Origin of the sequence: Roseivirga sp. BDSF3-8 (genome assembly GCF_041449215.1) — a bacterium.
Taxonomy (GTDB): domain Bacteria; phylum Bacteroidota; class Bacteroidia; order Cytophagales; family Cyclobacteriaceae; genus JBGNFV01.
This window is the reverse complement of the sequence record NZ_JBGNFV010000001.1, coordinates 4,704,555-4,935,240: the sequence shown is the minus strand read 5'-3', so window position 1 is coordinate 4,935,240 and position 230,686 is coordinate 4,704,555. Positions and strand designations below refer to the sequence as shown.

The 230,686-nt window shown below is 47.0% G+C and carries 190 protein-coding genes (2 of these 190 only partly in view); 112 read left to right on the top strand and 78 right to left on the bottom strand.

Translation table 11 applies throughout. The features are described 5' to 3' along the window. From AB9P05_RS20400 to AB9P05_RS20380, 5 genes are all read left to right on the top strand, one after another. A protein-coding gene (locus AB9P05_RS20400; protein WP_371910691.1) for a carboxy terminal-processing peptidase crosses the window boundary here: on the top strand, window positions 1–1,823 show its 3' portion. It extends 256 nt beyond the left edge of the window; 1,823 of the gene's 2,079 nt are visible here — the last part of the coding sequence; the start codon falls outside the window, past its left edge; its stop codon occupies window positions 1,821–1,823. A 113-nt stretch (window positions 1,824–1,936) separates the two neighbouring features. Continuing rightward, window positions 1,937–3,049 (top strand): NAD(P) transhydrogenase subunit alpha, encoded by a 1,113-nt coding sequence (locus AB9P05_RS20395; protein WP_371910690.1) that lies wholly within the window; start codon window positions 1,937–1,939, stop codon window positions 3,047–3,049. Window positions 3,050–3,060: 11 nt separating this feature from the next. Next, window positions 3,061–3,384 carry an NAD(P) transhydrogenase subunit alpha gene (locus AB9P05_RS20390; RefSeq protein WP_371910689.1) on the top strand — a complete coding sequence of 108 codons (324 nt, stop codon included), beginning with the start codon at window positions 3,061–3,063 and terminating at the stop codon, window positions 3,382–3,384. Beyond that, a complete protein-coding gene (locus tag AB9P05_RS20385; protein WP_371910688.1) occupies window positions 3,381–4,772 on the top strand; it encodes an NAD(P)(+) transhydrogenase (Re/Si-specific) subunit beta in 1,392 nt (463 codons plus the stop codon). Before AB9P05_RS20390 ends, AB9P05_RS20385 begins: the two co-directional genes overlap by 4 nt. A gap of 82 nt (window positions 4,773–4,854) precedes the next feature. Further along, entirely contained in the window at window positions 4,855–5,421 is a 567-nt protein-coding gene (locus tag AB9P05_RS20380; RefSeq protein WP_371910687.1) for a DUF4864 domain-containing protein, read from the top strand. Between the two features lie 7 nt (window positions 5,422–5,428). Here the strand turns inward: AB9P05_RS20380 and AB9P05_RS20375 are convergent, their stop codons facing one another. The 3 genes from AB9P05_RS20375 to AB9P05_RS20365 form a co-directional block, all read right to left on the bottom strand. Then, entirely contained in the window at window positions 5,429–5,851 is a 423-nt protein-coding gene (locus tag AB9P05_RS20375; RefSeq protein ID WP_371910686.1) for a TerB family tellurite resistance protein, read from the bottom strand. A gap of 252 nt (window positions 5,852–6,103) precedes the next feature. Beyond that, window positions 6,104–6,301 carry a hypothetical protein gene (locus AB9P05_RS20370; protein WP_371910685.1) on the bottom strand — a complete coding sequence of 66 codons (198 nt, stop codon included), beginning with the start codon at window positions 6,299–6,301 and terminating at the stop codon, window positions 6,104–6,106. A 174-nt stretch (window positions 6,302–6,475) separates the two neighbouring features. After that, complete coding sequence (locus tag AB9P05_RS20365; protein ID WP_371910684.1) at window positions 6,476–7,030, bottom strand: TetR/AcrR family transcriptional regulator; 555 nt, start codon at window positions 7,028–7,030, stop codon at window positions 6,476–6,478. A gap of 165 nt (window positions 7,031–7,195) precedes the next feature. On the opposite strand from AB9P05_RS20365, the gene AB9P05_RS20360 reads away from it, so the two are divergent. Then, a complete protein-coding gene (locus AB9P05_RS20360) occupies window positions 7,196–8,005 on the top strand; it encodes a LuxR C-terminal-related transcriptional regulator (protein ID WP_371910683.1) in 810 nt (269 codons plus the stop codon). A gap of 259 nt (window positions 8,006–8,264) precedes the next feature. Here the strand turns inward: AB9P05_RS20360 and AB9P05_RS20355 are convergent, their stop codons facing one another. The 16 genes from AB9P05_RS20355 to AB9P05_RS20280 all read right to left on the bottom strand — a co-directional run bounded on the left by AB9P05_RS20355 (window position 8,265) and on the right by AB9P05_RS20280 (window position 29,041). Beyond that, window positions 8,265–11,669 (bottom strand): contractile injection system tape measure protein, encoded by a 3,405-nt coding sequence (locus tag AB9P05_RS20355; RefSeq protein ID WP_371910682.1) that lies wholly within the window; start codon window positions 11,667–11,669, stop codon window positions 8,265–8,267. A 7-nt stretch (window positions 11,670–11,676) separates the two neighbouring features. Continuing rightward, window positions 11,677–14,544, bottom strand: a complete 2,868-nt coding sequence (locus tag AB9P05_RS20350; protein WP_371910681.1) for a hypothetical protein — start codon at window positions 14,542–14,544, stop codon at window positions 11,677–11,679. A 9-nt stretch (window positions 14,545–14,553) separates the two neighbouring features. Beyond that, entirely contained in the window at window positions 14,554–14,778 is a 225-nt protein-coding gene (locus AB9P05_RS20345; RefSeq protein WP_371910680.1) for a hypothetical protein, read from the bottom strand. A gap of 32 nt (window positions 14,779–14,810) precedes the next feature. Next, on the bottom strand, window positions 14,811–15,545 hold the full coding sequence (locus AB9P05_RS20340) for an adhesin (protein ID WP_371910679.1): 735 nt from the start codon (window positions 15,543–15,545) through the stop codon (window positions 14,811–14,813). Window positions 15,546–15,549: 4 nt separating this feature from the next. Further along, on the bottom strand, window positions 15,550–19,278 hold the full coding sequence (locus AB9P05_RS20335; protein WP_371910678.1) for a baseplate J/gp47 family protein: 3,729 nt from the start codon (window positions 19,276–19,278) through the stop codon (window positions 15,550–15,552). Between the two features lie 20 nt (window positions 19,279–19,298). Then, on the bottom strand, window positions 19,299–19,724 hold the full coding sequence (locus AB9P05_RS20330; protein WP_371910677.1) for a GPW/gp25 family protein: 426 nt from the start codon (window positions 19,722–19,724) through the stop codon (window positions 19,299–19,301). 4 nt (window positions 19,725–19,728) lie between these two features. Then, on the bottom strand, window positions 19,729–20,025 hold the full coding sequence (locus AB9P05_RS20325) for a PAAR domain-containing protein (protein WP_371910676.1): 297 nt from the start codon (window positions 20,023–20,025) through the stop codon (window positions 19,729–19,731). 4 nt (window positions 20,026–20,029) lie between these two features. Beyond that, on the bottom strand, window positions 20,030–21,826 hold the full coding sequence (gene vgrG, locus AB9P05_RS20320; protein ID WP_371910675.1) for a type VI secretion system tip protein VgrG: 1,797 nt from the start codon (window positions 21,824–21,826) through the stop codon (window positions 20,030–20,032). A 16-nt stretch (window positions 21,827–21,842) separates the two neighbouring features. Beyond that, window positions 21,843–22,547 carry a LysM peptidoglycan-binding domain-containing protein gene (locus AB9P05_RS20315; RefSeq protein WP_371910674.1) on the bottom strand — a complete coding sequence of 235 codons (705 nt, stop codon included), beginning with the start codon at window positions 22,545–22,547 and terminating at the stop codon, window positions 21,843–21,845. 6 nt (window positions 22,548–22,553) lie between these two features. After that, window positions 22,554–22,727, bottom strand: coding sequence for a DUF5908 family protein (locus tag AB9P05_RS20310; RefSeq protein WP_371910673.1), 174 nt, complete (start codon window positions 22,725–22,727; stop codon window positions 22,554–22,556). A 20-nt stretch (window positions 22,728–22,747) separates the two neighbouring features. Beyond that, window positions 22,748–23,290 (bottom strand): phage tail protein, encoded by a 543-nt coding sequence (locus tag AB9P05_RS20305; RefSeq protein ID WP_371910672.1) that lies wholly within the window; start codon window positions 23,288–23,290, stop codon window positions 22,748–22,750. A 13-nt stretch (window positions 23,291–23,303) separates the two neighbouring features. Further along, window positions 23,304–23,741 carry a phage tail protein gene (locus tag AB9P05_RS20300; RefSeq protein WP_371910671.1) on the bottom strand — a complete coding sequence of 146 codons (438 nt, stop codon included), beginning with the start codon at window positions 23,739–23,741 and terminating at the stop codon, window positions 23,304–23,306. A 48-nt stretch (window positions 23,742–23,789) separates the two neighbouring features. Further along, window positions 23,790–25,418: a phage tail sheath family protein gene (locus AB9P05_RS20295; protein ID WP_371910670.1), complete on the bottom strand. Its 1,629-nt coding sequence runs from the start codon at window positions 25,416–25,418 to the stop codon at window positions 23,790–23,792. 21 nt (window positions 25,419–25,439) lie between these two features. Beyond that, on the bottom strand, window positions 25,440–26,501 hold the full coding sequence (locus AB9P05_RS20290; protein WP_371910669.1) for a hypothetical protein: 1,062 nt from the start codon (window positions 26,499–26,501) through the stop codon (window positions 25,440–25,442). Window positions 26,502–26,510: 9 nt separating this feature from the next. Next, window positions 26,511–27,062, bottom strand: a complete 552-nt coding sequence (locus AB9P05_RS20285) for a DUF4255 domain-containing protein (RefSeq protein ID WP_371910668.1) — start codon at window positions 27,060–27,062, stop codon at window positions 26,511–26,513. Window positions 27,063–27,238: 176 nt separating this feature from the next. Then, window positions 27,239–29,041 carry a glycosyl hydrolase family 18 protein gene (locus AB9P05_RS20280; protein WP_371910667.1) on the bottom strand — a complete coding sequence of 601 codons (1,803 nt, stop codon included), beginning with the start codon at window positions 29,039–29,041 and terminating at the stop codon, window positions 27,239–27,241. A gap of 233 nt (window positions 29,042–29,274) precedes the next feature. On the opposite strand from AB9P05_RS20280, the gene AB9P05_RS20275 reads away from it, so the two are divergent. The 7 genes from AB9P05_RS20275 to AB9P05_RS20245 all read left to right on the top strand — a co-directional run bounded on the left by AB9P05_RS20275 (window position 29,275) and on the right by AB9P05_RS20245 (window position 40,823). Continuing rightward, on the top strand, window positions 29,275–29,895 hold the full coding sequence (locus AB9P05_RS20275; RefSeq protein WP_371910666.1) for a hypothetical protein: 621 nt from the start codon (window positions 29,275–29,277) through the stop codon (window positions 29,893–29,895). A gap of 193 nt (window positions 29,896–30,088) precedes the next feature. Beyond that, window positions 30,089–33,277 (top strand): hypothetical protein, encoded by a 3,189-nt coding sequence (locus AB9P05_RS20270; RefSeq protein WP_371910665.1) that lies wholly within the window; start codon window positions 30,089–30,091, stop codon window positions 33,275–33,277. Between the two features lie 8 nt (window positions 33,278–33,285). Next, window positions 33,286–34,710, top strand: a complete 1,425-nt coding sequence (locus AB9P05_RS20265) for a hypothetical protein (protein ID WP_371910664.1) — start codon at window positions 33,286–33,288, stop codon at window positions 34,708–34,710. 11 nt (window positions 34,711–34,721) lie between these two features. Next, window positions 34,722–37,823: a High-affnity carbon uptake protein Hat/HatR gene (locus AB9P05_RS20260; protein WP_371910663.1), complete on the top strand. Its 3,102-nt coding sequence runs from the start codon at window positions 34,722–34,724 to the stop codon at window positions 37,821–37,823. A gap of 1 nt (window position 37,824) precedes the next feature. Then, on the top strand, window positions 37,825–38,874 hold the full coding sequence (locus AB9P05_RS20255; protein ID WP_371910662.1) for a porin family protein: 1,050 nt from the start codon (window positions 37,825–37,827) through the stop codon (window positions 38,872–38,874). Then, on the top strand, window positions 38,871–40,055 hold the full coding sequence (locus AB9P05_RS20250; protein WP_371910661.1) for a hypothetical protein: 1,185 nt from the start codon (window positions 38,871–38,873) through the stop codon (window positions 40,053–40,055). Before AB9P05_RS20255 ends, AB9P05_RS20250 begins: the two co-directional genes overlap by 4 nt. 33 nt (window positions 40,056–40,088) lie before the next feature. Further along, complete coding sequence (locus AB9P05_RS20245; protein ID WP_371910660.1) at window positions 40,089–40,823, top strand: acyl-[acyl-carrier-protein] thioesterase; 735 nt, start codon at window positions 40,089–40,091, stop codon at window positions 40,821–40,823. Here the strand turns inward: AB9P05_RS20245 and AB9P05_RS20240 are convergent. Further along, complete coding sequence (locus tag AB9P05_RS20240; RefSeq protein ID WP_371910659.1) at window positions 40,820–41,638, bottom strand: HAD family hydrolase; 819 nt, start codon at window positions 41,636–41,638, stop codon at window positions 40,820–40,822. The two genes, AB9P05_RS20245 and AB9P05_RS20240, sit on opposite strands and share 4 nt — an antisense overlap. A 78-nt stretch (window positions 41,639–41,716) precedes the next feature. On the opposite strand from AB9P05_RS20240, the gene AB9P05_RS20235 reads away from it, so the two are divergent. The 4 genes from AB9P05_RS20235 (at window position 41,717) to AB9P05_RS20220 (ending at window position 49,043) form a co-directional block, all read left to right on the top strand. Further along, window positions 41,717–42,745: a medium chain dehydrogenase/reductase family protein gene (locus AB9P05_RS20235; RefSeq protein WP_371910658.1), complete on the top strand. Its 1,029-nt coding sequence runs from the start codon at window positions 41,717–41,719 to the stop codon at window positions 42,743–42,745. 79 nt (window positions 42,746–42,824) lie between these two features. Beyond that, the gene (locus AB9P05_RS20230; RefSeq protein WP_371910657.1) at window positions 42,825–44,381 is read left to right on the top strand and encodes a cryptochrome/photolyase family protein; all 1,557 of its coding nucleotides are present in this window, start codon (window positions 42,825–42,827) and stop codon (window positions 44,379–44,381) included. Next, on the top strand, window positions 44,374–45,756 hold the full coding sequence (locus AB9P05_RS20225) for a deoxyribodipyrimidine photo-lyase (RefSeq protein WP_371910656.1): 1,383 nt from the start codon (window positions 44,374–44,376) through the stop codon (window positions 45,754–45,756). Before AB9P05_RS20230 ends, AB9P05_RS20225 begins: the two co-directional genes overlap by 8 nt. 188 nt (window positions 45,757–45,944) lie before the next feature. Continuing rightward, a complete protein-coding gene (locus tag AB9P05_RS20220) occupies window positions 45,945–49,043 on the top strand; it encodes a CHAT domain-containing protein (RefSeq protein ID WP_371910655.1) in 3,099 nt (1,032 codons plus the stop codon). A 70-nt stretch (window positions 49,044–49,113) separates the two neighbouring features. Here AB9P05_RS20220 and AB9P05_RS20215 read toward each other — a convergent pair whose 3' ends face one another. The 4 genes from AB9P05_RS20215 to AB9P05_RS20200 form a co-directional block, all read right to left on the bottom strand. Beyond that, window positions 49,114–49,269 carry a hypothetical protein gene (locus AB9P05_RS20215; protein ID WP_371910654.1) on the bottom strand — a complete coding sequence of 52 codons (156 nt, stop codon included), beginning with the start codon at window positions 49,267–49,269 and terminating at the stop codon, window positions 49,114–49,116. 69 nt (window positions 49,270–49,338) lie between these two features. Then, a complete protein-coding gene (locus AB9P05_RS20210) occupies window positions 49,339–50,118 on the bottom strand; it encodes a tol-pal system YbgF family protein (protein ID WP_371910653.1) in 780 nt (259 codons plus the stop codon). Continuing rightward, entirely contained in the window at window positions 50,119–50,679 is a 561-nt protein-coding gene (locus AB9P05_RS20205) for an RNA polymerase sigma factor (RefSeq protein WP_371910652.1), read from the bottom strand. It abuts the gene before it with no gap. A gap of 94 nt (window positions 50,680–50,773) precedes the next feature. Further along, on the bottom strand, window positions 50,774–51,592 hold the full coding sequence (locus tag AB9P05_RS20200) for a class I SAM-dependent methyltransferase (protein ID WP_371910651.1): 819 nt from the start codon (window positions 51,590–51,592) through the stop codon (window positions 50,774–50,776). Between the two features lie 140 nt (window positions 51,593–51,732). Here AB9P05_RS20200 and AB9P05_RS20195 point away from each other — a divergent pair, with 140 nt between their 5' ends. Continuing rightward, complete coding sequence (locus AB9P05_RS20195) at window positions 51,733–52,008, top strand: DUF4235 domain-containing protein (RefSeq protein WP_371910650.1); 276 nt, start codon at window positions 51,733–51,735, stop codon at window positions 52,006–52,008. Between the two features lie 115 nt (window positions 52,009–52,123). Here the strand turns inward: AB9P05_RS20195 and AB9P05_RS20190 are convergent, their stop codons facing one another. After that, complete coding sequence (locus AB9P05_RS20190) at window positions 52,124–53,851, bottom strand: phospho-sugar mutase (RefSeq protein WP_371910649.1); 1,728 nt, start codon at window positions 53,849–53,851, stop codon at window positions 52,124–52,126. Window positions 53,852–53,878: 27 nt separating this feature from the next. Continuing rightward, window positions 53,879–54,973: a 4-hydroxyphenylpyruvate dioxygenase gene (hppD, locus tag AB9P05_RS20185; RefSeq protein ID WP_371911373.1), complete on the bottom strand. Its 1,095-nt coding sequence runs from the start codon at window positions 54,971–54,973 to the stop codon at window positions 53,879–53,881. A gap of 161 nt (window positions 54,974–55,134) precedes the next feature. On the opposite strand from hppD, the gene AB9P05_RS20180 reads away from it, so the two are divergent. Beyond that, window positions 55,135–55,542 (top strand): hypothetical protein, encoded by a 408-nt coding sequence (locus tag AB9P05_RS20180; protein ID WP_371910648.1) that lies wholly within the window; start codon window positions 55,135–55,137, stop codon window positions 55,540–55,542. 80 nt (window positions 55,543–55,622) lie between these two features. On the opposite strand, the gene AB9P05_RS20175 is transcribed toward AB9P05_RS20180, so the two are convergent. Further along, the gene (locus tag AB9P05_RS20175) at window positions 55,623–56,237 is read right to left on the bottom strand and encodes a hypothetical protein (RefSeq protein WP_371910647.1); all 615 of its coding nucleotides are present in this window, start codon (window positions 56,235–56,237) and stop codon (window positions 55,623–55,625) included. A gap of 162 nt (window positions 56,238–56,399) precedes the next feature. Here AB9P05_RS20175 and AB9P05_RS20170 point away from each other — a divergent pair, with 162 nt between their 5' ends. Continuing rightward, window positions 56,400–57,716: an AAA family ATPase gene (locus AB9P05_RS20170; RefSeq protein WP_371910646.1), complete on the top strand. Its 1,317-nt coding sequence runs from the start codon at window positions 56,400–56,402 to the stop codon at window positions 57,714–57,716. A gap of 1 nt (window position 57,717) precedes the next feature. Then, window positions 57,718–58,962: a tetratricopeptide repeat protein gene (locus tag AB9P05_RS20165; protein WP_371910645.1), complete on the top strand. Its 1,245-nt coding sequence runs from the start codon at window positions 57,718–57,720 to the stop codon at window positions 58,960–58,962. Window positions 58,963–58,983: 21 nt separating this feature from the next. Here AB9P05_RS20165 and AB9P05_RS20160 read toward each other — a convergent pair whose 3' ends face one another. Next, window positions 58,984–59,508 carry a hypothetical protein gene (locus tag AB9P05_RS20160; protein ID WP_371910644.1) on the bottom strand — a complete coding sequence of 175 codons (525 nt, stop codon included), beginning with the start codon at window positions 59,506–59,508 and terminating at the stop codon, window positions 58,984–58,986. A gap of 308 nt (window positions 59,509–59,816) precedes the next feature. Between AB9P05_RS20160 and AB9P05_RS20155 the strand changes: the two genes are divergently transcribed. Together AB9P05_RS20155 and AB9P05_RS20150 are read left to right on the top strand one after the other, a co-directional pair. Continuing rightward, window positions 59,817–60,950 (top strand): DUF2891 domain-containing protein, encoded by a 1,134-nt coding sequence (locus AB9P05_RS20155; RefSeq protein ID WP_371910643.1) that lies wholly within the window; start codon window positions 59,817–59,819, stop codon window positions 60,948–60,950. Continuing rightward, the gene (locus AB9P05_RS20150) at window positions 60,950–61,303 is read left to right on the top strand and encodes a hypothetical protein (protein WP_371910642.1); all 354 of its coding nucleotides are present in this window, start codon (window positions 60,950–60,952) and stop codon (window positions 61,301–61,303) included. The genes AB9P05_RS20155 and AB9P05_RS20150 overlap by 1 nt, the downstream gene beginning before the upstream one ends. A 69-nt stretch (window positions 61,304–61,372) precedes the next feature. Here AB9P05_RS20150 and AB9P05_RS20145 read toward each other — a convergent pair whose 3' ends face one another. Further along, window positions 61,373–64,669 (bottom strand): WD40/YVTN/BNR-like repeat-containing protein, encoded by a 3,297-nt coding sequence (locus AB9P05_RS20145; RefSeq protein WP_371910641.1) that lies wholly within the window; start codon window positions 64,667–64,669, stop codon window positions 61,373–61,375. A 121-nt stretch (window positions 64,670–64,790) separates the two neighbouring features. Then, window positions 64,791–66,011 (bottom strand): tetratricopeptide repeat protein, encoded by a 1,221-nt coding sequence (locus AB9P05_RS20140; RefSeq protein ID WP_371910640.1) that lies wholly within the window; start codon window positions 66,009–66,011, stop codon window positions 64,791–64,793. 306 nt (window positions 66,012–66,317) lie between these two features. Here AB9P05_RS20140 and AB9P05_RS20135 point away from each other — a divergent pair, with 306 nt between their 5' ends. Further along, the gene (locus AB9P05_RS20135) at window positions 66,318–66,743 is read left to right on the top strand and encodes a hypothetical protein (RefSeq protein ID WP_371910639.1); all 426 of its coding nucleotides are present in this window, start codon (window positions 66,318–66,320) and stop codon (window positions 66,741–66,743) included. An 80-nt stretch (window positions 66,744–66,823) separates the two neighbouring features. Here the strand turns inward: AB9P05_RS20135 and AB9P05_RS20130 are convergent, their stop codons facing one another. Then, on the bottom strand, window positions 66,824–68,965 hold the full coding sequence (locus AB9P05_RS20130) for a 7TM diverse intracellular signaling domain-containing protein (RefSeq protein WP_371910638.1): 2,142 nt from the start codon (window positions 68,963–68,965) through the stop codon (window positions 66,824–66,826). Window positions 68,966–69,206: 241 nt separating this feature from the next. Continuing rightward, complete coding sequence (locus AB9P05_RS20125) at window positions 69,207–69,602, bottom strand: hypothetical protein (protein WP_371910637.1); 396 nt, start codon at window positions 69,600–69,602, stop codon at window positions 69,207–69,209. 365 nt (window positions 69,603–69,967) lie between these two features. On the opposite strand from AB9P05_RS20125, the gene AB9P05_RS20120 reads away from it, so the two are divergent. From AB9P05_RS20120 to AB9P05_RS20105, 4 genes are all read left to right on the top strand, one after another. Then, window positions 69,968–72,349 carry a carboxypeptidase-like regulatory domain-containing protein gene (locus tag AB9P05_RS20120; protein WP_371910636.1) on the top strand — a complete coding sequence of 794 codons (2,382 nt, stop codon included), beginning with the start codon at window positions 69,968–69,970 and terminating at the stop codon, window positions 72,347–72,349. 21 nt (window positions 72,350–72,370) lie between these two features. Continuing rightward, the gene (locus tag AB9P05_RS20115) at window positions 72,371–73,609 is read left to right on the top strand and encodes a DUF4374 domain-containing protein (protein WP_371910635.1); all 1,239 of its coding nucleotides are present in this window, start codon (window positions 72,371–72,373) and stop codon (window positions 73,607–73,609) included. A 94-nt stretch (window positions 73,610–73,703) separates the two neighbouring features. Further along, entirely contained in the window at window positions 73,704–74,894 is a 1,191-nt protein-coding gene (locus tag AB9P05_RS20110; protein ID WP_371910634.1) for a PepSY-associated TM helix domain-containing protein, read from the top strand. A gap of 22 nt (window positions 74,895–74,916) precedes the next feature. Beyond that, window positions 74,917–75,546, top strand: coding sequence for a LuxR C-terminal-related transcriptional regulator (locus AB9P05_RS20105; RefSeq protein WP_371910633.1), 630 nt, complete (start codon window positions 74,917–74,919; stop codon window positions 75,544–75,546). 496 nt (window positions 75,547–76,042) lie between these two features. On the opposite strand, the gene AB9P05_RS20100 is transcribed toward AB9P05_RS20105, so the two are convergent. Further along, window positions 76,043–76,516 (bottom strand): hypothetical protein, encoded by a 474-nt coding sequence (locus tag AB9P05_RS20100; protein WP_371910632.1) that lies wholly within the window; start codon window positions 76,514–76,516, stop codon window positions 76,043–76,045. A 110-nt stretch (window positions 76,517–76,626) separates the two neighbouring features. Next, complete coding sequence (locus AB9P05_RS20095) at window positions 76,627–77,349, bottom strand: SMI1/KNR4 family protein (RefSeq protein ID WP_371910631.1); 723 nt, start codon at window positions 77,347–77,349, stop codon at window positions 76,627–76,629. 1,006 nt (window positions 77,350–78,355) lie between these two features. Between AB9P05_RS20095 and AB9P05_RS20090 the strand changes: the two genes are divergently transcribed. The 7 genes from AB9P05_RS20090 (at window position 78,356) to AB9P05_RS20060 (ending at window position 88,662) form a co-directional block, all read left to right on the top strand. Next, window positions 78,356–79,906: an aspartate aminotransferase family protein gene (locus AB9P05_RS20090; protein ID WP_371910630.1), complete on the top strand. Its 1,551-nt coding sequence runs from the start codon at window positions 78,356–78,358 to the stop codon at window positions 79,904–79,906. A 35-nt stretch (window positions 79,907–79,941) separates the two neighbouring features. Next, the gene (locus AB9P05_RS20085; RefSeq protein ID WP_371910629.1) at window positions 79,942–81,294 is read left to right on the top strand and encodes a lysine N(6)-hydroxylase/L-ornithine N(5)-oxygenase family protein; all 1,353 of its coding nucleotides are present in this window, start codon (window positions 79,942–79,944) and stop codon (window positions 81,292–81,294) included. A gap of 22 nt (window positions 81,295–81,316) precedes the next feature. Continuing rightward, entirely contained in the window at window positions 81,317–82,492 is a 1,176-nt protein-coding gene (locus tag AB9P05_RS20080) for an MFS transporter (protein ID WP_371910628.1), read from the top strand. Next, window positions 82,489–84,930, top strand: coding sequence for a GNAT family N-acetyltransferase (locus tag AB9P05_RS20075; protein ID WP_371910627.1), 2,442 nt, complete (start codon window positions 82,489–82,491; stop codon window positions 84,928–84,930). The genes AB9P05_RS20080 and AB9P05_RS20075 overlap by 4 nt, the downstream gene beginning before the upstream one ends. Before the next feature lie 142 nt (window positions 84,931–85,072). Further along, window positions 85,073–85,699 (top strand): nitroreductase, encoded by a 627-nt coding sequence (locus AB9P05_RS20070; RefSeq protein WP_371910626.1) that lies wholly within the window; start codon window positions 85,073–85,075, stop codon window positions 85,697–85,699. Window positions 85,700–85,773: 74 nt separating this feature from the next. Further along, complete coding sequence (locus tag AB9P05_RS20065; protein WP_371910625.1) at window positions 85,774–86,886, top strand: heparan-alpha-glucosaminide N-acetyltransferase domain-containing protein; 1,113 nt, start codon at window positions 85,774–85,776, stop codon at window positions 86,884–86,886. Between the two features lie 222 nt (window positions 86,887–87,108). Further along, on the top strand, window positions 87,109–88,662 hold the full coding sequence (locus AB9P05_RS20060; protein ID WP_371910624.1) for a hypothetical protein: 1,554 nt from the start codon (window positions 87,109–87,111) through the stop codon (window positions 88,660–88,662). 247 nt (window positions 88,663–88,909) lie between these two features. Here the strand turns inward: AB9P05_RS20060 and AB9P05_RS20055 are convergent, their stop codons facing one another. Next, on the bottom strand, window positions 88,910–89,590 hold the full coding sequence (locus AB9P05_RS20055; protein ID WP_371910623.1) for an aspartate/glutamate racemase family protein: 681 nt from the start codon (window positions 89,588–89,590) through the stop codon (window positions 88,910–88,912). Window positions 89,591–90,008: 418 nt separating this feature from the next. On the opposite strand from AB9P05_RS20055, the gene AB9P05_RS20050 reads away from it, so the two are divergent. The 4 genes from AB9P05_RS20050 to AB9P05_RS20035 all read left to right on the top strand — a co-directional run bounded on the left by AB9P05_RS20050 (window position 90,009) and on the right by AB9P05_RS20035 (window position 93,802). Next, on the top strand, window positions 90,009–91,853 hold the full coding sequence (locus AB9P05_RS20050) for a hypothetical protein (protein ID WP_371910622.1): 1,845 nt from the start codon (window positions 90,009–90,011) through the stop codon (window positions 91,851–91,853). Between the two features lie 234 nt (window positions 91,854–92,087). Beyond that, complete coding sequence (locus AB9P05_RS20045; RefSeq protein ID WP_371910621.1) at window positions 92,088–92,252, top strand: pinensin family lanthipeptide; 165 nt, start codon at window positions 92,088–92,090, stop codon at window positions 92,250–92,252. A gap of 421 nt (window positions 92,253–92,673) precedes the next feature. Beyond that, the gene (locus AB9P05_RS20040) at window positions 92,674–93,183 is read left to right on the top strand and encodes a DUF3124 domain-containing protein (protein WP_371910620.1); all 510 of its coding nucleotides are present in this window, start codon (window positions 92,674–92,676) and stop codon (window positions 93,181–93,183) included. 1 nt (window position 93,184) lies between these two features. Continuing rightward, window positions 93,185–93,802: a MarC family protein gene (locus AB9P05_RS20035; protein ID WP_371910619.1), complete on the top strand. Its 618-nt coding sequence runs from the start codon at window positions 93,185–93,187 to the stop codon at window positions 93,800–93,802. Window positions 93,803–94,352: 550 nt separating this feature from the next. Here the strand turns inward: AB9P05_RS20035 and AB9P05_RS20030 are convergent. From AB9P05_RS20030 to AB9P05_RS20015, 4 genes are all read right to left on the bottom strand, one after another. Further along, a complete protein-coding gene (locus AB9P05_RS20030) occupies window positions 94,353–95,009 on the bottom strand; it encodes a hypothetical protein (RefSeq protein ID WP_371910618.1) in 657 nt (218 codons plus the stop codon). Between the two features lie 76 nt (window positions 95,010–95,085). Then, window positions 95,086–95,844 (bottom strand): DUF1080 domain-containing protein, encoded by a 759-nt coding sequence (locus AB9P05_RS20025; RefSeq protein ID WP_371910617.1) that lies wholly within the window; start codon window positions 95,842–95,844, stop codon window positions 95,086–95,088. Beyond that, entirely contained in the window at window positions 95,844–96,257 is a 414-nt protein-coding gene (locus tag AB9P05_RS20020) for a c-type cytochrome (protein WP_371910616.1), read from the bottom strand. The genes AB9P05_RS20025 and AB9P05_RS20020 overlap by 1 nt, the downstream gene beginning before the upstream one ends. Before the next feature lie 5 nt (window positions 96,258–96,262). Beyond that, entirely contained in the window at window positions 96,263–97,321 is a 1,059-nt protein-coding gene (locus AB9P05_RS20015; RefSeq protein WP_371910615.1) for a sugar phosphate isomerase/epimerase family protein, read from the bottom strand. Between the two features lie 190 nt (window positions 97,322–97,511). Here AB9P05_RS20015 and AB9P05_RS20010 point away from each other — a divergent pair, with 190 nt between their 5' ends. Further along, window positions 97,512–97,769, top strand: coding sequence for a hypothetical protein (locus AB9P05_RS20010; RefSeq protein ID WP_371910614.1), 258 nt, complete (start codon window positions 97,512–97,514; stop codon window positions 97,767–97,769). Window positions 97,770–97,936: 167 nt separating this feature from the next. Here the strand turns inward: AB9P05_RS20010 and AB9P05_RS20005 are convergent, their stop codons facing one another. Further along, a complete protein-coding gene (locus tag AB9P05_RS20005; protein WP_371910613.1) occupies window positions 97,937–99,127 on the bottom strand; it encodes an esterase in 1,191 nt (396 codons plus the stop codon). 308 nt (window positions 99,128–99,435) lie between these two features. Here AB9P05_RS20005 and AB9P05_RS20000 point away from each other — a divergent pair, with 308 nt between their 5' ends. The 3 genes from AB9P05_RS20000 (at window position 99,436) to AB9P05_RS19990 (ending at window position 101,577) form a co-directional block, all read left to right on the top strand. Beyond that, window positions 99,436–100,119, top strand: a complete 684-nt coding sequence (locus AB9P05_RS20000) for a hypothetical protein (RefSeq protein WP_371910612.1) — start codon at window positions 99,436–99,438, stop codon at window positions 100,117–100,119. A gap of 21 nt (window positions 100,120–100,140) precedes the next feature. After that, window positions 100,141–101,064 carry a hypothetical protein gene (locus tag AB9P05_RS19995; protein WP_371910611.1) on the top strand — a complete coding sequence of 308 codons (924 nt, stop codon included), beginning with the start codon at window positions 100,141–100,143 and terminating at the stop codon, window positions 101,062–101,064. 318 nt (window positions 101,065–101,382) lie between these two features. After that, window positions 101,383–101,577 carry a hypothetical protein gene (locus AB9P05_RS19990; protein WP_371910610.1) on the top strand — a complete coding sequence of 65 codons (195 nt, stop codon included), beginning with the start codon at window positions 101,383–101,385 and terminating at the stop codon, window positions 101,575–101,577. Window positions 101,578–101,790: 213 nt separating this feature from the next. On the opposite strand, the gene AB9P05_RS19985 is transcribed toward AB9P05_RS19990, so the two are convergent. Continuing rightward, the gene (locus tag AB9P05_RS19985; RefSeq protein WP_371910609.1) at window positions 101,791–102,951 is read right to left on the bottom strand and encodes a Gfo/Idh/MocA family protein; all 1,161 of its coding nucleotides are present in this window, start codon (window positions 102,949–102,951) and stop codon (window positions 101,791–101,793) included. 79 nt (window positions 102,952–103,030) lie between these two features. On the opposite strand from AB9P05_RS19985, the gene AB9P05_RS19980 reads away from it, so the two are divergent. Genes AB9P05_RS19980 through AB9P05_RS19955 form a run of 6 tightly spaced genes read left to right on the top strand, consistent with a single transcriptional unit; the run spans window position 103,031 to window position 108,930 of the window. Continuing rightward, a complete protein-coding gene (locus tag AB9P05_RS19980; protein WP_371910608.1) occupies window positions 103,031–104,320 on the top strand; it encodes a sugar MFS transporter in 1,290 nt (429 codons plus the stop codon). Then, entirely contained in the window at window positions 104,317–105,207 is an 891-nt protein-coding gene (locus tag AB9P05_RS19975; RefSeq protein WP_371910607.1) for a hydroxypyruvate isomerase family protein, read from the top strand. The genes AB9P05_RS19980 and AB9P05_RS19975 overlap by 4 nt, the downstream gene beginning before the upstream one ends. 31 nt (window positions 105,208–105,238) lie before the next feature. Beyond that, window positions 105,239–106,918 carry a GMC oxidoreductase gene (locus tag AB9P05_RS19970; RefSeq protein WP_371910606.1) on the top strand — a complete coding sequence of 560 codons (1,680 nt, stop codon included), beginning with the start codon at window positions 105,239–105,241 and terminating at the stop codon, window positions 106,916–106,918. Further along, the gene (locus tag AB9P05_RS19965) at window positions 106,915–107,532 is read left to right on the top strand and encodes a gluconate 2-dehydrogenase subunit 3 family protein (protein WP_371910605.1); all 618 of its coding nucleotides are present in this window, start codon (window positions 106,915–106,917) and stop codon (window positions 107,530–107,532) included. Before AB9P05_RS19970 ends, AB9P05_RS19965 begins: the two co-directional genes overlap by 4 nt. A gap of 19 nt (window positions 107,533–107,551) precedes the next feature. After that, on the top strand, window positions 107,552–108,493 hold the full coding sequence (locus AB9P05_RS19960; RefSeq protein ID WP_371910604.1) for a sugar phosphate isomerase/epimerase family protein: 942 nt from the start codon (window positions 107,552–107,554) through the stop codon (window positions 108,491–108,493). Between the two features lie 56 nt (window positions 108,494–108,549). Next, window positions 108,550–108,930: a VOC family protein gene (locus AB9P05_RS19955; protein WP_371910603.1), complete on the top strand. Its 381-nt coding sequence runs from the start codon at window positions 108,550–108,552 to the stop codon at window positions 108,928–108,930. Between the two features lie 30 nt (window positions 108,931–108,960). On the opposite strand, the gene AB9P05_RS19950 is transcribed toward AB9P05_RS19955, so the two are convergent. Continuing rightward, window positions 108,961–109,560, bottom strand: coding sequence for a carbonic anhydrase (locus tag AB9P05_RS19950; RefSeq protein WP_371910602.1), 600 nt, complete (start codon window positions 109,558–109,560; stop codon window positions 108,961–108,963). Window positions 109,561–109,652: 92 nt separating this feature from the next. Continuing rightward, a complete protein-coding gene (locus AB9P05_RS19945) occupies window positions 109,653–110,564 on the bottom strand; it encodes a LysR family transcriptional regulator (protein WP_371910601.1) in 912 nt (303 codons plus the stop codon). Between the two features lie 92 nt (window positions 110,565–110,656). On the opposite strand from AB9P05_RS19945, the gene AB9P05_RS19940 reads away from it, so the two are divergent. The 6 genes from AB9P05_RS19940 to AB9P05_RS19915 all read left to right on the top strand — a co-directional run bounded on the left by AB9P05_RS19940 (window position 110,657) and on the right by AB9P05_RS19915 (window position 116,266). After that, the gene (locus tag AB9P05_RS19940; protein ID WP_371910600.1) at window positions 110,657–112,090 is read left to right on the top strand and encodes an NADP-dependent isocitrate dehydrogenase; all 1,434 of its coding nucleotides are present in this window, start codon (window positions 110,657–110,659) and stop codon (window positions 112,088–112,090) included. 40 nt (window positions 112,091–112,130) lie between these two features. Continuing rightward, a complete protein-coding gene (locus tag AB9P05_RS19935; RefSeq protein ID WP_371910599.1) occupies window positions 112,131–112,625 on the top strand; it encodes a hypothetical protein in 495 nt (164 codons plus the stop codon). 6 nt (window positions 112,626–112,631) lie between these two features. Then, entirely contained in the window at window positions 112,632–113,588 is a 957-nt protein-coding gene (locus AB9P05_RS19930) for a sodium-dependent bicarbonate transport family permease (protein WP_371910598.1), read from the top strand. A gap of 201 nt (window positions 113,589–113,789) precedes the next feature. Further along, complete coding sequence (locus AB9P05_RS19925) at window positions 113,790–114,620, top strand: alpha/beta fold hydrolase (protein WP_371910597.1); 831 nt, start codon at window positions 113,790–113,792, stop codon at window positions 114,618–114,620. A gap of 128 nt (window positions 114,621–114,748) precedes the next feature. Continuing rightward, window positions 114,749–115,159 (top strand): hypothetical protein, encoded by a 411-nt coding sequence (locus tag AB9P05_RS19920; protein WP_371910596.1) that lies wholly within the window; start codon window positions 114,749–114,751, stop codon window positions 115,157–115,159. 54 nt (window positions 115,160–115,213) lie between these two features. Then, window positions 115,214–116,266: an aldose epimerase family protein gene (locus AB9P05_RS19915; RefSeq protein WP_371910595.1), complete on the top strand. Its 1,053-nt coding sequence runs from the start codon at window positions 115,214–115,216 to the stop codon at window positions 116,264–116,266. A gap of 348 nt (window positions 116,267–116,614) precedes the next feature. On the opposite strand, the gene tnpA (AB9P05_RS19910) is transcribed toward AB9P05_RS19915, so the two are convergent. Then, window positions 116,615–117,061 carry an IS200/IS605 family transposase gene (tnpA, locus tag AB9P05_RS19910; RefSeq protein WP_371906921.1) on the bottom strand — a complete coding sequence of 149 codons (447 nt, stop codon included), beginning with the start codon at window positions 117,059–117,061 and terminating at the stop codon, window positions 116,615–116,617. Between the two features lie 77 nt (window positions 117,062–117,138). Here tnpA (AB9P05_RS19910) and AB9P05_RS19905 point away from each other — a divergent pair, with 77 nt between their 5' ends. From AB9P05_RS19905 to AB9P05_RS19860, 10 genes are all read left to right on the top strand, one after another. Beyond that, window positions 117,139–117,549: a hypothetical protein gene (locus tag AB9P05_RS19905; RefSeq protein WP_371910594.1), complete on the top strand. Its 411-nt coding sequence runs from the start codon at window positions 117,139–117,141 to the stop codon at window positions 117,547–117,549. Between the two features lie 170 nt (window positions 117,550–117,719). Continuing rightward, window positions 117,720–118,394 (top strand): SGNH/GDSL hydrolase family protein, encoded by a 675-nt coding sequence (locus tag AB9P05_RS19900; protein WP_371910593.1) that lies wholly within the window; start codon window positions 117,720–117,722, stop codon window positions 118,392–118,394. A 326-nt stretch (window positions 118,395–118,720) separates the two neighbouring features. After that, window positions 118,721–119,035: a hypothetical protein gene (locus AB9P05_RS19895; RefSeq protein WP_371910592.1), complete on the top strand. Its 315-nt coding sequence runs from the start codon at window positions 118,721–118,723 to the stop codon at window positions 119,033–119,035. Window positions 119,036–119,174: 139 nt separating this feature from the next. Continuing rightward, on the top strand, window positions 119,175–119,948 hold the full coding sequence (locus tag AB9P05_RS19890; protein WP_371910591.1) for a hypothetical protein: 774 nt from the start codon (window positions 119,175–119,177) through the stop codon (window positions 119,946–119,948). A gap of 8 nt (window positions 119,949–119,956) precedes the next feature. After that, window positions 119,957–120,601 carry a hypothetical protein gene (locus AB9P05_RS19885; RefSeq protein WP_371910590.1) on the top strand — a complete coding sequence of 215 codons (645 nt, stop codon included), beginning with the start codon at window positions 119,957–119,959 and terminating at the stop codon, window positions 120,599–120,601. Beyond that, window positions 120,580–121,374 (top strand): sensor histidine kinase, encoded by a 795-nt coding sequence (locus AB9P05_RS19880; RefSeq protein WP_371910589.1) that lies wholly within the window; start codon window positions 120,580–120,582, stop codon window positions 121,372–121,374. The genes AB9P05_RS19885 and AB9P05_RS19880 overlap by 22 nt, the downstream gene beginning before the upstream one ends. Next, entirely contained in the window at window positions 121,367–122,029 is a 663-nt protein-coding gene (locus tag AB9P05_RS19875) for a response regulator (RefSeq protein ID WP_371910588.1), read from the top strand. The genes AB9P05_RS19880 and AB9P05_RS19875 overlap by 8 nt, the downstream gene beginning before the upstream one ends. 132 nt (window positions 122,030–122,161) lie before the next feature. Continuing rightward, window positions 122,162–122,734 carry a LemA family protein gene (locus tag AB9P05_RS19870; protein ID WP_371910587.1) on the top strand — a complete coding sequence of 191 codons (573 nt, stop codon included), beginning with the start codon at window positions 122,162–122,164 and terminating at the stop codon, window positions 122,732–122,734. After that, window positions 122,731–123,666: a DUF3137 domain-containing protein gene (locus tag AB9P05_RS19865; protein WP_371910586.1), complete on the top strand. Its 936-nt coding sequence runs from the start codon at window positions 122,731–122,733 to the stop codon at window positions 123,664–123,666. The genes AB9P05_RS19870 and AB9P05_RS19865 overlap by 4 nt, the downstream gene beginning before the upstream one ends. A 248-nt stretch (window positions 123,667–123,914) precedes the next feature. Continuing rightward, window positions 123,915–125,003: an alpha/beta hydrolase gene (locus tag AB9P05_RS19860; protein WP_371910585.1), complete on the top strand. Its 1,089-nt coding sequence runs from the start codon at window positions 123,915–123,917 to the stop codon at window positions 125,001–125,003. Here AB9P05_RS19860 and AB9P05_RS19855 read toward each other — a convergent pair. From AB9P05_RS19855 to AB9P05_RS19810, 10 genes are all read right to left on the bottom strand, one after another. After that, window positions 125,000–125,581 (bottom strand): hypothetical protein, encoded by a 582-nt coding sequence (locus AB9P05_RS19855; RefSeq protein WP_371910584.1) that lies wholly within the window; start codon window positions 125,579–125,581, stop codon window positions 125,000–125,002. The genes AB9P05_RS19860 and AB9P05_RS19855 overlap by 4 nt on opposite strands. Before the next feature lie 4 nt (window positions 125,582–125,585). After that, complete coding sequence (locus AB9P05_RS19850) at window positions 125,586–126,311, bottom strand: hypothetical protein (protein WP_371910583.1); 726 nt, start codon at window positions 126,309–126,311, stop codon at window positions 125,586–125,588. After that, on the bottom strand, window positions 126,308–128,356 hold the full coding sequence (locus tag AB9P05_RS19845; protein ID WP_371910582.1) for a M48 family metallopeptidase: 2,049 nt from the start codon (window positions 128,354–128,356) through the stop codon (window positions 126,308–126,310). The genes AB9P05_RS19850 and AB9P05_RS19845 overlap by 4 nt, the downstream gene beginning before the upstream one ends. A gap of 267 nt (window positions 128,357–128,623) precedes the next feature. Further along, complete coding sequence (locus AB9P05_RS19840; RefSeq protein ID WP_371910581.1) at window positions 128,624–130,339, bottom strand: patatin-like phospholipase family protein; 1,716 nt, start codon at window positions 130,337–130,339, stop codon at window positions 128,624–128,626. An 87-nt stretch (window positions 130,340–130,426) separates the two neighbouring features. Then, window positions 130,427–130,528 carry a pinensin family lanthipeptide gene (locus AB9P05_RS19835; protein ID WP_371910580.1) on the bottom strand — a complete coding sequence of 34 codons (102 nt, stop codon included), beginning with the start codon at window positions 130,526–130,528 and terminating at the stop codon, window positions 130,427–130,429. Between the two features lie 125 nt (window positions 130,529–130,653). Beyond that, window positions 130,654–130,875, bottom strand: a complete 222-nt coding sequence (locus tag AB9P05_RS19830; RefSeq protein WP_371910579.1) for a pinensin family lanthipeptide — start codon at window positions 130,873–130,875, stop codon at window positions 130,654–130,656. Between the two features lie 150 nt (window positions 130,876–131,025). Further along, complete coding sequence (locus tag AB9P05_RS19825) at window positions 131,026–132,147, bottom strand: PorP/SprF family type IX secretion system membrane protein (RefSeq protein ID WP_371910578.1); 1,122 nt, start codon at window positions 132,145–132,147, stop codon at window positions 131,026–131,028. A gap of 6 nt (window positions 132,148–132,153) precedes the next feature. After that, the gene (locus tag AB9P05_RS19820; protein ID WP_371910577.1) at window positions 132,154–136,734 is read right to left on the bottom strand and encodes a PKD domain-containing protein; all 4,581 of its coding nucleotides are present in this window, start codon (window positions 136,732–136,734) and stop codon (window positions 132,154–132,156) included. A 283-nt stretch (window positions 136,735–137,017) separates the two neighbouring features. Then, complete coding sequence (tnpA, locus tag AB9P05_RS19815; protein WP_371907395.1) at window positions 137,018–137,494, bottom strand: IS200/IS605 family transposase; 477 nt, start codon at window positions 137,492–137,494, stop codon at window positions 137,018–137,020. A 116-nt stretch (window positions 137,495–137,610) separates the two neighbouring features. Further along, window positions 137,611–137,814: a pinensin family lanthipeptide gene (locus AB9P05_RS19810; RefSeq protein ID WP_371910576.1), complete on the bottom strand. Its 204-nt coding sequence runs from the start codon at window positions 137,812–137,814 to the stop codon at window positions 137,611–137,613. Window positions 137,815–138,122: 308 nt separating this feature from the next. On the opposite strand from AB9P05_RS19810, the gene AB9P05_RS19805 reads away from it, so the two are divergent. From AB9P05_RS19805 to AB9P05_RS19795, 3 genes are all read left to right on the top strand, one after another. Continuing rightward, entirely contained in the window at window positions 138,123–138,455 is a 333-nt protein-coding gene (locus tag AB9P05_RS19805; protein ID WP_371910575.1) for a hypothetical protein, read from the top strand. 457 nt (window positions 138,456–138,912) lie between these two features. Continuing rightward, a complete protein-coding gene (locus AB9P05_RS19800) occupies window positions 138,913–139,215 on the top strand; it encodes a TM2 domain-containing protein (protein ID WP_371910574.1) in 303 nt (100 codons plus the stop codon). Window positions 139,216–139,289: 74 nt separating this feature from the next. Then, on the top strand, window positions 139,290–140,300 hold the full coding sequence (locus AB9P05_RS19795; RefSeq protein ID WP_371910573.1) for a hypothetical protein: 1,011 nt from the start codon (window positions 139,290–139,292) through the stop codon (window positions 140,298–140,300). Between the two features lie 423 nt (window positions 140,301–140,723). Here the strand turns inward: AB9P05_RS19795 and AB9P05_RS19790 are convergent, their stop codons facing one another. The 3 genes from AB9P05_RS19790 to AB9P05_RS19780 are packed head-to-tail and all read right to left on the bottom strand — an operon-like array spanning window position 140,724 to window position 143,191. Then, complete coding sequence (locus tag AB9P05_RS19790; RefSeq protein ID WP_371910572.1) at window positions 140,724–140,945, bottom strand: hypothetical protein; 222 nt, start codon at window positions 140,943–140,945, stop codon at window positions 140,724–140,726. Between the two features lie 10 nt (window positions 140,946–140,955). Further along, the gene (locus AB9P05_RS19785; RefSeq protein ID WP_371910571.1) at window positions 140,956–141,678 is read right to left on the bottom strand and encodes a hypothetical protein; all 723 of its coding nucleotides are present in this window, start codon (window positions 141,676–141,678) and stop codon (window positions 140,956–140,958) included. A 4-nt stretch (window positions 141,679–141,682) separates the two neighbouring features. Continuing rightward, window positions 141,683–143,191 (bottom strand): hypothetical protein, encoded by a 1,509-nt coding sequence (locus tag AB9P05_RS19780; RefSeq protein ID WP_371910570.1) that lies wholly within the window; start codon window positions 143,189–143,191, stop codon window positions 141,683–141,685. A gap of 627 nt (window positions 143,192–143,818) precedes the next feature. On the opposite strand from AB9P05_RS19780, the gene AB9P05_RS19775 reads away from it, so the two are divergent. The 7 genes from AB9P05_RS19775 to AB9P05_RS19745 all read left to right on the top strand — a co-directional run bounded on the left by AB9P05_RS19775 (window position 143,819) and on the right by AB9P05_RS19745 (window position 152,082). Continuing rightward, window positions 143,819–145,276 carry an N-6 DNA methylase gene (locus AB9P05_RS19775; RefSeq protein ID WP_371910569.1) on the top strand — a complete coding sequence of 486 codons (1,458 nt, stop codon included), beginning with the start codon at window positions 143,819–143,821 and terminating at the stop codon, window positions 145,274–145,276. Then, window positions 145,273–146,433 carry a restriction endonuclease subunit S gene (locus AB9P05_RS19770; RefSeq protein ID WP_371910568.1) on the top strand — a complete coding sequence of 387 codons (1,161 nt, stop codon included), beginning with the start codon at window positions 145,273–145,275 and terminating at the stop codon, window positions 146,431–146,433. The genes AB9P05_RS19775 and AB9P05_RS19770 overlap by 4 nt, the downstream gene beginning before the upstream one ends. 400 nt (window positions 146,434–146,833) lie before the next feature. After that, a complete protein-coding gene (locus AB9P05_RS19765; protein WP_371910567.1) occupies window positions 146,834–147,121 on the top strand; it encodes a GIY-YIG nuclease family protein in 288 nt (95 codons plus the stop codon). 160 nt (window positions 147,122–147,281) lie between these two features. Further along, window positions 147,282–149,627, top strand: a complete 2,346-nt coding sequence (gene hsdR / locus AB9P05_RS19760; RefSeq protein WP_371910566.1) for an EcoAI/FtnUII family type I restriction enzme subunit R — start codon at window positions 147,282–147,284, stop codon at window positions 149,625–149,627. A gap of 247 nt (window positions 149,628–149,874) precedes the next feature. Continuing rightward, window positions 149,875–150,168, top strand: a complete 294-nt coding sequence (locus AB9P05_RS19755) for a GIY-YIG nuclease family protein (protein WP_371910565.1) — start codon at window positions 149,875–149,877, stop codon at window positions 150,166–150,168. Window positions 150,169–150,721: 553 nt separating this feature from the next. Next, window positions 150,722–151,678, top strand: a complete 957-nt coding sequence (locus AB9P05_RS19750) for a DUF3137 domain-containing protein (protein WP_371910564.1) — start codon at window positions 150,722–150,724, stop codon at window positions 151,676–151,678. Window positions 151,679–151,752: 74 nt separating this feature from the next. After that, window positions 151,753–152,082 carry a hypothetical protein gene (locus tag AB9P05_RS19745; RefSeq protein ID WP_371910563.1) on the top strand — a complete coding sequence of 110 codons (330 nt, stop codon included), beginning with the start codon at window positions 151,753–151,755 and terminating at the stop codon, window positions 152,080–152,082. A 147-nt stretch (window positions 152,083–152,229) separates the two neighbouring features. Here the strand turns inward: AB9P05_RS19745 and AB9P05_RS19740 are convergent, their stop codons facing one another. Continuing rightward, on the bottom strand, window positions 152,230–152,751 hold the full coding sequence (locus tag AB9P05_RS19740) for a hypothetical protein (protein ID WP_371910562.1): 522 nt from the start codon (window positions 152,749–152,751) through the stop codon (window positions 152,230–152,232). 216 nt (window positions 152,752–152,967) lie between these two features. Further along, window positions 152,968–153,387 carry a hypothetical protein gene (locus AB9P05_RS19735; RefSeq protein WP_371910561.1) on the bottom strand — a complete coding sequence of 140 codons (420 nt, stop codon included), beginning with the start codon at window positions 153,385–153,387 and terminating at the stop codon, window positions 152,968–152,970. Between the two features lie 679 nt (window positions 153,388–154,066). Here AB9P05_RS19735 and AB9P05_RS19730 point away from each other — a divergent pair. Further along, on the top strand, window positions 154,067–155,443 hold the full coding sequence (locus tag AB9P05_RS19730) for a S41 family peptidase (protein WP_371910560.1): 1,377 nt from the start codon (window positions 154,067–154,069) through the stop codon (window positions 155,441–155,443). Window positions 155,444–155,450: 7 nt separating this feature from the next. Beyond that, the gene (locus AB9P05_RS19725) at window positions 155,451–156,410 is read left to right on the top strand and encodes a hypothetical protein (RefSeq protein WP_371910559.1); all 960 of its coding nucleotides are present in this window, start codon (window positions 155,451–155,453) and stop codon (window positions 156,408–156,410) included. Window positions 156,411–156,470: 60 nt separating this feature from the next. On the opposite strand, the gene AB9P05_RS19720 is transcribed toward AB9P05_RS19725, so the two are convergent. After that, on the bottom strand, window positions 156,471–157,490 hold the full coding sequence (locus AB9P05_RS19720) for an LLM class flavin-dependent oxidoreductase (protein WP_371910558.1): 1,020 nt from the start codon (window positions 157,488–157,490) through the stop codon (window positions 156,471–156,473). Between AB9P05_RS19720 and AB9P05_RS19715 the strand changes: the two genes are divergently transcribed. The 8 genes from AB9P05_RS19715 to AB9P05_RS19680 all read left to right on the top strand — a co-directional run bounded on the left by AB9P05_RS19715 (window position 157,491) and on the right by AB9P05_RS19680 (window position 164,102). Continuing rightward, window positions 157,491–157,643, top strand: coding sequence for a hypothetical protein (locus AB9P05_RS19715; RefSeq protein WP_371910557.1), 153 nt, complete (start codon window positions 157,491–157,493; stop codon window positions 157,641–157,643). It begins immediately after the preceding gene. A 449-nt stretch (window positions 157,644–158,092) separates the two neighbouring features. Beyond that, window positions 158,093–159,010, top strand: a complete 918-nt coding sequence (locus AB9P05_RS19710; RefSeq protein WP_371910556.1) for an NADP-dependent oxidoreductase — start codon at window positions 158,093–158,095, stop codon at window positions 159,008–159,010. A 49-nt stretch (window positions 159,011–159,059) separates the two neighbouring features. Beyond that, window positions 159,060–159,212 carry a hypothetical protein gene (locus AB9P05_RS19705; protein ID WP_371910555.1) on the top strand — a complete coding sequence of 51 codons (153 nt, stop codon included), beginning with the start codon at window positions 159,060–159,062 and terminating at the stop codon, window positions 159,210–159,212. Window positions 159,213–159,275: 63 nt separating this feature from the next. Then, entirely contained in the window at window positions 159,276–160,847 is a 1,572-nt protein-coding gene (locus tag AB9P05_RS19700) for a radical SAM protein (RefSeq protein WP_371910554.1), read from the top strand. A gap of 2 nt (window positions 160,848–160,849) precedes the next feature. Continuing rightward, a complete protein-coding gene (locus AB9P05_RS19695; RefSeq protein ID WP_371910553.1) occupies window positions 160,850–161,629 on the top strand; it encodes a class I SAM-dependent methyltransferase in 780 nt (259 codons plus the stop codon). After that, entirely contained in the window at window positions 161,626–162,684 is a 1,059-nt protein-coding gene (locus AB9P05_RS19690) for a hypothetical protein (RefSeq protein ID WP_371910552.1), read from the top strand. The genes AB9P05_RS19695 and AB9P05_RS19690 overlap by 4 nt, the downstream gene beginning before the upstream one ends. A 4-nt stretch (window positions 162,685–162,688) precedes the next feature. Further along, window positions 162,689–163,549 carry a phytanoyl-CoA dioxygenase family protein gene (locus AB9P05_RS19685; RefSeq protein WP_371910551.1) on the top strand — a complete coding sequence of 287 codons (861 nt, stop codon included), beginning with the start codon at window positions 162,689–162,691 and terminating at the stop codon, window positions 163,547–163,549. Further along, window positions 163,500–164,102: a flavodoxin family protein gene (locus AB9P05_RS19680; protein WP_371910550.1), complete on the top strand. Its 603-nt coding sequence runs from the start codon at window positions 163,500–163,502 to the stop codon at window positions 164,100–164,102. Before AB9P05_RS19685 ends, AB9P05_RS19680 begins: the two co-directional genes overlap by 50 nt. Window positions 164,103–164,264: 162 nt before the next feature. Here AB9P05_RS19680 and AB9P05_RS19675 read toward each other — a convergent pair whose 3' ends face one another. Continuing rightward, window positions 164,265–165,455 (bottom strand): IS4 family transposase, encoded by a 1,191-nt coding sequence (locus AB9P05_RS19675; protein WP_371910549.1) that lies wholly within the window; start codon window positions 165,453–165,455, stop codon window positions 164,265–164,267. Between the two features lie 539 nt (window positions 165,456–165,994). Then, complete coding sequence (locus AB9P05_RS19670) at window positions 165,995–167,119, bottom strand: M57 family metalloprotease (protein ID WP_371910548.1); 1,125 nt, start codon at window positions 167,117–167,119, stop codon at window positions 165,995–165,997. A 1,012-nt stretch (window positions 167,120–168,131) separates the two neighbouring features. Here AB9P05_RS19670 and recQ point away from each other — a divergent pair. The 5 genes from recQ (at window position 168,132) to AB9P05_RS19645 (ending at window position 179,026) form a co-directional block, all read left to right on the top strand. Continuing rightward, window positions 168,132–170,300, top strand: coding sequence for a DNA helicase RecQ (gene recQ, locus AB9P05_RS19665; RefSeq protein WP_371910547.1), 2,169 nt, complete (start codon window positions 168,132–168,134; stop codon window positions 170,298–170,300). 144 nt (window positions 170,301–170,444) lie between these two features. Next, window positions 170,445–173,015, top strand: a complete 2,571-nt coding sequence (locus AB9P05_RS19660; protein ID WP_371910546.1) for a PIG-L family deacetylase — start codon at window positions 170,445–170,447, stop codon at window positions 173,013–173,015. A gap of 279 nt (window positions 173,016–173,294) precedes the next feature. Then, window positions 173,295–175,319, top strand: a complete 2,025-nt coding sequence (locus tag AB9P05_RS19655; protein ID WP_371910545.1) for a DUF3858 domain-containing protein — start codon at window positions 173,295–173,297, stop codon at window positions 175,317–175,319. Between the two features lie 9 nt (window positions 175,320–175,328). Next, complete coding sequence (locus AB9P05_RS19650; protein ID WP_371910544.1) at window positions 175,329–177,251, top strand: DUF3857 domain-containing transglutaminase family protein; 1,923 nt, start codon at window positions 175,329–175,331, stop codon at window positions 177,249–177,251. A gap of 131 nt (window positions 177,252–177,382) precedes the next feature. Further along, window positions 177,383–179,026, top strand: coding sequence for a hypothetical protein (locus AB9P05_RS19645; RefSeq protein WP_371910543.1), 1,644 nt, complete (start codon window positions 177,383–177,385; stop codon window positions 179,024–179,026). 8 nt (window positions 179,027–179,034) lie between these two features. Here AB9P05_RS19645 and AB9P05_RS19640 read toward each other — a convergent pair whose 3' ends face one another. Next, on the bottom strand, window positions 179,035–180,138 hold the full coding sequence (locus AB9P05_RS19640; protein ID WP_371910542.1) for an AI-2E family transporter: 1,104 nt from the start codon (window positions 180,136–180,138) through the stop codon (window positions 179,035–179,037). A gap of 256 nt (window positions 180,139–180,394) precedes the next feature. Between AB9P05_RS19640 and AB9P05_RS19635 the strand changes: the two genes are divergently transcribed. From AB9P05_RS19635 to AB9P05_RS19625, 3 genes are all read left to right on the top strand, one after another. Then, entirely contained in the window at window positions 180,395–182,074 is a 1,680-nt protein-coding gene (locus AB9P05_RS19635) for a sodium:solute symporter (RefSeq protein WP_371911372.1), read from the top strand. Window positions 182,075–182,226: 152 nt separating this feature from the next. Then, window positions 182,227–182,940: an outer membrane lipoprotein-sorting protein gene (locus tag AB9P05_RS19630; RefSeq protein WP_371910541.1), complete on the top strand. Its 714-nt coding sequence runs from the start codon at window positions 182,227–182,229 to the stop codon at window positions 182,938–182,940. A 59-nt stretch (window positions 182,941–182,999) separates the two neighbouring features. Then, window positions 183,000–186,089 carry a hypothetical protein gene (locus tag AB9P05_RS19625; RefSeq protein WP_371910540.1) on the top strand — a complete coding sequence of 1,030 codons (3,090 nt, stop codon included), beginning with the start codon at window positions 183,000–183,002 and terminating at the stop codon, window positions 186,087–186,089. Window positions 186,090–186,227: 138 nt separating this feature from the next. On the opposite strand, the gene AB9P05_RS19620 is transcribed toward AB9P05_RS19625, so the two are convergent. Next, window positions 186,228–187,892: a Zn-dependent hydrolase gene (locus AB9P05_RS19620; protein ID WP_371910539.1), complete on the bottom strand. Its 1,665-nt coding sequence runs from the start codon at window positions 187,890–187,892 to the stop codon at window positions 186,228–186,230. Between the two features lie 53 nt (window positions 187,893–187,945). Between AB9P05_RS19620 and AB9P05_RS19615 the strand changes: the two genes are divergently transcribed. Further along, window positions 187,946–188,854, top strand: a complete 909-nt coding sequence (locus AB9P05_RS19615) for a TrkA C-terminal domain-containing protein (RefSeq protein ID WP_371910538.1) — start codon at window positions 187,946–187,948, stop codon at window positions 188,852–188,854. 104 nt (window positions 188,855–188,958) lie between these two features. On the opposite strand, the gene AB9P05_RS19610 is transcribed toward AB9P05_RS19615, so the two are convergent. Further along, the gene (locus AB9P05_RS19610) at window positions 188,959–189,447 is read right to left on the bottom strand and encodes an outer membrane beta-barrel protein (RefSeq protein WP_371910537.1); all 489 of its coding nucleotides are present in this window, start codon (window positions 189,445–189,447) and stop codon (window positions 188,959–188,961) included. Between the two features lie 193 nt (window positions 189,448–189,640). Between AB9P05_RS19610 and AB9P05_RS19605 the strand changes: the two genes are divergently transcribed. The 3 genes from AB9P05_RS19605 (at window position 189,641) to AB9P05_RS19595 (ending at window position 191,380) form a co-directional block, all read left to right on the top strand. Beyond that, window positions 189,641–189,874: a hypothetical protein gene (locus AB9P05_RS19605; RefSeq protein WP_371910536.1), complete on the top strand. Its 234-nt coding sequence runs from the start codon at window positions 189,641–189,643 to the stop codon at window positions 189,872–189,874. 60 nt (window positions 189,875–189,934) lie between these two features. Then, a complete protein-coding gene (locus AB9P05_RS19600) occupies window positions 189,935–190,522 on the top strand; it encodes a hypothetical protein (RefSeq protein WP_371910535.1) in 588 nt (195 codons plus the stop codon). A gap of 87 nt (window positions 190,523–190,609) precedes the next feature. Then, window positions 190,610–191,380: a J domain-containing protein gene (locus tag AB9P05_RS19595; protein ID WP_371910534.1), complete on the top strand. Its 771-nt coding sequence runs from the start codon at window positions 190,610–190,612 to the stop codon at window positions 191,378–191,380. 4 nt (window positions 191,381–191,384) lie between these two features. On the opposite strand, the gene AB9P05_RS19590 is transcribed toward AB9P05_RS19595, so the two are convergent. The 3 genes from AB9P05_RS19590 to AB9P05_RS19580 form a co-directional block, all read right to left on the bottom strand. Beyond that, window positions 191,385–192,602, bottom strand: a complete 1,218-nt coding sequence (locus AB9P05_RS19590) for an App1 family protein (protein WP_371910533.1) — start codon at window positions 192,600–192,602, stop codon at window positions 191,385–191,387. Beyond that, complete coding sequence (locus tag AB9P05_RS19585) at window positions 192,583–192,831, bottom strand: Rho termination factor N-terminal domain-containing protein (protein ID WP_371910532.1); 249 nt, start codon at window positions 192,829–192,831, stop codon at window positions 192,583–192,585. Before AB9P05_RS19585 ends, AB9P05_RS19590 begins: the two co-directional genes overlap by 20 nt. A gap of 948 nt (window positions 192,832–193,779) precedes the next feature. After that, window positions 193,780–194,577 (bottom strand): DnaJ domain-containing protein, encoded by a 798-nt coding sequence (locus tag AB9P05_RS19580; protein ID WP_371910531.1) that lies wholly within the window; start codon window positions 194,575–194,577, stop codon window positions 193,780–193,782. Between the two features lie 153 nt (window positions 194,578–194,730). Between AB9P05_RS19580 and AB9P05_RS19575 the strand changes: the two genes are divergently transcribed. After that, entirely contained in the window at window positions 194,731–196,029 is a 1,299-nt protein-coding gene (locus AB9P05_RS19575; protein ID WP_371910530.1) for an amidohydrolase family protein, read from the top strand. Between the two features lie 130 nt (window positions 196,030–196,159). Here AB9P05_RS19575 and AB9P05_RS19570 read toward each other — a convergent pair whose 3' ends face one another. The 7 genes from AB9P05_RS19570 to AB9P05_RS19540 form a co-directional block, all read right to left on the bottom strand. Next, window positions 196,160–196,324 (bottom strand): hypothetical protein, encoded by a 165-nt coding sequence (locus AB9P05_RS19570; RefSeq protein WP_371910529.1) that lies wholly within the window; start codon window positions 196,322–196,324, stop codon window positions 196,160–196,162. A gap of 28 nt (window positions 196,325–196,352) precedes the next feature. Further along, window positions 196,353–196,679, bottom strand: coding sequence for a hypothetical protein (locus AB9P05_RS19565; RefSeq protein ID WP_371910528.1), 327 nt, complete (start codon window positions 196,677–196,679; stop codon window positions 196,353–196,355). Window positions 196,680–196,832: 153 nt separating this feature from the next. After that, entirely contained in the window at window positions 196,833–197,384 is a 552-nt protein-coding gene (locus AB9P05_RS19560) for a carboxymuconolactone decarboxylase family protein (RefSeq protein WP_371910527.1), read from the bottom strand. A gap of 108 nt (window positions 197,385–197,492) precedes the next feature. Beyond that, window positions 197,493–198,341: a helix-turn-helix domain-containing protein gene (locus AB9P05_RS19555; protein WP_371910526.1), complete on the bottom strand. Its 849-nt coding sequence runs from the start codon at window positions 198,339–198,341 to the stop codon at window positions 197,493–197,495. An 11-nt stretch (window positions 198,342–198,352) separates the two neighbouring features. After that, window positions 198,353–199,000, bottom strand: a complete 648-nt coding sequence (locus AB9P05_RS19550; protein WP_371910525.1) for a DsbA family protein — start codon at window positions 198,998–199,000, stop codon at window positions 198,353–198,355. Window positions 199,001–199,085: 85 nt separating this feature from the next. Further along, window positions 199,086–200,384: a M20 family metallopeptidase gene (locus AB9P05_RS19545; RefSeq protein ID WP_371910524.1), complete on the bottom strand. Its 1,299-nt coding sequence runs from the start codon at window positions 200,382–200,384 to the stop codon at window positions 199,086–199,088. 886 nt (window positions 200,385–201,270) lie between these two features. Next, window positions 201,271–201,897, bottom strand: coding sequence for a helix-turn-helix domain-containing protein (locus AB9P05_RS19540; RefSeq protein ID WP_371910523.1), 627 nt, complete (start codon window positions 201,895–201,897; stop codon window positions 201,271–201,273). A 261-nt stretch (window positions 201,898–202,158) separates the two neighbouring features. Between AB9P05_RS19540 and AB9P05_RS19535 the strand changes: the two genes are divergently transcribed. The 12 genes from AB9P05_RS19535 to AB9P05_RS19480 all read left to right on the top strand — a co-directional run bounded on the left by AB9P05_RS19535 (window position 202,159) and on the right by AB9P05_RS19480 (window position 218,557). Continuing rightward, entirely contained in the window at window positions 202,159–207,774 is a 5,616-nt protein-coding gene (locus AB9P05_RS19535; protein ID WP_371910522.1) for a fibronectin type III domain-containing protein, read from the top strand. After that, entirely contained in the window at window positions 207,768–208,076 is a 309-nt protein-coding gene (locus AB9P05_RS19530) for a hypothetical protein (RefSeq protein ID WP_371910521.1), read from the top strand. The genes AB9P05_RS19535 and AB9P05_RS19530 overlap by 7 nt, the downstream gene beginning before the upstream one ends. 186 nt (window positions 208,077–208,262) lie before the next feature. Then, window positions 208,263–209,288 (top strand): PQQ-binding-like beta-propeller repeat protein, encoded by a 1,026-nt coding sequence (locus AB9P05_RS19525; protein ID WP_371910520.1) that lies wholly within the window; start codon window positions 208,263–208,265, stop codon window positions 209,286–209,288. A 198-nt stretch (window positions 209,289–209,486) separates the two neighbouring features. Next, entirely contained in the window at window positions 209,487–210,260 is a 774-nt protein-coding gene (locus AB9P05_RS19520) for a hypothetical protein (protein WP_371910519.1), read from the top strand. Then, a complete protein-coding gene (locus tag AB9P05_RS19515; RefSeq protein ID WP_371910518.1) occupies window positions 210,261–211,298 on the top strand; it encodes a hypothetical protein in 1,038 nt (345 codons plus the stop codon). A gap of 143 nt (window positions 211,299–211,441) precedes the next feature. Further along, window positions 211,442–212,329 carry a hypothetical protein gene (locus tag AB9P05_RS19510; RefSeq protein ID WP_371910517.1) on the top strand — a complete coding sequence of 296 codons (888 nt, stop codon included), beginning with the start codon at window positions 211,442–211,444 and terminating at the stop codon, window positions 212,327–212,329. Window positions 212,330–212,344: 15 nt separating this feature from the next. Further along, entirely contained in the window at window positions 212,345–213,412 is a 1,068-nt protein-coding gene (locus AB9P05_RS19505; protein ID WP_371910516.1) for a hypothetical protein, read from the top strand. Then, a complete protein-coding gene (locus tag AB9P05_RS19500) occupies window positions 213,412–214,416 on the top strand; it encodes a PQQ-binding-like beta-propeller repeat protein (RefSeq protein ID WP_371910515.1) in 1,005 nt (334 codons plus the stop codon). The genes AB9P05_RS19505 and AB9P05_RS19500 overlap by 1 nt, the downstream gene beginning before the upstream one ends. Window positions 214,417–214,791: 375 nt before the next feature. After that, window positions 214,792–215,844 (top strand): HNH endonuclease, encoded by a 1,053-nt coding sequence (locus tag AB9P05_RS19495; RefSeq protein ID WP_371910514.1) that lies wholly within the window; start codon window positions 214,792–214,794, stop codon window positions 215,842–215,844. A gap of 3 nt (window positions 215,845–215,847) precedes the next feature. After that, window positions 215,848–216,345, top strand: coding sequence for a hypothetical protein (locus AB9P05_RS19490; RefSeq protein WP_371910513.1), 498 nt, complete (start codon window positions 215,848–215,850; stop codon window positions 216,343–216,345). Between the two features lie 788 nt (window positions 216,346–217,133). After that, window positions 217,134–218,099, top strand: coding sequence for a hypothetical protein (locus AB9P05_RS19485; protein WP_371910512.1), 966 nt, complete (start codon window positions 217,134–217,136; stop codon window positions 218,097–218,099). A 5-nt stretch (window positions 218,100–218,104) separates the two neighbouring features. Continuing rightward, window positions 218,105–218,557 carry a hypothetical protein gene (locus AB9P05_RS19480; RefSeq protein ID WP_371910511.1) on the top strand — a complete coding sequence of 151 codons (453 nt, stop codon included), beginning with the start codon at window positions 218,105–218,107 and terminating at the stop codon, window positions 218,555–218,557. 557 nt (window positions 218,558–219,114) lie between these two features. Here the strand turns inward: AB9P05_RS19480 and glgB are convergent. The 3 genes from glgB to AB9P05_RS19465 are packed head-to-tail and all read right to left on the bottom strand — an operon-like array spanning window position 219,115 to window position 226,633. Then, window positions 219,115–221,349 carry a 1,4-alpha-glucan branching protein GlgB gene (gene glgB, locus AB9P05_RS19475; protein ID WP_371910510.1) on the bottom strand — a complete coding sequence of 745 codons (2,235 nt, stop codon included), beginning with the start codon at window positions 221,347–221,349 and terminating at the stop codon, window positions 219,115–219,117. Further along, window positions 221,339–224,656: a maltose alpha-D-glucosyltransferase gene (gene treS / locus AB9P05_RS19470; RefSeq protein ID WP_371910509.1), complete on the bottom strand. Its 3,318-nt coding sequence runs from the start codon at window positions 224,654–224,656 to the stop codon at window positions 221,339–221,341. The genes glgB and treS overlap by 11 nt, the downstream gene beginning before the upstream one ends. Window positions 224,657–224,677: 21 nt before the next feature. Then, a complete protein-coding gene (locus AB9P05_RS19465; protein ID WP_371910508.1) occupies window positions 224,678–226,633 on the bottom strand; it encodes an alpha-1,4-glucan--maltose-1-phosphate maltosyltransferase in 1,956 nt (651 codons plus the stop codon). Window positions 226,634–226,903: 270 nt separating this feature from the next. Between AB9P05_RS19465 and treZ the strand changes: the two genes are divergently transcribed. Together treZ and AB9P05_RS19455 are read left to right on the top strand one after the other, a co-directional pair. Then, on the top strand, window positions 226,904–228,739 hold the full coding sequence (gene treZ / locus AB9P05_RS19460) for a malto-oligosyltrehalose trehalohydrolase (RefSeq protein WP_371910507.1): 1,836 nt from the start codon (window positions 226,904–226,906) through the stop codon (window positions 228,737–228,739). 5 nt (window positions 228,740–228,744) lie between these two features. Next, on the top strand, window positions 228,745–230,686 hold the 5' portion of the coding sequence (locus AB9P05_RS19455; protein WP_371910506.1) for a DUF3536 domain-containing protein. Its footprint extends 593 nt past the window's final position; the window shows 1,942 of its 2,535 coding nt (coding positions 1–1,942); its start codon is at window positions 228,745–228,747; its stop codon lies off the right edge, out of view.

Here is a 230,686-nt window from a genome sequence, read left to right as displayed (position 1 = left end):
TCCTGGAGGAAGATGTCAGAGAGTTTAATGACTTATATGCTTCTGAAATAGACGACATGCTTGAGGACGGAGAGTCTGACGCAGCCTATGCCATTTTTAAGGTGTTCAGGACGCGCTTTCTTGACCGCATGGATTATGTGTACGACCTCTTAGAGAAGGATTTTGACTTTACTCAGGAAGAGTACTACGACACAGATAGAGAGGATATTCCTTATGCCAGCACTAATGACGAATTAGATGAAGTATGGAGAAAAATGGTTAAGAACCAAGCGCTGTCCCTCAAGCTAAGTGACCGTACAGATGAAGAGCTTAAAGATAACCTTAAGCAGAGATACGAACGCATGGAAAAAACCATTCGCCAGTATAACTCTGAAGATGTATTTCAGCTTTTTCTCAATGCCTTTGCAGCCGCTTTAGATCCTCATACCTCCTATTTTTCCCCTACCACCAGCGAAAACTTTAAAATACAGATGAGCCAAAGCCTGGAAGGTATCGGAGCAAGTCTGCGCATGAATAACGACTATGTTGAAGTTGCTGATGTTATTGCCGGTGGACCTGCTTTCCGTAGTAAACAAATCAATAAAGACGATAAAATTATTGGTGTAGGTCAGGGTGAAGAAGGTGAGATAGTTGATGTGATAGGGTGGCGTCTGGATGATGTAGTTAAACTCATTCGCGGGCCAAAAGGCACCACCGTCCGACTAGAAGTGCTTCCTGCAGAGGAAGGCGCTAACGGGCTACCCTTTACCCTTACGTTAATAAGAGATAAGGTAAAACTTGAAGAGCAGGCTCCTTCAAAAAAGCTGATCACCCAAAACGTTGATGGCAAAGACTATAAAGTAGCCGTCATTACCATACCCGCCTTCTACCTGGACTATGAAGCTGCCAGAAGAGGTGATAAAGATTATAAATCCACCACCCGTGATGTAAGAAAGCTTTTGAGCGAGCTGGATCAGGAGCAGGTTGATGCCCTTCTAATAGACCTTCGCTTTAATGGCGGCGGTAGCCTTTCAGAGGCTATAGAACTCACCGGCCTTTTTATAGAAGATGGCCCGGTGGTACAGGTAAAAGACAGCCAGGGTAAGGTAGAAGTAATGAGAGACCCCGATGATCAGATGGTCTATAAAGGTCCGATGGGAGTGATGATTAACCGCTTCAGTGCCTCTGCCAGTGAAATTTTTGCAGGTGCCATACAGGATTACCATCGTGGCATTGTCCTGGGTGAGCAAACTTACGGTAAAGGCACTGTACAAAACTTACTGGACCTTGACCAGTATATGCCCTATTCTGAGGACACGCTTGGCCAGGTAAAGCTTACCATCGCTAAATTTTACCGCGTCAATGGCAGTAGCACTCAGCATAAGGGAGTTACACCTGATATCGAGTTTCCAAGCGCGTTTAGTGCCGAAGAGTTTGGCGAAAGCAGCAAGCCAAGTGCTCTTCCCTGGGACCAGATAGCGGGTACCCGCTATAATACAACCGGTCATATTAATAAGGATCTTGTAGCCTCCCTGCTTAAAAACTACGAAAATCGTATGGACTCTGATAAATACCTGCAGGAGCTAAAAGCAGATATTAAAGAGATCAAAGAAGCAAGAAAGGATACCAAGATTAGCCTGAATCTGGAAACCAGAAAAGCTGAAATGGAAGAAGCCGAAAAAAGGCGCGAGGCCATGGCAGACCTGGTAGGTGTATCAATCGACCCTGAACTACCTGAATCAGAGCAAGAGAGTATCACAAAAGAAGAAGAGCCATATATAATGGAAGGGGTTATCACCCTGGCTGAGTTAGTCAAACTAACAGGTGGCTTGCATGATAACTAAGGCATAAGCTATAATTGACTGAATAACAGAGCCGACTCTTTTCCAGGGTCGGCTTTTTTTGGTTCCCTCTATACGGAAAATTCCTTATATTAATAAGGAACATTTCTTATCATATGCAGATCGGAATACTTAAGGAGCCGGAACATGATCCCAGGGTATGTATGGTACCTGATACGGTGCATACCCTTATAGAGGACGGCCATACAGTGCTGGTAGAAAAGGGAGCCGGCCTGCAGGCCTTTTTTGATGACCAGCAATACGCCGATACAGGAGCTTCACTGGCAGACCGTCAAGAGATACTAAAAGCCAGCCTGGTTGCCTGTTCCATCACTCCGCTCAAAGATGATGAATATTCAAGGGTAAATAAAGATGCGGTTTTCATTAGCCAGTTTGAACCGTTTGCCCGTCCTGATATTCCCGACCTACTAGCCAGCATCAACCTTTCCGCCTTTAGTCTGGATATGATTCCCCGTATTACGCTGGCTCAAAGCATGGATGTACTAAGTTCTATGGCGTCTATTGCTGGATATAAAGCAGTATTACTGGCTGCGGGGCACCTGCCAAGGTATTTCCCCATGTTAACCACGGCTGCAGGCAGTATTCCTCCTGCCAAGGCCCTGATCCTGGGCGCAGGTGTAGCGGGGTTGCAGGCTATAGCCACCGCCAGGAGGCTCGGCGCAGTAGTAGAGGCATTTGATACCCGTAGCGTTGTAAAAGAGGAGGTAGAAAGCCTCGGAGGTAAATTTGTGATGGTAGAAGGAGCCAGAGACGAAAAGGGTGCCGGGGGTTATGCGGTAGAACAGTCAGATGAGTACAAGAAAAAGCAACAGGAACTTATCAAGGATAGAATAGCGAAGAGCGATGTGGTGATAACTACTGCCCAACTTAGGGGTAGACCAGCCCCGACACTGATACCAGAGTCCACCGTTAAGTTAATGAGGCCTGGAAGCGTGATTATAGATCTGGCTTCTTCCACGGGAGGTAACTGTGAGCTAAGCAAAGACAGAGAAACGGTTAAGCACTACGGTGTCACAATAGTCGGTGACTCGAACCTGTCTGCTCTTGCACCCGTGCATGCCTCCATGCTTTATAGCAAGAACCTTTTTAACTACCTCAAAGTGTTTATTGCGGAAGATAAATCTTTCAGCTTTGATCCTGAAAACCCTGTTGCCGGACCCAGCTGTCTGGTATACCAGGGCAAACGCTATTACCAGCATCCAACCTAACCTGTAATTCTATGGAAGATCTGTTTACCGCTATCCATACTCACATAGAGTTTATATACCTGCTGGTATTTGCCGTATTCCTCGGAATGGAGGTAATCTCCAAGGTACCTACGGTACTACACACCCCTCTGATGTCCGGAGCTAATGCCATCAGCGGAGTAGTGATAATCGGTGCCATAATCCTGATACGGAAAGCAGCCCCGGATGATTATGCCATCCTGATCATGGGTTTTACAGGCATCACACTTGCTATGATAAATGTGGCCGGGGGATTTTCAGTGACTAACCGTATGCTTGAAATGTTCAACAAGCGTAAAAAGAAAGGAGGCAAATGATACCACAAGGACTTATAGATACAGCGTACCTCACCGCTGTGGTATTATTTATTATTGGCCTTAAAAAACTTAGCCATCCGGACAGTGCACGCCAGGGCAACCTTATGGCTGCTACCGGCATGATACTTGGCATAATTGCCGCCCTGATTGCTCCCATACCGGAGAGTAACGGCAACTATTTATGGATACTTGGAGGTATCGTGCTGGGAGCCCTTATCGGACTAATTGTCGCCAAAAAAGTGCAGATGACAGCTATGCCGGAAATGGTATCTTTACTCAACGGGCTTGGGGGAGCCTGCGCCATGCTTATTGCCATGGTGGAGTTTTACAATTTCACGTCGGAAGCCGGAGTATTCTCTCTCAATATGCTTACCACGCTCTTCGCCTTACTGGTTGGAAGCATTTCGTTTACAGGTAGCATAGTGGCATACGGCAAACTACAAGGCTCTTTGCGGGACTCTTTCAATCTGCCGGCCCCTACAGCTATCAACCTGTTACTGCTGTTTGTACTGCTGGGGCTTGGGGCTTTCAACCTTTCCATGGATTATCTATCCATGCCTTATGTATACCTTTTTCTCACTTTATCCCTGGTATACGGCGTAACCTTCGTGCTGCCTATAGGGGGTGGTGATATGCCGGTCGTAATTTCTCTTCTCAATAGTATCACCGGAATAGGTGCCGCTCTGGCCGGGTTTATCTATAACAACCAGGTAATGATTTTCGGCGGCATCCTGGTAGGGGCCTCCGGCACCATACTTACCATACTTATGTGCCAGGCCATGAACCGGTCCTTACTCAACGTGATCATCGGAGGCTTCGGCACCAAAGGTTCCGGCAGTGCCGAGGGTAGGGAGGAGGTGGTAAAAGAAGCTACCTACACAGATACTGCCATCATGCTGAAGTACGCCAGCAGAGTTATCGTGGTGCCGGGTTATGGGTTAGCAGTAGCGCAGGCACAGCATATTTGCCATGAGCTGGAGCAGGTACTGGAAGAAGAAGGTGTGGAAGTCCGGTATGCTATTCATCCCGTAGCTGGCCGCATGCCAGGACACATGAACGTACTCCTCGCAGAAGCAGACGTCCCTTATCCTAAACTACTGGAGTTAGAAGAAGCAAATAAAGACTTCTCCAACACAGATGTGGTACTGGTTATTGGTGCTAATGATGTGGTAAATCCTGCGGCTAAGGAGGATAGCGCCAGTCCTATTTATGGCATGCCCATTCTTGATGTAGAACTGGCTAAAAATATAGTTGTATTAAAGAGGAGTATGAGTACAGGCTATGCAGGCATACAAAACCAACTGTTTTTTGGAGAAAAAACAAGAATGCTGTTTGGAGACGCAAAAGCCAGCCTTAATAAACTGGTAGATGAAGTAGGCAATGCCTGAAAATCTTTCAATGTTTAGAATGTAGTTCAAAAACAAGCTGAGACTAAGGGCGTTAAATAATTAACAGACGACCCCATGTCATATGAACGGACTTTTCTCAACAACTCGTTACATAATCCTCATCTTCTTCTGCTTCGTAATTTATTGTACGGCATTTTTATTGGTCGGTGGCATGGTAGATGATCATGGGAAAAACCCTGATGCCCTATTAAGCAGTAAGCAGGCACAGGACATGCATCTATTAAGTGATCATCCCATCCCACACCCCGAACTATCACCAGAACAGGTAGTTTCAATCCAACTAACTGCCCTTCAACAAAATGATAGCAGAACCAATGAAGGAATTGTCGTAACCTTTAACTATGCATCTCCCCAAAGTCAGACCTGGACCGGCCCCTTGCATAGATTTGTAGAGCAAGTAAAATCGCCTGCCTACAAGCCACTATTTCAGTTTAAAGGATATATACTTGATGACCTTATCATCGATGGGAGGAAGGCATACCAGTACGTAGTACTATTGGACCAGAAAAATGAAGCTACCTTATACCTGTTTACGTTGAGACAGCAACGCGCCGAGCCTTTTGAAGGTTGCTGGATGACCGAAGATGTGGAAAAGGTAGAGGTAGAAAGAAGTATTTACTACCTCTGAAAAGATCTTAGATGGCTGCGGATATCAGGCTACGTCGCTTATCAAGATATCTTTGAGCTCGTTTTTTCATGAATGCTCTGTCGGTCGTTATTTTAGGATCGCTATAGATCATTCCTGACATAACCTTTACAACATCCTTTTTATAGCCTAGTTTTTTAGCCAGACTCACGCAAAATTCAATCTCGCTTTTGAATACCTGACCGTCAACCTTCATCAGCTGTATCACCATATATAAGCATTCAAAGCGCTGATCATCGGTCATGTACTCGGGGGTAAAATTACTTTCCGGATGGTCTATTACATGCAGCACATCCTGTTCCGCCATGCCATTGGCTTTCCCGATATTCATAATGCGCCTCAGTTCAGAATCATCAAGTTGATTGTCAACTTTGGCTAGTTGAATCAAAGCACTTAATTGAGTGGTGATCATATCTTACAGTCTGTTTTAGATAGAATTACTCACTTTTAAGGGGATTAAACAAAAAGGGGAATCTCAGGAGGAGTATGGTCAGATAGTGTTTTATGCAGGGAAACTACAGAATTTATAACAGTAAGAAGGTTTTAATGCAAGGATAAATCAAAGGTCAGAAACCAGTCAATTCTGAAAACAAGAAAGTTAGCGAATCACAGATTTGACAGGTGAATAATTAGACGAAAAATCTTACATAGACAAGCATTGCCTTTAATGAAAATCACCATAAAGAGTAATCAGAGGATTCAGGTAATTATCAATGACAGAGGTGTTCTCTAATTTAGTATTCTGATAAACCTCTCTGATCTTACTACCTGAAAATAAAATAAACTGAATGGCTATAAGTGAGGCGATAATCACCCCGAGCAATAAAAGGAATGGACGTAGAACTCTTCTGTTGATAGTCATGGCAAATGGTTTCACCACAACATTATTACAAAAATAGTGCCAATGCCTAAAATGAGCAATTAAGCTGTTACAGGAGCCAAGCCATTATCAAAATGAAAACATGGATTTGAAAATCATCTATTAAATCCAATGAAGACCCATTTACATAAATAACAGTATTATCAAAATGAAAGACTATCGCATCCGTTTCGTGATTTTACTTGTGGTATCCTGGACATACGTCAGGTCCCCCATTATTCTGGATAGAGTTACTGCGCCCTCCAGCTCTATAATCATCTGATTTGCAATAGCGTCCGCTTCCACTTCGAGGTATGCACCCTGCAATATGCGGGTAAAGTACTGTAACCACAATCTATATGCCTGCCTGATCGCTACCCTAAGCTCATTACTGGTTTGGGCAGTCTCTATTCCAATAATAGCAAACAAATGCCCCTTATTGCCTTCTCCTGACCAGTTAAGGTAGAGGTCAAGAAGCTGTTTCTTAAGCTCTGGCCGACAAAGTTCTCTATTAAACAGTTCGGATAACTGTCTTTCAATTTCCTCGAGGTAGTAAGCTAATATGGCACATACCAGTTCTTCTTTACTTGGGTAATAGTAATAAAAGCTGGCTTTATACAGCCCACAGGCTTTTGCCAGTTCATCCATAGATGTGCCGAAATATCCTTTTTTTCTAATTATCTCAGCACTTTTTTCCAATAGCTCTTCCTTTTTAATCTTTCTGGCTGCCATCTGTCTTAAAAGGTTAATTTAATACGCCTTGCAAATCTATCTGAAATTTATCGTCAGTTACCAACAACAAAAAATTTAGTGTGGTAATTGAAATAAATAGCTATATTGGATTTTGTCTAAAAGCAAGACTATAGGCAGAATCCATTCAATTTTAGCCAGTTATATATGAAACAAGCAAGTGGGGAGCTGCACCTGAAAGATCTGCTACATTCAGGCTCCTTCTTCAATCATTTTCTTTCTTTCTTTGATCATATCCCTTGTGCATCCTATTTTTTAATTGATCTCTCAGTTGGAAGAATGGTTCATGCCTCTCGTCCATTACTTCAGATCACGGGGCATTCATTGGACAATTTAAAAGAAGAAGGTTCGGAGTTTTTTCTTTCCCAAATACACCCTGAAGATAAGCCCATAGTTATGCAGACCTTTAAAGAGCAAATACAGGACTTCAGGGATTTTCAGCAAAAGGTAGAACCGTCCATACGAAAATATACACTGAAACTACAGACCAGTCGTAGAGAGTATGGACACTTTGAGGTATATACCACCATATTTGACCTTGACATAAACCCTGCAACGGTGATGGTGGGGATGGTCAAAGATGTAACAGAGGTACACCACAAATCTGAATATCTCCTTAGCGTGCTTTCAACCTATCTGGACGAACGTGAAATGAGTACCACCCGCCAGAAACTCACAGAAATTAAGAAAAGCAGCGAGGAAATCAGGCTGCGTGAGGTAAACGAGCATTTTCACAGGTACAAATGGCTTAAAAACAGGCTGGAGCAACTAAGTGATCGGGAAATGCAGGTGCTGCAGCTTATAGCAGAAGGGCTCTCTTCAAAGGAGCTGGCAGAAAGACTCAATATCAGTAGCCACACGGCTACCTCTCATCGCAAAAATCTCATGAGTAAATTTAAAGTGCGAAATACAGCTGAGCTGATAAAGGAAGCCAGTAAAGTATTTTCGTTCAATTAAATCATCTTTAAAATCCTATTTAGGCCTCCCCAACACTTATTTTATCCAAAATCCCCAAAAATAGGGATTGATTTGGTGTAAGATTTACAGGTAATTGCTAGTGTATTATTTGTCCGGGCTGACCACCTGGATTTATTGCAGTGCGTGCCTTGTCACCCTGCCAAACCTGTGAAAAAGAAAACCTATCCCACCTGTGAAAAAGGTCATTGTATTACAATGATCGTATCCCGGCTATGACAAAACCATGGTCGGGTTTTTTTTATGTCCAGTTCACATGAAGCACTTTTTCCATCCATGGGAAGCGAATCATGCCGATGGACCAAGGTAGTTTTTCCATAAGAACATCCAGCCCTTTGGGAGTTACATGCAAGCGCCACTCTCTACCCTCATAATAAATAGCCCCCTCTCTTAGTAGAAATGAGGCCCTGAAGTTATCAACAGAAGAGTTTTTAAGTATTTCCCAGTAGTTGATTGCCGCTTTAGTAAGACTGATACAGAGTTCCTTTTCTTCGTCATTCAGTTCAAAGCCCTTCTTCAGGGGTACCCCTAATGGAATATTGCACAATACTTTTTCCAGTACCATTTCATGTTCCTCGCCCTCTGTATGATGATACACTAAAAAGTGCAATACATGAGCCGCTTTGTGTGCAGCATCCTCATCCCTGAAAGCTTTGTTTTCCGTAAGGCCCAACGCTTTAAAAAGCCGGGTAATAAAAGGGTGTAATATAACAAGTCCGGCATTGGAAATAAACATCGGCTCCTTTTCCGGAGGTTCTGGTATATCCTCTTCTTCTTTTCGTTGTGGAAGCTTTTCCTTTTTCTTATCGTCTTCTTCGCTTTTCTCAGGGGACTTTTCGTTTTTCTTTCCCTTTTCCTCTATTTCTTCAGATCCTGGCTCTTCTTCAGATGATTTGTTTAAATTATTTGATTCAGCCCTTTTCTCATCTCTTGTTTCCTTTTCTGTTCTCTCTTCCTTTGATGTGCTACGCTGCTCATCAACCTGGTCTTCAATAGTAGAATCTGTTTTTTCTGTTTGCGACTCTTCAGGCTTATAAGCGGGGCTGTCTTCCTGAGAGCTATTCTGACCGTTAACAGAGGCTTCAGGATCACCTTCCGTGAATATCTCCACCACACTAGCATCTCCTATAGGCTGCCGGCCTTTGACAAAATCATCGATAGCAGTGGCTACCGACTGAGAATCAGATACCAGTAGTGCCAGCTTTTTGTATTCTGTGCGGAGTTCTTTATTACGCTCCTGCCTGAAGAGTTTAGCCAAAAACAAAATGGTATCCTGAGGTGGAGGCACAAATTCATCCAGGGCCTTAATTACAAATTGAAAAGGCGAGTAAGACTTTTCAAAGCCACTGCTGAAGTAGGTCAGGAGTGAATACCATCGCTTACCTCTTACTCCCATATGTGTGGTGGGCAAAATCATCATCCGTTCAGCAAGCTTAGTGGCTTCCGCATAATGAGTACCGGCAAGAATGTAGGTGATGCGTGACAGGGTAGATTCTCCCAAATGACTCACCCACTGCTTGATTACTGCTCCAGAGGGCAAAAAACTATGAAGCACACCAATGATTTGTGTCGGGTTACTCTGCAATAAAGCCTGAACCTTGTAATTAATAGTCCCTAAATCATCACTGATGCCTTCTTTTAAAAACTTCTTAACTTCTTCCAGCCATTCCTTAAGCTGATAGCCTTCCCGAGGCATAAGGCTGCCTCTGGTATTTTCTGTAGCGGATTGAGTGTATGACTTCAACTCGTCAACGATGTTAGTGACAATATCGGCACTTAGCCCTGAGGCTTTAAGTCCTTCTTCCGGCAGGCTGAGTAACTTAGTTTGAATCCGCTCAATCACTTCAACCGGAAAGGCTTCAATAATGAGCTTTAAGGTATCAGGCTTTTTAGTATAATATTCCTTTAATAGCAGTGGAATGGTAAGACCTGGCTGCCACTCCATGGGTGACCACTGCCTGTCAGCAGCAAACAAATGCAAATAATGGGAGAGGAGGTGAGGAGATGCCAGCAGAGTGTCAAGGGAAACAGGCGGGGGAGACATCAACTGTGCTACCGTACGTGGTAATTGTTCCAAAATTCTATCGGCTAATTCTGGACTGAAGGTGTTCAGTATCCTCTTGACTACAAATGGCTTTTGCTTCCAGTCAATTTGCTGAATGAGCCTCTGAAACCCTACCGGATCTGTTTCAGCCCACTCCAGGAAAATCTTTTCAAGGCTCTCTTCTTTGACCAGGTTTCGATCACTCCAGGGAATAACTCCATAAAGAAGGAAAGAAGTGATCAGGTCTTTATTTTTCCATTTGGTCCAGTCGGATTCATCCTCAGCCTCAGTTTCTACTAATTCCCGAACTTTATCAGGATCTGAAGCATCTTTACTAGACCATTTTTTTATCTCTGTTTCCGTAGCATAGGCACCAACATACCTCAATATATCCTCTTCTGCCATCGACAGGATTCTGGAAAAGAATAATACTGTCTCTACAATTAACTCCCTTTGGCTGATACGGCCATAGCGGCTATCAAATACAATATCAAGAATAAAGCGGGTAAAAGCCTGCCTGGAGGAAGCACTAAGCCTATTGCCCACTTCTATAAAGAAAGATGCCGTGAAACTGTCCTGGCCAGCCTGAGATGTGCGGAGAAGCTTGGCGGTGCGGGATATATCCAATGATCTGGCTACCTCTGCTTTTGAGGAGACTTTTCGCCAACTGGACGGTAATTCCTGAAGAAAGTATTCCTCGCTGGTTTGTTGTATTTTATGCCAAATGTTTTTATCCTCTGTTCGTACCTGGCTTCTTTCTGTGGCCAGTACTTTCTTAAGCTTGTTAGCTACTGCCAGCGTATCAGAGGAGGAAGATGTAAGCGTTTGCTCCAGCCATTTCAGTGCGAGGGTTTCTTTGGCTTTTTCGCCTGATTCTTTTTTTATAAGAAAGGTTTCAAAAACCTGCTTCCATAAATTTTCCCGATGTTCATTTATTCTACCTGATTCGGTTAATGACCCGGAGGCCTGCAAAAGGTTTCTTACTAAAGAATCACTCTCTTTGATCGCCGAATCATAGCCTGTTACCATAGCATGCAGGGTAGAGTCATCGAGTTGTCTGATCAGGCGTTTTCTTATAATAGAGGAGGGAAGGAGCTCTTTCATCAACCTCCGAAAATCTGCTGCCTCTTTTGTGAGCATTTGTTCGATAAGGTCACTTAAAGAAAAAGTGCTTTTGGCAGATTCCCTCCCTGTGAATTCACTGAAATCAATCTCTTCAGCCCACCAGGGAAGGGTACCGTGTTTCAGGTAATGTTTGAGCAGGGCATAGCGGGACTTGGCAGGGTCGGACTTTTCAGCCTCCGAGGCATCATCACCCGGCGTGCCATCAATAGCAGACCGCAGGGCCTCACGAAACCTGAAAAGAAGACGGTTTTTAAACTCATCAGTAAACTCATCGCCTTTGCAGGTACCCAAGTCAAGGTTTATTTGGTCTAAATGCCATATTTCGGCCCCACCGGCCACATCCTCCATGGCTCGTTCGATCTCAGGAACAATTTCAGCCAACAGGAAATCATTGAGCTGTTTGTTTAACTGATGTCCCCGGGCTTCACTGTCACTATCGATCTCTACGTTAAACGAGCGGATAACATGCCTGCTCATGAATTACCTACGCATTACTGCCAGACTTAAAGGTAAGCAGGAGACCAGTCATTAATGTCTGTAACTTATCCAGCTCTTCTTTAGCCGGTTGGTCCTTGCGCATCTCTTCCATCCAGCTATAATAGACGGTCTCAAACTCTTTCATGCTTTCAGCACCTACCCAATAACATTGGGCTCCAATGTTAGCAGGTTGTTGCTGGCTAATTACGTCTTCGGCAAGAGACCTGAACTCAGGGTCGGCAAAACGAGCAGTCCAGTCAGGGAAGATCATACTAATGCGGTAACTGAAAAACTCTTCGGGAATCTCCCCTTGTTCTTCACTATTCTGGAGGTAATACCCAATCTTATCATTATAGCTTCTTACCTCATCTTTGTTACTAAGGTAGCGGTATAACCTTTCCATTCGGGCATGAGTCTCTTCCACTGATTCATAAGCTTCAATACTTACAAACCGGATAAATTCATCCGGTGTATTGAATTGTACCTCAAAATCATTAGTGGAGGTGATCTCTACTGAGTAGTTCTCATATCGGTTCAGGTGCTCACGCAGGACATTGATCGTTTTTTTCCTTTCTTCAAAAGAATACTGCTTGCGGCTTTTAAGGAAGAGATCTCCATTTTCATTCCTCAGATAAATGCCAAACTTACGGTCTTCTACAGATGGTCGTAATAAGATATGCTCGACCAAATGGGCTCCCTCTGACTCAATATTTACCCGTTTCAGAAAATCCACCAGCTCGATAACGGCCGTGGCAGCTTTTTCTTCAGACTCAAAACGGCCTATCTGTAACCAAGGCTCTTCTCCACCCTGGTAATAAACCACCATAAACTCTTCAGAATCGGGAACCTTACCAACTCTGTACCCAAATAGGTCAATACCTTCCTGCAAAAAGTCAGCAGTTAGCTGATTACTGCGGAAGGGGAGTGTCTCCTTAAGCAGTTCGTGGCGTTCCTTATCATCCATAGCCACTGATACGTCCTCTGCATCTACAAAATCAAAAGTAGATTCGATAAGGTCGGTAGTAATGTTGTCAGGCACATTCGAACTTCTGATCCACTTGCGTAGCTGAGTCCTCTTAGCATCCTTAGCCTGTAGCTCTATCCCATGTCGGGTAATAGCGCTTATCAGTGAATGAGCACGGTAGGTCTGATCTTCATCTGCATCACCTGGAGCCACACCGAGGCCGAGAAGTATGGATACTTTTGCTTCCAGCCCTGCAATGTTTGTGGTATTCACACTCTCACTGAGGTAGTCGAAAGCCTTTGCCCGGTTACGGTTAATATATGGCAGGCTATGCAGCAGCCTGGTTTTATTTTGTATCAGATGCCGTTCAAAGTCATCCTCGTCAAAATAATAATTGTACTGACTGAGGGCGTATTGCTGATAACTTTCTCCATGGATCGCAAGAAGGTAATCAAGGAAACGATTACGACGCTCTTTATAATTGTCCTTTTCCTTTATCAACTCAGGAAGACCCTTCTCGTAACTCAAAGGTATATTAGCTCCATCAAGTAAGGGGTCATCCAGCTTTTTATCAGCCTCATTTTTGAATAGAGGCTCTGCATTAGGTACTGCTTTCAGTGCCTGATAAAAATAGGTGTTATCAGACACATCACGGATAGAAAACAGATCCTTCACATGAGATAACTGGCTCAAATAGTTGGCTAGCAACTGCTCATAAATCATCAAATAAGCCTTGAGCTGCCGCGCCTGGGCCACCCGCTGACGCGTAGGCTCGTCAGGCACACCGTAAGAACCAATGCCATAATTGAGGGGAAAGTGATTTTGAATACTGTAATACTCCTCAATACCCAGGTTTTCACCTTTTGAAAGTTCAATAGCTTCCTCATTCAGCCTGTAGACCCTTCTTGTGGCTGACTTAAGCTCATTGAGCTTACGCCTTACATTTTTTTCCTCCAGCGATCCGTAGCTCACACTTCCCTTAAAGAACTTGATGCTGTATTCTCCGCTATTTACTTCAGTAACAAGGTGGGGAAGGTGATGAGCAGGCAAATCTACCTGGTTATTATAGATTTTACCGTCAACCTGAAGGTAGAGGTTCTTCACACTGACTATTCCTTCTACCTGCATGATGATCTTAATGATCTCACTTATAAGTATTCGGTTGGGCTTAGGGTGAAGTTCTTCGTTTTTGATGAACCCGTGCTTAAGCAAAGGTCCGTTGAATATATCATTGAGAGAGTACCCTTCTTCTCTTAGTTCTTCCAAAGAATAAAAGCGAATCTCGGGGCAGAGGTACTCTTCTATCCGGAAGAAAATTTTGGCTAAGGTATGTTCCAGATCTTCCGTTCCGTCTGTTTCCACCTCAGCATTTACAGAAACAGGTAAGTGCTCCAGGACTACTATTTCCTCAATATCTTCACCCAGATTGCGGTTAGCAACAAATACTTCCTGGGTTTTTTGCTTTATTCCTTCGATAAAATCCTCATCGCGAAGATTACTATCAACGTCCAGAAATATCTTATATAAACCATTGAGTGAATGCTGTTCACTACTCACCGGCTCCAGCCAGACGTTTTTAATTTCAAATACGGAATCGAATACCAGTTTACGGTAGTCATTTACCGTAAGGGCATTGCATGGGAGAATCTGATTAGGTTTTAAGAAAGCCTGGTCACTGGACTTTGAATTAAAAAGATGATCTTTTACATCAAATTCTGTCCGGTAGGCTAGATCAGTCAATGAGTAGCACAATTGCTCCAGGATGGTAACCCCAGGGTCGTGCTCATTAAAATCTGTCCAGAAAGCTCCTGTAAGTTCCTGAATATATTTTATACCCTGTGACCTAAGATATTCAAAATCAAGGGTTTTTTGTTCAGACTCTTTCTTCGCTATAAAAAGCGGTTGTTCCATGCCTTTAGGTTATTTGTCGTCACCCAGTAGTTTATCGATGTCGAAATCACTTCTTCCTACAGAATACCCGGAACTATCTTTTTCATTTTCCTTTTCGCCGGGCTTCAATTGATTGTTAGCCTGTTCATTAAGCTTTCCAATCAGTTCGTACACATCTTTAAAGGGGAGTTCGCCTAAAGCCTTCATAATAAGGTTAGCTTCATCCAGAGATACGCGCAGGGCTAAGTTTTTCATATGGTAGTAAGGATCTGTTTAGGTACAAAGTATCACATTTCTATACTTCCGTCCATGAAATGGTCGGACCATAGACTACTGATGTAATACTTCACATAATAATCACCTCCATAGCTACACCTTGTTCTCATTTCCAGATTGAAATTGTACGTATCACCTGTCCAGCGAAGCTCTATTTTGTTACACCTTACTCCATAGTACCCCTGATTCACCCTGATCCGGTTTTTACTTTTACCAAAGGTGCTCAAAGCAAGTGCATGAATGAGAGCATATTTACCGGTCTTTTTCTTACCGATTCCAGCGACTACTTCAAAGGCGAAGCACCCGTTAAGCTCCGTTAGGATAGGATGCCACTTACCATCGGCCAGCACTTTACCCTTGTGGTAGGTACCGGTCCGCCCTTTCATAGCTACCATGCCGTTCACATCGAGTGTATGCTCTGGTGACGGCTGATTGATGCCGACATTTCCATTATTTTGAAGGGAGATTACACTATCTCCTACATGATTATTAAAGTTAAGTGTTCCATCGCCGCTGTTAATATCAATGGACCATGCAGGACTTTTCTCTTCAATACTTTTGTAAAAGCTGATGAGTTTTCGGGACGTCCCGATAGGGGAGAGCATAAGCCCGTCTTCTATCGTTTTAGACATTCCATCATCGACCTTATTGATCACAGAATCGATCAGGTCATTAAAGTGGCCTTCGGATGGAAGTTGTCCTTTCTGGAAAAATCCTTTCAGTGTATTTCGGTTCTGTACAGCCATGTTATTATTCTATGATGAAGTCATAGCCAAGCTCAAGAGAGTCTATGCCAGCCTGCTTGCTGTGGAGCTCAGTGGTTTCATTCAATACTTTAATCTGATGTACCTGTGCAGGCACCAATACAGACCAGGGTTTTGTGGCCTGCAGGTAGGGTCTTTCATCACCTTCCCGGGCTGTGTCCAGCAACACGTATTTACCCCCGAGATCCCATGCGGCCTGGATCATGCTGAATTCAGTGATAAAATCAACGTACGGTAGTGTACGCATAAAACTAAGAATATCACTACTATTAACCTTGCCGCCAAGTTGCAGATTACGCCGGGAAGCATTCAGGTCACCAATCAGGTACCTGTTAATCTCCTCATTCAGTTTTTGCAGGTAATACCCATAATTATAACCTTCTGCAAATTTTACGCTGCACATGATCTTAATGCGCTCATAGTGAGGGTTTCTGACCTCCAGTTTCAAGTGGCTGCTGGCTGCACTTTGGAGGTAGCGCTTAATATCATAAAGCAACTCTGAACTGGCCATAGGTTCATACGGATTGGCCAGTTGGTTAGTGTAAGGCGTCACCACTAGCAACACATTACCAGGGGCATCAAGGTTCATGCTATTCATCCCTGACAAACAGGTAACTTTGTAGATAGCCGGGAATTTATCGAGTACAATACGCTCAAAATCCCATGCCGTTACGGCTCTAGATTTATGACGAAGTCGCTCGCCAACCCGGGTATAAAACTCTTCCGGTTTTTCACCATGTATGCCACCGAAGGATTCTAAAGGCTGGTTAATGGCTCTTACCCCCTGGATATTCGACAGAGACCTGGTAATGGTTTTAGCAGGCAAAGGTTCGTCCAGGTGGCTGCCTCCCATAGACTGGGGAGCCAGAGTGGCCGTGAGCACCTGCTGCGTTACGCTCACTATTTTAGAAGCCGTATGATGGTTCTTCTTGGCTGCGGCTCTTACCCAGTACAAGCCGCCGTCAAGTAGGGTATTTCCTTTTGTAATATCGCCTGGTAGTTCTATGGCTATGATGCCTGTCTTTAGAAAGCCCTTGGTTTCATCACGTACGATCCGGCTAGGGGAGAGGTAGCGCCATTCATTATGGCACAAGTAGCTCCACTCAATTACCGGCGGGTCTTCTTCTGAGGTAATAGTGTACTCATCCAGCATCTCGAAAAGCATGGTGATAGTCTCGGGAGGATGAATTCGTGACAGTCCAATCATTAAGCTACCCTCATAATTCATTTCGGGTAACAGATAGATTTCCTGTTTACTGGTATCCGGAAAGGCGACGCTCTCTCCGAAGGGATGTATATGGTAAAGCATACCTCGCTTACCATTACCTTCGCTATTATTCTGGCTACGGTTATCAATGTTCATAACCGAAGAAGAACTATAGTTGAGCGACAAGCTTTTAATCTGGGGTGAATAAGGCGTATGCGGCATAGGCTTCTTCTTGGCATTACGGAAGAAACCTGTTCGTGAATTATCAATAGTGATCTGGGAGAGCACGTTAGGATACAGACTATGCATGAACCCTTCTCCGGGAGAGCTCAATTCAAGCTTTAAAAACCCACGTTGCGCGGTATTTCTGTATATCAGTTCCTCATTAAGGCCCTGGTAATAGGCTGGCTGCTTGATCGATTTGATATCGATACTGTCAATTCGTTTCCTGGTCTGCAGCTCACTTTGAGGAGCCGGGGATTCGTTTATCTGCCGATCCACCGTGCTAAACAGGGTAAATTCCTGCTGGTCAGCAGGCTCGGGAACCCAACGCCCCCCATCAAGTACAGATATTTTTGCTTTGAAGGATTCATTATCCACATCAGCCTTGTACTCATGGTAATGACCAAAGAACCCACTCTGATGGCGGGGAAGGTCAAACCATTCAATATCTAAACTGAGCTCGTCCAGTGACTTATTGAACACCTCACTACTACCTATTAGCAGGTATGACCCCACATGGGGCATGGGACCGAATGGGAAGAATGGGTTATTGGCGCTTAATAGTCCCATATCGTTATGGAGCAACAGATTTTTCACTCCTTTGACAGAGGTATGGAAACTAATCCGCTCTAAAACAGCCTCATTGAGCAATGAGTAAACGAACGTGTAGGCATTGCTATTGAGTTCAAACCGTATTACAGGTAATCCCTGGCCATATTTCCCTCTATGAATCTCATTATTGAAGTTTACGACAGGAGGATCCTCATTACCTAGTGTAAACTTAATGGATATAGTATTTTGCAGATTGTTGCGTGTGGCGACGTAACGGCTCAGGGTAAACCATCCTTCTTCACAGGAAAGGCTGATATCAAAGGCCTCAAGAAAGGACTTAATGAATACTTCGTTTTCTGAAATGCTATCTGCAAACGCAAGATCTTCCAGATGCTTCTCAAATTTCTTAAAAGCTGATTCAAACAAATGGAAGGTAACAGTGACTTCCCGCTGTCCTTCGGCCAGCTTCAGGGCAGGGGAGGAGATGGCGAAGCCTACGGAAGCAAGGTCCATTGTACGCTCGTGGATGCTCTTGCCGGCCTGATCTTCACCAAATGTAGGGTACGTTTTACGAAGCAGGCCGTTAACCTGGCCTACAATACCTCCTTCTAAGGGTATGGTAGCCTGCATTACCCGGCTGGCAATTTTCTTTTCCCTGCCTCGAACATTGAGACTTTTGTTAGGAATAAATACGGATTTAAGGGCAGAGATTTTGCCATGTGTAATACGAAGATCATTATCGGCTGCATAACGTACTTCGTTGCCTTCAGGGTCTTCGCCTGCCAGGAATAGCGTGCCCTTTTTTACATCAGAAAATGGTACTGTCTCATCTGGAATGAAGTTCAGATATACCTTATCTGCCTTGGGAGCAATTGGCTGCTGATGGAGAATATTATGGAAATAAAACTCCAGATGCCTGCGGGTGAATTGATTAAGATTTTCCTGATTTTCTCTGAATAGCTTAATAAATGAAATGAACAGGGCTACCTCAGGGTAATGGTTATCTGTCTGAAGGGAGCTTTTCAGATAATCCGGGGCCTTTTGATTCAAGTAAAGAAGGGTCTCGAAGAAGCCCTGAAAAATCTGGGATAAACGATCAGCGACAAATTCAATTCGCTTTTTCAGGGGCTCAACTCCGCCATAATTCTGTTCTTCAATTTCATACAACTGCCAGATTTCATCAAACCCGGAATAATCCATTCCTACGCGGTCTTCGATGTCCTGATCTCTGGAAATTAGTTCATCAAGTCCCCGAAATTTCCTGAAGGAGGGACCCAGTTTTGAGCCTATAGCACTACTGATCTCATTTCGTATGCTGCTGTTTGCCCGGTTAAACTCCTCAACTGCCTGCAATTGCCTGTACCAGTAATCAAACTTACGGGCCAACTGAAATATCTCGTCAAAGCACTTTTTGAGATATTTAATTTTCTTGGCAGGTTTAAGGAAGAGTATGGTTTTCTGTAGGTTATCCTTGAATCGTTTTTCAGGAACGAGGGGGTCGGCATCAATAATAGAGGCGAGAATAACTGCTTCGTCGGTAAGGAAGTGAGACCAGTCACCATCTGGTTGGTTTTCGCCATTATAATAATTCAGCAGCCGTGAGAAAGACCATGAAAAAACCAACAGATCCTCAAAAGACCTCTCATCCACTTTAACATAGTCCAGATTCAGGGCCTTAAGCTGCCTGTTATCCTGGTTAGTGCCAATTTTAATATTGAAGTTGTTCCCGTTCATTCCTTTTATAGCCGATTCTTTTACAGAGGTTTGTATCTGGCCTCACTACCTTCGAGTATGTAGTAAGGATAGACCATATTAGTTCGCTTGTTTGTCTTACGTATGATATACTCAATATCGACAAGCAATAACCCATCATGATCTTTATCGCGCCTGATATTTATATTTTCAAGTATAATTCGGGGCTCGTAATAGAGTATGGCATACTCTATAGCGCTCCGTATTCGACTAAATAAGGCACTGTCTATCGTATCGAATGCTGCAAATGACAGGTCACAGCCATAATCGGGTAGCATCACACGTTCGCCTTTTCGGGTCGACAAAAGAATACGCAGGCTTTCGCGAATATCTTCTTCCTCAGAGACAAGCATTACGCTACCAGTGTTTTTTTCAAAAGTAGGAGGGAATTTCCAGCCTACTCCAAGAAATGTCTTTTTATGCTTCATCCTTTTATCCTCCTATTTGTACTGTAGGGCAACCCACCACAATTGAGCCCCCATGTGCAGTGGTATCGCCCATCCTGGCAGCAGGTTTGCCGCCGATCATTACAGTAGCCGATCCTTTGGCGATAGTATCCGGTGGACCAACACAAGTGCACGTATCCCCCAGACAGGCAGCCGGCATCCCTCCGATGAGCACGGTAGGTGCACCCATCATTACAGGTCCACCCACATGGGGAATGGGGGGTGTACCCGGCGTTTGCATAGGGCAGGTGTGCATATCTCCTATTCTTGCAGCAGAGGGCATATATCTAGTTTATCATCACCATACCGCCTTTAATGACGGTCTGGGCGCTTCCTTTTACTTCTGCCTGCGGTCCTTCCGCAGCAAATTTGGCACTGCCTTTCAATTGGACATTCATACCTTCGGCGGTAAGATCACCGGTAGCTTTAGACTCAATATTGCCTTTCGCCTCCATCGTGATATTTCCTTTTGCTGAGATAACTACGTCTTTTTCGGTAGTAAGGCTGATGCCACTGTCAGACATCAGCACTTCATTTTTATTACTATCTACCAGTTTGATAAATTTCTGATCATCATCCATCGTCATGATATTCCCGCCGGGCGTTTCAATCTGAATGATCTTCTTTTCTTCATCAAAACTGATCTTGCACTGGCTTCTTGTAACCAATGCTTTTATATTATTACCTTCTTCAGGTACCAGGGGAGGGTTTTTACTTTTACTATACAGGCTACCAAGTATGACAGGGTTCATCGGGTCTTCGTTAATGAATCCCAGAATAACCTCGTCTCCTATTTCCGGCATAAAAAAAAGACCCGATTCTTTAGTAGCATAGAAGTGTCCCATCCTGGCCCAAACAGGCATATTATCCTGCACTAAAGTGGGGATGGTAACCTGCACCCTGAAATGGCCATCCGGGTCCTGGTCAATTTTTTTAACCAACCCGGTTGCAAGTCCTGGCATACCTGAGAACATGCCTGAAGCCGGAGGGGAATCGATTTGATTGGTCTCTTCTGCATATGACCCCTGGGAAAGACCGAGGTGAACATCCATCTTCCAATCACCCCCGGTTAGCGTATGCTCAATACCGCCTATGTAGCACACCCCATTGAATTGCTCAGACATTCCTTCCAGTTCGATAGTCTCGCCGGGGTGAATGTCCGAATACCCATACATGGTAATTTTGCCTCTTATCCTTGCCAGTTTACTTCGCTGCAGCTTGGATGTGGAGTAATTTTGGAGATAAGGCATTGGCAGTACTCCTGCCGTCTGGATCAGATAATCCTCCAATCCAAGCGCACTGGATAGTTTTTTGCTATCGGTCATGCCGGCTTTTACTTCCTTTGCACTTGAAATGCTTTTCGAAAGCACTTTTTGGTCCTGTAAATCCCAGCTTGCACAACTAACCTTGGGGTATTGCGTACGGGCATCCATTTCTGCTTGAAAGGCAAGCAGGGTGTCATTAGGCATGACCTTTATTTTGGCTGCAGCGGTAGGGTCAGGCTCTGCCAGTTCAATAGATCCGTCATCTTTGCAGATGGTAACGAGCCCATGTATCTCGGCTCGCATCATAATGAAATCCCAGTCCGTAGTATAGTGCTGAACTACATCGCCAAAGGCATCTGCTGTAGTACCTACCTTCGCTGTTACACTATGCTTCTGGGCTACTTCTTTTATAATGTCAGCATCCTTTTTTTCAGTGTAAACCGCATTTTTACGTCCCATCGTCATTTTAACAGCGGGGTGCTTACACTCTACTGTCAGGATGGATTCGCCTCTTTTATTTACTTTAAGGCCATGCTTAACGATGATACCTTTAAATACAGTCTTGTTTTTACTTTGGTAGCCAAGCTGGATTTCAATTTCTTTTCCAGGAATAAGATTACCCTTATTGCTGATTTCAAAGCTATCAACGGATGAGATACTACCGTCAATAAATTCTATTCTGGCACTGCTTATCTTGTTTATCTCCTTGAGAACATGAATAGTGCGGATTCCATAATAAAGGGGAAGATCTTTTCCATCTACCTTTATTATCTGGGTTACTACTCCGGAGACTTCAGAAACAATTGATTTTGCAGCCATAAAATGCTTTAAGCGTTTATCTTATCGGAGGGAACAAAAGCTCCGTTCCGGGTTTAAGGTTGCGAAAGTTTACAAGGTTGTTTATGCGAGCCACATCAAGGTATTTAGTACTGTCACCATATACCCTCTCGCACATCATCGGCAGGTTATCCCCCTCTTTCACCGTTACCAAATGTGAGAGGTCAGGTGAGTTTGCCGAGTTTTTTTTGACATTAGTTTTTCTGTCTTCAGCAGTGGTAAAGTTACAGAGTAATTTAGCACGGAGTGGATCTCCGTTAGGCTTAAACATTTCATAGGTAATGTTCAGGGTCTGTAAGCGCCCGTTAAACTCTATATGCGAGCCGTAAGTAACTTTTAGATAGGGAGTTTCATGGGTTTCACCTATGTAATTATAAGCGGCATCCTTAAACTTTGCGATGTGTTCACCCACTTCGATGATTTCACCAGTGGCACCTGTACCGTCAAGTAAAAGTGTAAAACCGAGGGTTTGGGGCCCTGTCTTATTAAACTTATTTTCAGGTGCTGTAGAACCCAGGGCTTCCTCCTGAGCAAAAACTACCGTATGATTTTGGGTGATTTGATTAGGGTTAAGAAATACTTCGTACTCCTTATGTTTTTTCTGACGAGTGGGATCCTGATAGCCTACTATTTTCAGCTTGATGAACTTATCCTCACCGGTTGCACCGGTCGCCATACCTGCGAGCTTGCCAAAACTAGCCATTCGCCTTTATCTTTGATTTTGTAATTCAAGCTTTTCCAGGACTCGTTCAATACACTCTTCTATGAGCTGATCCTTATCTTCTTTAGTAAATGACAGAGCCGCGTTTCTTGCAGCAGTATGCAAATGGGACTCTTCTGTCACCTTTATCTTAACTGAAAGTTCTTTAATCTGAAGGGTCATGGAATCGCCGGGGTTTAATATTAGAATCCAAGGCCGGAAGACATACTACCCACCGCACCTGTCAGTGCATTGTCCATACTTATACTCTCAAAGCGTTGGTATACAACCTCCAATGTTTCCACCACAATTTTATTGTCCATGGAATTGAAGTTAGAAGCCTCCCACTTAACAGGGTATGCGTTTGTGAAATACCATACCATTACGGGCATTCCTGACTCTCCGAGCAAACTTACTACAAGAGTTTTGGTAAGAATTTTCCCAAGGTTGCTTTCAAAGGTTTCCTGACACCAATCTGAAAGATTAGAGAAGTCAGTAACCAGCCCTCTCTTGAGTACAAGTTTGGAATATTTAGCAGGCTGGGGTAACTGGTACACGTACCGGTTTTCCCCGCCTGCCTGATATGATTCAGTAGGATACTCAACTGAAATACCTGCTACATCCTGAAAACTACCATCCACATCGTCTGTGATACCCATAGAGGCAGACGCTGTAAAAGCAGCCTCAAGTTTATCAACCACGCGTACGTCAAATCTAAACCCAACGGGAGGTATATATCCAGGCATAATTTATTATTTATTAAGCAGCTTCCTGAGTGATTCCTTCGTGAGCAAGTTCGATAGACTCTATAGCTATCTCGTTGGCATCTGATTTGAGATCCGGACCTGTAACTTTCACAGGGAAAGCATTAACTACAGTCCACACTACCACAGGGCTGGCTTCTTCGTCCATCAGTGTGATAGTTACAGTTTCACGACGCTCAGGGTTAGTCTGAACGTCCATGAACCAATCCCAGAATAGATTGTCGCCACGGAACATACCCTTCTTAAGCGTAATGTTACCATTTTTCTTGAGACCAGGTACTTTCTTAGTCACGAGGTCAGCATCGTTTCCTGCACGATACTCAATAAACTGGGTTTCCATTTCCAGACCGGAAACTTCCTGAAAACCTACTTCATTTCCTGCCCACTCTACTGAGAAGTGAAACTTAGGAATTGGCCAAATTTCTTCTGCCATGATATATAGCGTTAAATATTAGTCGTTAATAAATGAGATTAATGAAGATTATGATTCCTGCTGCTTTTGCTGGAATGTGATCACGATAAATTCAGCAGGACGGCTTACGGCCACCTTCACTGTGATTCTCATGACACCGTCTAGTACATCATTAGGGGTCATAGTGCTTCCCAGACCAACCTGTACTTCGTAAGCGTCGCCGGGGTTAGTACCCACAAGGCCACCTTGCTTCCAAAGATCGTTCAGGAAAGAGGAAATCATACTTTTAACAAGTACCCAGGTATTGCTGGCATTGGCTTCATACACATAGGTCTTCGCAGCATATTTAATAGACTGCTCAATGAAGATGAGTGTACGGCGAACGTTTATATATCTCCAGTCCTGGCTGTTGCCATCTAGGGTTCTGGCACCCCAAACAACTGTTCCTTCACCAATAAATGAACGGATAGCATTTACAGACTTACCCGATACAGTTACGTTAAGGTCTTCCTGGTCGTCGTGAGTAAGTTTCACTACAGGTGAGATAACGTTGCTGTATCCTACATTAGCAGGAGCTTTCCACACGCCGCGGCTGTTGTCCACCATTGAGTAGATGCCTGCCATACCTGCACTTGGAGGAAGAATATTAAGGTTCTGCTTTACTCTGTCAAGAATATTCTTGAAAGTAGGGCTGATAACCTTCAGTGTCTGAGAAAGGCTTTCCTCATTTGTGTTGCTGTCCTTAAGCTTCTTGATTTCGTTTTTGATTTCTTCAGCCTTCTTGGGATTGTCAGCATTTGTATCAGCTTCTTTGTTCAGTACCTGCTCTAGTACGTCAAGGTTAGAAATGTTAGAATAGCTAACTTCGTCGTTCTGTACGATAGAGGTAAGTACCCAGGGATAGTAAGCAGCACCATAGTTGAGCTGATTCATTCCGATATTGTTACGGAAACGCGTAATTACATCTGTTTCGTCATAAGTACGAGACTGAGTCCCGTTATACACATCAAGGATAGCGAAACGGTTCCTCATTTTGAAGCCACAATGCATAAGCATGGCCTGCTGAAGGGCAGAGCAGTCGGCTTCTTCCAGCATTACTGCCTCAGGAATCACAAGCATTGTAGGCTCTTCCTCGCTAATAAGGGCAGTGATACCATTTTCAAGAGATTTTTTACTGATGGTATTAGCCTTACGAACAGTGGTTGTTGTAGGAGATGAAGCAGCTGCTGCAGCCGACTTGTCGTTTCCTTTTCCACTTTTGTCGTCTTTTCCTGAGTTTGCACCTGAAGAAGCAGACTTGTTAGCTACAGTTTCGTTGCTGTAGTATGCACCAGCAGAAACGATGTAGCACGTGCTGCCGCCATTGGCAAAGAACAGACGGATGCTGTTATAGAAAATGAAAGGTGACTCATGATCCGGAGCTAGCTGGTAAGTGTTGCCATCTAACTCAAAATCAAACTCTTCACCGGTTGCGGGCTTGATGCTAAATGTGTTACGGAACGCACCACCGAATGTAGCGTGGTATTCAGCAAGAGAGCTGATGCGTACCGGTTTGTTGATTAAGCTCTGTCCGTTCCGGGACACCTTCTCGGTATAACCGATAAAGGCGGGGATAGCCGTGGGAATGCCTGCCACCGAGTTAGGGAAGGCATTTTTCTCCTCGATGTATACCCCGGGAGTAGCTAAAGATGTTGCCATAGATTGAACTCGTTATAAGAATTATATGAACACGATTATTTCAGAATAAATTTTTGCATCAGATTTCCTGGTCTCAGGCTTAATCATCTCAATGCCCGGTGCCGGAAGTCTGCTTACAATCACCTTACCGCTGCCATTGGCTCCTGCCCGCTTTAGCTGAAAGTGACAATGAGGCATGTCCTGTAAAACAATTGGCTCCTTAGAGCTAAAAGCCCACGCGGTGGTGCCATTATGAAGCACAATTTCTTCAGGACCCTCAAAAACAGCTTCTTTTTCTTCAGAATAGATGATGGTGTTTTTGATGCCGTTGCTGTAGCGCGGCACAATAAGGTATTTCCAATAGGTAGCCCTTCTTTCGAAAGTGACGGTAAAAGAATGAGAAGGTATGGTACCTTCTTCGCTGATAGCTTTTATTACCTCCTCTTTCATCTCCCCGTCAATGGATATCTCAATTAACCCGAGTGGTTTGAGTGTAAGATTAGTCCCTGGATAAATGAAGTTTTCTTCTCCTGCAGTGCCATGTATCCGATATTGGCCTTCACTAGCTTCAGAGGATGATAAGGTAAGTGCTACATTCGCTCCTTCCAGTCCCTCATAGGTAATGTGACCATCATTTGATTTCACATCAAAGCTATCTGACCTTTCAAAGCCGAACGTGCTAACAGGGTCCGAACTAACGGCTACCAGATCTTTTTCACTCACATACTCTCCATTATGTAAAGAAGTTGGCTTGTCAGCATCATACTTCTTTTCCTTGTTAGTGAAATAGAGCACCTTATCACCTATTTCAACCGGAAGGTTTGTAAAATTAGTAAAGTATGGATTGGTGGTAAATAACCAGAAGCAGAAACGGAGAGGCCTATCCTCATTAAGATAGAAGAGCATTTTCTCAGGGCGATCCAGGTCTGCCAGAATATTAATTCCGCTATTATCGTTCCTGATCAGAAGACCGGTTTTTTCGACCATGCGGGAGGTAGTGGGAACTGGCACCAGTTTAAACTGGTCAGAAACTCCTTTAGTATAGTACTTATGATGTAATGATATACGAAGTAAGGACTGATATTTGAATAGCAGGTCGATCATGTTATAATATTATAGGAGGGATTTTTGACCGAAACCTGTTATGTTAGGTATTTCACCACCGAACATACCTTCCTGAATAGTAACCATTCTAACTTTATATAAAATGCTAGGCAAGTATTTGCCGCCCATCATTCCCCAGAGATGACTCTGGTTTTGTAAGTCTTGGTTTACAATTTCAAAAACCAGTTTATCAATATCCTGATCAAGGTCTGGAGTATTCTGATGATTGAGCACCTTATGTGCCTGAAAAAAACCTATGATAGCCGAAAGAAATTTCAGCGCTTCTACATAGTTCCCTTCACTGAAATAGGCTGAGAACAGTAGGAATATATTAAGATTAACCGGTCTGTTAGGGCCGTCAGCAGCGATTGATCGCTGAGTAACCGTTTCTTGCTGCAGGTTAACCATGGTAAGAATGATCCTGTCATTTTCAGTTACAGCCACGCTGCCATCCTGATTTACCAGGCTCGACATGATTACCTTATCCTCGCTTTGAGCAAAACGATTCCTAAGATACTCATTTAGACGATCAGCTGTAGAAGATAATGCAGAATGAATCATTCTATGTGGTAATAATTTAGTTTTCTCTTGCGAAAAGCACCACTATACTATGATAGTATTGAGGTGAATTCAGTGATGCTTAACTCGAGGGTAAAGCTATTTTTGTTTGAAAAATCAAACAAGTTTTTGATATAAAATAATTAAACTATTTAAGGGTAAATATTACTTCTTTTATATCAGGGCAAATCCTTTTCTGAAAGGTACCGTCGGCTGAAAGCGAAGAATATTATAGTCCCCAACAGCAGTCCACCGAGTAAATACGCAATTTCTCTTACGCCCGTGTACTGTAAAGCGATAAATACAACTGCTACCATAAGGATAATAAAGAAGGCTACGCCACCCTTCACTGCCAGGTTAGTGCCACGCTTGAGACGGCACCCAAAACGATACAGCATAAAAAACCCGAACATACTTACACCAAACAGACTACCGAAAATCATTAGCAGTGGTCTGGGGTTAGACAGAAAGCGTGCGGGGTTATTTATGAATCGCATTGCCATATACATTATTCGACGGAATGAAAATCTGCTCAGAGCCTTAGAGGAAGCCTGTGCCTTTTGAGGGGCCTGAAGTGTAAACTTAGCAGCAAGCAGCTTCCACAAATCTGTATATCCATGGTCATAGCCAAGAGCCCATATCCCAACCCCTCCAAGCTTATTTTCAATAATGTAGTCGTATTTTTTAGCTAACGACGTGCTGTCTTCATACCATATCTGCCGATACTGATTGCCATTATTCCTGTAGGCGTAATAAGCAGATGCGCTGATCTCATCGTCACAGCAACGTGGCTCACCATGGCGTTGCCTAATGTGCCGGTAAGTAGGATTACCAACAAAGCGTCCTACTGTACTGGGGAATTTAAGGTCTTTGGTTGTCCACTCAGCTCCATAATAGGGAAGACCTAGGATAAGCTTATCCGGAGATACGCCTGACAACAGGTATGCGTCAACTGATTTTTCAAGGTCAAAAGGCCCCCACTTCCCTCCCGATGCAAGAGGTGCCACAGGTCCGGCAACTTTACTGTTAGAACCATGGTATTCATATCCCATGATCACGAACATATCTACATATTTAGTTAGCTGAGGAAGGTTGTAGACATTACCGAAATCAACAGCCGGAAGGGCTATCGTTATAAGGTAGTCTTTCCGCTGCCGGGTAAGGCTATTAGAAAGGTCTATGATAAAGTTCGTGAGGTTAGTACGTTGTGAGGCCGGAATATTTTCAAAATCAAGATTCACACCGTCACCATTCCGTTCCCGCAATAAAGTGATGAGATTATTGATGAAATGCTGCTGGGCACTACGGTTTTCGAGAAATTTGCGGTTATTATTCTGACCGAAATTTGTGACACTGAGTACAACCTTACAGCCATGGGCATGAGCTGAATCAATTAACTCTGTTTTACGCCAGTTATGTATGGAGTAATAGCCCCCAGTAGCTGGGTTAAGTTCGTAACTGAAATACGCAACTGTAGAAAGAATATCAAAATTATAGCTTTTGAAAGCTGATCCCATCCAATAGGGGTGCCAGCCGAAGACGCTACGGGTGGTATCTCTTTTGTGAATTTTCTTATAGGCTTTATTATGTGTAAGATAAAGCTGTTTGTCATATTCTGCCTCAGAAGCATCCTTCTCTTGAGAAGATCGTTCCTTTACTGCAAGGTTCCTACTTATAAAAGCCGTGGTATCTGCCTGTAAACCTACCGTTTCACCTTCCTGGTCAATAAATGCTGTGTCAGCCTCCTCACCCGATATGGCAACGGTATCCGGTGTAATAGCTGCCTGCATGGTAGCTGTGTCCACACCAGACATAGCCTTTTCCTGACTCGTATTATCAGACTCAACCACAACCGGCGATTCCGGCTTTTTGGCGTCTATGTATTCGTCAAATTGTTGCTTGAGTGTTTCCTGAGCTGAAGCCGAGTGTCCCCCTAGCACACAAGCACATAACATAACAAGTAACAGGGCGTGTTTTTTCATTTCCAGTAACCTTTCTAGGCAAGTCTTTAAAAGAGAACCGGTAAATTCCTCAATGCAATAGATTACCGTTTTTTCAATTATTTTATATCCATTGCCACGCTAACTTCGCAGTTAAAATATTACGATTCAAATTTTTGGTAGAAGGGAAGGGGGGTGAGGTTGTGAGAAAATTACAGGAATTGAATCGTTTTGTACTAAGCGTTTCGTGAATTAAAAATGAATTACCTATGATCATGAAGAAGTTAGCCGGTGTAGTACTCCTCCTTTTTATGGCTTTAAGTCCGGTTTACTCATTTTCTACTCTATCTGCCACAGACTCGGTACTTGCTGAAATGTATGCAGATGACCTCGATAACATTGAGGTAAGCTATTTTGGATTTACTGAAAATAAAAACGAGTACAATCTATATGCTTTTAAGGGGAAGAAAAGGTACTGGTATTTTGTGGTATCGGACGGAAAATCAATCCATTCCTTCTATAAAAGGAAGAAAAAGGGCGAATTGTTAGCAGGATCATTTCTGGCAACTCAGTCACTTTTGGCCCTTGTCCAAGAAAGTGAGATCAAAAAGAAAGAAAAACGCAAAAAAGTAAATGATCTGAATCTCTATTGCTTCTACAAATTCAGAAAGGATGGAAGAAAGCTTATGAAAGGAGTACGTAAGGTTGAAGAAGAAAATAGCGGAAGCTGGGTTTTCAAGGTTCTGAGTGCTCCGTTCAAACCAATTATTTCTCTATTTCAGAGCAAAGACAAAAAAGAAGAAATAAAGGAAGAACTGATGAAGAAAAAACTGGAAAAGCTGGAGGAGAAACAGGCTGAACTATCTGAGAAAGTGGCTAAAAGTATTTTTCCATGATGGAGAAAACAAAAGTTTCATTTGTAAAAAGCACATGGATATTCAAAGTCCATAAATCACCATATAAGAGATAGGCGGCTATTATATCTTTGAAAAAGGACACTTTCACCTATTTCATCATGCCGTGTTCAGCCGCACTCTTCTTTACTTTATATTTGTCATGGCTATAGGTCAATTTACACCTTAATAAACCGTGAATAAGGAAAACCGCAGACTAAACGTATTATTACATGGCTGGGCCCTTGTATTGGGGGTCTCAGTAGCCCTATATGAGGCTGGCTCACTCTTCCATATACTACATTATGGAGGAGGAAAAGACCTTGCGCTCGGTCTGTTTTATGGTGGCCTGGGGGTCGTAGTCTTTTCCGTATTTTATATCCGCTACCAGGTCCGATGGCCTTTTGTTTGGGTAGCTGTTGTTTTACAATTGGCCCTGATACTCTATCCTTCCTACCTATTAATCAATGACTTTAAAGGAGGGGGCACCGCTTACTCAATACTACTATTCTCCGGGCTACCCGCCTACTTGGTGCTCAGCAGGTTAATGTTTCAAGGGGTCACCACCAGGCTCTTCGATATACATGATCAAAAGCGCAAAGCATCCAGGATATCTAACGGACTTACCATTGGAAAGATAGCCGTGCTAGCTATAGCCACATCTACAGGGCTATTTGAGGTTTTTTCTGATACCCGCTTTATAATAGCCGGCTTACTATTTTCTATTCCCGCATTAATATTGCTGCTCTGTATTGCTAATAAGCAACCTCTGCTGACCATGTTGCAGGATAGCGTGCAGTTTTTGGGATATGAAAACCCTATAAGTAAAGTCTTTAAACAACGATATGTGGTATTACTGGGCATTTTCGCATTTGTAACCACCATATTGTGGCAATTCGTGAATTTTAGCTTTTTGTTTATTACAGATAATCGGTATGAAGATGTAGAACAGCTTTGCTTTTTTCTTACCGCCTTTTTACTGGCAGTAGAGGGCACCTCATTGGTGATCAAAGTATTTCTGAGAGGTAAAATTCTGAATCAGTATGGCATGCGTACAACGTTGCTCATACCGGCTGCCATCACTGCTGTATTTTCTATTATCACATATATTATTGGTATCAAATTCGGGTTTTCTCCTAATGATGATGCATTCTTCCTTTTCTTCATTGTGTGGAATGTTCAAAGGGTAATATATGATGCAACACACTTTTCGTTGCAATCCCCCACATTTAACCTATACTTTCAGCCCGTCAGAGCTATTTTGCGGACAGATACGTATGCTAAAGCAGGCGTATTTACACAAACAATAGGCATACTGGTTTCGGGAGCGTTATTATACTGGTTTACCGATGCCTTTTCATTTAACTCTCTGCACTTCAGCATCATAAACCCTGCCTTGGCAGTCGTGCTCTCTTTCGTTATTTTCAGAATGCACAGAGAATACCGTCATGTGTTGAAAAACACACTTGATAAGCAGCAGCGTAGTATCGATAATATGGAGGTGGCCCCTACATTTATCGACAAAATCATCATAAGGCTACCATCCGTAAAAGCTGGGATTCTGAATCGTTATCTGAATCTGCTGTACTCCCTTAACCCGGTGGTAACCAGAAAGGCCGTATTAGGTCTTCTGTCTCATGAAGATGATAAAATGCAGGAAGTAGTCTTGCGTATGGCAGGAAGACTTTGCCTGCTGGATGCAATACCTGAACTGGAAAAGATCCAGCAATCCAAATACTTTCCCGTATCGCCTAACGCGGACCTTATCCGGAGTACTTATAAAAAACTAAAAGGGGCCGCTTTCAGACTGGAAAAGCTTCGCTACATAGAGCAGCTTACATTGTCTAAGCAAGTAAAAGAGAGGGTTTTTGGTGCCTTGCTTACAACTTATGCAGAGGAAGAAATGAAGGCACGCCTTCTTAATAAGCTTTTTCGTGATCGTAATGTCCGGGTACGAAAACAAGCCGTTGCAGCTTCTGCGGGATCTATGGAAGCAATATTACATCGCAGTCTCATAGAAAAGCTTGGGGAACCTATATATGCTAATGCAGCCGTTGCCTCGCTAGTGGCTACAGGTACTGAAGTACTCCCCGTACTGGAATCAGCTTTTTATACATCTGGTCAGGAAGAAGGAGTACAACTTCGCATAATAGAAGTATATGGTAAAGTAGGAGGGGGGGTGGCTGTGGATTACCTGCTAAAAAAGCTTGAATATACTAACCAGAACGTAGTACAAGCTGCACTTAACGCACTCAGCCGTAGCGGATATACTGTAAGCAAGGAGAAGCTGCTGGAGATCAAAAGGGAGCTGGACGAGATATGTGGTGTGCTGATATGGAATATGTCAGTGTACCTGGACCTTGAGCGTGAAGGGGCCGGCCAATTGCTGATCCAGGCCATGGATGCTGAGATCAAGGGCAATTATGATAAGGTTTTTCAGTTGCTTGCACTTTTATACGAGCCAAGGTCTGTGGAGTTGGTTAGGGAAAATATTCGAAGCGGTGACGTGGAGAAAGCTGAGTTTGCCAGTGAACTACTGGAACTCTTCATTGCCGAAGAGGCGAAGCCTATGTTGCTTCCCATTCTGAATGTCTCATCCTACAGGGAAAAGATAATAAGATTACAGTATCAGTTTCCCACCGAATCCATGTCGCGCAGGGAAGCCCTCAGAGATTTGATTCAGCGGGATTACAAGTGGGTAAACCGCTGGACAAAGGTTTGTGCCATGAAGGAGCTCGAATTGGACTTTGAAGAGGAGGACGTAAAGCTGTTTCAGGCTAACCTCGTTAACCCCCACCCAATGCTTCGGGAAACTGCCGCACTTATCCTCTACAGGCACAGTGCTGTGGACTTTCAGGAATACATTCAGCGCTTTAGTAATAAGCTCAGTTACTTTGATGCTGATGAAATTCTGGCCAAAGTGGTTCGTGCAGATACTGATGAAGAACAGCGCGTACCTGAACTGAAATGGGAGATAGTAGAGCTATTCAGTAAAACAGAAGACTTTAACCTAACCTCAGGTCTGGTACTCAGTGAGCTCGTGAGCAAGCTTACTATAGAGAAATACCGCAAAGAAGACTTTGTGTGCTTTAAAGAAAGTCCTGAACGGATTGATCTCTATTATGTGCATCAGGGCTCAGTGTGCCTAGTTGATGAGTCTAACGAAAAGCGGGTTTATTTAAGCGCGGGTGACGTGCTTTTACCGCAGGATCTTCCCAGCTATGGCGATGAGTTTTACACGATAGAAGTCGAAACGGATGCTATCCTTATGAAGGTGCCTGGTGATTGGCTTGACCATCAGCTGGCTGCTTACGAGGAACTGACAGACTCCCTGCTTGCGAGAAAAGAATCCATTATGAAATTTTCCGGTCTTACGAAAGTATAAAGCTGGGTATGAAGAATACGCTTAAAATTTGCTTAAGCCACCGGCAGGCCGGTGATGACAAGGTCCTTGAGAACTGGATCGACTTGTTTGTAAAGTATCTAAAGGTTGCCCTTAAAGAAAAAAATAAGATTCCTTATCAGTTCATTTCCCTTGATGAATTAAAAGAGGCAATTGGGCAGGATGAGCCCTACCTCTGTTACTTGCCTGTATTCGACTCTGGTATTAACGATGATGAAAGTTTTGCCGAAGAGGTGACTGATATGGCAAAGTTTCTCGAGGATAAAAATGAGGCCTTCTCCCTCTTTAAGATCTTCAGAGACCCTACAGATGCCTTTGCATTGCCTCAGGTAATGTACAATCATAAAGACTTCAGATGCTATATCTATCACAAGGCTACAGGAGACATAATCAACACCGAGGAAATCGTTAAGCCGGAATACATAAAGCATTTTCTATTTCGCCTTTTTGATCTGGTTTATTACCTGGAAAGGTTATCTGAAACAGGCTCTGCTGAGCGGGAGGAAGAACTTAAAGGAGTATATCTTGCAGAAACCAGTTTTGACCTGTTCCAAATAAGACAATCTATCGAAAGGGAGCTTCAGCGTCATGGATATAACCTGTTTCCACACCTCCCATTTCCTTTGGAACAGAGTAACCTTGTAGATCGTACCCGGCAGGATCTAAAGAAATGTGCCCTCTCCGTACACCTTTTTGGAGAATACTATACCGAGCCGAGGGAGGGTAAAGAGATAAGTCTACTGGAGTTTCAGAATGAAACCGCCGCAAGTCATTACATTCAGCAAAACGAGCTTAATATTAATGAAGAGGACATAGGCTTTAGAAGAATCATCTGGATACCAGAGAAGTTTGAGGCTAAGGACCATCGACAGCAGAAGTTTCTGGATGAGTTACTTAAAGAAGAGAGCCTTCATGCAGGTGCAGATATTATCCGCTGTCCGGTGGAAGAGCTCAAAGACCTCATCATTGAGCGTTTGCGAAACGAAAAAACTACCATTGATTGGGAAAAGGACTTTATCGACACTAATCAAAAGATCTACCTTATTCACAATGATGTAAAAGGTGAAGATGTAAAAGAGTTTTCTTCCTTTCTGCAGTCAAGTAATTACCACGTTCTGTCTGCAGAAGACAGCACTCATTACTCAGAGGTACGAAATACCCATAAGAAGAACCTCCTGGACTGTGAGGGTCTGGTATTCTTCTGCCGCCATAACGACGAACAATGGCTGCGTAGCAAAATTAACGACGCCCTCAAAGCTAAGGCCTGGGGCAGAGAAGAAGACTATAAATTCAAGGCCATTATCTCTTATGAGGCTTTTGATTTACCAGAAGGTCTTAAGGACCAGGACTATCTTATGATAGCAGGTGAACCAGATAATACCTGGGATCAGCTTATTCAAGAAATTCAGAACTAAACCACCCGGTGATGTCAGCAGTAATCGTAGAAACCCTTACAGACAAGCACCTCTTAAATAACCCTTTCCCCGGACTAAGGGCTTTCCGCTATGAAGAAAGCCACTTGTATTTTGGCAGGGAAGGACAGTTAGACGAGGTACTTCAGAAGTTATTACAAAATCAGTTCGTAGCCGTGGTGGGTACTTCCGGTATAGGTAAGTCCTCGTTTATGAACTGTGGGTTATTGCCCATACTTCACGGAAATTATCCTACGCAGTATGCAAGCGACTGGGAAATCTATACATTCCGGCCCGGTACTTCGCCAATTTACAATATGGCTGAGGCACTGGTAAAACCCTTAACTAAAGAAGGACCCGACGAGGATACTGCGACTATTCTGAAAGACATGGAATACGCTGTTTTGAGTGAAAGCAGCAGAGGGCTTATAGAGGCTATCCAGTCAAAGTTTGATACGGAAAAAAAGAACCATCTTATTTACATCGATCAGTTTGAGGAGATTTTCAGGTTCAGAAACCTGGAAGAAGCCGCCAGTGAAGAGGCAGCCGCCTTCATAAAGCTGATTATGAACGCTATTCATCAAAGTGACGTGCCAGTATATGTGGTACTAACCATGCGTTCAGACTTTGTTGGAGATTGTTCCCAATACTCCCAACTAACCAAGGCAATTAACGATAGCCAATTCCTGATTCCTCAAATGACCAGGAGCCAGAAAGAGAAGGCCATCGTTGGCCCGGTAAAGGTAATGGGAGGAACCATTTCAGACCGGCTGGTACATCAGATTCTCAACGATGTAGGAGAGAGTGCAGATCAGTTGCCAATTATGCAGCATGCACTGATGCGAACATTCGATTACTGGCAACGGAACGGAGTAGGTAATGAGGCCATGGATATTGCTCATTATGAGGCAATTGGTGGTATGGGCAAAGCCCTCTCTATTCACGCTAATGAGGCATTTGCCGAGTTATCTGATCGTCAGAAAGAACTCTGCGAAAAAATATTTAAGACTATCACCGAAAAAGGAGATGAGGGCCGCGGTATTCGACGACCTACCCGTCTGAAAGAAATAGCTATCATTGCCAGTGCAGAAATTCCCGAGCTTATAGAAGTAGTCGATAATTTTCGTAAGCCAGGGCGCACCCTGCTTATGCCGCCATGGAGTGTTACACTGACTGAGGAGAGCGTTATTGATATCAGTCATGAAAGCCTCATGCGTATCTGGAAAATGCTGAACCAGTGGGTAGATGAAGAATATGAGTCTGCCAAACTGTACCTGCGCCTGGCTGAAGCAGCAGAAATGCATCAGCTAGGTAAGGCCAGCTTATGGAGGCCGCCGGATCTTCAAATTGCTCTTGGGTGGAAGAAAGAGGAAAATCCTACGGAGGAATGGGGGCTCAGGTACCACCCTGCCTATGAGCGCACCATGCTTTTCCTGGAGTATAGCCAAAAGGAATACGAAAAGGAGCAGATCATTAAAGAAAAAATACAGAAGCGCCGTCTGATGATCGCACGTATTACAGCGATTGTATTAGGTATGGGTGCTGTGGTGGCTCTGCTCTTTTTCCTCTATGGTGAAATGCAGCGCAGAAAAGCTGAGGAGCAGAAGCAGGTAGCTGAAGAGGCCCTGATAGAGGCCGACAGCCAGCGCAAGATAGCCAGCCAGGAGAAAGAGAAAGCTCTTGAACAGGCTGATATTGCTCAGCGTCAGACAGAAATAGCTCAGTCAGAAGCCGAACGGGCTACCCGCCAGGAACGCGTGGCAAGAGAGCAGACCCTACTTGCACAGCGAGAACGTGAGGAAGCTGATGAGCAGCGACTCCTAGCTGTGGAAGCAAGTGATAAAGCACTTACGGAAGAGCGTAAAGCTTACAGGTTGAGGCTTCTCTCTATAGCGAAGAGTATGTCCATAAAATCCCTACAAATGACAGACTCTGTAAAAAGGGGATTGGTGGCACAGCAGGCATATCTTTTTAATGCAAAAAACGGGGGTAAACAATACGATCCCGACATCTACAATGGTGTTTACTACGCTCTCAAATCGCTTAATGACAACTCATACAACAGCCTGAATGGGCATACGGAAAACGTAAGGGCTATTGTAACAGGTCGAAACGGTATAATGTATTCTGCCGGTAGTGACGGAAGAATTTTTAGTTGGGGACCTAGTAGCAAAACCCCTGTCAGTGATATATACGGACCCAGTGACGAAGTACATAAAGCCATGGCTTATGATAAGCGCCATAACAGACTGGTTTCTGCCGGTGATTATGGGTATTTGATGATCCATAACCTGGGCACCAATAAACAGGATAAGGTAAAAGGTGACTGGGACGAGATTTGGTGGGTGGCCTTTACTCCTGATGGCAATGAGGTACTTGCTCTTACATCAGACAGACGTATTGTACGGTATGACTTCAATAAGCTGTCTACCCTTTCCTCACTGGAAGATAAAATCAACGCAATCGATATCAGCCCTGACGGGAGGTACATTGCTGCTGCGGGTCAGTCCGGTAAGCTGACTTATATAGATAGGCATGATAATAACAGTACCCGGGTGGTTTATAATGAAGCCAGCCGCGGACGTGCAGGACTAATCAGTGTGGCTTACTCTAATGGGGGAGGCATTATAGCTGTAGGTAATGAAAATGGGGTTATACGGATTCTGAACACCCGCAGCGGCAGTGTAGAAAAAACGCTACGAGGGCACACCGCAAGGGTCAATAATCTTAAATTTAATGGTGATGATTCGCAGCTTGCATCCGGCAGCTTTGATAAGACTGTAAGGATATGGAACACCAGCCAGTGGGAAGATCAACCCATTGTGCTGACTGACCACTCGGACTGGGTATGGAGTATTGCCTTTGATTCTCAAGGCAACCGATTACTGGCCGGTTGCCGGGACAACCTGGTAAGAATATGGCCTACCGATATAGGCACCATGGCTGAAAACCTATGTCCACGTATTCCACGGAATATGTCTTGCGATGAGTGGGGAGCCTATGTGGCCCCTGATATCCCCTATAACCCTAGTTGTGTAGCCAGACAAGCATCCGATTGTATTCAGTCAGACGCACCGGCTACTACGGGTAAAAACCAAACAGAAAAATCTGAGTAACATGAAAATGAGAGCTTTGTGCCTCCTGGCCGGTCTCCTTGGCTTAGCAAGTCTGAGTGCTTACGGACAAAACTGTGAGCAAAAGCTACGAGAGGCACAGCTAACCTATGAGAAGGGACGGATTGACCAGGTTCCTACTTTACTTGAGGGGTGTTTGAATTCAGGCTTCACGAAGGATCAGCAAATTGCTGCCTACAAGCTATTGGTGCTTAATTACCTCTATTACAATGAGAAGAAGAAGGCCGAAGAAGCCATGACTTTTTTCCTGAAGCTGAACCCGGAGTATAAAGTTCAGGAAGGAATAGACCCTCCGGAATTCATTAATCTGTTCAACTCATTCCGTACATGGCCTGTATTTCTTTACAGCCCTCGGATAGGCATCAATATGCCGTATATTCAGGAAACGAGGCGATATAGCGTTGACAATGATTTTGAATATAATGGAAATTATAGTTCAACTATAGGTTACCAGGGGGGCATCGTCATGGAAATCCCTTACAAAAAGCTTTCAGTTGAGCCAGGTGTATTCTTTACGGTGACTAATTACACCTTTTCTGATAAGCTTTTAGACTATGCAGACGTAAATTTTGAAGAGTCACAGACTTCGGTCAACCTGCCGGTGGTAATCCGATACAGATTTGGAGAGAACCGCATCAAGCCATTTATCGGCGCGGGTGGTGGTGTCCGGTATCTGCTGGGGGCAAGCGGATCTATTATCAGGAATGATAGTGTGGATGTGGAACTAACTAACCGTGAGGTACCCAGATCGGATCTGGATCTTAGTGAGCAGCGAAATACCTTCGGGTTTTATGCCATAGGATCAGCGGGCGTTCAGATCAAGAGTAAACGTTCTACCGGACTTTGGAACGTGGATGTTCAGTTACAATACGGGCTTAGCGATATAGTGAATGGAGAAAACCGCACAGCCGATCCATCCCTCATGTATTCATACGGCTATATAGATAATGACTTCCGGATGCATAGCATCAGTATCAACATAGCCTATAGCATCCCAGTATATAAACCTAAACTTTTGAACAAAAAGGAATGATATCAGCTAAAGCCTGCAGCCTGTATTTTTTGCTTGTGGTAAGTCTATTTATTACACAGGGATGCAACACCTTTGATGAGCCCGAGCCTGCCGGGAATGCCAGCTACATTAAATTTATTGGTGGAGCAAAAGACGAAACAGTTAATCGTGGCCTTCAATATAGTGATGGCGGCTTTATACTCGTAGGGGAGTCCGCTTCATTTATGACCCAAGGAACGGATGCTTACGTGGCCCGTACAGATAATTCAGGTAATTTACTCTGGGAAAAGACCTTTGGAGGAAGTGGTGCAGATGCCTTTTCAGATGTGAAAGAGGTAAACGGCGAGTTGCTTGTATTTGGTTACGTAACCGATACAGCAAATCAGCGTGACTTTTTGCTCATGCGCCTTGATGCAGCCGGAAGCCTGCTTGATTCGCTCACCTTCGGCAATCCTGATATTGACGAAACAGGGAGGTACCTATTACCAGGCCAGTCAGGCAATTATACTCTGATCGGCGTAAAAGGGTACAATGAAACCTCCACGGACATATTTACCGTTCGGCTACAGAGTGACTTTCAAGTAGAATGGCAGCAGTCTTATGGCTTACTGGAGAAATTTGATGAAATAGGTAATGTACTGGAAGCCCCGAACGGAAACCTTATTTGGTGTGGGACAGTAAGTACTGGGTCAGCTACTCACTCGCGTGTGGTAAGTACTTCTCCCTATGGGCAACCCGTCTGGGTAGTAACCTATGGAGAAACTGACGCAGTAGATGAAAGTGCTATAATGCTTCAGAAAGGCTGGGGCAGTTACTACGTTTTGCTTTCTAATTCAGAAAACAACTCAGGCGATATCACCCTGCGCTTCATCGATAAAAATGGCGAGCAGATCGGAGCTGATAAAACCTTCGGTGATGAGAATGCCAACCAGGCCAGTGGATTATGCCTTACTTCTGATGGCGGATATGCCATAACCGGCACGACTGAAGCCGGAATTGAAAATAGTGATGTATTACTCGTTCGTACAAATAGCCAGGGTGATGAACTCTGGACCCAAACCTATGGCGGATCAGGCATAGACCGGGGAAGCTTCGTTGAAGAAGACCGGGATCAGGGCTTAGCCATATTTTCAACTATCAGCTTTGAAAACAATACAGTCTTTGGCCTTATCAAAACTGACTCAGAGGGAAACACCTTCTGATCAGGTATTAATTTTCCCTATCTTTCCTCCGTTATGAAAGACCACGGGAATACCAACTACACACATACGTTTGAGATCCGTCCACTAGAGACAGACAACCAAGGCGTGCTTAAACCCGGGGTACTGACTGATATGATCCAACAGGCTGCGTGGGTGCATGCAGAGAAGCTTGGCGTTGGGACACCCCTGCTGATTGAAAAAGGGTATACCTGGGTATTGAACAGACTCCAGCTAACTATAGATTCCCTTCCTGAGTATCCGGGACAGGTAGTAATAAAAACCTGGCCATCCGGTCATGAAAGGCTTTTTACTTTCAGGAATTTTATTGTGTATGATAAGGAGAACAAGGTCTGCGCCACTGCCAGTAGTGCCTGGATGATAGTAGATCTTAATAGAAAGCGCGCTGCCCTTCCCCCTGATTTTATTAAGGCTGCCTTACCTGAGGAAAGTGATGCTGATAACAAAAGCCTGTATACAGAAAAGCTATCGGAACCTCAAAATCCTCAATCAGAAGCCATAATTCACGTGAGGAGGCAAGATATTGATATCAATGATCACGTAAATAACAATATAATCATTCAGTGGCTGTATGAATGCCTGGACATGCCAGGTAATCTAAAGCATCTTGACATCATGTTTAAAGCTGAATGCAAATTCGGGGATAAGTTACTAAGTGAGGCAGAGGCTGACAGTTCCGGCTACCTGCACCACATAGTCCGGCCTGCTGATGGTAAGGTTATTGGAGTGGGGCGTACAACCTGGAATTAGAAAAACAGTTTGCGTATGGCTTTAGCCACACCATCTTCCGTGTTTTTATCCGTTATCATATCTGCTACTTCCTTAAGTTTATCTTTGGCATTTTCTACCGCAACCCCACAGCCGGCTGCCTGAATCATACCTATATCGTTATCATTATCACCGATAGCTACTACCTTTGACAAAGGTACTCCCAGTTTATCACAAAGCGTTTTAAGAGCATTCTCCTTACTGGTGGCAGATGAGGTGATTTCAAACATAACATCCTTGCTACGATATACTTCAAATCCCTGAAGGGTTGAATCTTTCATGCGCTGGTCTACCTTTTTCATATCTTCTGCTGACCCCATCAGCATTACCTTATGTACTTTTTGTCCCCGTTGTTCCCACCTTCTGAGAACGGCAGCAGGCAAGTCCATATCAGGCTCAGTCTTTGTATTAAATATCTCTTTCTCAACCAGCCTGTCGCTTTTCTGCACATACCATTCGTCTGCAGAATATAAGCCTGGCTGTACCTCTGTACCCTTTAGCAACCCGGCTATCTGCTCGGTAAGAGCAGGGGGCAGCCCTTCTTCATGAATAGCTGCTGGCTCTTCTCCGCTAAGAAACGTAAGGCCTCCGTTATAAGCAATTAGGGGGCTTTGCAGGATTAACAGGTCTTTCTGAAGGTAGCGAATGGCCTTGGGCATTCTGGCCGAAATAAGCACTATCTGTTTTCCGGCCTTTTTTAGCTCCGCAAAAGCATCTACCGTGGCCTGGCTCACATTTTTCTCCTTATCCAGCAAAGTACCATCTATATCACAGGCAAGTAATTCATAGCTATCCATGTTCTTTATTATTCTAGCGATCACCTAACATACTCTATTCAAAGCTGATTAATTAGTAAGAGATCAAATTGTTAAAAAATGGCTATAGATGATATGAGGTTTGCCTACCGGGTAACAAAAGCAGGAACACTAAAAAACCTGAAACTAAAAGAAGAAAAAATGCCCAAGCCACAACCTGGAGAGGTACTGGTGAAAGTGGCTGCCATTGGACTTAATTTCGCTGACATATTTGCTATAAAAGGTCTGTATAGCGCTACTCCGGACGGGGCATTTGTTCCCGGGCTGGAATATGCGGGCACCATTATAAGCACCGGAGAAGGGGTGAAGCACCTGAAACCCGGAGATAAAGTAATGGGAGTTACCCGATTTGGCGGTTACGCCACCCATATCACTATTGACGCCAGGTATGTGACTCATCTTCCTGTAAACTGGTCTCCTGAGGAGGGGGCTGCCTTTCCTGTCCAGGCCCTTACTGCTTACTATGCTCTTTTCGAATTAGGAAATCTACAAAAAGGCATGAGTGTACTTATCCATAGTGCTGCTGGTGGAGTGGGGATTTTTGCAGGTCGCATGGCACGGGAAGCAGGTGCTTATACTATCGGCACCATTGGTTCTGCTAAGAAGGTGGAAGTACTGGAAAGGGAAGGCTACGAAAAAATAATCGTTAGAGACAAAGACTTTCCGCAAAAACTTAATGAGGCCCTCAGAGGGAGGGAACTACAGGTAGTCCTGGAGTGCATAGGAGGGAGGATTTTTAAACAAAGCCTGGAGGCCCTCGACCCTATGGGTCGGCTGGTAACTTATGGTTCTGCAAGCTTTGCAACTCATGGAAACAGGCCAAATTATCTAAAATTGATATGGAAATACCTCTTCAGACCAAAGGTAGACCCAATGAAACTACCTACTTCCAACAAGAGCGTCATGGGATTCAATCTCATATGGTTATATGAAAAGGCGGAACTTATGCACGAACTCATGGAAAAAATAGGGGAAATGAATATCGGTAAGCCATTTGTTGGCCAAACTTATGACTTTACCTCATTACCTGAGGCAGTGACGGCTTTGCAGTCCGGACAGACAGTTGGAAAAGTTATAGTAATTACCTGACTTTGTGAAGCATTTGCCATTGATAAGTTAAACAAAAATAATCAGATGCCGTTCTTGTGATATTTAACTCCCTCATTATATGGCTGGAAAATATCGCAATCTGATCATCATACTTTCAGATCAGCTGGACATAAATTCACCGGTATTCGAAGATTTTGACAAGAACCAGGATATCATCTGGATGGCTGAAACACAGGAAGAAGCCACACGCTACTGGAATCACAAACTTAAGATCGTCTACTTTTTTTCAGCCATGAGGCACTTTCGTGATGAACTGAAGGAAAAGGGATATAGGGTCTTCTATCATGAACTTTCCTCCGCCAAAAGCAACGACAGGGGGGAGGATTTAGAGGCTGTCCTGAAAAAAGACATCCATATGCGTCATCCGGACAAATTAGTCGTCACTCAGCCCGGAGACTTTGCCATACAGGAAAGGCTGACAAAGCTGGCCAAAGAAGAAGACCTATCCCTGGATATTCTGACTGATTCGCATTTTTATGATACCATCGAATCCTTCAATGATTTTCAGGATAGTAAGAAAGGATATCTCCTTGAAACATATTACCGGCATTTGAGAAAACGCCACGGCATATTACTCACCTCAGGAGATGAACCCGAAGGTGGAGACTGGAATTTTGATAAAGAAAACCGGGAAAGCTTCAATCAGGCCCCTTCAGACATAAAGGCTCCTATATCCTTCAGGCCTGACGATATCACAGAGGAGGTGATACAGATGGTCAGAAAGCGCTTTGATGATCATCCTGGTTCGCTGGATCACTTCGACCTACCTGTTAGTCGTAAAGAGGCACTGAGGCTGTTAAATGATTTTATCGAACACAGGTTAAAGGCCTTTGGGAAGTACCAGGATGCCATGTGGACAGGCAAGCCTTTTTTATACCACAGTCGTATATCAGCTGCGCTCAACCTTAAACTACTGAACCCGCGCGAGGTAGTAGAAAAAGCTGAAGATGCTTATCATGAAGGAGATGCCCCCATAAATAGTGTGGAAGGATTTATCCGCCAGATCATTGGCTGGAGGGAATTTATCCGGGGTGTATACTGGAGAGAAATGCCGGGCTATGCCAAAATGAATCACCTGGGTGCACAGCATGATGTACCTTCCTTCTTCTGGGATGGTGATACTGATATGGAATGTATTCACCAAAGCATGCAGGGAGTCGTGGGCCATGCTTACGCTCATCACATCCAAAGGCTAATGGTTTTAGGGCTGTTTAGCCTGCTATATGGAACACACCCCCGAAAATTTCACGAATGGCATGTAGCTATGTATGCCGATGCCCACGAGTGGGTTTCTTTACCTAATGCTTTGGGAATGAGTCAATATGGTGACGGTGGAATAGTTGGTACCAAGCCCTACACAGCCAGTGCTAACTACATCAATAAGATGAGTAATTACTGCAAGAATTGTCGCTATTCCCCTAACCAGAAAACAGGTGAAGATGCCTGTCCTTTTAATGCTTTGTACTGGGACTTCCTGGACAGGCACCATGATAAACTTAACGATAACCGCCGCATGAACTTCCAAATGAAAAATCTTGAGAAAAAAGATGACCAGGAGATGAAGGAAATCAGATCGCGCGCAAGAAAACTAAAAAAAGACTGGAGCAATGGCTAAATCTCAGATAGAAGATAAAAGGATATGCCTCCTCAATGAAAAAGAAGTCAATGATGAGGGGAAGTATGTGCTCTACTGGATGCAGCAGTCTCAGCGTGCGGAGTACAATCATGCACTTGAATATGCCATAGAACAGGCAAAAGATCTTGATAAGGGCGTATTGGTAGGATTCGGTATCATGGATGATTATCCTGAGGCTAACCTCAGGCACTACCACTTTATGGTGGAGGGATTAATAGATACTGAAGAAGCCCTGAAAAAGCGGGACATAAAACTAGTAGTACAGCATGGTCACCCGGCAGAGGTGGCACTGAGGTTAGGGGAGGATGCCTCTGTGATTGTTTGCGATAGAGGTTACCTGAGGCATCAGCGTGAATGGCGGGAACAGGTTGCTAAAGATGCCCGTGTATCGGTAGTACAAGTAGAAAGTGATGTGGTGGTTCCGGTAAAAATTGCCAGTGATAAACGGGAATATGCTGCCCGAACGATTCGCAAAAAACTACAGGGACCCATGAAGAACTACCTGACTGATATATCTCATAGAAAACCTCCTAAAAGCAGCCTTACGTTGAATGTAACAGGAATGAAACTGACAACTGCAGAAGCCGTTTGTGATAAGCTGAAGCTGGATACATCTGTAAAAGCGGTAAGCCAACACTTCAAAGGAGGCACAACGGAAGCTAAAAAGATATTCCGGCGATTTATGGATAGCCACCTAAATAATTATGACAAAAACCGCAATCAACCCCATACAGGTGATGTGAGCCACATGAGTAAGTATCTGCATTTTGGGCAGGTCAGTCCCGTATGGCTTATCAAAACTATAAAAGACAATCATTCAGGCAAAAATGTCGATTCATTCGTAGAGGAATTACTGGTGAGACGGGAGCTGGCAATTAACTTTGTCTATTATACTGACAATTATGATGATTACAATTGCCTTCCTGACTGGGCCCGGGAGACCCTGGAAAATCATAAATCTGATGACAGAGAGCATTCATACACCCGGGATGAGTTTGAAAATGCCGAGACGCACGATGACTACTGGAATGCTGCCATGCTGGAAATGAAAAAAACGGGCTATATGCATAATTATATGCGCATGTATTGGGGTAAGAAAATTTTGGAATGGTCTAACACTCCACGCTATGCCTTTAAGACAACTCTTTACTTAAATAATAAGTATTTTCTTGATGGCCGGGACTGTAATAGTTTTGCGAATGTGGCTTGGGTGTACGGTAATCATGACCGGGGCTGGACTGAAAGAGACGTGTATGGTAAGGTGCGTAGTATGATGGCCTCCGGGCTCGAGAAGAAAACTGAACCAGGGGCATACGTGAAGAAAGTCGAAAAAATATCAGAAAAGGATAATTAAAAACAGACACCTGCATAAGCCAATAAATATGATTTTTACTACCCCCCTGGTAGATATCTGTTAATCAAAGGTTTATTTGGTGTAACGGCTAAATTATTCAGAAACGATTGAAAAACAGGTTACTATTTTATTTCTTGTATGCTGGTTTCGCATAATTAAGGATACCCTGCCGAAACCTGAAGTGTGTTATGGATAGAGGACGTAATTCTATTTTTCCAATTTGTCTCTTGCTGCCACTTGTATTGGTAATGTGGCACATCGGGGTATCTGTCAGTGCCTTAGACCGCACTCAGTTTTATTTACAGCAAGAAACTCCAATAGAAAAAAGCTCTGGTAATGGGGTAGACTCTGACTTTCTGTTGGATAAATTACCGAAACTTGACTCTCTGTCTAATAAAAGTCAGCAACTTACACTGACAGATACGCTTGCTGCATTTTATCTTGCCGAACAAAAATGGATAGACCTGGCCAGAGTATATTTATATCAATCCCGGCTATATCTCAGCAGTTCACTTCCTGACAAAGCTGAAAATAGTTTGAATGAATGCTTTAAAGCCCTAAAACGTGAAGTGTCCTCTGAAGAAAATGTACTTTACGTTGAAGCATATGATCTTAGGGGCAAGGTATTTGAGAGTCAGCAATCCATTGCTGATGCTATTGAGGCCTACGATAAAGCGCTAGGTCTATCAGAAATTGTTTATGGTGGAGAATCCCGAACTACGGCAGAAATTGCAATTACCCTGGGGAACCTGTATGCATGGGAATTGCGGGACTATTTCGAGGCGGAGAAGTACTATGAAAAAGCCCATGAAACCTTAGAAAAGATAGAAGGAGCTCCCCTCAACACACGTTATAATGCCATATATGGCCTGGCAAGTGCTAAAAGGAACCAGGAGGATATGGAAAAGGCTCTTAACTATGCATTTAAGACACTGACTCTTATAACCGAACAGGAAAGGTTGGACACTGTCCGTTGGCGATATGCATTAACAATTATTGCTAATGTCTATAACGACTACCCCGGGAAGATTGACAAAGCTATCCCTTACTATAAAAAGCTTCTGAAAATTTCCCCTATAAAAAATCAAGAAGATAGTATTAGTTATGGCAGCTTAAATCATGGAGTAGCAGTTAGCTATATGAATATGGGACAGCATGACACGGCTTACTACTACTCAAAACAGGCAGAAAAATACCTCAAACCCATAAAAAAGGACACTGAAGATCATATATGGATGTATAGTGTCCTTGGGAAACTTACTTTTGAAAGAGGGGATCACAAAGAGGCAGAACAGTATCTATATAAGAGCATTCGAATGAGTCAAAGAGCTAACGGAGCTTTTCATGCTTATGCTTCTTCTGCTTATCACTACCTGGCTGAGCTTCACTTTGAACTTAAACATTACTCAACTGCACTAAAGCTTACGCAGAAGTCTTTAATGTGCTGGAGTAATGATTGGAACCCCACATCCCTAAATGATAATCCGGCTATTGAAGAACTACGTGAAAAATCCAGGGCCATTGAAACGTTCATATTAAAGGGTAAGTGCCTGACCAAGCTATATGAACAGACTGGGAATACCTCATACTTACATAACGCTCTCTATACCTATAATTTTACTGATGAGCTATTCAGGTTCCTAAGGCAATCCTACAATAGTGAAAATTCAATTCTTACCAATTCGGAATACTACAAGGATCTGTACGATAATGTATTGGGCGTAATTTATGATCTGGCTCTTCGAACACAGAATGACAATTACCTTGACATGGCTTTTCTGTTTATGGAGAAGAACTCGGCTGGACTACTTCTTGAGAATCTCATAGATGCTGAAAGTAAGTATGAAATTGGTATTAATGATAGCATATTATCAGTTGAGCGGGAGATACGTGCTGAAATAGACCAGATACAGGGCAAAATACAGCTTACGAATGGTGATGATGGGGACCTTAGTTTACTACGCGAAAGGCTTTTCACATTGAATGAAAAACTGGATGCTATAGAGAGTCGAATTGAGGAAAAGTTTCCTGCTTATTATAATATTAAGTATAGAAGTCAGGATTTTGTAACACCTTCTAAAATCCGGAAAAACCTTGAAAAAGGTGATTTGTACGTAAGTTACTATGTTGGCAGCAAATACATATACGGATTAGGTCTTAGAAAGAGAGAAGGTATTCGCATATTCAGGATTGAAAATAATGATAGCTTACAGAATGCCTTAAATAACGTTTTGGACGTATTTTCAAATCAGAATGCTTCACTTTACCACATGGACTCTTATCAGGCTTATGTAGACAACAGTTATTACCTCTATAACAAGCTACTGAAGCAGATCATTGAAGAGCTGGACGTGGAAAGTAATCTGGATAATCTGATTCTTGTAACTAATGGGAAGCTAGGATTACTGCCTTTTGAAAGCCTTCTTACTGCCCCTACAAGATCTTATAGTGCACCTGATTATAAAATACTTAACTATCTTATTAAGCGGTTCAGGGTTCAATATGCCTACTCCGGAACGTTATATGACCGATACCTGAATGAAAGTCCTTTCTATAGCCGGGCGAAAGTACTAGCCTTTGGCTATTCAGAAGATACAGAAGTATCGGTACCAGGAAAAGCGGAGCTTAAAGGAAGCGTCTACGAACTGGAAGCACTTAAGAGTATGATCATAGGTGATTTTCTTCAAGGAAAGGAAGCTACTGAAACTGCATTTAAAAATAAGGCGCGGTCATCTGAAATTCTACACCTCGCCCTTCATGGTGAAGCTAATACGGAGAATCCTCACGGTTCAGCCTTGTACTTCAGAAGTCAGGCTGATGAGCAAAATGATGGACGCCTATATCCTTATGAACTGTATCCTCTTAACCTAAACTCGCGACTGGTGGTGCTGAGTAGTTGTGAGACAGGAATTGGCAAAAACTATTCAGGGGAGGGCATCTACAGCATAGGCAGAAGCTTCAGTTATGCTGGTTGCCCATCAATAGTGATGACACTTTGGAAGTTAAATGACAGGGTGACGGCGTCCATAATGGAAGATTTTTACAAAGGACTTACGAAGGGGCAGGAGCTTGACAAAGCTCTGCGTCAAAGTAAACTTAACTATTTAGCTCAATCTGATGAGTTAACTGCTCACCCGGTAAATTGGGCAGCGTTTGTAGCAATAGGTGATATGCGGCCTGTTAAGCCTATGGAGAAAAAGAAAGACTTCTACCTTTGGGCAGCAATCGCCTTGATTATTCCTACATTATTATTAGCAGTAAAAATGCTGTTATTTAAAAAGGAATAAAAAAGCAGTGATACTCTCATACCACTGCCACTTTATATTTGCGTACTAGCTTTAAGGATTAGCCAGTCAATTAATTATCACCTTCGCCAGATCCTCCTGAAGCAGGAGGCTTAGGATCAGATACTGTCCCATTCCCAACACCACTATCGTCAGATAGCTTTAATTTGCCTGAGCTGACGATACCAGTAAAATCAGGTAGTTTAGTGTTAGTCATTGTGTTGTCCATGATTAGTGATGTTTTGATTCGATCAACTTTTTTACTATAGCTGCCTGATAATTAATGTGTTATCGCAAGTTATAATTTTCTCAGAATAAGTTGTGCATCCTCTCGGTAGGAGTTTTGACCCATTGTAAGCTTTTGAAGCATTTTTCTTGCTTCAGCTTTTCTGTCTTGCTTTAGATAGGATAGGGCCAGATACCATTCAGCCTGAACATTAAATTGTTCGTAATTTTTAATCACATTTTTGAATATGTCTTCAGCATCCTGGGCTTTTCCGCTTGCAAGGTACGCATTACCCATGTATAGTAGTACACTTGCATCGTACTCTGACTCCGGAACCTGGCTAAAGTAGCCTATCGCTTCATCGTAATTTTCCCTGTCATACGCATAGAACGCTTTTTGTAGCGTATTTCGTTCTTCGTTTCCACCTCTTTGAGTGGCCATAACAATATTAGGGTAGGGACTAAAGCTCTGAGCAAACAACTCATTGCCTGGTACATTACGCTGGCCAGTGAGCAAAACAACCGTGGTAATGAACAATAGCGTAATAGCGGCAGCCAGGCTGGCAACCCATGGCTTTCGCCACATACTAACTACTCTCGCTCTTTTGCCTGCCTTCGATTCACCGGTCAATTCGGGATCTTCCAGCCCGGCTTCGAGCTTTTGTAGCTTCCTGTACATTTCATTCCGGGTAGCATACTGGATGCCACCAATTAAAGTAACGAACTGGTCGTGCGCATCGCGCAATTCAGGGTCTTCGAGAAGTTCTTTCTCAAATTTTTGTCGCTCTTTCTCTTCCATGGTATCCTCCAGATAGCTCTCTATCCGGCGAACAGTTGCATCGTCGTTAAGCATTTATGCTTCTTTAAAATTAATCAACTCCGTCTCAAAAATCTTCTTAAGACGTTTCATGCATTTGTACTTGAGGTTTTTTGCTGTGTCCGCATTTTTATATCCCAGTTCGTCTGCGATGTCTGATACGGCTTTTTTGTGGTAATAGTATTGTTTGAGCAACGTTTTGCATGGGTCTCCCAGTTTCTCAAGACTGCTCTCGACCATACGCCATTTGTCTTCGTCTTCGCTGGTGTGTCCGTTGTCTATAGCTGCTACACTCATATTATCCGAAAAATCCGAGGTAAAGCGCTGAGCTTTTTTGTTGGAAGCCAGAGCTTTATTTTTACCAATTGCGAACAAATAGGTTTTAATGCTGGAGGTCAGCGACTGAACCTTACCCTGCACCACATTCTCATAAAAAGTGAGAATAGAAACCTGGTAAATGTCTTTTGCTTCGTCCAATGAGCAAATGAAGTTTTTAGTGATCCAGAATAGAAACTCATCACGATGTTTGACATAGATGTGTTCCAGTTCCTTTTCGCCTCCACTTCTTAACCTCTCAATAACCTCTTTTTCGTCCATTTTCACATCTTGATTACCAGAGGGTTAAATAGTAACCCTCCGGACGATAAAATATAAAAAAAATTTTGTACTGGTGGTAAGAAGATGAGCATTATCAGGTGGTATAGGCCTTTGCCTGAACAAAAGAATAGTAAAATACCGCGCTAGGGCTCTTAGCCACTGTCCGCATTTCGGTATTAACCTGTTCTGCTATTTCTTCCGAGACGTATCCTGCTTCTGTAAGTTGAGGTAACCCACTCATTAACAGGTCTGTCCAGAACCGGATCATACTGGCCCTCTTGGCCGGATTACGGTTATCCAGATGAAACGTTTTTATGGTAGTTTCTATCCGGTTATATCCTGCTGCCTGTAGCAGATTTCCTAATTTGGCCCCTACAAATGGATCTCCTCCATGATCATACTGAAAGTCATTAAATCTCATCCAATACTGAAGCACGTTAGGGGAATATGGCTCTACAAAGAAGGTTGAATTCAATACTTCGGTGATGACTACCTGGCTTCCTGGCTTAAGCACGCGCCGGGCTTCCGTTAGTACCCTGAGGGGATCAGAGACATGCTCCAGTACCCAACAAATAAATGCGGCATCAAACGTGCTGCTCTCAAAGTCCATGTCCATGGCATCCATCTGCCGGATCGTATAGCGATCTGTAGCATAAGGCACATTTTTCAGAAAAGAAGATGCCTGATCTACCTGTTCTGTCTGATAATCGATACCAGTAAGTGTTAAATGGGGGAATCTACGCAGCAGAATTTCGGACATTGCTCCCACACCACATCCGATTTCCAGCAGTTGGTCTGTTTCCGAATAATCAATGGTGTTGAAAATTATATTTTCCACCATCCGGGCCTGTTCATACAAGCGTTGTTGTTCACGGCTTGTGTAGCCATGAAGGTATTTGGATTGTGATGCCATACAGTGGTTTGATTTAAAGCCGGTTACACACCGCCGGCTGAATAGGCTGTTTAACAGCAAAATTACAAAAAGACCGAAACAGATTAAATTTAATCAGGTTAATACTTTAAATACATTTTTAAGCAATCCACTAATTTCACATGAATCTTTTCAGTTCTAAAAATAAATGGGGTCTTGTAAGCTACGCTGCATCAGTTGGTTCTGCCGTATTGGTGAAAAAACTGATAGGTAAAGGCTGGCAGGTAGCCTCAGGCAAAAAACCACCGAAAAACCCTGTGCATTATAGTGTCGGCTGGAAGGAAGCAATATTATATATGGCTTTGACAGGGGCAGTAGCCGGAGTAGTCCGTGTATTCGCACTACGCGGTGCATCAGAAGGCTGGAAAAAGCTTGAAGGTCACCGTCCTCCTTTATAGTAAGTAAGAAATTTTCGTTGGTTCCTTCAAATTGCCTTTCGCCGCCTGGCGAAGGGCTTTTTTTATAAAGCAGCCTCTTCTAAAACAAAGAGGCTGCAATGCAATTATTCAATACCTAGCTTTTGAGGCCAAGCTCAGTAATGATTTTGTCGATCTTATCAGTAAGCTGCTCATAGGCCTCAGCATACGACTTTCCTGCCATAGACTGCTTTGCACTGATATAAAATTTGATCTTTGGTTCTGTACCAGAGGGCCTAGCAGAGATTTTTGTCCCGTCTTTAGTGATATACTGTAACACGTTAGACTTAGGGAAATCAAGCTCCGAGGTTTTACCGCTGGTCAGTTCCTTTTCCGTACCTGCATCATAGTCGAGCAGAGTTACCACCTGAGAACCTCCTAGCTTTTCAGGTGTGTTGGTGCGCATATCCTGCATCATCTTTTTAATCTCCTCGGCTCCGGACTTACCTTTTTTGGTAATACTTACTAGCTGCTCCTGGTAAATACCGAAGGTTTCATAAATTTCCATGAGCATACCGTAGAGACTCTGGCCTTTATCCTTCGCATAAGCAGTCATTTCTGCAATCATGGCACAACTAGCCACTGCATCCTTGTCTCTCACGAAATCACTAATGAGGTAGCCATAGCTTTCCTCTCCTCCAGCGATAAACTCCTTCTTACCTTCCAGTTTCCGAATGATGGCCGCTATGTGCTTGAACCCGGTAAGGGTATTATAGCAATCAACTTTGTACTCGCGAGCAATCTCGTCTATGAGATTCGTCGTGACGATTGTTTTTACAATGTATTGTTTGCCATTCAGCTTACCATTCTCCTTCCACTTCTTAAGTAAAAAATAAATAAGAAGGCTGCCGGTCTGGTTACCATTCAATAGTTGCCATTCTCCCTCGTTATTTTTCACACCGATACCTACACGGTCAGAGTCAGGGTCTGTAGCCATTACCAGATCTGCGTCCCAGTCCTCAGCCTGTTTGAGAGCAATACTCATCGCCTCTCTCTCTTCAGGATTAGGATAAACAACTGTGGGGAAGTTACCATCAGGTTCTGCCTGCTCCTCAACTACTTTCACGTTTTCAAATCCGAAACGCTTCAGTATCTCCGGCACCAGGGTGATACCGGTACCGTGAATAGGAGAGAAGACAATTTTAAGGTCTTTTTGATTACTCACCTCATCAGGCGCCTGACGGATAGCTTCGATAGCGTCCAGGTATTTTTCATCCACCTCTTTACCGATTGTATGAATTCTGGATTCATCCCTATCAAAACTCACCTCATCGATGCTGGAAATACCGGCTACTTCGCTTATAACGTTTTTGTCATGAGGGGGGACCAATTGCCCTCCATCGTTCCAATAGGCCTTATATCCATTATACTCCTTGGGGTTATGCGAGGCGGTAATCACCACCCCACTCTGGCAACCAAAGTGACGTATGGCAAAACTCAGCTCAGGGGTAGGGCGGAGGCCATCAAAAAAGTATACTTCTATGCCATTAGCTGTAAATACATCGGCGGTTACATTAGCAAACTCCCGACTGTTATTTCTGCTGTCGTGGGCGATAGCTACTTTAAGCTCTTGGTCGGGGTATGTTTTTAACAGGTAGTTGGCCAGTCCCTGGGTGGCCATACCTATTGTGTATTTATTCATCCGGTTAGAGCCTACACCCATAATCCCGCGCAGGCCACCAGTGCCGAACTCGAGGTCTTTATAAAAGGCTTCCATGAGCTCGGTGTCATCATCAGCTTTTAGCATCCGGTCTATCTCGGCTTTAGAAGCCTCATCTATTTTCCGGCTCTCCAGCCACTTACTGGCTTTTTCATTAATGGTCATCTGTCTGAGTTGATTTTAGGGTTGGTATTATAGGTTACCTCTAAGTTCCTGTTCTCTTTCTATGGCTTCAAACAACGCTTTAAAGTTTCCTTTACCGAAGGACTTAGCACCTTTTCTCTGAATAATCTCAAAGAACATGGTGGGTCTGTCCTGTACCGGCTTTGTGAATATCTGCAACAGGTAGCCTTCATCATCACGGTCTACGAGAATATTAAGCTTTTTTAGTTCCTCTATGGTCTCGTCAATGGACCCGACACGATCCAGCAGGTCATCATAATAATTATCTGGCACATGTAGAAAATCGATACCCCGATTTCTGAGCTCTGCCACGGTATGCAGAATATCATCCGTAGCAATGGCGATGTGCTGCACGCCTGCTCCGTGGTAAAAGTCGAGGTATTCTTCAATCTGGCTTTTCTTCTTACCTTCGGCCGGCTCATTTATCGGAAACTTGATATAGCCATTACCGTTAGAAACCACCTTAGACATAAGGGCCGTGTAGTCAGTGGAAATATCCTTATCATCAAAGGTGATAAGTAATTTGAAACCCATAACATCTTCATAGAACTTCACCCACTCATTCATGCTGCCAAGTTCTACGTTACCTACACAGTGATCGACATATTTGAATCCTACAGGCTCTACCTTAAAGAAGCTTTCCCTACCGGTAAAGCCAGGCAGAAAGGGGCCATTGTATTTGGATCTGTCTACAAAGGTGTGAATGGTATCCCCGTAGGTATGAATTGACGCGAACGTTACCTCCCCGTTTTCATCTGATATTGTCTGGGGTTCCATAGCTGATTTTGCCCCCCGGCTTGTTGTTGCTTCATAAGCGGCACGAGCATCGTCTACCCACAAAGCGAGTACCTTTACTCCATCGCCATGTTGCTTTACATGCCTGGAAATTTCTGAGTCTGGCTCAAGGCTACTGGTCAGAACCAGCCTTATTTTATCCTGAACCAATACATACGATACGCGTCCCCGGATGCCCGTCTCCGGGCCGGAATAAGCAATCAGCTCAAAGCCGAAAGCCGCCTGGTAATAATAAGCTGCCTGCTTGGCGTTGCCTACATACAGCTCCAGGTGATCCGTGCCATTGATTGGCAAAAAGTCATTCTCCATCATAATCGTATAGTAGATTTTTGGGTTTCTGTAATCTGCGGTTTAAAACCGCTTCTAATTTTGGCCCCAAAATAAGGATTTCCGGCTTTTTATTTGGAAGTCAAGGCAACTCTTTTGAGTTTTGCAGTGACATAACAAACTCAAATCGCCTTTTTTTAGCAATGGATATAGAAGCCCTCAACCGTGACATGATCAAGCTGGTAGAACTGAAAAATGAGCTCAGCCAGATGGATTACAACCAGCCCGAATATGACGACAAAGAGGAAACGCTTCACGACATGGAAGATGACTTTTTGGAGCAATATGGTGATTACCTAGAAGACGCGCTTCACATGGTGCATGATGAGTACTGTCCTGATGACGATGTGCTGCTACCTACTGCCTATCTGGCAAAGGAATATGTAGCTAAAGGCGATGGAAAGTACGATGTGAAAGCCAGCGACGGAGTACCGGTGGAACTCGACGACTTTGGTGGTAAGATAGGGAGACTCGCTCTTATCCCTAACCCGGTACGCCTGGTGCTCACTATCGGCAAACAGCATAAAGAAGCCGTTTGGCAGGCTAAATAACCCTTAGTAGATTGGAGCAAAAAAGAGCCCCGCAGATAAGTTGATCTGCGGGGCTCTTTTATATGTAAGATGACGCGGAATTATTGATTAGCAGAATTACCTCCACCAAACTCCGTATTAACGTCTATATAGCCAGGGTAATTGATCATGGTACCTGCCACCTCTATGCTGGGCTTTACTTTCAGCGTCAGGCTTGTAGGCTCACTACTCTGGCCGGCGAGATTCATTACCAGGTTAAGTAATGAGTCACGGCCCATGCTGTCGAAAAAATCGAGCAGGTCAAATGAAATATTCAATGGGATAGTGTTCATACTATTAGCACCAATCTGAACCTTCTGATCTACAAGACCGCTAATGGTTTCTTTATCATCTACCAGAAGGGTCCAAGCCATGCGATTCATGGCAGCCACCTCGCTGTTCGGGTTTTTCACATCAACATCCAGGATAAATTCAATGGGCAGGTCTCCCTGGGCATAGGCTGTGCCGATACGGGATAACTCGGAAAAGCTGAAATCATCCAGTTGGTTCTTATTCTGGACATTAACGCCCGCGAGCTCTGTGTCCTTCATAGAGGCTAATCTAAACTGGCAACGAGCCAGGTTACCAAGCTGCTGTACCTGCTTCATTACGTCGCAGCCGGAAATAAGTAATAACACGGCTAGTCCTGCTACCACAAATGCTGATTTCTTCATCATTCTCTTCTGATTTTGATCGCCAAATTAATGAATTTATAACCTGCTAACTTCAAAAAAGATGCCTAAAACTTGCACCTTTTCAGATTACTCAGGTTCCGGCTGTGGCATAAGGCTTATTATCCGTTCAAAAATTTAATAAATTTGGTCTTTCAATTATAGATTATGCCTGCAGATGCCATCACCAGCCTTAAAGAGGCGCTTAAATTTTCACCGGATAACGTACCGCTTCGCCTGCACCTGGCGGAATTATTATTAAATGAAAGCCGAACGGAAGAGGCAATAGCCGAATACCTTACCGTTTTGGCTATGGCGCCAGGTGAAACAAGGGGAATGCGCGGGCTTGCACGAGCCTATAGCGCAAAAGGAGAGGTACAGGCCGCCCTTGTGGTGCTGGAGGAACTTCCGGAAGGGTCCTATAATGCAGAAACCTACCTTCTTTCGGCCAAGCTTCATCTGAAAGACGATAATAAAAAAACGGCAGCGGATCATTACAGGAAAGCACTTGAGCTGGATGCCTCCCTCACTGATGAGGCGCTTGATGAGGCTCTCAGGCAGCCCGCAGCTTATTTACAATCAGAACTGGAGGAAGAGCTGGAAAACCTGCTGGAAGAAAGCCGGGCAGAAAAGCCAAAAATCAGCTTTGAGGATGTAGGAGGTATGAAGGGTGTAAAGGCAGAGATAGAAATAAAGATCATCCGTCCGCTGGAACATCAGGAACTATACAAGGCCTACGGTAAAAAAACAGGAGGGGGTATACTGCTATATGGCCCTCCCGGCTGCGGCAAAACATATATAGCCAGAGCCACCGCTGGCCAAATCAATGCTAAGTTTATGTCAGTCGGCATAAATGATATCCTGGATATGTGGATAGGCAACAGCGAGAAAAATCTCAATATGCTGTTCGAGGCCGCCAGGGCACAAAACCCCTGTGTACTCTTTTTTGATGAAGTGGATGCACTGGGGGCAAACCGTACGGATATGAAACAGTCGGCGGGAAGGCACTTGATCAATCAGTTTCTGGCAGAACTGGATGGCGTGGAAAGCAGCAACGATGGAGTGCTTATTCTGGCTGCTACTAATACGCCGTGGCACCTGGATCCTGCTTTCAGAAGGCCGGGCCGCTTCGATCGAATCATTTTCGTACCACCGCCGGACAAGGAAGCGCGCGAGGAGATATTAAAAATCATGCTGAAGGAGAAACCAACTGAACCCATTGACTATGGGAAAGTGGCCGGGGTGACAGAAACATTCTCCGGAGCCGATCTAAATGCGCTAATTGACCGTGTGGTGGAACAGAAACTCCAGGACAGCTTTAAGACCGGTATCCCAGAGCCTATTCGTACCAAGGATCTGGTTAAAACAGCCAAAAAAATGAAACCCAGTACCCGGGAATGGCTGAACAGTGCCAGAAATTATGCGCTATATGCTAATGAGGGAGGGCTATACGACGATATAGTGGACTACCTGAAAATGAAATAGAATGGAGACGATCACTGCACAACATATTGAACTGCTGATAGAGCAGGAGCGGTATGATCTAGCTGAGAAACATACACGTGATAAGCTTTCTGTGGAGCCTGAAAGCGAATATTACCAGACACTGCTATGTCTTATTCTAATTAATACGAGCCGTGCAAAAGAAGGACTGGAAGTGGCCATAGGATTACTGGCACGTGATGCAGGTGAAGCTAACTATCATTACCTGGCTGGCAGAGCTTACCTTTCTCTTGATAAGGCCAAAAAAGCCTTTGAGCATGCGCAAGAGAGTATTAAGATCAATCCATTCGATGCAGAGCATTTTGCGCTGGCCTGCAGTACGCTATTTGTACAGAAAAAATATAAAGAAGCGCTGGGGTATGCCGAAAAAGGCCTTACTCTAAATCCGGAAAATCTAAGCTGCCTTAACCTACGCACTCAATCACTGGTAAAGCTTAATCGTAAAGAAGCTGCATTCGAAACCCTGGACTCTGCTCTTGAAAAGGATCCTGAAAATGCTTTCACGCATAGCAATTACGGGTGGTCTCACCTGGAAAAAGGTAGTCATAAAAAAGCTATGACACATTTTCAGGAAGCCCTAAGGCTGGATCCTAATAATGAGTGGGCCCAGGGGGGCATGATGGAGGCTCTGAAAAGCCGGTATTTTATTTACAGACTTTTCCTGAAATACGTTTTCTGGATTTCTAAGCTAAGTAAGGGGCAGCGGATTGGCGTTTTTGTGGGGTTGTATGCAGTCATTAAGTTCAGCGCCATTGTTGGTGAGAGAACCCCATCATTACAAGTTGCAGCCCATGTGCTGGTAGGCCTTTACCTTCTATTCATCCTTTCCACATGGGTAATTGGTCAAATCTTTAATTTCTCTTTGCTATTTCACCCTCAGGGTAAATACCTTGTGGATAAGAACGACCGTATCAGTGCCATTATCACCAGTTCATGCCTTATTGGTGGCATTATTTTGGGTACCGGGTTTCTTTTAGCCGGCTCAGACCAGTACAGTAACATTTATATATTCTTCATATTCAGCGCACTGGGCATTGGGAGCATGATGGATGTGGAGAATAAGACTAAGAGAATACTAGCCATTGTTATTTCTGTCTTTATTTTCCTGGTAGGAGCTGTTGGTATCACTATGCTGCTATCGGGGAATAAATCCGGCGCTATCCTGTTTATGGGCTTTTTCTGGATGTCTATCCTATACACTTGGGTTAAGGGGCTGATATTGAATTAATCCTACCACAACTTAACATCATCAAAAGAGCGTATCCAGGTGGTAAAAGATATGAACGGCAGCCTCTAATTCTTCCTTTGGCATATGACGATATACTCCGTATAACTTAGCGGATCGATCTTTTTTAGTATGAATGAAGAGGCCCACGGGAGAGGCTTGAATGAAGGTATTTACGGTGCGTTCGGTATCCAGGATTTTATGGGCTATCGCCTCATCACCTCTGACGGCATAGGTGGTATCAAATGACTTAATACCGGTTTTGACTTTACTTTTATAGAAGATGTGCCACCAGCTTTTTTTAGTAATGGACACCCTTTTTATACCCAGCAAACCAACCGGCATAGTTGCCCTGATCTGGTAGTGATCGCCCAGGCGGCCGTAGGCCTCCCGATATAGAAATTCTATCTCCAGGCTACGATTCGCTACGGGAATGACTAGCTGGTACTTACTGAACGTGAGGTCAGTAGTACCACGCCAGGAACTGCTGCGGGGTATACTTAATTTTCCTCCGTAAGAGGATGCAAAACCGGAAAGCCACTTTTCCATTTGCCAAAACTAACGATATCAAAAAAGCTTCCCACGGAGGAAGCTCGTAAATATCACATTCAAATTAGTTGATACAGGAGGGAGTACCTCACATGCATAAGCATGGATCTGTGTACCTGAAACTGTCGCAATACTTTATAGTTTCTGCCTGTCCTCCTCAGAGTAGTGATTTCAGGTATTCGGGGCTTAGCAGGTAGTTTTTTACCCTGAAATCGTTCAGATTAAGCTTATTGTTTTTCATAATGGATTAAATTTTACTTAAAATCATGAAATTTTGACACTAGAACAATAGTCATATCAAATATAAAATGGGACTAAACCACCTCAGATGCTGTACCCTGCTTGCAATAGCAGGTGTTTTTTTATCAGCCACTACTTACGGCCGGCAGGGAAATAAGCCGGTATTCCTGAAGGAATCAAAAAGCGGCGACCTCACTTTAACGGCCGAAGGGGCCACGCACCTTTCTACCCTAGCCTTTGAATGTATACAACTGGAATACCCGAATAAAACCGGACATGTGGTGACGGACGACAAGGAGCTTACCTCGCCATCAGATCTGCACCCGGCGTTTTATGGGTGCTTCGACTGGCATTCGAGTGTACACGGCCACTGGATGTTGGTTCGTCTGCTTAAGAAGTTTCCGAGAATGGAAGGAGCGGAAGAAATAAAACGGGCCATTTCTGAAAATATCACTCCGGAAACCATCAAAGCTGAAGCTAAGTATTTCGGCAGGCGCTATAGCAGAAACTTTGAACGTACATATGGCTGGGCATGGCTACTAAAACTGGCAGAAGAGCTACATACGTGGGATGCTCCCCAGGCCCGTGAATGGGAGGGTGCCCTGAACCCATTGGTAGATACGATCGTGGCAAAATACATGGATTTTCTACCCCGGCAAACCTATCCAATACGGACGGGAGTGCACCCCAACACGGCATTCGGACTATCTTTTGCGTTAGATTATGCACGTACAGTTGGCAATGAAGCGCTGGAGAATATGATTGAAAAAAGGTCCCGCGACTACTTCTTATCCGATACTGAATGTCCCGTAGGGTATGAGCCGGGTGGTGAAGACTTCTTTTCGCCCTGCCTGAACGAGGCGGAACTTATGTCGAAAGTACTGGATGAAGAGGCTTTCCGGGAATGGCTACAAGCCTTCCTACCTGGCCTACCAGAATCCTCTCCTATGTCACTCTACAGCCCGGCTATGGTATCTGACCGTTCAGACATGAAAATTGTGCACCTGGATGGACTTAATCTTAGCAGGGCATGGACGATGCGAGCGATTGCCTCTAAATTACCGGAGGGTTCGACGGAGCGTGAGGTGCTGACAGATGCTGCCCGCGAGCACATAATGGAGACCCTACCTAATGTAGCCAGCGGCGACTATGCGGGAGAACACTGGCTTGCTTCATTTGCTGTGTATGCGCTGGGAGAATAATGGTGAATACGAAGTTTATTAACTGGGATTTATACTTTGACTGGGTTTCTCAGGACCGGTCATTCGGAGATATCCGTAAAGACCTGGAGCTAAAAGGGTTTGATGATGATGAGATACGGGAAATAATCGACCGGATAGATGACCATATTACGTCCAGAGCCCTTAACAAATCTAACAAATCCGTTAGGAAACAAGCTAAAATAGCCGGACTACTGCTCTTTGTTGCTGGCCTGGGTACTACGGCTATATCCTTATCTACGGGATATTACTTATTTGATGTCCTTGCGTTCTCGTTGAGTGCTACGGCAGTAGGCATTGTGATTATAGTGACAGGCAAGGTATACGAGTTTTAACCTTCATCACAAGGCATAAAAGAAAAAAGCTTCCCTCCGGGGAAGCTTTTTTGATGATTATAATTGCTATTAATTTTCAGAGTAATCAGGAAGTCTGCCAGGCGTATAGGGTGCGCCTGCATCCTCCAGGGCATCTTCAAGCTGAGCGAGATCCTCATTTACTAATTGCTTCAGATCATTCAGTACAGGCACGAATTCCTCTTTTGCAATACGGAATTGTTGCTTTTGCGTCTCAGTGATGTCTGAGGTAGAGCCGTAATGGTCATAAATTACGCCATATACACGGTTAGCAATAGACGGAGGAGTATCAATGTCCAGTTGGGAGGCAAGCTGATCGCCATACATTTTGGTCTTGATCGACGCTATTTCCTTCTCTATACTCTTCCACTGCTCCATAAGGGACTGGCCAGGCTCGGATACTGAAAGTACGGCAGCTCTCAGGTATTTCAACCTTTTTTCCACGTCCTGTATGGTACTGGAAGCACTGGTTAGGGCACGCTGCAACTCAGACAGTTCCCGCTGGAAAGTAAGCATTCCTTCACGGTCTGTGGCAGGTAAGGTGCTACCAGGCAACTGTTGTACTACAAATGATACAGGCTCAGATAGTTCTTGCATCTGGTCGCCCTCTACTCTGAACATACCTACTTTGTAGATTCCGGGAGCAACGAGTATACCTTTGTCTTCCGGAATAAACGGATTATCAGAAGATGCGGGGTTAAGCTCAATGGGATTGACGCTCGGATACCGCAGGTCCCAGGTAATACGTTGAACGCCGGCAGCGACTGGCGCTGTTAACTTGCGTACAATATTGTCCTGATTATCATACACGATAAACATCAGCGAGGGCTTTTCTTCTGCCTGCTCTGCCTTCAACTGGTCGTACGAAGGATAGTATACATCCTTCATGGATTCGCGTGACTTTCTTTCAGCTTCCATCCGCTTGTCTTTGGCACTGGTAAAGCCCTCTTTGATGAAATAAGTGAAAGTGGCCCCAACTTCAGGATTCTCAGCATAATAGTGGCTGGCGCCCTGGAAGCCTTTGCCAGGCAGTCCGAGAGGTGTACGTTGCACAAACATCATGGAGGTATCCACGCTGAACAAGTGAGCATCTTTGGCAAATAATTCGTCAGTAGTCTCTCTCAGAATGCTGTAGTCATCTAATACATAGAATCCCCGTCCGAAGGTGGCCAGTACAAGGTCATTCTCTTCTTCCTGTATGGCCAGGTCGCGCACAGCTACAGTAGGGAGTCCGGCTTTGAGTGCATTCCAGTTCGTTCCGCCATCTTTACTATAAAAGGCTCCGAACTCGGTACCCGCAAACAGCAAGTCTTTATCTTCGTGATCTTCTGCAATGGCATAGGTACTGCCTCTTTCAGGAAGCGTTCCTGAAAGGTTTACCCAGCTACGGCCAAGGTCTGTGGATTTGAAAATATAGGGCTTGAAGTCGCCATACTTATGATGGTTGTACACGGCATACAGGGTATTCCGGTCATGCTGTGAGAACAGCACCATATTGACGTAGCTTCTTTCGGGGGCCCCGGATACCGTGCTGATTTTACGCCAGTTATCACCGCCGTTTTCTGTGACCTGGATGAGTCCGTCATCTGTACCGGCAGCAAGCAAGTTCTGATCAAGGGGGCTTTCGCTAAACGCTACAATGGTACCATAGGGGCTGGTAGACTGGTTTTTGGCTACGGCATCCACACTCCATACGCGTCCCATAACTTTCAGTTTGTTACGGTCGATCTGCTGAGTGAGGTCTTCGCTAACCTTAGTCCAGCTATTGCCACGGTCATCACTGCGGAAGACCTTATTGGCGGCAAAGTAAATTCTGCCAGGTACATGTTTACTGGTAAAGAGAGGAGCGTCCCAGTTCCACCGGTACGCATCTTCGCCTTTGTCTTCTTTAGGCTTAATACCTATAGACTCCCCACTACTACGGTCATAGCGGACCAGGTAACCATACTGGCTTTGTGCATAAACGATATTAGGGTCTTCAGGATCAATGGCACTTTCAAACCCATCACCGCCATTGGTGATGAACCAATCACTGTTGGTGATGCCATTTTCGCTGGTTGTCTGGCTCGGGCCTCCAAGGCTGAAGTTGTCCTGTGTACCACCATACACATAGTAGAAGGGCTTACTATTGTCCACTTCCACCTTGTAGAATTGGGTAACCGGCAGGTTAGGCATAAAGCGCCAGGTCTGGCCTGCATCAAAGCTTTCGTAGATACCACCATCACACCCGGACAGCAGATAGGAGGGGTGCTCCGGATCAATATATAGTGCGTGATTATCTACGTGCTTCCACTTTTCTCCAACATTCTGAAAAGACTTACCACCGTCGCGGGTCACACTCATCCACGTATCCATGCTGTATACCACATCAGGATTGGTAGGGTGGGCAATGATCTCCTGGTAGTAGTTTCCACTTGTGGAGTGTCCTCCTCGTTTCTCCCAGCTTGAACCCTGGTTTGTGCTACGGTAAAAACCGCCTTTGCCATCTGCAGCTTCTACTATGGCATAGATAATATCAGGGTTAGCAGGGGATATGTCAAGACCAATCCGGCCAAGGTCCACATTAGGAAGACCATTATTGATTTCTTCCCATGTTTCACCGCCATCCATCGAGCGATGCAGGCCGGATTCAGGCCCACCGGAAATGTAGGTAAACACATGTCTTCTACGCTGGTGAGCACTTGCGTACAGTATGTCGGGGTTACGCGGGTCCATATGCACCTCATTAATGCCTGTATGCTCGCTTATATTGAGCACCCTGTTCCATGTTTCACCCCCATCGGTGGTTTTATAAAGTCCTCTTTCTCCACCGGCATTCCACAGGGGACCAATGGCCGCCACGTATACCACATCGGAGTCGCGCGGATCTACTACAATGGAGCCGATATGCTCTGAGTTTTTGAGGCCCATATGCTTCCAGCTATTACCGCCGTCCACACTTTTATATACACCATCACCGTAAGCAACACTACGCTGATTGTTATTTTCGCCTGTACCTACCCATATCACATCGTGGTTATTGGGATCCATAGTGACGACGCCTATGGAATAGGAACCCTGCTGGTCAAAAAGGGGGGTAAAGGTAATACCGGCATTTTCTGTTTTCCAGACACCACCGGCTGAGGTGGCCACATAATAGGTAGACCGGTCTTCAGGATGTACGGCAAAGTCTGAAATCCTGCCACTGGTAAGTGCAGGACCTATAGATCTGAATGCCATGCCGGGCATAGCGGGCAGGGCAGACTTTACTTCCTCCTTATTTTTGGATTTCTTTCGCTGGGACAAGGCATCCTGACTATAGAACATGCCGATTGCCACCAACAAAGCTGTCGTAATGGTTTTCTTCATTTTATTTAATTGCCTGTACTGGTGTAGGGTGGAAAATATACAACATAATACAGGTAGAGACCTATGAATATTGTGGTAGTGGTCTCAGATTTACGGGAATGGTTTTTGCCTTCTTATAAGATCAGCCACCACATACTCTTTTTCTTAAATTGGGAGCTACATCTGCCCCGTGGCCTTCTGCGACATTCAGTGCACGGCAAGCGCTACCCTTCTGGCCAAGGTTATAGAGTGCAATGGCCTTATTATAGGCAGCTCCGCTATGCTCCGGAGTCAACTCGAGCAGGTCCTCGTATTGTCTCAGTGCCTTACGATGCATCCGTTGCTTAAGGTAGGCATTCCCCAGGTGCAGCATAGCGGTGAGGTTCTGGGGGTCCAGATTCAGGGCCTTCTCAAAGTCCCTTATGGCTTCCATAAAATGTCCCAGTTTTTCCTGGGCCATACCATGATTTATCCAATTCTGTTCGTCCCCGTCATTCAGAAGCAAGGCTTGCTTAAAGTCATACTCTGCCTTTTCATACTGCTGCTGATCAAAGTGAAGAATTCCACGACTAGCCCACGCTTCTACCGCGTTACTGTCGCTTTCTATCACTTTTCCATAGGCCTGCCTTGCGGCGCCTGAATCCCCTGAGCCTTCGCTAGTGAGCCGGGTCAGGTTATACATAGCTTCAGTGTAGGCCGGATAAGCAATAAGTATATCCCGGTAGATTCCCGCAGCTGCATCTTTATTGCCTTCGGCTTCTCTTATTAATGCTTTTTCGTGCAAATATTCGGGACGCTGCGGTGCCTGGCGATAGGCCCTTTCAATATCCCTTACAGCCTCATCATACATGTTGGCCATGCGGTAGCTCCTGGCCCGGTGATATAAAATGAGGTCATTTCGTCCGGCAAGGGTATGCACACCCTCTATTCCTCCATTGGTACTGCTCACTTCGTACATAATGCTATTAGTGAGCGGAGGCTGCTGGTCTACAAGGGTGGAGAGTGTTTTGATGGCCTCATCATAAAGGCCGGCTTGGTGGTACTGGAGACCGAGGTAAAAACGGGCTTCATAGTGCTTTTCGTCCAATGCAAGAACGGTAAGGTAGGCTATACGGGCCTCGGCCCCACGGCCTAATTGCTCGAGGGCAAACGCTCTTCCAAAATATCCTTCAACGTTTCTGGGTTCTTCACGCACCACCTGGTCAAAAGTTTGGAGGGCTTTTTCATAGGAAGCCCCATCCAGATACGCCCAGCCCTGATTCAGCATATTCTCCATATCAGGCAGACTATCAACCACCTGCGCCACCGATGGCGCTATAAAAAGGAAGGAAAAGAAGAACAGGAATAGACAAAATTTCGACATAATTGATTCTCTTAAGATAAAAGAAGGCCGGGACAACTTATCATAAAATGTAATTTCATAGAAAATATTACAATCAATTGATGATATACAATATTGTTATCAGACATATTTCAGGCCTTTTAAATCCAATCCAGAACAAAAATAAAGTTATAAAGCAAACAAATTACATCGACGAGTGCTATCGATTATTCGATGAATGCCGGTGAAATTTTCGTCGAAAATAATTTCCTGCTATATTAGATTGTTCATTTAGCAAAATGACCCCTTAAACAAAAGCATAAATTACTAACACTAAACAAGAGAAATATGGAATTGCTCGACCAGTTGAAAACCTCGACCGGGGATGTATATGTATCTCTTTACTGGGATGAGAAGAATAAGGTAATCAGTGATGTATGGGATGGCGCTTTCGGTAGCCAGGAAAACTTCCGCAGAGCACTTACCCGTATTACAGAACTTATGGAGGATAAGGGCGCCAAGCGTTGGTTAGCTGATATCCGGAACATGAAAGGCTCATTCGACAGTAGCAGTGACTTCATTGCAAAAGAGATTACTCCTAAAACAGTGCAGCTTGGTGTAACGCGTGAGGCAATTATTCAGCCTTCATTTGTTTTCGCTAAACTCTCTACTAAAGATACAGTGATGAAAATCGAGAAGCTCGAGATTCGTCAGTTCGAGGATTATAACGAAGGATATGAGTGGTTGGTATCTGATGTAGCAGTACCTGCCTAAACCTAACTCAAAAAAATATCATACTACACTAGATAAAGCTTCGGTAGGGTTACCGAAGCTTTTTTTCTTTTTTAACCCTTCTACTGCCTTTCTCTTTTTTCTTTATCAACACAGGGCAATTCGGGTGACTTATCAAAAACCAGACTGAATCGTGTTCCCTTTCCCTGCTTGCTATCTACCGTAATACTACCTCTCAATATTTCTGTCTGGGTTTTTACGAGGTGGAGCCCTATGCCTTTCCCCTCCCGGTGGAGGTGAAAGCGTTGATACAGCCCAAAAAGCTTATCCCCAAACCTGTCCATATCTATACCGAGGCCATTATCCTCTACAAATATCTCCAGTTTACCATTGATACTATGGGTGCCTATAGTGATTTTTGTAGGTCGATCCAGGGCTCTGTACTTAATGCTATTGCTTATCAGGTTATAAAGAATACTGTACAGGTAGGTTGGAATAGTGGTCATCATCAGCCCTTCTTCCAGTTCAAGATATACATTCACTTCCTTCTGATGAAAGGCGGTAGTGGTACGATCTACCAGGTTGGAGATAAATGGCTCAAGCTCGATAGTTTCATATACCTGACTAAGATCATTTTTAAGATTCAGTATCTTGTTAAGATCCTTAATGACGGCTTCGAGGTTATCTGTCGCCTTGTCCAGGTGCCTTATACAATCACGGTTTACGGGGTTTGAAAGGTCATCACGGTCAAATACATTCAGAACCCCCATGAGGTTGGCGAGGGGGCCGCGAAGGTTGTGAGAGGTGATATACGCGTACTGCTCCAGCCGGACGTTTTGCTTAACCAGCTCCAGGTTAGACTCGGCCAAAGCCCGGGTACGTTTCTTTACCAGGCTTTCCAGTTCTTCGGAGTGTTTGTAAAGGCGAACATTCTGTTCCTCTATCACTTTTGCCTGGGTGAGTACTTCCTCCTGTTTATCCTGCAACTCTCTGGTACGCTCATCTACCATTTGCTCAAGTAGCTGGTTTTGTTTTTGAGCATTCTGCTCATTTTCGCGCACGTTTTTAATAAGCCTCGCCCTGGCCTCTTCTTTTTCGCGGCGCAGTATCTGAATTCTATCAGCAAGGGCCAGGGAAAGGAGGAGAGCTTCAATAACAGCCCCTAATCTGACAAAGTTATCTGCCAAGGTGCCTTCCGGAAGTAATTGCGCGGCCTGTAGACTGACAACTGTGGAACATAGCAGGTATACAGTCCAGCCTCCCAGATAATACCGGGCAGATTTGTTCTTATTACGCAATGTGATGATACTAGCTACCCAGATGAGAAGCGGGCCTATGGCCACAGTAAACATCATACTGAGCAAGGCAAGCCGATAGCCGAGAAAGGGACTTAACAAACCGACTACACCACATACCCATGCCAAAATTACTAGGGGCTTATGCATCTTTTTGGCAAAACGGCTGGTGTTGAGAAAGTGGATAGTGAACAAGGTGGCAAAAAGAGTAGTAATAAGTATAGAGGTACTCAGATGATTTTGCCACAGCCTGCTGGTAAAGATAGGCCATTCAAAGTGCATATAGCCACTGTAAACCCACTGAGCGATAATATTGGAAGTTATGAAGAGACAATAATAAATGTAGTTTGTGTCTCTAAGGGCAGAATATAGGAAAAGGTTATAAAGCACCATCATAAGCAGTGCACCAAAGTATAGCCCGAAAACGAGACTACGGTTATTGGCATTGGTATTAATGCGAGAGGCACTACTGACGAAAAGCGGAACCCTCAGAGACCCGCTTGATCGGATCTTCAGATACACAGGAGTAGTTTGGTGCACTTTAGCAAGACCTATGCTATAGTACTGATTGCGATCCGAATTGCCGTGTACTACCTCATAGCCCTGGTGACTTTCTTGCCATTCTCCCTCAGCAGATAGTGTGTAAAACCAGACATGCTGAATAAGGGCATACTCGAGTTGAATGACAGGGTCATCAACCTGCTTTTTGTAGAAAGCAGGATCTATTCTGATCCATACCGGATAATCTGCAAAACCGAATGCTGGAGAGGTTTTGTCTAATGTGATAAAAGTGGAGTCGAGTCTTCCAGAGGTGACTTCATCGAGGGAAACTACAACGCTACTATCGGGATAATAACTTATAAAAGGGGCTAAATTTAACCTTTCAACCTCATTTGAGGAGGGGCTGGCACAAGAGGAGGCTGCAAAAAGCGAAAGCAGCAAGTAAAAAATAACAGATAAATACCTCACAGTAAAACCATTTATTTAACACAATCAGGATCGCACTCTCTCTTAGATAATTGCCAGCCTTAAATAAAGATGGCTACTATTCGGGAATGATGGTAATGGTTTTCGATGAACTCCTGAAAATCAGTTATTTACTGATAGCTTTACTCGTTAAGTAGTGCTTACTTATGAAGCAATCTATTTAAAAACATAACACGCTTTTCCAAACAGGAAGGTATGAAAGTATATCTGTCTGCATGCAGACTTAGTAAAGATAGATCGTATTGAATTTTAAATTTTTTGTAAAGAACCCGTCTATACTGTAAGCATTTTTAAAATTCTCCCATAATTCCCGCGGTACGTTCTCGTAAAGGTAGTTACGCCGGTAAGTATTGACGACCAGGTAACCCAGATTCCCATCACAGCTATAATAGGTAGCTTTTTTGACCCCAAAAACCTGTAGGGTCTCCAGGCTTTGTTCAAAGGTAAATTCTGTATCCTGCAGGGTTTGTATTGCCTGAACCCGGTTGCCGAGGTCTCTGGGGACATTGTTGCAAACAGAATCAGCATCATCATTTTGCTGCCTTGCCAGAGCAGGAGGGGAGAGGTATATACTCAGAAGAGTGATAAAGGTGAAAATAAGGGGCTTTACACTTTTCATTAGCTACGAACTATTAGTAATCAATTGGTTATCTGCTAATTACATATCAACAAGCGTGCCACAGAGAGGGTTTAAGAACAAAACCTGCTCAAGGACCCTCCTCTAAAGGAACCCTGGAGTGTATATCAACAGGTAGCGGTACCCATAAATCAATTTGTAGTTAAAATCATCAATATTTTCTCCTGGTACTTAACAGCTTATTTTCTCACAAATATGCTCCTGCGCTCAGTGGTGGAGCTTTTAATCATCCCACATTTTCCAACTTCTTAATGCCGCGACTCAGCTTATCCAAAAATTTATTTGCAGGTACGCAACCGATTCCTATTTTTGCAATGATTTAGATTAAGTCTAAATAAGGATAACGAATGAGATCACTACTACTATACGCATTGGCTATAATGATTGCCTTTCCGGCAATGGCTCAATCAGGGGCAATTACGGGCCAGGTGACAGGAACGGAAGGAGAGGAGCTAGTCGGTATAACTGTACAACTACAGGATAAGCCTTCTACTGGCGCGGCCACCGCAGCGAATGGACGATACACTATTACCGGGGTGCCCGCCGGTAGGCATGTTCTCATCATATCAGGCATGGGGTATGTGAGGGAGGAAAAGGAGGTAAGCCTGAAAGCTGGTGAAACTCTGACAGTTAATGTAATCCTAAGCGAGGACATTACAGAGTTGGATCAGGTAGTAGTATTTGGTAAAACGAAGGCCGAGGAACTCAGGGAGCAGGCATATAATGTAGAAGTGATAGAGGCTAAGGGCTTCAGGGATGTAAGTACAGATGTAAACCAGATACTGAACCGGGTATCAGGTATTAACCTCAGGGAGGAAGGCGGCCTGGGCTCAGGCTTTACACTGTCACTAAACGGACTGAGCGGCAACCAGGTACGGACCTTTATCGATGGGGTTCCGATGGACTATTTTGGGAATGCACTTACGCTAAATAACTTCCCGGCAAACCTGATCCAGCAGGTGGAGGTGTACAAAGGGGTGGTGCCGATCCATCTTTCTTCGGATGCACTGGGCGGAGCCATCAATGTGGTGACCAACCGTACACCGGGTGACTTTCTTGATGCAAGCTACGCTTACGGATCCTTTAATACACACCGGGCCGCGGTAAATGCCCAGATGTACGACACCAATACAGGGCTAACGTTCCGCACAAGGTCATTTTATAATAAGACGGATAATAATTACGACATAGACGTGCGCCTGATAGGTGAGGGGGGCGTACCAGAAGAGGAGCCTACCGAGGTGGAGCGCTTTCATGATGGCTATCGTTCAGCGATGGTGCAGGTAGAAGGGGGCGTAATGCAAAAGAGCTGGGCGGATGAGCTGATGCTGGGTGTTTTGTATTCGGATAACTTTAATGAGATACAGCAGACTTACGGTTCATCTACGTATAACCCGCCGCTGGGTGAGGTGACGCAGGAGGAGAACAGCCTCATCGGAAACCTGACCTACCGCAAGCGGGATATTATTAAAGGGTTGGATATTAATACGTATGCGGTGATGGTGCGTCGTGAGCAATTAACGACGGACACAAGCAGCCACCGTTATGACTGGCTAGGGGGACGGCTGGAAAATCAGCACCCGACTACAGGTGAAGCCGGGCGAAAGTCGCGCTTCCTGCTGGAGGACAGAAACTTCCTATCTAATACGAATATTCAGTACCGCTTTGCCAATAACCACATGGTGGCGGCCAATTTTTCAGTAAACCGACTGACACGCGAGGGGGAGGACGACTACCATCCACAGAATGCGACACAGTTCAGTGAACCAAGCACCACGGACAAGAAGGTGCTGGGCTTATCATACAGCCAGCACTTCTGGGAGGAGAAGCTGAACAATACCTTCTTCATAAAAAATTACTTTTTCACTCTTAACTCACTGGAAACGAGCTGGAACGGGGAAGAGAAGAATTTATTTGAAAAGCAGATTGACCGCTTCGGTTTTGGAGCGGCAAGTACGTACCAGGTAAGTCCTGCGGCGCAGGTAAAGCTATCTTATGAACGCACGATCCGCTATCCAGAGCCACTGGAGCTATTTGGCAACGGCCTGCTGGTGGTGCCTAACCCTACGCTGGGACCAGAATCAAGCCATAATGTAAACCTGGGCTTCCGGATCAGTAATGCTCCTGCACTAAAGCACCAGATTCACGCAGAAGGAAACTTTTTCTACCGTGATTCTGAGGACTTCATTCGGGTAGAGAGCCGGGGCATTCTGAGCAACTACGTGAACGAGGCGAGTGTATCTACGAAAGGGGTTGACATGACGCTGAACTACCGTTACAATGAGCGCTTTAATGCTGGCCTGAACTTCACGTACCAGGATATACGCAATACTTCTGAGTGGCTGCAGGGGGTGGTTGGGGGTACGCGAGATCCTTATAACGGTGACCGGGTGCCTAATATTCCGTACCTGTTCGGTAATGTAGTCCTGAGCTATCGTATACCGGATCTTTTCCAGAAAGACGACGCCTTTTCGATTGCTTCCATCCAGCGCTATGTGCACGAGTACTACCTGTTCTGGCCAAGCCAGGGAAGCCGTGAAAGTAAAAATGTGATACCGGAGCAGCTTACGCAGAATGTGGAGCTGGTGTATTCGATAGACAATGGCCGTTACAATCTTTCATTTACTATCAGCAACCTGTGGGATGCGGATGTATATGACAATTTCAACCTGCAGAAACCAGGCAGAGCTTTTAGCCTGAAAGCACGCTATTTCATTTCCAAATACTAAATAATAAACACTGACTATATCATGATTTTTTCGAAGTACAGACACTACTTAATGATGCTGGCTGCGGCTGCGACACTGGCATCCTGCGGCGATGATGATAATATTGATCCTACGGATCCGATCGACACTCCGGACAGTAAGTTTGTGGTGGCGGTGGAGTCTCCGAGCGGCTCGGACGTACTGGTGACAAAGGACACGGTGATGACGGGTACGGTATCGCCTATAGGTCAGGGTGAGGAGCAGATCGGCTGGCGTTACTTCTTTAATGCAGGCGACGTGGTACTAAGCTCGGGTACGAGCAGCGGCGAGCCTTCGTGCATTGGGTATGAGCTGGAGAACGGACAGTTAAGTGAAAGAGGCCGCTTCGTGTTCACAACAGACATATACAATTACGGGCTGGTAGATAACAGTACGGTGCTGGGTATTGGTGTGCCACGTGCAGGATTCGAACCTCGCGTGCTGAATGTGATCAACACGGAGAGTATGTCTATCACTGAGTCTAAGAACATCCTGATAGACGAGCGCCGGGCCGATTCGCTGGTGGCGTGGCCTACTGCCCTTAAGGTACGGGGTGACAAGCTCTTTATCCCTTATTATCTGCTGCATACACGTGGTGACTTCAGCACACCAAACTCGGACAGTGCTCGCATAGCGGTATACAGCTATCCCGGGCTGGAGTTTGAAAAGCACATTGCAGACCCTCGCACCAGTGATATCGGTATCTACAGCAGTTTCACGGGTCTGGTGGAAGATGAGAACGGGGACCTTTACAGCTTTAGTTCGTCTTCACTGGCTAGCGGCTATGCGCCTGTCCCTTCTAAGCCAAGCGGCATCCTGCGCATTAATGCAGGTGAAACTGAGTTTGACGAGAATTACTTCTTCAACTTTGAGCAGGCGAGCGGCGGCTATAAGATCAATGACATGGTGTATGCCGGTAATGGCAAAGCGGTAGTACGCATGGTTGTAGAAGACAATGTACTATGGGGAACCTATGCACCTAATACTGAAAACCCTATGTGTCGCACGGCTGTGGTGGACCTGGAGGCAATGACGGTAACCGAAGTACAGGAGATACCCTTGCATGGTGGCTCATGGGGCATGGCGCACCTGGTACATGACGGTCATGTATACCTGAACATCAGTAATGCCAGTGGGGCAAACATCTATATCGTAGACCCTGAGACGGCTACGGCACAGAAAGGTGCTACGATAGAGGGGAACTATGCTAAGGGGATATTCCACCTGGAAGAAAATGAATAAGTAACCTAATCATGAGCCGGACGGGGCTCGTGGTCATTATCAAAAGCCAACCACGAACCCTCTGCTTTTGCCCTGTCCGGCCATATTTTTTCATATGACACTTTCCTTTAAAAAAATCGTAGGTAAACTGCACCTGGTACTGGGCCTCAGTTCGGGACTTGTGGTTTTTATCGTCTCCATCACAGGATGTATCTATGCGTTTCAGAAAGAGATACAGGATCTGACGCAGGACTATCGTTATGTGGAAGCCCAGGATGCTGCCTACTTACCGCCATCGATTTTGGTGGAAAGGGCGGAGGAGGCTCTGGAGGGGCGAAGTGCCTCACGGGTATACTATGAGACGCAGGAACGTGCGGCCTATGTCCTCTTTTTGAAGGATGGAGAATATTACACTACCTACCTGAATCCCTATACAGGGGAGGTGCTGAAGGTAAAGAATATGCGGCAGGACTTCTTTACGATCATCCTGTACCTGCATATGACTTTGCTACTGCCTTACGGTGAGCATATTGTAGGCATCAGTACCATCATCTTTTTCATCATGCTGGTATCGGGCATAATCCTATGGTGGCCAAAGAATAAGGCGGGCCGTAAGCAGCGCTTTACTGTAAAGTGGAATGCCCGCTGGCGCCGAAAGAACTATGACCTGCATAATGTACTGGGCTTTTATATGACTTGGGTGTCACTGTTTGTGACGATCACGGGACTGGTTTTTGCCTATGGATGGATGAAGGAGTCAGTTTACTGGCTGGCTGGTGGCGGGGACTATGAGGAGGTGTATCCGGTGAGTGATCCGGAGGCCAGGACAGCAGTGGCGAATCCGGTGGATAAGGCCTGGCGTACGGTGCATGGCTCATTGCCGCAGGGGTATGGCAGCATGGTGCTGCTACCTACTACGGATACGGCCCCCATTTATGTGCTGACGAGCCGTACTGATGGCACCTTTTCTGAGTTGCAGTATCACTACTTCGACCAGTATACGGCGGAACGTATCGATGATAAGGCGTACTTCCGGACAAAGCCATTTACGAAAGCCTCTGTAGCAGAAAAGATTATCCGTATGAATTACGACATTCACACGGGGGGCATATTTGGATTTGCAGGCAAACTGCTGGCATTCTTTGCGAGCCTTGTTGCTGCCTCACTGCCGGTAACGGGCTTCATGATCTGGCGCGGCCGGCGCAAAAAGAAAGGCGAAAAACGCGCAACGCCGCAAAAGACAGGAAAAAAGAAGGCTGCGGCAAAGCTTTCTATGAAACGCCCCAAAATGAAAGAGAACGTCTGATCATACCTATACCCTGCCCGCTATGAAATCTGCTGTAATAGCCGATGCCCAACCTGTATTTATCACCGGTCTGAAGGCCATACTGCAGGAACAGGAGGGTATTACTGTAGTGGCAGAGCCGGATGACGCAGCTTCGCTGCAAGACTGTCTGGCTACTGGTGATATTGCCTTGGTAATGATGGACTATAACCAGCCAGGGGCTTTTTCCCGGGCTGATGTACAGGTAATTCGTAAGTCATACCCTAAGCTGCCTGTGCTGGTGTTTTCCTCAGACACGGACCGGGCCACCATCATGCAGGTGTTGTCGTATGGAGTGAGCGGATACCTGACAAAGGACTGCGGGGAGGAGGAAGTACGCTGGGCGGTAGAAATGGTGCTGAAGGGAAAGAAGGCTTTTTGTAGTAAAATACTGGATCTTCTGCTGGAGCAAAGCATACAGGCAGGCACGCCGGATCGCTGCCTTCCCACATGCCTTACCCGTCGTGAGGGTGAAATTACGGCGCTGATAGCGGAAGGGAAATCGGCCAAAGAAATAGCGGCACAACTTTACCTGAGTGTGCACACGGTGCGTACGCATAAGAAGAACATTATGAAAAAGATGAACGTACGCAGCAATACGGAGCTTATCAAGGCACTGCTGAAGGGTGAGTAGGAGGCTTTTAATTATGGCTGCCTGGTTACATCCCCGACGGGAAATTTATTATATCAAATGACTTTTGTAGGTCAGCCCCTTTACGGCGACATTTGTAATCTTCAAGGGGATGGGAAGGTGGAAATGGGAATAGGGTCAAACTTTCGGGACGGCTAAGAAAACGTACCACCACTTTCTCACTAGAGGCAACTTCCCGTACCGATATGCCGGAGGGTCTTCCAAGAATGGCCCTACACATCATTGTTACCCAATTTTCAATGTTATTCTTATCGGCATGCCGGCCCAGCAGTGTGCCGATCCCGCCCCTGAAGGAAAAAGTGTGTCACCTTTTTCCTTCTGCCCCCGCCCATGGGGCGGGGAATTGCTAATTTAGCGCCAACCCCCTTCGCGTCAGCATTTGTGATCCCCAGGCGCATTGGTGAGGGGAAGGGGTCGCAAAGCCGGGGTGGCAAGCTCGTAGCCATGAGGCTTTATATAGAAAATCCCTTACCCCTATCTAATACTTGAACAAATATCTGAATGTGATGGAGTACCACTCCCAGTTAGTTTTTTGTTCTATGTGAGGGTTGATTTCCTTTATTTGCTTCAAAATATCAGGTGTATAGGGGAAAGCCTCTGTGATATAAGCTCCATCGTAGCTAAATTCGTAAATACCGCTTTTGAGGTAGTGTGTGATAGTGGTTATGTGCTCAATAGGGACTTCTTCTTTCAATACGCCATTACGGTAAAACCTGAGTTTGCCATCCTGTATATCATAGCCCTGGTTGAGCTCACTTTTCATGCGGACACGTAGGTAAATGATGAATAGCAACAGGACAATTCCTATTGCTCCGTAAACCATAGGAAGTGGCTCACCGGCTCCAAAAGACAGGGCCACCGCAAGGAAAATGGCAGAGATTACCCCCAAAAGAAGTATGGCAAGGTAGGAGGCTTTACGTTCCTGCTTCTGAAGATCGCTGAGTGCGTACATGTTTCTGATTTAGGTAATGTAAAGATAGTGAAAATTGGGAATAGGGTGTGGTACGCGTCTTTTGCTAAAAAATTTACTCGAAGTATAACGTACTAGTTAGGCATCTCAGACTACCTTTTACCCAGCCCAAAAAGCTTATAAAAGAAGCCTTGCCTTTTCTTCTTCTCAATCACCCAAATGGGGTCGTCCCCAGGCCGGACTATCTCAGCACCGTGACCGAACTTTCCCCATGCAAACCCGGTACCTATTGGTTTGTCTTTCAGGTTTGCTATCCAATAGGATTCGGGTAACTCTTTAGGGGTTTCGAAAAGGTAAGACCCTGTATCGTCCTCCATCATACCAGATTCCTCATTCCATATTTGATAGACTGCCTGGTCATGGATAGTTGCAAGGTGTGAGTTCTCTCCAGCTATTCCGAATTCATCAATATGCGCGATGAATTGGCTAAGGTTCTCTGAGTGTTTTACGATAACAGCAGGGTCATGCCCCACATAATATACTTCTTTCCAATTACCTTCCGAATCAATATCCAGTATCCAGAAATTGCCAAACCCATCCCCTGCAAGCTGAATGGAGTAGGGGAATACCTCTTCAAAACCGAAATACCCGAAAGCATCGAAACGGATTTCGTCAAGCTCATTAAATATAAAGCCTTTGCTAAATGTAAGCAGTTCTTCAATTTCCGGAGGTAGGTATTGATTCGGAAGGCTATTTTTAAGGTTTTGAATCTCTTTAGACTTCATACCACCCAGTAATTCGATGGTGTATTGGTCTCCATCCTCAGAGGTATACAAATGGTCTTGTATGGATTTTAACTTATCAGATGGATTCATAGGTTGAAGTGTATTATCAGTTAATTGGGGGCTTTTAGGTACTAGGATCAATGATTCTGCAATGTAATACATTCCAATAGTGAATGATAGTCCTGATTAACACCTGGTAATATAGATTTTAACCAGGGCATTATGCTGGTATCGAAATCAATACTACATCTTTCTGGAATTCCCTCAGCGATACATCCTCCGACAGAAAAATCATCATATAATAATGATTTTGGTGCGTCGGGCCCCTTCGCGTCAACATTTGTAAACTACCCTTGTATGGTGGGCCGGAAGGGGGAATAGGTCAGACTTTAGAGGGTCTTGCATCATGTCCCTTTACATCAATACTACTAGTTCTTATGCTATTTCTACCCGGATATGCCGACCTGGCAGAGTGCCGGTCCCATCCCTGAAAATCGGACCTTTCCCCAGGGGCAGCGGCGTCATGTTAAGCATGTAAATGGACTAAAACCCTTTGGCTATAGCTGTCAAGCTAAGCTTCTATATTACTCCTTATCAAAAGGCTAGTCACTAATTACAGAGCTCGGTGAAATCAATAACATCCTGCACAGGGAGGTACAACCTCCCGTAAATTGTAACCACTGGATACAAGCCCGTGGTAGTATGGATTTACTCTTAGGTTGATAACAGCCCTCTTCGCGTCAACATTTTTGACCTACCCCTACATGGGTGGGCCGGAAGGGAGACTAGGTTTTGCAGGCCTTTGTTCGAAAATGCAGGAAGCTCAGAGGGCTTCCTTTTTTATATAGACGTACTTCAGGGTAGGTCTGGAATTATTGGGGTCTATCTCCATTTGTTCAGTGCTTACCTACCCTAAACACAGCATAAGTCTACCCCAAACTGACCACTTGTAATTACCTCATTTATACCTCAGATGGGCGATTGGAGGGGCTGGTCTGTGGCTATACTTTTGCGGCTGTCGATTACTATTTAAAATCATTCTAAATAAATTCCATAGGCCCATGATCTTGATTGACAGGGCTTTGACAGTGATACTATGATAGTTGCAGCCATAAAACCAACCATACATAAGGCGCCGGAGGGTGTGCCATACAGGCATTTGTTTGCACCGTCTAATATGATGGGCTACCGCCAGGGAATACTACAGGCGGTGGACGCGGTAATCAGCCAAATGAACAAAACGGAGAGGCCTTTTACGGGGGCGTCGCTGGCGGAGGTAGGTGAGAAGTTTGACCGGCACGGTCCGGCAGATTTTGAGCAGGGGGTCTCTATGGATGAGTGCCTGGAGGAGGTGCAGCGCCTGTATATGGATGACTGCATATACTTTCATGATGAGGGCTATGTGGCGCACCTGAACTGCCCGGTGGTGATGCCTGCTCTGGTGGCGGAGGTGATCAGCAGTGCGATAAATACGAGCATGGACACCTGGGACCAAAGTATAGGGGCTACGCTGATGGAGCAGAAGCTGGTGCGCTGGACACTGGACGGAATAGGTTTTCCGGAAGATGGGGAGGGGATATTTACGAGCGGTGGTACTCAGAGTAACCTTATGGGGATGCTACTGGCACGTGACCACTATATCAGCAGCCGCTATGGTGACAGCGCAAAGATCGGTGGCCTGCCAGTGGATAGTTCTCGATTCCGGATATTCTGCTCAGAGATGAGCCATTTCAGCATACAGAAGGCGGCGAGCCTGCTGGGGCTGGGACAACATGCGGTGGTGCAGGTGGCAGCGGACGACTGCTACCGGATGGACATGACGGCGCTGCGTGAAGCGATAGAGATGCAACGGGCGATAGGGAATATACCGATAGCGGTGGTGGGCACAGCGGGTACGACGGACTTTGGTTCGATAGATCCGCTGAGGAGCATAGCTCAGATGGCGCGTGAGTATGGTCTGTGGTTTCATGTGGATGCGGCGTATGGCGGGGGCCTGATGCTAAGCGACCTGCATAAGGAGAAACTGACTGGTATAGAGGAGGCGGACTCTGCTACGATAGACTATCACAAGACATTCTTTTTGCCGGTATGTGCGAGTGGCTTCTTTATGCGGGACAGGCAGCATGTGCGGCACATAAGCTACCATGCAGACTACCTGAATCCTAAGGAGCAGGAGCGGGCAGGGGTGCCAAATATGGTGAGCAAGAGCCTGCAGACTACGCGGCGCTTTGATGCGCTGAAGTTATGGATGACGCTGCGGACGATGGGACGTAGTGAACTGGGGCGCTATATAGACAGGATAGTGGAACTGGCGCAGGAGACGGCTGGCCTGCTGCGGGAGGCTCGGGACTTTGAGGTACTGCACCGGCCGGAGATAAGTGCCATCGTATTTCGCTACTGCCCTGTAGGGGAAGGGGACAAGCAAGAGGTAAATCTAAATGAACTGAATGCAGGGATTCGTAAGCGGATGTTTGCAAGCGGCCGGTCATTGATAGCTGGCACAAAGGTGTACGGGGAGACGTACCTGAAGTTTACGCTGCTAAATCCTCAGACACCTGTATCGGTGATGGAGGAGATCATAGGGATGATTCGTGCGCACGGTGAGGCGCTGGTACGTGAGCAGGAGCAGGCAATGGCCTGTGCATAAGGGAAAGAGGAAAAAGACATTTGACAGAAAGAGAGATGACATCGACTACACATGATTTTATCGCGATAGGGCTGGGACCCTTTAATCTGGGGCTGGCGTGCCTGACGGAACCTATTGAGGAACTGAACGGGGTATTCCTCGAGAAGAAGGGCGGCTTTAACTGGCACCCGGGCATGCTGATGGAGGACACGACATTGCAGATCCCTTTTATGGCGGACCTGGTGACGATGGCGGACCCTACGAGCCGCTTCAGCTTTCTGAACTATATAAAGGAGCAGGGGCGCATGTATAATTTTTACATACGGGAGAATTTCCTGCTGCTGCGCAATGAGTATAACCGCTATTGCCAATGGGCGATAGAGCGGCTTAGCAGCATCCGCTTTAATAAGCATGTGCATGAGGTGAGCTATGACGAGGGGAGCGGGATGTACCTGGTGAGGGCGCTATGCACGGAAACGGGTGAAACGGTTGGGTACCGGGCGCCCCGCCTGGTGCTGGGTACGGGTACGTCGCCGGATGTGCCTGCCTGCTGCGGTGACCTGATGGGAAGGGCGATTCATACGGCATCTTACCTCTCGTACAAACGAAGGCTGCAGGCGGGCAGATCGATCACGGTAGTGGGGTCGGGGCAGAGTGCAGCGGAGGTGTTTTATGACCTGCTGCAGGACATAGACGCGCATGACTATACGCTTAACTGGGTGACGCGATCACCGCGCTTCTTTCCGCTGGAATATGCCAAGCTGACGCTGGAGATGACGTCACCGGACTATGTGGACTACTTTCATGGCTTGCCTGCGGCTAAGCGTGACGCGCTTATGGCGGAGCAGAAGGGGCTTTATAAGGGGATAAATCAGAACCTGATCAACAGCATATATGATACGCTGTATACGAAGAGCCTGGCTGGACCTGTGAATGTAAACCTGCGGACTAACAGTACGCTGTATGAGGCTGGTGTGGATGAGGAAACGGGGGGTATAAGCCTTGCCTTCCGGCAGCATGAGCAGGAGCGCTGCTATAAGGTGGAGACGGAACATGTGGTGATGGCAACGGGCTACCGGTACCGGATGCCGGAGTTTATAGGGGGCATCAAAGACCGCATCCGCTGGGATGAAAAGGGGCGCTATGATGTGAGCCGCAACTATGCAATAGACCGCGGGGCTTCTGAGATATTTGTACAAAACGCTGAGCTGCATACTCACGGTTTCGTGACACCTGACCTGGGCATGGCCTGTTACCGTAACTCTGTCCTTATCAAAGAAATGATGGGGAGGGAGTACTACCCCATCGAGAAGCGCATTGCTTTTCAGCAGTTTGGTGTGGGGCAGGAGGAAGAGGTCATGCCACAGGATATATCCATGAATGGTAAGCAGGCTGGTCAGCTTGCATAATGGCAATCTCTGAAACCGGATTATGAGAAACTTACTGGTACTGATGAGCTTTCTGGCGGTGGTGAGCGATACGATGCTGCACCCGTTCTACCCGCAGTTTTTCCGGGAGGCTTTCGAAATAACGGACACGCGCCACACGGGGATGTACATGGCGGCGATCTGCCTTATGGTGATGCTGGCTTTTCCCTTCTGGGCATGGGTGTCGCGGCGGGTGCCTGTGTTGCGGATACTGGTGTATGCGCAACTGGTGGCGGCGGTGCTGTGTATGTACCTGTTCGGAACGGCAGACCTGACATGGTTCTGGGTGGTATCATTGCTGATGATCTTTTGTAAGGGAAGCTACCTGCTGGTGTACCCTTACCTGATGCAGATCATAGACCGCCAGCAGCACAGCAGCACGATAGGGATGCTATCGGTAATCGCTTACTTCGGGGCGATAGCGGGGGCGGTGCTTGGTGGTCTGATGACGGAGGTATGGCCGCCTCGCTACATCTTTCCGGTAATGGCGTTGGGTGATGTGGCGGGTATGGGGATAAGCCTGTATCTGCTGAGAAGGCACCGCAATGTGGCGACAGTGAAGGCTGAGGAGGAAAAGGAAGCGAAAGGGATGCCATGGAGCGGCATATTGAGACTGGGGGCAATCACGCTGCTGTTTTACTTCAGCGCCTTCATGATCCGGCCGTTTTTTACGCTGTATTGGGAGGCGGTTTCCGGACTGGATAACCGGATCCTGAGCGGGCTTACGTATGCTATTCCCGGCCTGGTGGCCCTGGTAGCCCTGTGGTGGTACCATCGCTATGGCGGTGAGCATGAGAGTGCTTACGGGCGAATCATACCGGCGATGCTGGTGGGCCTGGCGGGGCTGTTACTGCAGGCTACTCCCTATGGCTGGGTGGTGATAGCTGGTCGCCTGGTATATGGCTGGGCGGTGTACCTGGCGGTGGTGCAGTTTGATGTGCTGCTGTTTTCGCTGAGTACCCCGGCTGCGTATGCGGCGGACTACAGTAAGGTGCACTTCTTTCATAACCTTGGGGTATTGCTGGCTTCCTTTACTGTGGGCATACTGGTGGACAGCCAGGGGCTGGATATTCCCTTTTATATAGCGGCGGGGGGCTTCGGGCTCACGGCGACACTATTCTTTATCACTTACCGCGCGCAGGTAAGTTCGGCGCGCAACACACGGATACTATCAACATGATGACGGACATAGAAAGACGGACTAGGGAGGCAATATATAGGAAAAACCTGCCGGGAATAGGTGAATTGAGCATCCGCCCCTTTGTGGTGAAGGATGACGCGAAGAATCTGCACCGGTGGGTGAATGAACCCTATGCACGCTATTGGGGCATGCAGGGACAGACGCTGTCGCAGGTGCAGGAGGCTTATACAGAACTGGTAAACCGCCGGGGTTATGGATGCTGGACGGGTACGCTTAATGGTGAGCAGGTCTTCTTAATGGAAAGCTATGACCCGCAGGCTGACCGGCTGGGAAAGTACTATGAGGTACAAGCGGGAGACCGGGGGATGCATATACTGGTAGGTCCACCGAAAAAACGTATCCATGGCTTCACATGGGAGGTTTTTCGCCTGGTGATGGGGTTTCTCTTCAGCGATGAAACTACGAAGCGGGTAGTGGTGGAGCCGGACGTGCGAAATGAGAAGATTCATGTATTAAACAAAAAAGCGGGTTTTGTATACGGGGATAGAATTAAGCTCCCGGAGAAGGAGGCGTGGCTGGCCTGGTGTACAAGAGAGGGTTTTGAAGAGGCACTAACTATGACGGAAGAAAAAGCTACTGATATGGATATAAGGAATATAGCTCCGGAGCAGGGGGTAGTGGCGCACCTGCAGGGGAATGCCTGGCAGCAGGCAAATGTGATGCAGGTAAAGAAGGGGATAGAGGAGTTTGCGCATGAGCTACTACTTACCCCGGTGCGGATAGATGGAGAGGGAATCTGGGGGGATTATGAACTGACAGGAGAAGCTGGGGTATATACTTTCCGGGCAAGAAAGCTGTCTCTGGACCACTGGTATGTGGAGGAGAAAAGCCTGTATGTATGCCGTAATGGTGTTACGGAAAGACCGGATGCGGTTACATTTATCCTTGATTTTAAAAATGTCCTTGGACTAAGCGAAGCAATACTGCCTACGTACCTGGAGGAGATCAGCAGTACACTGTTCCGGCTCACGTATATGCTCACTCATGTATCTCCTAAGGCAGAAAGCCTGGCGGATGCGGGCTATCAGGAGGTGGAGCAGGCGATGACGGGGGGCCACCCGTGCTTTGTAGCGAACAGCGGACGCATTGGGTTCGATGCGGTGGACTATGGAGCCTACGCGCCGGAGGCCGGATCACCGATACGCCTGATATGGATAGCAGGGCACCGGGACCGCACCACTTACGCGGGCACGGAGGAGTACCCTTACGAGACGCTGATGGAGCAGGAGCTGGGCGGTGATCTGCTGGAGCGGTTCGAAAACATACTGCACAGCAGGGGCCTGGCGCCTGAGGAATACGTGTATATGCCGGTGCATCCGTGGCAGTGGTATAATAAGCTGGCGCACATATTTGCGGCGGACATAGCGGAGGGGAAAATGGTATGCCTGGGGAGTGCACCGGATGAGTACCTGGCGCAGCAGTCCATCCGTACATTTTATAATGTAAGCAACCCGCAGAAGTGCTATACGAAGACGGCGCTGAGCATACTGAATATGGGCTTTATGCGGGGCCTATCCCCGTACTATATGGGGAGCACGCCGGCGATAACGGAGTGGGTAACGGAGACGCTGCAGGGTGATGCTTACCTGAATAGCAAGGGCTTTACGATGCTGGGCGAGGTGGCTACAGTGGGCTACCGGCACTTGCGGCTGGAGGCGCTGGGCCGAACCAACGCATACAATAAGATGCTGGCGGCCTTATGGCGCGAAAGCCCACAGAAGTACCTGAAAGAGGGACAGGAGCCAATGACGATGGCGGCATTGCTGCACATAGATGGTGAAGGAAATGCATTGCTGCCGGAGCTGATAAAGGCGAGCGGGCTGGATGCTTACGAATGGCTGAGCCGCTACATGGATGCTTATATGGCGCCGCTTCTTCACTGTTTTTATGCGTATGACATGGTATTTATGCCTCACGGGGAGAACCTGATACTGGTGATGGAGAATCACGTGCCGGTGAAGGTATTCATGAAGGACATTACGGAGGAGGTGATGATCCTGAGCCCGGATGTGGCACTGCCTGAGCGTGTGAGGCGCCTGTATGCGCCCACTCCGGATGAGATAAAGCTGCTGAGCATTTTTACGGATGTATTTGACTGCTTCTTTCGCTTCATGTCGCAAATACTGGTGGTGAACGGGGGGCAGCAGGAGGAACTGTTCTGGTCGGCAGTGGCAGACTGTATCATCCGTTACCAGACGGAGCACCCGCACCTGCAGGATAAGTTTGAGCAGTATGACCTGTTTGCTCCGGAGTTTGCCCGCTCGTGTCTGAACCGCCTGCAATTGCGCAATAATGCTCAGATGGTGGACCTGAGCGACCCGAGCGCAGCGCTTCAGTTCTTCGGGACACTTAAAAATCCGGTGGCGAAGTACCGGCCGGTGGCAGAGGCTAAGGAGTGTATGGCAATTGGGGTGTAGGCGAGAAGCTTTCCAAGGTAGCCAGCTAACCGGGTAGCAGGCTAAGGCCATATGTATTACCTCTGGTTTTCTATCCCTTTTTGCCTGATTAAAAAGTAACAAACAATCAAGGCTTTGTCGACTGAGGCTAATTTAAAAACGAATGACTGGATTATCGATGGATATTTCTACGGCACTGAACGAGGAAATAGCTACCGCAGAGCAGGTAAGCCGGCTGATACGGGAGCGTCGCAGTGTCTTTGCGGATGACTACCTGCCGGAGCCTGTTCCTGACAGGGTGCTGGAGGAGATCCTTATAAATGGAACATGGGCCCCTACTTATAAAATGACGGAGCCCTGGCGGTTTATTGTTTTAGGTGATGCCGAGAGGGAAAGGTATGGGGGGTTTATGGCTGACTACTACAGGGCAAGACTGAGCGAGGCAGACTTTCCGGCGGAAAGGTATGAGCAGGCAAAACTATACCCGCAAAAGGCGGGGGCGCTGGTAGCGATCATATTTCGCAGAAATCAAAAAATTGAGATCAGCGAATGGGAAGAACTGGCGGCGGTGGCCTGTGCGGTGCAGAATATGTACCTGAGCTGTACGGCTTACGGGCTTGGTGGCTACTGGGATACCTGTGGGGCGGCACAGGCGTATGGAGAGCACCTGTCACTGGAGGATAACGAGCGCAGCCTGGGCTTTTTCTACATGGGCTACTATGACCGGCAGTTATTCAAAAGCAAAAAGCGCCGCACACCCCTTCACAAAAAGCTGGAACGGTTGCCTTAATAATAGGTACTTACCCCCCTGCTTAGACCACCTGGCTATGACTTGTATATGATTATCCTAAACAAAACACAACAATGTCTGAAAGTAAACCTGAGCGATTACGGGCAATAGACCTGGCGCGGGGCATCAGTGTGATCCTGATGGTACTGGTACATACCATGCTTATTTACGGTAATGAAGCTACCCGCGAGGATTCTGTCTTTGGCTATATGGTGTACCTGATGGGACACGGGGCACCTATGTTTCTGGTGAGCATGGGGGTATCTTATGTCTTTTCGAGACGACAAGGCTTTGGGCTAACGCTGAAGCGGGGGCTTTTCACGATGGGGATTGGCTACCTGATGAATACACTGAAGTTTATCGTCCCGATACAGCTATTCGGTGGCTTGCCTGTACCGTTTGTCACGGCCTACGGCATGACACCGGGCGAGCCATCCAATATGCTCTTTTTTCTGCAGCTAGGGGACATATTGCAGCTGGCGGGACTTTCACTTATTCTGATGGGTGTGGTGCTGAGGGCTACGCGTAATAAGTGGGTGGTGATGGGCCTTGCCCTCGCCCTCACGTTTCTCTCGGGTCCGCTTAGCGGATACCGTCCCGGTGTTGCTGGACTGGACTATATGTGCGACCTGCTCTGGGGGAGTCAGTGGAACGTTTACTTTCCGCTGTTTCCCTGGGGGGCCTTTATTCTTACCGGACTCTTCTTTGGCCTGTGGTACCAGGAACAGGGCCGTAACCGGAGGCTGATGTTCATGCGGATGCTACAGGTGGGTATGCTTATGCTCCTTGCAGGCCTGGGTCTGTGGCTTTACGATGCGTCGTACCACTTCGGTGACTTTTATCATCTGGGCCCCGGGGGTACGCTGGCGCTGCTGGGCCTGAACCTTGTGCTGTTCTATGTACTGGACCGTCTGGTGGATATACCGGACCCCCGGTCCAGGGTGCTCGGGCTGATTTATTACTGCAGCCGCCATGTTACCTTCCTTTATGTCACGCAATGGACACTCATCAACTGGGGTATGTCTGTCTTTGGATTTTGGGAGCATGACCCTCTTACTGTGGCAGGGCTGTATGGGATGTACCTTGTCCTTTCGCTGGGAGTTTGCTGGCTATGGAAAGAGGGTATCAAAGGCATCATGAAGGTCCGGAAAAGGGAAAAGGGAGAAGTGGCCATGGCCCGGGGATAGGCTAAACGCTGAACGCCCGGTAAAAGAGAAGGAAATGGGTGAGCCTGAATAGCATATGCGTTTTACAGGCTTACCGCCCTACATTTACATGGTGCGGACTCATATATAGTAAAAAACTAAACTGACCAAAGCCTGCAAGTAAGCTAAGCTACCTCGTTATACGCATTGGTATAATGTGCCGGGTATGGCGGGGCGTGCAGTGCAGATAAAATTAAATACCCTATGTCTCTTCTTATCGAAGTTTTAGCAAAAATTATATTATTAGTCATCGGGGTCTTGGCTGTATATAGGTTTAGCCGCCATAACAGAGCTTTGAGGCTTACCAGCGTGCACTACTGGCTATTGATCTTCTTCGGCATATTCACCTGGATGAACTGGGGTGGCTTTCACGACGAAGCAAACAACGGCTCCATAGTGCATGAGTGGGACCAATATCATTATACTATATCGTCTAAGTATTTTACGGAATTGGGCTATGATGGTCTTTACGTGGCTACTGCTGAAGCTGCGCGTGAAGAAGGAGGGCATGAGCCGCCTCGTATCCGTGACCTGCGAAGCGGCTACGTGGTGGATGCGCCTGCTCTGGCAGCCCATCAGCAGGAGGTAAGGTCGCGTTTCGGTGAGGCGCGCTGGGCTGCTTTCAAAAGGGACCTTGAGGAATTTGAGGTCAACCCCTCGGTGTACCTGGACCACGGCTACAATGCACCACCGACGCTGACGGCTATCCTACGCATACTGACAACTGCTATACCTGTCAATGGTATGAGTAAGGTATTCTATGCCCTGCTGGACATAGTGTTTATCCTGGCAGCTATCCTGATGATAAGATGGGCATTTGGTATGAATGCCGCTGCGCAATGTGCTTTGCTGTTTGGTATCAGTTTCTTAGCCCGGTATTTCTGGAATGGCGGATCTATCTTACGTTATGACTGGTTTTTTGCTATAACTTCAGCGGTATGTTTGTTGAGAAAGGACCGGCTTATCTTGGCGGGTATAGCGTTATGTTATGCCTGTGCGATCAGGGTCTTTCCGGTGTATCTGGCATTACCGGTCTTTGCTTATTTTCTGGTAAATGGTAAGGAGCATGGGGTTAAAAGTGCCGTCCGCTTTGGTACTGCTATGGCAGCAAGCGGTACTATACTGGTCTTATTCGGGGTACTGAATAACGGGCGAGGAACAGATGCATATTATCAATTATATGAGAAACTTAGTCTCCATGATAATATTCCCCCGCCGAACAATGTAGGGGTAAAGACTTTTTTCATTACCAGTTCAGAGAATATGAAGGGTGAGTTGGTAAACGAACACTCTATATATGAAACGAATACTATTACCGAGGATATTATAGAAAAAGCAAAATCCAATACTATCTGGATCTATCTATTCCAGTTTCTTTTTGCAGGGTTATCCATATGGTTAGGAACGCGTGCCGGTGATGCCTCTACTGCGCTTATGGTAGGTTTTGTAGGGGTTTTCGGAGCTACGGCTCTTACGTGTTATTATTGGGCTACCCTGGCTTTACTGCCTCTGTTATCTATTTCCCATGGTTTAAGAATAGGTTTAGTGGCCAACCTGGCGATGTATCTATGGGCAGCAGTTGCTTTGTTCCTGCCTGTTTTAGGTGTAGTGGACAAGTTTAATGGGGCGCTGGTATTTGTGCCATGTGCTGCTATCATTCTGTGGGCATTGGTACGAACTTCCCAATTAGCTGTCTTTAATGAGCCAGGGGACATGGCAATGGTTTTTTCACCCCGGAAGGATTCTAAACTGGCTTAATGAAGGCATATGTGGGGCTTTAACAACTGAGAGCTTTGCCACTTCCTATACCTGGATCATTTGCCTGGTTTGATAAGGGTTAATGGGTGGAAGATTGTCAAAAGAAATAGCTGTTACAACAGCTTAAAAATACTGCTGCAGGGAAAGCAAGTTAGCTGCTTTGTGGACGCTGTAGCGGTTTGTGTAATATGCATATCGACAAAAACAGCCCTGGTGTGTACCGGGGCTGTTTTTCTATTTAGGCTGGCTAACTGAAAATGAATTCTACTGCCATGTCTGCATGAAGTTCTGTAGTGGCTAACAGGGGGAGGGGGTAGGTTATATCCTGAAACAGGATGGGTAATTCGGTACATCCCAGAATAATTCCTTCGGCTCCACGGTACTGTAACTCGTCCATTTGTTGAGTAAAGAAAGTACGGGCTTCCTTTGAAAACACGCCTTGCGTCAGCTCCTCAGAAATAAACCGGTGGGTTTGATCCAGATGCTCTGTGGAGGGGATGATGGACTCGATAACAAATTTGTTCTTTAGCATATCTGTTATGAAAGTGCCTGTCATGGTGGGCTTGGTTCCCAAAAGCCCCAGTTTCCGTAAGCCCAGTCGCTGAGCCTCTTTGCCGGTAGCCTCGGCAATATGCAGTATTGGTACGGAAAGCTTCGGCTGCACATGGTCATAAGCCATGTGCGGGGTATTAGCGCATATGATAATTGCTTCAGCACCTGCCTCTACAAGTTTGTTGGATACGTCGAGGTATTTGGCGTTTATCTTATCTCTGTTCTGCTCCCGCATCAGGGCAATATTGATGCTATGGAGGATAATGGGTGGGTTTTCCAGATTACCTGTTTTCTCTCCTGCCTTTTCATTTATAAGCTGGTAATACGCTATGGTAGAATGCCATGAGGTACCGCCAATCATGCCAAGTGTCTTCATTGCTTGTGGTGTTTATGATTGTGTCAAACGTAAGGTAGGGATTGTCGCCGGATGCTTTGGTGACCTGGGTTACGTACACTTTGTAAGCATGATAACGGCGGAGTCACGCTATAGCCTCTTACCTTTCACGTCTGTATATAATGCAATAAACCAGGCTAAAGGTTTTCCACAGTATGACTATAGGTTGACTATGGGATGACTATAGGATCGGTATAGGATAGTAATTGGGTGGGATATGGGATAAATACAATTATGGTTCAGTTATTCATACTCTGAGCATTACCTTACTATGCTTTGAATAATTTGGGAAGGGATATATGCACTTTGGGAAATTTATTGTGAGCAGAGGGGCATAAGATATGTAGTGAATAGACGATTTGGGTAGTTTAGTCTGCAAAGTAAACGGCTAAAAACCCATATGAAACTAGAAAGAATCCTTGACAGGCTCGGCTCTATAGAAAAGAATAACTTCATTAAGGCTATTGATGCCATCATTTCCCAAGAGCCAAAAAACGCAAAACAAATAGAAGATATTCTGAACAGGGCGGATAAAGGGTTAAAGTCCGTTGATAATGAAAATATTGCCACCATTTTCAGGCTGGTAGAGGATGAGTTTTATGACTGTCTGGAGAGCGAGTTTTGCGAAGCCTCTTCCCAGTTGGATATCCTGATAGATATATTAACCCGGGATGGTAACTGTATGATGAAGCTGGATTGGTTTAGCAGGTTATACGAAGCTGAAATAAAGAGCCTAAACAAGAAAATCAAAAAGCTGACGGCTGACCTTGCAGAGGATAAGTCTGAACTATCTGACGAGAGAAGGCGCGACTACCATATCTATAAAGCATGTCTGACTACGGCTTATCGTAATGACATAGAAAATAACAGGGAAACAAAAATCACCTCAGATGAACAATCCATTCTGCTTACTCTGGCTTCACACTTAGAGCTGTCAAAAGAGGAGGTTAAACTGATCAATTATTCGATACTTCCAGTGGAGAAAGTGGATGCTATGGAAGTGATAAATCACATGAAAGCCATTGGTATTGTATTCTTCTCCAAAAAGGAAAATACGTTATACGTAGCGGATGAAATGGTGCGGTTACTCCGAGAATTGAGGGGTAAAGAAGTGGCTGATAAATATTTGCGGAGGACTCTGCGGGTATTAAGGGAGCCGGTCATCAATCATATAGCGAGGAAGCATAATATCGATCGAACGTTAAGCTATGAGCAAAAAATAGAGGAGATAATCAGAGAGGGTGTTTCATTCAGGTCATTACTTACCAATGATATTTATAAAAACGCGAACACGCTTAATGAGAGGAAGAAGGTGTTGAATGAACTCTGTGAGAAAAAACTGAATATTCAGAACCTGAGAGGAGCCACTTTGGATGACAAAATCGATTCTCTGATTTCTTACTTTGAGTCTATCGAAAGAGACGAGAATATTAACATTTCGCTGGACGGTTTTGAAAAAATGCTCTCCGATCTTAACGAATCTTTACCGGCCCTGAACAACCAGATCAGGGAGAAATTCCAGATTCAGGACGAATTCGTTTTACGGGCGGACCTATTGCTGGATTACAACATTAAACCAAGGGATATTCTGGACCTGATCGAAAAAGATGATTTAAAAAAGTTTATCCAGGAAGCCGGAATTAAACAAAGAGGTGATGATATTCTGAATACGCTGGAGCATTTTAAAGATGCTGAAAACCTATATCTTGAAAACTATGAGAAGGTAGCCTACAGGGATCTTAACTCACTAAAGGAAAATGGTATAGCGGTTAAAGAAAGTGAGCTTGGCCTCAAATTCGAAGACCTGACGCGTAAGATATTCAGTGAGCTGGGCTTCTACGTCAATGAGGATCTGAAGAAAAAGATCAATACTTCCAAGGACCTTATGGACATATTGATAGAGCTTGAAAATGGAGATGTTATCATTGTAGAATGTAAAACCCAAAAGGAGAGGGGGTATAATAAATTCAGTACGGTTTCAAGGCAACTGGGTGCTTACAAAAAACAGGTGGAAAAACAGGATTATAGAATTGCAAAGATCCTGCTGGTAGCCCCGGAGTTTAGTGATGATTTTATTACAGATTGTGAAATGAATACAGAACTAAACTTATCACTGCTTACTGCCTCATCTTTATTAAAGATATATGAAGCATTTAAAGACTCAAAGCACGAAACTTTTCCCCATGTGCTATTCCGGGATGTTCTCATCAATGATGATAGAATCGTTAAGGCGCTAAGCAAATAGTACCAGACTATTGACCATTTTAGTAAGCCATATTCATATGGAGTTTAATAAAAGTATACTGTAAATGGTGAAAATTAAGCCTAATTATTCAAATGAAAAAAAACATCAATTTTGTACTGATTTAGCTTGTAATTTCCAGCTTAATAAAAGTATCTTAAAATGAAGTCCAGGTCGACCAAAGGTTGAGAAGTGCTCAGCCGGACTTTTATTTTAACAACAAACCCAATAGTTTTTATGAAAAAGCTAAAATTAAATGAGCTGGAAGTAGCAAGCTTTGTTACTAATAGCGAAAAACTGAATGAAAAGACAGTAAAAGGTGGAGCTACGGCTCTATGTGGCGAGACTATTACTGTGTACTATGGTACGTGCAACATTTACCCATGCCGCCAGATACCTTAATCGGTGGTAATAGCCTGATATTAAAGAGGCTGTCTCAAAAGTAACACCGCCTATTTTCATACCAATTAATATTTGGTTAATTACTATTTACATTCTGCATGGCGAAGTCGGACGCGACCCGGTCGGGCGCGACCCGGTCGGGCGCGACCCGGTCGGGCGCGACCCGGAACCAACTTCGCAAAGGTGGCAACCACGAGACCGAACGCGGCATGGTACAACCTGGCGGTAGTTACGAGGGATGCAAAATTATATTTTGAATAAAAAGAAAGAGGCTGCCTTTTTGGACAGCCTCTTTTTTTATGCTTTGCTTGATAAAAGCTAACCTTTTAAAACGCCTCTTCAGTTGATAAAGGTTGTTTTGAAAAGATAGAATGGCCTATTTGTGGACCGCTGCTTAGGTGCAACCTGTAACTGATTTGAGATGAAACAAGTGTACGTTCTGCTGGTGATACTGCTGCTGTCCCAGGCCTGCAATGAAAAGAAACCGATTAGTTCGGTAGACCCTGTGAACTGGGACAAGCGCACTGTAGGCTATGCTATGGGCGACTCTTTTACCAGTGGCACTACTTACTTATCCGCTTATTCGCAAATATACGGCCAGACGGAGTCTCTCACGCATGACCTGACGGTAACGGTAAGCATGCGCAACACCAGCCCGGATGATACGGTATTTGTAAAGAGGGCTGCCTACTACAATACGGGGGGGCACCTGATACGGACTTATTTTGACCGTACGATCTATATCGCACCCATGGAAACGGTGGAAATCGTTATTGATGAGGTAGACCAGGACGGAGGCACGGGAGCTAACTTTCTCTTTGACTGGCAAACGGGGAGTGGCTCTACAGAACCTCTGTTTGAGGCGGTTATGATCTCTACTTCCGGACAACAAGGCCTTTCATTTACCACCCAGGGCACCAGGATCATGTGATATGATAGCAGATATACTTACCAAAATATTTTTTCTGATTGCTGTGATTGATCCGCTGGGTTCGGTGCCGGTATACCTGGAGGCTACCAAACAACTTGACCTGAAGCATAAACGGAAAGTGGCGGTCAGGGCTTCTTTCATTGCTTTTTTAATCCTTCTGTTCTTTATCGTAGTTGGGCAGCTCATACTGGAGGGGATGAATGTAACGCTTGACGCTTTCCAGATTTCCGGAGGGGTGATCCTTTTTCTCTTTGCCCTGACAATGATATTCGGGGAAGGTAAGCCGGAGTCTGAGAAGCACCTGATCAAGGACTACAAGCATGTCACCGTATTTCCGGTAGCCATCCCATCTATTGCCTCGCCTGGTGCTATTATGGCTGTGGTACTACTTACCGATAACTCACTATACTCTGTACAGCAACAGGCCCTGACTACGCTGCTGGTGATGGTGGTAGTGTCCATCACTATGTCCGTTCTGCTGGTGGCAAACTTTGTACAAAAGAAGATAGGGGAGTACGGTATCACCGTGATCAGTAAGGTGATGGGATTAATCCTGGCTGCCTATGCGGTGCAAAGCATCCTGAGCGGCCTCAGGGATTTCTTTAAGGTAATAAATTGAGGTATGGCCTGATGAGTTTAGCCATAATCGTATGAGTGTGAAGATCGTAAGAGATAAGTTATTAAAACCATTTGTATTAGGGTTGGGGCTTATTTTTCCCGTCCTGTTATTGTCAATAGGATGGCCCTATAAACTGGCTTTACTTGTACTGGTACTTGCCGTAATGGCTACCATTCCGGTCTTGCGAAAAGATAGATATATTGAGCATTACACGATAGAACCGTATTCCCTCAAGGTGGTGTACCGGATTAACTTTAGCTCCATGGAGCATAGGTTACATATCCCGTTTTCCACAGTGGACTCAGTGGGTTTTAGACCCGGCAGGATTTCTCTCCTTTTCACCTTATTACGATTTGTACGCAATCAGAAGAAGGGTATTACGATAAAGAATCCTTCAAGACGGATAGTGATGATTCATTTATAGAGATCATCTCGAAGGTAAAAAAAGCGCTGAAGGAAAAGGATGAAGCAGTACGGTAAACAGGCCTGCTAAGGCAGGTAAGGTTTGATATTTCTTACTAGCTCAGAGAATGATAGTCACCGCTTATGCTCAGAAATTGTGTTTGAGCCTGACTACCTGATCCTGAAAGTCCTGGAGGGTCAGGTTTCGTACATTGACAGATAGCGTATTATCCGGAGTGGAAATGAGGTATTGTGTAACATATACCTTTTCATATCCCGCCCCGGCCATCTCATATTTTACTTTTATAACTTTATTATTGGTCGTTGTAAGAAACTTACTTTCTACCTTCCGGTAACTCACTCCTTGAGCATCATAATTTTTGCTCATTTGTTGCTCAAGCATCTTGGTATATGTGCGTCCGATTTTTTTATTAAAATCTACACGAGGGCCATCCATAATTAAAACCAGATCTAATAAGGATGTGGTATCTGCATATAGCTCATAGGGTTGCCCGGCCTTATTAAGTTTTTCCATAGCAGCGGTAAAATTTGATATATCCTGGTTGCCGTACTCCCTGGAAAGACCCAGCTCATAGAGGTAGTTTTCTACCAGGTAGTACTTCTTATAATCTTTGGGCAGTTTAATAGCCAGGTTGGCAAAACCGATGTTCACCTCTCTCAGATCTTTTGAGGGTAAAGGTGCGGGTGCAGCCAGGCTCCCGGTTTTTTCGGAATCACCTTCAGTACAGGAGTAGATAGAGGGACACCAAACAAGTATCAGTAATAGCCAGGTGAGGTTTTTCATGCTTACGTTATCGGTTCAGTTTATATTATATAGTATGGAATATAAAAAAAGCGGCCATAAAGCCGCTTTTTTGTTTCTATAATCTCTTGATCCGGATGTTGCGGAACCAAACATTGTCATCATGATCCTGCAGCACAATATGGCCCTTTTTGTAGGTGCCAAAACCATCCCACTCGGCAAACTTGCTACCGGCGATCAGGTCGCGCCAGTTATCATCCCACATGGTGGTCTGTACGGTCGTGGTACCATTAAGCTTAAGCTCCAGGTTACCATCCTGCGCTATGATGTCCACCTTATTCCATTCACCCGGCCCCTTAGCGGCTTTTTCCTGTGACCTGATCAGGTCGTAAAGGTCGCCTGCCTGGTGCTTGTCGATCTGCCCGTCGGGGTGCCCCTCATCGTGCAGCACCTGCATTTCCGGGCCGCTTTCGTAGGGATACTGGTACTTGCTGGTATCCTCATTTACATAGAACATGATCCCGCTATTGCCGTTTTCGGAGATCTTCCATTCAAGTTCCAGGTGAAAGTCCTCAAACTCCTCATCCGTTACAATGTCACCGCCGCCGCCATTAGCATAGGCGGCATCGGCAGTGTCCAGGTGCAGGGTACCGTCTACTGCTTTCCAGGCATCGCCCACGGGCTCGCCGCCATAGCGGTGCCAGCCCTGCAGGCTTTCGCCATCGAACAAGGTGATCCATTCGCTCTCCGGCTGGCTGCTTTGGGTGGTATCTTCTGTCATAGCCGTTTGGTTGTCCTGGTTGCTGTTTTTGTTCTCTCCCTCACAGGCTACCAGCATGCAGGAAGCCACGGCAAAGGATAAATAGATGTTCTTCATTATTCCTGATCGTTTAAGGATAAAATAAAACGGACCATATCTTCCGCTTCTTCCTGTGAGACCTGCGGATTAGGTGTCATAGGCACTTCACCCCAGTTTCCCTTTCCGCCATTTATTACTTTGCCTGCCAGGTAGCTAAGGGTAGTGTCTGCCTCCTCATCATAACGGCGGGCCACATCTACATAGGCGGGACCAACCAGCTTCTCATTAATGGCATGGCATGTAGGGCAGGTAGACATTTCCATAAGCTTCTTTCCCCGGGTCTGCACCTCGGTAAGTTGAGGTGAAGGTTCTTCACTGAGAGTGGGTTTTTCAGTTGTGCCTCCTCCGGTTTCCTGCTCTTTGGCATTCTCAGTTCCGTCGCACGCTGCCGTCAGGCATACCAGGGCAACGGCAAAAAGTAGGTTACGCATGTATATCAGTTTATTCCAAGTATTCTTTTGTTCTTTTCGGCATCACTGCCGGCATCAGCAAAGTCATCAAAGGCTTTGCCCGTAGTGTGTATGATATGGTCGCTGATGAAGTTTGCTCCTTCCTCAGCGCCCTGCTCGGCACTTTTGAGGGCGCACTCCCATTCCATCACGGCCCAGCCGTCGAAGCCGTATTCCGTAAGTTTACTGAAAACTCCGGTAAAGTCCACCTGTCCATCGCCCAATGAGCGGAAGCGGCCGGCGCGTTTTACCCAGCCTTGGAAGCCTCCGTACACGCCTTGTCTGCCACTGGGATTAAACTCAGCATCCTTCACATGGAACATACGGATACGCTCATGGTAAATGTCGATAAACTCCAGGTAATCCATACACTGTAGCAGGAAGTGACTGGGGTCGTATAGAATATTGGCGCGGCTGTGGCCGCCCACCTCTTCCAGAAAGCGTTCGAAGGTGACGCCATCGTGCAGGTCTTCTCCCGGGTGAAGTTCGAAGCACACGTCTACCCCTTCTTCTTCAAAGGCATTGAGGATAGGCTTCCAGCGTTTACCGAGTTCGGCAAAGCCCTGGTCTACGAGCCCGGCAGGGCGCTGAGGCCACGGGTAAAGCATGGGCCACAAGAGGGCTCCACTAAAAGCGGCACACGCGTTGAGCCCTAGCCGGCGACTGGCTTTGGCGGCGAACTTCATCTGCCGGGTGGCCCACTCGGATTTGGCCTGCACATTGCCCCGGGCTTCTGCAGGACCGAAATTATCAAAGAGCAGATCGTATGCAGGATGCACGGCGACGAGTTGCCCTTGTATATGAGCGGAAAGCTCGGTGATCTCAAGGCCGGCTTCGTTGACTATACCTTTCAGCTCATCGGCATAGTCCTGGCTGTTGGCGGCCTTTTCCAGGTCCATCAGGCCGGTAACATTGCTGGGTATCTGAACGCCCTTGTACCCCAGGCCAGCGGCCCATTTGCACATATTGGACAGGTTGTTGAAAGGTTCCTGCTGATCGTCAAAAAACTGGGCCAAAAAGATGCCCGGCCCCTTTATGGTCTTCATACTCGTGTGTTCGGTTGACTATTATAAAAAATGGTGGCTAGTGCCCGAGGGGTAAGATAGAAATTTTGGGGGAAAATAGGGAAATAGAGAGTTATTGCTTTGGAAGAGAAGATATTTTGACCTTTTTGATTAGAATTGGCATCTAATAAGCCATCAATTACATTATTTATCCGGGCATCAGTAAAATGAAATGGATCTTTTAGCAAAAATAGAGCAGATAGACACGCTTAAAGCTGAACTTGACTCACTTGGCACCCTTGACCGGGATGCGAGGGAAAGACTTGCGCAAAAGATCCGCATGGAGTGGAACTATCATAGTAATGTGATAGAAGGTAATACGCTTACCTATGGCGAAACGCGATCTCTCCTGATAGGGGGTGTGACGGCTAATGGTAAGCCACTGAAAGACCATCTGGATATGATCAGTATATATCTTCCTCAGAAATAATTGATATATCTACAAAATGTACTTCAGATTTACTTTTCGAAGTAGAGAAATTAGTTAGCAGACTTGAAAAATAGATTGACTGTTTCCTATTTCAAGTTTAACATGGTCTAACTTGGAAACTGCACAAGCAAAGAAAGTTTGCAACTTTCGATCTGTTGTTGCTTAAACTACTTAAAAAGTCTCTGAGTAAAATCAACCAGATACCTGCGCCAGTTTACCCAGGTATGGCCACCCTCCGTTCTCTTTGCTTCATAAGACCTGCCCATACCCATATCATCCATCTTAGCCGTATAGTCCTCCACCCCCTTCAGCAGCACATCGAAGTCTTTTTCGCCAATAGCGATCCAGTATAGCTCATAGCCGTCCTGCATCTGTTGCCTGAGTTTCTGGTCAGCATTTTGGTAGGCCAAGGCATCCGGAAACTGCGAAAGGTCTACATGGAGGGCGGGGGAGAAGAGCCCGATGTAATCGAAGGTATTGGGGTAGTGCCGCGATATATTGGCGGCATGAAATCCACCCATAGACAGGCCTGCAATGGCACGGCTGCTCTTTTCATCCTTTACCCGGTAGTGGCTTTCCACGTAGGCCATTACGTCCGTGAAAGACTCTTCAAACAGGCCGTCCATTGTATTCGGATGGTCGAAAGTAGGTTGTACCATTCCTTCGCTGCCCATGCCGGCTGCTGCCTCCTGGGCTACGTTTCCGTTCGTCATGACCACTATCATGGGCTCTGCCTTCCCTTGCGCTATCAGGTTATCCATGATCTGGGCTGTCCGGCCCAGTCCCAGCCAGGCCTCTTCATCGCCACCCATACCGTGCAGCAGGTAAAAGACCGGGTAGTCTTTGTCATCACTTTCGTAGCCGGGTGGGGTATATACTGCCATGCGCCGGTCCTTTTCCACTATTGGCGAAGGGTACCATACGTAACTCACCGCGCCATGAGGCACCTGATGTACCTTATAAAGTTCCGTGTAGTCATCACCCTCGATAATAAAGTAGTTGAATATATTGGCTACGTCCCGTATGGTGTGCGCATGGCTCGGGTCTATGGTCTTCACGCCGTCTACCATCAGATTATAGGAGTAAAGCTCTGATTCCAGCGCATCAGTCGTATAGCTCCACAGGCCCTTGCCATCCTTCTGCATAATGGCCATAGGGCGGGCCCCATCCTGAGAGTTAAGGAAGTCGCCGGTCACCTGCACCGCCTCTGCCTCTGGTGAATACAGTCTGAAGGTAACCGATCCGTCCTGATGTATTTCAGGAGATACGACCTCCGATCTGTCAAAGATCGATTCCTGGGCGAAAGCTGATGTGACCAACAAAGCCAGCACGACAGTTATAAAAAATTGCTTTATCATACTCTAAAAACGGTTTTCTGACAGGTAGTAATTCTTCTACCGGTTAAAAGGTAATAAATTTAGCGGTAATCCTATTCTATCATGATGTTCCACGAAGGCAAGGTAGCACTGTAGCAGTTTACTATTTAGAAGCTTTCAACCAATCATTCTATCTCTGGAAACAACCCTTGTTAATTAATTTAATTAAACCTAAATCAAACCACACTGATGTATATAATCATTTATAACTTAACCCTTTGTTGTCAAACAGAATAAATATATTTTGTATTAATATACTATTTTTTAATAACCGTAAAGAAAGACTATTTATGAAATCAATTAATTACTTAGGCCTGGTAATGGCTTTTCTCACGATAGCATTATTCTCTTGTGGTGAGGAAGAAATTCAACCCACTTCCAAAAGTAAATTTGATACAGAACACCAATCAGATGTACCGGCCGAATGCAGTATCAGTGGAAGCAACGATGCCGAGAGAAATAGCACTGGCAATTATACTATGACCACAGAATTGATCTACCCGTTTTATAATTGGTCAATTGTTAGCGGTGATATTTCAATCGTGTCAGGGAGCAGCTCATCTACTGTCAGTCTAAGTTTTGGACCAAATTTTAGTGGAGGGATAATTGAGTGTGAAGCGATTGGTGAATTAAATTCTTGTGCAGAAAGGTTTGTGATAGATGAGATGGTTACCTGTACACCGCCGAGTATTAGCATATATCAAGTAAAAGAATTCTGTCCAGGCGAAAACTTCAATTTTTGGGGAATCACAAGTGATAATTCAGAGGATGGTTATTATGATTGGACAGTGAGTTCAGGAGCTGCAATACTGAGTGGGCAGGGTACAAAATACTTACGAGTCGAATCTTATCCGGAATCCGGAAGGTTTTCGGTTTCATTAGTACATACTTCTACTACTTGTCCCAATTACCCGACCAGTACTATGAAATATGCTGATTTTAGAGCCGACTGTGAAGGTGGACCATTTTATTAAAATATAACTTCGGAATATATTATGAAATCAATCAATTACATAAGCCTGATCACGGCTTTTCTCACGATAACATTATTTTCTTGTGAGAAAGAAAACTTAACGCCTCCGGAAAAAACCTCTAGCCAGATAGATAATGTGGAAACAGTAATTACATACTGTAATATTTCAGGGTCTTCACCTGTAGCACCTGGCGCTACAAAATCGTACACTTATGATTCCAACATAAATCTAAATGATGTAACCTGGTCAATTCAAAGCGGTGATATTTCAATTGTCAGCGGACAAGGCACCTCTAATGTTACATTAAGCTTCGGACCTTATTTTAACGGAGGAAGCATTCGTGCGATAGGTTCTGATAATCAAGGAACTGTCTGCAGTGAAATCTACAATATTTCACCAATTCAAGTATGTAGTATTCAAGGAAGCTCTTCTGTATATCCTGGTACAAGCGGAACGTATACATATTCTACTAACGTCACATCTGATCTTAGGTACTGGAGTGTAAAAAGCGGAAATATATCGATAACTAGTGGTCAGATGTCCCAATCCGTAACATTAAAATTCGGATCTAATTTTAACGGAGGAACTATAGAGGCTTTTATGTCAAGCGAAATAGAAGGCACTCAATGTACGGCAACCCTATATATCTCGAAAAACTGTGCAGTTCCTTTTACCATAGGGCTTACACAAGAGAATGATTATTGCTTCGGCGATTACGTTAGTTTTGCGGCAACTACAGATGACACAAATTCCGGAAGCTACCAGTGGACGGTAAGTCCCTATACGACAATTATCTCTGGGCAGGGCACCTCATACCTGACAGTTGAGCCTCCAATTAATGGAGATGTTACCGTTTCAGTTGAATACACTTCAAGCTGTAAAGGTACAATGCTTAATAAGTCAATAAATACGCAATATGCTAACGGGTGTCCTCCGCCTAGCTAATAAGTTATTTCAAGAAATAAAAGGAAGCCAAATGGCTTCCTTTCTTAATTTACATCTCGTCAGAGGGTAATACTACCAACTTTTCACACTTTCATTCGGCTATCCTGCCAGACGAGGCAAGACGTGATAAATCGCGTCTCTACGGATGATACTCACTTTCAATACCTATTTGCTTTTCAGGTAAAAAAGTCTATTTTAATTGTGTTTGATAAACATTAAAGAGAAGGCAGGATTTCCCTGGGTTTTCCATAATCACTTTACCATAACCGGCTATTAAACTGTGAAAAGAAAAGTTCATCTACTAACTAATATATCATTATGAAAAAAGATAAAATGAAGCTAAAAGATCTGACGCTGGATTCTTTCACAACGAGCCTCAAAGGCATACGTGGAGGAAACCTGACCTTCTGTTCGGGTTGTGGACCAACTCATGACTGTCCTACCGGGGACAGTGCAGACCAGCCGGAGTTATGCTCCGGAGGTCCGGATACGAATTGTATCATAGGACCATGATAATATAAAAGGAAGCCATTTGGCTTCCTTTTTTCATTTTACACATCTTCATCAATTATTCTGGAAGGCGTAATAAATCAGGTTTTTATAGGTGATATATCTATCATTCTTTAACCAGCTTCACGCCTATTTACGGTCATGCTGCCAGAAGAGGCAAGACGCGATAAATCGCGTCTCTACGGATGTCATTTATGCAAATCAATCATTAGGGTTTCACACCTTGAATTCCGTCCACTTTTGGCCCTGCTTGCTGTTCTCCACCGCGAGCTCGACAAAGGCCATGCCACGCAGGCCGTCTTCGGTGCCGGGATAGTCCAGCCATTCCTTTTCGGGCTCCTCGCCATTGAGACGGGCGAGGAGGGAGCGGGAAAAGTTGCGGTAGTGGTTTGCAAAAGCTTCGAGGTACCCCTCAGGGTGGCCGGCGGGGGTGCGGGCATTCGCTGAAGCGTAGGAGGACACATAGGGGGTACCTGTGCGGTAGATTTGCTTGGGCTTATCCAGCCACTTTACCTGCAGGGTATTGGGGTCTTCCTGCTGCCACTCCAGGCCTCCTTTCTCTCCGTATACGCGTACTTTAATATTATTTTCTTCACCGGCAGCTATTTGGGTAGCCATTAGTACACCACTGGCACCGTTCTCAAAGCGAAGGAGCATGGCGCCATCATCATCCAGCACGCGGTTGGGCACTTTGGTATGCAGGTCTGCACATAGATGGCTTACTTTAAGGCCACTGGCATACTCTGCGAGGTTAAAGGCATGGGTGCCTATGTCCCCCATGGCGCCGCCTTTGCCGCTTTTTGACGGGTCTGTGCGCCAGCCGGCCTGTTTATTGCCTTCCTGCTCGAGGGGGGTACTAAGCCAGCCCTGGGGGTATTCGACATACACCTTTCTAATCTTCCCAAAGTCACCGTTCAGTACCATCTGCCGGGCCTGCTTTACCATGGGGTAACCTGTATAGGTATGCGTAAGGCAGAAAAACATATTGGTTTCATCGATGATCTTCGCCAGCTCTCTGGATTCCTCCAGGGTGAGGGTCATGGGCTTATCCAGCACGACATGAAAGCCGGCTCTGAGGGCAGCCGCTGCGGGGGCAAAGTGCACATGGTTGGGCGTTACAATGCTTACGAAATCCATCCGCTCATCGGCAGGCAACTCACTTTCCCGCCTGATCATTTCTTCATAGTCCCGGTATATGCGGTTAGGGGAGAGGCTGAGTTCACGTCCCATCTCCTGTGACTTTTCAATTTTGCTGCTAAAGGTGCCGCACACCAGTTGCACCAGGCTGTCCATTTGTGCTGCGGTACGGTGAATGGCTCCGATAAAAGACCCCGGGCCACCTCCGATCATTCCCATGCGAAGTATTTGCCTTTTCATTTATTATACGAAGTAAAAATTTGTTTCTAAGAATGAATTTCAGAATATTAACAGGAAGAATAGGCAATAAATAGTAAATATGCTATCCTCCCAAAGATCCAAGTTATTTTTTGCCAGTTGCCTCGCCTTACTTGTTACCTCGCTCTCCTTCGGCATTCGTGCCGGCCTGCTTAACCAGTGGGAAGCGGAGTTTCAGCTCTCGGGCGTACAATTGGCTAATATCGCTGCCACTGCATTCTGGAGTTTTCCCCTCGCCGTTATTATCGGTGGCATGCTGGTGGATGCCATCGGCATGAAAAAGATCCTGATGCTGGCCTTCTTTTTTCACCTGGTGGGCATTGTGATGACTATTTTCAGTACAGGCTACTGGACACTCTTTATTTCCACATTACTTATAGGAATTGCCAACGGCACCGTGGAGGCGGCCTGTAACCCTCTGGTGGCTTCTCTCTATCCTGATAATAAAACTACCAAGCTCAACCACTTTCACCTGTGGTTTCCGGCGGGTATAGTTATCGGTTCTCTGGTTGTCTTTTTCTTCAACAAATTGGGCATTGGCTGGCAATGGCAAATGGCGGTCATGATACTACCTACACTAGCCTACGGGCATCTGTTCTTTTACCAGGAGCTACCCGTCACCGAGCGTGTGGCTATTGGTGTCTCATCCAGGGAGATGTACCGGTCTTTGCTTAACCCGCTATTTATCTTTATGGTAATCTGCATGTTCGGCACGGCGATTACTGAGCTGTTTGTGAACCAGTGGAGCCCTCTTTTGCTAAGTAATGTTACGGAAAACCCTATCCTGTTGCTTATGCTGACTACGGGGGTAATGGTGATCGGGCGTGGCCTGGCAGGGCCGGTAGCGAAAAAAATCTCTACTACGGGCATGCTTCTGGCGTCGGCTATCATTTCTTTTCTGGGGCTTTATCTCATCGCTAATACGACGGGAGCGGCTATTTTTGCCGGTGCGCTGGTATTCGGTATCGGCGTGTGTTACTTCTGGCCCACCATGATCGGCTTCGTAGCCGAGTACCTGCCCAGGACCGGGGCTGTAGGGATCAGCCTTATTGGTGGGGCCGGTATGTTTGCGGTATCTATCTATACGATGTTCATGGGCGGGTTTTACGACCGGCTGGTGCTTACGCGCCTACCGGCAGGCGCCAACCTGGATATCTACAAAAATGCACAGGAGGGCACTGAGATGGCCACGCAATACCTGGCCGCCCGCAGTGCTGCCGGCCCGGAAGTGCTGAATGCCACGCTCATCATACCCGGTATTCTCATTCTTGCCTTTGCGGGGCTCTTTGTCTACATGCGTACCGTATACCGCCGCAAGGATGCTTCGAAGGAAAACCCCATTCAGGTATGAAAGGGGAAAGCAGGCGCACATCATTGAAAAAACTGGCAGCAGGGGGTGCGGCGCTGGCACTTATGCCTGCCTGGGGTGTAGAAGCGCTTGCAGAAACGTCTCAGAGCTATGTCACCAGCGCTCCCACTCCCTACAGGCACTCGGTGTGCCGCTGGACCTTTGGCAGTATGTCGCTCAACAGGCTTTGCAAAGAAGTCAAAAGCATGGGTGCCCAGGCAATAGACCTGGTGGGCCCGGATGACTGGGACACGCTAAAGAAACACGGCCTGGACTCGAGCATGTGTAACGGGGCAGAACTTAACCTGACGGATGGGTGGGCGGACACGACGCACCATGCTGACCTGGTGAAAAACTACCGGGACATGATACCCCGGGTGGCAGAGGCGGGATATAGGAACCTGATATGCTTTAGTGGCAACCGGCGTAGCCTGAGCGAAGAGGAGGGCCTGCAGAATTGTGTGAGAGGCCTAGGCGAGGTGCTGCCCCTGGCGGAGCAATACGGTGTGGTACTGCACATGGAGCTGCTGAACAGTAAGGTAGACCACCCGGACTACATGGCGGATCATACGGCCTGGGGTGTAGACCTGTGCCGGCGGCTGGACAGCGAGCACTTTAAGCTGCTGTACGACATCTACCATATGCAGATAATGGAGGGGGACGTGATCCGTACCCTTCGTGATAGCCAGCTACACATAGGGCACTACCACACGGCGGGGGTGCCGGGCCGCAATGAGCCGGACGAGGGGCAGGAGCTATACTACCCTGCCATCATGAAGGCCATAGCGGATACAGGATTTAAAGGCTATGTGGCTCAGGAATTTATTCCTAAAGAAAAAAACAATCTGGTCTCGCTGAAGAAGGCTTTTGCCACCTGCGGACTGGGGTAACGGATAGTAACAGATAAGGAACACGAAATAAATGGCAGCTACGGAATATGACGCGATCGTAATAGGTTCCGGTATCAGCGGCGGGTGGGCCGCAAAGGAACTGACTGAAAAGGGTATGAAGACCCTCCTGCTTGAAAGGGGCAAAAACATCGAGCACATCAAAGATTATGAAAGTGCCCGTAAAAACCCGTGGGATATTCCCCACCGTGGCAAGGTGCCGCAGGAAATGATAAAGGAGCATCCGGTACTCAGGCGGGACTATGTGCTTAATGAGCAAAACCCTGGCTTTTGGGTACATGAAAAGGAAAGCCCTTATGTGGAGGAAAAGCCCTTTGACTGGTACCGCGGCTATCATGTAGGAGGCCGGTCGCTAATGTGGGGGCGGCAGAGCTACCGCCTGAGTCCGATGGACTTCGAGGCTAATGCTAAAGACGGCATAGCAGTGGACTGGCCTATCCGGTATGAGGATGTGGCCCCCTGGTATGATAAGGTGGAGCGCTTCTCGGGTATAAACGGCTCCAGGGAAAACCTGCCACAGTTGCCTGATGGCGAGTTTCTGCCGCCGATGGAAATGACCTGCGTGGAGAAGGACGTAGCCAAACGCATCCGTGACCACTACAATGATGCACGCCGCATGATCATAGGCCGCTCGGCTAATCTGACGGCTCCGCTGGAGGGGCGCTACCAGTGTCAGTACCGGAATAAGTGCTGGCTGGGGTGTCCTTTTGGTGCTTACTTCAGTACGCAAAGCTCGACCTTACCGGCTGCTATGAAGACGGGCAACCTTACCCTGCGCCCCTGGGCTATTGTAACACGTATCTTATATGATAAGGACACGCAAAAGGCCACCGGGGTGGAGATACTGGATGCGATAGAGGAGAAAACGTACCATTATAAAGCAAAGGTGGTTTTCGTGTGTGCTTCGGCGCTCAACTCAGCCTGGGTGCTGATGAACTCGGCTACGGACATCTGGCCTGAAGGGCTTGGCAGCAGCTCCGGCGAGCTGGGGCATAATGTGATGGACCACCACTTTCGCGTGGGTGCGGAAGGGGATGTGGAAGGCTATGAGGATAAGTACTACTACGGCCGCCGACCTAATGGCATATACATACCCCGATACCGAAACCTTAATGGCAATGACCGGCCGTACATCCGGGGCTTTGGCTACCAGGGCAGTGCGAACCGGAGCAACTGGCAGCGCGACATCGCGGAGCTGGGCATAGGGGAGGACCTTAAGAATGCGCTGACTGAACCGGGGCCGTGGAATATGGGTATCACGGCTTTTGGTGAGATTCTTCCTTACCATGAGAATAAAATATCACTCAGCAAAACCGAGACGGATAAGTGGGGCCTGCCTGTGCTGGTAATGGACTGCGACATCAAGGATAATGAGAAGAAAATGCGGGTGGATATGATGAACGATGCGGCCGAAATGCTGGAAGCCGCCGGGTTAAAGAACGTATCTACCTTTGACAGGGGCTACACCATAGGGCAGGGCATCCATGAAATGGGCACGGCTCGTATGGGCCGTGACCCTAAGACCTCGGTACTGAATGAGTATAACCAGGTATGGGAAGCAAAGAACGTATACGTGACAGACGGGGCGTGTATGACCTCGGGGGCGTGCCAGAACCCTTCGCTTACATACATGGCGCTCACGGCGAGGGCTGTGGACCATGCTTTTGAAGAACTTAAAAGAGGAAACATATGAAAAGGAGAGAAGCTATCCGGGTCATGTCCCTCTGGTCTGCCGGGGCTATCGTAGCTACGGAGCTCATCCTTACGGGCTGTGATGACGGTCCGGAAAACACGGCTGCGAACACCGAAAAAAAGGAGGACACCGGACCGAAATTTGAAGAACGTGACCTGGCGATGCTGAATGAAATAGGGGAGACGATCATCCCTAAGACGGACACACCGGGAGCAAAGGCCGTAGGCATCGGCAGCTTTATCGCTATGATGGTGCGGGACTGCTATGAACCGGATGAGCAGCAGGTGTTTATGAGTGGTCTGCAGAAGATCCGGGACGGTTTTGAAGAGCAGCATGATAAGATCTTTATGTTAGGCACTCCGGAGGAAAAGCTGGCTTTCCTTAACGGGATAAATGAGGAAATGGCGGAAGCGGCAAAAAAACGTAAGGCTATGCCTGGCAAAAATGAGGAAAAGCCTCCGATCCACTATTTTAAAATGATGAAGGAGCTGACTGTACTGGGCTACTTTTCATCTCAAGTAGGCGCTACGGAAGCCCTTCGCTACATAGAAACGCCGGGCCGCTACGATGGCTGCACGGATTATGAAAAAGGCGACCGCGCCTGGGCCGTATAACTCACTGACCAAACCAAAAATGAAGAGAACCGACAGAAGAACCTTTTTGAAAATAGGGGGCTATGCGCTGGGTGGCGTTGCCCTGGGGGGACTGATGGCTCCGCTTTACAGTTGTGAAAATAAGAGCGGTAATAGCGCTGATAACACAGCGGATTCGACTGCGACAGACTCGGCTGATGCGGTCGCTATGAGCGCGATAGCGCCTTTTGGTATACAATTATGGACGGTAAAGGAAGCGATGGCAGAGGACCCGAAAGGAACACTGGAAAAGCTGGCCTCATACGGATACAAGCAGATCGAAAGTTTTGACGGTGAGCAGGGTATGTGGTGGGGCATGAGCCATACGGACTTTGCTGCGTACATTCAGGACCTGGGCATGAAGGTGGTGGCGAGCCACTGTAATTTTAAAGAAAATGCGGAGCAAAAAGCGGCCCAGGCAGCTGAGATAGGACTAGCTTACCTGGTAGATCCCTGGGAGGGTCCACAGGAGGACCTGGCCGCTTACCGTAAGCTGGCGGAAGACTTTAACCGCTATGGAAAGATATGTCAGGATGCGGGCCTTGGTTTTGCTTATCATAACCACGACTATTCATTTAAAGAAATAGAGGGAGAGGTTCCTCATAAGCTGTTTATGGAAGAGACGGATCCGGAGCTGGTGGACTTTGAGATGGACATCTACTGGGTGGTGACGGCCGGTGAAGATCCGGTGAAGTGGCTACGCGACTACCCGGGCCGCTGGAAGCTGTGCCATATTAAAGACCGTATGAAAAGCGCCCCGGAAAGTGAAGCGCAGGCAAGCACGCAGCTGGGCACGGGCATGATCGACTACGGGAACATCCTGAAAGCGGCTCAGGATAATGGCATGGAATACTACATTGTAGAGCAGGAACGCTTTGATGGCAGCTCTCCGCTGGAAAGTAGCAAGGAGAATGCTGAGTTTATGGCAGATTTTAAGATATAATTCCAACCGTAAGACGGTTTTTTGTAGCTTGCAGCGGCAGAAAACCGTCTTTTTTTATGAACCTGAACCAGGTAACTGTACCTTCCCGCGACCTCAGTATCTCCGTACCATTTTATCAATCACTGGGTCTCATACTCATTGTTCGCTCCCTGCCGCACTATGCCCGCTTTGAATGTCCTGACGGAGGATCTACTTTTTCCATACACCAGGTAGATGAGCTACCGCAGGGCGAGGGGGTTTATGTCTACTTCGAATGTGAGGACCTGGACGAGAGGGTCCATAGCCTGACTGAGCAAGGCATTACTTTTGACGAAATGCCGGAAGACAGGCGCTGGCTGTGGCGGGAAGCACGGCTGAGGGATCCGGATGGCAACCGTATCATCTTGTTTTATGGCGGGGAGAATAGAAAAAACCCTCCGTGGAGGGTTTCTGAATAAGTTCTTTTTAGCAAGTATCCAATCTGAAAATCAGGCTACTACGTGATTTTGGTCTACATTGATGAACTCTACCTCACCTGTAGAGAGTGAGTAGTAAGCGGGTACGACTTCCACACCTTTGTTTTCCACCATGTCCTTTATCACCGGTTCGCTATTGCGGAGCAGGTTGGTCATATTCACGGCATTCTGGCGAATGGCGTTGTCTACCTTATCACCGTCCTGCTTGCTGGCTGTTTCCACTGCCGGCCTTATGGCTTTAGTAAGGGCATCCAGGTGGCCTCCTTTCACCTCATTTACCGCAGCGGTAACGGCGCCGCAGCTTTCGTGCCCCAGCACGACTACCAGCTTGGTGCCCAGGTTGCTCACGGCATACTCGATACTTGCGGTAACGGCATCATCTATAATATTACCCGCCACTCGGATCACGAACAGGTCACCTATGCCGGTATCAAACACCAGCTCTGGTACCACCCGGCTATCGGCACATCCGATGATGACAGCAAAGGGCTCCTGACTACCCACCACACTGTCGCGGCGGGCCACGTCGGTGTTAGGGAATGCCGACTTTCCTTCTCTGTAAGATTTATTTCCTTCCTTAAGTAATTTCAGGGCTTCACTGCTGTTTACCATATGCTATAGGGTATAATTCGTTAAAAAAATCAATTTATGATGTCAGGGGGGCATAATCAAATGCCAAGGGGCATTTAATCGACTGGAGCGTATTACGGCTGAAGGCTTGTTTCCCTGACGTACTTTTTTACCCAGCCGAATTTTTCGCTGATAATCTGATCTTTATGCCCTCTTACATAATTAAGATAGGCGGTTGCGGCCGGGGATAGAAGCTTATTTTTCAACCAGATAAGTCGCCATTTGGTTATAATCGGCAAGCCAGGCCGCTCGTAGATGTACAGTTGCTCATTCATGAGCTCATTATGGATACCGATAAGGGGGATAACGCTGTAGCCCAGCCCTGCGATTACCGCCTGCTTCACGGCCTCGTTAGAAGTAAGCTCCATAGGCTTCCTGATCTGCTTTTTTTCCAGGTACTCATCCATTGCTTTGCGGGTAGCGGAGCCTGTTTCGCGAAAAATCATGGGCTTGTCACTTTCCTCTTCCCGGCTGGCGCCTACCATGTACAGGTGGTTATCCAGCAGGGTCTCTTCTTCAATTTCCAGCATCTCGGGGAGTACGGACACAAGGGCAAAGTCTACTTCATTTTCCCGCATACTTTCAAGTACCCGTGATTTATTGGTCACATCCAATGACAGGTCTATGCCACGGTGCTCTTGCATGAAGCCACTGAGAAAATAGGGCATGACGTACTTACCTGTAGAAGCAGAGGATATCTTGAGCTTACCGGCAACCAGGCCTTCGTATGCCTTAGTACGGTACTCGATGGCGTTGGCATCTTCCAGTAATTTATCAGCCAGCAGCGCTATCTCTTTACCGAAATCTGTGACAAATAACTGCCTGCCGGACATGCCGGTAAGGGGTACATCAAACTGTGCCTGGAAGTTTTTAAGCTGGATAGACAGGGCCGGCTGGGTCATGTGCATTTCCTCTGCAGCCTTGGTTATACTCTGCTGCTTCACTACTTCCAGGAAGACCCTGAGCTGATGGAATGTGTAATGCATAAATATTCTTTATGTAAACCATAGGAAACATAAATTAAAATATATGAATTTCCAAGCCCATATTTGTGCCATCGTAATAAACGCAGAACCACATGGTACAGAAAATCACAATCGCAAAAGGAGATGGTATTGGTCCTGAGATCATGGACGCCGTCCTTAAAATACTGAAAGCCTCCGGGGCAGACCTGGAATATGAAGAGGTACAAATAGGGGAGCAGCTCTACCGCCAGGGCAACACGAGCGGCATAGACAAAGCAGCCTGGGACAGCATTCGTAAAAATAAGGTCTTCCTGAAGGCGCCCATCACCACGCCCCAGGGTGGAGGGTATAAGAGCCTGAATGTGACCATGCGCAAGTCGCTTGGACTGTATGCTAACGTGCGCCCCTGCACCAGCTTTCATCCGTATGTGGCCACCAAGCACCCGGATATGGACGTGGTGATTATCCGTGAAAATGAGGAAGACCTGTACGCAGGCATCGAACACCGGCAGACGGACGAGGTGGTACAGTGCCTGAAGCTGATCACGCGCCCGGGCTGTGAAAAGATCATCCGCTACGCATTCGAATACGCCCGCCTGTACAAGCGTCAGAAAGTGAGCTGTTTTGTAAAGGACAATATCATGAAACTGACGGACGGCCTCTTTGCCCGGGTATTTAAGGAAATAGCCCCCGAGTACCCCGACATACAAAGTGATACATGGATCATCGATATCGGTACGGCGATGCTGAGCGACAAGCCGGAGATGTTCGACGTGATCGTGAGCCCGAACCTGTACGGCGACGTGATATCGGATGTGGCAGCACAGATAAGCGGCTCGGTAGGTATGGCAGGATCGGCCAATATCGGCGAAAGCTGCGCTATGTTTGAAGCGGTGCACGGATCAGCCCCTCCCATTGCCGGCCAGAATGTAGCTAACCCCAGCGGCTTACTCAGAGCAGCCTGCCTCATGCTCTCACAGATAGGCATGCCGGAGATAGCTGAGAAAATTACGAATGCCTGGACGCTCACGATAGAAAAAGGCATCCACACGGCTGACATCTACAGTGAAAAGAGTACGCAAAAGGTAGGAACCAGTGAGTTTGCCGATGCGGTGATCAGTCACCTGGGCCAGGTACCTGAGCACTTGCCGGTAGTTCACTTTGATAAGAACATAAAACTGACCTTACCCGCCTACAAGCGTAAACCAGACACCCGCAAGTTGCTAAAAGGGGTGGATGTATTCGTAGACTGGAAAGGAAGTAACCCTGACGAACTGGCGGAAAAACTGCAGCGCCTGAATAATGGCATAAGCCTGAAAATGATCACCAACCGTGGGGTAAAAGTATGGCCCGAAGGCTTTGAGGAGACTTTTTGTACAGACCACTGGCGCTGTCGCTACGAGCACGAAGATGGCTCGCCGGCAACACCTGAGTCTATCCCCCAACTCCTGCAAAAGGCCCTGGAGCACGGACTCGATATCATCAAAACCGAAAACCTCTATGACTTTGATGGCGAAAGGGGCTACTCTCTGGGCCAGGGTCAGTAATAATCAACAAAATCACTAATCACCATTATCTACAGACACGATGAACAGATTATTTTTTATATGTCCCGAGTGCTTTATCGAGAATACAATCAGGGAGAATTTCGATGGTGAGCACTTCTTCCTTACCTCGCTGGGTCTGGTGGTGGATAAGCCTTCACCTGACTATGCCAATGTGTTAAATAAAATGTGTGAGCGAGAGAATATCGAAGAAATCTGCCTCATACAGGATAGCCAGTGTACATTCATAAAAGAATCGATCAGAGCAAAGCATGCATATAAATGCAGCGAGAATATTTTCCTTCATGAGCTTTTCCAGGACAACTTGCACAGGTTTTCCAGTAAAATGGATATTCACACCATCAGAGAAACCCTGGCTATGGTAAATATAGAGCATCAAATGGGTGTTCTGGCTGACGCTCCGGTACTGGCTGATAAAATCAGGTCCGGGGAAATAAGCCTGAAGGGCTTTGTACTAAATAGCCATACGAATGAACTCAAAGAAATAAGTGAGGAACAAGTAGCACTGAAGGCATAACCTGTCATGGATATAGACCTCTTACTTGATAATTTACGTAACCCTGCACTGCTGTTCTTCTTCCTGGGCATACTGGCGGTACGGTTTAAAAGTGATCTTTCCATACCGGCCAATTCGTCCAAATTTATCTCTCTGTACCTGCTCTTTGCCATCGGGTTTAAGGGCGGGCAGGAGCTGGCTCACAGTGACCTGGGTGCAGAGATATTCTACAGTTTATTTTTCGGAATCATACTGGCGCTGCTCGTGCCATTATATACCTTCTTCATACTTAAGCGAAAGCTCGGGGTGGCAAATGCGGGCGCCATAGCCGCGGCCTATGGTAGTGTAAGTGCTGTAACCTTTGTCACCACCGTGTCTTTCCTGGATATAAGGCACCTGGAATTTGGCGGACATATGGTGGCGGTGATGGCCCTGATGGAGGCCCCCAGCATCATCATAGGTGTGCTGCTCATGGCTTGGTTCGATAAGGAGAGTGTAGAAAAACCTTCCTTCTCTAACCTGCTGAGGCACTCGGTTACCAATGGTAGCGTGTTCCTCATAATGGGTAGCCTGGCCATCGGCTTCATTGCCAGCGAGGAGCAGGCCCAGGGAATCAAGCCTTTTACGACTGACATCTTTAAAGGGTTTCTGGCCGTATTTCTGCTGGACATGGGCATCACTACAGGGCGCAGGCTGGCCTCCTTTATGCAAAACGGCTGGTTCTCTTTTGTCTTTGCGGTGATCGTTCCGCTGGTGAATGGCTGCACCGTGGCGCTGTGCAGCGGCATGATCACGGAGAGCATAGGTAACCGCCTGCTCTTTGCCATCCTTGCGGCGAGTGCCTCATACATAGCGGTGCCTGCTGCCATGAAGATCGCAGCACCGCAAGCAAATCCGGCTCTGTACATTCCTATGGCACTGGCCATTACCTTTCCGGTCAATATCACCATAGGCATACCATTGTATATGATGCTGATCACCTGACCCCGCGTTCTGCTTACTCTCACCTATTTCCGGTTCAGGTATGGGGCCTGCTGACATTCTGTCGCAGGCCTCATTGCTTTTACATAAGCCATTGATTTACAAACTCATAAACGCAAGCTGTATCTGTCCCGGACTTAACAAATGCCAGACATGGCTGTTGTATGTCCATACATTTTTTAACCAACCAAACAGCAATGAATCATGGGATATATCTCATTAGACGATAAACAAAATGGAGAAAATCTCCGCCTTTTTTACCAGGACTACGGACAGGGACAGCCCGTCATACTCATCCACGGCTGGCCACTAAGCCATAAGGCATGGGAGCCGCAGATGCAGGATATTGCAGATGCGGGATTCAGGGCCATAGCTTATGACCGGCGCGGCTTCGGCGAATCGTCCAAACCTTACGACGCATATGATTACAGCACGCTGGCCCGTGACCTGCGCACGCTAATCCTGAAACTGGATCTGAAGGATTGCATCATAGTAGGCTTCTCCATGGGTGGGGGCGAAGTGGTTCGCTACTTTACGGATTATGGCAATGACCGCATAGCCAAAGCGGTCCTTATCTCATCTATTATACCACTGGTAGCGAAGAAGGACGACAACCCTGATGGGGTGCCTGAAGAGGCGGTAAACGAGATCATGGAAGCGCTACATACGGACAGGGTAGGCTTTATGGAAGACTTTGCCAGTAACTTTTTTAATGCCGAAAAGACGGGGGTGAGCAAGCAACAACTGCACTATGCATGGAGCATTGCCTCACATGCTTCACCACGGGCCACTATCGAGTGCGCCAAAAGCTGGGGTGGTACGGACTTTCGGCCGGAGTGTCAAAATGTAACGGTGCCTACGCTCATTATACATGGGGACACGGACGGCATTGTCCCGATAGAGACGGCGGGTGACCAGGCGGCGGAGCTAATTCCGGACAATACCTACCATAAGGTAAGCGGCGGCCCCCATGGCCTGAACCTGACCCACCGCGAGGAGCTGAATAAGACGCTGATCGATTTCCTGAAGAAGTAAGCTGTAAGCGAATCATCTGACTATGAAAATGCCTGTATCATGCAGGCATTTTTATTTTGACCTGTACCTGTAGTGAATGGCTGAAATTTAAGATTTCGGGCAGGAAGAAAAGGCTTATTTTGCAGGAAATGACTAAGCCGAGAATCTTACTTCCCATATTGCTGTGTCTGATAATAAGTGTTGCGCTGATAGGATGGCCTACCAGCTTCACCTTCAGCGAATTACCTGATATACAGTTTTATGACACCTACGTGGTGGTTTCACCGCTTTATGCCATCATATTACTCACAGTATGGCTTAGTTTTTTTTCCTACCTGGCCTTATTCGTGGATCGCCAAAGCCGCACCAGCAGAATGTGGAGGGGAGCGTTCTTACTGACCTTTTCCATTCTCAGCATCTTTTTCTGTTATATGACTTTTAAAGTCTGGACCCTATCTGATATTTATCCTTATGCTGTAAGCCCGGCATTATCATATAATCTTTTGGCAGGTACTGTTTACCTTCTAATGCTCGCCGTCCTGCCACTTACATACAGTTAAATCTTTGAACGAAAGGCCTGGCTGCACGTACTTATAGTAAAAAATGAAAATTATATGCCTGAGATAAAGATAAGTACTCCCGGAGAACTGAAAGGAAATGAGGTAACGCAGTGGACTATCCGCTTTCCCGGAAAACTGGAGGCCACGGTAATGAACTATGGCGCCACGCTCATGAACCTGAAGGTGCCGGACCGGGAGGGAACACTCAGGAGTATAGTGCTAGGCTATGACCGGCTGGAAGACTACGTAAAGGATAACAGGTACTTTGGTGCTACGGTGGGGCGATATGCTAACCGCATTGCAGGGGGTAAATTTACCCTCAATGAGACAGAGTATACCCTGCGGACTAATCATGGTCCCAACACACTGCATGGAGGGACGGAAGGGTTTGATAAAAAGATATGGGGGCTGGAGGATATCGAATCATCTGAAGGTGCCTGCACTCTCACTTTTTCATACCACAGCCCGGATGGGGAGGAGGGCTTCCCCGGAGACCTGCAAATACGGGTAATTTACACCTTTACGCCCACATCCATGAAGGTGAGCTACCAGGCAGAAACCAAGCACCTAACGGTAATTAACCCCAGCCACCACAGCTACTTTAACCTGTCTGGAGACAGGACTTCTGCCATCACAGACCATGTGCTTACCCTCAGGGGTGAACACTATTTGCCTGTGGATGGTACGGGCATACCCACTAATGGCCCGCTGAGGGTGGAGGGTACGCCCTTTGATTTCACCGGGCCTAAAGAGGTAGGGGAGCGCATTGATGACCCGGCCCTAGCCGCTACCAAAGGCTATGACCACTGCTGGATACTAAAAGAACCGGGTACGAATGTGGTCAGCGCCCGCCTATGGCACCCGGAAAGCGGAAGGCAAATGGAGGTGCTTACTACTGAACCTGGCATGCAGTTCTTTTCAGGTAATTTTCCCCCCTCCGAAGAGCTATATGCCGGAGGACGGCACTTCGGGCGCTACTCTGGTCTGGCCCTGGAAACACAGCATTTCCCGGATTCACCTAATCACCCGGAGTTTCCCTCTACCATTCTCCAGCCAGGTGATGCCTTTTACTCAGAGACGACCTACCGGTTTTCTGTCGCGGATTAGATTAATCATGAGGGCTATACCACTTAATTAAAAACGAATCTTCATTTTCCACCCGACAGGTAGTACCTTAGCTCTAGCTGAAACCTATGATGAAATAATCTTTTATGAACCTGTCTAGCCTGAATATTTCCGCAATCATCCTTCTGAGTACCTTTGGACTGGCGCTGTTATCATGTGACCGGGTGACTGATGAAGCGGAGCGAACCAAAGACAGGACGATAACTAAGGCAACACATGTGGCCGATAGGGCAGAGGCTAAAATAGACAGCTATGCTAAGCGGGCGGAAAATAAATTACCCCCACCAAAGGAGGGGGTTTTCAATGGTTATTACCCCCAAAGGGGGATAGTCAGTTATCGAATAGCGGGATATCTATATCCCCATCCTCTTTCTTATCTTCCTTCTCCTGATACTTAACATACCGCTTTATCTTTTCTTCATCTATGCCTACCGTACTTACAAAATAGCCTCGTGACCAAAAATGATTGCCCCAATAGGGTTTTCTGCGAAGACTCTTGAAGTTCTTAAACATCATGATCGCTGTCTTACCCTTGAGAATACCCATGAAGTCTGATACACTAAGTTTCGGAGGTATACTACATACCAAATGAACGTGATCTGGCTGAATGTTCAACTCTTCTACCTTGACCTCCTTCCATTCACATATCGTCTTTATCTTATTCTCCAACGTATCTGCAACAATATCACGAAGTATACGGTGGCGGTACTTCGGGGTCCATACTACATGATAGACACAATAGTAAAAGCTATGCGATAGCTTACGATACTTGCTCATTCCACAATATACCCCTACTGGCATAGCCCTCAAACATGACCACCGTCTAAGACGGTGGTTTTAATTCGATTAATAAATTGAAAGGATTTGTCAGTGCAGGCATAGAAAGGGTGTTTCCCCCCTTCAACGCATATAAGGCCGATACCGAGGCAAATAAAGCCCGGTTCGAAGACTTTCTCCTGGTACCGGTATCTGAGGATGTAAATAACATCTACTGTTTTGACGATGCTATAGGTATTGATACAGGCTATCTGTTCGCCTTTAACTGCTCCCGGGCCACTGCTGAAAAGATCATAGAAAGGCTGGCGCTGAGAAGTGATACGGTATACTTTGACCATCCTTATAAGGTAATCTATGAATTCGAATGGTGGGATGAAGAAAGGGTTGGTAATCTCTCTGAATATAACTGGTCGGACGGCCAGTCTTACCGGTTTTATTGGTACGATGAGGAAAATCAAAAAAGCTATTATTACACCTTCTCAATGTAGCAAGATCATTGGCTTATCACATAAGCATCTGCGACCGGTTTGAATAGAAACTCCGCCCCGGTCAATCCATGACTACTTTTCTAAAATCCTGCAAACCAAAATTTCAGGGCCGGGTAAAACATTTCCACCCCGGCATAATTTGTATATTGATCTTAATAAAACAATATACTATGCGCTACGTACTGCTCTTTGCACTGGCTTTTGTCTTTACATTAACTTCCACCCTGTCCTTGGCACAAAATGGCCCTGAGCGGTTTGAGGGAGAGGTAACCCGCTTTGAACAGGAAGACATGGAAAACCCTCCCGGTGATAACATTGTGCTATTTACCGGCAGCTCATCAGTCAGGATGTATAAAGACCTGGCAGAGCATTTTCCGGATCATAATGTACTGAACAGGGGCTTTGGCGGCTCTCAGTTCTCGGACCTCATGTACTATTACGACAAGCTCATATTACCTTATGATCCGGTAAAGGTATTTATATATGAAGGGGACAATGATATAGAAGCAGGGGAGGATCCTGCCGAAATACTGGAAGAGGCCGCCACCCTGCGTCAAATGCTGGAGCAACAGCTACCGGGTGTGCCTGTGGCGTTCATCTCTGCCAAACCCAGTGTAGCCCGCTGGCACCTGAAAGACCAGTATGTTACCCTGAACCAGGGGCTTAAAGAGCTTGCCGAAAGCACTGACAATACAGAATACGTGGATGTATGGACGCCTATGCTGGATGAAAACGGGGAGGTATATACTGACATCTTTGTGGAGGATAACCTGCACATGAACGAGAAGGGCTATGAAATATGGAGGGAGGCACTACTGCCCTATATGCCGGAAGACGCTGAATAAGCTGTCTTTTCTGTACGATTTTTAGAAGCCACGGGGCCCGTCTTAGTATGTACAAGGCGGGCCCCGTGGCTTTTGTCATTTTATCACGTAACCTGCACCTCACTCTCTACGCATCATTTTCTTGCCCATACTGTCCCGCCTGGGCTCCGTAGCGCTACGGGCTAAGGTAAAACACGTAGTTCTACGTATTCGAAATGGTAATTTCCCCGCTTACCTTAGGGCTTATATATGCGCACCTTTATGATGTAATCTTTAAGATAGCTATCGCGGTTACAGCGTTTTCCGAAAAGCTTACAGAGTAGGAATACATCATAATACATAAGACTATGACCCTAGACGGAAATTATTACTCTTCAGACAAAAAGTATGTCCTGAAAATAAGCGATGCTAATAACAAAAGTGGTACAGCAGACGGTACTATCGAGACAGACCATGTTTTGATCCCTATCAAAATACAATACCTTGTGAACGACCAGCTTACTAACCTGCAGTTCTCCGGACAGTTAGATTCGTCAGATAAATTTATAGGTGGCTCCGGAAGCACGGACAGTGAAACCTATAAAAAGATCAAACTGGCTTATGGGTTCACAGATGGAGGCGAAGTAAAACCCTACAAAATGGATTTTAAACGGCAGGATTAACTCAGGCTTGCTGCTAAGGGAAGGTCCGGCACCGGGTCTTCCCTTATTTATGACCCATAGTGTAATAATTTGAACAAGCTTGGGTATATTATCCTACGTGCCGGCTACCTGACCTTTTCATTTATAATGACGTAGCACCATGAAAAACGCAACTACTCACCCCACATCGGAAAGTATATGGAACGCCTACCACCAAAACTGGCTCCACACCTCTACCAATACGCTCTACGGGCTGTTTCATGAGCATGATGGTAAAAGATTAAGGGGGTTTAGCTTAAAAAAACAAGACATAAGCCATATCCTGCCCCAAAAAGACCCGGAAGAAGTAACAGCTATACACTTTATATTAGGTGCTGATGACAATAAGGTGTGCCCCTTTGTTACCGTCTGTCTAGGTACTCATAGCAGGAGGCATAGTGTACTTCAGCCTATACTATCATCAGCCGATGAAAAGCCCTTTATTGAGCATGGGGCTTCGTCCATACCTTATCAGTTCATGCAGAACCTTTGCCAAAACTGGCTATTGGCAGATAACCTGACTCTAGCCCAGTCATTTGAGGCAGTCATTGGGGGCGATACAGGTGTAGGCGCTTATCGAAGATTGAATCAGTATGTACTTACGGCAGGCAATGTAAACCAGGCCTTATTTGATTTCATGGTTAATGGTCGCCATAACCTCACTGCGCTGGATCTATATTTCGGGCTGGATAAAAATAAGTGGGGAGACTATGCCAGGTTTGGCTTCTCCATAGTGGTAGCGTGTCATTATACCTCGCAGCAGCCCGATGAAGTACTTAGAGGTATAGCTATGCGGGGAGTAAAGGTGATGAAAGCAGAACCGGACGCCGGTGTAGATAGCGGCTACGTGGCACTTTTTGAATATATAAGTCCCTGCCCGCCCACCTGTCAATAGCAAATACTTTGGTTCCGGAAAGTACCATCTCCACCTTATTAGTCATACCCTATTATGTGATAGGGCTGGCACTTCTGGCAGGCCTTTTTCGCTTTCCCGTTCTTACCCCTGTCCAGCGGCTTATATTTCTGCTCATTGTGATAACTGCCTTGGTGGAGATCGCCTCCCGAATATTATGGGTGTATAAAATCAACAACCTGCCGCTATTTCACTTTTTTGCCCTGGCAGAGTTTTACCTTCTCTGCCGGGTGTATCGCAGGGCATTAAGCGGCCTGCCACCGATTTACTTTGATACGGCCACGGCTTTATTTTTTCTTTTTGCATTGTGGAATATGTGGTACCAGGGCCTCAAAGCCTTTAACAGTCATGCCCTTACCCTGAGCGCGGTCTTCTTCATACTATTATCTATATTGTACTTCTACCAGTTACTTAAAAAAGTTGAATATGAACGGCTGGAAAAGAACCCAATGTTCTGGATAAACTCCGGCGTACTGGTCTATTTTGCCAGTAGCCTGGTCCTGTTTCATCTAAGCAACAGGCTGCTTACGGAAGCGCAGTATGCCAACGGGCTGGCATGGGGTGTTCATGCTATTTTTAATGTATTTCATTACCTCAGCTTTACCATAGCGCTATGGATACGACCGGGCCCCTGACCGTACTGGAGGTATTACTCCTTGCCATGCTGGGCATGTTTACCATGGCCATATTCTTCGTGGTCTTTTTTGTGGCCTACCAGCGTAAACTCATGCAGCAGCACAAGCAACATAACCAGGCCCTTGCCAGTCACCAGCAGGCCTTACTCCAAGCCACGGTACAAAGCCAGGAGAAAGAACGTAACCGCATAGCCCGGGACCTGCACGATGACATCGGTGCGATGCTCTCTACCATAAAACTATATGCCAACCAGGCAGGCACGGGGGATAGAGAGGAGTCACTGGTCCTAAGTAAGAAAATGGGCCGGCTGCTGGATGATACTCTTCAGACGGTAAGGCGTATATCATATGATCTCCATCCTGTAATACTGAAAAATTTTGGCCTGCAGGAAGCCCTGCAGAGCCTTATGGAGCGAATAGATGCGGAAAGTGATATACAAACAACCTGTGCGTTTGCCCCCGGACTGCCGGTACTGGCGTATGATAAGGAACTGGCTATATACCGGATCGTGCAGGAACTGGTTAGCAATTCACTGAAATATGCTTCTCCCTCGAGGCTATGGCTTAGCATTAGCTGCAAGCATGCTGCGTGGCGGTTAACTTATAAAGACGATGGGCCAGGCTACGAGGTAAATCCTGAGCTGAAAAATACCGGCCTGGGGCTGCGTAATATTGAAACACGGGCCCAGCTCATAGGGGCAAAGGTGCAATACCTACAGGCCGGGGGACGAACCCGGGCACAATTAACCATGATACTGATACGACATGAATAAGCCTATGATTATATCTGTGGCACTGGCGGATGATCATGCCTTGTTCAGGGAGGGCCTTACGTCACTGATACACAAAATGCAGGGTATTGAGCTGGTCATTTCGGTGCAGAATGGCCAGGAACTGATAGACAGCTTACCTGATATTGAGGCGGATGTAGTGCTGCTGGACCTGGAGATGGAGGTAATGGATGGAATAGAGACTACACGACTAATCCTTCAACGCCACCCGCATTTGCGGATTCTTATTCTGACCATGCATGATGAGGAGCGGATGATCTCCGGCCTGCTGGAGGCAGGAGCACATGGTTACCTGGTAAAGAACACAGAGGCGGAGGAACTGGAGAAGGCTATCAGGGAGGTATACACCAAAGGCTATTATGTGAATGACCAAAGTACCCTGGCCATGCTGGCAAGTATTAGGAATAAAACCAGGTCAGTGCCTACCCTGCGAAAGCAGGTGGGTCTGACCTCGCGGGAGCTGGAGGTGCTGCAGCTTATTTGCAGGGAAATGAACACCCAGGAAATCGCCGAGACCCTCTTTATAAGTCCACGTACGGTAGAGGGGCACCGCCAGAACCTGATGGGGAAACTAGATGTAAAAAACACGGCCGGTCTTGTGATAAAAGCGATAAGGGAAAAGATCATCATACCCTGAAAGAAGTGAGGTGGCCGAAGAGAACCATTCATAAAAAGCTGCTCTGCATACACACCGATATAGTGTATATTGCAGATAGTAAATGAATAAAATTCCTTTATCTGACAAGGACTTACCCCATACGATCATACGATGAACCTGATAAGCCTGATCGCCATCATAGTAGCTGTAGTATTGCTGCTGTTTATCTTTATGTATAATACGCTGATAAAAAAGCGGAATGCGGTAGATAACGCCACCGGTGGGGTGGATGCGCAACTGAAAAAGCGCTACGACCTCATCCCCAACCTGGTGAGTACGGTACAGCAGTACACAACGCATGAGCGGGAACTGATAGAAAGAGTAACGGCCCTGCGTGCGGAAACTAAGTGGTCCACCATGAACATGCAGGAAAAGATGCAGCTGGATGAGGAGATCTCCGGCCGCATGCATAACCTGATGGCGGTGGCCGAAGGCTACCCTGACCTCAGGGCGCAGGAAAACTACCAGCTCCTGCAGCGCAGCCTTAATGAGGTAGAAGCACAAATATCGGCCTCCCGGCGGGCTTATAATGCCACGGTTACCGAATATAACGACGGCATTCAGGTTTTCCCTCAAAACATGGTAGCGGGGTGGATGGGCCTGAAACCTAAGCAGGTATTTACGGCTACCCAGGCCGAAAGGCAAAATGTAAACGTGCAGGAGCTATTTAATAACAAGAAATGAAGTTTCTGAGCACAGAGGAGTTGGACCGGGTATTCAGGGATACCCTGCAGGCAAAGCTGGAAGCACTGGAGGGACCCCGCAAGAAGATACTCTACCTTTCCATAGGCGTTGTACTTCTCATTGCTATCAGCTTTACGCTATTTCAGCTAAACCTGCCTGCCGCCGGCATCATAATGATCCTGGTCACGATCGGCCTGGTCATCTACACGGTATCCTTGTACAAGGAATTCCGCCGTACCTTTAAAAAGCAGATAGTGGAAACGCTGGTAAAGCTCGTGAACCCTGAATGGACTTACGAGGCGGAGGAGTCCCTCACGGAAGAGGAGTACTGGGGCAGTGGCCTGTTTACCAAAAGGCACAGCAACTTTAAGGGGGACGACCTTATCTATGGCCGTATCGAAAAAACGGACTTCCGCTGCTCAGAGATCAAAACCACCTACTCCACTGGTGGGGAGAATTCATCTACACGCATTATTTTCTGGGGGCTGCTCTTTCACGCAGACTTTAACAAGCATTTTTCAGGGCGGACCTATGTCAGGCAAAAAAACATCTATGGACTGAACCTCAATATTAACCTGGATTTCCTGAAAAAGGACACTGATCCGCGGGAGGTAGAAATGGAAAATCCCGAATTTGAAGCGTATTTCAATGTGACCTCTACGGACCAGGTGGAGGCGCGCTACCTGCTCACACCGACTATTATGGAGGCCATCCTGGAACTGCACAAGCGGTTTAACCGCAAGATAAATGTGTCTTTCGTGGGTAACAGGGTTTACTGTGGGGTGGCCTTCGAGACGGAGTTGTTCGAGCCTGAGATCACTAAGTCCAATGTATCGTTTGGCCAAATTTTAATGCTGTATAATACCATTCAGCTTAATGCCCTGCTGGTGCATGAGCTAAACCTGAATACCCGTATCTGGACTAAGGTCTGAGGCTATGCGGTTCGCCTGCCTCGGCGCATAAAGCCAGGTGGAGTAGGGGCTGCGTGCCTACGGCACTTAGGTTTTTTTGGGACTATTGTGCTACAAAGGCTTCGCCCCGATGGGGCTCAGAGAATTACCTCAATGAGCCTACCAGGATTTGTCCACGCCGGGGCTACAAATTCATAATCACGCCGGTTTTCAGGGGGTTGGTGTAACCGATCGTTAGTCGGAGGCATCTCATAGGTAAATGCTGTGATATGTCTTTACTGAAAAAACTACTGAAATGGTCCGGCTTGCTTATAGGTGTGCTTCTGATCATTTTTATCGCCTTCCTCATTATACCGGAGCCGGTGGATGTATTGCCCATCACGCCCCGTGAAAGCACCCGCTACTGGGACATGAAGGAGGGCTTTCGGCTGGCCTACACGCACCTGCCGGGTGACCCGGCCGGAGCTGCCCCTATCGTATTTCTGCATGGCGGCCCTGGGGGGTATGTACATAGCAGCATAATAGAAACCATGGCTGAGATAAGCACCCTGGGGCATGATGTGTACCTGTATGACCAGCGCGGCTCAGGCCTTTCTGATCGTATGCCACGCTACTCAGACATTAGCTTTGACAAGCATCTGCAGGACCTTCATGAAGTCATTACGGAAAAGATAGGGGCCAGGCAGGTCATACTCATGGGACAGAGCTTTGGCAGCATACTCATCGCTCACTATTCTGCCCGGTATCCGGATCATGTGGCCGGCCTGATCTTCAGCTCGCCGGGCACGCTATTACCTCATCGCAGGGTAAAGGGACAATATGCCGACCTTGACTCGCTGTATCCTGCGCCGGACACCCTGCAGTTTCGTAATCCCTATGATTTTGTAGATGATGTGAACCTCACGGCGGCCAAGCCTAAGGCCATCGTAGCCACCCTGGGCGCTTTGCTGCTGGATAAGAAACTGATCTCTGATGAGCAGATGGACCAGGTACTTAATAACCTGGCGGCTAAGTTTACCCGGGGCATGGTGTGTGACCCGGCCAATGTACTCCCGGAAGAGGGCGGGGGAGGCCTGTACGCCTACCTGGCCACTAACCAGGTAAACCAGCCGGAAATAAGGCGGGCACTGCAAAACGTGCAGGCTCCGGCCCTGATCCTACAGGGGCAGTGTGAGCATATCCCTTTTTCCGCGGCCTATGAGTATGCAGCGCTTTACCCCCGCAGTCGCTACGAAATGATAGAAAACGCAGGCCACGAGATATGGTGGGAGGAGCCGGATAAGTATATCGGACTCATCAGGGAGTTTTTAACCCAACACCGGCCGGGGACAGCCGGCGGCGCCCCCGGCAAAGACTAATTGCAGATAACCTTGGCGCTCATTACAGGGTAGTAGTCAGCAAAATTGGTGCGAAAGCTCGCTTCGCAAAACTCCAGGACGAGGCCATCGGGCGTATTAAATACGTATAGGGTACCCGACTGAGCCCACCAGTCCACACCGTAATTGGTTACTGTTACTTCAGCTATATTATCACTGCTGCTCCATTCAATGTCGAATGTGCCTTCACGCGCGGGTATTTCAAGCGTATGCAGTATAATCTCTATCTCACCGTTGATTGACTGGCCGGTAAACCGGTATTCCTCAAACGCTTCATTCGGCTGGCAGGTAATGGTGGTCAGGTTTTGGTCATCCACACCTATATCATCATCGTCCACTACCACTATGGTATTATCATTCAGGTTATCCCCACAGGGCGAGGCTAGCGGCACATAGCACTCGGTATTGCAGGGACCTCCACAGTCCACTCCTTGTTCATTCTGGTTTTGTATGCCATCCGAACAGGTGGGGATAACGCCATGCTGCAAAGGGATGATATCATAATCTATGCAGGATGCGAAAATGAAAAGCAGTGTATATAAAAGGTAAGAATGTCTCATATGATCAGAATAGCAAAGAGCCTATGCCTAGTTTGATACTGAATATATAGTAGCCGAACATGCTCCGGTGTACATTGTAATTAGCCTCCTCCACCGGGGTATACTCTTCCATCGGCTCAAAGGCTGCTTTAGGCGTAGCCGCGTAGCCCAACTCAAGGCCTATGCGCAGTACGATGGCGTTAGCTACTACCTTCTGCCGCCCTATGCCATAGGTGAACACAAAGTGATTAAAGTCATCAGTAAACAAGGGCTCGTCAGAAGCCTTATCGTCATAGGTGTTTACCGTAGTGTATTCAAGCTTTATGTTCTGGTAAAGGCCTATGGGGGCTATGGATTCCCCCTTATTAAAGAAGCGGACATTCAGGCCTACAGATGTACCGCGTAACACATCTGGCTCCACATCCCGGCCAAATAATTTATCGGTTTTGCGCATGGTGCCCGTTTGCAGCAGGCTGTAGTTCAGCCCTATGGCTGTGCGCTCGCCCACCAGGTACTCGAGGTTCACCTGCGGCCGGTAGTTAAAAGCCAGTACATTTTGCTTATCGTAGCGGGCATCGTCTCCCAGGATCACCGTTATCGTATTATTCACATTCTGATTAGCCAGAGCAGGGGTAGGGTTCAGGTCAAGCGTAAAGTAAGCCCGCTTCCCCATGAAGCCCGGTACCTGGGCCTGTGCCGCCACGGAGGTAAGCAACAGGCAGAATAGGATGCTATAAAATCTCTTCATCATTTTCCGTGCTTCAGTTTAAAGAGGGTGTAGTACAGGTTAGAGCTCATTAGTGAGTTGGTATCCTTGAATTTCATGGCACGGAGATCCCCGCCGGCCACTGACTCAGTAGCGCCGTGAAAAGTGATAGACAGGTGATAGGTATATTTGGGGCTAACAAGGGAAGGAAGGGTGACCGGTGCAAATATAGGCATCAGTACCGTAAAGGCTATTTTAATCCCTTTGTCCTTTACCTTTTCCTTTACTGATATGGCCATCACCATCGTCAGGTAGTCCTGGTCGTAGGTATCCAGCACGGCCATCATCTCATTATGTATGGGGCTCACCATCGTGCTCTCACCGGAGCCAAGTTTTTCATTCAGCCATTCGTTCAGTATGGCATGGCTTCGAAAATCAGTGATGTCATCACGGTCTATGTCGTGTACATTGAGCACGTCATTATCCATCTTCAGCTTATCAGACACCTTTCTGATCTTGTCGTCCATCTGTACCAGCACACCTTCGCCATCTGCGTAGCGGATCATGTCCTTTTTACGCTGGTTTACCTTGATGTATGCCGGCGTAAGCACCAGGGTACTGTTCACTTTGGTGCCCTCACTTCTCATTTTCCGCTTTTGGTATAATTCTGTCCCCGTATCAGGCTCGTTTTCTTCAAAGAGGGTCATCAACTCCTCACGCCCCTCTAATCCGGTAAAGGCATGCTGATAGTACTGCATTTCCTCGCCACCCGATGAGGCGAAAAGCTTGTCCACTATGTCGGTGTGATCCTTTTGGAGGCGTGTGATCAGGTCCTTCAACATAAGGTGCACCTCTGCATCTTCACGGTTTGCACGGTATAGCGGGTATAGCTGGCTTAGGGCCAGTACCTTTAGCTCGCGGCCGCTCATAGCATCCAGCAGATGATCGATCTTCTGCATCTCAGCAGATACCAGCACCTCGCGGGTACTCTCTTTCCATCCGCTATAGGTAGCCCCATAAAGTGCCTTGGCGATACACTTGCGGAGGTATACTGACTCCGGATCCTGCTGCAGCAGGTCATAGGCCAGGTACAGGGCCTTATGATAGGCTCGGTCCAACAGGTACTGCCGGCATAGTTCGTAGCGCGCCAGACGCTTTACCTCGTCAAACCGCTCACGCGCATAGATAAATGTAGCTCCATCTTTGTTAGCCACCCCTGCCAGTTGCTCCTGCAGGTTCACCCGCCGTGTCTCCGTATTGGGGTGCGTACTTTTCTCGTCATCGTACGCTTCATTCACTTCGTATTGGGCAAATTCTGTCAGCTTTAGTTTCTCCGGCAGGCGGTAGTCACCATACTCAAAAAAGGCATAGTCAAACTCACTGTCCAGCAAAAGCTGGTCTGCCTGGCCCAGTATATCAAATATACGGTCCATGGAGTCTTTGCTATAGGCAGTACCTTTATAAATATCAAAGCCTTTGGCATCTGCCTCTATCTCCAGTTCCTTACTATAGGAGCTTTGAGCAATAAGCTTCTCATCTTCAGAGAACCCTTTGTAACCATCCCTGCCATCGCTGATACGCTCATTTTTCACATAGCTGTTCAGTACATGCTGTTCGCGGTAGTGTATCAGTTCGTGGGAGAGGATGTAAGCCAATTGTGCCTCATTTTCCAGCTTGGCCAGCAGCCCCAGGTTTACGAAGATCATGCCATTGTTGGTGGCAAATGCATTGGGGACGTGAGACTTTACGGCATACACCCTCACCTCCTTGCGGGTCTGGGGATCATCTTTCAGTACCTCATACAGCACACTGTTCAGGTAGTTGGTCACAGGGTCATTAAACAGTACCCTTCCGCTGCTGAGAAAGTCGTCGATGCCGAAGTTACTCTCCAGGTAAAACTTGTCTTTATTTTCCCGGTCAAACCGCTGGTCATCCTCACTGATGGATGCCCGGTCGATATCGTATTTGAATGTGCTCCTCTGCGTAAAGTCGAGGGGAATTTTGCCTTCGGGCAGAATGGTGTGGAAGTCCTGCTGCGCCAGGGCCAAATGGCCAAAGGTGAGCAATATTCCCGTTAAGAATAGCTTCATGTATTATCCGTCAGAAGGCAAAGCTATAGGGAAACGGGCTTCTATAAAAGGCGGCGTAAGATTTGCAGAAAGTTTAAATAAATGTGGCAACAGGTATTATGCCGGGCCGTGAGTGAGGGGTGGCAGCAGGCATTTTCAGCGTTCAGGACACTTGGTTTTCAGGAGGTTATCATGAAATGTATGGATCATTGCTTTAGCGGATTGTTGTAAAAAGACAGGAGGAGTGAAGCCAAGGTATCTGAGAGGCCGGCCAACTCTTTAACCTGATTAGCGGGACTGATTTAGCATAAACCCAGGTGTCTTTAAGAAGGTTTTCCAATCATCCTCCAGTCTTTTCCTCAATAGAGTAAGTGGAGCATCTGCATTAAACAGGTCTTTACAGGGAGATTCAGGGTGATGTTCCAGTTCTATAAGATAAGTAAGCAAATTAAAACAAGTGGTAAATTGTCCGCAGGCAATTAAATCATGTAGTGCCTTCTCATGCTTTTTTTCAAACCATAAGGTGGTCCCCATATTACTGGCCCTGGTAGCTACTTCCTTCATTTCCTCGCTCACCTGGACCACCAGTTCTTTTTCTTTTTTTCTGATAACCGATGAATGGTCACCAAAGCGATTATTTTCATATTGGTAAGCCAGGTCCCTGGGAGTCAGTTCATATATGGTATTCGTAATGCGCATAAAGTCCCACTTTTTATCACGATAGATTACCTTATAATTTAATCGTCTTACCTGCTTTAAAAACACTTCTGTTACCATAAGGAATACAGAGGATATACGCTCCTGCAGCATGCGTTCCAGCAAGCCTATTTTAAGCTCATCAAAATTACTAAGCAGGGGTAAGTAAAACTCGGGGATCTTACTGAGCAGCTTTCCCTTCAGGGAGTTTACTTTCTTTATGATGATCCGGTTTATGATTCGCTTGCTTACCAGGAATGTTATTATCACTCCGGCCAGTAAAGACAGAAATATGATCCCGCCGGTTTCAACGGGTCCATTTGCAGGTAATAGCCAGGCGACCGATGCTGCTAATACCACTAATAGCAGATAGAAGAGCCAGTTAAATTTGCCCGACAGGGCAGCAGGTAGAAAGCGGCTGATATTCAGGCTTTCGAGGGTGGAATGGTTGACAGGCCTTTTATAGTTTTCTTCCGTACCGACCCAGGGGTTCATATAGTGGCTGGCTACATCATTGATCATTAACAGACTAAACTTATTATGAGGTACAGAGCTCCTGACTCTTCTACGCTGGGCACTCGATACCGCATTTAGCCCCTGATTGTCCACGATTCCCCCATCCATGAGGCCCATGCCTGATCTGTAGTGCGCCTTATCTTTTAATCTTTTGTACACCTCATGGTGAGAAGGGATAAAATCATCAGGAAACATGATTGGCTCAAAACCAAATGGAAAGCAGGAACTGGCAGCAATAATATCTTTTAGTAATACAAGCTCCCGGGCTGCCTCCAGGTCCCGGTCATTTTTGGCTATTTTGAGGTTGCCCAGTAAGCCTTCATTCTGAAAGCGGAAGGGCAGTCCGGTATTAAATTCGGTGGCGTTAAAAGTCACTCCTTCAATATGGGTCTGGCTTGTCTGTATATCCATCAGCCGGGCGTCACCTACCAGTGCATCATATCCTTTGGAAAAGCTTTTGATCAGTGATTTACGCCTTCCCTGCCAGCAGCTATCGTCTTCCAGAAACCTAAGTGAGTCATCCAGAAACTGACGGCCCTGTAAGAAAGCAAAAATCTCCTCGTATATAGCCTCAAAGCTTTTACCTTCAGCAGCCTTGAGGGCATAAGCTGCCCCTGTTATGGTACCGCCGGATACGGTGGATATGTACTTAACACGGTTTAGTAGCGGTTGCCCGTCGTGCTCTACCTTATTCATGTAGCTCAGCACACCGAGGCAAAAGCCTGCCGCACGAAACCCACCTCCTGAAAAAGTGAGGGCTATATCACTAAAAGGGTCACTATTATTTATCATATCCGCGAATATTTTACAGAGACGTTATTACCATCTGTCGTATAGGTAATATGATGGTGTTCATCTGTTCGATGAAATGTATAATTTCTATGGGCTGGCTTGCGCACCACCCATAGCCATTTCATTATTTACAGATGTGGCAAAGCTGGATACCTGTAGTTCTTTCAGCGTAAGTTTGTCTTTCTTCATAGCTTTTTGTGGTATTAAATACATCTTTCAATATATTATTTTATTCGCTACTTATTTGTTAAGGTATTCACAAAAAATGCCTGCATAAGACAGGCATTATAATATGAGTAAAAATATAATGTGGATCAGGCTCCCACCACAGTTACAGGTACTGGTTCTTCGATAGGCTCCACGGGCTCCTTATCGGTTATGCATTTAGTACCACGCAGGGTATTACAGTATTCAGGACACCCGCTGCCCAGACAGGTAGCCGTGGCACCTCCGGCAAACAGATGGGTTTGCTCGGGAGAAAACTCTGTTACAAAGCTGGTTACTTCCAGTTCTTCGAGACTTAATCGTTTTTTCATAGGTTTTTAAAATTATGTTGAAAAATGTATGATTTGATATATCATTAAATATACACTATCAATATAACCATTTCCTTTCAGAACATAAATGAGGGTTTACCACCAATTATTCGTGGAAAAAAAACCTTCATAAATTCCGAAAAATGGCTGTTACCTTCGCAGTCCTCTGCGAAAATAAGCCGTTTCGCTGCGGTTTTTCCATTGCATGCGCTTTTTACAGTCCACTCCCCAAATAAACCGGTTAAGGAAGCGAATAGAAAGCGTGATTTCGTTACTTGGATTAGGGTTTAGTTTAGAAATGGCATAGTCATATGCATAGCCTATATCCATACTTATATTATTCAGTTCAAACTCTATCCCAAGCTGTCCGCTGATAGCATCGGTATTATAGATAGGCCGGTCTATCCTGGTAAATAGCGGAATGGATCTTAAGAATAAGCCTGCCGAGAGGGTCACATCTTTCTGCTGAGCCATCCTTCTGCTATTAAAATCAAGGCCATACATATACCTGACTCCGCCAATAAACTGTTCGTTAGGGCCTTGTTTTGCGTACAGGCCCTGTAAAACAATGGCCTGCTGTATTCTCTGCTGGCTTTTCTTAATGTTCAGCTCTATTCCACCATGCAGCAAATACTTTACAGGTAACCTGTACATATTGTCATCTCCCGCACTGGCTATAGAAGCATCAGGCTGATTAAGATGGTGTAAGCCCAGTCCCAGCCATACATTTTTATGAGTACCCAGTATACCCATGCTCAGGCTTCCATAGCTTCTGGTTTCACCGGTAAGTAAATCTCCCAGTTCCTCGGTGGTGGTGCCACCGAACAGCAGTTGATCTTCAAAAGTTACTGTACCCACATGCTCCGTCAGCGATTTCCAGCTATGCACATATTGGGCGCCTACCCGCAACCGGGTGTAATCTTCAATCGGTTTTTCCATAGCTACCTGAAGACCAAGACTTTCATTTTTTAGCCGGAGGGCATTACCTGCCTGATCTTTCACGGCTATTAAACCAAAGCCAAGCCCGATGTCCTTATGCTGTATTGGCTGAAAATAATCGAACGTGGCTGTTTGGGTTATCATAGAGGTAACATTGGGCCATTGGTTCCGGTGAGAGACCACCACTCTGGCTGCCCGGGTAGCTCCCGCGGCTGCGGGATTGATGAGCACAGGGTTGTTATAAAACTGTGAAAATTGGGGATCCTGGCCCAGCACTTCGGTACCGGTCAGCACAAGGATTATGACTAGCGAAAGCAGATAGACTCTTTTCATGGCCGGTTATCGTTTTAATATGATCTCTTGTTTCTTTTTGTAGACTTCACCACGGCAGCGGTACTGCAACAGCGCAATGTAAACCCCCTCGTCGTAGCCTTTACCGTCCCAGCCTTCTGATGGATCGGTAGACTCATATATGATCTCTCCCCACCGGGTATATATCTGAAAGCGATAATCTTTAAGGCCATCATCTGTACTCATTACCCTATAGCTGCGCGGGTCCTTAGGGGTAAGGGGCCTCAGTACTTCATTGAGGTCGTCCAGGTTGGGGGTGAAGACAGTAGGCAGCTCCAGCCAGTCGGTGCATGGCGGAGGGTATACGACAAACTGTTTTTGTACCGTACGGGAGCAGCCGGCGGCCGACGTGGCCTCCAGTGTCACTGTATAGGTTCTGGCAGAGTCTCTGAGGTTAGTGTAAAGTTGAACGTCACCGCTATCATAGCCCTCGGATGTATTGCCATTCCCGAAACGCCAGATGAACGAGCCTTCACCTTCTGTAGGAAACTCCGTCAGGTTTACGAAGTCCACCTCCACCGGGGCACGGTCATCGGCGCTCAGCACGACTATCTCAAAGTCAGGCTCGGGGGAGCGGACCACCTCTACTTCCTGGCTGGCCTGGCTGCTGCAGCCCAGTTCATTTTCGGCCACCAGCGTAATCGTATACCGGCCGGGTTGCTGGTAAGCCGGGGGAGTGGGCGTATGGCCCTGAACCGTCTCTCCGTGGGCACGGAATACCCACCTGTAGCGTGTGGCATCGGTGGAGCTATTTACAATCACAGGTGCTTCTCCGGCGCATAGCAACTCATCTGTAGTAAATGAGGCCACCGGATAGGGGAGTACTCTTACTGCGTGGCTCACGGTGGTTTTGCAATTATAGAGCGGATCGGTCACCGAGAGGGTAACTGTATAGGTACCCGGTACGCTATAAGCCTGGGCGGGCGGATTAGCCCCCCGGTAGGGTGGGCGGCTATCGCCGAAGGTCCACACACTCCCTTCCGGTACGGATGAGGTATTGATAAGGGTAACCGGGTCACCGGCACACACTGCTTCAGGCATGGTAAAGGAAGCCTCAGGACTGGGCAGTACGGAAACTTCCTGGCCATATGTGTCCACATGGCATCCGTTTTCCACTGTGAGTGTTACTGTATAGGTGCCCGGTTTATCATAGGTATAAGACCGGCTTATCCCGCCTGCACTGCGGTTACCATCGCCCCAGTCCCAGGTCAGCGTATTGCTGTCCTCGTCCTGGTTGGCTGAGAACGTTACGGTATGAGGTGCACAGCCCCTGAGGCGGTCGGCATTAAAGAACGCCTCCACTTCTATGGCTTTTACCACTACGGGGTAGGTTGCCACATCGTCCTCGCAATCGTTGATGGCAGTAAGTGTCACTATATAGGTGGTATCGGTGCCCCCGTCATAGGGGAAAGCGTGAGTAACCGTACCTGTTTCCTCTGTATCTAAGGGAGGCGTACCGTCCCCAAAGTCCCACACATAGCGGTCAGCATTTCCCAGGGTGTAGTTATTGAGCTCCAGGGGAAAGTCTGCACAGATGGTATCCACGGCTGGCAGCAGCCTGGCCGTAGGGACTGGCCGCACCCGCACGGTTCTTTCCTGCCGGCTGCTGGTACATTGATTGGTTACCTCCAGGCTTACGGTATAGGTGGTGTCATTATACAGGCTGGGAGGGAATACCACATCGCCGGGTTCACTTGCGGTAGAGGTATCACCCTGGCCGAAGTCCCACCTATACGACAGGGCTTCGCCCTGGCTGGAATTGGTAAATGAGGCCGTGACGGGTCCGCAGGCCGAAGCCGGAGCAGTGCTCATCGTAAAGCTTGCCAGCGGGCCATCTATCACCTCTATGGTCTTCTCTACTGAAGCGATACAATTACCAAAGCCCTGCACGGCCAGCTTCACCGTATACTCACCGGGTGAGGCAAAGGTGGTTTGCGGGCTTTGCTCATTGGTAGTATTACCATCTCCAAAGTCCCAGGCCCACGTGTAGGGGCTACCGTTTACTACCGTAGTCAGGTTTTGCAGTGCCACGGCTTCCCCCACACATACACGACCGGGCAGGGCAAAGTCAGGCTGTGGCAGGGGGTGCACCACCACACGCTTGCTTACTGAGCCCTCGCAGGCATATTGGTCTGTGGTGCGGTAAGTAAAGGTAAGCTCGTGGCCGCTCAGGTTCACACCCGCTACCGCAGGATCAAACAGGCCTTCAGCGGTCAGGCTACCCGAAGGCAGGCCACTGGCAGACCAGGTACCTTCTATTTCGGTGCCGGTTTCTGCCATCAGCATAAACGCTGCATCGGCCACACATACTTCCTGATCTTGCAGTGATATGTCCGGCAGGCCACGCACCACCACGGTTACGGAAGCGATACCTCCTTCGCAGCCCCGGGCACTCCTGGCTCTTACGGTGTAGGTAGTGGTTACCGCTGGCCTTGCTGTAGCCGTGCCGTTGCTTCCAGGGGTAAGGGTAGGGTCGCTGGTCCAGGTATAGCCGTTACCCCCACTTGCCGTAAGCGTTACGGCCTCGCCTGCACATACCGTATCCCGGCTCATGGCCAGCCCTGTATTAGGCAGGGGAGCTACCTGTATTGTGATGGAGGTTGTATCTGTACAGCCATATGTATCTGTACCTACTATGGTGTACTCAGTGGTGGCCTGGGGAGAAGCCGTTACCTGACTGCCCGTGGTGGCACTGAGCCCCTCTGCCGGTGACCAGGTAAACGTTTCCGCCCCTGAGGCTGTAATCTCCGTGCGCTCACCCAGGCAGATATTAGCAGAAGGGGAACTGGCAGCCAATACGGGGGGTGTCCCCTCTATAATTTCCAGGCCATCCGAGAGAGTGCTGCACCGGCCATCGTCTATGCTTACCTGGTAGGTGCCGGCTTCGGTAGCTGTATAGGTTGCGTCCGTAGCTCCGTCTATATTGCTACCATTTATTACCCATTGGTAGGTATAGGGGCCGGAAGGAGCCCTCAGCTCTGACCGTACAGGCTCTTCGGCGCAGAAGCGGGTAGGGGATGTGGTGGTGATCTCTGAGGGAGGCAGTGAGTTAAACGTGACCCTGGCCGGAGCAGATACCCCTTCGCATCCTGAGGCTGTCACCATCACGCCTACGGTGTACTCCCCGGCTTCGTCAGCTAATACAGTTGGCCCCGTGGCTCCACTGATGCTATCCCCATCGATATACCATTGGTAAACTGTGCCGGCCTGAGCCGCCACTTGCAGCATGACATCTTCTCCCGGACACAGGGAGGCTGAAGCAGGGCTTATTACCGGCCCTGGCTGGTCTGAAATGGTAAAGGTACGGATGGCAGGGGCAGAGGTGCCACATTCGTTACTTACCCGGAGGCTTAGTTCATACACTCCTGCTGCAAGCTGCACACTGCCTGCATTGGCCCTGTTGGCATTGGGCAGGGAGGGGGCCGGGCCGCCACTGAGGGCGGTGAGGTTCCACTCATAGCCTGTGACACCCTGCAAGGCAACGGAAGGACTGATGGTGGCTGGTGCACAACCATCAGGGATCCCTGCTATGGTAATCTGCTCCGGGGCTACTTCATCCACTATTTCTACGGACACACAGCTCCTTTCCGTTCCGCAGTCTGTGGTGGTAATCAGGTGCACACGGTAATCACCCGGCTCGGTGAAGGTTATGGTCTCGGTTTCCCCGCTGGCGCGGACGCTATTATTGCTAAAAGCCGCTTCACCGGTTCCTTCCCAGTCTACAAACCACTCTTCATTTAGGCCCTGATCGTAGGTAAGGCTGCGCAAAGGTAATATGACAGGCACGCAGGCGTCGGTAGGGGCGTAGATAGTGAGGGGCTCCTCATCATCTATTATCGTTTCCTGATTACCTGAAGGCCCGATGTCAAAACGCGGGGCAGGCGGACCGCTAACCACTATCTGCTTTTTTACATCCTGGCTGCCGCAATCCTGATTTACCGTTAGCGTTACAGTAAAGCTTCCCTGCCGGGTATACGTATGATTGACCGTGCGATTCTCAGCTACTGTCTCCTTAGGGCTACCATCTCCAAAATCCCACACGTAGGTAGCCTCGCTGCTGCAACTAAAATCGGTACCGGGGGTAGATCGGTTATAGAAGGTGACCGCCTCATTAATACATACCGGTGAACTCAGGTTAAAATCCAGCACAGGCGGGCTGCCGATTATCACCGGGGAAACCGTAGCCACCTTAGGCCGCTCATTGCAGGGGGCGGTGGCTGTAATGGTAAAGGTATATGCCCCGTCTGTGGCATAGGGACTTTCGCAGGATATGTCCTGATAGGTATGGCGGATAATCATTTCACCGTCTCTGTCCAGTTCATTATGCCTTAATTCCCTGGTGGTGCCATCACCAAAATCGAGTACGTATACTGTACTCGGGTCATTGGACTCGTACCTGTCTATGATGTAGCCAAAGTCAATAGGGTCGCAGCTCTCCGTGTTACCCACTGTGCCGGCGCGCACCTGGGGTGTGCCGCAACCGCTTTGGCCAAATACGTTCATAATAGGACATAGGCATAACGTACTAAGGGTGGCCACCCTTGCTAAAAGGAAGTAGTGCTGTCTCATGTTTGAAGCAGGTTGATAATCAGTTGACCAAATAATGGCTGAATAGGTTGAGCATCCGTGCCATTACTTTTTTGTTAACTTTTATTGATTTTCTTACATAAAAAGTACGTAAAAAAATCTACAGACTTGCCCAGCACTTACATTTTTTTGGAAAAATACCTGAAAATAGGGAGGATAGACAGGGCTAACGAATAAGGAGAAAGGTGCTAATTGTAGCCTAAAAGCATACAAACTTGAGTAGAGACAACACATAATAAATTACCCCCACCAAAGGAGGGGGTTTTCAATGGTTATTACCCCCAAAGGGGGATAGGCAGTTATCGAATAGCGGGATATCTATATCCCCATCCTCTTTCTTATCTTCCTTCTCCTGATACTTAACATACCGCTTTATCTTTTCTTCATCTATGCCTACCGTACTTACAAAATAGCCTCGTGACCAAAAATGATTGCCCCAATAGGGTTTTCTGCGAAGACTCTTGAAGTTCTTAAACATCATGATCGCTGTCTTACCCTTGAGAATACCCATGAAGTCTGATACACTAAGTTTCGGAGGTATACTACATACCAAATGAACGTGATCTGGCTGAATGTTCAACTCTTCTACCTTGACCTCCTTCCATTCACATATCGTCTTTATCTTATTCTCCAACGTATCTGCAACAATATCACGAAGTATACGGTGGCGGTACTTCGGGGTCCATACTACATGATAGACACAATAGTAAAAGCTATGCGATAGCTTACGATACTTGCTCATTCCACAATATACCCCTACTGGCATAGCCCTCAAACATGACCACCGTCTAAGACGGTGGTTTTAATTCGATTAATAAAAAAAAGCCCCTGACCGGAAAGGTCAGGGGCTTACTATTATCAATTAAAGCCATCATCGCGGCCGGTATCGGGCTGCAAATCGCAGTAAAAGTCATTTAGGGAATTACAACCCAGATAGTCGAGGGTAGGGGCCCCTGTGTGCGGACAGTCAAAAATGGACCACCGTCCTCCGGTTACTTTTTCAGTACCGGTCACAAAACTGTTGACCTTAAGGTCACTCAGGGTCATTTTTTCTTTCTTCATAAAAGTTAAGGGTGTTTGGTTAAAAAAAAAATTAATACGGGCAGGCAAACCCTGCCACTTATTACCTTTAAAGTAAAAAACTTTTAAATCAATTCAAATTATACTATTGATTTATCCACTTCACCTACAGCTATTTACATCTCAATTAGGTCTTGTCATGTTCTACCTCTTTTATCCAATCCCCTAAGAGGCCTACCTTTGTGATAAGAATACATACCCATACACCGCCTCAGTTTTGTTAAGTCTCTGCTTTATGCCTTATCTTACCAGGCCTCATATGAGGAATATATCACTTAAATAATAAAGCTATGAGAAAGATTATAAGCGCCATTGCACTAAGTGCACTTATGTTGTTGCCGGGTACCTTCAGTTTTGCCGGAGCTGCTTCAGCAACAGAAAAGGTTTCGGAAGCCCGCTACGCCTATACCACATACCAGGGCAGGGTAGAGCAGTACTACTCCAGCGACACCATCATTTTCTATACCTGTGACGGAGCCCTTATGCTCATTAAGGTAGGCAGTGCCAACCTCACCGTAGGGGCTTACTACTCCATACAAACCTATAGCAGCGGGCCCGGTATCCCCAGCATGACCTCCTACAGCGCCATGCAGCCCTGCGACCACGTCATACCCGGCCCATAAAGGATAGCGGTATATTGAGTATGATAGAAGCCACCCTAGGGTGGCTTTTTTTAGGCTTTATGAAAAGATAAACAGGTGATTGGGAAATAATCCGGGTACTTTGGGAAAGTAAAGTTGGTAGTGGATCAAATAGCATTTAATTGCTTTAATATTTTAAGGATAAGTATGAAATACTCTTTGATGGCTCTAATTTTTATAATGTCTACTGCCTGTGGAAGCAAACTTGATAACCAGACAGATAGTGAGAACTATAATGTACACTTCTACATACAAAACAGTCTAGCAAAATTATCCATCTGATCATTTTCAATATCAAAATCAAAGATAGATAGACCTACAGGAATATACACCTAATGAAGGTGCACAATTATATCACACCAAATAATTAGCACTGAAAAAAAACTATTTTTGATGGCTCAATAATTAAATACCTACCCATATTTTAATTATACAAAAAATGAACAAACACTATCTCATGTCCCGCATGAAAAGCACGGGTACGGCGTACCTTTGCTGGTTCTTTTTAGGGGTGCACTATGCCTACCTGGGCAAGTGGGGCTTACAGTTCCTCTATTGGTTCACACTAGGGGGCTTTGGTATATGGATACTGATAGACCTATTCCATATTCCTACTAAAGTATCTAATCACAATATGCAGATATCAATGCAGATCGATAGAATAGAAAAGAATGAGCTTGAGCAAGCCCACGCCCGCAACATGGCCCTGGTAAACGCCTCCGCACAAAAGACCCCGGCCTGATATAGCCATCGCAAGATACCAAGCACCGGTTCCCGGTGCTTTTTTTTATGTCATTTAATAACCCGTCATATCTAATGAGTAGAGAAATATCCCTGTTTGCTAACTACCACCAGAAAGAAAATACCGTAACCAACTACTGTGGGCTCATGATGAAGCTCATTTACGAGGAGAGCTCTACCAGCTTTCAGGAGTTATTGGTTACCCTTAGTAAATCTGAAGGTAGCATAGAAGTAGGCCCAAAGTTCAGGCAACAGGCGAAAAAACAGAAAAGCATCCCCGATCTGGTTATTTCCCAGCCGGCTTTCAATATTTTCTTTGAAAATAAGCTAAGCGATTGGTTTCATATCGACCAGATAAAGAATCATATGAAAGGCTTTGGCGATGGATCTGGCACCAACATTCTCTTTTTACTTTGTAAGTTTGATGATGAAAACCTGGAGAACAGATTTGGGGAAGAAATAGCTATTGCTGAAAAAGAGGGTATATCTATTGTACCAATTACATATGAAGACCTCATAGATGCCATAGATAACACGGCAACCACTGATTTTCTTAGAAAGTATGCCCAGGAATTCAGATCATATCTTGACCGTGGTAAACTGCTGCCTGCCTGGAAGAAACTTCTCACCGTAGTAAACTGTGTAGGTACCAAAGAAGAAATATGGAAAAGCGTATATATGTGTCCCGACTCGGGAGGTGCCTATAGCCATCGCAGAGCCCGGTACTTTGGTACCTATTACGATAAACGCGTACAGATGATCTTTGAGATTAAAGCCCTGGTAGTCGTAAAACAACATATGGAAAGTGCAGAAATAAAATGGAATAACAGTGGAAGCAAAAATGATGAGCAAAGCTACATTGAAGAAGCCAAAGCTTTTGTTAGTACATATCGGTCCGGGGAAATTCAAAAGAGAGACCTGCAGGTATTTTTATTAGATGATAAGAAACCTGTGAACTTTAAAAAAGATACCCATGGCGGCATGCAGCAATCTAAGCTTTACTTCTACATTGCCAAAGGAATGAACAACACAGAAGAACTGGCCCAAAAGATAGACGGCAAAACCTGGAGTGAGTTCAGAGGATAATAGTAAATCCATCATTTAGCACTAGTCCGCGTCGCATGACAGCCTGTCCGTCTACTGACGGAGGGCCCCCACCGGTGAGGTAAAAAGCAGCGGTTTAGCAGAACTCTCAGCCCCCATCGGTGAGGTAGAAAGCTAAGGGTTTTGCAGGACATAATACCTCATATGACCACCGGCAGTGGTAGAGACGCGATTAATCGCGTCTCTACGGCTAGTGCTTCTGTAAACCTCTGAAAGCTTTTTTGAATTATAGCGCCCTATCTAAAAATTCCCATCGACCAGCACATCCAGCTCATTCATCGCTGCGCCCTATAATCTTCTAAAGTCAGAGATTTAATCAATTCACGAATCACGATCCCTGCCGGACGCGTATACGCTCCGCTAAACTCGTAGTAGGTGATGGAGTATGATATAGGAAATAGATAGCTAACATTTACATTCTATTTTACCCGACCTATCAATTTCAACATTGCAATGGGGAGGGCAATCACTGTCCATTATTTCCATGAATGCAGTACTAGTATCATTTGTTTCAATTTTTTGACCTTTGACATTTTCGATTCTTTCAAAAAGAATCGATTTGATTTTCACATTGCTCAAGCCATTGTAGGCTAAAACCTTTTCGAGTTGTTGATAAACCTCTTCCATTTCAATTTATTTAATTATTTGTTACATAAACTTTAATAGTATCAGTTTTATTAGTTTTCTGCCCCACATCATTCAGAACAGTACCGACGATATAGATATATTGATCAGCATCAACTTTCCCAGGAGTGTAAATAGTTGTAATGGTACCACTAGAGACAGATAGCATTTGGTTTTTGAAAATTCCGCCAAGTGGTGAAAAGGTAGAATCATAATCTTCTAGCAGTATACTTATTCCATTTGACGCATTTCTTCCATAACTATTTTTTACAGAACCACTAATGGTAATTTCTCCATAATTATTATTTACGCTAAAACTACTTGATTCCAATGATAATTTGTCAGCTTCTGATTTGCCAATAGTAAAAGTCTCATAGACTAGATATCTTCCTTCTTGATCAACAATATCAGGTTCCGCACTAACCGTGATATCTCCTGCAGTTGAAGGCACCTGATAAAGTGCCAATGCCTGTAACTCATCATCAATAATGACCGCATTTCGAACAACTATGGTATCAGTTTGACTATTAAGAAACTTACCTTTTGTTACTTTGAACTTTATACTACGTTTATCAACCTCTTCAGGCATAAAGGCTCTTATCTCAATCACAGTATTTCCATCTGCCAGTACACCTTCATTTGCCACCTCTATTCTGGATATTATATCTGTTGGTTTTACTTCATCATCCTTACAACCGAAAACTACTAGCAAATATATAACAAGAATTTTTTTCATAAGATTAAAATATTCTACCAGTTAAACTACTAAGAGTATTTGCGACATCTATATCGAATGAAAAACCTGCGTAAGGACTGGGTTGTGTCGAGAAATCTTCAATGGCAGGATTTAAATCTCTACGTTTAATCCACACAACGCCACCTGAAAACGTAATCCAATTTGTCAACTTATAACTTCCACCAGTCAGATAAGAAACACTATTATGAGCACTTTTAAATTCCCCTTTATCGATTTGAATAACCGTAACTCCTACATCAAGCCCAATGCGATGCAACAGTTTCTTTTTTGTATAGGATTTTAATGTCACATTTTTGTCTAAAGGAGTAAGATGAATACTTGCCCCAATGAATGGTCTTACAAAGGATTCGTTATCGATATTCCCAAAGGCTCTTATTCCTACCATGCCGATCGTTGGAAATACATGGTAACCTGCCATTGTTTTGACACTAAAAAATTCAGAAGCTCCCAGTACCCAATTAGAATAGGTTAACTCATCGCGGTTCTTTATTTCATTTATAATATCCTTAGTCAATATTTTGAACTTATTCCTATTTTCTATCAAGGTAGCTAAGAGGGATTCAAACTTACTGTATATTGAGGAATCAAACGGCGAGGTATCGGGTGCAATTATTTTATTTATAGTAAAAAGTATTTTATCAACTGCGATAATTGAAGAATCTAGGTTAAGCAACCTTTTAGGTAAATCATATTTATTAGTTTTATCTGTTCTAGGGGTTAGCAGTATTGAGGCCATACCATTTAAGATATTTCTACCATCAGCCTCTTTCTTTACTTGCCCTACTAAAGATGTTAGGTATGGGCTATTGATATTTTTACTTAATAAGTATTCATTTAAAACTTTGATCTCGTCAAGTGATATTCCTAATTCTGATACAAATAAATTTTCAATCTTTTCATATTTTTCTTTTAGATCAACATCATAAAAGGCCTTATAACTATATATGTCATCTCTGTAATGTGTGTAGCCTTTTAGTGTAGAAGAAGCGATTTGAGTAAATAGCAACTTTTTATTCTCTACAGCATTTTTTAATTCATTCATCTTATTTTGTGCAGATTCTACAGCACCATCTTTCAAATAACAGTTTATTTCAAGAACCTTATTTATCAGATCATCATCAAAACTATATCCAACTATAAGGGCATAATTCTTATTTGGTTCCAGTGCAGGTATTAATACCGACGTTTTTGTTTCGTAGTGAATAACACTTTGATTATTTATAGCACCAGCACTTATTTTATTTATATTTCTAGAGGGTGTCCATTCTCCTTTCTGATTACTGACCTCAATAAGTGTAACCTGTACTATAGATTTATGATTTTCTCCAGTAAAACTCACAACAAAATCTCTATGAAAGGGTAATGGTTTGTCTATAATACCAGTTACAGGATCAACTGAATACTCAGAAGCAATTTGCCCCCAACCTACAATAGGCATTATCAACCAAAACATTAAAAAAAACAGAGATATTCTCATTGTATTATTAATCATTAATATCCCTGCAATTCACAAAAAACCCCTCATCAATCCTCCACTACATCCAGCTATTTTCCCCCTCCCCGAAAACCGGGAGTGGGCTGATGATGGTGGAAAATAAGGAATGGAACACCCATTACTTTTCTGCAAAACTCCAGCTTATTGCAGCGGTGGTGCCCTGCCTTTGTGCGCCACCCCAGGGGGCCCCGCTATTCAGCGGGGACTGGTGCAACAATGCCACATTGACAGCAAGGGAGAGGAACAGCAAACATCTAGCTATCACCCGATAGACTAACCAGCAAAGACAATCTGGCAGGGTCAGCCAGATTGGAACAGAAGTTGAAAATAATTAACTATGTTTCATTTTTAATTTTCAATCATTATGCCTAAAGGAAACCCTAATTACCCTAGTACTACCGGAAATCCTTCCGGTGGAGGTCGTGGAAACGTAAAGAAGTAACCACACCAAAAAGAAACCCCGCCTGCTACCAGCAGGCGGGGTTTCTTTTTGGTGCACTGCTACACCGTATCTTTCTACGGTACGCCGACGGACCCCGGATCGCGCTATGCTTGTCCGGGGATTTGTGCAATGGAAAAACCTCACTACTTTTACCCCTCACTACACACACCTATTTTAGTTGCATGTTTGAGCAGACCTTTAAGAATATAGACGACATCCTGTATAAGGACTCCGGGGCCGACAGTGAGCTGGACTACATTGGGCAGACCTCCTGGGTGCTGTTTTTGCGCTACCTGGATACGCTGGAAGAGAGACGCCGCGATGAGGCCGAGTTGGAAGGCAAGCCCTACACGCCTATACTCAAAGAAGGCTTCCGCTGGAACGACTGGGCCGTGCCGCTGAAGGAAGACGGTACGCCGGACACGAAAAATGCCATGACCGGCCCCGACCTGGTCAACTTTGTGAACCAGGAGCTCTTTCCCTACCTGGCGGGCTTTAAGGAGGCCGCTGCCGACAACCCCAGAAGCGTGGAGTACAAGATAGGGGAGATCTACAGCGAGCTGAGCAACAAGATCAACAGCGGCTACAACCTGCGCGAGATACTGGACTACGTAAACGCTCTTACCTTTGGCCTGCAGGAGCAGCAGCACGAGCTGAGTCACCTGTACGAGACCAGGATTAAGAACATGGGCAATGCCGGGCGCAACGGCGGGCAGTACTACACCCCGCGCCCCCTTATCCGCGCCATGATAGCGGTGGTAAAGCCGCAGGTGGGCGAGCGCGTGTACGACGGTGCCGCAGGCAGTGCCGGCTTCCTCTGCGAGGCCCACGCCTATATGCGCCAGCACATGGAGCAGAGCACCGAAAACCTGCGCCTGTTGCAGGAGGAGACCTTCTACGGCAAAGAAAAGAAGACCCTGGGCTACGTGATAGGCGTGATGAACATGATCCTGCACGGCATAGAGACGCCCAACATAGTGCACACCAACACCCTGGCCGAAGACCAGCGCAGCATTACCGAAAAAGACCGCTATGAGGTCATCCTCGCCAACCCGCCCTTTGGCGGTAAAGAGCGCAAGGAGGTGCAGCAGAACTTTGACATACGCACCGGAGAGACCGCCTTTCTCTTTCTGCAGCACTTTATCCGCATACTCAAAAGCCGCGGGCGCGCCGCCGTCGTCATCAAAAACACCTTCCTGAGCAATACCGACAATGCCTCCGTGAGCCTGCGCCGCCACCTGCTCGAGGGCTGCAACCTACACACCGTACTGGACATGCCCGGCGGCACCTTCCTCGGGGCGGGTGTGAAAACGGTGGTGCTCTTCTTTACCAAAGGCGAACCCACCAAACACACCTGGTACTACCAACTGGACCCCGGCCGCAACATGGGCAAAACCAACCCGCTGAACGATGCCGACCTGGCCGACTTTCTGCAAAAACAGGCCACGCAGGAAGACAGCGAGCAAAGCTGGACGGTAGACATAGCCGACCTGGACCCCGACACCTGCGACCTGAGCGTAAAGAACCCCCACACCCCCGAAGAGGCACCCCTGCGTAGCCCGCAGGAGATACTGGCCTCCATGCAGGAACTGGATGCGGACACCAACCGATTGCTGAACGAAATAAAAGAGATGCTATGAAAGAAGGCTGGGAAGTAAAGAAGTTGGGGGAGGTGTGCGAACTAATCAACGGTAGAGCTTATAAGCGTGCTGAACTTTTGGAACAAGGAAAATATCCTGTTTTGCGTGTTGGTAATTTTTTCACTAATAATCATTGGTACTACTCAGACTTAGAACTTGATAAAAATAAATATTGCGATAATGGTGATCTCTTATACGCTTGGTCAGCATCATTTGGCCCAAGAATATGGGATGGGAATAAAGTAATTTATCATTATCATATTTGGAAACTTTTACCCAATGAAAGTAAAATACTGAAAGCGTTTTTATACAAGTTTCTCTTATACGATACCGAAAAAATTAAGACAGAGAAAGGGGTAGGAACTACCATGGTTCATGTGACTAAAGGAGCTATGGAGAAGAGGGAATTATATTTACCCCTTATAGAAGAACAAAAACAAATCGTCTCCATCCTCGACAAGACCTTTGCCGCGATAGAGCAGGCCCGGGCCAATGTACAGCAAAACCTCGAAAACGCCCGCGAACTCTTCCAAAGCGAACTCAACGCCATCTTCTCCCAAAAAGGAGAGGGGTGGGAAGAGAAGAGGTTAGGGGATTTATCTTTTATGAAAAGTGGAGGAACACCTTTAAAATCTAAGAAAGAATATTGGAATAATGGTAATATTCCATGGTATTCATCAGGCGAGTTAAATCATACTTATACACAAGCATCTAAGGGCTTTATTACACTAGAGGGATTAAATAATTCAAATGCCAAATTATTCCCAAAAGGTTCTCTATTAATAGGAATGTATGATACAGCCGCATTAAAAATGTCTATTTTAGACAGAGAGGCTACATTTAATCAAGCTATTGCTGGGTTTCCACCTACAGGTGATATTGATAATCTTTTCATTCTCCATTATATTAATTCTAAAAAAGAAGATCTTTTAAACCTCCGAAGAGGTGTACGTCAGAAAAATCTTAGTTTAAAGAAGCTGAAGGATATAATTATTGAGCTGCCATCATTGGAAACTCAAAAAGAAGTAATTAATAAATTAGATAGCTTAAATAATAAAATCAATTCCCTCCAATCCCACTACCAACAAAAGCTGGATGAGCTGGACGAGCTAAAGCAAAGCCTGCTTCAGCAAGCCTTCAGCGGCCACCTTACCTGATAGCCCCCGGTTGAGCGCAGCGAATACCGGGGCCCCCATCGTCTGGCACCAATCCCCCGCTGAATAGCGGGGTCCCCATCGGTAAGGTAAACAGCCCGCGGTTTAGCAGTGCTCCAACACCCCAGGGTGGAGCAGAAAGTAAGTAATTTAGCAGGGGCCGTGTCCAGGGCTTTTCTGCGCAAATCCGGGGGACCCCCGCATGCGCGGGGGATTGGTGCAAGAGCGGGGATTAGAGCGGTTTAGCAGCGGCGGTGTCCGGGGCTTTACTGTGCTTCTTCAGGGGGTCCGCCAAGGGTCGGATTTTCAACCCCATGCTATTCAGCGGGGACTAGTGCAAGAGTCGGGGGCTTATGCAAAATCCTTATATTCGCAGCTTTTATAGTTTTAACCAGCTACCACTATGGAAACCTACTACGTTTACATCATCAGTAACGTACACCATACCGTGTTCTACACCGGTTTTACCAGCGACATCTTCCGGCGCACCTCCGAGCACCGCAATAAGATACGGAAGTCCTTCACCGCCAAATACAACTGCTGTAAGCTCCTCTACTACGAGGAGTTTGATAATGCCGCCGATGCCCTGCACCGCGAACGCCTCGTCAAACGCTACAAGCGCGCGTTTACATACAACCTCATCAACTCCATGAACCCGGAGTGGGAAGACCTATTTGGCATATTAGCCTAAACCTTTGTATTATTAGAGCACAATAGCCCCCCGAAGGCCCCCATACCGGGCATTTTTCCAAAAAAGGAATATTATCCAAAATTTGGATATACCGAGGGGGCACCCGTACCACCCCCGCAATGGCCCGGAGGCCAGCTACTATGACTGAGAGCGCGCACGTATGAACGAACAGGAAACCCGGAGTAACCTGATATACCCCAGGCTGGTAGAGGCAGGCTGGAAGGAAACCGACGGCAGCATTATCCGTGAGGAAATCCACATTACCAAAGGCCGCCTGATAGGCAACGGCCGCCGCGAAAAGCCCAAAATAGCGGACTACATACTGCGCTACCGTAACCGTGACCTGGCCGTGGTAGAGGCCAAAGCCCGCAGCAAGCACTATACCGAAGGCCTCATGCAGGCCAAAGAATACGCCGACCGCCTCAATACCCCCTACGCCTATGCCACCAACGGCGAGGAGATATACGAAGTAAATATGCAGGAGGGCCGAGAGGGCGATGTGGCCGCCTTTCCCGGCCCGCAGGAGCTGTGGGAGCGCATATATGGCCCCGATGAGCCCGCGCCGCTCAGTGTCGCAGACTGGAAAGACCGCCTGCACGCCGTGCCCTTTGAGGCCTATGGCGAGCGCTGGCAGCTACGCTACTACCAGCAAAACGCCATCAGTGCCGTCATAAACGCCATAGCCGAAGGGCAGCAGCGCATCCTGCTCACCCTGGCCACCGGCACCGGCAAAACCGCCATCTCCTTCCAGATCATCTGGAAGCTCTTTCAGGCTCGCTGGAACCTGAACCGCGACGGGCAGCGTACCCCCCGCGTGCTCTTCCTGGCCGACCGCAACATCCTCGCCAACCAGGCCTACATTGCCTTCAGCGCCTTTGAAGAAGAGGCCCTGTGCCGCATACGCCCCTCGGAGCTGCGCAAAAAGGGCAAGGTACCCACCAACCGCAGCATCTTCTTTACCATCTTCCAGACCTTTATGTCCGGCGAAGAAGACAGCCCCTGGTACACGGAGTACGACCCGGACTTCTTTGATTTTATCGTAATAGACGAGTGCCACCGTGGCGGCGCGCGCGACGAGAGCCGCTGGCGGGAGGTGATGGAGCACTTTGAACCGGCGGTGCAACTGGGCATGACGGCCACGCCCAAGCGCGATGTAAACGCCGATACCTACGACTACTTTGGCGAGCCCGTGTACGTGTATAGCCTGAAGGAGGGCATAAACGATGGCTTCCTCACGCCCTTCCGCGTAAAGAAGTTTACCACGCAACTGGACGAGTACCAGTTTGAGCCGGACGACGTGGTGCTGGACGGCGAGATAGACCCCAAACGCCTGTACCGCGAAGAAGACTTTAACCGCATCATCGAGATAAAGGAGCGGGAGAAGTACCGCGTACAACTGCTGATGGAGCACCTGGACCAGCGGCAGAAGACCATTGTGTTCTGCGCCACCCAGGAGCATGCCGCCGCCGTGCGCGACCTCATCAACCAGATGAAGACCCTGAGCAATGACGTCCGCTACTGCGTGCGCGTAACCGCAAATGATGGCGACCAGGGTGAGAAGTACCTGCGCGACTTCCAGAACGATGAAAAGCACATACCCACCATACTCACCACCAGCCAGAAGCTAAGCACCGGCGTAGATGCCCCGGAGGTACGTAACATTGTGCTGCTGCGCAAGGTAAACAGCATGGTGGAGTTTAAGCAGATAGTAGGCCGCGGCACCCGCCTGTATGACAATAAAGACTACTTTACCATATACGACTTTGTAAAGGCCTACGAGCACTTTAACGACCCCGAGTGGGACGGAGAACCCGACGCCCCGGAGCCGCCAGCCCCCGGTGGTGACGGCCCCCGCGAACCAAAGCCCTACCCGCAGCCCGAGCCACCTGGCAGCGCAGGTGATGATGGTGGCGACAGCGGCTACCGCAAGCGTACCAAAGTAAAGCTGGCAGACGGCAAGTACCGCCACCTGCAGCATATGGCCAGCACCAGCTTCTACGAGCCCGACACCGGCAGGCTGCTCAGCGCACAGGAGTTCCTCGAGCGGCTATTCGGCGACCTGCCCGGCCTCTTTACCAATGAGCAGGAGCTGCGGCGCATATGGAGCAAGCCCGATACCCGGCGGCAACTGCTGCAGGAGCTGGAAGAGAAGGGCTACGGACACGACCAGCTACGCGAGCTGCAAAAGCTGACCGACGCAGAAGATTGCGACCTGTACGACGTGCTCAGCTACGTGGCCTTTACCGCAGACAAAATAAAGCGCAGCACCCGTGCCGACAAGGCACGCATACACCTGCAGGAGTACGACCCCGCCCAGCAGGAGTTCCTCAACTTTGTGCTGCAGCAGTATGTGGAGGTAGGCGTAGAAGAGCTGGACCAGCAAAAGCTGCAATCCCTGCTAAAGCTGAAGTACCGCGCCATCGCCAACGCCAAAGCCGCCCTCGGCCCACCCGCCACCATCAAACGTACGTTTGATGATTTTCAGCAGTTTTTGTATGCGGGGTAATCGCACCAGCCCCCGTCGCATGACGGGGCCCCCATCGTTAAGGTAGAAAATTAGCGATTTAGCAGTGTGCCAAAAAAATCATCGGTAAAGTACACCGCCTCAACTAGCACTATCCTAATACTATGGCTTTTATTCAATTCTGCCATCCGATTACTTCTCTGCGCTACCCTGGGGGACCCCCGCATGCGCGGGGGATTAGTGCAGAAAGGTCTAAATTTACAGTATCAAAGTTGAACCAGCTATTACTATGGGATCCTACTACGTTTATATCATAAGTAACGAACACCATACGGTATTCTACACCGGCTTTACAGACGACCTTTTCCGTCGAACTTCCGAGCATCGCGATAAGATACGGAAGAGCTTTACGGCTAAATATAATTGCTGCAAGCTGCTCTACTACGAAGAGTTCGATAACGCCGCCGATGCCCTCCATCGCGAGCGTCTCGTCAAACGCTACAAACGCGATTTCAAACACAACCTCATCATCTCAATGAACCCAGAGTGGGAAGATCTATTTGAGCAGTTTTTGGTAGATTAGATTCATTAATCCCCATCGTCTGGCAGTATCCCCGCTGCATAGCGGGCGCCGTGCAACGGGGTCCCCATCGGTAAGGTATTTAGCTAGCTTCTAGCACCCACGCACTACTTTTAGCAGGTCTGCATTACCCTGGCTTTTTACAGCACTTTCATCCGGTTACTTCTCTGCGCTACCCTGGGGGCCGGTTTGGGTAGTATCCGGGGCTTCCCTGCGCTTCTCTGGGGGGCCCCATTGCATGGCGCCCGCTATTCAGCGGGGACTAGTGCTGTACGATACATTCCTATTCTATTACTGCGCTGTATTTCCAGAAGCCCGGGGAGCTACCTTCTGCGATGGGGACTAGTGCAGGGGTGGGTACATACCAGAAAGGGGCCACCCATAAAAACCTGGTTTTGTATTGGGGGGGTATTGTGTATCTTTAAGATGAACCTAAAGTAATGAATGATGAAGCACTTCTTTTCCACCCTAACGGACCGTACACTTAGCCAGCCGGATTACTTACGCAGGTGGGTGGGGGCCTTCCTTATGACACTACGGGTAAGGCGCGCGTGATATGGAGCCTAAACTGCAGGGTGAGTTGCTACAGCTTTACGATGATAAGCTAAAAGGGGTTTTTCAGTCGCTGGAAACGAAACGGAGAAAGCTGTACGGCTACTATACGGCTATAGCGCTTACGGCGCTGGCGGGTTTGCTGCCTTTTATCTTTTTTCATGCTATCTATCCTTTTCTGTTTCTCATACTGGTGGCAGGGCCGCTGCTGATACTGCTGATCGTGAGACTGCGACAGAAAATGCTTGCGTACCGCAGGGATTATAAGCAGGGCGTGGTAGGGGCGGTGGTGAAGGCTACAGACCCTTCCTGGCGCTATGATCCGGAGGGGTGCCTGAGTGAAGAGGAATACCTGGATAGCGGGCTTTTCCCTGATACGCATACGTACTATAAGGGGGACGACCTGATCACGGGCAGGATAGAAAAGACGGACTTTCGCTGCTCGGAAGTGTATGCCGCCAGCCGTGCGCAGACAGGGGAAAAGGTAAGCGATTATGCGGTATTCAAGGGCTTATTATTCCATGCGGATTTTAATAAATACTTTTCTGGTAAGACCTATGTGTGGCCTGTATTGCCTGGCGGTAATGGTGGATCCGGTTTACCTGTATTTGGTGCAAGGGATAAGGACACGAGGGTGGTGAAACTGGAAGACCCGGAATTCAATAAACGATTTATAGTGAGTAGTACGGACGAGGCAGAAGCCCGCTACCTGCTTACACCAGATATGATGAGGGCTATCTTACGGATACCGCGCTTGTATGCGGGGCGGCCTGTATACCTGTCATTTGTCAATAATCGTGTCTACTGTGCTATACGATATACGACCAACCTGTTTGAGCCGGACTATTACTACCCGCACAGGGGCTATGATGACGTATTGCTATTACATTATATGATCGAACTGAATGCGGCACTGGTGCATGAACTGAAGCTGAACACGCGAATCTGGTCGAAGCAATAGGTACCCGGCTTACTAATGCATACACTATATGCATTTGGTCAAATCACTCTTTACAAAGAATACATTTACACCTCATGAAAACTACGGAACAATTACTGGCTGCCTTGTTTAGCATAGGCCTGTTATTGAAAGCACTGCACCTGCAAGGGGCCAATATGGTCACGGCGCTGAGCCTGACGGCGCTGTCTTGTTTGTACTTTTACCTGGGCTTTGCGTTATTTAATGGCATCCGGTTACGGCGCTTGTTTAAGCGGGACAGCTACACGATGAGCACATGGAGGATCATAGGCAGCGTAGGGGCGGGTATGGCCTTGTCTATGGTGGTGACGGGCATCCTGTTTAAGGTGATGCACTGGGAAGGATCTAATGTGATGCTGACCAGTGGTTTGTTGCCTTTGGCATAGCCGCCATCATTACGCTGGTGAAGTACCTGCAGACGCGGGCAGCCTTCTACCGGGGTATTCTGCTTCGCTTTGGGGCGGTGGGAGTATTTCTGTTGGTGTTTATGCTTGGGTAAGGGGCATTGACGCACCGGCAGCGAGCATGCTTCTCTAACTCACCTCCATATCCATTATGGCCTGTAGTCCGGCGATGCGGGCGCGGAGTTTGATCTGTCCATCCAGTCCGTTGGAAGTAAGGGCGTCATTTGCCTTACTTTCACAGAGTTCCAGCAGGGGCAGTAATTGAGCGTTTCGATTAGCCACCTTAATCTTCAGGCTAGGTAGCATCGCCAGGGTGGTCTTGGCCTTTTCATAGGCTTCAACCATTTCGCCTAACTTCTGCTGCAGTCTGGCTATTTCCCGACCAGCACGTAATTGCTGTTGCTTCAATATTTCCTGTTCCCGAGCCTTTTCTTCATTTGTAAGATTTTCATAAGCAGGCAGCTCTTCCACATTTTTCTTAAGGGTATCAATGTCTACATACAACTGCAAAGCATCAATTTGGAAAGGGGTGGGGAGGTCACGTCTGCTCGTTTCAGCCAGGGCCAGCAGGCTGCGATTCATACCCAGGTAGGCAGACATTTCATGTTGCGTACACCACAGCTCTTTTCGCAGTGCATTTACCCATTTCATAAGCTAAAGGATATGGAAAATATATTTATATGAATACTGTAACAAAATCCGGAAGGGCGATAATAATGTTACGAATCTGTAACATTATATTTGAAACAAAATAATTGTTACAGAAAATTTGTTACAATATTGTAACAATATAATGAAGGGGCTTAAAATTGTTACAGATTCTGCCCAAAAAAACCTCCGGTATGTCCGAAGGCTTTTTTGGGTTGATTATCCGGCTACCAGAGTAGCTTTGTGAGTCTCTACCGTGGTAATAAAGGCATCGGCCTCTTCCAGTTCTTTCACTGTCCTGCTCAGGTCGAATTCCTTGTCCAGCAGGGCCACAGAACCATAGTCAGCACTACGCGAAGTAAGCAAAAACTGCTTGTATTCCAGCTTTTTAAACTTTGCATAATTGTCCTGTTTGGTAGGGCCTTCGGGCAGAGCGTCGAGGAGGCTTTGAAGAGCAGCCATTTCTGCTTCCACTACCTGTAGTTCACCCGAGGTTTCCAGAGATCTGATTTTATAGCTCTCTACCTGACGGGAAAGTGAAGTTTGCCTGAATTCCAGGCTGTCTTTTTCTTTACTTACAACCTGCAGGAGATTATCGCATTCCTGCACTGTTTTGAGTTGTTCTAATGAATACGTCATGTTTTGTTTAAGTTTATTAAGTGAAATAAATATCCGTCCCGGATGGAATGAAGTGTAATTACATTTGCAAATGTATAGCCTGAAATGATACCACACACGGTTTACTCATTTTTTTTACACGTAATATTTTAGATATTATTACACAAAAAGCAAATTTGAAAAAGACCACAAAATCGACGATTCCAAGCCGGGAATGATGTTTTCAATTTTTGTTGAAAATTTAGAGCTTATAGAACTTTCTTTAATTTAGTCATTTTTCATACTTCATATGCCTGATTTTTATCCTATAATCCTGATCCTATATTATTAAATATCCTGTACTAAGCGTTTGAACTTAACAATGATTGGTCAGTAGCCCCCGGCACCGAGGGTGGCTGCGTGCCTATGGCACTGGTTTTTCGGGCCTCCGAAAGTCGGGCCACCGGAATGCCGGCCCAGCGAAAGTCGGACCACCGGAATGCCGGCCCAGCGAAAGTCGGGCCTCGAGTGCATACCCGCCCCTGCCTGAGGGTGGGGAATGGCTAAGGGGCCTTTGGCACTTTCTTAAACTACGTCCTGAGGGGACAGTCTGACGATCAAGGACCATACAACGCCAATGGTATAATGATAGGGCCGCCGGACACAGGGGCTTTTGGTAATGGTGCGTACTGTCTATATTTAACAGAGAATATGAATAAATATGAAATACCTGTTTGCCTTATTGCCTGCCTTGCTATGTATCCAAACCCGGTCGCATGCTCAGCGGCAGATGTTTTCTGCAGAGGAGGTGCGTGAGGACATGGCGTATATGGTTACGTCGCTGGACCAAACGCATTATGACCTGTATGCCTATACGGATTCGGTGAGCTTCTGGCATAATTACGAGGCGGTAAAAAGTGAGATCGGTGATGACTCGCTGAGTATGGTAGAGGCTACCTCGCTGCTGCAAAAGGTAATAGCCGCAGCGAATAATGGCCATACGGAGATCGACTTTCCGGTAGCTGCTTACATTCCCTATGTGTATGGCGGGGGCACTGTGTTTCCGCTGGAGGTGGCCCTGGAGGGTGGCCGTGCCTTCGTGAGGGAATCATTTTTACCGGAAGGGGATGGACCTGGCCGGGGCGATGAGCTATTGGCTATAGAAGGAAAGCCTGTGGGCGAATATATTGATATGATGCAGCAGCACATATCGGCGGAGAGGCGGTACTTTAAAGATGCTAAGTTTGAACTGTTTACCCTGCCGCGTCAGTATTGGCAGCACTTCGAACCAAAGGATGAGTTTAGCATCACGTACCGGGATGGGGAAGGCAACACGCACACGGACAGGGTGGCGGCCGTGAAGGCGCTGGATTACGAGCAGAACCGCTACGGCATACTGCGTATGGCTCCTGAGCTACGCCTGGAGGATGATGTGGCTTACCTGCATCCGGGGGCCTTTTCTGGTGAGGACATACAGCCTTACCGCGACTTTATTGATTCGGCCTTTTCAGCAATAAACAAACGGAATATTCCCCACCTGGTACTGGACCTGCGAAACCACCCGGGGGGCGATGACGCGTACAGTGATTACCTGATCAGGTATATCGCGGACCGGCCATTTAAGTGGTACAGTACCTTTCATATCCGGAGCAGCCGTATACTGAAAGAGCATACGCGGGACACTACGAGCGCCTACAGCCAGGCGATACATGCCCGCAAAAACGGGGAGCGTTTTACGTTTGATTTCGGCCCGGTGGAGCCGGTGGGGGAAAGGAAAAGGTATAAGGGGGAGGTGTATGTGTTGATAAACCGGCAATCGCACAGCATGAGTACGGTGGCCGCAGCGACGATCAAAGATTATGGCTTCGGTACGCTGGTAGGAGAGGAGACGGGTGAATATGCCTCCTTGCATGCTTCTCAGTTTGGTTTTGCTTTACCGGCTACGGGCATTATTGTAAAACTGAGCAAGGGCTATATCATACGGCCCGGCGGCAGTGAGGCGCGCGAGGGGCTGAAGCCGGACATCATGATCGGTGACCACCTGCTGGATGATGAGGATGAGATCCTGGATACTCTGTTAAATAAACTTGATCAATAGGCATAGCATGAATAGCAGATACATACAGACACACTTTGCTGTTATCGGTATCCTCATCATGCTGTTGTCCGGTGCCTGTGCAGATGACGACGATATACGTGCCGAACCGACATCAGACCATCTGCAGTACTTTGGCTTTACATTAATAGATACCTATTGGGACGACCCTACCGATGGTGTGGCTAAGACCAACTATGCCGATGAAGTAAACGGCTTCAGTAATATTGCCGACATACTTGTGGTAAATCCTACGGATGATATAACCGGTAGAGTGAAATATTTCGATTCGCTGGAGATGAAAGCTTTAATTCACCTGCACGAGTTATTTTTTGAGACGGATGGGGTCAACAGCCCCTCCGGGGCCGACTACAAACTGCGAACTGACTACAGGGAACGGTGGGAAGCATTTATCAGCCTGAACCAGTCTGTATTAACTCCGGGGACCATCGCTGCTTATTATATAGGGGAGGAACCTACCTGGAACGGTATCACCTCCAGCGAACTGGAGGCAGCCGTAAACCTGCTGGAAGAAACGCATCCGGCTATTCCTACTATGATCGTAGAGGCATACCCTGCCCTGGCGGACCTGCAGGTACCTGAAAATGCGGACTGGATCGGCTTTGACCATTACTTTATTGCTGACCCGGCAAGGAACCCTGGCTATCTGCAGGAACTGGAGCTACTGAAAAGCAAATTCTCGTCAGAATCACAGAGGCTGGTGGTGGTTATGGACACCCACTATATCAGCTTTGCGCACGATGGCTTTGGTGGCATTTCATTAGACAATATGGACGAAGTGGCGCAGAGTTATTACACGCTGGCTAAAAGAGAAACCCAAACGGTGGCCCTCATCGGTTACTTCTGGCCCAATGGCTTCGATCATAGTAGTGCCATCGGGGCCAGGAGCATGCCCGATCATGTCAAAGAAACGTATTATAGAATGGGGCAGGAGATTACCGGGAAGTAACTAATCGACTCCTCAACAATCATATTTCTTAAAACTCTGCGTGAAATAAAAATGAATAAGCTAAACGGGGTTTAGTTCACCGATCTCCTGCATAGCTTCTGCAAACAGGCTATATGAATGCAGGCGTGCACTGTGATCATATACATGTGAGGCCACCATTATCTCATCCGCACCGGTTTCTTTCAGAAAGCTTTTGGTCATTTCGCGCACCGTATCCTTGCTCCCTATGAAGGCATACCTGAGCATACGCTGAAAGGCAGGATCGTTGAGCAATGCCCGGTGCTGATCAGTAAAGGCTTCGGGGGGCTGCATGTAGTCCCGCTGGTTGGTGAGTATACCGAGGAACATTCTGATCAAAGAGGTAGACAATCTTTCAGCTTCACTGTCCGTATCGGCAGCTATCACATTTACCAGCCCGATCACGTACGGCTTATCCAGGTACTCGGACGGTTTGAAATTACTACGGTAAATATCCAGTGCTTCGAATAGCATGGCGGGGGCAAAGTGACTGGCAAAAGCATAGGGTAAGCCCATTTTAGCGGCCAGTACGGCGCTGTCAGTACTGGAACCCAGTATGTAGACGGGCACTTCCTGGTTTTCCGCTACATAGGCGCGGACCTGGGCGCCGCGGTTATCAGAAAAGAACTGTTGAATCTGCTCTACTTCATTGGGGAAATTGTAAACGGACTGCATCCTGTCTGGCCGTATGGCATAGGCGGTGGTCTGGTCTGTACCTGGCGCACGGCCCAGCCCCAGGTCTATGCGGCCGGGGTGCAAATGGGCTAGCGTTCCGAACTGTTCCGACACGATAAGAGGAGAGTGGTTTGGCAGCATAATACCTCCTGAACCTACGCGTATGCTCTCAGTCCCTTCTGCAATATGCCCTATCAAAACCGGCGTGGCGGAACTGGCAATACTGATCATATTATGATGCTCAGCAAGCCAAAACCTATGGTATCCGAGCTTCTCGGCGTGCTGTGCCAGATCGAGGCTATCTTTATATACTTGTCCGATGGCTTTGCCTTTACTTACGGCCGCCAGCTCGAGTATGGAATAGGGGATCTGATCTGTTCGTTTCATATGATTGTCATACGGATTTACGCCGGGAGGGTTGAAGTAGAGCAAGGCTGCGTGCCTACGGCACTTATGCAGCAACTAAGTCCCCCCTTCCGCCCCACCACCACCATCAAGCGCACCTTCGATGACTTCCAGCAGTATCTGTATGCGGGGTGATAAAGCAGTGGCGGAGGCCAACTAACTCTACATTATAAGTAACGACCATACCGTCTTTACCGATGACCTCTTCAGGAGTATCGCCAAACATTGGGATAGGTTCCAGAAGTGCTTCACGGCGAAGTACAACTGATGCAAAGGGTTTTACTACTATGAGTTTGAGAATACTGCCGGTACTCTCCCCGCGAGCGCCTCATCAAACGCTACAAACGTGAATTCAAACACAACTTCATCAACTCTATCAATCCAGAGTTAATGATGTCATTCATCTACCTGCAAAGACTCCATAGTTTACTTAATAAACCTGCCAGAGGATGTTACTACATTTTATTAAGTTAAGACATACTAAATGCACTATCTCGCTATTACTTATCAATAATTATTTCAATTTTCCCTCAAGTATTATAATATAGGAGTTTATACGTCGTTCTTAAAAATTATTCATACCTATGAAAGCCGTAACAATTAAAAATTTTGGTGCACCTTCTGTCTTAGAGATATCAGAAATTGACACACCCAAACCGGGAAAAGATCAGGTACTGGTTAAAATCCATGCAAGTGCCGTCAATCCTATGGACTGGAAGATTAGGCAGTTTGGTACCGGAAAGAAATTAGACAAACCCTTAGTTTTAGGTATGGATATGGCCGGTGAGATAGTGATCCCGGATGCTTCTGCTGAATTTAAAGAAGGGGATAAGGTTTATGGATACATCGACACAGCCATCATGGGTTGTTATGCAGAATATGCGGCCGTGCCGGCATCCAATATTGCCATAATGCCCAAAAATATAAGTTTTGAAGAGGCAGCCTCCCTTCCTGTGTCATGTATTACCGCTATAGAGGGATTGTATGTGAAACATAATTTGAAAGAAGGGGAAAAGGTACTCATTCATGCAGCGGCGGGCGGTGTCGGGGTTATGGCCGTACAACTGGCACGGCTGTCGGGAGCTACAGTATATGCAACAGCATCTTCCAGAAACCATGAATTCTTATCAAAATTGGGAGTACATGAGTGTATTGATTATAACACAGTCATGTTCGATGAGGCACTGTCTGATTTAGATGTCGTATTTGAAGCTATAGGAGGAGATGTGCAAAAAAGGTCTCATAAGGTATTGAAAAAGGGAGGCTCTCTTGTTTCTATTACAGACATACCTGACAAAGAAGTAGCCGACCAATATGACATAAACGTCTATCATGTATGGGCCCATCCAAATAAACAGATGCTTAATAAAGTCACTCAACTGGTTGAAGGTGGAGTTCTGGAACCTGTTATAGGAAAGGCATTCACATTAGAAGATATAAAACAGGCTCATGTATTGAGTGAAACTGGGCATGCCAGAGGTAAGATAGTAGTAACTATATAAACATTAAATGTCAAAACATTCATTAATAAAATACATAATTCAAGATCATATGCAATCAAAAAACGACAAGTCATTGGAGAACCTTGTTGGTTTTTCTAAAGAAGAAATGAAAGGTTTCAAAGCAGGCCTTAATGTATTTCATCAGGAGTCCCTGGATGTAGATTCCAGAGATGTCTTTGTAGACGAGGCGTTAAAGCCGTAAACATTCTTATGCGCCTGAATTATTCAGGCGCATACTATTGAACGCTGAAAAACTACTAAACCTATGAATAAAAAACTATGCCTTATCCGGGCTCCTTATCTATATAAATATGCCAATCTTGATATTGCAGAGGAACCTATCCTTACCTATCTTATGGGCTATTTTAAGTCCATAGGTTTTGAGAAGTTTTACCTTTTTGATTTTCATCTTGTAAGAGATACCAGCTTAAAAGATTTACTTATAGATGGCATAACAGATTATGTTATAGCTGTTAGAGAAACAGGTGAAAATGTTCACTACGTAAAAAGACTTTGTAAAAACCTCACGCAGGCAACAAACGCCAATGTCTATGTGTACGGACATGTAGCCCGCCTCAAAAAAATGACGGGATGGCCGGAAAACGTTAAATTTGTACACCAGAGTGAAATAGCCCTGGCAAAGGAGATTGGCCTTGATACCACCGGAGCCACCTTTGGCAATGGCCTTACGGCAGATCCTTACTTTCATACCTTTTCTTTTTCGCCCTCTACGGCGAAGAGAGCCAAAGCCGCTCTGGAGACCACCAGAGGGTGTCACTTTCCTTGCTCTTTTTGCTTTATAAATCAGGGCAAAAACTACGATAAACGCTGGTCCATGAGGCCAAATGAAGATGTACTAGCGGATATCGGCTATTATTATGATCTGGGAATAAGAAGTTACGTATTCTATGACTCCGAATTCATAGGTAAAAATCCTGATGATTATCCCCAGAAAAAAGCGCTGTTAAAAGAAATTATTGAGAATTATCCCGGTATAAAATATAAGATATACTGTCGGGCAGATACACTGACCGCCTTTAATGAATTTGCTTTACTTAAGGAGTCAGGACTAGTACAGGTTTTCGTCGGGGCAGAATCTCTTGACCAGAGTGATCTTGATGCTCTAAATAAAAACCTATCCGTAGAGGTAACATTAGAATGTATAGATAAGCTCAAAGAGCATGATATCTATGCTAATTTAAGCTTCATTACCTTTAACAGGAATACTACCATATCAACTCTGGAAACAAATCTGGAAAAGATAACAACATTGCTGATTGAGAAGCCTAGACTTATAGGTGTGCCCGGCTTTACATTTGCCTTTGAAAGCAATTGGCGACCGGATAAGAAAAGGAAAGAAGAAGATGCTAAAAAGAACTTGCTTTCTGGCAAAACATATGTTTTGCACGATCTGAAACAGAAGGAGCAACCTGAAGATGCAGAAGTATTCAGTGCTGAATTGGAAGCACTAATGGAAATATATAGACTTTTAGCCTACGAGTGGAATAAAAAGCTTACCAAACTGAATTATTCCAGAGATAAAAGTAGTACTGAAGAGCTGAACCAAATTAATGATTGGTTTGAAGGTCTGTCCGGTTTCTGCCTAAAGATCATGAAGAAATATCTTTATGCTTTCAAGGCTAATGAGTTAAACCTTGATAGCCTGGCTTTTCATAGCGAAAAGTTATTTGAAGAGATTGCAGATTATTATAAAGTTCTTCCTTCTCACCTTCAGGAATTGGAGACTTATACATCTCATGCCAGCACCATGTCATATAGTGCCCAATCTGAAAGGGTGGAAGACGATGAATACTGGCTAAACAATATTCCTGCGTGATTATGATACAGGATTTTTACCAGCAATACTCTCGGTATTATGATGTCATAGCTAATGACAGGGATTTTTCTGCTCAAACCAGACTGATTCGAAACCGCTTAAACACAAATGAGGGTCAAAAAAAAGTTTTAGAGCTTTTTGCCGGTCCGGCTTATCATGGAATAGAATTTCAGTCCGGACACAATGATTATGTAGCAGCTATAGAGAGTAGCCCGCACATGAAACATTTGGCAGAAGATAAAGGATTTGGTAGTCCTGGTGAATATTATATTGGCAGTATTCCTACAGACCTTAAGCAGTTTTCAGAAAATACTTTCGATTGCATACTGGGTTTGAGATATAGTATTGGCTACTTGTCCAGAGAAAACCTTTATGAGATGCTGCGGCAGTGTAAAAGACTGATCAAAGCCTCTGGAAAGGTATTTCTTGAAGTACATGACATATCTGCCATAACAGGAAACCTTACTAACGACAGTATTCGCGACCGGAAAAAAACTACTGATTCAGATGAAGAAATAAACTGTATATGGCCAGACGGAGCAATCCAATGGGACAATTTGGATTATAAGGCTTCTATGAACGTATCTCTTACTATAGAAAGAGAACAAGAGAAGGTTGAAAAATCCTTTGTATCCATTGAAAATATATACTGTGCTAAAGAGGTTATTTTCTTAGCAAACCTAATAGGTTTCAGTAGCGCATTACCTCAATTTGAGGGTAATGATAAGCAAGTTTGGTTCAATGAATTTAAAAGCTCAATAATTATAGAACTATTCCTATGAAAAGATTTTTTTATGACTATTCCAGACCATTAAGAAAAGTAGAGGTACTAGTTCATCTTTTAAATTTAGATGATCATTCTGAATATGAGAAAATCAGCAATGGTATTCAGCATGCTTCAGAGAAGTTCGGCTTTACTTATGAACCGATCAGTGATATTAATGAAGGTAAAATTCTTTTAGGTGAACAGATTGTAAGGCTATTGATTATAGTTTCGGACAAACCATTTACCAGATCTGTCGCGGAATTCGGACTCACTGCTTTACATACTTATACTGCCGTATCTATAGCATTTAACTATAGTAGTCTTGCCGAAATGCTTTCGCATGAGGAAATGATAAATCTTTACAAAAGATTATCAAATGACAGAATAAACTTTCTGCGACCTGTACAGCAGGAGGATAACACCTATGTGGTAGGTCATGAGAAAATTGTAGACAATTCAATTTGTGATAGCGTAAGAGTAAAATACAAAGCAGAGTGTCTAGATAATAGCCCCGTTCAGTTATCTGCACCTATCAGGAAATACTTTGAAAATTGTGCTGCTGCATATCGTGATTATGTTTTGTATCACAGAAGTCCTTCGGATGGATACTTCGCAGTAAGGGTTCCTGATACAGATAGATTTTATGTGACTTCTACTAAAACCTATAAGGATAATCTGAATATTGAACGTATAGCTGAGGTGGTATCATATGACCCTTCGAAGAACTTACTTAAGTATAGGGGGAAATTCATGCCTTCAAGTGATTCGGTAGAGGCTGCTATAGTCTTTAAGGACATGCCGGAAGTCAACTCTTTGTTGCATACACATGCTAGCAAACAATTTACAAGAAACCCTCAATTTAGCCATAAAATTAAGATGCCTATAGCATCTTACGGTGAGTATGAAACAGGTCTTATGTTACGGGACGCCCTTAAAAATGAGAGTGATGGGTTTATTATAATGGAGGACCACGGGGAGGTATTTTCCTGTACAGAGTTCAATGTGCCTGCCACTGTATTTAAGAACCTGGATATTTATCGTCAATTAAATCGTAAGTCCGTTTCGGTGTAAAATTATGAATAAAACAGTGCTTCCTAATATAAGTAGCCTTGAAAAAAAGATCTTTAATGATCCTCATCTTCAGAAAAAATTTCTTGAAGATGGCTTTCTGGTGCTGGATGACACGATCGATGAGGAAGGTTTGGCGTACCTCACAAGCTTCTTCGTTCAGAACAAAGATAAGTATGGTAGAAAAACATATATAAGCACCATTGAGCTAAGAGATATTGAACATAGAGCTAAAGCGAATGAACTATTTAAATATGTAACCAAGCCTGTAGCGGATAAATATCTCTATAATTATAAACAGTTCTATGGAGGGTATGGTGTAAAACTTACTACTGCTGAAGATTCTATACTAGGTACGCATATTGATACCACTATGGTTCCCTATGAAGGTAATCGTACAGGTATTACTATGTGGATACCTTTAATAGATGTGGATGAATCCAATGGCTGCGTTCATGTGGTTCGTGGTAGTCACAAATACCATAGATTACCCAGAGCCCAACGGTGTTCTTTTCCATATGAAGCGTTTGTAGATGTAATAGAAAAACATTATATGGAGCCCGTGCCGGTTCGAAGAGGTCAGATATTTATAATGGACCAATCTCTGATCCACCGTTCAGGACCAAATAATTCTGAATATGTAAGAGTGGCCGCGATGGGTATGTTCAAGCCTGAAGAAGAAAAGCTTGTTTATTATAATAGGGTCAGTGAAGATACCGAGGAGGATTTGGATGTTTATGAGGTTGAGGATGACTTTTATTTGAGACACACGCTATCTACTACGCCTAAAGAGGGGGTGAAAACCCACCTTTACAAAAATGACAGGAAACCTTATATATGGTTTGATAAAAAAGAAATACAAGCCTAGCAACAGCCAGCTTATTGTTAGCCTTAACCATAAAAATGTTATTCTTAGAAAGAAACCTTTGGTAATAGTAGGGAGTCATAGAAAAGAAAGTGACACCCTTACTTTTACTGAAGAAGTTATGAAAGGCATACCACACAAACTGATAAATCTGAAAGACAGAAAAATAAGTGCTTATTGTTATTCGGGAAAGTATTCAGAAGATGATGACTTTGAAAAAATAGCTTCACTTATGGCCGTTCATAACCCTATAGTTTTTGCCACCCCAGTGTATTGGTATACTATGAGCGGACTGATGAAAGACTATTTTGACAGGATCACAGACTTGCTTACTATTAACAAAACAGGAGGAAGAAGGCTGAGGGGTAAAACTATGTTTGTAATTTCTGTAGGATCGGATAAAAAATGTCCCGATGGGTTTGAAATGCCATTTCGAAATACGGCAACCTACCTGGGAATGAGATTTGGCGGAATTGCTTACCAATCTACTAAAAGGAAAAATATTAAGGACTTTGAAATTATCAGGAGGCGATTGATAAGACATACTTATATATAATTGGTGAATCTATTATACGCTGCAATAATTTCAATTTAGGACACAAATTGCGCCGGGCCTCTGGATCTTTACTATTGAATCACACCCGTCCTAAACGATTTGAAATGAGGTATAAATCATTCTTTTTGGTTCCTATTCGCTGATTTTTTGCTGATTTCAAAATCAAGCCCCCCTAATATTATTAGACGTAAATAAGCTTAATTGTATTTCTGCAGGTGTGTCTTCCCTAAAGCTTGGCCTGTCCAGCCATTTATATAGGTCTAATTTAAGGAACAAGCTTACTCTAAGGAAGGTGACCAAATTGGACAGATGCCAGTTGAATGCTGCTTTCTGTTTCAGATATTTGAGTAGTAATATCACGATCATAGCCGTCCATACCTGAATGAGCACAGCGTTGGGGCTGGTGCCTATAAATGACTTTATCTTCAGGTTTTGCTTCACCTGCTTAAAGAACACCTCGATCTCCCATCGGCTTTTATACAAATCAGCAACTGTTTTTGCTTGCCAGTCGAAGTTATTGGTCAGGAAGGTGAGCTCCTTTTGCTGTATGCTGTCCCAAACACGTACCAGCCTGAGTTTACCCGGATACGCTTCTGCCGACCGGGGACTTTTAAGGCAAATATCCCGGTCACTGATGATGTCTGTAGCCTTGTAACCATTGATGGCATAATCAGCTATCAGTTGTGCTTTCAGGTTACTTTTGGCTCTGATCACAAAATACACCCTGGTGCTGTCCAAATCGTTTAACCACTTGAAGTCCAGGTAAGCCCGGTCTGCTACCAATACACTACCACTGGGTATATTTACTGTCCTTGCAGCCTGAATATCATGCTGTTTGCCTTCTGTCATGTCGATAAAGGCAGGAAGACAGCCGTCATAGTCCAGTAAGGTGTGTAGCTTGACAGCCCCTTTTCTACTGCGGAAATGGGCCCAGTCAAAGGCCTGCAGCGATAAGGGAACTGTAGTGCTGTCCAAAATAAACACCTTACGCTTCAGGCGTTTCATACCAGTCCGTTTGAAGGGCTGTCCGGACTGAAGGTGTGTCTGCAACTCATAGTAAAAGTCTCGGAAGACCTCCCAGGACCGATGCTTGTTCATGTAAGCAATAGAGGACTTACTGGGGACTCGATCAATACCCAAATGAACGATGTTTTTTGACATAGCTTTCATGCCCTGCACCACATCTCTAATTGAGTCTGCTTTTGCCAGATGGCAAAACAGCATCGATATAAGGTGGTGACGAGTGATCAAACCTTTGCTGTGCTTGTCCGAATGATGATGTTGGACTATTCTTCTAAAGTTAGCCGTGGGAAGAAGGCTGATTATCTGACTGAAAAGTGTTACTTTTGACATGACTGGATATATTATTGATTCACTACCTATAATATAAGGCAACTTCGGTTGCCTTCCAGTCTTTTTCCCTCTCTAGTATTTATTTAGGACAGGTGTGTATTGAATCAATAAGAGCAGTAATTGGCTAAGATAGGCTTATCTATTTTTAGCCTGTGAAGGTAAGGCAGGCAGAGATAAAAAGTTGTATTTACCCGAAAAACAGCTTTTTATACTTTTCTACCCCCAGCGGTGTAGGTATCAGTCGGATTCCCAGAAGGAGAATTTGAGTGTTTAATTTGACAGCTATGGAGCCCAGGAAGGGAATTTTGGTGGTTAGCTCAACGACTGTGGAGCCCAGAAGGGGGGGTGGAGGTTAGCTTGATAGGCCTAGCCATAACGGGACCAGGGCCTTAAAACTTCATCTTGCTTTGAGCAATAAATGGCCGGCCGGATGCCAGAGAGACATGCATATGACCCTAAACATATAGCTCATTTTTTAACAAAAGAAACAGCCCCCGGTGAGGACACTGGAGGCTGTCTGTGATACCCGGTCAAATAACTCAATATCCCGCTGTGCCGGAATCCCAGAAGGCGGTACCGCCCTGGTAGATCACGAAGTTGCCGTCGTCCTGTATTACGGCAAAGGCATTATGGCGATTGTTGGTACCGGAGTCCCAGTAGTCATTAAAGCTGTTGTCATATACCACGAGGTTGCCATCACCCTGCATAATGGCTTTGGTGGCTGAGGTGCCGCCGGTATTACTGGACCAGATCGGCACATTATACTTATACAGGACAAAGTTCCCATCGCTCTGCATGACTACCTTAAAGCGGTTATCATTAGACTGGATAAACTGATTAGTGGAAAGCTGCTCTCCTGGCACGAGGTTATTGCCGGCATTGGCCTGGGTGGCGTACAGGGTTTTTACGCCCACTTTGTCGTAAAATGACCAGCCTACCCAGCTAAGCCCGCAAATGGTACTGTTCATCACCGAATTACTATCGGAGGTAGGAGTGCCGGCAATAGTATTGGCAAAGGGTTCGTTCCGTGATGACCAGTCGGTATGGCGCAATCCGATACAGTGTCCCAGTTCGTGAGCTACGAGCTGGGTCAGGCGCGAATCACTGGTATACCCTCTCTGAATCATATAGCTCTCATTAATATTCACCAGGCTGTAAGGCCGGCCTGATGAGGTGGGGAAGCCGGCAATGCCGCATATGCCTGAACTGAGGTTGCTGCGGCGTATGGTAATATTTGCCTGAGAAGCGGAGTATACCCTTGACATGGAGATACCTGAGCCAATACCATTAACTGATGAGATGGCATCGTTAACGGCATTGCTCAGATTAAGGGAGCTGAATGAGGCATCATCCAGGTAAACCTTGATGTTCCAGTAGGCTGGTGCAATGATATAATCGGACCGGGCCTGCTCCGTGCTTGGGCCATGATCTTGCTTAAGGTCTTCCTTATGGAAAATGATGTCTCCCTCGGCAATGTAGTAATCGTCGAACTCTTGGAGGCCTTCCACGCTCACACCGGCGTCTTTGATCTTCTGGATCATTTCAGCACTGATGTCGACAGGGTCGGTTTGATGAACAGGCTCAAGGGATGGATCTTCGTTACATGACCAGAATGCGAATAATGATAACACCATTACCAGCGTTATACGTCTTGTGGTTTTCATAGACTATTGGTTAGTTAATAAATTGATTAATATGTAAGCATATAAGTACTGAGACATACCTTTTCCATTACATGTATCATATGTTATTTATAACAGCCTTTGAACAGGGGCTAAGGATCGCACGCTTCCCGTAAACCTGCCCCATAAGCGGAAAATATTGATTGGAATGATTAAAAAAGGTGTATCCGGTTGATTTTAGAGGTTTTTCATAGTTTATCGGGTTGATGATGTTGGTGGTTCATGTTCAGGTTATTACAGGCAAGGATATCCTGTGATTATATATTCAATTAGGCCATTTCATTAAACATAATCAATACCCCTGTTTGTGGGAGATTACACGCCCTCATCCTCAGTAATTAAATACTATTGAATTTTAACATAATATCAGTTGATTTTGATGGTATTGAATGGGGGTTTGTATTCCACTCATAGGGCCATGTGCATAAAGTCAGGTGTGGCGGGGCTGCGTGCCTATGGCACTTAGGTCTTTTCGGCGGCGATATGCTACAAAGGCGGCGCCCCGGTGGGGCTATGTATGGTCAGATTAAGCTAAAAAATTCTTCTCTTAACATAGCAGGCATACTGACAAAGTCATCAAAGCAGTTATAAGTCCCCTTTCGGTCCTGCAAAAGCTCCTTTAAGGTACCCAGGCCGCGGCGAAGGGGGCTGGGGTAGATAGTCGGGTAGGGCACTGCCTTTAGGGCCGGAGTGTAACGCGGCAGTGAACTCGATATAGGGGCAGGAGAGTAGCGGAACCTGGTGCACGCCCGCCCCTGAAGGAAAAAGTGTGCCATCTTTTTCCTTCTGTCCCCGAAAGTCGGACCTCTCCCAGAGAGTGGGGAATGACTAACGTGCCATTTTTTTTAGTTGCTTACATTCTTAATCTAACGGCAAGGCGGGCGCCGTCGGGAAGGGAAAAATTTCTGCGGGTAAACCGGGCTCATGATGCACTTCAGCCTTTGATCTCATATTTGATTGGCAAAAGACGAGGCTATGCCCGTAATTTGCGCGCATGCAAGCCCTCGACATTCTGCAAAAAACTTTCGGTTATACCGCTTTCCGCGGCAACCAGGCGCAAATAATCAATAGCGTATGCTCCGGTAAGGACACTATGGTGCTTATGCCTACGGGCGGGGGTAAGTCGCTTTGCTACCAGGTGCCTGCCCTTATGATGGAGGGCCTTACGGTGGTATTCAGTCCGCTTATTGCGCTGATGAAGGACCAGGTGGATGCGCTGCGGCTAAACGGGGTGAAGGCGGCCTACCTGAACAGCACGGTGCCCTATGCCGAACAGCAATCGATCATACAGATGATCCGGCAGAATGAGCTGAAGCTGCTCTACATAGCGCCGGAGCGCCTGGCTGCACCGGAGGGGCAGGAGGGGGGTAACTCGGCCTTCTTCAATTTTCTCAAAAACCAGAAGGTAAGCCTCTTTGCCATAGATGAGGCGCACTGTATCTCGCACTGGGGGCATGACTTCCGCCCGGATTACCTGTCTCTATCATTATTAAAAGAGAACTTTCCTGATACGCCGGTAGTGGCGCTGACGGCAACGGCGGATAAGCAGACGCGGGCGGACATACTGGACAAGCTGTGCCTGCCGGACCCGAAGGTATTTCTGAGCAGCTTTAACCGGCCTAATATCCGCTATGAGGTGATTCCTAAGCAGCAGAGCTTTGGCAAGCTGGTGACGTGGCTGCAGCACTTCCCGAATGAGGCGGGCATTGTGTACTGCCTTAGCCGAAAATCTACAGAAACTACGGCGGCCAAACTGCGGGATGCGGGGTATGATGCGCTGCCGTACCATGCGGGGCTGAGCCGCGAGGAGCGTGACCGCCACCAGGACCTCTTCCTGAAGGACGAGGTGCGTATCATAGTGGCCACGATTGCTTTTGGTATGGGGATAGATAAGAGTAATGTGCGCTTTGTGGTGCACATGGACTTGCCTAAGAATATCGAAAGCTACTACCAGGAAACGGGCCGTGCGGGAAGGGACGGCCTGGACAGCCGGGCGCTGCTGTTCTATACGTATGCGGACGTGGTGCGCCTGCAGGGCTTTATAGAGGTGGACGGCAACGAGGAGCAGACGGCGATCATGAAGCATAAGCTGAGCCGGATGGCCAAATACTGCGAGGCGACTACCTGCCGCCGCAAGTACCTGCTGAACTACTTTGACGAGAAGGCGCCGGACCAGTGTGGTAACTGTGATGTGTGCCTGGCTAACTATGAGCGGGAGGAAAACACGGTACCGGCACAGAAGGCTCTCTCGGCAGTGGTGCGCACGGGCCAGCAATACGGTGAGGTGTACCTAACGAAGATACTGACGGGCTCACGCTCATCCAGCGTGAAGGAGGAGCACAAGCAGATCAAGACCTATGGGGTAGGTGCGGAATATGACAGTAAGGGCTGGCGCGATATTTACAAAGCGCTGATACAGCAGGGCTACCTGGAGGTGACCACGGATAAATTCCAAACGCTGAAGCTTACCCAAAAAAGTGCGGCCCTGCTGAAGGGTGAGGAAAATTTTTACGTACTGAGGGCCACGAATGACACGCTTGCGCAGGGGCTTGACAAACAAGCGGATAGCGGGTTTGAAGAGATTCTCTTCGAAAGGCTCAGGCTGGTACGCCGCCAAATGGCGAAGGCCGAGGGGGTGGCTCCTTACCTGGTGCTGGGGGACAACTCGCTGCGGGAGATGGCTACTTACCTGCCGGAAACCCCTGACCACCTGAAGCGTATAGCGGGCTTTGGCGCTACCAAGATTGAGGCGTACGGGGAGGTGTTTTTAAAAGAGATAGCGGCCTATGCGGATGAGCGGGACATGCCCGGGCGAATGCACCTGATGCCGCGGGAGACGGCTGGCGGAGGGCGAAAAAAGCGCCGCGCTACGACGGATACGAAGAAGGAAAGTCTGGCAATGTGGAAGAAAGGTTACAGCATTACGGAGATTGCGGACCGCAGGGACATGACGGAAAGCACTATAGAAGGGCACCTGGCTCACTTTGTGGCAGAAGGCTCTCTGGCTATTGGTGACATGGTGGATAAGGCGGTTCAGGCAAAGATCAGGCAGGCTATTTCGCTACACGGTACGGCTGCGCTACGCCCCCTGAAAGACGAGGTGGGAGAGGAGATAAGCTATGGGCAGATCAAAATGGTGATAGCGGATACGAGGGGTAAATAGGACCTTTCTGAACAACTAAAAAGCGGGGCCGGCCAGGATATGCCTAACCATGAGGCGGGTGAGCGCGTAAACCAAATGGTGTGAATCAAGATCTGCGGTAATCACCGGCTTGGTGCTGATGTTTCTTCCGTGGATTTCTCATTTATGCATACAATCCCTAAATTCGGCGTTTGCCTGGCAAGGGCCATAGACTCAACAGAAGATAACTTATTGCTACCTCCTTATATGAAAACCCTACGGATAGCACTACTGGCGCTGCTCATTAGCGGAATCCCCTGCACTGCCGCGACGGCAAGGCAGCCTGACCAGCCGGATGCGGCAGAGATATACCATGACCTGCAAAAGCTGAATGTACTCGGCAGTGCGCTCTATGTGGCTGCTCACCCTGATGATGAAAATACCCGGCTGATTGCGTGGCTGGCTAATGAAAAGAAGCTGAACACGGCCTATATAGCAATGACGCGCGGGGATGGCGGCCAGAACCTGGTGGGCCCTGAGATACGGGAAGGCCTGGGCCTGATACGTACGAACGAGCTGCTGGAAGCCCGCGAGATAGACGGGGGAACGCAGTTTTTCACCCGTGCCAATGACTTTGGCTATAGCAAGGACCCTGACGAAACGTTTGACATATGGGAGAAGGAAAAGGTGCTGGCGGACCTGGTGTGGACGATCCGTAAGTTTCGTCCTGATGTGATGATTACGCGGTTTAACACCAAACCGGGTACCACTCATGGGCACCATACGGCTTCGGCCATACTGGCTGAGGAGGCGTTTGAGGCGGCGGGCGACCCGTCCCGATTTCCTGCGCAACTAACGTATGTGGAGCCGTGGCAGCCTGCGCGTCTCTTATTCAATACGTCGTGGTGGTTTTACGGCAGCCCTGAAAAGTTTGACACTACGGGCCTGCTGGGTGTGGATGTGGGGGCTTACAATGCGGTACTGGGCGAGTCTTATACGGAAATGGCTGCCAGGAGCCGCAGCATGCACAAAAGCCAGGGCTTTGGCGCCAGCACCAGCAGGGGTAGGCAAATGGAGTACCTGGATCCGCTGAAAGGTTCTATGGATAACAAGGACCTGCTTAGCGGCATAAATACTGACTGGGACAGGATAAAGGGTGGCAAGAAGGTAGGTGCCCATGTTAAAAAGGCCATCGAGCAATATGATATGCGGAACCCCGCGGCGATAGTGCCTCACCTGGTTAAAGCGCGGGAAGCGCTGCAGGGCTTGCCTGACAGCTACTGGAAGAAGGTGAAGATGAGGGAGACTGAGGCCCTGATCAAGGACGCACTGGGGCTGTATATGGAAGTAACGGCGGATGACTACAGCGCGGTGCCGGGGGACAGTGTTACGCTTAGGCTGGAAGCGGTAAACCGCTCGGTTACGCCGGTAACGCTAAATGACATAAGCCTGCCGGGGCTGGGCATCTCTGTAGCTCCGAACAAGGTACTGGCACAAAACACGTCCTTTGAGATGACGATCAAGGCCCGCCTGCCTGAGGATGCGGCGGTGAGTGAACCTTACTGGCTTAAGGACAGTGCCTCTCTGGGTATGTACGCGGTAGACGATCAGCAACTGATAGGCCTGCCCGGCTCACCGGACCACCTGGTAGCCTCATGGGACTACCGGGTAATGGAGCAGCCTGTTACTTACCAGACTACGTTATTATATAAACGTACTGACCCTGTGGCGGGAGAGCAGTACCGGAAGTTTGAGGTAACGCCTGCACTGAGCATAGGCCTGCAGGAGGAGGTGAACATATTTCGCCCCGGCAAGGCTGAGGAGGTAACGGCGGTAGTATCGGCGGGCACGGATAATGTAAGCGGTACGGTAAGCCTGCGCGTGCCCGGCGGGTGGACAGTGGAGCCGGCCGAAAGGGACTTCTCGCTGAGCCTGAAGGGGCAGTCGGATCAGGTGACCTTCACTGTAACCCCTCCGGCGGGAGGCAATGTGGGCAGAATGGAAGCCATAGCCAATGTAGGTAATAAGACGTACAGCCGTACGCTGCACCGTATCGAGTACCCCCACCTGCAACCGCTGGCCTACTACACGCCTGCAGAAGCCCGCATCGTGAGCCTGGACATTCAGAAAAGGGGGGAACGGATAGGCTACATTATGGGCGCAGGTGATGCGATACCGGGCAGCCTGCAGGAAGTGGGGTATGAGGTGGACATGCTGGATGCCACGAGCCTTGGTACGACTGATCTTTCCGGATATGATGCGATCATACTGGGGGTGAGGGCTTATAATACGGTAGAGGCCCTGAAGTTTGGCCAGCCTGCTCTAATGGGATACGTACAGAACGGAGGCAATGTGATCGTGCAGTATAATACGAACCGGGGACTGGTAACGGAAGACCTGGCACCTTATGAACTGAAGGTGAGCCGTGACCGGGTTACGGTGGAAGAAGCTGAAATACGGATGCTGTCGCCTGACCATCCTGTATTGAATACGCCTAACCGCATTACGCAGCAGGACTTTGAAGGCTGGGTACAGGAGAGGGGCCTATATTTCCCCGATGAGTGGGACGAGGATCACTTTACCGCTGTACTAAGCAGTAATGACCCGGGTGAAGAACCGAGAGACGGGGGCCTTCTGGTGGCCCGATACGGGGAAGGCTATTATATCTACACCGGCTACTCCTGGTTCAGGCAATTGCCGGCAGGGGTACCTGGTGCCTATCGGCTGTTTACCAACCTTATATCCGTGGGAAAATAGCTTCTCTTTTTCCAAAAACCTTAAGACCCCTGAAGGCGCCCACGGTTGTAAAATCGTGTAAGTTTTCCGGGGTTTTTTGTTAAAAAAAAGCGTGGCCATCCCGGCTTCACCACGTAACGTATTATCTGCACGCCCTCTATTTGTACATTTTAGCTTTACTCAGAGGGCTGCTTTTCCCTTTCTACATTTCAATGGCTCACCTGCTTTTGTCATTTAAATTCAATACTTTTTAGCTGTAATTTTATATAATTTTACGGCTTTAGTAACCGTAAAATGAACATGAAGAAAACACCACTTCTCCTGTTGGTTGGCTTATTCTGTGCATTCACCTCTGCCTTTGCCGGATCCGGCGATTTTGGTAAAGTGAAGGTGGAAGATCTAAGAAGCAGTAAATACCGCCTTGACCCTGAAGCCGAAGCTCACGTAATTTATGATAAGGGTTATACCCGTATAGACCTGGACCCTGTAAGTAATGACTTTGTGCTCTACTTTGACCGTGAGATCAGGATCAAGATATACAGCAAGGAAGGCTTTGATAAAGCCGACTTCACTATTCCCCTGCACAAGCAACTAGGCCTAAATGAGCAGATAAACTCTCTGAAGGCAACTACTTATACGCTGGAAGGTAATAAAATGTCCAAAACCAAGCTGGACAGAAAAGACGTGTACGAGGAGGACCTGGGGGGGGCGACCATCTACACAAAATTTACCATGCCTAATGTGAAAGAAGGCAGTATCATAGAGGTGGAATACCAGGTTAAGTCTGACATATTCTGGCGTATACCCACTTGGGAGTTTCAGTCGGATATACCAGTGCAGTACTCAGAGTACCAGGTGGATGTGCCGGAGTACTTCTTCTTCAAAGAAAATGTAACGGGCTACGCTCCTCTTGCGCAGGTGGACAAAACAAGCCGTACGTTTAACTTCCGCCTGGGGGCTCAAAGTATCTCACGCGGGGGTTCATGGCAAAGCGGCCCTCAGAACGGGGCTCCGGAGACGGTTACGTGCTCGGGCAGCAGCATGTACTACCTGGGAAAGAATATGCCCGCCCTGCGCGACGAGCCTTTCATGACGACGTATCATGATTATACCTCAAAGGTAAACCTGCAGATAGAAGGGGTACAGATGCCCGGCAGTGCTTACCGCTCGGTAATGTCTGACTGGAACAACATCATCGACAACTGGATGAAGCGTGATACTTACGCCAGACAGTTTGACCGTAAGTGGATGGATGAAGTGCTTGCTCCCCTGCAGGCTAAGCACTCGGGAACAGACCTGGCAGTGGCTATCTACGAGCATGTAAAGAACCACATGAACCACAACAATCTGGTCTCTTACTACCCCGATGCATCTCTGAAAAAAATATATGGTGAGCGCCAGGGCACTACGGCGGAGATTAACTTCCTGCTGACGGCGCTGCTTAAAAAGGCGGGTTTCACCGCTGTACCGGTGATCCTTAGTACCCGCGACCATGGGCGTGTGCACCCGGTATACCCCTTTATGGAGGAATACAACTATATGATTTCTGAGCTAATCGTAGATAACCAGCGTATCTTCCTTGATGCGACCTATAAAATGCTGCCCTTTGGCATGCTGCCTGTTCATGCGCTGAACGAAAGGGGACATGAAATGCTGCCCGGCGGGCAGTATGTGAGCCTGCGCCCTGCTGCCGGCCATACGGAATTTACGATGGCAAAAGGTACGATTGGCGAGGATGGCAGCCTGAAACTTGACGTGTCCGAATCACGCAAAAACTACGGCGCCTATAGCTGGAGACAGGAAATGGCGGAAGCCGGTGGAGAGGATGCTTACAAAGCCAGCCTCAAAAATAAGTTTGAAGGATGGGAAGTAAGTGATATTCAGATAGAAAACGCCTCGAACCTGTATGACGATATCTCCCGTAAGTACAGCCTGGTAAGTGAGGACAAGGCTCAGGCAAATGCAGGCACGATCTACATAGAGCCTATTTTGCTGGGTGCCGAAGAGGAGAACATCTTCAAGTTGGAAGACAGGGTGTTCCCGGTAGACATTCCTTACCCGACACAGTCTACATATATGCTTACGCTGACTCTGCCGGAAGGGTACACCATGGTAGAGGCTCCGCAGCCTCAGCAGGTGACCCTGCCGAACAATGGAGGCTCGTATACCTACCAGATCATGCAGAATGGTAATATGGTACAGGTGGTGAGCAAACTGAATCTGAATCAGCTTGCCTTCCCGCCAAACGAATACCCCAACCTGCGTAAATTCTATGAGATGATCATTGCGAAACAGGCAGAAACGATCGTACTCCAAAAGCAATAATTCGGATATATGATATCAGGAAAATCACTGACTCTTTTCCTGGCTGGCATTATGGTAAGTCTGCGTCTGTCCGGCGCAGACTTTCCTGCTTATGATATACCGGCCGGACTCAAAGAAAATGCCGTGGCGGTGGTGCGTCTTTATGAGCAAAACGTGGAGATAAAGCGTAACCATGATGCGGTGGTGAATGTGCACGAGGTAGTGACGGTACTAAGGAGCAGCGGGGGCTACATAGGGTATAACTATCTGTTCTACGACAAATTCAGTAAGATCACCTCGGTAAAGGCCACGATGTATGATGCATTGGGCAATAAGGTGGAGAAGTTTAATAAGGCTGATTTTACAGACAGGAGCGCGGTATCGGGTATCTCGATATTTGATGATAACCGGGTCATGTTTCTGCGGCCGGAGCACCATAGCCTGCCTTATACTATTGAGTATGAATACACTATCGAGCACAAGCAGTCTCTTTTTTACCCCCGCTGGTTTCCGCAGCCGAGCGAGGACGTAAGTGTGCAGGAGGCCCGGCTGAATGTACTGGCACCAGGCAAAGAGTATCTTCGCTACCATGAGCTGAACCTGCCGGAGGGCTCCACGGTGAAGCTGACGACAGAGAAGGGCGACCTGAGGTACTCATGGGAGGTAAAAGATGTACGTGCTTACCGTGAAGAAGAAATGTCTCCGCCTTATGTGGAGTACACGCCGGCCGTGATTACGGGGCCGAATGATTTTGAAATGGACGGCTACCGGGGCAATATGAGCACCTGGAAGGACTTTGGCAAATGGATACTGACCCTGAACGAAGGCCGGGACGAACTTCCTCCGGAGACCGTAGCGGAAGTGAAAAAGCTGGTGGCAGACACGGATGACCCACGCGAAAAGATCCGCCGGGTGTATAGGTACATGCAGGACCGCACCCGTTATGTGAGCATTCAGGTGGGCATAGGAGGTTTCCAGCCCTTTACGGCCATGGAGGTGGACCGTAACTCATACGGGGACTGTAAGGCGCTGAGTAACTATACGTATGCGCTGCTGAAGGCGGTGGGTATTCCCTCATACTATACCCTGATCCGGGCGGGAAGCGAGGCAGAACGTATGAACCCTGAGTTTCCCAGTTCATCCTTTAACCATGCGATACTCTGTGTACCTGTGGCTTCGGACACTATATGGCTTGAATGTACGAGCCAGACAAACCCAATGGGGTACACGGGCACCTTTACCAGTGACCGGGACGTACTGGTTATCAATGAAACGGGTGGGCACGTGGTGCACACGAATTTCTACTCGGCTGAGGAAAATGTACTGAGCCGGCGGGCTACTGTGACGCTGGAGCCGGATGGCCATGCGACGGCTGAGGTGGTGAGCGACTACCGCGGCATACATTACAGCAAGCGGGCGGGTGCTTACCATACCGGCAGCCAGGACGAACGTGCAAAGCTACTGTACGATGCCATAAGCATACCAAATTTCAGCATACGGGGATTTGAGCTGGAAGAGAGCGGGGATATCTGTCCGCAGATAGAGGAAACGCTGCAACTGGAGCTACCCAGCTATGCCAGTAAAAGCGGCAGCCGGCTATTTGTCCCCCTACGCCTTATCAATGGCTATGACTGGGACATTGAGGATACCGGCCTGGAGCGCCGGACGGATATTGACATCAGGTATAACTATACGTATGTGGATACGATCCGCTATAAAGTGCCTCAGAATTTCTATGCCGAGGCGGTTCCTTTTGAAGAAGAGTCATTTGAAACTGAATTCGGAACGTACCACAGCACGGTGACACCGGATGAAGATGGGCTGATTTACACGCGCCGCTTTGAAGTGAAAAAGGGCCGCTACAGCCCCGAACAGTATGCTGATCTGCGCGAGTTCTTTAAGAATGTGAGTAAGGCAGACAGGGCGAAGGCGGTAATGGTGGATAAAAGCTGATTCACTTTATACAGGAGTATATTAAAAGGCCCGGAGATACCGGGCCTTTTATATTTAGTCCACTGATAGTTAAACAAATACCTCGCTGTGCTCCTTTATAAGGCATTGTATTTTTTGGCCGTACATTCAATATGAGTAAAGCACTACGCATCATCCTCTTTACCCTAGCTGGTATCATTGTCATCGTAGCCGGAGGGTTACTTTACCTTGATCTCAATTTTGAAAATATCCTGCAGAACAAGCTTCGTAAAAGCCTGACGAAATCGAGCGGGCAGGTTCATAGTGTTTCTTTTGACAAAGCCGACCTGGGGGTGTTTGGTACAGATGTTACTGTCACCAATCTCTCGATTGTCCCGGACTCCTCTGCCTCAGTGGACTCGCTGAAGAGCCGCTTCACGTTGCGAGCAGAAATAGAAAGCATAAAACTGACCGGCTTCTCGCTGTGGGACTACCTCTTTGACAACCAGGTGACCCTGAGCACGGTACAGGCGGACCAGCCAGAGATAACGTACCTCAAACTGAGCCGTGACACCAGTGAGAGCAAGGAAAAGGAAAAGAAGTCCTCGCTTAAAGGGATTCATGTGGGGCAAGTGGATCTGAGTACGGCGCAAGTGACGTTTGGTGCGTCCGGTGGGAAACAGCACTATATAGAAGGGGAGCAGATCACTGTGGAACCGCTGAGCCTGGCCATGGGTAAGGGAGGGTTAAGCTCACTGCAAAAGACTTCCGGGACTGTATCACAGTACGCTTACCACCCTCCGGGAGGTCTGTACCGGTGGAAGGTGGGGGGTACCACTTTTCGAATGAACGAAGGGGAAATTACGGTGGACAGCCTGCAGCTTATACCTCAATACGGTAAGGTGGAATTTGCGCAGCACCTGGGTCATCAAAAAACGCGGCTGGACTTGTCGGTAGGTAAGATTACGGTACAGGGCCTGCTACCTGACAGTCTGCTTGCTGCAGCGCCCCAGGTAAGGGCTCAAAAGATAGTGGTGGATGAGATGGACCTGGGGCTATATATGGATCAGCGCCTGCCAGACCCGAAAAAGGATAAACCGATGCCACAGGAGCGCTTAAAGGAGATGGGGGCCATAATCCGGGTGGACAGCCTGGAGGTGAACAGGAGCCTTATCACATATGAGGAGATGAAAGAGGGTAACAAGGAGCCGGGGCGGATTACTTTCCAAAACATATCTGCCAAAGGGGACCACCTGACGAACGAGGGACAGGCGGAAGACAGCGTGATCACGCTGGCGGTAAATGCTGACTTTATGGGGCAGGCGGCTATGGAGGTTACTTATGCGTTTGACATGGTATCTCCGGATCATACGGTCCATATTGAAGGAGAGCTGGCTCCCTGCCAAATGGAGATAGCTAACCCTATGCTGGAGCATGCGGCCAACCTTCGGGTACAGGGTGGCCAGAATGAGGGGCTGTATTTTAACATGTACCTGGACAAAAACGAAGCCGGCGGGGATGTGCGCTGGCTGTACGAAGGGGTAAATATAGTGCCCCTTGGCAAAAATGAAAATGCGGGCCTGCTGGACCAGTTAAAGGGATTCATTGCGGAAAGCTTTATTCTTAAGAAGAATAATCCCAGTAGCGAGAATGAAGAACCTCGCATAGGACAGGTATCCAATAGGCGTGTGACGCATAAGAGTATTTTTAACTATAGCTGGAAAAGTCTGCTCTCCGGCATGAAAGACTCCATGGGAGTAAAGAGCAATAAGGGTGACAAAAGCAGCCAGGGAAGTGATAACAATAAATCCGACTGAAAGGCGGGCTAGTGCTTACTTCTGTGGAAGAAGCGATTTACTTTTTTGATAGTCAGCTCATGCTCTCCTGTTCCTCCTTTTCCTATAAGCTTGCCTACAGGCCTGAGCATGGCTGTATGATCGCATATTATCTTTATTACGGCCAGGAAAGGCACTACTAAAAACATGCCCGGAATGCCCCAGGCCAGCCCCCCGAGTACAATACCCAGTATGGTAAACAGGGGATTTATCTGTACGTAGCCACCGGTGATATTAGGGGTGAGGATATTATTTTCCACAAACTGTATGACAATGAAAAAGAGCAGTGTCCAGAGGGCCACGCCGGGGTCACTATTAAGCAGAAGGGCGGCCAGGAGAGCGATGCCTCCCCCCAGCAGGGTGCCAAAGTAGGGGATGAAGTTCATGATAGCCGATACCACGCCGAAAAAGATGGCATACTTAAGGCCGATAATGGCGAGGCCGGCTGAGTTGACAATACTGAGTATCAGGACTACTACAAAGACGCCACCGATGTAGTTACGCATGACATAGGAAACCTTTAGCACAATATTTTTGGTGCGGTCGGAGTAGCGGTCGGGCATGATCTCCAGCATGAACTCATACAGCTTGGTACGGTAGTAGAGCAGCATAAAAATGTAGATAGGCATAAGGGCCATCTTGGTTACGGTGCCGGTAGTGGCTGTAAACAGGGTCTTGAGCGTATTCCCGCCGGCCTCCAGACTATCCAGCAGCACATCTGACAGGTGACCAGGGCCGGGAGCAATCATTTCGGCGAGGGGTCGCCCCAAACGCTCTTCCATACTATCGATATTATCCATGGCCTGCTGCTTCATTTCTTCCCAGTTGCTGGTAAGCTTGCCTACCTGGTGAGAAATGAAATAGAGAACGCCCCCTACGACTACTACGAGCAATAGTATGCAGAGGACATTAGCCAGGATCCTGGGGATGCCTTTGGTTTCCAGGAAATGCCCAACGGGATATAAGAGGTAAGCGAAGAGTATGGCTAAGGCAATAGGGTAGAGGAAGTCCCTGCACTCCATAAGGATAAGGGACAGGAGTACTATCAGAGAGAGGGAGTAAACTATTTTTCTAAGTATCTCAAATTTAGGCATTGCAGGCTCAGGAAGGTGTCAGGTTTCTACCTGTAAATAGCATTTTATCACAATTGTTTGCAGATTAAGGCCACATGGTGCTAATTTGGTCGCTTATGGAATCATCCGACTCTAGCTCATCTGCGCAGTCCGGGCAGCCCGCGGACTCTGAACGACCGCCTCTTTTCAGTTCATGGAAGGGCTGGTACCTGCTGGTACTGGGTAATCTCGTTGCCTTGATCCTATTCTTTTACTGGCTTACGCTTCACTTTTCATGATTAGCACGCTCGATTGGTTCGTCCTGTTCGGGACACTGTTATTCATTGTGTCATACGGGGTATGGAAGACCCGTGGCAGTCATAATATCGAAGGGTACCTGCTGGGGGACAAAAGTATGCCCTGGTGGACGATAGGGCTGTCTATCATGGCGACACAAGCCAGTGCGATTACCTTTTTGAGTACGCCTGGCCAGGCTTACCAGGATGGTATGCGCTTTGTGCAATTTTACTTTGGCCTGCCGCTGGCGATGATCATCCTCAGCGTCTTTGTGGTGCCTATCTACTATCGCCTGCGGGTGTATACGGCGTACGAATATCTGGAGAACCGTTTCGACCTGAAGACGCGTACCCTGGCGGCTTTCCTCTTCCTGGTACAGCGAGGTCTGGCTGCCGGCATCACTATCTATGCGCCGGCCATAATTCTCTCAACTATCCTGGGCTGGCCACTGGGTTATACGAACCTGATAATCGGGGTGCTGGTGATTATCTATACTGTGTCGGGGGGTACTAAGGCAGTGAGCCAGACGCAGAAGCAGCAAATGGCGGTAATGATGGGGGGGATGCTGATTGCCTTTATCGTGATCCTGAACCTGCTGCCAGAGAAGGTAGGCTTTACCGAAGCCCTGAGCGTGGCGGGGAGCATGGACCGCATGAATGTGGTGAGCTTCGATATGGAATTTGACGACCGTTACAATATCTGGTCGGGTCTGCTGGGTGGCTTCTTCCTGGCGATGTCTTACTTCGGTACGGACCAGTCGCAGGTGCAGCGGTACCTGGGGGGTAAATCGGTAAAGGAAAGTCGCCTGGGGCTGATCTTTAATGGCCTGCTCAAAGTGCCCATGCAATTTTTTATCCTGCTCATAGGGCTTATGGTGTTCGTCTTTTACCAATACGAGAAGCCGCCGGTGTTCTTTAATCAGGCGGCCCTGGAGGAGGTATCGGGCAGTAGCTATGCAGACAGTCTGCAGGTGCTGAACCGGCAGTTTGACGAGAACTTTGCTGAAAAAAGGGCTCTGCTGGATGAGTTTGCCGTAGCGGGTGAGGAGGAGAGCGGCCGCATCCGTGAGCAACTGGTGCAAAAGATGGAAACCCAGGAAAATATCCGCAGCCAGGTAGGTAAGCTGGTGGAGGGCCTGGATAAGGACCTTGAGGGTAAAGATACTGATTATATATTCATCCATTTTGTGACGAACTACCTGCCAAAGGGCCTGGTGGGGCTGTTGCTGGCAGTGATTTTCTCTGCTGCGATGTCCAGTACGGCGGGTGAGCTCAATGCACTGGGCAGCACCACTACGGTGGACCTTTATAAAAGGAGCATCAAAAAGAACGGATCGGATAAGCACTACCTGATCATGAGTAAAGTGCTTACCTTTTTATGGGGATGCATAGCCATTGGGGTGGCGATGGTGGCGAGTCTGTTTGAGAACCTGATACAGGCGGTAAACCTGCTGGGCTCCTTATTCTACGGCACCATCCTGGGGATATTCCTGGCTGGCTTTTTTATTAAGCATATTAAAGGCAATGCGATCTTTGTGGCAGCGATCATAGGTGAGGCAGTGGTATTCGGATTTTACTTTTTCTCGGAGATCGGCTTTTTGTGGTATAATCTAATAGGCTGTGGCACAGTAATTTTAGCCGCGCTCATCCTTCAGATGACAGGTAATCAGGTGAAAAACTAACCCTTTACATTGCTGAAAGAATACCTTACCATTTATCATGATATAGCCCCGTGCCACAGGGAAGATTATACCTTTTAGATAGAAAGCCCATCATTTGTCGGATAAGAACCGTATGTTTAGGTTAAGAAATCACCAAAAACTTACTCTTACCGATGATGAAAAAAATCCTATTTACATTTCTTACTGTGTGCCTGGCACTTACTGTACAGGCCCAGGATATGACACTGGAGGAGGTACTGGAAAACCATTTTGAGGTAATAAACCAGGAAAAACGCAGTGACATCAATACCCTCGTTTATGAAGGCACGATGACGCAAGGTATTGAGATACCCGTGAAACTTATTATCAAACGCCCGGGAATGGTACGCATGGAAGGCTCTGTCCAGGGTAAGGTTTTCGTACAGGCCTATGACGGTAATGATGGCTTTATGATCATGCCTAATGCCGCTGCTCCCCAGGACCTTAGCGATGAGCAGAAAGAGAACATGAAGGATAAGGCCTCTGTGGACTCTGAACTAAAGACTGCCCAGGATAAGGAATTCGACATGGAACTGATGGGTACAGAGGATTTCGAAGGATCTGATGTATACCTGGTGAAAGTAACGAAAGATAACGGGGACGCGACTACTTATTACATTGACGCGGAGAACTACGTGATTCTGAAAGCCAGAAGCAAAACCACCGTACAAGGCCAGGAGGTAGTGGGAGAGACTTACTACAGTAACTACAAGGAGGTAGACGGTATGATCTTCCCTCACAGCTTTGATTACAAGAATGCTGAGGGACAGACGATGAACCAGATCATGATCGAGACAGTCACGCTGGACTCTGAAGTATCTGACGAACAGTTTGCCCGTCCGGAGTAACCTAATCTTATAAGGGCCTGTTAAGGCCCTTTTTTATACCACTTAACCCTTTTTGGCACATGAAAAAAATATTACTGACCCTGATGGCCTCCGGGGTTTTGTTTACCGGTGCCTACGCCCAATCCAAAGCACCAAAGGTAAACTCTAATACCTTCGGAGAGATCAAGGCGCGGCAAATAGGCCCTGCTGTAATGAGCGGCCGGGTGGCTGCTGTGGACGCTGTACAGGATGACCCGAGGGTCGTTTACGTGGGTGCGGCTTCGGGTGGCGTATGGAAATCAAAAAACGGGGGTGTTACCTTCAAGCCGGTATTTGATGAGCACACCCAGTCGATCGGAGCGATAGCGATAGATCAGTCTAACCCGGACACGGTGTGGGTAGGTACAGGCGAGCCATGGACCCGAAACAGTACCTCGGTGGGTAATGGCATCTTCAAATCCACAGACGGGGGAGAAAAATGGACATCCATGGGGCTGGAGGAGACCGAGCGTATAGCCCGGATTGCTATTCACCCGGAAGACCCTAACACGGTATATGTCGCTGCGCTGGGTCACCTGTGGGGCGCTAATGAAGAGCGGGGTGTATTCAAGACCACAGATGGCGGACAAACCTGGAACAAGGTGCTGTACGTAGATGAGAACACCGGCGCTTCTGACATAACGATAGATCCGGAAAACCCTGATATACTTTATGCCGGTATGTGGACTTTCCGTCGCACGGCCTATGACTTCCAGTCAGGAGGTAAAGGTAGCGGGGTTTACAAATCCACCGACGGCGGTGAGACCTGGAGAGAGCTTAGCCAAGGCCTTCCTGATGGCCGGGTAGGGCGAGTGGCGGTAGGGGTGTCGCCGGTGAACACCGATCTGGTGTATGCACTGGTAGAATCAGAGAATACAGCACTTTACCGTTCGTTCGATAAAGGAAATAACTGGGAGGAAATCAACACGTCAAACAGTGTTAAGGAGCGTCCATTCTACTTTAGCAATATCTATCCTGACCCGGTGGATACGGGCAGGGTATGGAAGCCTGGCTTTACGCTGTATGTAAGTGCAGATAGTGGCCGTACCTTTCAAACGCCGTTTGTAGAAGGGGGTAATGTACACTCTGATCTGCATGCGTTCTGGGTAAGCAAGGAAGATAATGATTACATGTATGTGGGTACTGACGGTGGCCTGTATGTGAGTAATGATAAAGGCAACACCTGGCGCTTTATCCGTAACCTGCCCATCTCACAATTCTACGCGATCAGTGTGGATAATGAGAAGCCTTACTATAATGTGTATGGCGGCCTGCAGGACAACGGGAGCTGGGTAGGCCCTTCGAAAAGCCCGGGTGGCATTGCTAACTCGGACTGGAAGAATGTAGGCTACGGTGACGGCTTTAATACGTTTGCGGATCCGGATGACAGGAACATCCTGTACTGGCAGTACCAGGGGGGAAAAATCCGCCGGATGAACTCCGAGACAGGTGAGATAAAGGTGATAGAGCCTTACCCTGATGAGAATGCAGATAACCTGCGCTATAACTGGGAGGCACCGGTATACTTCGGGGAATCAGGCGATATGTATGTGGGTGCCCAATACCTGTTTCGCTCGTCTGACAGGGGTGATAGCTGGGAAAGGATCTCTCCGGACCTGACGACTAATGATCCGCAGCGCCAGATGCAGGAGGAAAGCGGCGGCCTTACGATAGATAACAGTACGGCTGAGAACAATACGACGATCTTTGCGATCAGCGAATCGCCCCTGGACAGGAATGTACTGTGGGTAGGTACGGACGATGGCAACGTACAGGTAAGCCGCGACGGTGGTAAGAACTGGACAGACGTGACGGGCAACCTGCCCGGCGCACCGGCTAAGGCCTGGGTGAGCAGCGTATTTGCCAGCCCCTATGAAGAGGGTACGGCCTTTGTGACGATAGACGCTCACCGCCAGGACGATAAGAAGCCTTATGTGTACAAGACTACAGATTACGGGGCAAGCTGGACTTCGCTAGTGGATGAAAACATCAAGTGGTATGCGCATGACATTATCCAGGACCCTGTGAACAGTAACCTGCTGTTCCTGGGCACGGAGAGTGGCCTGTTCCTGTCTGTAGACGGCGGCAGCACCTGGTCTCAGTTTACCGGAAACGTTCCTAACGTAGCCGTTCACGAGATGGTGATCCATCCGGAAATGCATGACCTGGTATTGGGTACACATGGCCGCGGAGTGATGATCATTGATGACCTGACGCCGCTACGTAACCTTACGGCAAAAGCGATGGAGCAGGATGTGGCTTTCCTGGAAAGCCGCCCGTATGTGATCCGCCTGCAGAACTCGATACAGGGCTGGAATGGTGATGAGGAGTTTGTGGGTAATAACAGCACAAGTGACGCGGTGATCACCTACTACCTGAAAAAGCGTCACATTTTCGGCGACATGTTCCTGGAAATCCTTGATGATGAGGGTAAGGTGATCGATAAACTACCGGCGGGCAAAGGCAAAGGGATTAACCGCGTGTCGTGGAATGTGCGTAAGGACCCGCCAAAGGTGCCGTCTTCTCCTACGCTGACCGTTGGTGCTATATTTGGTCCCACGTATAGCCCGGGTGACTATACGGTAAGGCTTACGAAGGGTGATGATACGTATACGAGCACGGTAACGCTGATGGATGACCCTGAATCGAAGCACTCGGATGAGGGCCGTGCCATGCAGCGTAAGATCGCCAACAAGGCCTATGATATGCTGGAGGATCTGGCGTTCCTGGATAAGCAGGTGACCACCATACAGGAGAAGGCTTCGGAAATGGCTGAAAAGGCCAGTGGCAGAAATGCCCGTAACCTGAAGCAGCTTGCGAGTGAAATGGAGGAACTGCATAAGGAGCTGGTGGCCACTAAAGAAGGCGACATAACCGGTGAGGTGAGAATGCGGGAGCGCATCTCGGACATCTACGGGGGTGTGATCAATTACCTGGGTGCTCCCACGGAAAGCCAGATACAAGGACTGGAAAGGCTTGAGGCCCGCATGCAGGAAAAGCGTGAGCGGGTAAATGAGGTGATAGAAAAGGAACTGCCTAAATACAATAAGGCCCTCTCTAAGAACGGAATGGATGAAATTACCGTGATGACGAGGGAGCAGTATGAGGCGAACCTCGAAGGAGGCAAATAAAGCTTAATCATCTGAATTCCATAAGACTAACACCCGCCGGGCTCCGGCGGGTGTTTTTTTTGGCTTTCATACATAAAAACAAACCCCGGCAGGATCCGTTTCCTGCCGGGGTTTATCGCTTTTATGCCGTGGGGGCTATCACATACCGGCTATACCGAGTACATCGCTGCCCTGATCAAATACAATATCTACAGGGATGTTTTGAGCGTCCAGTCTGTCAAGGTCTTCCTGGAGCTGAGCGGGGATCTTGCCGTAGTTCTGTACGAGTTCGGAAACGCCGTCATAGTCGCCGTCACCCTGGAGCACAAGGATCTTATTTGACAGGGCGTCCATGGCTTCCTGCATCTTGTCGTAGTTTACGCGGTAGGTGCCGGTCTCTTCGTCACGTTCAAAAGCACCCATTTCCTGGAAGAAGTTAAACCGGATCATGTTGGCCTTACCGTGGGCGCTGGAAGCACCAAAGCGTACGGAGCGGAATATACCGGCCAGGAAGGTGGTGTAGAAGTCTTTAAGTTCGGCGTCTATCTCACCCTTGTTCTGAAGCTGGGTAACCATGTACAGGCCGAGGATGTCAGCCTTGCCTTCTTCCAGGGCGGAAGCATGCTCTTTTAGTGCATCGCGTACCGTACCGGAACCGTCCAGGGTATTTTTGATACCCAGGCCATGAGCTACTTCGTGAAACATGGTGTTGGCGAAGAAGGCATCGAAAGTAATATCTTCCCGCTGGTCCTCAGCGATAAGCAGGTCGGCAATGGGTACCAGTATCTTATCGTATTTGGCACGCATAGCATTTTTAAGCTGAAGGCGACGGCTGCCTTTGGCCAGTTGTACTTCTTCGTCATTAGGCAGGTTAATGGCGATGGTCTTACTACCTGAATTACAGTCACCTGCATAGTAGACTACATCGTAGGCATTGAGGTCGGCATCGGTACCGGGCATCTCTGCTTTGTACTCAGCCTCTACGGGCAGGCCTTCCTGCAGTTCGGGCAGGAACTGGGCATACTTTGACAGGCGGTCGCTCCACTCCATGTCCTTAATGAGTACGTAGCCTTCGTGAGCGGCTTTGTAGCCATAAAGCTGATCTTCATAGGTTTCTATGGGGCCTATCACGATATCCACCTCATTGTTTTTCATCTCCATCCATGCCATATCGCTTGGCTGATACTCATCCGTAAGGAGGGCTTCGGCACGGAGCTCGAGGTATTTTTTGAAGCCGGGGTCTTCTGCAAGGGTGGAGGCTTCTTTAAGCAGATCGCTGGCCTTCTGTACCTGGTCAGCAAACATTTCGTGGTACCATACGGTCTTAAGGTTACCCTCCTCATCACGACGAAGGAAGGTATACTGGCTCTGCTTGTCTGCCAGGCCGGCGGCCTCAAACTCTTCTTTGGTCATATCGGTAGGGTAGAAGTTGGCTCCCTTAGGCTTGGGACCTACACCTTTGATAAAGGGTTCATTGCCTTCCAGCCTGTCCCAGGGACCATAGTTGATCCGGGCAAACTGCTTCAGGCTTTCGCTCTCCAGGCTATCGAGGAAGGGGGCTTTGTCTCCGAGTGCCTCATACCAGAAAAGTTCGTTCATGATATCGGCAGCCTGAATGAGGAGGCCAACCATCTTTTTCTGGTCATCTGACAGATGTGAGAGGTCGGAAGTAAGGGTAACATCGGTGTATTTATCCACCAGTTTACTGGCATCGGTGGTAGCGGCAGTAGCAGGCTCACCGGAGGATTGTGTCTCTTCCTGTTGGCTTTCTCCTGCACAGGCAGCGAAAGCCGCGAGCAGGACAACGAGTAGTGCGCTTCGCATATGGGTCATGTGACTTTTTTTGCCTGAAAATAAGGGAATTTACAGAAAAAGCCATGATCCGGACCCGCAGAGCAATCAATGCGGTGGTAAAACCGGTTATAGAATTAAAGAACATATTATTTTACATGCTCTCACTCATCTCGCTGATACTGGTTATAGCCCTAAGTTTACTGGTCACTAAGGTGGCTTCCATCATGCTGCAGCACACAGGCCTGAGCCGCCCCTCGGCCAAGTTCCAGGCCCGCTCCGCCTTTACAGGGGTGGGATTTACCACGAGTGAAGCGGAATCGGTAGTAAACCACCCGGTGAGGCGGCGTATCATCCTTACACTGATGCTGTTGGGTAATGCGGGGATCATTACGGCTGTGGCCTCCCTGATGCTCACGCTGTGGAACCCGGGCCAGGAAAACTTTGGGGTGGGGCTGAGGCTGCTGGTGTTGACGGGGGCGATTATATTGCTATGGCTCATAAGTCACAGCAAGTACTTTGACCAGGTGATGAACCGGCTCATTAATTTTGCGCTGAGGCGGTATACGAACCTGAATGTAAGGGACTACTCTAATTTACTGAAACTGGCAGAAGGGTACGGGATCGGTGAGCTGTACATTGAGAAAAAAGACTGGCTGAATGGTAAAACAATGATTGAAGCTAATCTTAAAGGAGAAGGACTTAATGTACTGGCAATCAAAAGAAAAAATAAAGACTTTGTAGGCACTCCTGAAGGCACTACCACTATCATGGAGGGGGATACGCTGATACTGTACGGCAAATCAGAATCTATAGGCCGGCTGGATGACCGGAGCAATGACATACACGGCCAGATCGAGCACCGGGCGCAGTTGGCTAAGGCAAAAAGGGAGGCGGAGCAAAAGGAGATGGTAGAGAAAATGGCAGCGGAAAAGATGAGGGAAAATGGTAATGAATCTTCTAAATCTCAAAAAGCAGAGAAGGAGAATGCCTGAACGCAGGGCCCATCCTGATATAAATGAAAAGGCCACCTGCTGCGTAAGCAGGTGGCCTTTCAATATAATTATTACCTAATAAACGGCTTAGTTCAGAGGGAACTTCACGCCTGTTGCAATAACTGCCTGATCGGCATCTCCGATAACATACTTAAGTTCGAAGAAGGGGTTACTGAACTTTCGATGTTGAACTCTGCACCGATACCCAGGTTCAGGCCTAATTCTGTATCATTGTTGTCATCAAAGAAATCGTCTTCGTAATCTACACTCAGGAAGCCAATATTAAGACCAGCAATGCCATACAGGCCTACCACGTCGCTATCGACAGGGATGATATAATTGGCATCAAGGTTGATGGCAAACCAGTTGAGGTCTACGTTACCCACGCTTTTGGGAAAAAAGAAGTTAAGGGCGGGGGCCAGTCTCCAGCTATCGCTAAGACCAATATCGGCACGCGCCTGAAGACCTACGTTTTCAATTTCTGAACCATAGATCAAACCAGCACCCAAGTTCACATCCTGCGCCTTGCTAGTGGTGCTGTAGGCTACTACCAGGAATAGGGTCACTACTGCTATCTGGAAAAATTTCTTCATAAGTTTTGTGCGTTAAAATTGACGGCGAAATATAAACAGACTTTTTTAAAGGGAGCAAACATCCTCTTTATAATCCTCATTAGTAAGCGGTTTACTATACCATTTACTTCAATCTGTACAGGCTTTTCCTGTTTTTCTCTTAAACATTGGCAACACCTGTTGGGTTATAAATTGAAACCAATTATTTTTTGATATGAAATTTCTGAAATTATTCTTTGTAGGTGCATTCATATTCGGATTTGCCTCATGTGGTGGCAATGAATCCAGTGCCGATAAGGAAACAATGGTAGGAAAAGATGAAGATGCGGATAATAAGACGGAAGTTGAATTTGATGCAAACAGCGATGGCGGTAGCCTGAGCGTAGAAAGTGAAGATACAGACGTTAGTATCAGTACCGGTGGCGAAGACGATGGTACCGAAGACTAATAATGGATTAATACATTAATTGATACGGGCTTTCAACATGAGAGTCCGTATTTTTTATATATGCATATAACAGCAGAAATACGGTGGTTCTGGCAGCAGGACAGGGACAGTTTAATTGACAACTGGCTGAAAGAGACAGGCTATGCGGCTGTAAACAGCGAGGTACGTACGGATTATTATCTGGTGACGGGCGCGGGTGCAGCGGGCCTGAAACTGAGATCCAAACGCCTGGAAGCTAAATTACTGCTTGAACCCATTTCACTTGATAATTCGCTGGCTGATCTGGGTATGGCAGGAAAATGGACGAAATGGTCGGCCCCTGAAACCATGACGCTGGCAGACCACCATGCAGATGGCGATGAGTGGCTGCCGGTACAAAAAGACCGCAGGATAGCCATCTACCTGCCGGAAGACAGGCGATGGGCCAAACCTGGTGAGCAGCCGGCCAGCGCCTGTGAGATCGAAACGGGAAAGGTCAGTATAAAAGGAAAGGAATATAGTACTGTTTGCTTTGAATGCTACTGCAGCCGGGGGGAGGAAAGGAACGTACTTCTTCAGGCCCTAAATCAATTGCTCAAAGGCAACATACTGGACTTTTTACGTAGCCAAGGCTCCCAATCGTACCCGGAATGGCTAAGGAGTTTATAAATAAGGGGGAAACAGGTCGCTATTATTTTTATCTTTGCTTTGAATTAACTATCTGAACCTAGATAATTGTGCACCTGAAGCACTGACATGAGCGATTTTTACGCCATACTAGCAGTAGAGAGAAACGCCAACCAAGCGGAAATAAAGAAGGCTTACCACAAGCTGGCCAAGCTTCATCACCCCGATAAAAGCAAAAAGGCCGAAGACCGCATTATCTTTGAGCGTATCGCAGAAGCTTACCGGGTACTGGGCAACCCGGAGAAGAGGACTATATACGACCGTGAACTGCTGATCACTGAGCAGTTTACCCGCATGCAGGAATCAATGTATGCCAAAGCCGCAAAGGGTAAGTCATCACCGGAGGATAAAACAGTTAATGGTAAAACGCGCATTACGGTAAACCTTGGATATGCTTCTGCTATTACGGTGGTACTATCACTCCTGATCGGTCTGCTACTGGCACTGGATTATACGCTGGCACCTGTTCAGAGCAGGGACACTCTTTTCTTTAAACAATCGGCAGAGACTTCGGCCTCCGGGGGCCAGACGGCCATATTTACGGCCAATGAGCGGGTAGAAGTAGGGCAGGATGTGTCTGAGCGTTTTCCACTGGGCAGTGAGGTGATGGTGGAGAAAACACCCATCCTGGGGAGTATTCTTTCTATTGAGCTTATGAATGAGGACGACAGTCTTATCGTGAGTGAGCGGCTGTCACCGGTTAAGATCCTGCTGCCTTTTGTCCTGCTGATTCTCGCTCTGGGTACGTACCTGCTAAAAAATAAGCCCACCCTAAGGGCAGGCTTGTTGTCTGTTTATTCTATAGCGTTTATAGCCACGCTTTTACTGCTATTCAGCTAAAAGGTTAGTTGGCATTGGCCTGTGCTTCTTCACGAAGATCCTTATCTGCGTCATCAATGACGTTTTGTTTTCCCTCTTCAGTAATAAGGCCGAGTTCGGCAGCATGCCTGGCGGCTTCCTTGGTGCTATCAATCAGGAGCATGGGCACACCCCATCCGTGCAGCTCACGCGCAATGGCCGTGATCTCTGACTGGCGCTGTTCGCTCTGATCGATATTTCTGATGTATATGGCCTTTATCTTGCCGGGATACTGCTTGACAATCTTACGGTATATTTCCGGGTCTTTTTGGCCACTATCGCCCACCATGACAAAGGAGAGGTCCGGATAGTAGGAGAGTACCCGCTGGATCATGCTTACCTTATACCCGAGTGTGTCCTGCATAAATACCTGATCACGTGTATACCCTAACTCCCTGAGCATAAACGGCCCCTTGGGGATTTCTTTCACCTCACAAAAACGGTCTAGCAGATCATAAATATTGTAACTGCTCCCGGACACGTAGTAAATAGGATTCACTTCCTCGTTAGAGGTACCCTTTCGCAGTTCCCTGTAGAAAGCGGCAATACCCGGAAAGGCTACCCTGCTTTTGGCGTCATTCATCAGCAAGGTCTTTATCTTGCCGAAGAAGTTAGTGATGTTGCTTTTCAGGATGGTATCATCCACATCGGAGATTACACCAAAAGCAGCCTTTTCATTCGGTATGAGTACGTGGGCGCGGGCATGCAGGTCTTTGTCCAACGTATATTTATGTGCAGGACAGTGCAGGTCTACATGATGCCACTCAGTATTGGGATCGACCAGGTCTTTCCCGGGCTTAAAATGCATTTCGAAGTAGCCCTCGTCATCTGCCCTGGTCTCGATGGTCTCCCCGTAAAAGGTGCCCTTAATGGGAAGATAAGGTATCTCGTCGCTTTCATACCGGCGGTACATGAGCCGGATGTTTTCCCACACGGTCATGTCTTCACGTTTTTCTACGGCCAGGCCTTCGTTTTCCTGTATGCGCCCTTTTATATAAACCTCACGGTTATTACCCAGGCCTCTGTAGGGAAAGATAATTACCGGATCCATAAGGTTGAACCGGTGCTTGAAGCTGAGCCTTACATGGTCCCAGCGCGTCTCAAGGGAGTGTACGGCGTGCCGGACTTTCCTGAAGAAAGAGACCTTTTGCCTGGGTTTTTCAGCGTAGGTGGTATGTATGTTTTCAGTGGTTGCGTAGTGCATCTATCAATTCGTCTTTAGTCATGTCAGATCTTCCCTCTATACCTATCTTTTTGGCTTGTTCATAGAGTTCGTCTTTAGTACGTTCTTCGTATTTGTCAGCCTTTCCTCCCTTTTCCCCGGAGTTTTGGGTATTGGCTATGCGGGCGGCTTTCTCTTTGCTCATCCCCTTATCTCTTAACTCCTCGTACTGCTTATCGTTCTTAATTGAGTTGCCGTGGTCTTTTGCCATTTGCGCTAAAGGTTATGATTAGAAAAATGGGTGAGGGCTTATTAAAAAAGGTGCATTCAAGCCCTGTATGTTTTAAACATCTGCAGCGGGTAAATGTTAAAAGAATAACTACACTTGCGTGAAGGAGCGGGGTTTGATACTCTGCTCCTTTTGTTATTTCTGCCCGGTAGCAGATATGACCTTTTAACACAGGTGCTTCCGGTCTTCTTTCGTATTACGGTGGTTATCCCCGGCAAGCTAAGGGTGGGGCCCTTTCCAGCCGCGAAATGACTTTTGAGGTAAGGTAACTTCAGCTCTTTGATAAGGCTTTCTTGGGTACGGATGCGCACTACCGCGGCCACCTTTCCCTACCTAGCATTGTAATCCATTCAACTTCAGCGGGGGAAAGGAATTTTGTGAGAAGTAGTGCAAATACGCAATCACAGTCTGTTAGGATTTCCGCGCGATGGCTATAGCTGGCTAGCTGGTGGTTGGGTTGCCCTTTCCGGCCGCGAAATGACTTTTGAGGTAACGTAACTTCAGCTCTTTGATAAGGCTTTCTTGGGTACGGATACGCACTACCGCGGCCACCTTTCCCTACCTAGCATTGTAATCCATTCAACTTCAGCGGGGGAAAGGAATTTTGTGAGAAGTAGTGCAAATACGCAATCACAGTCTGTTAGGATTTCCGCGCGATGGCTATAGCTGGCTAGCTGGTGGTTGGGTTGCCCTTTCCGGCCGCGAAATGACTTTTGAGGTAACGTAACTTCAGCTCTTTGATAAGGCTTTCTTGGGTACGGATACGCACTACCGCGGCCACCTTTCCCTACCTAGCATTGTACTCCACTTTCAGCGGGGGAAAGGAATTTTTAAAGGCGGGGCTTTAGATATAATTACCGAAAGTCGGACCACCGAAAGTCGGGCCACCGAAAGTCGGGCCACCGAATGTCGGGCCACCGAAAGTCGGACTTATAAGAAAAATACCATTAGCTGATATATAGAAAAAATAAACATCACTATAGCTGCATTGAGCCGGGCCATGGGCTTTTTGAGCCGGAAAAACAGAAGGCCTGTTAAAAGCATGGGGGGTATGACGTAGCCAAAAATATAATAGATATTGTAAGCCTGCCGGTATTGTTTTGTTACGCCATTTATGGTGATGAGAGCTTTCATAGGTATATTAAGGAGGGAGGTGGCTTTGACTACTGCGTGATCATATTGATCTGTGGCAGGTACAGTTCTCTTATCGAACCTCATGGTGTAGTCACTGAAAATCAGTTCATCATACCGGTACTCTTCTGAGATATAACTGCCTCTGCCGTTCATATTGCCCACAAAAACGGCTGACCTATCTACAATTTCCTGTTCGTGACTCTTAAAGGGCAGCATGAAGTCGAGGGCCAGTATCCCATTGATCATGATAATAATACAGGCTGCGGGGGTAAAGTACTTTACTATCTTCCGGATCAGTTCCTGCTGGTATCTTTGCTGCTCTATGGCTCTTTCCTTAGCTCTCTGCCTGGCTATGATCCGCCACTTTTCCCGTTCGGAAAGCTCTTCTTCCTCCTGAAAAACCGTCTGGTGCAGCTCTGGCTCTTTGGTGAGATAATCGTATGCTTCTTTAATTCTATGAAACAACTCAGCGGCATCCTGCGACTTGTTTACATCAGGATGATACTTTTTGGACTTATTACGATAGGCTTTCCTGATATCTTCTTTGGTAGCATCGTTGCCTAAGTCAAGGATCTGAAGGTAATACTCTCTCAAAACGTGGGGATGCTTTTAGTCTTTAAACCTACCAAAACCGTAGTTTTTGTAAAAGTGCCTGCCCGTATTTCTCTAATCGGGCTATTGCTCTTATGTTGCTGCCGGTAATTTTCTATTTTGCATCAGCGAAAAACGATAAACCGGAATTCATACATGCAACTGAAGACTATACTACCTGTCTTGTCGGCCTTGTTACTGCTGAGCCTAACGGCCCTGGGCCAACGGACGATCATACATGCGGGCACCATGATAGACGGTGTTTCGAAAAAGGCAAAAGAGGAAATGTCGATCATAGTGGAAGGTGACCGAATTACTTCCATAGAAAAAGGCTACGTCACGGCAGGGGCAGGTGATGAGGTGATCGATATGAAAGGCATGACGGTAATGCCTGGCCTGATCGATATGCACGTGCACCTTGAAAACCAGACCAGCCCGGATAATTATACGAAACGCTTCCTGTACAATGAGGCGGATATTGCTTTTGCTTCCCTGGCATACGCGAAAGCGACCCTGGATGCCGGCTTTACGACGGTGCGGGACGTAGGGGGCACGGGGGTGAATATTGCGCTGCGCAATGCGATAAATAAGGGGCTGGTAACGGGCCCGAGGATTTATACCTCCGGCAAGAGCATCGCCACCACGGGTGGCCATGCTGACCCTACGAATGGTATGAAGCGTGACCTGATGGGTACGCCCGGTCCGAACGAAGGGGTGATAAACGGGCCGGCGGAAGCGCGTGAGGCGGTACGCCAGCGCTATAAGAACGGAGCGGACATGATCAAAATTACGGCTACGGGCGGGGTGCTGAGCGTGGCTAAGGACGGCAGTGGCCCGCAGTTCAGAATGGATGAACTGGAGGCAATTGTGGAGACGGCCCATGACTACGGCATGCATGTAGCGGCGCACGCGCACGGAGCGGAAGGCATGAAGCGCGCAGTGATGGCCGGGGTGACAACGATAGAGCACGGCAGCTACATGAATGATGAGGTAATGGACCTGATGATAGAGAAGGGGGCTTACCTGGTGCCGACCCTGACGGCGGGGCGTACGGTGGCTGACTCGGCCAAAGTCCCGGGCTACTACTATCCGGACATCGTAGTGCCTAAGGCCCTGGCGGTGGGTCCGCAGATACAGGGTACTTTTGCCAAAGCCTATAAAAAAGGGGTAAACATTGTGTTTGGCACGGATGCGGGGGTATTTGTGCACGGACTAAACGGCCGCGAGTTTGAGCTGATGGTAGAAGGTGGCATGCCGGAGATGGAGGCGATACAGTCGGCTACTTCGGTAGCGGCTAAGGTACTGGGGGCTGATGAAATGATCGGCAGCCTGGAGGAAGGCAAGATGGCTGACCTGGTGGCAACTCCTGAAAACCCGCTGGAAGATATAAGCACGATGACGCGTGTGGCCTTTGTGATGAAGGGGGGTAAAGTGATCAAAGAGGCTGGCGAATAAAGAAGCTGCCAGCGCTGATAAGAGGCCTCTGTCCATACACCGGGCAGGGGCCTTTGTTTTTAGAATAGTACTAAACCGGACTCCCGTACGGCTATCAGCAGGCCGGCCAAAGCTTAAAGCAGGATACCTATTACCAGTGAAACTCACGGTCTTCCACAGGGGTGCCTTCGGGTACATACACGTCGGTGATGACCCGGGGCTTATCGGTGTACTGGCTATGGCTGAATTTGAGGACCATCTGATCTTCCTGCAGCCTCATGATCTTAAAAGCCTTATCGGTGGCTTCAGTATTCATCAGTGCGGGTAGCTGGTGGCTATACCACTTAAGGTAAGGCATTGCCGGACTTGTCTCTGGCGAACTTCCAGGTGCCGGCGAGGGTGGGGCCGCAACCGGAATGCTCGCCATTATTATCCTGCATGGTGTTATCTGCCCGATAGGTAATACGGTAGGAGAGAAAGCAATCGCCCATATTCATGCGCGTATCGCCATTAAAACGGCGGGCAAGCTTCCAGGTCATGGCTGAATCTCCTGCTACGAGATGGCCGGCATTTTCCGGCAGGGTGAAGGGGTTGGTGGCTGGCTTTTCGGTGCACTGCATCAGTGAGGCTAAAAAGACTACTGAAACTATATGCCGGAGGATGTATTTCACAGAATTGTGTGACGGTTTGTGCTAATATAGGCATGTAAGGGGGAAATGAAGGATCGAGTCTCTGGTATGGCTTATGATAATAGAAAAAGCACCCGCTGGCAGGCGGATGCTTCTTACTTCACATGGACGATTGTGAGGCGCTGTGACCTGCTCTCAGGCAGGCTGTGTTTCCAGGGCGGGAGCCGCGGGGAAGTCTACGGGCACACGAGTTGTTTTATGCAGGTAGTTGCTTATGATCTTATCGCCGATGACGATGATCACATCCACGAGGTTTGCCTTGGTATAGCCTTCGGCAAAGAAGGCGTCGAGCTTATCCTCTGAGACAGTGCCGCGGTTACGGGCAATTTCTTTTACCAGTCCTGCCAGGGCGTTCAGCTTTTGGTTGCCGGGAAGTTCGCCGGTACGTATGCTCAGTATTTCCTCATCAGAGAATTTCAGGTTTTTGGCCAGGGCGGTATGGGCGGCAAGGCAGTAGTTACATTCGTTTACCTGGGAAACTACCAGGTTTATCACTTCTCTTTCTTTGGCCGTCAGGGTCGATTTACGATTTTGAAGGGTAAGGTAGTCACCAAGGGCGGTGTCATTATAGGCGAAGGTGGCGTAGAGATTAGGAACAAAGCCGAGGCCTTTTTCCAGGTTGCTGAAGATCGCTTTGTTGCCTTCGCTTACTTCTTCTGTAGTAGGTACATTAAAATGCGTTGCCATAATAATCAGTAGTTAATGTTTGGTTTATTAATGCTTTCCTACTGATTAACGGGTCTTTTACGAGGGGGTAAGAGGCAATATTTCCCGGAAAGGGCTGAATTTTTCCCTTTAGGCAGACTGTTTATCCGGGGCGGCCCGAAATGCGGCAGGGGAGTGGCCTGTACACTTCTTAAAAACGTGCTGAAAGGCGCCGGGGCTCGTAAAGCCTAGCTGGTAGGCGATTTCCTTCACGTTGAGAGAAGAATGTAAAAGCAGTCGTTTGGCCTCGAGGGTGATACGGCCGTGGATGATCGAAATCGGTGACTCAAGGCTATATTTTGCAAAGAGGTTAGAGAGGGTTTTTGGTGAGCGATGCAGCAGTTCGGCATAGTCCTGTACCTGGTGTTTTACACGAAAGTGCTGGTCTACCAGGATATTGAATTTCCGAATGATATCCACTGTCTGCATATCTTTTACATGGGGCATTTGCTGATGGCGCACCAGCCGGGTGAGCTTGATGATGAGCCGCTTGAGCAGCATACGCAGCATCTCTTCCTGGATATTATCACGGGTACCGAACTCATCTTCAAAAACAGCGAGAAGGAGGCCTAGCTTTCTGGTTTCTTCTGCACCGGGGGTGATAAGGGGAGGGGTGCGGGCTCCCATAAACAGGATGCCGTTGCAACTGGTCTCCTGGTCGTGATCGCGTATACAGTAAAACTCTCTGTTGAAGGCAAAGGTGGTGAGAAGGGCTGAACTTTTGGCAATAGTAAACTCCTGCAAAAATGTATTGGAGATAAGCTGACCGGGCATCAGGGTGAGGGGCACGCTACCTATATTGACGGGAATGGGTTCGGGGCTTCTGTTCCAGTGAATGTACAGCAGATAGGGTTTATGGCTAACCCATTGAAAATCGCTAGTGTAATCCCTGGTCAGGCTAAAAAATGCTCCGCTTCTGCTGTCTTCATAGGTTTGCATGCCCTGGCGTGCTAGTTATCCCCGGTATTAGCAAACACGGTCTCCACGGCTCGTACCAGCTCCCGGAAGGGAAGGAAGCCACGGCTGATGACCGCACCTTTGTCGCCGGTACGCAAAATGAGGGTGGGGTAGCCTCTGACGCCTAGCGAACGGGTAAAATCAAACTCTTCGCGGGTTTTGCGCTTGATATTTTCCTCCTCAAAAAAATCACGAAACAGGGAGGGATCTACTCCGAACTTTTCGGCATCTTGCAGGTAGACTTCCACCTGGTTAAGGTCTTTGCCTTCTTTATAGAGCATTTCCTGTATACGGCTACCGAATTGCAGGGACTTGGTGCGGTCACCGAGTCGCTTAAAGACCTTGAGTGCGCGGGAGGGGGGCTCTGAATCAAGGTGGTAGGTACCTTCTTCCATCAGGTCCAGGAAGGGCTTACCAAAGGTGACACCGGTGGCTTCCTCCACGGCGGGGATATGGCTTTTTATAAATTCGGCGGACTCGGCTATGGGCTTTGCGTTTTCGTCAATGATCATTCCCCCGCTGAATACGGTAAAGGGCATATCACTGCCAAACTTCTTCTGGAGTCTGAGTAAATGCTCATCAAACCCGTAGCACCAGCCACAGAGAGGGTCGAATACGTAGATAAATTCATTTTCCGGCATAGTTTAATAGACGGAAAGGAGGGGAGAATTGTTTTGGAGCGGGGCTCAGCCGGATACTATACGGGCAGAACCCCGCCGGGACTATCTAGCGGCCATCTAACCTCTCGACAATCAATGAGGAAAAATATTGCACACCAATTTTAATACTGCTTTCATCTACCTGGAAACCGGGGGTATGTGGCATGGAAATAACGCCTTTGCTGTAATCAGAGCCCCCGAGAAAAAAGTACACCCCAGGCACCTGCTCCTGAAAAAGGGCAAAATCATCGCTGTTGCCTGCGAGAACTCCGTATAGCGGGACGACGCTTTCTGATCCATATATAGTTGAAATGCTTTCCAGGGACTTATTAACTAATGCCGGATCGTTTTTAACAGTATAGGTAATAGGATGGAAGTCAATACTTTGTACCAGGTCTTTGTATTCAAAAGACCTGAGCTTTTGGGTTAAGAGCTCTTTTGCACGCTTAAGCTGCTCATCGTCGCTGCTATTCATGTAGGCATTGATGGTCACGTTGCTATCTCCTTCCTTTACTCTTATGGTAGCATCCAGTGAAAGGTAGTCTTTGTAGATGGTATTGGGGTTCATAACGCCCATTTCAGGGTGTCCTAAATTGGCCCGATTGTCAAAAGCATCGGGAGATCTTTTGTTCTCTATGCTTCTGATAATCTCTTTCACCGCGGATATGGCTTCAGCGCTGTTGTCATTCTTATCTAAGAGGATGTCAATTTTTTTATAATCAGCATACATATTCCCGGCTTTGGCAGCTATAGTACCAGCGGGAAACGGGCTTATGTGCAAGGCATAGGTTTCATCGGGTTTGATAAGATCAAAGAGCCCGTCGTCTATCATGGCTTTGGCTCCTTTTATATTTTCTTCGGATGGCTGAAAAACAAAATATACGGTGCCCCTAATATGGTCTTTCTGACTTGCCAGTACATTGGCGATCCCCATGGCTACTGTGGTATGGACGTCGTGCCCGCAGATGTGCCGCACGCCTTCATTTTCAGACGCAAAATCGACCACATCGGGAAAGTCAGAGGCCATTGCATCGATATCAGCCCTCCAGGCAATGGACTTGCCGCCTTCACTACCATGTAAAATGCCTACTACGCCGTATCCTCCTACATCTGTTAGTACTTCCAGTCCGAGTTCTTTCAGGTACCGGATGATCTTTTGGGAAGTCTCTGCTTCATTCTCGGCAACTTCAGGATGTCTGTGAAAATCTCTTCGGATGGCCACGAGGCTATCATATATCTGATCGGTTCTCTGCCGGATGGCCTGGTGCATGGTGTTGTTCTCCTGGTTAACGGCCGTTTGAGCCACGGCAGACTGAAAAGAGAACAGGCTGAAGCCTATTAGCAGGTACAATACGAATTTTCTCATGTTCATGTGATTGGTTGGGTGTTAGGATGTGGTAATTGGAGCCTTTACGGGCCATTACACTTTCCCTAAACTATTAAATAGCTTTTATTTATGCTAATCCGGTTGAAAACGACACGCTATTGACCGGGGCTAAGGGGTTATGTACTGTTTGCTGACAATAGACAAATGGCTAATGTGACAGGGCGGAATAGTCAAAAATGATTTTTAGGAGGGATTGGTTGAATATGGCAGTATGCATATCCTATTGACGCATTTCTCGAACCACCGAATGCCGGACCACCGAAAGTCGGACCACCGAAAGTCGGACCACCGAAAGTCGGACCACCGGATGCGGGCCCAGCGAAAGTCGGATCTTCCTGAGTCCAGGAGGGGGATTTTGGTGCTTAGCTTGTGAGCTGTGCGCCTGTTATGCGAGTGGGGGGTAGCAGCTACCGCCGGGTAAAGAGCCAGACGGGGTCTCGCGGAGTGCGACTCGCGGAGTGCAGCTCCCGGAGTGCGACTCGCGGAGTGCAACACCGCGGTAGTTAAGGAGGAGTTTTACCGCCTAGCTTGTGGGCCGGGCTTGCAGATGGGGGCTGATGAGCATTTTTTGGGTTTTGTGACCCTTCCCTGATTTCTTGCCAGACGGAACAAGGCGCGATGAATCGCGCCTCTACAGGCAGGGGTGATTTAGCTTGCGGCTATGGACAGCTGTGCGGGTAATGCAAAATGTCTGGACCACCGGAGGGCGGATGGGACAACCCCGCGGGTTTAGTGTGGGGATGATGGGTTAGGTTTTAGCGATCCCAACAGCATCTCTCACCGATGGGGGCCCCGTCATACGACGGGGACTGGTGCTATTTGGGTATGGATAATGGACACTAATTATCCACTAGCCATTATCTTTTCAAAGAACCTCTATTCTCGCTTTTAGCTGCCTCACTTCTGCCTCCATAAGCAGTAGTTTGTAGCCTGGGGGTATGCGGATGGCTTTTTTGCGGAGCAGGGCCAGGTGGCTGGCGGCCTCGTGTTGTGTTTTACGGGCTGTAGCCAGCAGGGCGGGGGGAGCATTATTCTGTTGGAGGTGACTGGTAATCTCCTGTGCTTCACTGAGTATTTGCAGGGCATTTGTCTCTGCCAGATCATGCATATAGCGCTGGGCCTGTTGCCTTTGCAGGGCTTTTTCTTTCAGGTAGAGGCTGGTTTTAAGCTTATTGCGTAGCTCGCTTTGGCGAAACTTCGCCACCTGCAGGTCGGCAGGTTTATACCTGATGGCCGGGCGGTTGACGTGGGTGGTTTTGGGTAATTTTTGCTGCCGGGTATGGTGTGCTGCCCTTTGGGTGAGCAGGTGCATGGAGAGGCCGGTCAGGCGCGCAAGGCCCATCATGGTGCCGCGGTGTGGACAATGTTTGCCGCTTTCTATCTTACTTACAGTGCTTTGGTGTACGCGCAGGCGCTCAGCCATCTCCCTCTGGTTCAGACCCATGCTCTGGCGGGCGTATTTGAAAAGGCTGGGGTAGTGTATCGCTTTCATGTTCTGTCTTTAAGGTTCGGTTAAAGAGTGTAAAGGCAATGTCGCATGAGTAAAGGAAATTTTAAAATTATATGCATGCTTTGTGATTGGGGGGAGGTGCCTTTTAGTCTTGGCCGATAAGAGTGACATATACCACTGAAGTAAATTCCTCCAGCCAGGTAAGTAATCCGCTCATATTGTCGTGCATTAGTGTACTAGTGTCGCCTATTTGCATACTGGTTTTATTGTGCAAAAATATCCGGTGACAGTACCATGGAAGCTATGATGAAAGGGAGGCCGTTACGACGGCTGTGGGTGAAAGTATGGGTGTGTATGTTCTGCCTGTTGGGCGTATTCGGGCAGGCTTCTGCCCAGTCTGCCGTGCAGGCCAGCCTGCAGCTATTCCCTCCCCACAGCGTCTACCTGAGCCACTACAGCCAGCCCGGCAGCCTGCAGGTACAGCTCCTGCTTCGCGACCTCAGCGAGGCCAGCTACCCCGTACAACTCCGCTGGAGCATCGAAGGCCCCGGCATACGGCTCACCACGCGACAGGGCTACCAGGGCAATGTCATCACCCTGCAGGGCGGCATGCCCCGCCTGCTCTCCGCCCCCGAGCTGGCTAGTGGCCTCTCTGCCGACGCATTAGACTTCAGCGGCTACGACCGCAGTCGCTTCCTCCAAAGTGGCGGCCAGCTCCCGGAAGGCTTCTACCGCTTCACGGTACAGGCCTACGACTTCAGAAGGCCCGAGGTACCCCTTTCTGTTCCCGCTACTGCCACCGCCTGGCTCGTCCTGGCCGATCCGCCTCTGCTCAACCTGCCCACCTGCAACAGCCAGGTCACCTGCCCGCCCGGCCAGCCTTTGCTCTTCCAGTGGACCCCCATGCACCGGGGCTCAGGCCTTAGCGGGATCGCCTATGAGTTCACCCTGGTAGAAGTGCGCGGCGGCCTGCCGCCCGAAGAGGCGATGCGCAGCCTGCCTCCTCTCTACCAGACCGTCACCCGCCAGACCAGCCTCCCCTACGGCCTCGAGCTACCGCCCCTGCAGGAAGGCCTTACCTACGCCTGGCGGGTTAGGGCGCAACTGGACGACCCGGCTCTATCTCGACTTGACGCTCGATCGGAAGAGGTTTTCAAAAACCAGGGCTACAGCCGGGTCTGCGCCTTCGTACCTGGCACCCCCGTGGCCGACCTGCCTCCCCTAAGCGACCTTACTGCCGAGGCCCTCAGCCACGTCCACGCCAGGTTCTCCTTTGCCGGATACAGCAGAGACAACCGCCGCCGCCAGGCCAGCACCTACCGGCTGCAGTATCGCCCCACCCACCAGCCCGACTGGCCCTGGCGCAGCGTTGATATCACCGACACTGTCTACATCGCCCGGGAGCTCGCCCCCGACACCCCCTACGAAGTAAAGGCCGGCGTGGTGCGCAACGGTATCGCTTCCCAGTGGAGCCAGGTCACCGCCTTTACCACCCAGGCCCCGCCTGAGCAAGCCTGCTATGATGATGAAGGCCCCCTGCCTGAGATCACCAACCGGGAACCCCTGCCCAATGCCCTGGTCGGTGACCAGATCGCCGTGGGCAAGTTCACCATGCGCCTGCAGGAGGTCCGCGGTGGCGACGGGGTCTTCAGTGGAAGAGGTACCATTTACGTCCCCTGGATGGGCCTTACCCTTCCCGTACAGTTCGACCGCATTGCCATCAACACCGACTACCGGATGACCGACGGGCTCGTCCATGCCCTCAGCAAGCCCCTTGATGAGTGGCGGGAAGGCATAGAAGATTTCTGGGAAGACCGGCAGCAACTGGCCGATACCACCATCACCGTCTCCGGCTACCTTGAAACCGTTACCCTGAAAGAACCGGCCGAAGGCAATAACGAAGCGACCACCGACTCACGCACCTACGTTGTCACCCTGGCCAGCGGTGAGACCATTGAGATCCAGCAGCCCCCCGGCCAGAGTGTAGCCGTAACTGACAGCCAGGGCCGCACCATCGTCATCGATGAAGAAGGCCGCATAGGCCCCATCCTCGAGCCGGAGGCAGACACGCCTGTACTCGCCACTGGCGACCGCATCAGCCAACCCGTCTACTTCACTGCCTACGAGCACCAGCACTACGGCTTTGATACCCAACTGCATGACGCCTACACGGAGCACTATGAAAGCCTTCCCCTGAGCGAGGATGAAAACAGCGAATACCCTATCGCCTGGAAAGCCTTAGCCACCGGGCAGACCGACAGAGTCACCCTTAAAGGCGATACCACCGGCCTGAAGCTGATTACCCAATCTGGCCAGCCCGTACCGGTGCTTGAAAAGACCGGTGACGACCTGTACACCATCCTGCTCACCGGCCAGGGAGACAAGGAAGAAAGCTACCTGCAGGCCATACGCACCAATGCTGAAGACAGCACTGAGAGCCTCAGCGGCCAGCTCAACACCGTCAGCTACGCTCCCCAGCAACTCACCCTGAAGGTAGTGCCCGTCAACGGCGCAGGCTACATGAAGCCCGGTGGTGGGAAAGACATCCTCAAGGCCCTGAAAGCCACCTACGGCCCCGCCGTAGTCAACTCGACCGTCATCTATGATGATGCCTTTACCGCCGACTACGACACTGACGGCGATGGCGCTTTGGACGATGGGAGTACCGGCATGCTCTCCAACTACACCCCTGAGATGAGAAAGCTCATCAGGAGCTATGAGCAGGCGCATAAGACAGAAGACGGCACCTACTACCTCTTCCTGGTCCACACCCCCAAAAGCGCCATAGACGAAGACGGAACGGACAACGCCAGGGCCGGCTTTATGCCCTACAAGCGCCAGTTCGGCTTTATCTTCACCTCCCGTATCGGTAACCCCGACCACTTCGACAAGACCATCGCCCACGAGCTCGGCCACGGCGCTTTCCGCCTCCCGCACACCTTCGTGGAGACTCCCGCCCTGGAGGAGTGGGCCACAGACAATCTGATGGACTACACCTTTTTCGGCACCCAGCTGCACAAGCACCAGTGGGACCTCATCCACAACCCCCGGCCCGTATGGGGCCTGCTCACAGGGGATGAGGAGGTTTCTGCCTTTGGTGAAGGACCAGGAGGCATCTGCCTGGGAGACGAAGAAGCCATCCGGACACTCAACAGCCGGTATACCCATTTCTACCTGCCCGACGGCCGCATCCTCGATACCCGGGGCAGCCTGCAGGTATCAGGCTTCTTCCCTTATAGCGCTGATGAACCCCAAGCTACCAGAGGCACCGTGTTTTCCCTAAGGCCGGAAGCATACGACTACACCCACGTCTACACCTCAACCGAAGAAAAGAACACCACCTATGGTTTTGGCCTGAAAATCACCTCCACAGGCCTGAGTACTATAAAAGCCGAAAACCTCACCCTGCCGGAAAGCTCCGATAAAGCCGTCAGAGTAAGGATCAATAAAGAAGGCCGTGCCATAGACGTGCTGGACCAGGCCGGCAGCCTTGTAGAAACCATTCCCTTTACCCGGGACTGCGCCTGCAACGAAGTCACCCCCTCTGAAGAGCAAACCTTTGCCTTCGATGACCATACCAGCCACTACGTAGACAAAGCCCGCGATTTAGGGAAACCCGTAACCGGCGCTATCCACCACACCAGCGAAATCATCCATGCCCTTTTAGCCAGTGTCAATGCGCAAAAGCCCACCCATGCAAAAGATGAGGCCTTCCTGGGACACATCCTCGCCGATAAGCTCCTCACCTACGAAGCATTTAATGAAGGCCGTAAGTTCTATGTCGCCCCGGTTGAGGTAAATACCCTGTCTTTGAGCCAGGCCTCGTGGGACCAGGTAGCCCGGACCGTCTTTGAGGAAGCCTCCCTCACCGCCGATGACATACTGATCACCGTCCCCTATGTCCGGTGTAGTGGTATCGGCAACGACCTGGGCGAGTACTTCTTCATGCCCGGCCTCGCCTACGGCGACAATATCCGGATTGACCACAGCCAGCTGAAGAAAGGGCAATACAAAAACACCCAACGGGTGGCCAGCTTCCAGGCCGGCATCATCAGCCCGGTGGAAGACTTTGTCGTCGATGTATTCCGCCACACCGCCAAGAAGATGCTCCTGTACAAGGCCATCTACAATGCCTCCAATACAGTAGAATGCATTGAGATACGGAAAGACGATGTCTCCGGGCAGGCCTTCAACAAAACCATCCGCCTCTACTACCAGAGCTCCGTAGACCACCTGGCGCAGTTATTAGAAGAGCAGAAAGCCGAACTTAAGAAAGCTGAAGATGACCTGAACCGCTTTCTAACCAACCCGCAGCTACCAGCCAGCCGTAAGCGGGAAGCGGCCCTTGCCACAGAAAGACGATTGCGGGTACTGAAGGTCACCCATGCAGAAGCCAGGCTTGCCTTTATCCGGGCCCAGTCCCAACGTAATACCCTTACTCCCTACCAGTCAGCCTATTTTGACCTGAAAATAAGGGAACAGCACCTCGATCAGCCCTTTGAGCACCCTAATATAGAGGGGCTTGAGCTAGCTCACACCTTCGGTCTGGCCTATATCTACAGCGATGCGTTCAATGACCTGCGGGAGAGGCTGGCCTATAGCGATGAAGACCTCAGTACTATAGACTGGGAAGATGCCTGGGCCTTCACCGACAAGACTGACTATATACTGAAGCAGTACGACCAAACCGTCTATAACTCCATAGACGGAGCTTCAGTAGCGCTGGGATGTTTCGGACTTGACTTTATCGCTGATGGAGTAGGGCTCGGCTATTCCCTGTTCAGAGGTGATGTAGTCCAGGCAGGCGGCTACTCCGTCGGTGTACTGGTCATTGGTCCCGAGGGCGTGGTCATTGCCAAGGCCTCGGTATCCGCCCTGGTGGTTCTCATCACCAAAAACGGACTCGAAGAAGGCGGGGAACAACTGGGCAGGAGAGCCCTGCTCAAGCTGGGCCAGAAGTATGCAGACGAAGGCGTGATCAGCCGTGAAGCCTTCGCAGAGCTGCAGAGTCTTGAAGAAAGAGAGCTGGCCGCCGCCCTCAAGGCAGCGCTCAGTGGCAGAAGGTTACCCGGTGAGTTACCCTTCCTGAGCCAGCTCCATGAGGAGGCACTAAGCACCGTAAGCCGATGGGACGAAGCTGTCTATCTTAAGCTTGAAGACGACCTGGCCAGTAACCCGGCATTTGCTGAGAAATTTTTCGACCTTGCGAATACTGATCCGGGGGTGGTAGAGGCGTGGAAGGTTATTGAAAATAACCCGCTCTTAAGGAAGAAACCGGAAAATTTAGAAAACATTAGCAAGTGGATCGATGAAGGTATAGAATTTCAAAAATTATCCGATGGAATTGCAAAGTCCAGAAGTAAACAAAATCTTATTGATGGTTTAGGAACTGCCAAAAGTAAGCTTCACGCTCAAGTATTAATTAAAGATTATGATAATATTCCTGGTGTAACAAAAGGCAGGTACATTAGTAATAGCTCTACTATGGAGGATAAAGTTGATTTACCATCTAATTGGTCAACAGAATTAGATATAGATCAAGGAATAGTTGAGACATTTACTGGTAAAATCGAGCCATTAGAATTACAGCCGGGACAAAAAATTTATCGAGTCAGTCCCGCAGGTAGACAAGGGGGAGCATATTGGACAAGAACGAAACCAGAAAAGCTGGAAGAAATAGTAGGCGGTACTGCTGTTCAACCCCAATGGAATAATTTCGAGTATATTCATGAATATGTAGTGCCAGAAGGAATTACTATTAGGTCGTGGATTGGAAATACTGCTCGCCAACCAGTAAGCAAATTTACTCCAAGCAATCATCATCTGCCAGGTGGAGATGAACAACTTTATATTTACTATATAAGTAAACAAGATCCTGGTTTTAATTCTTCCGTTACAACTACAAAAGCAAAATGGTAAACATTCAGAAGATAGAAAGTGCCCTCCTAGAGTTGGAATTATTTTTTAGTTATATAAAAAATAATTCCAAAATAGATATGGACGTAGAAAATGCTTTATTCGGTTTATCCACTACTAAGTCTATTAAAACTTTAATAGAAAAATATAAAAAGAAACCAGAGAACAGGGTTTTAAAAAAAATAGATGCAGGGTTAGTGTCTGCAACTCGTGGGGTAGAGTATTTTGAAAATTACAATGATAATAAAAGGTTTCGGGAGATATGTGCTGGTATTCCTAGCCTTAAGGAGCATATTAAGTGGTAATTCAGATTTGTTTAATGAATTTTTAGAAGAAATAACAAAATCATATAAACCCTTGATTTCAAAAAAGTAGAGCAGGAAGAAATGTTCAAGTAGAGTAATACAATAACTACCAATTGTAAATGTTATGCCCGATTGATTTTAAGTTCTAGGAGATGATGCAAATTTTGATAAAATATTTCAGATCCAATGAAGTACATAAAGATTAATGAGCTGGAAAATATAAAACTGCAACCAGTACTTGCTTCCGATAAAATGTTGGCGTTAGATCTCGAAGATCAAGTGCACATTTACGATATAGAATCATTAAAGCAACTCGAATCGAAACACTTTGGCGGGAAAAGTAACATTGAAGTCATTGATAACGAGGTTTATCTTTATCTAAATGATTCATTAGAGAGAATCAATTTAAAAACGCTCGACCTTGAAAAGAAATGGAAAAAGGAGTTCGGACAAATAGCCTATGTGGATAAGGAGTATGTTGCGGAGCAGCTATGTGATAGGAAAAGTAAAAAATTACGACTAGCCATGTTTGAGTGCAGCCCTAGTCGATTAATATGGGAAAGAGAATTTACGGGTCATCGCTTCGCCAGAAATTTTGTGAAAGGGCTATTTCTAACAGATATCAATTTTACTTACTTAATTAAATTAAATCTTGAAACTGGCGAAGAACTTTGGTCTTATTCTTTACCTGAAGAAGAAAAGGTTGAAGGCAATGTGTATGTCTATGAAAATATTTTGGTGATTCCGTCAAAAGCTGGACAAACACCTTTTGATAAAACTTATCTTCAAGGAATAAACATGAATACGGGAGAGTTACTTTGGAGAAGGGAATCCAATATTTACCTATATCAAAATAACCGTACAGGACTTTTATATGCTTTTGGAGGTGAAGTATACATAGTCATTAATCCAAAAAATGGAGAAACCTTGGTTAAAGAAGAATTTAAAGGGATTAAAGAGGCAAACAAGCTGCTGATAGTTAGCAACATGTGTAGAATGTGTGGAAATGGTTTGTACTTCATTAGTGACTATGTAGAGAATTACTACGACTGCCAGTTCGGGAAAATCAATACAGATAGCCACGAAATAGAGTTTATCCAAAAATTGGATGTAGCAGAAGGTGTAAAAGCTGATCCTCCCATTTATTATAACGGAAGAATCTATATTAAGGATAGTTTAAATACCCTCCACATTTACGAACAAGTTGGTTAAGTCATTCTCTAAAAGGTCCCATTGCTTCTTACCCAGAGAGGTCAGATGTGCGGTGTACATTCGGTACATATTACTACTGAATACGGATATGTGTAGGCTCCTCAGCCGCTGACGTTCAGTTTTGACAATGTGGTGCTCGTTCCATATGAAGGTGTCCTTTTTCCGGGTAGTAGTAAGTTTATAACTGACATCCCCACCTTGGAACGGGTTTCCAAACTTGCGACAGAAGGCTCCGCATTTAGAACCAAACTTGGAAGTAATTGGTCGGAGGCATTAGATGACATATTAAAAAATGCCCACGATCTGAAATGCAGCAGTTGTGGAAATACCGGAAGGGTTGGTCGTTCCTCGATGGATCAATACCTGGATGATGTAGATTACTTTATCTCAAACTTTACAGTAAGTACAGGGGGAAAAGGAGAAGTGTTTTACAAGTGGATGCGTAGCACCAGTAACCCAACTCCTGGTCAATTAGATGAACTTCACCAAACGATTAGGGATTTTGCAAAAAGAGGGATCAAAGAATCTGAAGTTGAAGGGTTAGGCAAACAGTTTCCAATTGGTACAAAAAGATATGACCTAAGAAGAGTTGGCGATAAATATACCGAATACAAGAATAAGGACTTCGTGAGTAGTCCGCTTACTGCTGGCTCTGATGACGTAGACCAGTTCATTAATGGTTATCTGAAAAATATTAAGAGTCTGGATGATTTGGAATGGAAAGCAGGATTGGATAAACTTAAAAATAAAGGGTGGACTGATGGCAATGCTTTATTTCATATGAAGGAGCAGTGGAAATCTGTATTCGAGAATAAAGCAGATGTTATTTTTGATGTTATTTGGGAAAACCAAAGTCTCAGGAGTAGTCTATTTGGGAATTTGGCAAGTAGCCAAACCAATTCAAGAGTATTTTTCAATGCACTTGTTCAAAATACTGATGAGAAAATTTTCAAGTTTGTAATAGTTGAATAAATGAATTATCAGCAAGTGAAGGTTTATAGAGGTGTTAAGTCTTATAAAGTCCAAGGAAATAATAAGTTTGTCTTAACAACTGATGGGCTATTTTTTAATGAGGAGAAAATAGATGAGCGAGTTGAGACATTTTCTTTATCCAATGATAGGCTGATTTCTGTGAAGGGAAATACTACGTTTTTATTTGTAAAAAGGGGGGACGGATTTAAGGAGGAAAACCAAATCCATAAGACCATTATATACCAATGTACTTCGTTAAATGATGCTCTTTTCACATCAGATCTAAATTTAGATGACTTTACCCTCAACTATGAAATAGTTGAATTTGACACAAAAAACACAGTTTTTGAATTTGGGAGACTACCCATATCTCAAGGTATTTATAGAGATGATAGTACTATCCTTCTTTATCTGGAAAATCAATTAACTTATTTTAAGCTTTACAATCAACAAAGTGTTTGGGAGCTTACTTTAGAAACTAAAGTCAAAATTGAAAGGATTCTAGGTGTTTACCAAAACCAATTACTGTTAGCCTGTAGTGATCATTTGTTATTGTCAGTAGATGTAAAGACAGGGAAAATCCTTCATAAATGGCGCGAGCTTCCAGGTTTTGAAGAAGGACAATTTTATAAGGGTGCATTGCCAGAACCAGCAGATTTCGTCCTAGATAAGAAATCAGGAAAGCTCATAGGTGTTTTTAGTAAATATTATTTTGAAATAGATCTGGTATCCGGTGAAATTAACTATGAAGATATCCGTAAGGAATTAAATACTCATCACATCAATTCCTTTCGTAGAATGGGGAATAACCCGTTTACTGAAGAGCATCTTTTTGTGACCGCACATGCCGAATTAGACGAACGACCAAATGTTGATTTGGATTGCATATTAGCACTCAACAGGCACACCCAAAAAATTGATTGGGTACATATTTTTAAAGATACGGGTTTGGGTACTAACATACCACAAATCACAAGTAAGCATTTATATCAATTGGATACAGAAAAGAATCTTTACGTTTTCGAGCGAACAGATTAAGCCATTATTTGAATCTTCCTCTTCTGTTACCATAGCCCTGAGAAAGGTTTGGATCATGTTTTCATCTATACTAAAGAACTGCTTAATGATTTAAAGTAAAAGCACAAAGAGTTACCAGCTTCCAGGCCGGCATCATCAGCCCGGTGGAAGACTTTGTCGTCGATGTATTGTGCCACACCGCCAAGAGATACAAGGCCATCTACAATGCCTCCAATACAGTGGAATGTATTGAGATACGGAAAGACGATGTCTCCGGGCAGGCCTTTAACAAAACCATCCGCCTCTACTACCAGAGCTCCGTAGACGACCTGGCGCAGTTATTAGAAGAGCAGAAAGCCGAACTTAAGAAAGCCGAAGATGACCTGAACCGCTTTCTATCCAACCCCCAGTTACCCGCCAGCCGTAAGCGGGAAGCGGCCCTGGCCACAGAAAGACGGCTGCGGGTACTGAAGGTCACCCACGCCGAAGCCCGGCTTGCCTTTATCCGGGCCCAGTCCCAACGTAATGCCCTCACTCCCTACCAGTCAGCCTATTTTGACCTGAAAATAAGGGAACAGCACCTCGATCAGCCCTTTGAGCACCCCAATATAGAGCGGCTTGAGCTAGCCCACACCTTCGGCCTGGCCTACAGCGATGCGTTCAAGGACCTGCGGGAGAGGCTGGCCTATAGCGATGAAGACCTCAGTACCATAGACTGGGAAGATGCCTGGGCTTTCACCGACAAGACCGACTATATACTGAAGCAGTACGACCAAACCGTCTATAACTCCATTGACGGGGCTTCAGTAGCGCTGGGGTGCTTCGGACTTGACTTTATCGCTGATGGAGTAGGGCTGGGCTATTCACTGTTCAGAGGTGATGTAATGCAGGCAGGGGGCTACTCCGTCGGTGTACGGGTCATTGGTCCCGAGGGCGTGGTCATTGCCAAAGCCTCGGTATCTGCCCTGGCGGTTCTCATCACCAAAAACGGACTCGAAGAAGCGGGGGAACAACTGGGCAGGAGAGCCCTGCTCAAGCTGGGCCAGAAGTAGTATGCGGACGAAGGCGTGATCAGTCGGGAAGCCTTCGCAGAGCTGCAGAGTCTTGAAGAAAGAGAGCTGGCCGCCGCCCTCAAGGCAGCGCTCAATGGCAGAAACGGTGAATTGCCCTTCCTGAGCCAGCTCCATGAGCAGGCACTAAGCACCGTAAGCCGATGGGACGAAGCTGTCTACCTGAAGCTTGAAGACGACCTGGCCAGTAACCCGGCATTTGCTGAGAAATTTTTCGATCTTGCGAATACTGATCCGGCGGTGGTTGAGGCGTGGAAGGCTGTTGGAAATGCGGCAAAAAGAGCCAATCCAGATATAGCCGATGCTGGTAAAATTATAAGAAAAGATATCAAATCCCTTGAAGCTTTTGCAAAGTTTGATATAGACTTAATAGATAAGATAGGACAGGAAAGGTTTAATGATTTTATTACAAGCCTAATAAAAGCAAATCCGAAATGTAAGACATGTGGAAATTCAGGAAGTTCTTTGGTGGGTGATTTGGATGATGTTCTGAATGATCTCTATGAAGTAACTACCAAAAGGGTTGATTTTGGTGATGCTGATCTGGCTAAAAGCTTCGATGATTTTCTCAAAGAAGCGGGAGAGCAAGCATCTAAAGCGAAAGGTGCTAGTCTTACGCTCAAAAAAATGTCCAGAAATTGGGATGAGTTAACAGAAGGTGGATGGAGCTTGAAGGGGTTTGAAGGAAGTATTCCAGATGTTGAAACTGGTCATAGGCTTGATTTAAAATTTGGAAGAACCATTGATGGTGCACCTGAAGTTAAGTCTATAGAAATGAAAAACTGGAAGGAAGCAAGAAGTATATCTGGAGATACCTACAAACAGTTCAAAGCTTATATCTCAAGTGGTAAACAGTTTGATTACTACTTCACTGATGGCTTAAGTGATGCTATGAAGGGAAATTTCGAGAATATATTTAAAGATGCTTCAAAAGCTAATGAACTGTGGAAAGCAAACCCTGAATTCTTCCGCTCACTTGATAGAGTAAATATAAATACAGTTGATGATATAATTGATCTAGCTGATGCTGGCGAATTAGTAGACTTAATAAACTGGATTAAATAATGTTCAAGTTAATAGATAAGTACGATAATGTTCTGAGGTATTTCCTTAATGAAAACAATTTGTTCTTTACCTCAGAAAAAATGGACAATGGGGGTGAGATCAAAAAAATGGATCTGTCAAATGGTAATTTGATCGCTAGTAAATCCACTGGTTCAGCTCTTTTTACCTTCACTAAAAATGCAAATGGATTTTTAGCCAAAGACATCAGCGGAAATGGGTTGTTATTTAGTTATTTATTGGACAAACCGATCGAAATCCCTTCTCCGACAAAAGTCGGAGAGAATCATGTATTAACTGATTTTATTTCAGTTTATCAAGGAAGGATTAAAAACAGAGAGTTTGGTATTTATTCTATCTCTTCTAACGATGTTCTATGGATGAGCAGTCAACTAAAGGCTTTAGAAGTTTTTGGAGATAAGATATTTGGTCAATCTGAATTTGTAATCTATAGAACTGCTCCTGATACAGGCAGGTTATTATGGAAGTCGGATTTAAAAACGAAATATCGTGAACTAATTGGAATTAGAGGTGGCGTAAGGATACTAGGGCTCTGTGAAAATTTAGTTATTGCTGCAATTGAAAATATAGACAAGCTCATTGCTTTAGACCTTGCAACGGGAGTATTAAAGTGGGATCGTACTACATTGGCGGGATTTTACAAGTTGGACATTATAAAAAGCAAGCTGCATATCATCACAGGAGCGTATAAATGTTTAGATCCAATAAGCGGAAATGCATTGGACAGTTTTGATGATCAACAATATTTTAAAGAAGTAGGCATCTTTAGCCAACGAAACAACTATGCTATTGACGGGGATCACCTGATTACTACCGACTACCAAAAAGGAATCATTGGGGCACTTAACACGGCCACCCACAAATTTGATTGGTTACATGAAGAAGAAGGCGTAAGTTTTCCAACTCCGAGTCCGGTTGTTTATCAAGCTCCTTATTTATTAGTTCATGATAATAGAGGGACCCTTCACATCTTTCAAAAAGAATAAATGAAATTATAGAAAATACTACATTATTTACTTTTCTTTCTTGGCATTGGGTTTGTAAGCTCCCCTAAATACCTGAGAGAGCAGAACAAAGTCCTCACCAGCTATCAGTCAAAGTTTTTCGACCTGAAAATCCGTGAGCAGTACCTTGATGTACCCTTTGAGCATAAAAACATCAAGGACGTCGATCTGCCCCATACTTTTGGCCTGGCCTATATTTATACAGATGCTTTTAATGACCTGAGGAAAAGCATTTACTCGTCTCAGGAAGATCTGAGTATTAACTGGGAGAGTGAGTGAGCTTTTACAGGTAAATATGACTACATCCTGAAGCAATATGATGAGACCGTTTACAATTCAATAGACGGTGCTTCCTTAGTGTTAGGGTACTTTAGTCTGGACATATTTGCGGATGGGGCCGGCCTGGTTTATTCCCTGGCGCGTGGCGACCTCCCGCAGGCGGGTGGTTATGCGGTAGGGTTATATGCCATTGGTCCTGAAAGTGTAGCCGCTTCCAAAGCCACCGCCACCGCCCTTGTATTACTGATTGTAAAGAAAGAAGGGGTTGAGGTTGTAGAGCAACAGGCCGGCAAGCGATTGCTGCTTCAGCTTGCAGAAAAGCACGTAGAGAGCGGTGCCATCAGCCGTGAGGCCTTCGCAGAGCTGCAGAGTCTTGAAGAAAGAGAACTGGCCGCCGCCCTCAAGGCAGCGCTCAATGGCAGAAGGTTACCCGGTGAGTTACCCTTCCTGAGCCAGCTCCATGAGGAGGCACTAAGCACCGTAAGCCGATGGGACGAAGCTGTCTATCTGAAGCTTGAAGACGACCTGGCCAGTAACCCGGCATTTGCTGAGAAATTTTTCGATCTTGCGAATACCGATCCGGGGGTGGTTGAGGCGTGGAAGTATTTAGGTGATATTGGTCATAATGCAAGATATAATACTGATTTACTAAAAAAAATAAGTGATTTGAATTCTGACCAACGATTAAAGGTAAAGAGTTATTATGAAAACATGGCTCATCCGCAAACCTTTAAAGGTATGATAGAATACACAGCCACTAAAACGGTCGGTGGTAAAAGTATAAGTCTACAGTATGATACATATGGCTTTCCAAAATTCGATGAGTTTACACCTGGATCAAATACGTATGTGAAATCAGATAACCTTACTGGTAATTACGAGTATGACAATGCTATTGCAAACAAAGATTTAATTACAAAATTAGGAGCTGAAAACGTTTGGGTAAACCCGGCTGGCAATGGCAGTCCAGTATCAATTAAGGTGAATGATAAGTGGGTGGAATTTACTTGGCATCATCATCAAGATGGGAAGACTATGATCCCAGTAAGAAAAGAGGTTCATAGTGCATTTAGTCATTCTGGAGGAAAGCAGGCTATTGAGAGCGATTTAAAAGGTTTTTTTGAATATTAGGTTATGAAAAGAGGATTTGATTTTATTTCAAAGGACGAAATAGTTTATGATTATCTAATTCAAGTTGAACAGAGTTTACATTTAAATTTCCCTAAAAGATTTAAATACTTTGTATCAAAATACCCGTTTTCTAGCAATAATATTGAGTTGCAAATGAAGAAGGATGAACTGAGAGGTTTTGAGTTTCCTATAGAAGCGATTCTTTTTGAACCTACCACAAAAACCTCAAATCCATTATACTTCGATTCGTTTCGTGACTTAAGTGATATTGCGGATGAACTAAAAACTATTACTGAGGATGAACTATGGCAAAAAATGGGATGGATAACTATTGGGTATTCTACGGTTGGTGAAAAAATTTGTTTGGGAGTAAAAGGTGAACATCTGGATGAAATATGGAGGGTTAATGATGATAGTATTGCAGAAAAAAAATATGAATTTTTAGCTTCAGATATTTTCGAGTTCGTGGAAGGGTTGATATCAAAAAGAGTAACAACTTAAATTTGTGTTTCTTTCTGCCGTAAGCGAGGTGTGAGCTTACCCAAAATCAAAATTAGCGACATCAGTTAAGAGAAAAACTTTTAATTAAACCGCTAGGTGATTAGCAGTTTAGAACCCAAGACATAAGTTATTGATACAGAACCTGTTTCGCCTTAGTTCGATAGAGGGTGCGACAAGGTCAATGGAAGGTAACACTCCCCATTTATTAGACCACCAGTTGGTTAGTCTTAGTTGAATTAGGCTTTGTAACATGTAAGTTTCCTTAAATACCTGAGAGAGCAGAATAAAGCCCTCACAAGCTATCAGTCAGCCTATTTTGACCTAAAATAAGGTAACAGCACCCAGATCAGCTCTTTGAGCATAAAAACATCAAGGACGGCGATCTGCCCCATACTTTTGGCCTGGCCTATATTACAGATGCTTTTAATGACCTGAGGAAAAGCATTTACTCGTCTCAGGAAGATCTGAGTATTAACTGGTAGAGTGAGTGGGCTTTTACAGGTAAATATGACTACATCCTGAAGCAATATGATGAGACCGTTTACAATTCAATAGACGGTGCTTCCTTAGTGTTAGGGTACTTTAGCCTGGACATATTTGCGGATGGGGCCGGCCTGGTTTATTCCCTGGCGCGTGACGACCTCCCGCAAGCAGGTGGGTAGGCGGTAGGGTTATATGCCATTGGTCCTGAAAGTGTAGCCGTTTCCAAAGCCACAGCCACAGCCCTTGTATTACTGATCGTAAAGAAAGAAGGGGTTGAGGTTGTAGAGCAACAGGCCGGCAAGCGATTGCTGCTTCAGCTTGCTGAAAAGCACGTAGAGAGCGGTGCCATCAGCCGTGAAGCCTTCGCAGAGCTGCAGAGTCTTGAAGAAAGGGAACTGGCCGCCGCCCTCAAGGCCGCGCTCAGTGGCAGAAGGTTACCCGGTGAGTTACCCTTCCTGAGCCAGCTCCATGAGGAGGCACTAAACACCGTAAGCCGATGGGACGAAGCTGTCTACCTGAAGCTTGAAGACGACCTGGCCAGTAACCCGGCATTTGCTGAGAAATTTTTCGATCTTGCGAATACCGATCCGGGGGTGGTTGAGGCGTGGAGTATTGTCAAAGATGGGCCGGAATTACTGCGTAGAAATCCAGAAAATCTAGAGAAGCTTTCCAAGTTTACGAAAGAAACGGGGATGGAGGAATCTAAGCTTATCAGCAGTTTTTCCAACACCAAAAACCCTCAGAAATGGGTAGATATGAAGATACCCGAAGCTGACCTGGACAATATCTACAGTGGTTTTAAAAATGATCCACCCTTTGATCTCGATCCATGGACTCCGCAACATAAAACTGAAAGGTGGGCTCAATATAAGCTAGAAAAGGGATCGGATGGTTTAGATTACAAGTCTTGGAGCAATGTTTATGATGGTAATATTGATAAAGCTATTTCAGCAACTAGAGGAGCAGATGACTATTTTTCCTCATTGGGATGGGGTAAAAGGGAAGTTACAATTGGTGATTTTGCTGACGGTAGCAAGCGAAGATTAGATATTGCTGATGAAGCCCGGTCTAAGGGAGTTGAATTTAAAGAATATTCTGGTGGTAAGGTTTATGCCTCTGAAATGATCAGAAAGGAAGTTGAATTAGATGGAATATTGGTTAACGATAGGTTTTGGGAAATGGAATGGGTTTTCAAAAACTGCGAACCTAGCGAACCATTGCGTAAACTTCTTGATGATGCTGGAATATCTGTCAAATTTGTAACTGAATAATTAGCATGCAACAAGTGGAGAAAGAAAGAAGAAAAGAGGATTTTGAGTTTTGGATTACATTTTTACCGGATAAGATCAGTGAACTCAAGAATGTTTTGCCGAAAGACATTTCTGATAAGCTAGATTTTTCAGATGACTCTTTAGTGGTATTGGAAGGTTACTTATTATCAACCTTTAACTACGAGGATATTACCAAGAATGAGAATAAAAATTTAGTTGATTGTTTGGCTGCCTACGTAGGCAGTACTCTTAAAAAGAGTTGGGAACAGTCTTATTGGGATATTGAATTAGACGATGAAAAACAACTTTATTTTGGAGTGCCTGTATTGAAGTTTAAGGAAAAAGTATTACCCCCGGTATCGCCATACCATACAATAACTACTGCGATGGATAGAAAAAAGGGCGATATGATGAGCTTAATTTTGAAACGGATTCAAGATAGATTACAACAGGCTTAGGGTTAAAATCCGTAAGCTTGTTTTTCTTTATAGTCTCTGATGACTAAGTCCATGTAGTGGAAAATACGCTGGCTCTGATGACGTAGACCAGTTCATTAATGGTTATCTGAAAAATATTAAGAGCCTGGATGATTTGGAATGGAAAGCAGGATTGGATAAACTTAAAAATAAAGGGTGGACTGATGGCAATGCTTTATTTCATATGAAGCAACAGTGGAAATCTGTATTCGAGAATAAAGCAGATGTTATTTGGGAAAATGAAAGTCTCAGGAATAATTTATTTGTTTACGAGAGAAAGTAAGAATGACTGTGAGGAGACAGAAGAGAAACAGGATAAGATGTGCAAACTGTTTAGCGAAAATGTTCTTCATCCTAATGGGGGGAGTATTACACAAAGTGTGTCCAAGGCTTTCACAGTTGTAGATCTTCCAGTTGTTAACGGAGTTGCTAAAGTCAGGTTGGGTTCAGTCAAGACTGGCCGGAGCATAGCGCAGGCATAAAAAACCCGCCGGAAATAATCCGGCGGGTTTTTGGGTTTGGTTTGAATATATAAAGCCTTACTTTTTATCGCGCTTCAGGAAGATTACACCAAGCGGAGGCAGCGTAAGTACTATGCTGTGGGCCTGGTGATGAGTAGGTACGGGGTAGGTATCTACTTTATCCTGGTTATGGACGTTACTGCCGCCAAAGGAGGCGTCATCACTATTATATACTTCTTTGTATTTGCCACGCTCAGGCACGCCTATCCGGTAGTTGTGCTTAGGTGTGGGGGTAAGGTTAGCCACGCAAATAAGGTCATCATCCGGATCGTTTCCGGAGCGGATGAAACTAATGACGCTGTTTTCGCTATCACCGATGTCGATCCACCGGAAGCCTTCCTGGTTAAACTGTTTTTGGTACAGCGCAGGCTCGGTCTTGTACAGGTCGTTTAGCTTTTTGAGTGCCGACTGCACACCTCTGTGCGGCTCATATTCGGTAAGGTGCCAGTCCAGGCTACCTTCATGGCGCCACTCTTGCCGCTGACCGAACTCACCGCCCATAAAGAGCAGCTTGGTACCGGGGTGAGCATACATAAGTGAGTAGAGGGCACGCAGGTTGGCAAATTTTTGCCAGTCGTCGCCGGGCATTTTATCGAAAAGGGGGCCTTTGCCATGTACCACCTCATCGTGGGAGAGGGGCAGCATGAAGTTTTCGGTAAAGGCGTAAACGATACTGAAGGTTATTTCACCTTGATGGTAGCGGCGGTAGACGGGGTCTTTACTGAAATAATCGAGCGTATCGTGCATCCAGCCCATCATCCATTTCATACCGAAACCAAGCCCGCCCATATCCACGGGCCGCGATACGTTTGGCCAGGCAGTAGACTCCTCAGCTACGGTAAAGGTATCGGGGAACTTGCCGTAGGTAGCGGTGTTGAACTCCTGAAGGAATTGGATTGACTCCAGGTTTTCGCGTCCGCCATGCTCATTAGGGATCCACTCACCCTCATTACGGGAGTAGTCAAGGTACAGCATAGAGGCTACGGCATCTACCCGCAGGCCATCGATATGGTATTTATCCAGCCAGTACAGGGCGTTACTGATAAGGAAGGAACGAACTTCATTTCGTCCATAGTTAAAGATGTAGCTCTTCCAGTCGGGGTGGTAGCCTTTGCGCGGGTCTGAATGCTCAAACAGGTGCGTGCCGTCAAAGTAGGCAAGTCCGTGCTCATCTCCGGGAAAGTGGCTGGGCACCCAGTCCAGTATTACGCCGATACCTTCCTTATGCAGGGCATCCACCAGGGCCATAAACTCCTGTGGCGTGCCAAAACGTGAGGAAGGTGCAAAGTATCCAGTAATCTGGTAGCCCCATGAGCCATAAAAGGGGTGTTCCATTACGGGAAGGAACTCTACATGGGTAAAGCCCATCTCTTTAACGTAAGCGGGTAGCTCCTCGGCCAGTTCGGTATAGGATAGGTGGCGGTTATCCTCTTCCGGTTTGCGCCTCCATGAGCCCAGGTGCACCTCGTAGACGGAGACGGGGTTTTGCTGCCCGTGCTCTTTCATGCGGCGATCCATCCACTTTTTATCCTTCCACTTATACTCCATATCCCACACAATGCTGGCGGTTTGGGGTGGGTTTTCCCAGTGAATGGCGAAGGGGTCACCCTTTTCCACTTCATAATCATTAAAGCGGGAGCGGATCACATATTTATAAACATCGCCACGCCCCAGGCCAGGAATGAAGCCTTCCCAGATGCCGCTGCCGTCCCATCGTGCAAACAGGGGATGGCTATAGCGGTCCCAGTGGTTGAAGTTGCCATTGACCCATACATTTTCTGCATTAGGTGCCCATACGGCAAAATAAACGCCCTTTTGGCCATTATGCTCTACTATGTGGCTTCCAAGTTTATTGTATAGATCATAGTGCTTACCCTCCCTAAAGAGGTGGATGTCAAAATCAGTGAAGCGACTGGGGAAAAGCTGATCGTTCTGACTATTTTCCTGTCCCTTGCTTTTAGTGGTACGCTTACTGCTACCTCCTTTACGTGCTGTGGTTTTGGTAGCCACAGCCTCATTTTTCCCGCCCTTATCTTCAGTGGCCTTGGTAGCTTTCCGGGTGGCTCCTGTTTTACGGGAAGCGGTTGCTTTGGTAGCTGTGGTTTTCTTCTCAGCAGACCCGGTACCGGATTTAGAAGCGGCGCCTGTGCCCTTTCGGGCACGGGAGGTAGTTGCCTTTTTAGGCTTTGCCTCCTCCGCTTTTTTGTCCTTGTCCTGGTCGTTCGTGATGTTGGTGGTTTTTTTAGCTGTCATGCAGATATCTCCTCATGATATATTTTATGCCGCGTATGGGGGTTATAGCCCATTCGGGGCGGTTATTCAACTCGTATTTTAATTCGTATATGGCTTTCTCCAGCAGGAATGTCTGGAGCAAAATATCCAGGTGTTCCTCATTTTCAGGGATGAACTCGCTTCCCTTGGTCTTTTTCAGGTAGGCTTCCATAAAGTACCCGCTCATGTAGTGGTACCAGTTTTCGGCCCATATGTCCATGCTCTCATTGTCTTCCTCGCGATAGCGATCGCGCAGGCCGTTATAAGCTGCATAGTGGAATGAGCGGATCATGCCTGCCACGTCTCTCAGGGGGCTGCGCTTAATGCGTCGCTCGCTGTAGCTCCGTGCCGGCTCGCCTTCGAAGTCGATTATTATAAAGTCCTTACCGGTATGCAGTACCTGACCCAGGTGGTAGTCGCCATGGGTGCGGATCTTCAGACTTTCAAACTTGTCCCGGTATATCATCTTAAACGTATTAAGAATATCCTTCTTCATACCCATGATATTCTCAGCCTCTGCCTTGGTGGTATCATCCAGACGGCTCATCTGCTTTTTCAGGGTGTCGTATGTTTCTCTAGTCAGCGTCTGCAAACTTGAGAATAGAGACCGCTGATAGTGCAGGGAGAAGTCTTCGGGCTTAAAGTCAGGATCGTTTTGCTCGGAAGCCAGAGCCAGGTGCATTTCTGCCGTGCGTTCACCCAGGAGGGCAGCCCGCTCGACAGTAAAGCTGGAGAAGGCATCTTTGAGCTTATCAGGCGTAGCACTGAATGAGGCAGGCTTAATCAGTGTCCCTTTCAGGGAAGGAGGTGTGGCATCGGGATCAGTAGAGAGAATCTTCTCAAAATAGCTGTTTACTGAATCGGTGAATACCCTCCAGGCATCACCTTCATTAGGTACCAGTTCCAGCATCATGGCCAGTACCATGGGCTTGTCCCCTTCCTTGTCGTGGGTAATAGCCCCGGCATAGTGAGGCACATGCTTCATACCTTTGTTAGTCAGGAAGCGTGTGATCTCAAGGTCGGGGTTCATGGTACGGTCAAGCTTACGGTAGAGCTTCAGGAAGAAGTCTCCTTCGTAAATTATGCTGGTATTGCTCTGATCTACTTTTAGTACACGGCTGAATAGGTCGTCTTTCTTTTCTTTGTCCAGAGCAGTAACGCCTTTTTCGGACTGGAAAGACAGCTCGCCGCCTTTGGCTTTTACCTTTTTCTTTTTGGCGAAAAGGCTGAAGAGGGACTTACGGAAAGCATCTGAATACGCGGCATCATATATGACGCCCTCGCGGTCGCCCACTTTGGCCTGACCTATTACGCCGCGGCCAAAGGTATCCCGCAGCTCTTTCTCAATATGTCCGCCAATAAATGCCAGGCTAAGCTGGTAAATTTCGGAAAGGCCTTCCGTATAGTTTACCTCAAAAATGTATAACCAGGCCTTGTCTCCATCAAATGGCATAGGGATGGTCTCCAATACGTTGATGGACTGAATGACACGGGCTTTGCCCCCGTACCAGCGTGTGCGGGGGAGGTAATAGGGGAGTACCTCCTGTTCGATCTGCTGCACGCCTTTTTCAGTACCGATAAAGTCCCATGACTTAAAGGCAAATTCCTGCTCCTTGGCATCAACCTCACTGCCTGCCTTACGCGGCTTGAGGTGGAACCAGTAGTGATCATGCGGCCCGAGGGTGAAGAGGTAGGGCCTTTCTCTGATGACGGGGAATTTGTTTTGACTGAATAACTCTACAGGGACAGAATCGCTGTAGGGATGAAGGTCAATTTCAGCCGCCTGGCTGTAGCGTGACAGGTTAGCCACTACCAGTATAATCTCGTCTTCATACTCACGGGTAAAGGCGAGTATTTTGGAGTTTTCGGAAGGCAGGAAGTTTATACTCCCCCGGCTAAAGGCTTTATAGCGTTTTCGCATGGCAATTACGCGCTTCATCCACCAAAGGATGGAGCTGGTATTCTGCAACTGGGTTTCCACATTTATGGCCTCATAGGAGTACTCAGGGTCGGAAATAACGGGCAGGTAAAGCTGCTGGGGGTTAGTAGCAGAAAAACCGGCATTACGGTCAGGACTCCATTGCATGGGTGTACGCACGCCATCACGGTCACCAAGGTAAAAGTTGTCACCCATGCCTATCTCATCTCCGTAGTAGATAACGGGGGTACCGGGAAGGCTGAAGAGCAGGTAGTTCATCAGCTCGATCTTGCGCCGGTTGTTGTCCAGCAAGGGTGCCAGGCGCTGGCGAATACCCAGGTTAATACGTGCCTTGGGGTCTTTGGTGTACATCTTATACATGTAGTCCCGCTCCTCGTCAGTTACCATCTCCAGTGTGAGCTCATCGTGGTTTCTGAGGAATATAGCCCACTGGCAGTTATCGGGAATCTCCGGCGTCTGCTCAATAATGTCGATGATAGGATAACGGTCTTCCATCTTCAGGGCCATAAACATGCGCGGCATGATAGGGAAGTGATAATTCATGTGGCACTCATCGCCATCGCCGAAGTACTTGGCAGACTCTTCAGGCCACATGTTAGCTTCCGCCAGCAGCATGGCTCCTTCGTGCTTAGAATCTACATGCTTGCGCAGTTTTTTCAGGAACTCATGCGTTTCAGGGAGGTTCTCGCAGTTAGTCCCTTCACGCTCGAAGAGGTAAGGGACGGCATCCAGCCGGAACCCGTCAACGCCCATATCCAGCCAGAAGTCCAGTATTTTAAACACCTCTTCCTGCACGGCGGGGTTATCGTAGTTGAGGTCGGGCTGGTGATGGAAGAAACGGTGCCAGTAGTACTGCTGAGCGACTGAGTCCCATGTCCAGTTACTACCTTCAAAATCCTGGAAGATAATGCGGACGTCTTTGTACTGCTTGGGATTGTCAGACCACACGTAAAAATCTCTTTCCACGGAACCCTTAGGGGCTTTTCGGGCTCTTTGGAACCAGGGATGCTGATCGGACGTATGGTTGATGACCAGCTCAGTGATCACCCGGATGTTTCGCTTCCTGGCTTCCTTCAGAAATTTCTTAAGGTGCTGAAGCTTACCATAGTTAGGGTTTATGCTGTAGTAATCGGCAATGTCATATCCATCATCTCTAAGCGGACTGGGATAGAATGGCAATAGCCAGATAGCCGTCACGCCCAGGTCTTCCAGGTAATCAAGCTTATTTAGCAGCCCTTTAAAATCACCTATTCCGTCGTTATTACTATCAAAAAATGCCTTTATGTGCAATTCATAAATGATTGCATCTTTGTACCAGAGCAACTGGTCATTTATTTCCTTATTCGCCATATAGGTTTGGTGTTGTGGTTGTTACCTTCCTTCCTGCCTTACCCGGAAAACATGGGCTGGCATGGAGTGGGGGTTAAGATCGACAAAATTCCATTCGCCCTGCCAGTCATATGTGGCACCGCTCAGGATATCAAATACTTCGTAGGGATAGTCTGCACTAAGGTTCAGTTCTTTTAGCGGGATTTTCACCATACCTCCCTGGGTGTGATGGTAGTCCATGTTCACCGCTACAATCACCCGGCTGTTAGTCGCCTCGTCATATTTGCCATAGCATATGATACTGGGATTATGGGTAGGGGCGAAGTGTATATTGGCCGTTTGCTGCAGGGCACCCTCTTCTTTTCTGAAGGCGTTTATCCGCGTAATAACATCACCGATGCGGGTGTACTGGTCCCAGTCCCAGTGCCTGATCTCGTATTTTTCAGAGTCAATATACTCCTCACGGTCGGGGTGTGGTTCACGCAGACCAAACTCATATACGGGCCCGTACAGCCCGTAGTTAGAAGATAGGGTGGCAGCCAGTACCACACGGGCTATTTGTGAGGCCTCGCCACCATAGGTAATTTCGGGAGGCAAAATATCAGGCGTATTAGGCCAGAAGTTAGGCCGGAAGTAGTCTCTTAGCTCACTTTCGGTAAGCTCTTCCATGTACTCTTGCAGCTCGGCCGGATTGTTTCTCCAGGTAAAGTAAGTGTAGGACTGATTAAAGCCGGCCTTGGCCAGGCGTTCCATCACCCGGGGGCGTGTAAAGGCTTCCGCCAGGAAGATGATCCCGGGGTGCTCCCTGCGTATGGCTGCTATAACCCATTGCCAGAATGGGAAGGCCTTGGTATGGGGATTATCTACTCTGAAAATCGTGACGCCTTGGTCTATCCAGAAATCAATTACGCTTTTCAGCTCCTTCCACAGATTGATCCAATCTTCTGTTTCGAAGTTAATAGGTAAAATATCCTGGTATTTTTTGGGCGGGTTCTCCGCATACTGGACTGTACCGTCAGGCCTCCATTTAAACCACTGGGGGTGCTCCTTAACCCAGGGGTGGTCCGGCGCACACTGATAGGCAATGTCCAGGGCAATCTCAATATCAAGATCTTTTGCTTTTTTTACCAGCCGCTTAAAGTCGGCCATGTTACCCAGCTCGGGGTGAATACTTTTATGCCCCCCTTTTTCATTACCGATAGCCCATGGGGATCCGGGATCGTTAGGGCCAGGATCCAGTGAGTTATTGCGGCCCTTGCGGTGCTTGTTACCAATAGGGTGGATGGGAGGGAAATATAGCACGTCAAAGCCCATCTCTGCTACGCGCGGCAGCAGGCGCTCACAATCCTTAAAGGTGCCGTGCTTACCCGGCTCAGCAGCTGCTGACCGAGGGAAGAACTCGTACCAGGTACTGAAGAGGGCCTTTTTCCGCTCTACCTCCAGGGTAAGGATACTGCCGTATTCTGATACATGCTCCGCAGGGATATCATCCATAAGGTAGCGTGCCTCATCGCTAAGTGCCGTATCGATAGCATTAGGATTACCAGTATCTTTAAGCTTATCACTGAACTGCTTCAGCTTTTTTAGCTGGTCTTTATTAGCTCTGTTTATGGCGCCTTCAAGCAGTTCGGCGCCGATGAGCAACTCTACTTTCATATCCTGGCCGGCCTGATACTTTTTCCTGAAGCCATTTTGCCAGGTGGTAAAATGATCCACCCAGGCCTGGACGGTATACTCATAAAAGCCGGTATCTTCAGGGATAAAACTGGCCTGCCATCGGTCATTTTCCAGATGCTCCATGCGGTAGGAGGTCCAGTTCCGTTTTCCTTTAGCTCTTACCTTCATGGCACCGGCCACGAGATCATGGCCGTCACTGAAAATATCGGCAGAAACGGTAAACTTTTCGCCACTTACGCGCTTAGCTGGGAATAAACCATTATGTATATCGGGATGTACGTTTTCGATAATTACCCGGCGGGTGCCTTGCAACTCTTGCATGTATGGTAGTGATTTTTGGTCGACAGTCGAAAAAAATCTGAATAAGTCTGTAATGTGTCAACACTATTCAGGTGGGTTTGTTAGCCAAAATATAAAAAGCATGAGGTCAAATCTATGGTACAGCATTTTTTTATAAAATTTTGAAAATCACTAACCTATGGCAGGCCAAAACTGCCAATTTCATAATGGATAGTCCCTTAACCTTTAATTTTTGAACCATCATCCTCAGAAAAGAGCCGGTGAGGCCGCGTACAAACTCTATATTACCGTATGAACCATTCTAAAATTATTCCAGGCGCTGTTAATAACGGAAAGAAAGAAACCACTTTTACAGTATGGGCACCTGATGCCAAGGCCATGCAACTGGTCCTGGAGAGCAGTAGCACAGAACAGGCTATGGAAAAAAGGGAACGTGGCTACTGGCAGTTGAAAACTGAAGCCCCTGCCGGCACGCTGTACCGGTTTCGTCAGGAAGGAAAAGGACCCTTACCTGACCCGGCTTCCCTGTATCAGCCCGATGGAGTACACGGCCCCAGTGAGGTGATAGACAGGAACGCTTTTGAGTGGACAGACGGGCAGTGGCATGGTATGGCTCTGGAGCAAATGGTGATCTATGAGCTACACGTGGGTACCTTTACTGATGAGGGCACCTTCAGGGCTATGACCGGAAAGCTGGACTACCTGAAGCGCCTCGGGGTGAATACTATCGAAATCATGCCGGTGGCGCAATTTCCGGGCAACCGCAACTGGGGCTATGATGGGGTATTCCCCTATGCCACTCAGAATAGCTATGGCGGCCCGGGCAGTCTTAAGATGCTGATAGATGCCTGCCATGCACAAGGTATGGCTGTCGTGCTGGATGTGGTGTATAACCACCTGGGGCCGGAAGGAAATTACCTGCATGCTTACGGACCATATTTTACTGATAAGTACCAAACGCCATGGGGCATGGCCGTAAATTATGATGATGCATGGTGTGACCAGGTGCGGCACTACTTTCTGAAAAATGCACTGATGTGGCTGGATGAATTCCATATAGATGGTCTGCGGCTGGATGCGGTACATGCTATTAAAGACCTAAGCCCCAAGCATTTTCTCAAAGAACTTGCTGAAGAGGTACGTACACTTGAAACCAAAACTGGCTGTCGTAAAGTACTGATCGCTGAATGTGACCTGAACGACCGCAGGTTTATTACCGAAGGGGAGCATGCTCTTGGCCTGGATTCACAATGGATAGATGAATTTCACCATGCCGTGCGGGCCTACGTCACCGGGGAAAAGAGGGGCTACTACAGCGAGTTCGGTACGCTAAACCAGGTAGCTAAAGCATTTAATGACACGTATGTCTATGACGGCATCTGGTCACCCGGCCGAAAAAAGACTTTCGGCACAAGTGCTAAAAACATTGACTATCAGAAGTTTATAACCTTCATCCAAAACCATGACCAGGTAGGCAACCGCATGCTGGGCGACAGGCTCAGCACAACCGTAAGCTATGAGATGCAAAAGGTAATGGCAGCCACCCTGTTGCTATCTCCCTATGTTCCCATGTTATTTATGGGTGAGGAATATGGGGAGAAAAACCCTTTCCAGTACTTCACAAGTCATGGGGATGAGCAACTGATAAAGGCGGTAAGAGAAGGACGAAAACGGGAGTTTGCCGACTTTCAGGACGAAGGGGAGGCCCCGGACCCTCATTCTGAGGAGACCTATAACCGCAGCAAGCTATCCTGGCGCCATGACCAGGCAACGGCGGCCAAAGCCCTTTGGGAGTATTACCGTTTTCTGATACAACTACGGCAAACGCATGCGGCCCTGATGAACCGCATGCGTGGACACCTGGAGGCGAAAGCTGACAATGAGAAAGACATTCTTTTTGTCAGAAGATTTTCATCAGAAGAAGGAAAATTTGCGATAATTGTATGCCACTTTGGCAAGACAGACAAAGAAACCTCATGGCCTGAGGCCTACGGCCAGTGCAGAAAGGTACTGGATTCGGCCGCAGCACAATGGCAGGGGCCTGGTGAAATGGCACCAGCCAATATAGCGCCCGGAGATACGCTCTCCCTGCCGGCTGAGTCGGTCTGTCTGTATGAAAGCATCTGAGTAATATGAAGAATAAATTCGTCTGTATACACGGACATTTCTACCAACCCCCACGGGAGAATCCCTGGCTGAATGAGGTGGAAGAACAATACTCTGCCTATCCTTACCATGACTGGAATGAGCGCATAAATGCAGAATGCTACGCACGCAACAGCGCCTCAAGGATACTGAACCAGGAAGGGCACATTACAGACATAGTAAACAACTACGCTTATATCAGCTATAACTTTGGCCCGACCCTGCTGGACTGGCTGGAGAAGAAATCTCCGGACATCTACCGCTCTATTCTTGAAGCAGATGAGATAAGCCGCAAGCAATTTAACGGTCATGGTAGTGCCATGGCACAGACCTATAATCACCTGATCATGCCCCTTGCAAATGAGCAGGATAAACACACCCAGGTGATATGGGGCATATATGATTTTGAGTCGCGCTTTGGCCGCAAGCCGCGCGGTATGTGGTGCTCTGAAACCGCCATAGACGTTCCTACACTGGAGGTGTTGACAGAGCATGGCATTGAGTTTACTATACTGTCTCCTTATCAGGCTAAGGCAGTGCGTAAACTAAAAAAGGACAAGGCCAAACCGGAGCGCCCAGATGATAAACCTTCTTCAGAAACAGTAAAGGCACGAGAGTGGGAAGAGGTATCGGGTGGCCGGGTAGATCCGCGCCGACCTTATATTTGTAAGCTCCCCAGTGGTAGATCCATCACACTCTTTTTTTACGATGGCCCAATAAGCCAGGGCATTGCCTTTGAAGGCCTGCTGAATAATGGTCAGCTATTTGCCGAAAGGCTGGTGGGACACTTTGACAACGACGATAGCCCCCAGCTTATGCATATCGCCACGGATGGCGAAAGCTACGGCCACCACCATCGCTATGGCGAGATGGCGCTGTCCTACTGCCTGCATACGGTTAACAATAATGAAGACGTATCCCTGACAGTATACAGTCAGTTTATGGATTTGGTACCGGCAGAATATGAGGTACAGGTGGAGGAGCCCAGTGCCTGGAGCTGTCCCTTTGGCGTAGAACGATGGAACAGCGACTGCGGCGTGAATACAGGAGGCAATCCCGGCTGGCATCAAAAGTGGCGCGCACCACTGAGAATGGCATTTGACTGGATCAGAGACACCGTGGCACCGGTATACGAGAAACAGGTCAGCGAACTGGCCGGCACGGACCCCTGGACGCTGCGTAACGATTATATATCCATCATCCGTGACCGCAGTGAAGAAAATGTGCATGCCTTTATCAGGAAACACCAAGGGCATGAGCTGTCCGATGAGGAAAGAGTCCGCCTGCTTAAGCTACTGGAAATGCAGTACCATTGCATGCTTATGTATACCAGTTGCGGGTGGTTCTTCGATGAAGTAACGGGTATTGAAACCCTACAGGACATTGCCTATGGAGCCCGGGCTGTACAATTGCTGGAAGAACTTACAGGACATACATACGAAGACACTTATGTGGGTATGCTGGCCAAAGCCCCTAGTAACCTGCCGGAATATGGTAATGCAGCGAAAGCATATGATGAGATCGTCCGCCCCAGTAAACTTGACCTGAAGCGTGTGGCGGCACACTATGCTATGGCCAGCCTCTTTGCCGAAGGGCCTAATGAAGTAGACTTGTACAGCTACGAAGCCCGGTCCAGGAACTTTCGCCTGTTTAAGCTCGGCAAGTACCGTTTGTGCATAGGTCGGGTACAGCTTCGTTCTACCATAACCACCGAAAGTAGCGAGCTAAGCTATGCTATGTTGCACCTCGGTGACCACCAGCTATTGGGGGGCGTACGCCGCTTTGAGGGAGACGAAGCCTACGACGCCATGTTTGAAGACATCAGCCAATGCTTTGAACGGGTGAACATCTACGAGATATCCAACCTGATGGATAAGCACTTCGGCTCACATAGCTATAGCATTTGGCACCTCTTCCGCGATGAGCAAC

What these genes read in the sequence shown, in the direction of transcription:
- AB9P05_RS20280 (WP_371910667.1), bottom strand. Translation starts at nt 29,041, where the DNA reads ATGAAAAAACACGCCCTGTTACTTGTTATGTTATGTGCTTGTGTGCTA.
- AB9P05_RS19830 (WP_371910579.1), bottom strand. Translation starts at nt 130,875, where the DNA reads ATGAAAAAACGATTAAGTCTCGAAGAACTGGAAGTAACCAGCTTTGTA.
- AB9P05_RS20245 (WP_371910660.1), top strand. Translation starts at nt 40,089, where the DNA reads ATGAAAGACCACGGGAATACCAACTACACACATACGTTTGAGATCCGT.
- AB9P05_RS19870 (WP_371910587.1), top strand. Translation starts at nt 122,162, where the DNA reads ATGAACCTGATAAGCCTGATCGCCATCATAGTAGCTGTAGTATTGCTG.
- AB9P05_RS19755 (WP_371910565.1), top strand. Translation starts at nt 149,875, where the DNA reads ATGGGATCCTACTACGTTTATATCATAAGTAACGAACACCATACGGTA.
- AB9P05_RS19525 (WP_371910520.1), top strand. Translation starts at nt 208,263, where the DNA reads ATGAAGTACATAAAGATTAATGAGCTGGAAAATATAAAACTGCAACCA.
- AB9P05_RS20380 (WP_371910687.1), top strand. Translation starts at nt 4,855, where the DNA reads ATGAACGGACTTTTCTCAACAACTCGTTACATAATCCTCATCTTCTTC.
- AB9P05_RS19810 (WP_371910576.1), bottom strand. Translation starts at nt 137,814, where the DNA reads ATGAAGAAAGAAAAAATGACCCTGAGTGACCTTAAGGTCAACAGTTTT.
- AB9P05_RS20005 (WP_371910613.1), bottom strand. Translation starts at nt 99,127, where the DNA reads ATGATAAAGCAATTTTTTATAACTGTCGTGCTGGCTTTGTTGGTCACA.
- AB9P05_RS20030 (WP_371910618.1), bottom strand. Translation starts at nt 95,009, where the DNA reads ATGAAAAACCTCACCTGGCTATTACTGATACTTGTTTGGTGTCCCTCT.
- AB9P05_RS20240 (WP_371910659.1), bottom strand. Translation starts at nt 41,638, where the DNA reads ATGGATAGCTATGAATTACTTGCCTGTGATATAGATGGTACTTTGCTG.
- AB9P05_RS20290 (WP_371910669.1), bottom strand. Translation starts at nt 26,501, where the DNA reads ATGATCGACCTGCTATTCAAATATCAGTCCTTACTTCGTATATCATTA.
- AB9P05_RS20265 (WP_371910664.1), top strand. Translation starts at nt 33,286, where the DNA reads ATGAAGAATACGCTTAAAATTTGCTTAAGCCACCGGCAGGCCGGTGAT.
- AB9P05_RS19920 (WP_371910596.1), top strand. Translation starts at nt 114,749, where the DNA reads ATGACTAAGCCGAGAATCTTACTTCCCATATTGCTGTGTCTGATAATA.
- AB9P05_RS19670 (WP_371910548.1), bottom strand. Translation starts at nt 167,119, where the DNA reads ATGAAAACCACAAGACGTATAACGCTGGTAATGGTGTTATCATTATTC.
- AB9P05_RS19645 (WP_371910543.1), top strand. Translation starts at nt 177,383, where the DNA reads ATGAGTAAAGCACTACGCATCATCCTCTTTACCCTAGCTGGTATCATT.
- AB9P05_RS20360 (WP_371910683.1), top strand. Translation starts at nt 7,196, where the DNA reads ATGAAACAAGCAAGTGGGGAGCTGCACCTGAAAGATCTGCTACATTCA.
- AB9P05_RS20275 (WP_371910666.1), top strand. Translation starts at nt 29,275, where the DNA reads ATGAAGAAGTTAGCCGGTGTAGTACTCCTCCTTTTTATGGCTTTAAGT.
- hppD (WP_371911373.1), bottom strand. Translation starts at nt 54,973, where the DNA reads ATGGAGAATGACTTTTTGCCAATCAATGGCACGGATCACCTGGAGCTG.
- AB9P05_RS20365 (WP_371910684.1), bottom strand. Translation starts at nt 7,030, where the DNA reads ATGGCAGCCAGAAAGATTAAAAAGGAAGAGCTATTGGAAAAAAGTGCT.
- AB9P05_RS19655 (WP_371910545.1), top strand. Translation starts at nt 173,295, where the DNA reads ATGAAGAAAACACCACTTCTCCTGTTGGTTGGCTTATTCTGTGCATTC.
- AB9P05_RS19805 (WP_371910575.1), top strand. Translation starts at nt 138,123, where the DNA reads ATGAGAAAGATTATAAGCGCCATTGCACTAAGTGCACTTATGTTGTTG.
- AB9P05_RS20215 (WP_371910654.1), bottom strand. Translation starts at nt 49,269, where the DNA reads ATGGACAACACAATGACTAACACTAAACTACCTGATTTTACTGGTATC.
- AB9P05_RS20070 (WP_371910626.1), top strand. Translation starts at nt 85,073, where the DNA reads ATGACTGGATTATCGATGGATATTTCTACGGCACTGAACGAGGAAATA.
- AB9P05_RS20375 (WP_371910686.1), bottom strand. Translation starts at nt 5,851, where the DNA reads ATGATCACCACTCAATTAAGTGCTTTGATTCAACTAGCCAAAGTTGAC.
- AB9P05_RS19915 (WP_371910595.1), top strand. Translation starts at nt 115,214, where the DNA reads ATGCCTGAGATAAAGATAAGTACTCCCGGAGAACTGAAAGGAAATGAG.
- AB9P05_RS20050 (WP_371910622.1), top strand. Translation starts at nt 90,009, where the DNA reads ATGAAACTAGAAAGAATCCTTGACAGGCTCGGCTCTATAGAAAAGAAT.
- AB9P05_RS19880 (WP_371910589.1), top strand. Translation starts at nt 120,580, where the DNA reads ATGGATACGACCGGGCCCCTGACCGTACTGGAGGTATTACTCCTTGCC.
- AB9P05_RS19865 (WP_371910586.1), top strand. Translation starts at nt 122,731, where the DNA reads ATGAAGTTTCTGAGCACAGAGGAGTTGGACCGGGTATTCAGGGATACC.
- AB9P05_RS19835 (WP_371910580.1), bottom strand. Translation starts at nt 130,528, where the DNA reads ATGAAGAAAGACAAACTTACGCTGAAAGAACTACAGGTATCCAGCTTT.
- AB9P05_RS20035 (WP_371910619.1), top strand. Translation starts at nt 93,185, where the DNA reads ATGATAGCAGATATACTTACCAAAATATTTTTTCTGATTGCTGTGATT.
- AB9P05_RS19710 (WP_371910556.1), top strand. Translation starts at nt 158,093, where the DNA reads ATGAAAGCCGTAACAATTAAAAATTTTGGTGCACCTTCTGTCTTAGAG.
- AB9P05_RS20015 (WP_371910615.1), bottom strand. Translation starts at nt 97,321, where the DNA reads ATGAAGACCATAAAGGGGCCGGGCATCTTTTTGGCCCAGTTTTTTGAC.
- AB9P05_RS20285 (WP_371910668.1), bottom strand. Translation starts at nt 27,062, where the DNA reads ATGATTCATTCTGCATTATCTTCTACAGCTGATCGTCTAAATGAGTAT.
- AB9P05_RS19535 (WP_371910522.1), top strand. Translation starts at nt 202,159, where the DNA reads ATGATGAAAGGGAGGCCGTTACGACGGCTGTGGGTGAAAGTATGGGTG.
- tnpA (WP_371906921.1), bottom strand. Translation starts at nt 117,061, where the DNA reads ATGAGCAAGTATCGTAAGCTATCGCATAGCTTTTACTATTGTGTCTAT.
- AB9P05_RS20045 (WP_371910621.1), top strand. Translation starts at nt 92,088, where the DNA reads ATGAAAAAGCTAAAATTAAATGAGCTGGAAGTAGCAAGCTTTGTTACT.
- AB9P05_RS20090 (WP_371910630.1), top strand. Translation starts at nt 78,356, where the DNA reads ATGATAGTTGCAGCCATAAAACCAACCATACATAAGGCGCCGGAGGGT.
- AB9P05_RS19615 (WP_371910538.1), top strand. Translation starts at nt 187,946, where the DNA reads ATGATCCGGACCCGCAGAGCAATCAATGCGGTGGTAAAACCGGTTATA.
- AB9P05_RS19490 (WP_371910513.1), top strand. Translation starts at nt 215,848, where the DNA reads ATGAAAAGAGGATTTGATTTTATTTCAAAGGACGAAATAGTTTATGAT.
- AB9P05_RS20395 (WP_371910690.1), top strand. Translation starts at nt 1,937, where the DNA reads ATGCAGATCGGAATACTTAAGGAGCCGGAACATGATCCCAGGGTATGT.
- AB9P05_RS20180 (WP_371910648.1), top strand. Translation starts at nt 55,135, where the DNA reads ATGGATATAGAAGCCCTCAACCGTGACATGATCAAGCTGGTAGAACTG.
- hsdR (WP_371910566.1), top strand. Translation starts at nt 147,282, where the DNA reads ATGAACGAACAGGAAACCCGGAGTAACCTGATATACCCCAGGCTGGTA.
- AB9P05_RS19985 (WP_371910609.1), bottom strand. Translation starts at nt 102,951, where the DNA reads ATGAAAAGGCAAATACTTCGCATGGGAATGATCGGAGGTGGCCCGGGG.
- glgB (WP_371910510.1), bottom strand. Translation starts at nt 221,349, where the DNA reads ATGACAGCTAAAAAAACCACCAACATCACGAACGACCAGGACAAGGAC.
- AB9P05_RS19515 (WP_371910518.1), top strand. Translation starts at nt 210,261, where the DNA reads ATGAATTATCAGCAAGTGAAGGTTTATAGAGGTGTTAAGTCTTATAAA.
- AB9P05_RS20305 (WP_371910672.1), bottom strand. Translation starts at nt 23,290, where the DNA reads ATGCCTGGATATATACCTCCCGTTGGGTTTAGATTTGACGTACGCGTG.
- AB9P05_RS19700 (WP_371910554.1), top strand. Translation starts at nt 159,276, where the DNA reads ATGAATAAAAAACTATGCCTTATCCGGGCTCCTTATCTATATAAATAT.
- AB9P05_RS19855 (WP_371910584.1), bottom strand. Translation starts at nt 125,581, where the DNA reads ATGAGACATTCTTACCTTTTATATACACTGCTTTTCATTTTCGCATCC.
- AB9P05_RS19570 (WP_371910529.1), bottom strand. Translation starts at nt 196,324, where the DNA reads ATGAATACTGAAGCCACCGATAAGGCTTTTAAGATCATGAGGCTGCAG.
- AB9P05_RS19530 (WP_371910521.1), top strand. Translation starts at nt 207,768, where the DNA reads ATGGTAAACATTCAGAAGATAGAAAGTGCCCTCCTAGAGTTGGAATTA.
- AB9P05_RS19770 (WP_371910568.1), top strand. Translation starts at nt 145,273, where the DNA reads ATGAAAGAAGGCTGGGAAGTAAAGAAGTTGGGGGAGGTGTGCGAACTA.
- AB9P05_RS19545 (WP_371910524.1), bottom strand. Translation starts at nt 200,384, where the DNA reads ATGAGAAAATTCGTATTGTACCTGCTAATAGGCTTCAGCCTGTTCTCT.
- AB9P05_RS19775 (WP_371910569.1), top strand. Translation starts at nt 143,819, where the DNA reads ATGTTTGAGCAGACCTTTAAGAATATAGACGACATCCTGTATAAGGAC.
- AB9P05_RS19660 (WP_371910546.1), top strand. Translation starts at nt 170,445, where the DNA reads ATGCATACAATCCCTAAATTCGGCGTTTGCCTGGCAAGGGCCATAGAC.
- AB9P05_RS19765 (WP_371910567.1), top strand. Translation starts at nt 146,834, where the DNA reads ATGGAAACCTACTACGTTTACATCATCAGTAACGTACACCATACCGTG.
- AB9P05_RS20370 (WP_371910685.1), bottom strand. Translation starts at nt 6,301, where the DNA reads ATGACTATCAACAGAAGAGTTCTACGTCCATTCCTTTTATTGCTCGGG.
- AB9P05_RS20340 (WP_371910679.1), bottom strand. Translation starts at nt 15,545, where the DNA reads ATGGCTGTACAGAACCGAAATACACTGAAAGGATTTTTCCAGAAAGGA.
- AB9P05_RS20095 (WP_371910631.1), bottom strand. Translation starts at nt 77,349, where the DNA reads ATGAATCCATCTGATAAGTTAAAATCCATACAAGACCATTTGTATACC.
- AB9P05_RS20060 (WP_371910624.1), top strand. Translation starts at nt 87,109, where the DNA reads ATGTCTCTTCTTATCGAAGTTTTAGCAAAAATTATATTATTAGTCATC.
- AB9P05_RS19680 (WP_371910550.1), top strand. Translation starts at nt 163,500, where the DNA reads ATGACAGGAAACCTTATATATGGTTTGATAAAAAAGAAATACAAGCCT.
- AB9P05_RS19820 (WP_371910577.1), bottom strand. Translation starts at nt 136,734, where the DNA reads ATGAGACAGCACTACTTCCTTTTAGCAAGGGTGGCCACCCTTAGTACG.
- AB9P05_RS19745 (WP_371910563.1), top strand. Translation starts at nt 151,753, where the DNA reads ATGAAAACTACGGAACAATTACTGGCTGCCTTGTTTAGCATAGGCCTG.
- AB9P05_RS20325 (WP_371910676.1), bottom strand. Translation starts at nt 20,025, where the DNA reads ATGCCCTCTGCTGCAAGAATAGGAGATATGCACACCTGCCCTATGCAA.
- AB9P05_RS19605 (WP_371910536.1), top strand. Translation starts at nt 189,641, where the DNA reads ATGAAATTTCTGAAATTATTCTTTGTAGGTGCATTCATATTCGGATTT.
- AB9P05_RS20110 (WP_371910634.1), top strand. Translation starts at nt 73,704, where the DNA reads ATGACACTTTCCTTTAAAAAAATCGTAGGTAAACTGCACCTGGTACTG.
- AB9P05_RS19675 (WP_371910549.1), bottom strand. Translation starts at nt 165,455, where the DNA reads ATGTCAAAAGTAACACTTTTCAGTCAGATAATCAGCCTTCTTCCCACG.
- AB9P05_RS20385 (WP_371910688.1), top strand. Translation starts at nt 3,381, where the DNA reads ATGATACCACAAGGACTTATAGATACAGCGTACCTCACCGCTGTGGTA.
- AB9P05_RS20315 (WP_371910674.1), bottom strand. Translation starts at nt 22,547, where the DNA reads ATGGCTAGTTTTGGCAAGCTCGCAGGTATGGCGACCGGTGCAACCGGT.
- AB9P05_RS20075 (WP_371910627.1), top strand. Translation starts at nt 82,489, where the DNA reads ATGATGACGGACATAGAAAGACGGACTAGGGAGGCAATATATAGGAAA.
- AB9P05_RS20390 (WP_371910689.1), top strand. Translation starts at nt 3,061, where the DNA reads ATGGAAGATCTGTTTACCGCTATCCATACTCACATAGAGTTTATATAC.
- AB9P05_RS20335 (WP_371910678.1), bottom strand. Translation starts at nt 19,278, where the DNA reads ATGAACGGGAACAACTTCAATATTAAAATTGGCACTAACCAGGATAAC.
- AB9P05_RS19785 (WP_371910571.1), bottom strand. Translation starts at nt 141,678, where the DNA reads ATGAAAAAAATTCTTGTTATATATTTGCTAGTAGTTTTCGGTTGTAAG.
- AB9P05_RS20155 (WP_371910643.1), top strand. Translation starts at nt 59,817, where the DNA reads ATGGGACTAAACCACCTCAGATGCTGTACCCTGCTTGCAATAGCAGGT.
- AB9P05_RS19625 (WP_371910540.1), top strand. Translation starts at nt 183,000, where the DNA reads ATGAAAAAAATATTACTGACCCTGATGGCCTCCGGGGTTTTGTTTACC.
- AB9P05_RS19995 (WP_371910611.1), top strand. Translation starts at nt 100,141, where the DNA reads ATGAAATCAATCAATTACATAAGCCTGATCACGGCTTTTCTCACGATA.
- AB9P05_RS20000 (WP_371910612.1), top strand. Translation starts at nt 99,436, where the DNA reads ATGAAATCAATTAATTACTTAGGCCTGGTAATGGCTTTTCTCACGATA.
- AB9P05_RS20100 (WP_371910632.1), bottom strand. Translation starts at nt 76,516, where the DNA reads ATGTACGCACTCAGCGATCTTCAGAAGCAGGAACGTAAAGCCTCCTAC.
- AB9P05_RS20190 (WP_371910649.1), bottom strand. Translation starts at nt 53,851, where the DNA reads ATGACCATTAATGAAAAAGCCAGTAAGTGGCTGGAGAGCCGGAAAATA.
- AB9P05_RS19650 (WP_371910544.1), top strand. Translation starts at nt 175,329, where the DNA reads ATGATATCAGGAAAATCACTGACTCTTTTCCTGGCTGGCATTATGGTA.
- AB9P05_RS19935 (WP_371910599.1), top strand. Translation starts at nt 112,131, where the DNA reads ATGAACAGATTATTTTTTATATGTCCCGAGTGCTTTATCGAGAATACA.
- AB9P05_RS19825 (WP_371910578.1), bottom strand. Translation starts at nt 132,147, where the DNA reads ATGAAAAGAGTCTATCTGCTTTCGCTAGTCATAATCCTTGTGCTGACC.
- AB9P05_RS19550 (WP_371910525.1), bottom strand. Translation starts at nt 199,000, where the DNA reads ATGCCGGAAAATGAATTTATCTACGTATTCGACCCTCTCTGTGGCTGG.
- AB9P05_RS20025 (WP_371910617.1), bottom strand. Translation starts at nt 95,844, where the DNA reads ATGAAGAACATCTATTTATCCTTTGCCGTGGCTTCCTGCATGCTGGTA.
- AB9P05_RS19600 (WP_371910535.1), top strand. Translation starts at nt 189,935, where the DNA reads ATGCATATAACAGCAGAAATACGGTGGTTCTGGCAGCAGGACAGGGAC.
- AB9P05_RS20140 (WP_371910640.1), bottom strand. Translation starts at nt 66,011, where the DNA reads ATGTCGAAATTTTGTCTATTCCTGTTCTTCTTTTCCTTCCTTTTTATA.
- AB9P05_RS19970 (WP_371910606.1), top strand. Translation starts at nt 105,239, where the DNA reads ATGGCAGCTACGGAATATGACGCGATCGTAATAGGTTCCGGTATCAGC.
- treZ (WP_371910507.1), top strand. Translation starts at nt 226,904, where the DNA reads ATGAACCATTCTAAAATTATTCCAGGCGCTGTTAATAACGGAAAGAAA.
- AB9P05_RS19685 (WP_371910551.1), top strand. Translation starts at nt 162,689, where the DNA reads ATGAATAAAACAGTGCTTCCTAATATAAGTAGCCTTGAAAAAAAGATC.
- AB9P05_RS20125 (WP_371910637.1), bottom strand. Translation starts at nt 69,602, where the DNA reads ATGAAAAGTGTAAAGCCCCTTATTTTCACCTTTATCACTCTTCTGAGT.
- AB9P05_RS19960 (WP_371910604.1), top strand. Translation starts at nt 107,552, where the DNA reads ATGAAGAGAACCGACAGAAGAACCTTTTTGAAAATAGGGGGCTATGCG.
- AB9P05_RS20195 (WP_371910650.1), top strand. Translation starts at nt 51,733, where the DNA reads ATGAATCTTTTCAGTTCTAAAAATAAATGGGGTCTTGTAAGCTACGCT.
- AB9P05_RS20175 (WP_371910647.1), bottom strand. Translation starts at nt 56,237, where the DNA reads ATGATGAAGAAATCAGCATTTGTGGTAGCAGGACTAGCCGTGTTATTA.
- AB9P05_RS19585 (WP_371910532.1), bottom strand. Translation starts at nt 192,831, where the DNA reads ATGGCAAAAGACCACGGCAACTCAATTAAGAACGATAAGCAGTACGAG.
- AB9P05_RS20355 (WP_371910682.1), bottom strand. Translation starts at nt 11,669, where the DNA reads ATGAGCAGGCATGTTATCCGCTCGTTTAACGTAGAGATCGATAGTGAC.
- AB9P05_RS20160 (WP_371910644.1), bottom strand. Translation starts at nt 59,508, where the DNA reads ATGGAAAAGTGGCTTTCCGGTTTTGCATCCTCTTACGGAGGAAAATTA.
- AB9P05_RS19860 (WP_371910585.1), top strand. Translation starts at nt 123,915, where the DNA reads ATGTCTTTACTGAAAAAACTACTGAAATGGTCCGGCTTGCTTATAGGT.
- AB9P05_RS19890 (WP_371910591.1), top strand. Translation starts at nt 119,175, where the DNA reads ATGAAAAACGCAACTACTCACCCCACATCGGAAAGTATATGGAACGCC.
- tnpA (WP_371907395.1), bottom strand. Translation starts at nt 137,494, where the DNA reads ATGAGCAAGTATCGTAAGCTATCGCATAGCTTTTACTATTGTGTCTAT.
- AB9P05_RS20080 (WP_371910628.1), top strand. Translation starts at nt 81,317, where the DNA reads ATGAGAAACTTACTGGTACTGATGAGCTTTCTGGCGGTGGTGAGCGAT.
- AB9P05_RS19895 (WP_371910592.1), top strand. Translation starts at nt 118,721, where the DNA reads ATGACCCTAGACGGAAATTATTACTCTTCAGACAAAAAGTATGTCCTG.
- AB9P05_RS20310 (WP_371910673.1), bottom strand. Translation starts at nt 22,727, where the DNA reads ATGACCCTTCAGATTAAAGAACTTTCAGTTAAGATAAAGGTGACAGAA.
- AB9P05_RS19750 (WP_371910564.1), top strand. Translation starts at nt 150,722, where the DNA reads ATGGAGCCTAAACTGCAGGGTGAGTTGCTACAGCTTTACGATGATAAG.
- AB9P05_RS20300 (WP_371910671.1), bottom strand. Translation starts at nt 23,741, where the DNA reads ATGGCAGAAGAAATTTGGCCAATTCCTAAGTTTCACTTCTCAGTAGAG.
- AB9P05_RS19480 (WP_371910511.1), top strand. Translation starts at nt 218,105, where the DNA reads ATGCAACAAGTGGAGAAAGAAAGAAGAAAAGAGGATTTTGAGTTTTGG.
- AB9P05_RS19560 (WP_371910527.1), bottom strand. Translation starts at nt 197,384, where the DNA reads ATGGCAACGCATTTTAATGTACCTACTACAGAAGAAGTAAGCGAAGGC.
- AB9P05_RS19640 (WP_371910542.1), bottom strand. Translation starts at nt 180,138, where the DNA reads ATGCCTAAATTTGAGATACTTAGAAAAATAGTTTACTCCCTCTCTCTG.
- AB9P05_RS20235 (WP_371910658.1), top strand. Translation starts at nt 41,717, where the DNA reads ATGGCTATAGATGATATGAGGTTTGCCTACCGGGTAACAAAAGCAGGA.
- AB9P05_RS20230 (WP_371910657.1), top strand. Translation starts at nt 42,825, where the DNA reads ATGGCTGGAAAATATCGCAATCTGATCATCATACTTTCAGATCAGCTG.
- AB9P05_RS20330 (WP_371910677.1), bottom strand. Translation starts at nt 19,724, where the DNA reads ATGAAGCATAAAAAGACATTTCTTGGAGTAGGCTGGAAATTCCCTCCT.
- AB9P05_RS19740 (WP_371910562.1), bottom strand. Translation starts at nt 152,751, where the DNA reads ATGAAATGGGTAAATGCACTGCGAAAAGAGCTGTGGTGTACGCAACAT.
- AB9P05_RS19465 (WP_371910508.1), bottom strand. Translation starts at nt 226,633, where the DNA reads ATGCAAGAGTTGCAAGGCACCCGCCGGGTAATTATCGAAAACGTACAT.
- AB9P05_RS20220 (WP_371910655.1), top strand. Translation starts at nt 45,945, where the DNA reads ATGGATAGAGGACGTAATTCTATTTTTCCAATTTGTCTCTTGCTGCCA.
- AB9P05_RS20260 (WP_371910663.1), top strand. Translation starts at nt 34,722, where the DNA reads ATGTCAGCAGTAATCGTAGAAACCCTTACAGACAAGCACCTCTTAAAT.
- AB9P05_RS20145 (WP_371910641.1), bottom strand. Translation starts at nt 64,669, where the DNA reads ATGAAGAAAACCATTACGACAGCTTTGTTGGTGGCAATCGGCATGTTC.
- vgrG (WP_371910675.1), bottom strand. Translation starts at nt 21,826, where the DNA reads ATGGCTGCAAAATCAATTGTTTCTGAAGTCTCCGGAGTAGTAACCCAG.
- AB9P05_RS19940 (WP_371910600.1), top strand. Translation starts at nt 110,657, where the DNA reads ATGGTACAGAAAATCACAATCGCAAAAGGAGATGGTATTGGTCCTGAG.
- AB9P05_RS19590 (WP_371910533.1), bottom strand. Translation starts at nt 192,602, where the DNA reads ATGCACTACGCAACCACTGAAAACATACATACCACCTACGCTGAAAAA.
- AB9P05_RS19945 (WP_371910601.1), bottom strand. Translation starts at nt 110,564, where the DNA reads ATGCATTACACATTCCATCAGCTCAGGGTCTTCCTGGAAGTAGTGAAG.
- AB9P05_RS19540 (WP_371910523.1), bottom strand. Translation starts at nt 201,897, where the DNA reads ATGAAAGCGATACACTACCCCAGCCTTTTCAAATACGCCCGCCAGAGC.
- AB9P05_RS20295 (WP_371910670.1), bottom strand. Translation starts at nt 25,418, where the DNA reads ATGGCAACATCTTTAGCTACTCCCGGGGTATACATCGAGGAGAAAAAT.
- AB9P05_RS20350 (WP_371910681.1), bottom strand. Translation starts at nt 14,544, where the DNA reads ATGGAACAACCGCTTTTTATAGCGAAGAAAGAGTCTGAACAAAAAACC.
- recQ (WP_371910547.1), top strand. Translation starts at nt 168,132, where the DNA reads ATGCAAGCCCTCGACATTCTGCAAAAAACTTTCGGTTATACCGCTTTC.
- AB9P05_RS19800 (WP_371910574.1), top strand. Translation starts at nt 138,913, where the DNA reads ATGAACAAACACTATCTCATGTCCCGCATGAAAAGCACGGGTACGGCG.
- AB9P05_RS19930 (WP_371910598.1), top strand. Translation starts at nt 112,632, where the DNA reads ATGGATATAGACCTCTTACTTGATAATTTACGTAACCCTGCACTGCTG.
- AB9P05_RS19980 (WP_371910608.1), top strand. Translation starts at nt 103,031, where the DNA reads ATGCTATCCTCCCAAAGATCCAAGTTATTTTTTGCCAGTTGCCTCGCC.
- AB9P05_RS19575 (WP_371910530.1), top strand. Translation starts at nt 194,731, where the DNA reads ATGCAACTGAAGACTATACTACCTGTCTTGTCGGCCTTGTTACTGCTG.
- AB9P05_RS20200 (WP_371910651.1), bottom strand. Translation starts at nt 51,592, where the DNA reads ATGGCATCACAATCCAAATACCTTCATGGCTACACAAGCCGTGAACAA.
- AB9P05_RS19715 (WP_371910557.1), top strand. Translation starts at nt 157,491, where the DNA reads ATGATTGTCATACGGATTTACGCCGGGAGGGTTGAAGTAGAGCAAGGC.
- AB9P05_RS20255 (WP_371910662.1), top strand. Translation starts at nt 37,825, where the DNA reads ATGAAAATGAGAGCTTTGTGCCTCCTGGCCGGTCTCCTTGGCTTAGCA.
- AB9P05_RS20120 (WP_371910636.1), top strand. Translation starts at nt 69,968, where the DNA reads ATGAGATCACTACTACTATACGCATTGGCTATAATGATTGCCTTTCCG.
- AB9P05_RS20170 (WP_371910646.1), top strand. Translation starts at nt 56,400, where the DNA reads ATGCCTGCAGATGCCATCACCAGCCTTAAAGAGGCGCTTAAATTTTCA.
- AB9P05_RS19610 (WP_371910537.1), bottom strand. Translation starts at nt 189,447, where the DNA reads ATGAAGAAATTTTTCCAGATAGCAGTAGTGACCCTATTCCTGGTAGTA.
- AB9P05_RS19725 (WP_371910559.1), top strand. Translation starts at nt 155,451, where the DNA reads ATGAATAGCAGATACATACAGACACACTTTGCTGTTATCGGTATCCTC.
- AB9P05_RS20065 (WP_371910625.1), top strand. Translation starts at nt 85,774, where the DNA reads ATGTCTGAAAGTAAACCTGAGCGATTACGGGCAATAGACCTGGCGCGG.
- AB9P05_RS19990 (WP_371910610.1), top strand. Translation starts at nt 101,383, where the DNA reads ATGAAAAAAGATAAAATGAAGCTAAAAGATCTGACGCTGGATTCTTTC.
- AB9P05_RS20250 (WP_371910661.1), top strand. Translation starts at nt 38,871, where the DNA reads ATGATATCAGCTAAAGCCTGCAGCCTGTATTTTTTGCTTGTGGTAAGT.
- AB9P05_RS19925 (WP_371910597.1), top strand. Translation starts at nt 113,790, where the DNA reads ATGGGATATATCTCATTAGACGATAAACAAAATGGAGAAAATCTCCGC.
- AB9P05_RS20345 (WP_371910680.1), bottom strand. Translation starts at nt 14,778, where the DNA reads ATGAAAAACTTAGCCCTGCGCGTATCTCTGGATGAAGCTAACCTTATT.
- AB9P05_RS19500 (WP_371910515.1), top strand. Translation starts at nt 213,412, where the DNA reads ATGTTCAAGTTAATAGATAAGTACGATAATGTTCTGAGGTATTTCCTT.
- AB9P05_RS19875 (WP_371910588.1), top strand. Translation starts at nt 121,367, where the DNA reads ATGAATAAGCCTATGATTATATCTGTGGCACTGGCGGATGATCATGCC.
- AB9P05_RS19720 (WP_371910558.1), bottom strand. Translation starts at nt 157,490, where the DNA reads ATGAAACGAACAGATCAGATCCCCTATTCCATACTCGAGCTGGCGGCC.
- AB9P05_RS19790 (WP_371910572.1), bottom strand. Translation starts at nt 140,945, where the DNA reads ATGGAAGAGGTTTATCAACAACTCGAAAAGGTTTTAGCCTACAATGGC.
- AB9P05_RS20105 (WP_371910633.1), top strand. Translation starts at nt 74,917, where the DNA reads ATGAAATCTGCTGTAATAGCCGATGCCCAACCTGTATTTATCACCGGT.
- AB9P05_RS19845 (WP_371910582.1), bottom strand. Translation starts at nt 128,356, where the DNA reads ATGAAGCTATTCTTAACGGGAATATTGCTCACCTTTGGCCATTTGGCC.
- treS (WP_371910509.1), bottom strand. Translation starts at nt 224,656, where the DNA reads ATGGCGAATAAGGAAATAAATGACCAGTTGCTCTGGTACAAAGATGCA.
- AB9P05_RS19795 (WP_371910573.1), top strand. Translation starts at nt 139,290, where the DNA reads ATGAGTAGAGAAATATCCCTGTTTGCTAACTACCACCAGAAAGAAAAT.
- AB9P05_RS19705 (WP_371910555.1), top strand. Translation starts at nt 159,060, where the DNA reads ATGCAATCAAAAAACGACAAGTCATTGGAGAACCTTGTTGGTTTTTCT.
- AB9P05_RS19695 (WP_371910553.1), top strand. Translation starts at nt 160,850, where the DNA reads ATGATACAGGATTTTTACCAGCAATACTCTCGGTATTATGATGTCATA.
- AB9P05_RS20150 (WP_371910642.1), top strand. Translation starts at nt 60,950, where the DNA reads ATGGTGAATACGAAGTTTATTAACTGGGATTTATACTTTGACTGGGTT.
- AB9P05_RS20165 (WP_371910645.1), top strand. Translation starts at nt 57,718, where the DNA reads ATGGAGACGATCACTGCACAACATATTGAACTGCTGATAGAGCAGGAG.
- AB9P05_RS19850 (WP_371910583.1), bottom strand. Translation starts at nt 126,311, where the DNA reads ATGATGAAGAGATTTTATAGCATCCTATTCTGCCTGTTGCTTACCTCC.
- AB9P05_RS19735 (WP_371910561.1), bottom strand. Translation starts at nt 153,387, where the DNA reads ATGACGTATTCATTAGAACAACTCAAAACAGTGCAGGAATGCGATAAT.
- AB9P05_RS19620 (WP_371910539.1), bottom strand. Translation starts at nt 187,892, where the DNA reads ATGCGAAGCGCACTACTCGTTGTCCTGCTCGCGGCTTTCGCTGCCTGT.
- AB9P05_RS19975 (WP_371910607.1), top strand. Translation starts at nt 104,317, where the DNA reads ATGAAAGGGGAAAGCAGGCGCACATCATTGAAAAAACTGGCAGCAGGG.
- AB9P05_RS19965 (WP_371910605.1), top strand. Translation starts at nt 106,915, where the DNA reads ATGAAAAGGAGAGAAGCTATCCGGGTCATGTCCCTCTGGTCTGCCGGG.
- AB9P05_RS20135 (WP_371910639.1), top strand. Translation starts at nt 66,318, where the DNA reads ATGGAATTGCTCGACCAGTTGAAAACCTCGACCGGGGATGTATATGTA.
- AB9P05_RS19555 (WP_371910526.1), bottom strand. Translation starts at nt 198,341, where the DNA reads ATGCAAACCTATGAAGACAGCAGAAGCGGAGCATTTTTTAGCCTGACC.
- AB9P05_RS19630 (WP_371910541.1), top strand. Translation starts at nt 182,227, where the DNA reads ATGATGAAAAAAATCCTATTTACATTTCTTACTGTGTGCCTGGCACTT.
- AB9P05_RS20040 (WP_371910620.1), top strand. Translation starts at nt 92,674, where the DNA reads ATGAAACAAGTGTACGTTCTGCTGGTGATACTGCTGCTGTCCCAGGCC.
- AB9P05_RS19730 (WP_371910560.1), top strand. Translation starts at nt 154,067, where the DNA reads ATGAAATACCTGTTTGCCTTATTGCCTGCCTTGCTATGTATCCAAACC.
- AB9P05_RS20010 (WP_371910614.1), top strand. Translation starts at nt 97,512, where the DNA reads ATGGATCTTTTAGCAAAAATAGAGCAGATAGACACGCTTAAAGCTGAA.
- AB9P05_RS19595 (WP_371910534.1), top strand. Translation starts at nt 190,610, where the DNA reads ATGAGCGATTTTTACGCCATACTAGCAGTAGAGAGAAACGCCAACCAA.
- AB9P05_RS19690 (WP_371910552.1), top strand. Translation starts at nt 161,626, where the DNA reads ATGAAAAGATTTTTTTATGACTATTCCAGACCATTAAGAAAAGTAGAG.
- AB9P05_RS19840 (WP_371910581.1), bottom strand. Translation starts at nt 130,339, where the DNA reads ATGATAAATAATAGTGACCCTTTTAGTGATATAGCCCTCACTTTTTCA.
- AB9P05_RS19950 (WP_371910602.1), bottom strand. Translation starts at nt 109,560, where the DNA reads ATGGTAAACAGCAGTGAAGCCCTGAAATTACTTAAGGAAGGAAATAAA.
- AB9P05_RS20055 (WP_371910623.1), bottom strand. Translation starts at nt 89,590, where the DNA reads ATGAAGACACTTGGCATGATTGGCGGTACCTCATGGCATTCTACCATA.
- AB9P05_RS19780 (WP_371910570.1), bottom strand. Translation starts at nt 143,191, where the DNA reads ATGATTAATAATACAATGAGAATATCTCTGTTTTTTTTAATGTTTTGG.
- AB9P05_RS19955 (WP_371910603.1), top strand. Translation starts at nt 108,550, where the DNA reads ATGAACCTGAACCAGGTAACTGTACCTTCCCGCGACCTCAGTATCTCC.
- AB9P05_RS20085 (WP_371910629.1), top strand. Translation starts at nt 79,942, where the DNA reads ATGACATCGACTACACATGATTTTATCGCGATAGGGCTGGGACCCTTT.
- AB9P05_RS20210 (WP_371910653.1), bottom strand. Translation starts at nt 50,118, where the DNA reads ATGCTTAACGACGATGCAACTGTTCGCCGGATAGAGAGCTATCTGGAG.
- AB9P05_RS20205 (WP_371910652.1), bottom strand. Translation starts at nt 50,679, where the DNA reads ATGGACGAAAAAGAGGTTATTGAGAGGTTAAGAAGTGGAGGCGAAAAG.
- AB9P05_RS19900 (WP_371910593.1), top strand. Translation starts at nt 117,720, where the DNA reads ATGCGCTACGTACTGCTCTTTGCACTGGCTTTTGTCTTTACATTAACT.
- AB9P05_RS20225 (WP_371910656.1), top strand. Translation starts at nt 44,374, where the DNA reads ATGGCTAAATCTCAGATAGAAGATAAAAGGATATGCCTCCTCAATGAA.
- AB9P05_RS20020 (WP_371910616.1), bottom strand. Translation starts at nt 96,257, where the DNA reads ATGCGTAACCTACTTTTTGCCGTTGCCCTGGTATGCCTGACGGCAGCG.
- AB9P05_RS20115 (WP_371910635.1), top strand. Translation starts at nt 72,371, where the DNA reads ATGATTTTTTCGAAGTACAGACACTACTTAATGATGCTGGCTGCGGCT.